Raw genomic sequence first — 220,872 nt, 5'->3', positions numbered from 1 at the left:
GTGAGCATGGCCGCCATCGGCTACCACTTCGGATCGCGTGAGGCCCTGCTCAACCAGGCGCTGTCCGCGGCCATGGACGAATGGGCGGCGTCGGCGGGCCGGCTCGCCGGACGGGGGGACACCGCCGCGGAGCGCTACGCCGACATGTGGGACCGCAAGATCGCGGACTTCGGCGAGATGCGCTGGCTGTGGACGGCCTCCGTCGAGGCCTTCGTGCACGCGCAGTCCTCGCCCGCGCTGCTCGCGGTCCTCGCCGACGACCAGCGCCGGTCCCGCCGGATGGTCGCCGCCCAGTGGCGGGGCGTGCCGCAGGAGGAGGTCGCGGAGGAAGACGTACGGGGCCTCGGGTCGGTACACCTCGCGCTGCTGACCGGGGTGATGGTCCAGTGCCTCACCGACCCCGAGCAGGCGCCGAACGGCCGCGAGCTCGCCCAAGGCCTGCGCGCCATGGCCGAGTTGCTCGAAAAATGACCCGTACCGACGGGTAGTAAAGGCCGCTGCCGCACGCCATACTCCGGTCCGACCACTGGACCGGAAAAAGGGGCGGGCATGGCACTGGATCGGCGTGGATTCCTCACCGGGGCGCTGGCGGCGGGCGCGGGCGCCGCGATGACACTGGGCGCCGCGGCCCCGGCATCGGCCCGCACGGCCCCCGCAGCGCGCGCCGCGCTCGGCACCCAGGACTGGATGGCCGGCCTCGCCGACTCCACCCCGCTGCAACGGATGACGATCCCCGGCACCCACGACTCGGGCGCCACCAAGGGCGGTCTCTACGTCGCCTGCCAGAACACCTCGATCGCCCAGCAGCTCGACTCCGGCATCCGGTTCCTCGACGTCCGCTGCCGCGTCACGGGCGGCTCCTTCGCCATCCACCACGCGGCGTTCTTCCAGGACCTGATGTTCGGCGACGTCCTCGTGGCCTGCTGGAACTTCCTCGCCGCGCACCCTTCCGAGACCGTCCTGATGCGGGTCAAGCAGGAGTACTCCGGGGAGAGCGACGCGACGTTCCGGGCCGTCTTCGACGACTACCTCGACAACCGCGGCTGGCGGCCGCTGTTCCGGATAGCCGACGCCCTGCCGGGCTCGCTCGGCCAGGCGCGCGGGAAGGTGGTGCTGCTCGCCGACAACGGCGGACTGCCGGGCCTGCGGTACGGCGACGGCAACGTCTTCGACATCCAGGACGACTACAACGCCGAGCCGTTCGCCAAACGCGGCAAGATCGAGGACCAGTTCCGCCGGGCCGCCGGGCAGCCCGGCAAGCTGTTCGTGAACTACACCAGCACCGCCGCGTACATGCCGCCGCGCTGGAACTCCGACCGGCTCAACCCGCAGGTCCAGGGCTTCGTCGACGGCGCGGAGCTGGCCGGCCGGACCGGGCTCGGCATCGTCCCCATGGACTTCCCGAACACCCGCTCCGGCCTGGTCGCCTCACTGATCCGGCACAACTGACGGCGGCGGCGGGGTCTGCGCAGCCGGTCCCGGCGGCGCGGGCGGCGGCGTCGGAGCGCCCGGGATGCGGAGCACCGCCTCCGTGCCCGGGCCGCCGTCCGCCGGGGCCCGCAGTTCGGCGCTGCCGCCCGCCCGGTCCGCCGTACGGGCCACTATCGACAGGCCCAGCCCGCTGCCGGGCAGGGCGCGGGCCGAGGGGGAGCGCCAGAACCGCTCGAAGACGTGCGGGAGGTCGCCGGCGGGGACTCCGGGCCCGTGGTCCCGTACGGTCAGCTCCCCGTCCCGCAGGGCCACTTCCACCGCGCCGCCCGGCGGACTGAACTTCACCGCGTTGTCCAGCAGGTTGACCACCGCCCGCTCCAGCGCGGCCGCCTCGCCCCGTACGTACCAGGGCCGCAGGTCCGAGCCGAAGACCAGCTCGGGACCGCGCAGGCGCGCCCGGGACAGCGCGGTCTCCGCGATGTCGTGCAGGGCCACCACCTCCAGGCGCACGTGCGCCGCGGCATCCGGCCGGGACAGCTCCTGGAGGTCCCCGATCAGCGCCGCCAGTTCCGTCATCTGCGCCTTGACCGAGGCCAGCAGCTCCCTGCGGTCCTGCGGCGGGATGGCCCGGCCGGTCTCCTCGCTGCGCGCCAGCAGTTCGATGTTGGTCCGCAGCGAGGTCAGCGGCGTGCGCAGCTCGTGGCCGGCGTCCGCGATGAGCTGGGCCTGCCGGTCGCGGGAGGAGGCCAGGGCCGCCGTCATCGAGTTGAACGACCGCGACAGGCGGGCGATCTCGTCGTCGCCCTCGTCGGGGATCCGTACGGTGAGGTCCTCGGTGCGCGCGATGTGCTCCACGGCGCCGGTGAGTTCGTCCACGGGCCGCAGCCCCGTCCGCGCCACCCACAGCCCCGCCACACCCGCGCCGACGACACCGACGCCCGAGACGAACAGCAGCACCCAGGCCAAGGTGGACAGCGGCCTGTCGACGTCGGCGAGCGGCTTGGCGACCGAGATGGCGACGGTGCCGCCGACCGGCCCGCTGACGGTCACCGGCTGGGTGTAGACGCGTACTGGCGTGCCCTCGGTGGTACGGCCGTCGTACAGCACGGGCCCGCGCCGGCCCTGGGCGACCTGGAGGTCGTACGAGGTGACCGGGAGGGTGTTCTTGCCGTCCACCCAGCACCGCCCGCCCGCGGGCAGCACGATCTGCACCTGGGCGCTCAGGTTGTTGACGATGGCGCCGGGCACCTTCTCGCGGCAGCCGACCTCCGACAGCGTCTGGTTGGCCTGCGCGCTGGCGTTGGTGGAGCGCAGCGAGCTGTCGAGCTGGTCCCGCAGCTGCGTACGGACCATGAACCAGCTGACGACGGCGACGGCCGCCACGGCCACCGCCACCGCCACGGTCACCAGCAGCGCCAGCCGGGAGCGCAGAGGCAGGGCGCGGAACCGGTTGACCGGGCTCATTCGGGTCCGCTCTCACCGGCGCGCAGGACGTACCCCACCCCGCGCACCGTGTGCACGAGGCGGGGTTCGCCGCCCGCCTCGGTCTTGCGGCGCAGGTACATGACGTACACGTCGAGGGAGTTGGAGCTGGGCTCGAAGTCGAAGCCCCAGACCGTTTTCAGGATCTGCTCGCGGGTCAGGACCTGGCGGGGGTGGGAGAGGAACATCTCCAGCAGCGTGAACTCCGTACGGGTCAGCTCCACGGGCCGCCCGGCACGGGTGACCTCGCGGGTGGTGAGGTCCATGCGCAGGTCGCCGAAGGCGAGGCCGTGCTCGGGCTGTGCGCCGCCGGCCGCGGGTGCGGCGTAGCCGCTGCGGCGCAGCAGGGCGCGGACCCGGGCGAAGAGCTCGTCCAGCTCGAAGGGCTTGACGAGGTAGTCGTCGGCCCCGGCGTCCAGCCCCGTGACGCGGTCGCCGACGGTGTCGCGGGCCGTCAGCATCAGGATCGGGGTGGTGCTGCCCGAGGCGCGCAGCCGGCGGGCGGCGGTCAGACCGTCCATGCGGGGCATCTGGATGTCGAGGACGATCAGGTCGGGGGCGTACGAGGCCGCCTTGTCGAGGGCGTCGAGCCCGTCGACGGCGGTCTGCGCCGCGTACCCCTCGAAGGCGAGGCTGCGGCGCAGGGCCTCACGGACGGCCGGCTCGTCGTCGACGACGAGGACGCGCTGGGGGTCGCCTTCGGCGCTCCCGGCAGTCGTTGCAGCCATGGTCGGGTCCCCCAGGGTGGTGGTCGGTCGGTGATCGGCGGCTCCCCCAGGCTAGGTCAGTAGGAGTTGAGGCCGCTGTCGTCGCTGCCGCCGTTGTCGGTGCCGTTGTCGGAGCCGGTGCCGGTGCCGGTGCCGCCTTGGCGGAGGGAGGACAGGTCGCCCTTGACCGTGTTGACCGGGATGGCGAAGCCGAGGCCGACGCTGCCGGCGCCGGAGCTGTCCGCGGAGGGCGAGTAGATCGCCGAGGGCATTCCGACGATCTCGCCGTTCATGTTGACGAGGGCGCCGCCGGAGTTGCCCGGGTTGAGGGAGGCGTCGGTCTGGATCGCCTTGTACGAGGTGTTGTCCTTGCCGGTGTCGCCGTTGAACTGCCGGCCGTCGAAGGAGAACGGCCAGCCGTCGCCGCCCTGGCGGCGCTGCGGGGCCTGCCCCTCGGACTTCGGGACGCTCACGTCCCGGTTCAGCGCCGAGACGATGCCGCTGGTGACGGTGCCGGTGAGGCGGTCGGGGGAGCCGATGGCGACGACCTGGTCGCCGACGCGGAGGTTGTCGGAGTTGCCGAGGCGGGCCGGCTTGAGGCCGGAGGCACCCTGGAGCTTGATGAGCGCCAGGTCCTTGGCGGGGTCGGTGCCGAGGGTCTTGGCGGCGTACTTCTTGCCGTCGCTCATCGTCACCTGGATCTCGGAGGCGCCGGCCACGACGTGGTTGTTCGTGACGATCTCGCCGTCGGCGGTCAGCACGATGCCGGAGCCGGTGCCCTGGCCGGAGCCGGTGCGGGTGTCGATGCGGACGACGGAGGGGCTGACCTGTTCGGCTACGCCGGCGACGGTGCCGGTGCTGGACTGCGAGACGTTGGTGCCGGTGAAGGCGCCGGGGCCGGTGCCGTGCTGGGCGAGCAGGCCCTCCACGGCGGCGGCGGTCCCGCCGCCGACGAGGGCGGCGGCCAGCGCGACGGCGGCCAGCAGGGCGACGGGGCGGCGGGGGCGGGGTGCGGCGGCCGCCGGCGGGTACGCGGGGGGCGGCGGGTACTCCTGCGGGTAGTCGCCTTCGCGGCGGAAGCTGTCGGTCATGTCTCAGACTGTGTCCCCGGATGATGAGAGCATTCTGAGCCCAGCCTGAGAAGCCCGACAGAACCGCGTATGCCCGATATAAGGTCCCGCCCCGCCCGGGGGCCTGGGGGGCGTTCGTGTGCGGCGCCGTTGCGGGGGCCGGCCCCCGAGCCCCCGCGCCTCGGTCGCCGGCGGGCTGGGTGGGTGCGCCTCGATCGCCGGCGGGGCTGGGTGGATGGGGCAGGGGCCCTGGGAGCGTTCGGGTGCGGCGCCGTTGCGGGGGCCGGCCCCCGAGCCCCCGCGCCTCGGTCGCCGGCGGGGCTGGGTGGGTGCGCCTCGATCGCCGCGGGGCTGGATGGGGCGGGCCGGGGCCCCGGCTGGGAGCCCGGGGGCTCGTGGGGGTCCGGGGCGGAGCTCCGGGGAACGGGGGAAGGGCGGGTAGGGGACAGCCCCGCAGGGCCACCCCGCACCGGCCCGCACCTCAGCGGGCACCGGCCCGGGCAGCGGCGGACGGTATTCCGGCGGCGCGGCGCGGCGCGCCGAGGATCCCCACCGGCCCGCAGGGTGCCAGGGGGCGCCGCCCGGGGATCCGGCGGACGGAGTCCGGCGCAGCGAGCCGAAGCCCGCAAGGCGCGCCAGGGCCGAGGGGCGCGAGGGCCGCGTTGAAAAGGAGCTAGCGGCAGCCGCAGGAGCGGCGGATGACCAGGGCCGAAGGGAACTGCTTCAGCCGCTCGCGCCGGGAGCCCGCCACCCGCAGCGCGTCGTCCAGGACGAGATCCACCGCCGCGCGGGCCATCGCCGGCCGGTCCGAGGCGATCGTCGTCAGCGGCGGGTCCGTCAGCGCCGCTTCCTTGACGTCGTCGAAGCCGGCCACCGCCAGTTCCCCCGGCACGTCGATCCGCAGCTCCCGCGCCGCCCGCAGCACACCGATCGCCTGGTCGTCCGTCGCGCAGAAGATCGCCGGGGGCCGGTCCGGCCCCGACAGGACCTCCAGGGCCACCTTGTACGCGTCGTAGCGGTTGTACGGGGCCTCGAACAGCCGGCCCTCCACCGACCGCCCGGCCTCCAGCATCGCCCGGCGCCAGCCCTCGACGTGGTCCGCGACCGGGTCGCCCACCGACGGGGTGTTCTCGACGCCGCCGATGCAGGCCACGTAGGGGTGCCCGTGTTCCAGCAGGTGCCGCGTCGCGAGCTGCGCGCCGCCGATGTCGTCGGTGATGACCGCGACGTCGTCGATCGCCTCGGGCCGCTCGTGCAGCAGCACGATCCGCGCGTCCCACGCCTCGATCTCCGACGCCGCGCGCTCGCTCATGCCCTGGCTGACCAGGATCAGGCCCGACACCCGCATCCCGAGGAAGGCCCGCAGGTAGTGGACCTCGCGCTCGTCGCGGTAGTCGGAGTTGCCGACCAGCACCATCTTCCCGCGCTCGGCGGCGGCCTGTTCGACCGCGTGGGCCATCTCCGCGAAGAACGGCTGCCGCGCGTCCGGCACGATCATGCCTATGAGGTCGGTGCGCCGCGAGGCCATCGCCTGGGCCACCCGGTCTGGCCGGTAGCCCAGGTCCTTGATGGCGGCGAGTACACGCTCGCGCGTGGCCGGGGCAACCGGCCGGGGTCCGTTATTGATGACGTAGCTCACGACGGCGGTAGAGGTACCCGCAAGTCGCGCCACGTCATCCCGCGTCACCTTGGCCACGCGCGGCAGTCTACGCGGGGTGACCTACCTCTGGGCAGGGCGTCCTGCCGACTGGACCGTTACCGGTGCTTCCTCCATACGGGGGAGGGCCGAGGCCGCCTGGGCCGCCGCCTCCGCGGCCGCCCGTTCCACCTTCTCCGGCGTGACGAAGCGGTAGCCGACGTTGCGCACCGTACCGATCAGCGACTCGTGCTCGGGGCCGAGCTTGGCGCGCAGCCGCCGTACGTGGACGTCCACCGTGCGGGTGCCCCCGAAGTAGTCGTAGCCCCACACCTCCTGGAGGAGCTGGGCGCGCGTGAAGACCCGGCCCGGGTGCTGGGCGAGGTACTTGAGCAGCTCGAACTCCTTGAAGGTGAGGTCCAGGACCCGGCCCTTGAGCTTCGCGGAGTACGTCGCCTCGTCGACCGACAGGTCACCGTTGCGGATCTCCATCGGGGAGTCGTCCGACCCCAGCTGCTGACGGCCGGTGGCCAGCCGCAGCCGCGCCTCGACCTCGGCCGGTCCGGCGGTGTCGAGGAGGACGTCGTCGATGCCCCAGTCGGCGGTCACGGCCGCGAGGCCGCCCTCGGTGACGACGAGGACCAGCGGGCAGCCGGGCCCGGTGGAGCGCAGCAGCTGGCACAGCGAGCGCACCTGCGGGAGGTCGCGGCGGCCGTCGATGAGGATCACGTCGGCGCCGGGCGTGTCCACGAGGGCCGGGCCCTCCGCGGGGGCGACCCGGACGTTGTGCAGCAGCAGGCCGAGGGCGGGCAGCACCTCGGTGGACGGCTGCAGGGCGTTGGTGAGGAGCAGGAGCGAGCTCATGCCCGACCACCTGCCCGGGTCGGGTGGTCGTGCACGTCGTGCTCGTGCACGGTTCGCTGGTCCATCACTCGGTTCCTCCTCGGTCCCGTCGAGGACTTTCGCGGCACTGCTTCGTACGACTTCGTGCGGCGCCTGCCCGGTCCCCGCGCCCTGAGGCCCGGACGGCACCTGTTCTCGGTCCGTTCAACGTGCTGAAAGCACAAAAGGACCCGGGGGCAACATTGCCCGGATCCTCTGCACCGCCAGGATAGCCCACCGGCCCTTTCGGGGCCGAGGTTCCATCTGATCCCTCTTCTGTGGTTCCCGCCACGCCGGGCATCCGGCGGGAGGCGTCATCATGGAGGCCGACGGCAGAGAGCCGACGGTAGAGCCGACGAGGGGAGCAGCAGTGGCAACCGGGACCATCCGCTACTGGGCGGCGGCCAAGGCCGCGGCCGAGACGGCGGAGGAGCCGTACTCGGCGCGCACGCTGGCCGAGGCACTGGACGCCGTGCGGGAACGCCACCCGGGTGAACTGACCCGGGTCCTGCTGCGCTGCTCCTTCCTCGTGAACGACGAGCCTGTGGGCAAGCGCCCGCACGATGCCGTCCTGTTGACGGAAGGGGGCACCGTCGAGGTGCTCCCGCCGTTCGCGGGCGGGTGAGCGGGAGCCGATGAGCAACTCCGACGAACGACAGCCGCAGCCGCAGGAGCCGCACGAGCCGCACCGGCAGCCCCGCGGGCGGCACGGGCGGCCCGCGCAGGACGGGCAGCACGGGCAATACGGGCACGAGCAGGACCCGTACGGCACCCAGACCTGGCAGTCCGACACATGGGAGACCGGCTACCAGCCGGTGCAGCAGGCCCCGCAGCCGCCCGTCCCGCCGCTGGGCGGGGTGCCGGGCCGGCAGCAGCCGCCCGTGGCGCCCGAGGGGTGGTTCCGCGAGGAGGCCCCGGCGGGGCCGGGTCAGGTGCCCGCGTCCGAGTGGGCCGCCGAGACCGCGTACCTGCCGCCGTACCGGGAGCAGGCCCCCGCGCAGCCGCAGCCGCAGCCACACCAGCCCCCGCCGCAGCAGCCCGTGGCGCCCGATGGGTGGTTCCGCGAGGAGGCACCGGCGGGGCCGGGTCGGGCGGCCGCGTCCGAGTGGGCGGCCGAGACGGCGTACCTGCCGCCCGTGCGGGACGACGCCGGCCCGCAGGGCTGGTACCGCGAGGAGGCCCAGGCCGCCGCCCCGGGTGGGAACTGGGCCGGGTCCACGGCCTACCTCCCGCCCCAGGCGGCCGCTCCCCAGGCCCCGGACGCCGCCGCCACCGCGTACTTGCCGCCGGTTCGCAACGACGACGCCGCCGCCACCGCGTACTTGCCGCCGGTTCGCAACGACGACGCCGCCGCCACCGCGTACTTGCCGCCGGTTCGCAACGACGACGCCGCCGCCACCGCGTACCTGCCACCGGTCACCGATGCGACGCGTCCACCGGCCGCGGCCCCGCAGACCGCGCCCGGTGCGCCCGCCGTGCCCGGGGAGGAGCCCGAGTATTCGCCGCCCACCCTGGCGGGGAACACGCTGCGCGCCGTCGACCCCGCCCAGGCCCGCGCCGAGGGCCGGTCGCCGATCATCGACCCCGGCCCGCAGTCGGCCGTGCTGACCGCTGCCCTCGGGCTGCTGCTGGCCGGCGCCGCCGCGCTCGGCGACCTCGCGCTGCTCGTTCCGCTGATCGCCCTCCAGGGGCTCACCGCCGCCGGCTGGTTCCGCCTCAACGGCATGTGGCCCGCCCGCCAGGGCATCGTGCTCGCCTTCGCCGGAGCCGTCGTCGCCGACGCGGCGGTGCTCGCGGTGGACGACGTGTACGGCCCCGGCGCGATCATCGGCACCCTCGGCGCCTGGGTGCTGCTGACGCTGGTCCTCCAGCTGCGCAGCCACGCCGAGCCCGACGAGCGGATGTACGGGCTGATGGCCTCGGTGGCCTCCGCCGCACTCGCCATCGTCTGCGCCGGGTACCTGGCCGCCGGCTCCCAGGCCGTCAGCGTCGGCGCCGCCGCCGTGGCGGTCGCCGTCTTCGCCCGCGCGCTGCCGCTCCCGGCACCCGCCTCCGTCGCCGTCTCGCTGGCCGCGGCGGCCGGCGCGGGCATCGCGGTCGGCACGCTGAACGGCCTCGGGGCGGGCGGGGCGCTGGTCGGACTGGCCGCCGGTGTGTGCGCGCTGGTCGGGCTGCGGGTGGCCGCGTACGACTACCCGTCGAAGTTCGTCCACATGACGGCCGGTGTCGCGCTGCCGCTCGCGGCCGCCGCCCCCGCCGTCTACCTGATGGGCCGGGTGGTCGGCTGACCGCCGTGCTGACGGCGGCCACATGGCCGGACATGGTCAACTAGAGCGCACGTACCGATCAGTAGGGGGAGGGGAACGTGCGTTTTCTACGCGCCGTCGTCATCATCGCAGTGATCCTGGGCGGGCTCTTCGTGGGCGCCGACCGCTGGGCGGTCGGCTACGCCGAGAACCGGCTCGCCGACCGCATACAGGCCCGGCAGGGGCTCGCGGGCAGCGCGGAGGTGGACATCCACGGGTTCCCGTTCCTGACCCAGGCGCTCAGCCACGACCTCGACCAGGTCGACGTCACCCTCAAGGGCGTCGAGGCCACCGCCGACGGCCGCAAGACCCGCCTCACCAGGCTCGACGCGGCCTTCCATGGGGTGAAGCTGAACGGCGACTACAGCGGCGGCACGGCCCGGCGCGCCGAGGGCACCGCCTTCGTCTCGTACGCGGACCTCACCGAGGCCTCGCAGACGGGAGTCACCGTCGCCTACGGCGGGACGCCGGGGAAGGTGAAGGTCACCGCCCGGCTGGAGTTCCTCGGGCAGAGCCTGACGCGCAGCGTCGTGTCGACCATCGCCCTCGCGGACGCCCCGTCCGGGAAGGGCAAGATCGTCCGGGTGCACGCCGACGAGGTGCCGGGCGAGGGGATCCCCGGCATCGAGCGCGTCGTCCGCAAGAAGACCGACTTCGACCGCAGCATCGACGGCGGGCTGCCGTCCGGCCTCCAGCTCTCGACGTTGACCTCGGACGAGCAGGGAGTGCACCTCTCGCTGTCGGGTACGGACGTGGTGCTGGCCGGCCAGTAGGACGGCCCGGACCGCGCGGAGGTGACGCCGGTGGACCGCGGGGCGACCCGCACGGGCGAGGTCTTGGCCGGATCGTGAGACGGATGGTCCGATCCGCAGGAGAGCGGGCCGCCGCGACGAGCCCCGGAGGCCGGAAAGCGGCCTCCGGGGCTCTTCTTATCCCGCCATTCGGACGATCCTGTCTCGGAATATGACACACCGGTGACAGGGCGGCCGATTCGTCCCTACGATCCCTACCTATGAAGCATCAGCAGGCGGACCTCACGAAGCGGCGGGCAGTAGACCTGTGTCGCGTCGCCGCCATGCTCTGTCGCTCCATCTAGCGGTGTGAGCCCTTCCGCTCCACCGGCCGTCGACGGCCTTCCCCGCGTGACCGAATCCGCGACCCGCCCGGCTGCCCCCTGACGCCTCCCCGCGCAGGGCTCGACCGGCCGGTCGCCCGGAGCGCCGCGCACGAGCACCACCCCGCAGCAGCACCCGCACCGTCCCGCCGCACACTGCCCCGGAGGAGATCACCATGAGCCGCAGCGACGTCCTCGTAGACGCCGACTGGGTCGAGGCCCACCTGAACGACGCCAACGTCGTCATCGTCGAGGTGGACGAGGACACGTCCGCCTACGACAAGAACCACATCACCAACGCCGTCCGGATCGACTGGAAGAGCGACCTCCAGGACCCGGTCCGCCGTGACTTCGTGGACCAGGAGGGCTTCGAGAAGCTGCTGTCCGCCAAGGGCATCTCCAACGACGACACCGTCGTCCTCTACGGCGGCAACAACAACTGGTTCGCGTCCTACGCCTACTGGTACTTCAAGCTCTACGGCCACCAGGACGTCCGCCTGCTCGACGGCGGCCGCAAGAAGTGGGAGCTCGACTCCCGCGACCTGGTCGACGGCAAGGACGTCCCGAACCGCCCGGCCACCCAGTACAAGGCCAAGCCGCAGGACGCCACGATCCGCGCCTTCCGCGACGACGTCGTCGCCGCGATCGGCAACCAGAACCTGGTCGACGTCCGCTCGCCCGACGAGTTCTCCGGCAAGCTGCTCGCCCCGGCGCACCTCCCGCAGGAGCAGTCGCAGCGCCCCGGCCACGTGCCGAGCGCCCGCAACATCCCGTGGTCGAAGAACGCCAACGACGACGGCACCTTCAAGTCCGACGAAGAGCTGACCGCCCTGTACGAGGCCGAGCAGGTGGACCTGTCCAAGGACACCATCGCCTACTGCCGCATCGGCGAGCGCTCCGCGCTCACGTGGTTCGTGCTGCACGAGCTCCTGGGCCAGGAGAACGTCAAGAACTACGACGGCTCCTGGACCGAGTACGGCTCCCTGGTCGGCGTGCCGATCGAGCTCGGTCCGAACAAGTAACCAGCAGCACAAGCCCTCTCCAGGACAGGACAGAGAAACATGTGTGGAGCACAGATCGGCGGGCCCGACCTCGCCACGCTCAAGCCCGGTGAGACCGCCATCCAGGGCCAGGTGACCAAGGACGGCGAGCCCGTCAGCGGTTACGTGCGGCTGCTGGATTCGACCGGCGAGTTCACCGCCGAGGTCCCGACCTCGGCCACCGGCCAGTTCCGCTTCTACGCCGCCACCGGCTCCTGGACGCTGCGGGCGCTCGTCCCGGGTGCCCAGGCGGACCGTGCCGTCGTCGTCGCCGAGGCCGGCGGAGTGACGGACGTGGCGATCGCGGTCTGACCGCTGCTCCACGTACGACCGGCCGAAGGGCCGTACCCCAGGGGGTTGGACGCCACTGGAACGGGGTGCGGCCCTTCGTGCCGTTCCGGATCCGCCCTACCCTGGAGGTATGTACGCCAGGAGGCGCCGCGTCTACTTCCTGATGATGGGCGGTTGCCTGTTCCTCTTCGTCTCCGCCTGGGCCTTCGTGCGCCTGTGGTCGGTGGAGGCCGCCGTCGCGCTGTGCGTCGTCGCCATGGTCATCCCCCCGGTCGCCGCGATGATCGCGAACCGGCGCGGTCCGGAGGACCGCTGGTGGGACGACCCGTCGGGCGACCCCAAGTCCGACGAATGGTGGGACGAACTGGACGGAAAGCGGCGCCGGTACGACGGAAACGGCGACCCGAATCCACCGCAATAAAAATGTAATAAGAACGAGTACAACGGCCTCCTCCCACAGCGGGTCTTGGGTGTGCGCGGGCGAACGTACCTGCGCCGCCAGCCCCGTGGAGGGACCTCCTTGCAAGCAGAACAAAGCGTTCCCGAGCCGTCCGAAGACGCGGGGAATGCGACGGAGTCGGACACTCCCGAATTTCCCCCGAAAAGTTCCGGAACACCGGACACCGCCGTCGCGGTCGCGGGCACGCCGCCGCGCCGCCGGGGCAGCACGTCGCTCCTGATCGCCGCCGGCCTCGTCCTCGGCGCCGTCGTCGGCACGGCCACGGGTTACGTGGTCCAGTACGACCGCGAGCCCACCCCGCTCCCGCCCCTCGCACAGCAGTCGATCGACACCCCCGCTCCTCTCGCCCCGAACGCCGCGACCACCCGGCGCTCGATCGACGCGAACCGCTGGACCACGGCGGAGGAGGACATCGACAAGATGCTCGTCGACGCCCCCTCCGGCGCCGACGTCGCCTTCTCGGGGGCGCAGAGCGCGGACGAGTACGCGGCCGGCTACTACGACAAGCCGTCCGAAGGCATCGGCAGTCTCCTGCGGGACCGGGTGCGGCGCAACGCCTCCAGCCAGTGGAAGGACGGCCGGGGAACGTACGTGGAGATCCGGCTGAGCCAGTACCGGGACCGCATGGGCGCGGCGAACTTCCAGCGCTCCATGGACTACATGGCATGGGCCGACCACGCGGGCAACGGTGGCAAGGACCTGCCGGGCGTCCCGAAGGACTTCGGGCACATGTGGATCTACTCCAAGTCGGGGCAGGCCCGTGTCGTCGCCCGGCGCGGGGACATCGTGATGGACATCATCTACACGAACGCCGACGGCAAGGTGGACGAGGGCGCCCTCCTGGACCTGGCCAAGCGGCAGTGGGAGCGACTGTGAACGAGGAACAGGGCGCTGCCCCGGCCGCCCCCGACGCCGACGTGGCGCCCGCGCCGTCCGCCCGGCGCCTGGGCCGCCGCAAGACCGTGTCGCTCGTCGCGGGCGGGCTGGCCGTCGCCGTCCTCGCGGGCGGCGGCTTCTGGGCCTCCGTCCGGATGGACGAGGCCGACCGGACCGCACCGACCCGCTACTGGCTGCCGAACCCGCACCCCTCGCGCTCGGCGCCGCCGGTTCCCGAGGTGCCCCCGAACGAGCTGACGGCCAAGCTGCTGCCGGTCGACTCGTTCCACCTCCGTCTCGGACCGGACGTCGACCCCGCGGAGGGCAACGACTTCTACGTCTCCGGCGACCGCGCGCTCCAGACGTTGAAGGACTCCTGGACGGGCCTGTCCGCCGAGCAGCGCACCGAGCGGGACAAGGCGCTCGCCGACCTGAGGCTCAAGGGCGTGGCGGGCCGCAGCTACCAGCGGATCCAGGAGGAGGACATCTTCGAGGTGCAGCTGACCCAGGCCGACCCCAAGGCCGTGGCCGCCTTCGCCGAGACCTCCAAGAAGTTCCTGAAGGTGATCTCCGACGACCGGGCGGCCCCGAAGGTCGAAGGGTTCCCCGGCGCCGCCTGCGGGCTGCGCCGTGAGGGCTTCACGGAGCACAAGGAGGCCGAGAAGGTCGACACCATCCAGTGCGTCGCCGGCGAAGGGGACGTGTTCGTGACCTTCCGGATGTACGGGGCCGGCCAGCTGCGCGTGGCCGGCGCCGTCGAAGTCTTCCAAAAGCAGCTGAACCACCTGAAGTCCCCCGGGGAGTCCGTGTGAGCGAGCAGAAGACCACCGGGGCCCCGGCTCCCGGGGAGAGCGCGGCTGGGGACCCCGTGGAGGCCCCCGCTCCGGGGGCGGAAACCCCGGCTGAGGACCCCGTCGAGGCCCCCGCCCCTGCGGAAGCCGCACAGCCCCCGCACAGGGAGCGCCGCACGCTGCGCGCCGCCCTGCGCTGGGGCGCCGCAGTCCTCGCCTTCGCCGTCGCCGGCACGGGGACCGCGTACGGGTTGACCAGCCTCGAACGCACCGACGTACCGGGGCTCTCCACCCTCGGTGACGGCCGGTGGGAGTACCCGGTGCTGGCCAAGCCCACCCTCTCGGCCGGAGCCCCCCTGCCGGCGGGACGGGACAACACGGACGGCCGGCACTACGCCCCGCTGCGCAGCCTTCTGCTGCCCGCCCCGGCGGGCTCCCGGCCCGACCCCACGGTGAAGGCGGACAAGGCCGGGGTCGTGTCCGTCGACGCCTTCCTGGAGGAGTACACCCCGCGGGACCGGGAGAAGCTGCGGCCCGTCCTGGAGTACGAGGGCCTGATCCAGATCCTCGTCCGCGCCTGGACGATGCCGGACGGCACGCGCTCACGCGTCTACCTGCTGCGCTTCGCGTCCTCCGCGGCCGTCGGCACCTTCACCGGGTGCACCGTCAACACCTCCCTGAACGCAGCCGAGACCGTCATACCGGACCCGGAGTGGGGCAAGGGCGAAATCGACGACGAGACGGTCATCCCGCACAACGTCAACGTCAGCGCGTACGAGGAGGGCAAGCCGTACGCCGAGGAGCAGACCCGGCTGGGCTGCCTCCAGGCCGGTGACGTCCAGGGCGTGATCGTCCAGTCCCGCAAGGGCGGTGCGGCCGTCGTTCCCTTCCACCAGGCGCTGGTCCTGCAGAGCCAGCTGCTCGGCTGAGGGCGGGTACGGCCTACCTCACAGAGTGCGCCGGTCTCCGGGCCAGTAGGCTGGGGGACCGGCCCGTACACCGCACCGAATCCTCCGAGGAGCACCCCGTGCTTGAGGCAGTCTTCACTTCCCTGCTGATCCTGGTCTGCGTCGGCGTCCTCGCCTTCACCGGCCTGGCCGTGAAGAAGCTGTACCAGGGTCAGCGCTGAGCGTCCGCCGCGCCGACCGCCCCGGAACCCCTCACACAGATCGTCTGAGCAGACCATGATCCAGATCCCGTCCGACCTGAACCCGGGCCTCGTGCCCCTCGCCTTCCTCCTCGGTACCTGGGAGGGCGCGGGCGTCTTCGACTTCCCCGGCGAGGAGAAGTGCAACTTCGGCCAGGAAGTCGTCTTCGGCCACGACGGCCGGGACTTCCTGGAGTACACCTCCCGCAGCTGGGTCCTCGACGCCGACGGCAACAAGGTGCGGCCGCTGGAGTCCGAGTCCGGCTACTGGCGCATCGACAAGGACCGCAAGGTCGAGATCGTCATGGTCCGCGACCAGGGCGTCGTCGAGGTCTGGTACGGCGAGCTCGCCGACCAGAAGCCGCAGATCGACCTGGTGACGGACGCCGTCGCGCGCACGGGTGCCTCCGGCCCCTACAGCGGCGGCAAGCGGCTCTACGGCTACGTCAAGAGCGACCTGATGTGGGTGGGCGAGAAGGCCACCCCGGAGGTCGAGCTGCGCCCGTACATGTCGGCCCAGCTCAAGAAGGTCGTCACGCCCGAGGAGGTCGCCGAGATGGCGCGCAACCTCCCGGACATGCCGGACGACGGCATCGCGTTCTTCCGCTGAGCCGAAGGCCCGGCCCGAGGCCGCAGCACGGGCGAGAAGGGGACCGCGGGACCGCCCGCAGGTCCCCTTCGCGCGCTTACACTGGCCGGGTGGTGAGCACCGAGAGCACCGAAGGCACCGACTGGAAGACCGACCTGCGGCGGCGCGGCTACCGGCTGACACCGCAGCGCCAGCTCGTGCTGGAGGCGGTCGACGTCCTGGAGCACGCCACCCCGGACGAGATCCTCGTCCAGGTGCGCAAGACGGCCTCCGGGGTCAACATCTCCACCGTCTACCGGACGCTGGAGCTGCTCGAAGAGCTGGGTCTGGTCTCGCACGCCCACCTCGGGCACGGAGCCCCCACCTACCACCTCGCGGACCGGCACCACCACATCCACCTGGTCTGCCGCGACTGCGCCGAGGTGATCGAGGCCGATGTGGACGTCGCCTCCGAGTTCACCGAGAAGCTCCGTACCACCTTCGGTTTCGAGACCGACATGAAGCACTTCGCGATCTTCGGGCTGTGCGCCGGCTGCGCCGCCGAGCACCGCTCCGGCTCTGCCTGAGGCTCCGCCCGGGGCCCTGCCCGAGGGGCCGTACGCTTGGAGCCATGACCAGCAGCCCCTTGCTCCATCTCCCCGGCGCCGTACCGGCCGAAGGCCGCGACGAGGGCGTCGCCGCCCACTACGGAGAGCTGTACGGCGAACAGCGCGCCCTCGCGGACGGCCGGGGCTTCGTAGACCTCTCCCACCGCGGAGTCATCACCGTCACCGGACCGGACCGGCTGAGCTGGCTGCACCTGCTGCTCACCCAGCACGTCACCGACCTGCCGCCGGGGCAGGCCACCGAGGCGCTGATCCTCTCCGCGAACGGGCACATCGAGCACGCTCTGTACCTGGTGGACGACGGCGAGACGGTGTGGGCGCACGTCGAGCCCGGCACGCAGGAGGCGCTGATCGCCTACCTGGAGTCGATGAAGTTCTTCTACCGCGTCGAGGTGGCGGACCGCACCGCCGACTTCGCGGTCGTGTACCTGCCCGCCGGCTCCATCGCGGAAGTCGCGAAGGAGCTCGCCGTGCGCGAGACCCCCTACGGCCGCGACGTGTTCGTCCCGCGCGGTGACCTGGAGGCCTTCGCCGCGTCCCACGGCCCCGCCGCGGGCCTGCTGGCGTACGAGGCGCTGCGCGTGGAGGCGCACCGGCCGAGGCTCGGCCAGGAGACCGACCACCGTACGATCCCGCACGAGCTGGGGTGGATCGGCACCGCCGTGCACCTCCAGAAGGGGTGCTACCGGGGTCAGGAGACGGTGGCCCGCGTCCACAACCTGGGCAAGCCCCCGCGCCGTCTGGTCTTCCTGCACTTGGACGGCTCGGAGGTGCTGCTCCCGGCGCACGGGACGCCCGTACGGCTCGCCTCGGACGGGGAGGAGGGCCGGCAGCTCGGCTTCGTGACCACCGCCGTCCGCCACCACGAGCTGGGGCCGATCGCGCTGGCGCTGGTCAAGCGGAACGTGCCGGTGGACGCGCCGCTGCTGGTCGGCACGACGGCCGCCGCGCAGGAGGTCGTCGTCGCGCCCTGACGGCCGGGCTCCGTGCCCGCCGGGGGCGCGGTACCGGCCGGGGCACCCTCCCCGCCGGGACGCCGCCCCCGCCGGGGCTCCGTATACGACCGGACGCCGTATACGACGGGGACGTCCCGGACCGCTCAGACGTCGATGACGATGGTGAACGGGCCGTGGTTGGTGAGCGAGACGCGCATGTCCGCCCCGAACCGGCCCGTCTCCACGGTCGCGCCGAGCGCGCGCAGCTGCGCCACCACCTCGTCGACCAGCGGCTCGGCCACCGGTCCGGGCGCGGCCGCGTTCCAGGTGGGGCGGCGCCCCTTGCGGGCGTCCCCGTAGAGCGTGAACTGCGAGATCACCAGCAGCGGCGCGTTCACGTCGCTGCAGGACTTCTCCGCCTCCAGGATCCGCACCGACCACAGCTTGCGGGCCAGCACCGCCGCTTTCTCCGGCGTGTCGTCGTGGGTGACACCCACCAGGACGCAGAGGCCCTCGCCGACGATCTCCCCGACGGTCTCGCCGGCCACCACGACGCTCGCGCCGTCCACCCTCTGCACCACTGCTCGCATACCACCTGTGTACCAGGCGTGCACCCGTCCGGGGCCGATCGGGTGGCGTGGGACTGCGTCGGCACCGCGGTCAGTGGCACGATGCAATGAGGCGGTGCCCCCAGCACCGGTCGAGGGGACGGACACGAACGATGAACACCTCTGGTACCTCCGTACCTGTACCCGCGTCAGCCACGTCAGCCATGTCGGCCGCGCCGTCGGCGGGCCGCCCGCCCGCCCAGCGCAACGGCGACGGACCGGGACCGACCATCCCGGCCACGTCGCTCGGGCTGCGGGAGCTGCGCGCGATGCGCCGCGACGCCCAGCGCGACGAGGCCGATCTGAGTTACGTACGCAGACTCCTGCACGGCCGCATCGACATCCTGCGCGCCGAACTGGCCCGGCGTACCGATCCCGAGGCGCCGGTGGTGGACCGGCTCTCGGAGATCCTGGCGGACGCCCCGTCCAGCCGCAGCGCCTCCGCCCGGCACGTCACGCTCGGCACCCCGCAGAGCGAGGAGTCCCGGCTGCTGGCGGCCGAGATGCTGTCGGACGTGGAACTCTCCGACCTGGGCGCCCGGACCGACGCCGAGCTGCACGAGGCGATGGCCCGCCTCGTCCGCTACGAGCAGCAGGTCTCGCGGCGCAGGCAGCAGTTGCAGCGCATGGCGGACGACTCCAGCGCGGAGATCACCCGCCGCTACCGGGAGGGCGAGGCGCAGGTGGACGACCTGCTGGCGTAGTACGGGAGCCCGTGCGTCCGCGCGGAAAACCAGGAGACCGCGCCCGGGCGGGCGGTTAGCGTGGGCCGCTATGAGCGCTGACATCCGGCCGATAGCCGAAGCGGAGATCCGCGAGTGGATCCACACCGTGAACACCGGATTCCTGACCGCGGCCGGGGTCAGCGACTCCGATGTGGCCAAGCGGGCCAAGAACGGTGAGCTCGCCCGCACCCAGGGCGCCTTCGACTCCACCACCGGCCGTTGCGTGGCGACCTTCCGCTCGTTCGCCCAGCGGCTGACGGTGCCGGGCGGGGCCGCCGTGCCCTCCAACGCGGTCACGAACGTCACCGTGCTGCCCACGCACCGCCGCCAGGGCCTGCTGACCCGGATGATGGCCGCCGACCTGGCGGCCGCCCGGGAGCGCGGCGACGTCGTGGCGACCCTGGTCGCGGCCGAGTACCCGATCTACGGCCGTTACGGGTTCGGGCCGGCGTCGCACACCTGCGAATGGGAGATCGACGTCCCGCGCACCGGCCTGGACCGGCACCGGCCCGCGCCCGTCGACGGCGGCCGCATCGACCTCGTCGACGGGGCGGAGGTGCGGCGCGTGGGCCCGGCGCTGCACGAGCGGCTGCGCGCGATGACGCCCGGCGCCGTCGACCGCAGCACCTACCGGTGGAACCTGTTCACCGGCCTGGAGGAGCTGTCGTTCCGGCCCCACCGGGAGAAGTTCTACGCCGTGTACCGCGACGCGGACGGCGAGGTGGCCGGGCTGGCCGCCTACGGGGCCGACGACCACTGGACGGACGCGAAGGTCCCGCAGAACACCGTCCAGGTGAAGGACCTGTTCGCGCTGACCCCGGCCGCGGAGCGGGCCCTGTGGCACTTCCTGTGCTCCATCGACTGGGTGCAGAAGGTGCGCACCGGCTACCGCGCCCCCGACGACCTGCTCCCGCGGTACCTGCCGGACCCGCGCGCCGCACGCCTCGTGACCTCGGCCGACTTCCTCTGGGTGCGGCTGCTGGACGTGGAACGGGCTCTGAGTGCGCGGACGTACGCCGTCCCCGGGGTCCTCGTACTGGAGGTGAGCGACCCGGCGGGTACGGCCGGCGGGCGCTACCGGCTGGACGCGGGCACCGGGGAGTGCGCCCGGACGCGGGAGCCGGCCGACCTGCGGCTCGATGCCGGCTCGCTCGGGTCGCTGTACCTGGGTGACGAGTCGGTGGCCCGGCTGGCGGCGCTCGGCCTGGTCGCGGAGGAGCGGCCCGGGGCGGTGGCCCTGGCGGACGCGGTGTTCCGCACGGCGCGCCGGCCGTGGTGCCCGGACGTCTTCTGACGGCCTTCGGAGCGTGTGACGGGGACAGCGTGTGACGGGAAACTGTCCGGGACGGGAACGAGGACTGAGGTACGTGGCGACACTGGTGGAAGCCCTGCGCGCGGCCGGCTGCGTGTTCGCGGAGGAGGAGGCGGAGCTGCTGACGGCGGCCGCCCGGGACGAGGAGCACCTGGCAGAGCTGCTGGCGCGCCGGGTGGCCGGCGAACCACTGGAACTGGTGGTCGGCTGGGCGGAGTTCTGCGGGCTGCGCATGGAGGTGGGCGAGGGGGTCTTCGTACCGCGCAGGCGCAGCGAGTTCCTCGCGCAGCAGGCGGTGGCGCAGGCCGGTCCGGGGGCGGTCGTCGTGGACCTGTGCTGCGGGGTGGGCGCGCTGGGGGCGGCGGTGGCCTCGCGGGTCCCGGGGGTCGAGCTGCACGCGGCGGACATCGACGCGGGGGCGCTGGTGTACGCGCGGCGCAACCTCGCTCCGTACGCGGGCCGGGTGTACGAGGGCGACCTGTACGCGGCGCTGCCCGGGTCGCTGCGGGGGCGGGTGGACGTGCTCGTGGTCAACGCCCCGTACGTGCCGTCCGGGGAGATCGCCTTCCTCCCGGCGGAGGCCCGCGACCACGAGCCGCCCGTGTCGCTGGACGGCGGGCCGGACGGCGTGGCCATCCACCGCCGGGTCGCGGCGGAGGCCGCCCGATGGCTGGCCCCGGGCGGCCACCTGCTGATCGAGACGAGCGCCCGCCAGTCCCCGCTGACGGCGTCGGCCCTGACGTCGGGCGGCCTCGCGGTGCGCGCGGTCACCTCGGACGAGCTCTACGCCACGGTCCTGATCGGCAGCGTCTGAGCGGCCGCGCCCGGGCGGGTTTCGTCGTGGGGCGGGGTATCAGGCGGCGGGCGCCTGGTTGATCCGTACGAGGTTGCCGGAGGGGTCGCGGAACGCGCAGTCGCGGGGGCCCCAGGGCTGGTCGATCGGCTCCTGGAGCACCTCGGCGCCGGATGCCCGTACCTTCTCGAACGTCGCGTCGAGGTCGTCGGTGCGGAAGACGACCATCGGCAGGACGCCCTTGGTGAGCAGCTCCTGGAGGGCGTTGCCGTCGGCCTGGGAGCGGCCCGCGTGCGGCTCGGAGATCACGATCTCCAGGCCGGGCTGCGCCGGGCTGCCGAGGGTGACCCAGCGGTGGTCGCCCGAGGCGACGTCGTTGCGGACTTCGAGGCCGAGGGCATCGCGGTAGAAGCCGAGCGCCTCGTCCACGTCGTTGACGGTGATGTGGCAGTACTGGAGTGAGATGTTCATGGCGCCAACGCTAGGCGGCGGCCGTGGGGTCCGCTTCTCGGATCCTGCTCGGCGTTCAGCGGGTCGGGCGGGTGTACACCTTGGCCACGCAGGCGGGCATCGCCCTCACCGCGGGGTGCTCCCGGCCGCGGTACGCGCTGGGGGTCTCGCCCACGATCTCGGTGAACCGCGAGCTGAACGAGCCGAGGGAGGTACAACCGACGGTCATGCACGCGTCGGTCACGCTCATGCCGGCGCGCAGCAGCGCCATCGCCCGCTCGATCCGGCGGGTCATGAGGTAGCTGTAGGGGGTCTCTCCGTAGACGGCCCGGAACCGCCGCGAGAAGTGCGCCGGGGACATCAGCGCGTGCTGCGCCATGGTGGGCACGTCGAGCGGCCGCGCGTACTCCCGGTCGATCAGGTCCCGCGCCCGGCGCAGATGCGCGAGGTTGGCAAGCTCCTGCGGATCCATGTCCCGACCGTACCACCGGCCCGTCCGCGGCCACCGGGGTCGCGATCCCGGACGGGACCTCCGTGCGGGCGCCCCACGACCGCCGGGGGTGGGAGCTATTGCAAGCGGGTGCTTGCAATAGTTAGCAAGGTGCGGCAGCATGGGGGCATGGCATCGCTCAACGTCGGAAATCTCGGCGAGTACCTCCGCGAGCAACGGCGGCAGGCCCAGCTTTCGCTGCGCCAGCTGGCCGACGCGGCGGGGGTGTCGAATCCGTACCTGAGCCAGATCGAGCGCGGGCTGCGCAAGCCGAGCGCGGACATCCTCCAGCAGCTGGCCAAGGCGCTGCGGATCTCCGCGGAGACGCTGTACGTGCAGGCCGGGATCTTGGACGAGCGGGATTCCGACGAGGTGGAGACGCGGGCCGTCATCCTCGCCGACCCGTCCATAAACGAGCGGCAGAAGCAGGTGCTGCTCCAGATCTACGAGTCGTTCCGCAAGGAGAACGCTCAAGAGGCCGGTCCGGCCGGTGCCGACGACGAGAAGCCCCATACGAACTGACTGTGATCCGGGAGGACCAGCACATGGCCATCGCCGATGACCTGAAGAAGACCCTCACCGACCCGACCCCCCTCTACTTCGCCGCCGGCACCGCCGACCTCGCCGTCCAGCAGGCGAAGAAGGTGCCCGGGCTGATCGAGCAGTTGCGCGCCGAGGCCCCCGCGCGCATCGAGGCCGTGCGCAACACCGACGCGAAGATCGTGCAGGAGAAGGCCAGGGAGGCGCAGGAGGTCGTCGCCGCCAAGGTCGCCGAGGTCTTCGGCGCGATCGACCCGAAGAAGCTGGGCGAGACCGCCCAGGACCTGGCGCTGCGCGGCGTCGGCGTGGCCGCCGAGTACGCCGTACGGGCGAAGGAGACCTACGACAAGGTCGCCGAGCACGGCGAGCAGGCCGTACGGGCCTGGCGCGGCGAGGTCTCCGAGGACATCGTCGACATCGCCGCCGTCGTGGAGCCGGACGTCCCGGCCCAGTCCGCGCCCGCGACGTCGTCCGCGCCCGGGACCTCGTCCTTCTCCGCCGACGAGGAGAAGTCCGGCGCGAAGAAGCCCGCGGCCCGCAAGACGCCGGCGAAGAAGCCCGCCGTCACGCCCGGCGACGAGAGCTGATCCCAAGGCCGAGTGAGGTGATGACGGACCGGGCACCTGGAAGGTGTCCGGTCCGTTGTCGTGGGTGGAGGCGGCTCTGCCAGTAGCGTGGGGGCCGGCGGTATCAGCGGTATCAGGCGGCGCAAGCGGGAAGAGGCGGTCGGGCGATGTTGATGAACGGTTTCGACAACGGGGTGCTCCCCCTGCTCGGCTACGCCATGCTGGCGCTCGCCGTCGTCGCCTTCGTCCTCGCGCTGATCGCGCGCGAGGACGCGTACCGGGCCGCGGACAAGCAGACCAAGACCTTCTGGCTGGTCATCCTCGGCATCACGGTCCTCGTGGACTTCTTCCTCGGGATGCTGTTCCTCCAGATCGCCGGCCTGGTCGCCACCATCGTCTTCTTCGTCGACGTCCGGCCGGCCCTCAAGCAGGTCTCGGGCGGCGGCCGGAGCCGTGGTGGCAGCAGCAGCGACGGGCCGTACGGCCCGTACAACGGCGGGCGGTAGCCGAGGGAGCAGGCGGTAGTGGCGGGGGCAGCCTTCGGGCCGTAGCGGAGGGGGCAGCCTTCGGGCGGTAGCGGAGGGGTCAGCCTTCGGCGCGGGAGAGCAGGACGACGGCGACGTCGTCGGTGAGCTCGCCGCCGTTGAGCCGGCGGGCCTCGGTGACGGAGGCCTCCAGCAGGCTCTCACCGCTCAGGCCGGCGTCGAGGTGGCGGTTGATCATCTCGACCATGCCGTCCTGGCCCAGGCGTTCCCGGCCCTCGCCGATGCGCCCCTCGATCAGGCCGTCGGTGTAGAGCATCAGGCTCCACGCGCCGCCCAGCTCGACCTGGCGGCGGGGCCAGCGGGCCTTGGGCAGCAGGCCCAGTGCCGGGCCGCTGCTCTCGTACGGCAGCAGCCGCGCCGAGCCGCCTGCCCGGACGATCAGCGGGGCAGGGTGCCCGGCCAGGCACAGGCCGGCGTGGCGGCCGTCGGGGGAGATGTCCACCGTGCACAGCGTCGCGAAGATCTCGTCGCAGGGCCGCTCCACTTCCAGCACCTGCTGGAGGGTGGCCAGCAGGTCGTCCCCGCACAGGCCGGCGAGGGTCAGGGCGCGCCAGGCGATGCGCAGCTCGACGCCGAGGGCGGCCTCGTCGGGGCCGTGGCCGCAGACGTCGCCGATCATGGCGTGGACGGTTCCGTCGGGGGTGCGGACGGTGTCGTAGAAGTCCCCGCCGAGCAGGGCCCGGCTGCGGCCGGGGCGGTAGCGGGCCGCGAAGCGGAGGTCGGAGCCCTCCAGGAGCGGGTTGGGCAGCAGGCCGCGTTCGAGGCGGGCGTTCTCCTGGGCGCGCAGTTTCGATTCTGCGAGCTTGTACTGGGCGACGTCGGCCCGCTTGCGTTCCACGGCGTAGCGGATGGCGCGGCTCAGGAGCCGGCCGTCGAGTTCGTCGCGGAAGAGGAAGTCCTGGGCTCCTACGCGGACGGCCTCGGCGGCGCGCTCCGCGTCGGCCTCGGCTGTGAGGACGAGTACGGCGTGGCGCGGGGCGATGCGCAGGACCTCGCGGAGGGTGGCGAGCGGGTCGTCCGTGGCGCCGCCGGGGTGGGGCAGGGAGAGGTCGAGCAGGACGCACTGCACGTCGGGGGTCAGGAGCCGGGCCGCCTCGGTGAGGTTGCGGGCGGTGCGGAGCCGGATGCGGTGGCCGTCGGCGTGGAGTAGCTCCGGGACGGTGAGGTCGCCGGCGGGGTCGTCCTCGATGACCAGGAGGGTCAGGGAGGGGGCGGCCGGCGGGGCCGCCTGGCCGACCTGGGTGGTGACAAGGGTGTCCCGCTGCCGCGGTACGGGTGCGGGCATCGTCTCCGGTTCCTTCGCTCCCCCCGAGGGTGCGCTCATGCGCCCGACCCTAGCGGGCCGGTGCGGGCGGGGGAACGGCGGCGCGGGCCACGGCCCGCGTCATATGCCGTTATCGCTGGGAAAGCCCGGGCGCGGGATGACGAACGTCACCACCGCCGCCCCGGCCCCGTCCCGCCCATCGAGACACGGCCCCGCCGGGGCCGGGCGGACGGGCGCAGGCGGGGCCGGGCCCGGCCCGCGGCGCCACCGCCGGCCCGGGTCACGCGTCCGGGCGGACCACCGCCTTGATCGGCATGGAGCCCGCGCCCGCGAGGGTGACGTTGCGGCCGGGGCGAGGGGCGTGGATGATCGCGCCGTCGCCGACGTACATGGCGACGTGGCTCGCGTCATCGAAGTAGATGATCAGATCGCCCGGGCGCATGTCCTTGACCGCCACCTTCGGCAACAGCCGCAGCTGCTCCTGGGAGGTCCGCGGGATGGGTCGTCCCGCCGCCAGCCAGGCCTGCGAGGTCAGGCCGGAGCAGTCGTAAGAGTCCGGGCCCACCGCGCCCCAGACGTACGGCTTGCCCACCTGGGCGGTGGCGAACCGGATCGCTTTCTTCCCCGCCTCCGACGCCGTGCCGTTGATCTCCTTCAACACGCCCGACGACAGCCAGGCCGTCTGCGCCTGGCGCTGCGCGTCCTGTTCCAGCTGGAGCAGCCGGGCCTTCTCCTCGGCCTGGAGCTTGCTCTCCAGCTCCTGCGCCGCCTTGATCTTCTCCTCGATCTGCTTCTTCGAGGCCTCCTGCTTGACCCGGTTCGCCTCCAGCTTCTGCCACAGCTCGCTCGCGTCCTTCGCGTACCGCTGGAGGTCGTTCTGGGTGCGGTTCAGTTCGGCCAGCAGGTCGGCGGTGGCCTTCTCGCCCTGCCGCAGCCGGTCCGCGCCGTCCAGGTACTGGCCCGGGCTGCCGCTCAGCGCGAGCCGTGCGCCCGGCGGCAGGCCGCCCGAGCGGTACTGGGCCCGGGCGGCGGCGCCCGCGCGGTCCTTCAAGGAGCTGATCCGGTCCCGTCCGGCCGCTATCAGCTTGGCGAGCTCCACGACCCGTTCGGACTGCGCCTTCGTCTCGCTCTCCGCCTGGTTGTACGCGTCCGTGGCCGTCCCGGCCTGGCGGTACAGGTCCTCGATCTCCTTGCGGACCTGCTCCAGGGACTTGGTCCCCGGCTCCGGCGCCACCGGCGCACCCGGGGCGCCCGGCGTGACCGGAGCCGCGTACGCGGTCGTCGGAAGACCGAGGACCGGCGCGGACGCCAGTACCGCCATCGCGCACAGCAGAGTGAGAGCGCACGCGCCGCGCCGCCGCGCTCGCTTCACGGTCCCCATGGTTCCCCCCATGCGCCTGCAGTCAGAGCGGACATCACCCGACATCACATCTGACTATTCATCAGTAACTTGTTGCTGCTTTCGGGATGGTGCCACGAGTCGGTGAATTCCGACACCCTCTGTGGATAACCCCCCTACCGCCCGATGGGCGACGGTCGCCGGCGCGGAAGTCACCCCGCCGGACGCAACGCCTCCCAGCGCACCGTCAGTTCCCCCTGCCGCCACCGCACCGGCCCGTCCGCGAGCGGCCAGTCGACGGCCAGCGCCCGCGCCGTCCGGATCCAGCGCTGCCGCGCCCCGTACGAGGCGTACGGGGCGGCCGCCGCCCACGCCCGGTCGAAGTCGCGCAGGAACGCGTGCACCGGCTCACCCGGCACGTTCCGGTGGATCAGCGCCTTCGGCAGCCGTTCCGCCAGGTCCGAGGGGCGCTCCAGGGAGCCCAGCCGGGTCGCGAAAGTCACCGTGCGCGCCCCCTCCGGGCCGAGCGCGACCCACACGTGCCGACGCCCGATCTCGTCGCACGTCCCCTCGACGAGCAGCCCGTCCGGGGCCAGCCGTGCGCACAGCCGCCGCCACACCGCCTCGACCTGCTCCTCGTCGTACTGGCGCAGTACGTTCGCCGCGCGGATCAGCATCGGCGCCGCCCCGCCGTCCAGCGGGACCTCGAAGCCGCCGTGCCGGAAGCTGAGCCCGTCCCGCTCGTACGGCTTCGCCCCCGCCACCCGGGCCGGCTCGATCTCGATGCCGACCACCCGCACCCGCGGAGCCGCCTCCCGCAGCCGGGCCAGCAGCTCGACCGCCGTCCAGGGCGCGGCGCCGTAGCCGAGGTCCACCGCGACCGGGGCCTCGGCCCGCCGCAGGGCGGCCCCGTGCGTGGCCGCGATCCAGCGGTCCATCCGGCGCAGGCGGTTCGGGTTCGTGGTCCCGCGCGTGACCGTGCCCACGGGGCGTCTGGGGGGCGGTGGGGCGCTGCGGGAAGCCATGCGCCGAGCGTATGCGGGCAGGCGGGGGAGCGGAAAACCAGCCGAGCGCCCCCGCGGGGCGTTCTCCGAAAGATAAGGAGAGGGAAATCCGTCCACCCCGGAATGCGGGAAGCGCCCCTCCGGGTTGCACTCCTTGCAGGGCGCACACAGCGCTCCGCGAGCCATGCCCTGCGCCAGCCCCAGCGCGCCGTCCGAGCGAGAGGAACTGCTCCCTTGAGCCAGTACGTGTCCCGCCTCGGCGGCAGTATCAGCGGTCGCATCGCCGCCGCCCGCTCGACCCGGCACGAGCCGCCCCGGCTGCGCCTCCCGGCGGTGGGCCACTCCCGCAAGCCCCGCCGCGTCGCCATGCTCAGCGTGCACACCTCACCCCTGCACCAGCCCGGCACGGGCGACGCCGGCGGCATGAACGTGTACATCGTCGAGCTCGCCAAGCGCCTGGCCGCGATCAACATCGAGGTCGAGATCTTCACCCGCGCCACCACCGGCGGGCTCCCGCCCCGGGTCGAGCTGGCCCCGGGGGTCCTCGTACGGCACGTCGACGCGGGCCCGTACGAGGGCCTCGCCAAGGAGGAGCTGCCGGCCCAGCTGTGCGCCTTCACCCATGGCGTGATGCAGGCGTGGGCCGGCCACCGCCCCGGCTACTACGACCTCGTCCACTCCCACTACTGGCTCTCCGGCCACGTCGGCTGGCTCGCCGCCGAACGCTGGGGCGTGCCGCTCGTCCACGCCATGCACACCATGGCCAAGGTCAAGAACGCCGCGCTCGCCGAGGGCGACACCCCCGAGCCCGCCGCCCGCGTCATCGGCGAGACCCAGATCGTCAAGGCCGCCGACCGGCTCATCGCCAACACCGCCGAGGAGGCCGACGAACTCGTACGGCACTACGAGGCCGACCCCGGCAAGGTCGCCGTCGTCCACCCCGGCGTGAACCTCGACCGCTTCACCGTCGGCGACGGCCGGGCCGCCGCCCGTGCCCGCCTCGGGCTGCCGCAGGACGCGGTGATCCCCCTCTTCGCGGGCCGCATCCAGCCGCTCAAGGCCCCCGACATCCTGCTGCGGGCGGTCGCAGAGCTGGTCGACCGCGACCCGTCGCTGCGCGCGCGCCTGTTCGTACCCGTCGTCGGCGGCCCCAGCGGCAGCGGCCTCGCCAAGCCCGAGGGGTTGCAGAAGCTCGCCGCGAAACTCGGCATCGCGGATGTCGTCCACTTCCACCCGCCGGTCGCGCAGGACCTCCTCGCCGACTGGTTCCGCGCGGCGTCGGTGCTGGTCATGCCCTCGTACAACGAATCCTTCGGGCTGGTGGCGATCGAGGCGCAGGCGACCGGCACCCCGGTGCTCGCGGCGGAGGTCGGTGGGCTGCCGGTCGCCGTCAACGACGGCGTGACGGGGATCCTCGTACCCGGACACGACCCGGTGGACTACGCGAGGGAGCTGCGCCGCTTCCTGGACGAACCCGCGCTCACCGACCGGATGGGCGCCGAGGCAGCGCGGCACGCGCAGTTCTTCGGCTGGGACACGGCGGCGAGCGGCACGGCAGACGTGTACACCGCGGCGATGCATGATCATCGCCGTCGCGTACGCTCCCACCATGGCTGACGCTGACACCGCCGCGATCGTCGAGAGCACCCTGTCCGAGGCCGGGCTGGACTGGGAGAGCCCGTCACCGGGCTCGTACGTCGTCCAGCTGCCCGGCACGCGCAAGCTGAGCACCACCTGCTCGCTGCGGGTCGGCAAGCACTCCCTGTCGGTGAACGCCTTCGTCATCCGCCACCCCGACGAGAACGAGGCGGGCGTCCACCGCTGGCTGCTGGAGCGCAACCTCAAGCTGTACGGGATGGCGTACGCGGTCGACGGCCTCGGCGACGTCTACCTGACGGCGCGGCTCCCGCTGAGCGTGGTCACCCCCGCCGACCTGGACCGGCTGCTCGGCACGGTCCTGGAGGCGGCGGACGGGGCGTTCAACACGCTGCTGGAGCTGGGCTTCGCGAGCGCGATCCGGCGCGAGTACGAGTGGCGCGTCTCGCGCGGCGAATCCACCCGCAACCTGGACGCCTTCCGGCACCTGACGCGTCCGGCCTGAGCCGCCGCGGCAGACCGCGCCCGGCCCGAGCTGCGCGGGCCCGGGGGACGCGTCCGGCCTGAGCCGCCGCGGCAGACCGCGCCCGGCCCGAGCTGCGCGGGCCCGGGCCCGGGCCGCCCGTTCAGGCGGCGGCCGCGTCCGGGACCTGCGCGGCGGCGGGAGCGGCGCCGGCCGCCGGCGCGGCGAGCACCTCCGACCCCTGCGCCGGCAGCCGCCGCATCAGCAGCCAGTACCCGAGCCCCGCCACCGTCCCCAGCACCCCGGTCGCCCCCCACAACCAGCCGGGCCCGAGGCGGTCGATCACGTAGCCGGCCATCAGCGGCGCGAGCAGCGAGGCCACCGCCCAGGACAGGGTGTACATCCCCTGGTAGCGCCCCCGCCCGTGCACCGGCGACAGGCGTGCCACGAGCCCCATCTGCGTCGGCGAGTTCACGATCTCCGCCAGCGTCCACACGCACACCGTCAGCGCGTACGTCCACAGCGACCCGGCGAAGGCCGTCATCGCGAACCCGTACCCGGCCAGCAGCGCCGAGACCACCAGCAGCCGCTGCGGGTCCCGGTGCTCGATGAACCGCGTGACCGGGATCTGGAGCAGTACGATCAGCAGCCCGTTCGACGCGATGACCAGCCCGTAGTCCCCGGCCGAGAACCCGGCCGCGCCCATCGCCACCGGCAGGCCCACCGACCCCTGGGTGAAGATCAGCGAGATCAGGAACGACAGCCCGACGACCCCCATGAACCGCCCGTCGCGCAGCACCGTCCCCAGTCCGACCGCCGGCTCGGCCTCCGCGCCCGCGGCCGTGTCCCGCACCGGCCGGGACTCCGGGAGCTTCACGAACACCAGCACCGCGCACAGCAGGGTCAGCGTCGCCTCGCCGAGGAACCCGGCCAGGTAGCTGTACTCCGCCACCAGCCCGGCCGCGGTCGCGCTGACACCGAAGCCGAGGTTGATGGCCCAGTAGTTCAGCGCGAACGCCCGCACCCGGTCCTCGGGCCGGACGATGTCCGCCATCATCGCCGTGACCGCCGGGCGCGAGGCGTTCGAGGTCATGCCGACGAGCAGCGCGACCGCCGCGATCGCCGCCGGATGCTCCATGAACCCGAGCAGCGCCACCGAGAACGCGGTCGAGAGCTGGGCGGCGAGCAGCGTCGGCCGCCGCCCCAGCCGGTCGGTCATCACCCCCGCGACCAGTGAGGACAGCACGCCGCCCAGCCCGTGGAGGGCGAGGACGAGACCGGCGAAGGAGGCCGAGTAGCCCCGGTCGATGGTCAGGTACAGGGTCATGAAGGTGGCGACGAAGGCCCCGAGCCGGTTGACCAGCGTGCTCGTCCACAGCCACCAGAAGGCGCGCGGCAGCCCTGACACGCTCGCGCGCGCCCCCCGTGTCAAACGGCCCACCGGCATACGGATCCCCCCAGGAAGTAAGTGTCTCTTCGGCGATCCGCACGCTACGAGCGCTGACGGTCGAGCCGCCACCCAATTGACGTCGAGTGTCAATCCGGCGGGGCTCAGGTCAGGTGCGCAAGCGCGGGCGGCCGCCGTGGACACCGCGCGCAGGCGCCCGGGGCCGTCCATTAGGCTCGTACGCATGGCCGACGCACCGTACAAGCTGATCCTCCTCCGCCACGGCGAGAGCGAGTGGAACGCGAAGAACCTGTTCACCGGCTGGGTGGACGTCAATCTCAACGAGAAGGGCGAGAAGGAGGCGGTCCGCGGCGGTGAGCTGCTCAAGGACGCCGGCCTGCTCCCCGATGTCGTGCACACCTCGCTCCAGAAGCGCGCGATCCGCACCGCGCAGCTGGCGCTGGAGGCCGCCGACCGCCACTGGATCCCGGTCCACCGCTCGTGGCGCCTGAACGAGCGCCACTACGGTGCGCTCCAGGGCAAGGACAAGGCGCAGACGCTCGCCGAGTTCGGCGAGGAGCAGTTCATGCTGTGGCGCCGTTCGTACGACACCCCGCCGCCGGCCCTTGAGGACGGCACGGAGTTCTCGCAGTCCGACGACCCGCGCTACGCGACGATCCCGCCGGAGCTGCGCCCGCGCACGGAGTGCCTCAAGGACGTCGTCGTGCGCATGCTCCCGTACTGGTACGACGCCATCGTCCCGGACCTGCTGACCGGCCGCACCGTCCTGGTCGCCGCCCACGGCAACTCCCTGCGCGCCCTGGTCAAGCACCTGGACGGCATCTCGGACGCCGACATCGCGGACCTCAACATCCCGACCGGCATCCCGCTCTCCTACGAGCTGGACGCCGACTTCAAGCCCCTCACCCCGGGCGGCACCTACCTCGACCCGACCGCCGCCGCGGCCGCCATCGAGGCCGTCAAGAACCAGGGCAAGAAGTAACCCCACGCACGGAAAGGCCCCCCGGCCGCGGAGGAATCCGCGGGCGGGGGGCCTTCGTGCGGGCCGGGGCCGGTCAGCCGCCGCATTGGCAGGGGGCGCCGGACTGGCAGCCGCAGCCGCAGCCCGAGCCGCAGCCGCAGGCCGCCAGCAGCGGCAGGCGCAGCGGCTCCCGGGACGGCGGTGGCTGCGGCTGCTCGTGCTGCGGGGTGACGGGGACGGGGGAATCGGGCATGGATCCTCCTCGCAGGCGGTGCGCGGGCGGTGTGCCTTCGCCCCCATTCACGCCCACCGCCTACGGCGCGTCAACGGCGCATTGGAGCTCGGCGCGCGCGAGGTGATCGACGCGGCGCGACGCCCGGCGCGGTCGATGTGCCCGGCCTGCCCGGCGGGCCCGGCGCGGTCGATGTGCCCGGCCCGGTCGGCGTGCCCGGCGTCCGCGAGGGGCCGGGTGCGCTCAGACGCCCTCGACCTGGGTCGGCGGCTGGAGCTCGTCCGCGTGCTCGCCCGTCACCAGGTAGACGACCCGCTTCGCGACCGACACCGCGTGGTCCGCGAAGCGCTCGTAGTAGCGGCCCAGCAGCGTCACGTCGACCGCCGTCTCGATGCCGTGCTTCCAGCGGTCGTCCATCAGGTGCTGGAACAGCGTGCGGTGCAGCTGGTCCATCTCGTCGTCGTCCTGCTCCAGCTGGAGCGCCAGGTCCACGTCCTTCGTGATGATGACCTCGGCCGCCTTCGCCATGAGCCGCTGCGCCAGCTGCCCCATCTCCAGGATGGTGGCGTGCAGGTCCCGCGGCACCGCCGTGTCCGGGAAGCGCAGCCGCGCCAGCTTCGCCACGTGCTGCGCCAGGTCGCCGGAGCGCTCCAGGTCGGCGCTCATGCGCAGCGAGGTCACGACGATGCGCAGATCGGTGGCGACCGGCTGCTGCCGCGCGAGCAGCGCGATGGCGCGGGCCTCCAGGTCGTGCTGGAGGTCGTCGACCTTCTGGTCGGCGGCGATGACGCTCTCCGCCAGCTTGAGGTCGGCGTCGAGCATGGACGTCGTGGCCCGCCCGATCGCGGAACCGACGAGCCGGGCCATCTCGACCAGGCTCTCTCCGATCGAGTCCAGTTCCTCGTGGTACGCGTCGCGCATGGTGTCCCTCTCTTGCCTGCTCGCTTGCTGCTACTGCTTACCGCTCGTCACCGCTCGCTCATCAGGAGCTGTTCAGGAGCTGTGAGGCGCCCGGCGGCCGCGCGGGCCGTCCGGCCCCACGTTGACACGGTCGGCCGCGAACGCGTCCGACTCCGGCACCCCAAGTGAATCAGCACGGTCGTCAGGGTGAACTCTGGGCGACGAGTGTTCGAGCTGCCACCCGAACGGCTGTGGAAGTGTCATCACGCCTGCTTAACCTGGATGCATGGACGTGAACGCGGCGGTCGCCGCAGCTGCAGCGATCGCCGGTCTCTGCACCGGTGTGATCGCGATGCTGGCGTTCCGCTGGAGCGAGCGCGACCAAGCCCGCCCCACGAGGAGCTCCATGCGCCCCGACATCAACGCGGTGCTCCCGCCCGGAGTGGACACCGTCCTCTCCGTGCTCCGCTCGTCCGCCGTCGTGCTCGACGAGGGGGACGCGGTCGTCAAGGCCAGTTCGGCGGCGTACGCCCTCGGCCTGGTCCGCGGCGGCAAGCTCGCGGTGGAGCCGATGCTCCACATGGCCCGCGACACCCGCCGGGACGGGGAGATACGCCAGATCGAGCTCGACCTGCCCCGGCGCGGCACCGGCCGCGGCGAGGCGCTCGCCGTCTCCGCCCGCGTCGCGCCGCTCGGCTCCCGCCTGGTGCTGCTGCTGGTCGAGGACCTGACGGAGGCCCGCCGGATCGAGGCGGTCCGCCGCGACTTCGTCGCGAACGTCTCGCACGAGCTGAAAACCCCCGTCGGGGCGATCTCCCTGCTCTCCGAGGCCGTCATGGACGCCAGCGACGACCCCGAGGCGGTCAGCCGCTTCGCCGGCCGCATGCAGATCGAGGCCACGCGCCTGATCAACCTCGTACAGGAGCTCATCGACCTCTCCCGGGTGCAGAACGACGACCCGCTGGAGGACGCCGAGCCCGTCCGCGTGGACACCCTGGTGGCGGAGGCCATCGACCGCTGCCGGCACACCGCGACCTCCAAGCAGATCCACATGGCCGCCGGAGGCACCGCCGACCTGCGCGTCTGGGGCAACCGCGGCCAACTCGCGGCGGCCCTCGGCAACCTCGTGGAGAACGCCGTCAACTACAGCCCGGCCCGCACCCGCGTCGGCATCGCCGCGCGCCGGGTGGCCGCGCCGGGAGGAGACTTGATCGAGATAGCCGTGACCGACCAGGGCATCGGCATCCCGGAGAAGGACCGCGAGCGCATCTTCGAGCGCTTCTACCGCGTGGATCCCGCCCGCTCCCGCGCCACGGGAGGAACCGGGCTGGGCCTCGCCATCGTGAAGCACGTAGCGGCTTCCCACGGGGGGGAGGTGTCGGTGTGGAGCTCCGAGGGACAGGGGTCCACCTTCACCCTGCGCCTTCCCGAAGCGGCCGCGCCCGCCACCCAGGCCACCACTCCCTCCGCCACCCCCGCCCGACCCCTGCTCGACTCTGAAACAGCCACCCCTGCCCCGGAGGTCCTTCCGTGACCCGAGTGCTCGTCGTCGAGGATGAGGAATCCTTCAGCGACGCCCTGTCCTACATGCTCCGCAAGGAGGGCTTCGAGGTCGCGATCGCCGCGACCGGCCCCGACGGGCTCGACGAGTTCGAGCGCAACGGCGCCGACCTCGTCCTCCTCGACCTGATGCTCCCCGGCCTTCCCGGCACGGAGGTCTGCCGCCAGCTGCGCGGCCGCTCCAACGTCCCGGTGATCATGGTGACCGCCAAGGACAGCGAGATCGACAAGGTCGTCGGCCTGGAGATAGGAGCCGACGACTACGTCACCAAGCCCTTCTCCTCGCGGGAGCTGGTCGCCCGCATCCGCGCGGTCCTGCGCCGCCGCGGCGAGCCGGAGGAGGTCACCCCGGCCGCCCTGGAGGCCGGGCCCGTACGGATGGACGTCGACCGGCACGTGGTCACCGTCGGCGGCGGGAAGGTGGATCTCCCGCTCAAGGAGTTCGACCTGCTGGAGATGCTGCTGCGCAACGCGGGCCGGGTCCTGACCCGCATGCAGCTGATCGACCGGGTCTGGGGCGCCGACTACGTCGGTGACACCAAGACCCTCGACGTCCACGTCAAGCGCCTGCGCGCCAAGATCGAGCCGGACCCGGGCGCGCCGCGCTACCTGGTCACGGTCCGCGGCCTCGGCTACAAGTTCGAGCCGTAGGCCGTGGGTCGCAGGCGTAGGCCATAGCGGTAGGCCGTGGCCGCGAGCCGCGGCCGCAGCACCGGCAGGACAGCACCGGCAGGCAGAAACGGGAAGGGCCCCCATCCGCAGTGGATGGGGGCCCTTCCCGTACGTCGTGCCTACGCGGCTCAGTGACCGGCGGCGTGCGAAGCCGAACCCGAGGGGGTGCCGGACGGCGCGCCCGAAGCGGCGCCGGCTGCCGGGCTGCCCGACGGCGTGCCCGAGGGGGTGCCGGACGGGCTGCCCGCGGGGCTCGCGCCGGCCGCGCCGGGAGCGGGGGCCGGGGCCTCGGTCGGGCCGAAGGCGGCGTACATGCCGGCGCCGGGGACGACGTAGGCGTCGAGCTTCACGTCGCCCGTGCTGCTCAGCTGGAAGACGACCTCCTGCACGTTGCCGTCCTGGACCGCCTCGCGGCCGCCCTCGACCACGGCGGAGGCGTTGCCCTTGCCACCCAGCACCACGGAGCCGCCGGCGGGAACGGTGATCTTGCCGGAGCCCTCGGCCGGCTTGAGCGTCACCTTGGTCTTGCCACCCGCGAGGGTGATGCCGTCAAGGGTCTGCGGGGTGTCGCCGGAGTTGAAGACGGTCGCGGAGACGGCGGCCGGGCCCTTCTTCTCCTTCGTGCTCTGGGTGATCACCAGGGCGTTCTGGATCTTGATGTTGCCCTTGGTGACGGCGGCGTTGTCCGGCTTGATCTCCAGAGTCTGCGCGTCGTTGCCCGCAGCGCATGCGGAGAGCGAAGCGATCGAGAACACGATGGCGGTAGCGGCGAGAGCGCCGCGTCGAAGGCTGCGGCTCACGGCGGCGGCAACTCCTTGGACGTACGGACGGAAGGTGGACGACCCCAGCTCGCGCTGGGGGAGGTGCCCCGTCGGACGGCTGAGGTAAAGCCGCCCTAAGGGTGTGTCAGCGCGCTTAGGTTACCGAGCCGCCGCCCCGCCCCCGCACCCGACCCTCCGCAGTGCCCGACCTGCCCCGTACGGGTCCGCGCGATCACGAATTCCCCATATCGCGCGGAGATCGCCGACACGCGGTTCGGGGACCCTCCGCCCGCCGTTCCGTTGATCAATTTCCGGATTCCCCGAGAGCCGCCCCGGTGATCGAATCGCGGATTGGGCCGGAACCGCTCCGTACGGGTGCCCGCCAGTCGAACGGAGTAGTTCGGTTTCCAGCCTTCGAACCCGGCAAAACGGGACGTACATCACACCGAACGGCGCGTCCCCCAGGTGTAACGTGGTCGTTTCGTCCGGTCCGCACAGCGCCTCCGACCTGCGAATACCCCCTTCCGGAAGCCCTCCGCAGCACGTACGTGTTGCTGTTGTCAAGCCCCGAGATGTGCCCTGACCTGCGAAAACGCCATTCATAACGGTCAGTTCTCGTGTTACCCTGGATAGCCACGGAAGGGGTACCTGTCACATGACGTTCAAGGTTGGCGACACCGTGGTCTATCCCCATCACGGGGCCGCGCTGATCGAGGCCATTGAGACTCGTCAGATCAAAGGCGTGGACAAGACCTACTTGGTGCTCAAGGTCGCCCAGGGCGACCTGACGGTTCGTGTGCCTGCGGACAATGCGGAGTTCGTCGGCGTTCGCGACGTAGTCGGCCAGGACGGGCTGGACCGGGTCTTCGAGGTGCTCCGCGCACCGTATGCAGAAGAACCGACGAACTGGTCCCGGCGCTACAAGGCAAATCTGGAGAAGCTCGCTTCTGGCGACGTCATCAAGGTCGCCGAAGTGGTGCGCGACCTGTGGCGCCGTGAGCGTGAGCGCGGGCTTTCCGCGGGCGAGAAGCGCATGCTCGCGAAGGCGCGCCAGATCCTGGTGAGCGAGCTCGCGCTCGCCGAGAACACCAACGAGGACAAGGCCGAGGCCCTCCTCGACGAGGTCCTCGCGTCCTGACGCGAGGAACCCGTACGCGACGAGCCGGACGGATCCAGCTCCACAGATCCCGTCGTACAGGCCCTTCGCAGACAGTTGTGCCGCGGTGCCCGATGACAAGGAGACTTGTTGCCGGGCGCTGCGGCATGTCTGTACCCCGTACCCCCCATCTGCTCAGCCGACTCGCCCGGTCGTCACGGAAGGGGCGATGGCGTCGTACCCGGAGTCACCCAACGCCATACCCACGTCGGCCGAAGTCACAAACCTGGCTCGGAGCTACTGATGTCTGACGAATCGCGCCCCCACCGCACCGCCGCCGTCATCCCGGCCGCCGGGCGCGGGGTACGCCTCGGCCCCGGCGCCCCCAAGGCCCTGCGGGCCATCGGCGGGACACCGATGCTGATCCACGCCGTCCGCGCCATGGCCCGCTCCCGCGCGGTGTCCCTCGTCGTGGTCGTCGCCCCGTCCGACGGCGCGCCCGAGGTGCGCCGGCTGCTGGACGAGCATCCGCTGTCGGAGCGGACCGAGGTTCTGGTCGTGCCCGGCCGCGAGACCCGCCAGGGGTCCGTACGCGCGGGCCTGGAGGCGCTCCCGGCCGACGTCACCTCCGTACTCGTCCACGACGCGGCCCGCCCGCTGGTCCCCGTGGAGACCGTCGACGCCGTGGTGGAGGCCGTCCGCGACGGCGCCCCCGCCGTGGTGCCCGCCCTGGCACTGGCCGACACCGTCAAGGAGGTCGAGCCCGGCAAGCCCGGCGAGCCCGAGCCCGTCGTCGCCACCCCCGAGCGGGCCCGGCTGCGCGCCGTCCAGACCCCGCAGGGCTTCGACCTCGCCACGCTGCGCCGCGCCCACGAGAAGTTCGCCGTCACCGCCGGCGGCTCCGCCCCCGACCCCGGCGCCGAGGGCGAGGGCGCCACCGACGATGCCGGAATGGTGGAGCGCCTCGGCGTCACCGTCGTCGCGGTCCCCGGCCACGAAGAGGCCTTCAAGGTGACCCGCCCGCTCGACCTGGTCCTCGCCGAGGCCGTACTCGCCCGCAGGAGGGCCACCGATGCCTACTAGTCCCGACGCCGGCGCCCCCGCCGCCCCGCTGATCCCGCTCGTCGGCATCGGCACCGACGTGCACGCCTTCGAGACCGGCCGCGAACTGTGGTGCGCCGGCCTGCTGTGGGAGGGCGAGGACGGCCTCGCCGGACACTCCGACGGCGACGTCGCCGCGCACGCCGCCTGCGACGCCCTCTTCTCGGCCGCCGGGGCCGGCGACCTCGGCGCGCACTTCGGTACCTCCCGGCCCGAGTGGTCCGGCGCCGCCGGCGTCACGCTCCTCGCGGAGGCCGCCCGTATCGTCCGGGCCGAGGGCTTCGAGATCGGCAACATCGCGATCCAGGTGATCGGCGTGCGCCCGAAGATCGGCAAGCGGCGCGAAGAGGCGCAGAAGGCGCTGGCGGCCGCCGCGGGCGCCCCCGTCTCCGTCTCGGGCACCACCACCGACGGTCTCGGTCTCACCGGCCGCGCCGAAGGCCTCGCCGCCATCGCGACGGCCCTCGTCTACCGGACCGACCCGTCCTAGGGCCTGTCGTCGAAGTCCCTCCTGGCCCTACTTTGACGACAGGCCCCAGGGTCGCGTACGCACCCCGTGGCGTCCCGCTCCGCGACACCACTTCGGCGACAAACCGGGCCGCTCCGGCAAGATTCGAGGCCCCGCGTCCCCGAAGGGTCGCGGGGCACTGCTACGGGCGCACTACCCTGGATGCCGTGACTATTCGCCTGTACGACACCAGCGCCCGGCAGATCCGCGACTTCAACCCCGTCACACCGGGCTGCGTCTCGATCTACCTCTGCGGCGCCACGGTGCAGGCCGCCCCGCACATCGGGCACGTCCGGTCGTACCTGAACTTCGACATCATGCGCCGCTGGTTCACCTACCGCGGCTACGACGTCACCTTCATCCGCAACGTCACGGACATCGACGACAAGATCATCAAGAAGGCCTCCGAGCAGGGCCGCCCCTGGTGGTCCATCGGCTACGAGAACGAGCGCGCCTTCAACGACGGCTACGACGCCCTCGGCTGCCTCCCGCCGACCTACGAGCCCCGCGCCACCGGCCACGTGCCGGAGATGATCGAGATGATGCGCGGTCTGATCGAGCGCGGTCACGCCTACGAGGCCGACGGCAGCGTCTACTTCGACGTGCGCTCCTTCCCGGGCTACCTCGAGCTGTCCAACCAGGACATCGACGACCTGCGCCAGCCCACCGAGGAAGGCATCACGGGCAAGCGCGACCAGCGCGACTTCGCCATGTGGAAGGCCTCCAAGCCCGGCGAGCCCGACTGGGAGACCCCCTGGGGCCGCGGCCGTCCCGGCTGGCACCTGGAGTGCTCCGCGATGGCGCACAAGTACCTGGGCAGCGCCTTCGACATCCACGGCGGCGGCCTGGACCTGATCTTCCCGCACCACGAGAACGAGATCGCCCAGGCCAAGGCCTTCGGCGACGAGTTCGCGCGGTACTGGGTCCACAACGCCTGGGTCACCATGACCGGCGAGAAGATGTCCAAGTCCCTCGGCAACTCGGTGCTCGTCTCCGAGATGCTCAAGAAGTGGCGCCCCATCGTGCTCCGCTACTACCTGGGGACCCCCCACTACCGCTCGATGATCGAGTACAGCGAGGAGTCGCTGCGCGAGGCGGAGTCGGCCTTCGCGCGCATCGAGGGCTTCTGCCAGCGCGTCGTGGAGAAGGCCGGCGGCCCCGTCGAACCGGCCGCCGAGGTGCCGCCCGCCTTCGCCGAGGTCATGGACGACGACCTCGGCGTGCCGCAGGCGCTCGCCATCGTCCACACCGCGGTCCGCCAGGGCAACAGCGCCCTCGCCGCCGACGACAAGGACGCCGCCATCGCGCGCCTGTCCGAGGTACGGGCCATGCTGGGCGTACTCGGCCTGGACCCGCTCGACCCGTCCTGGGCGGGCGAGGCCGACCGCGGCGAGGACCTGCACGGCGCGGTCGACACCCTGGTGCGCCTGGTCCTGGAGCAGCGCGAGTCCGCCCGGGCCCGCAAGGACTGGGCCACCGCCGACGCCATCCGCGACCAGCTCCAGCAGTCCGGCCTGGTCATCGAGGACAGCCCCACGGGACCCCGCTGGACGCTCGGCCCCCGCTGAGCCCGCCGGAGCAGTCCCGCTGTGCCGCCCGGCGTCCCGGGCGGCACACTCTTCATACGTACACACCGCAGCACCAACGAAAACAGGTAGAGGTCATGGCCGGGAACAGCCAGCGCAGGAACCGCCGCACGTCCAACAAGAAGGGCGCTACGGTCGGCAGCGGTGGCCAGCGGCGCAAGGGCCTGGAGGGAAAGGGCCCCACGCCCAAGGCCGAGGACCGCAAGAAGCACAAGGCGAACCGCATCAGCAACGCCATGGCCCGCCAGGCCGCCAAGCGCCGCCCCGCGCCCCGCCGCGGCGGCCCCAAGGGCACCAGCGAGATGGTCGTCGGCCGCAACCCGGTCTTCGAGGCGCTGCGCGACGGCGTCCCGGCCACCACCCTCTACGTCCAGCAGTTCATCGACAACGACGAGCGCGTCCGCGAGGCCCTCCAGCTCGCCGCCCAGCGCGGCAACATCAACCTGATGGAAGCCCCGCGCCCCGAGCTCGACCGGATGACCAACGGGCTCAACCACCAGGGCCTGGTCCTCCAGGTCCCGCCGTACGAGTACGCGCACCCCGAGGACCTCACCACCGCCGCCTACGACAACGGCGAGGACCCGCTGATCGTCGCCCTCGACGGCGTCACCGACCCGCGCAACCTCGGCGCCATCGTCCGCTCCGTCTCCGCCTTCGGCGGCCACGGCGTGGTCATCCCCGAGCGCCGCGCCGCCGGTATGACCGCGGGCGCCTGGAAGACCTCGGCCGGCACCGCCGCCCGCACCCCGGTCTCCCGCGTCACGAACCTGACCCGCGCCCTCCAGGAGTACAAGAAGGCCGGCATCGCCGTCGTGGGCCTGGCCGCCGAAGGCGAGCACACGGTGAGCGACCTCGCGGCGCTCGCCGGCCCGGTCGTCATCGTCGTCGGCTCCGAGGGCAAGGGCCTCGGCCGGCTCGTCGGCGAGAACTGCGACTACCTCGTGCGCATCCCGATGCCGGGTGGCGCGGAGTCGCTCAACGCCGGTGTCGCCGCGGGCGTCGTGCTCTACGAGGCCGCGCGCCGCCGCGCCGAGGCGCCGCGCACCTGATCACCGCAGGCCGCCCGCTCGCCGTCCTTGATCCGTTCGGCTCAGCGCGGGTGACCCGTGAGCGTGTCACCCCGCCCCTTCCGGGCGGGGTGACTTGATCTTGACGGGTCTCGGACACATCCCTGCTGTCAAGGCAGTGTCCTTATCACTCGTCACTCGGTTAGATGAGTGTGGACACCAGAACGTCAGGGTTCGACGACCAGCCCGCGCTGAGCATGGTCAAGGTGCCGTGCGATCCCGCACAGGTCATCGTCAACCACGCAAGCTTCCGCGTGCGGCTCGCACCGAGCCCGAGCGCGCGTTCCAAGCCCTCGCTGCCCGCGGGCGCACCCGGTCGGGCGCCCGTCCTCGGCGGTGCCGTGGCCGCTGCCGCCGGGGCGACCCGACGCCGGGCCCCCGTCGTCTGGAGCGGCAAGTCCGACCCCGGCGACACCGCCGCGATGGGCGGACTGCTCCAGGCGGTACGGGAGGCCGGCCGCGGCCAGGACGGCTTCGACGGGGGCGCCACCCAGACCATCCCGCGCGTCGACCTCGCGCACGACCTCGCCGACGACACCCTCGCCACGCCGACCGTCATCGGCCAGCGCACCTACGGCGACCCCGACGAGACCCGCCGCCTCGGCGCGGTCCGGCAGCAGCCCGCGGGGCCGTCCTACGACTACGGGGCGCCCGACGGGTACGGCAGCGGGTACGACGGTGGCGGCGAAAGCGGGGACGAGTCCCGGCGGGCCGCCCCCGACACCCGCGCCCAAGCCTCGTACTACCCCGGCCGCCGGATGAACCTCGGCGTCGTGCTGCTCCCGCTGCGCGTCTTCCTCGGCTTCATCTCCATCTACGCCGGCATGGGCAAGCTGTGCGACCCCGTCTACTTCGACGGCGGAGAACGCGGCTCCATGGTCACCTGGCTGCACACCCTGCACCCCTGGCCACTGGCCGAGCCGCTGCGCGACTTCGCGCTCGCGCACCCCGTCGGCGCGGGGCTCACCGTGGCGTTCCTCCAGGTCATCGTGGGCGTGCTCACGGTATTCGGGCTCTGGCAGCGGTTCGCCGCCTGCTTCGGCGCGCTGCTGTCCGCGGCGCTGCTGATGACCGTCAGCTGGAAGACCGTCCCGGCGTACGACGCGCCCGACATCATCTACCTCGCCGCCTGGAGCCCGCTGATCATCGCGGGCGCCCCCGTCTACTCGCTCGACGGACGCCTCGCGAGCGAAGCGTGGCGCACGCTCGGCCCGCGCTCCGAGGTCTGGCAGCTGCGCCGGCGCGTGCTGCGGCGCGGAGCCCTCATGGGCGGCGTGATCTGCGGGCTCGCCCTGCTCGTCGGCTCCCTCCTCGGCGGGGCGGTCCGGTCCACCGCCGTGGTCACCGTGCCGGGGCCCGGGCGGGCGCCGAGCAACTACCTGCCCGGCACCCCGCTGCCGGTGCAGGCGCCGCCCAAGCGGCAGCAACTGCCCTCGCAGCAGCCGTCCAAGCCCGCCTCGCCCTCGGCGAGCGCCTCCGCGCCCGTCACCAAGTCCGGCCGGTCCGGGGCGGGTTCGGCCCCCTCGCAGAGCGCCGGGACCGGGGCGCAGTCACCGTCCGCGAGCCGCAGCGGCGCCGGGAGCGGCCAGAGCACCCCGCGCAGCAGCACGCCGCGCCAGTCCGGCCCGCAGCAGCCGCCGACGTCCTCCTCGGGCAGCGGCGGCAGCAGCGGGGGCGGCAGTGGCGGCGGCACCGCCAAGAAGCCCGGCCTGGTCGGCGGACTGCTCGGCTGAGGACCGCAGCCGTAGCCGCCTCTACGGGGCCCGGGGCCCGGTGCGCGAGGAGCGCGCCGGGCCCTTCGGCATGCGCGGGAGGGCGGGCGCGGCGGCGGGGCGTGCGGGGCGCGGTGTGCGGCAGGGCGCGGGGTGCGGCAGGGCGCGGGGCGGGCGCCGGGGGCTTCGTGCGGATGCCCGACGGGTCCCGTGCGCCCGGGGCTTCGCAGGGCCGCTCAGGAGGTCCCGTACGCCGCCAGCTCCCGGGCCGCCTCGGTCAGGTCCTTCGCCGTGTCGATCGCCCGCCAGTAGGCCCCCTGGGGCAGCGGGAAGCCCGCGAGGCGGCGCTCCCGGGCCAGCCGGGGGAAGGTGGTCCGCTCGTGGTCGCCCAGGTCCGGCAGCAGCGCCGCGAAGGCCGGGCTGAAGACGTACACGCCGGCGTTCACGGGGTACGGCGACTGCGGGGCCTCGATGAAGTCCAGCACCTGCCCGAACTCGTTGGTCTCCACGACCCCCCACGGGATCCGCGGCCGGGCCAGCGCCAGCGTGGCCACCGCGTCGCGCTCCCGGTGGAAGGCGGCCATCTCGCGCAGCGAGAACCGGGTCCAGACGTCGCCGTTGGTCGCGTACCAGGGCTGGTCCCCGTACGGGAGGTGGCGCGCGGCGTACTTGAGGCCGCCGCCCCGGCCCAGCGGCTCGTCCTCCACCACGGTCGTCACCCGCAGCGGCAGCCGGGTGCGGCCCAGCCAGTCCTGGAGCACCCCGGCGAGGTGCCCGCAGGAGACGACGGCGTCGGTCACCCCCTCCGCCGCCAGCCAGGCGAGCTGGTGCCCGATGATCGGCACGCCCGTCCCCGGGATCTCGACCATCGGCTTCGGCCGGTCGTCCGTGTACGGCCGCAGCCGCGTCCCCTGGCCGCCCGCCAGGACCACGGCCTGGGTGGGGGCAGCCGGGAACGCGGCCGCGTCGTGCGTGGGTTGGGGCGGTACGGGGGGAACGTCGGTCATGCCCGCCAGAGTAGGCAGGAGCCCCCCGCGGCGACGACCGACTCGGCGGCCGTCAACCCGATGGCCGGGCCGTCAGCCCATGGAGGCGACGCCGGCCGCGTACGAGGTGTCGCAGACGGGGCGGGCGAAGGACTGCGCCTTCGTCGGCCCGTAGGCCTCGACGGCGGCCCGGCCCAGCGCCCGGGCGATGCCCACGCAGTGCTCGGCGAGCGAGGGCCGCCGGTCGACCTCCTGCTGGAGGTGCGTCAGGACGTCGCCGGGCTCCTCGCCCTGCCGCAGCTCGGTGAGCAGCTTGTCGCGCAGCAGGTCCTGTGCGGCACGCGGCTTGGCGGGGACGGACACGCCTTCGGCTGAGGCGGTCAGGACCTGGGAGGAGGAGTTGTCCGCCCAGGGGACCATGGTGACCGCCAGCGTCCCGGACAGGACCAGGACGACGGGCAGGACCAGGGCGAGGGAACGGCCGATACGGCGGGCAGTGTGGGTCACGAGGGCGAGAGTAGCGCTCGGTGAAGACATGGCGACATTCAGTCACCCGGTCGGGGGATGGTTCGACGCGGCTTTTCGATTCCCGGGTTGACGAGTAGGGCCGAATGGCCCGATCTGCCCGGGAATCCGGTCACGGGCGCGGCAACTGGCCGGGAAGGGGCACCCCTTGGCGGGGGCGCCCCTTCGCCGTGGCCGTCCGGGGCGTCAGTCGGAGAGGCGGGCGCCCGAGGACGTGGAGAACACGTGGATCTCGTCGGGGCGCGGCACCACGTGCAGGGTCGAGCCCTTCTCGGGCACCTGGCGGCCGTTGACGCGGACCACGAGGTCCTGCTTGCCGGCGGTGGCGTCGGCGACGGAACCGTAGACGTAGCCGTCGGCGCCGAGTTCCTCGACCACGTTCACCGTGATCGTCAGGCCGCCCGCGTCGCCGATGTCGAAGTGCTCGGGACGCACGCCGACCGTCACGGTGCGGTCGCCCGCGTCGGCTGCCGCGGCCAGCGCCTCGCGGGAGACGGGGACGACGCTCTCGCCGAACTTCACGCCGCCGTCGGTGATCGGCACCTCGACCAGGTTCATGGCGGGCGAGCCGATGAACCCGGCGACGAACAGGTTCGCGGGCCGGTCGTACATGTTGCGCGGGGTGTCGACCTGCTGGAGCAGACCGTCCTTGAGGACCGCGACCCGGTCGCCCATGGTCATGGCCTCGACCTGGTCGTGGGTGACGTACACGGTGGTGATGCCGAGGTCCCGCTGGAGCGCGGCGATCTGCGTACGGGTCGAGACGCGGAGCTTGGCGTCGAGGTTCGACAGCGGCTCGTCCATGAGGAACACCTGCGGCTTGCGCACGATCGCGCGGCCCATCGCGACGCGCTGGCGCTGGCCGCCGGAGAGCGCCTTCGGCTTGCGGTCGAGGTACTGGGTGAGGTCGAGCATCTTCGCCGCCTCCTCCACCTTGCGACGGATGGTCGCCTTGTCCTCGCCGGCGATCTTGAGGGCGAAGCCCATGTTGTCGGCGACGGACATGTGCGGGTAGAGCGCGTAGTTCTGGAACACCATCGCGATGTCCCGGTCCTTGGGCGGCAGGTGCGTCACGTCGCGCTCGCCGATGCGGATGGCGCCGCCGTTGACGTCCTCCAGACCGGCGAGCATGCGCAGCGAGGTGGACTTGCCACAGCCCGAGGGGCCGACGAGGACGAGGAACTCCCCGTCCTGGATCTCCAGCTCGAGCTGGTCGACGGCGGGCTTGTCGCCGCCGGGGTACAGCCGGGTCGCCTTGTCGAAGGTGACGGAAGCCATGGTGGTGAATCCCTTCTACCGGCAGGAACGTGCCGGACGATCCGAGTGGAAGGTCTAGTCCAGAATCCGGACTCCGCCCGACGCTACCCGCCGTGCCCCCCACTGTCAGCACCGCACCGCCACGACTTCGAACTTTGTGCGATCTGTCGGACCCACCTGCTTCCATGACGTGCATGACCGCGACCTCCCGCCCCTGCACCGTCCACGAACTGATCGCCGTCCTCCCGGACGTCCCCGTCCTGCACGACCGTTGCAGGGCCCTTGCGGCCCTGGATGCCCTGATGGGCGGCCGGAGCGGGAGCTGCTTCGACTACGACCCCGCGTGGGGCCCCGGGACCGTGGCCGGGCTGATGAACAACGGCTCGGGTGACGAGTACGCGATCCTCTTCACCCCCGACGGGGTCTTCGGCCGCGGCTTCGACCACGAGTCCTCCATGAGCCCGTACACCAACGAGGACATGGCCCTGTGGCCCGGGCTGGTGGACTCCCTGCCCGAGGTGTTCCGGCCGCTGCTCGACGAGCCGGCGTTCTGCGACGACGAGGTGCAGGTGGCGACGGTCGTCTTCTGGCGGGAGACGCACGACACCGCCTGGCGGGCCGGGCCGGTGGAGTACGCCGAGTACGACGACGACGGCACGGGCCACCTCTTCCACGTCCTCGCGGCCGGCACGCCGGAGGCGTACCACGCCTTCGCGGAGGACTACTACGGACGGCGGCCCGACCTGGACGCGATCCGCCACGTCTACACCCTGCGGCCCGTCACGGCCGAGGTGATCAAAACCCTGAACCCGGAAGCGGACCCGGTCGCCGTGGCAGCGGCGCTGGCGCGCACGGGGTACCCCGTGGAGGGCCGGCGAATGTGATGGCCGGGGGATTCTCGCGCTGTGTAGAGTGATGGCGGTTTCGCTCGCGGTGCACGGCGGGCGTGCAGTGCCTCCTTAGCTCAGTCCGGCCAGAGCAACGCACTTGTAATGCGTAGGTCGTCGGTTCGAATCCGACAGGGGGCTCCAGAAGTGGAAGGCCCCGGACCCTGTGGTCCGGGGCCTTCCGGCGTTCTGGCCGGTTCTCAGTGGCGGCCCGAGATGCGGTCGGCGAGGCGGGCCAGGGGGGTCGTCGTCGGGGTGTGGGTGGCGCTCTCGCGGCGGTCGGCCTCGCGGTAGGCGGCGTAGAGGGCCTGGACGCCGAGCCAGCGGAAGGGCTCCGGCTCCCAGCGGCGGACGCGGTGGTTGACCCAGGGCAGGGCGGTGAGGTCCGTGGACTCGCCCAGGACCAGGTCGCGCAGGGTGCGCCCGGCGAGGTTGGCGGTGGCGACGCCCGAGCCGACGTAGCCGCCGGCCCAGCCGAGGCCGGTGGTGCGGTCGAGGGTGACGGTGGCGCACCAGTCGCGCGGGACGCCGAGGACGCCCGACCAGGCGTGGGTGACCTCCACCCCGGTGAGCAGCGGGAAGAAGGAGGTGAGCAGCGCCGTGAGGGAGGCGACGGTGCGTTCCTGGGTGGTGCCGTCGTTGTCGGTGCGGGAACCGTAGCGGTACGGGACGCCGCGGCCGCCGATCGCGATGCGGTCGTCGGCGGTGCGCTGGGCGTACATGTAGGCGTGGGCCATGTCGCCGAGGAGCGTCGCGTCGGACCAGTTGAGGGACTGCCAGGTGGACGGGGGCAGGGGGGCCGTGACGATCATCGAGGAGTTCATCGGGAGCCACGAGCGCTTGTGGCCCTTGAGGGCGGCGGTGAAGCCCTCGGTGCAGCGCAGGACGTACGGAGCGCGGACGGTGCCGTACGGGGTGCGGGCGCGGCCGGGGGTGATCTCGGTGACGGGGGTCGACTCGTGGATGACCACGCCGAGCCGTTCGCAGGCCGCGGCCAGGCCCGTGACGAGTTTCAGCGGGTGGATGCGGGCGCCGTGGGGGGTCCAGCTGGAGCCGACGGCGTCCGCGATGTCGATGCGGGCCCGGGTGTCGGTGGCGTCCTGCAGGACGCGGTCCGTTTCGCCGAAGGCGAGCTCGCCCTCGTGGAAGGCGCGCAGCCGGGACAGCTGGGCCGGGGTGCGGGCGACTTCGAGGACGCCGCCGCGATGGATGTCGGCCGGGATGTCCTCCTTGGCGGCGATGTCGATGACCTCGGTGACGGTCTCGTTCATGGCCTGCTGGAGGCGGAGCGCGGCCTGGTGGCCGTGGAGCGCGGCGTAGCGGTCGCGTCCGGCGATGCCGTTGTAGAGCCAGCCGCCGTTGCGGCCGGAGGCGCCGTAGCCGCAGAACTTCTGCTCCAGGACGGTGATGCGGAGGTCGGGTGCGGAGGTCTTGAGGTAGTAGGCGGTCCACAGGCCGGTGTAGCCGCCGCCGACGATGACGACGTCTGCCGTGGCGTCGGAGGTGAGGGGGGCGCGGTGCGGTGCGGTGGCGGTGTGATCCGTCGCGTACCAGAAGGAAATGCCGCCGTTGATCGTCATGGGGAGTTGCTACACCCGGTTTCCGAGGGGTGTCCAGGGACGGGATGTCGCGTTTCGGGGCCGGATCGGGGGCTGGTTGGCTGATGCGGCCCGGCGGGCCGGCCGTAGGGTGCGGGCATGATTCGCAACGCTGTGGAGGCGGACGTTCCCGCCATCTGGTCCATGATCCGTGAGCTGGCGGAGTACGAGAAGGTGCCGCACGAGGCGCGGGCCACCGAAGGGCAGTTGCGCGAGGCGCTGTTCGGGGAGCGGCCGGCGGCGTTCGCGCACGTCGCGGAGACGGACGAGGGCGAGGCCGTCGGGTTCGCGCTGTGGTTCCTCAGCTTCTCGACGTGGCGCGGGGTGCACGGGATCTACCTGGAGGACCTGTACGTGCGTCCCGGCGCGCGCGGTGGTGGTCACGGGAAGGCGCTGCTCGCGGAGCTCGCGCGGATCTGCGCGGAGCGGGGGTACGAGCGGCTGGAGTGGTCGGTGCTCAAGTGGAACGAGCCGACGATCGCGTTCTACGAGGCGTTGGGCGCGCGGCCGCAGGACGAGTGGACGGTGTACCGGCTGACGGACGAGGCGCTGGCGGGGCTGGCGGGTCCGGGGGCGGCGGGTTCGGGGGCGGCGGGTTCGGGCCGGGCGGGTTAGCCGGGGGCGTTGTCAGTGGGGTGCGTCACGATGGGGGCATGGTGCGAAAGGGGCAGGGCCGGGGGCAGGGCGGGTCGGTGAGGGCGGCGAAGCGCGCGGAGGTGCGGCTGCCGGAGTTGGCGGTGTGGGAGGGGGGTGGGCTGGAGCCGGACGGGGACTACGACGGGGTGGAGTTCGTGGACCTGGACTTCGGCGGACAGGAGGGGATCGGGGCCCGGTTCATGGACTGCGCGCTGAGGCGGTGCGCGCTGGACGAGGCCGGGCTGGCGAAGGCGCGGATCCTGGACTCGGTGCTGGAGGGGGTGCGGGGGGTGGGGACGGACCTGTCGGGGGCGTCGCTGCGGGACGTGGAGCTGGTGGAGGCGCGGCTCGGCGGCGTGCAGCTGCACGGGGCGGTGCTGGAGCGGGTGGTCGTGCGGGGCGGCAAGATCGACTACCTGAACCTGCGGAGGGCGCGGCTCAAGGACGTGGTGTTCGAGGGGTGCGTGCTGGTCGAGCCGGACTTCGCGGGGGCGGTGCTGGAGCGGGTGGAGTTCCGGGACTGCACGCTGCGGGGGGCGGACTTCCAGGGGGCGCGGATGACGGACGTGGACCTGCGGGAGGCGGCGGAACTGGGGATCGCGCGGGGAGTGGACGCCTTGGCGGGGGCGGTGATCAGTCCGGCGCAGTTGTACGACCTGGCCCCGGCGCTGGCGGCGCAGCTGGGGGTGCGGGTGGTGCCGTAACCGTGTTGCCGGGGTGGGGCGTGCTTCGCGATGCTGGGGCGGTGCCGGGGCAGCGGAAGAGGAAGCGGCGGCAGCAGGCCGAGCGGGAGCGGGCCGCCGCGCGGTTCGCGCCGGGGGCGGGGCACTGGGAAGTGCTCTTCACGACCCAGGACGAGTCGCGGTGGCGGGCGTACGTCGAGCGGCTGCGGGCGTCGGCGTCGGCGTCGACGTCGGCCTCGGCCCCGGTGTCCGCGGCGTCGTCGGAGACGGGGGTCGACTGGCCGGCGATGAGGGTGGACGTGCTGTGCGGGCGGCTGGTGCAGCCGACCACGTACCGGCTGAGCCGCTTCGTGCCGGGCCCGGAGGGGGACTAGGGCGTCTCTTCCGGATCTTGCCTGACCTGCGCCGCCCGGCACCGTACCTAGTCGCGTCGGCGAGGCACCGAACACGTCCGGTACGCAGGCGCCCCACCGCCGCACCGCCGCACGGTCTTCGGGAAGGGCCCGCGGCGTCGGATGCGGTGCATCCCTGGGCGGAGGATCGCCCTCGTGCCGGGCGTACTCGGGCGACCCGGCAACGGGGGCAGGTGCGGAAGCCGACGTCTCAGGCCCCCCGGTAGATCGTTCGGGCAGGGCCCGGCTAGGCGGGGACGCGGGGGAAGCGGGCCTGGAGGGTCCAGATGGCCGGATTGTCGGCGAGGCCGTCGTGCATGTCGACGAGGTCGGCGATGAGGTCGTGCAGGAAGTCCCGGGCCTCGCGGCGGAGCAGGCGGTGGGTGAAGGTGAGGGGGGCTTCCTCGGGTGGCATCCAGTCGGCCTCGATGTCGACCCAGCCGAAGCGGCGCTCGAACAGCATGCGGTCGGAGGACTCGGTGAAGTCGAGTTCGGCGTACTGGCGGTTCGCGGAGCGGCTGCCGCGGGGGTCTTGGTCGAGCTGCTCGACGATGTCGCAGAGCGCCCAGGCGAAGTCGAGGACGGGAACCCATCCCCAGGCTGTGGACAGCTCGCGGTCGGCGTGGGTGTCGGCGAGGTAGACGTCTCCGCAGAAGAGGTCGTGGCGCAGGGCGTGGATGTCCGCCGAGCGGTAGTCGGTCTGCGGGGGGTCGGGGAAGCGGCGGGAGAGGGAGTAGCCGATGTCGAGCACGTAGTGATGGTGTCACGGGGTGGGGTGGCTCTGCCGGGTGGGTTCGACCGGTGGCTCCGCGGGTGGCTCCGCGGGTGGCTCCGCGGGTGGCTCCGCCGGGCCGCGTGGGGTGGGTGCGGCGCCGTTGCCGAGGGGCCGGCCCCCGGGGCCCCCGCGCCTCAAACGCCGGCGGGGCTGGGTTTGGCCGGCTCTGGGTGGGCCGGTGCGGCGCCGTTGCCGGGGGCCGGGCCCCAGGCGCCCGTGCCTCAAACGCCGGCGGGGCTGGAGGGGCTGGGGCTGGGTCCGGGCGGCCGCGGCTCGGCGGGGCTGGAAGGGCGGGGTCGGACCCGCGCCTCCAGCGGCGGCGGGGCTGGAAGGGCGGCGGCGGGGCGGGGGCTAGGACGGGAGGAGGCGTTGTTCCTTGGCTACCGAGACGGCTCCCGCGCGGGTGTCGACGCCGAGTTTGTCGTAGATGCGGCCCAGGTGCGTCTTGACCGTGGCTTCGCTGATGAAGAGGGCTCGGGCGATGTCGCGGTTGCCGAGGCCGCGGGCCAGCTGGCCGAGGATGTCCAGTTCACGGTCCGTCAGCGTCGGGCGCGACCCCCGCATGCGGGCCATCACGCGGCTGGCCACCGGCGCGGAGAGGGTGGTGCGGCCCGCCGCCGCCGAGTGGATCGCGGCGAAGAGTTCCTCGGGGCGTTCCGCCTTGAGGAGGTACCCCGTCGCGCCCGCCCCGATGGCCCGGGTGATGTCCGCGTCGGTGTCGTACGTCGTCAGGACCAGGACGTGCGGCGGCTTCGGGACGGAGGTGATGCGGCGGGTGGCCTCGACCCCGTCGATGCCGGCGCCCAGCTGGAGGTCCATCAGCACCACCTCGGGCCGGAGTTTCGCGGCCAGTGCGACCGCCTCCTCGCCGCTGCCCGCTTCGCCGAGCACCTCGATGTCGGGTTCGCTGCCCAGCAGGGCCAGCAGGCCGGCGCGGACCACCACGTGGTCGTCGCAGAGCAGGATCGTGGTCATCGGACCGGCTCCAGGGGGATCGCGGCGGACAGGACGGTTCCTTCGCCGGGGGCGGATTCCAGGGTCACGGTTCCGCCGAGCTGCCGCACGCGGGCGCGTATCGCGGGGAGGCCGTGCCCCCGGCCGGGGGCGTCGGCGCGGGGTTCGCGGGGTTCGGTGAAGCCGTGGCCGTCGTCCGCGACGTCCAGGACGACCTGGTCGCCCAGGAAGCTCAGGGTCAGGGCGGCGGTGCGGGCCCCCGAGTGCTCCCGGACGTTGGCCAGGGCGCCCTGCGCGATCCGCAGCAGGGCGGATTCGGCCCGGTCGGGCAGCGCCGCGGGCGTGCCCTCCAGGTGGAAGCGGACCTCGATGTCCGGACCGGCGTCCAGCGCGCGCAGGGCGTCTGCGAGGCGCCCGCCGCCCGCCAGCTCGGGCGGGGCGAGGTCGTGGACCAGCCGCCGGGCCTCGGCGAGGCCGCGCGCGGCGGTGTCGGTGGCGGTACGGACGTGGGCGCGGGCGGTGGCCGGGTCGCTGTCCCAGGTGCGGTCGGCGGCCTGGAGCAGCATCTGCTGGCTGGACAGGTGCTGCGCGAGGGTGTCGTGGATCTCCATGGAGAGCCGCTGGCGTTCGGCGAGGGTGCCTTCGCGGCGCTCGGTGGCGGCGAGTTCCCGGCGGGTGCGGATGAGGTCGTCGATCAGGGTGCGCTGGGCCCGGGTCTGGCGCTCCATGTGGACGAAGACGGCCGTGGCGAGGGCGGCGACGGCGGGCGGGGCGAGGAGGAGGTTCGGGTCGAAGGAGGGCGACAGCCTGAGCTGGGCGGCGACGACGAGTGCGGTGAGCAGGGCGACGAGGACGACCGCCGCGCGCGGGGGGAGGGTGCGCAGGGCGGTGTAGAAGAGGGGGACGGCGCACCAGGCGAAGCTGGGTGCGAGGAGGACGAGGACCACCCAGGTGGCGACGACCACGCCGAGCCAGAGCAGGCGCCGCAGCGTGGGTGCGGCGCCGACGGCGGGCCCGAGCACGTACAGCAGGGCGAGGGTGGCGCCGAGGGCGATGACCCAGGGCGTACGGGGCTCGCCGGGGTGGTGCAGCAGGAACCGGGCCACGGAGGCCCCGAGGAGCAGGAAGAACGCGGCGTGCGTGACGGCGGCCAGCGTCCGCGTACCGGTGGCGGTGGTGTGCGCGCCGACGGCATCGGCGGCTTCGGCACCTTCCGCGGCTCCGAGGGCGGCGGTGGCTTCGTCCCGGCCCGCGCCCGCGCCCGCGTCCCGGCCCGCGCCCGCGCCCGCGTCCCCGCCCGCGTCCCGGCCTGCGCCCGCGTCCCGGCCTGCGCCCGCGTCCCGGCCCGGGCCGGTCGGCTCCTCGGCGGGGGTGGGGTTCGGGTTTGGGTCCGGGGTCACGGGGGCTCCTGGGTCGGGTGGGGCTCGGGTACATCCTGAGCCAAACCGGCAGGTGGGTGGGCGCGCATCGGCCGATCGGATGACCCCGGGGTCGGCCGGTGCGGGGACGGGCGGGGGCGGGATCCCGGGTGAGGCTTGGTGCAGCGGACCACCTACCTCAGGAGCAGCAGCATGAACACCCGTACCCGCGTTCTCACCGGTACCGCCCTCGCCGTCGCGCTCGGCGCCGGGACCTTCGGCGCCGTCACCGCGAGCGCCGCCCAGTCCGACGGCCCGAAGGGCGACGACAAGAACTTCACCACCTCGACCCACGTCACCGTCGGCGCCGCCACCCGTGCGGCCCAGGCCGCGCTGGAGGCCGCCGAGAAGGAGGGGCAGAAGATCACGGTCGCGGTGGTGGACCGCGACGGCAACACCGTCGTCACCCTGCGCGGCGACGGCGCCGGCCCGCAGCCCTACGAGTCGGCGCAGCGCAAGGCCTACACCGCCGTGTCCTGGAACGCGCCGACCTCGGTGCTCGTCGGCCGGCTCGCCCAGACTCCGAACCTCAAGGACATCCCCGGCACCCTGTTCCTGGCCGGCGGCGCGCCCGTGCAGGCGAACGGCGCACCGGTCGCGGGCATCGGCGTGGCCGGCGCACCGAGCGGTGACCTGGACGAGAAGTTCGCCAAGGCCGGCGTCGACGCCCTCGGCAAGTAGGACGGGCTTTCCCGCTCCCGCATAGGATCGAACGCGTGGATCACCGCGCGCCCGACCGCCTCACCCCCTTCACCCGCCTCACCGTCCCCGCCGTCGCCGCCCTCCTCGCCCTCACCACGGGCTGTACGGGCACGACCGTGCAGGGCCGGCCGGGCGCGTCGGGGCTGCGGGACCCCTACTTCCCCAAGGCGGGCAACGGCGGTTACCAGGTCGACCACTACGCCCTGGACCTCGGCTACCGGCCCTCCGACCACCAGCTGACCGGTACAGCCGTCATCACCGCCCGCGCCGAGCAGACGCTGAGCTCCTTCAACCTCGACCTCAGCGGGCTGCGCGTCGACGCGGTCACCGTCGAGGGGGAGCCGGCCCGGTACAACCGCACGGGCCGGGAGCTGACGGTGCGCCCGCGCAAGGACCTCGGCAAGGGCGAGGTCTTCCGTACGGAGGTCCGCTACAGCGGGACGCCGAAGCCCCTCACCGACGCGGACGGTTCACAGGAGGGCTGGATCGCGACCGCCGACGGCGCCGTGGCCGTCGGCGAACCCGTCGGGTCGATGACCTGGTTCCCCGGCAACCACCACCCCAGCGACAAGGCGTCCTACGACATCACGCTCACCGTTCCGCAGGGCTACGAGGCCGTCTCCAACGGTGAGTTGGCCTCCCGCCGGAACACCGGTGACGGGCGGACCGCCTTCGCGTGGCACAGCGCCGAGCCGATGGCCAGCTACCTGGCCACCGCCGCCATCGGGAAGTTCAGGGTGGCCACCGCCCGCACCTCCTCGGGGATCGGCGTCTACAACGCGGTCGCGCCCGGCGAGGAGGCCGGGAGCGCGGCGGTGCTGGGGCGGCTGCCGGAGGTGGTGGAGTGGGAAGCCGGGCGGTTCGGGCCGTACCCCTTCGCCACCGTGGGCACGATCGTGGTGCCGGACGGGACGCTGTCGTACGCGTTGGAGACGCAGACCAAACCGGTCTATCCGGGCGCCCCTTCGCTGGACCTGACCGTCCACGAGCTCGCGCACCAGTGGTTCGGGGACTCGGTGTCGCCGAAGTCCTGGAAGGACATGTGGCTCAACGAGGGCTTCGCGACGTACGCGGAGTGGCTGTGGTCGGAGGACCACGGCGGTCCCGGCGCGCAGAAACGGTTCGACGCGCTCCTCGCCGGTGACACGTCCTTCGAGGGGACGGACGCCGCCCGCTGGGACGCGTTCCCGCCCGCGGCGCCGCCCGGGCCCGGGGACATCTCGGAGGCGCCGGTGTACTACCGGGGAGCGATGGTGCTGCACCGGATCCGGCAGGAGGTCGGCGACGAGCGGTTCTTCGACCTGTTGCGCGGCTGGGCCGCGGACCACCGCCACGGCAACGCGGGTACGGCCGACTTCACCGCCTACGCGCAGCAGCGGACGGGCCACGACCTGCGGAAGGTCTGGGACGTGTGGCTGTACGGCGAGGACAGCCCGAAGCCGTAGCCGCCGCGCACCGCCGAGGCCCCGCCCCGATCGCGGGAAGGGGCCCCGGCAGACCTCCGCAGCGGCCTCGGCAGCGGCCTCAGCAGGTCTTCGGCGATGGCCTCGGCAGTGGCGTGCCGCGGGAGATCAGACGTTGACGCCGAAGTCCTGGGCGATGCCGGTCAGGCCCGAGGCGTAGCCCTGGCCGACGGCGCGGAACTTCCACTCCGCGCCGTTGCGGTAGAGCTCGCCGAAGACCATGGCGGTCTCGGTCGCCGCGTCCTCGGAGAGGTCGTAGCGGGCGATCTCGGCGCCGCCGGCCTGGTTCACGACGCGGATGTACGCGTTGCGGACCTGGCCGAAGTTCTGGCTGCGGGACTCGGCGTCGTAGATGGAGACCGGGAAGACGATCTTGTCGACATCGGCCGGGAGGCCGGCGAGGTTGACCTTGATGGACTCGTCGTCGCCGGAGCCCTCGCCGGTGCGGTTGTCACCGGTGTGGACGATGGTCTGGTCCGGAGTGGACTTGTTGTTGAAGAAGACGAAGTGACCGTCGGAGACGACCTTGCCCGTCGCGTTGACCGCGATGGCGGAGGCGTCGAGGTCGAAGTCGACACCGGTGGTGGTGCGGACGTCCCAGCCGAGGCCGACCGTGACGGCGCTGAGGCCGGGGGCCTCCTTGCTAAGCGAGACGTTGCCGCCCTTGGACAGGCTTACTGCCATTTTGACTGGTGTCCCTTCCTCAATCACATGACCGCTGGACGTGGCCAAGTTACCGCTGCCCTGCATAACGCGGGGAGGGGGCCGGTAGGTTCCACGGGCTCGCCCGCCGGTCCGGCCGGGCGCAGCGGAAATGGGGTGACGGGGCGCGGTGAGGGGCGGGATCATAGGGGCATGCCTGGTCCCTATGTCATCCGTGGTTCCGTCGTGCTGCCCGAGGGGGAGCTCGGCTGGCGGTTCTCGCGTTCCTCCGGGCCGGGCGGCCAGCACGTGAACACCTCCGACTCGCGGGTGGAGCTGCTGTTCGACCTCGGGGCGACGAAGGCGCTGCCGGAGGTGTGGAAGGAGCGGGCGCTGGAGCGGCTGGCGTCCCGGCTGGTGGGCGGCGTGCTGACGGTCCGGGCGTCCGAGCACCGCTCGCAGCTGCGCAACCGGGAGATGGCGCTGGTGCGGCTGGCGTCGCTGCTGGCGGAGGCGACGGCGCCGCCGCCGAAGCAGCGGCGGGCGACGAAGATCCCGCGCGGGATCAACGAGCGGCGGCTGCGGGAGAAGAAGGCGCGGGCCGAGACGAAGCGGGGCCGTACGGGCCGCGACTGGTAGCCCACCCGCCCGTCAGCCGGTGGTTCGCTGCCACCGGTGGCCCTCTGCGGCCGGTGGTCCGCCGTCACCGGTGACTCTCTGCGGCCGGTGACCCTCTGCGGCCGGTGGCCCGCCGCCCTGGCCGCCCCGCCCGAGCCGCAGGCCGTACCCGGGCCGCCCCTACCGGGCCAGGTGCCGGTAGCGCCCGCGGAAGTACGTCAGCGGCGGCGCGTCGGGATTGGGCAGGGCCGCCGACAGGACGCGGCCGACGACGAGGGTGTGGTCGCCCGCCGGGACGCGGGACTCCGTACGGCACTCCAGCGTGGCCAGCGCCTGCGTCAGCAGCGGGGCCCCCGAGACGGCGCCCCGCTCGTACGGCACGCCCGCGAACAGCAGCCGGTCGCTGATCCGGCCCTTCATCGCGAACCGGCCCGCGACCTGGAGCTGGCTGTCCGCGAGCACCGAGACGGCCCACAGCGGCTGCTCCGCCAGCAGGTCGTCCATCCGGGAGCCCTCGCGCAGGCTCACCAGGACCAGCGGCGGGTCCAGGGACACCGACATGAAGGCGGTCGCCGTCATGCCGACGTCCTCGCCCTGCGGGCCGCCGGCCGTCAGGGCGGGCTCGTGGGCGGTGATCAGCGTTACGCCGGCCGCCAGTCGGGACATCGCGGCGCGGAATTCTTCCTCGGTCACCCCCTCAGGATGCGGGGTGGGGGCTGCGGGGGCGGGTTCCAGGGTCGTCTTCGGCACGCCTGGAACGCTAGTCTCGCTCCCTCACGGCGCACATCGGGCCTTGGTCCGAGGCGCGTACGGACCCGGGGACCTAGGTCCGCGCGTATCGTTTGCCCGCGGAAAGGAGAGGGAGCGCTCCCAGTCGTGGCGAGGGCTTTCGCGCCTCTTCGGAGCACGTTCTTCATCTCATGTGACTTGAGTCACAGACGGCAAGATTTGTTGACCCTGTGTACCTGCCGCACAGCTCACTGTGATTCAGTGGACGGGACACCGCAACGAACCGCCGATGACACACCTGGAGTTGCTGTCGAGGTCTCGGGGAGAGCGAGCAATGGAGACCGAGTCGGAGCCGTACGTCCGTCTTGCGACCCTGCGGCAGCTGCACCGGGTGGTGGCCGACCTCAATACGGCCCGGAGCCTGGCGGACACTCTGCAGACCGTCGTGGACGGCATCGTCGCGGGCCTCGGCTACCAGCTCGCCTGTGTCAACCTCGTACGCCCCGACGGGGATCTGGTCGTCGCCGCCTTCGCAGGTGACCCCGCCGCCGAGGCCCTGATCACCGGTCGCGTCGGCTCCCGCCTCTCCTGGGAACGCCGCCTGACGATGGGTGAGGACTGGGACGGGCTGCGCTTCATCCCGCACACCGAGGGCTGGGTCCTGCTGGAGGACGACGTGCCCCAGTGGCACACCGACGGCCCCGATCCCCGCTTCGCGGACGAGTGGCATCCCGAAGACCGGCTCTATGCACCCATGTACGCGTCCGGCGGGGAACTTCTGGGTGTCATTTCGGTGGACAGACCGCGCAACGGCCGCCGCCCGGGCGCGTGGGGCCGCGAGGCGCTCCAGATGTACGCCTTCCAGGCGGCGATTGCGATCAGCAACGCGCGGCTGCGAGCGAACATGCAACGGGCCCTGGTCCGGCTGGAGCGCGAACAGCAGGCGCTGCGCGCCAGCGAGGAGTCGTTCCGCCAGGCCTTCGAGTACGCGCCCAGCGGCATGGCCATCGCCGAGATGGGCGGCGACCAGCACGGCCGGCTGCTGCGGACCAACGACGCGCTGTGCCGGCTGCTGGGGCGGCCGGCCTCCGTTCTGCGCCGGTACTCCTTCTCCGACCTCGTCCACCCCGAGGACATCGGCACGCTGCTGCGGACCTCGGCCGAGGGCGGCCGTGCCGAGCTGCGCCTGGGCCGGCGCGACGGTACGTACGTGTGGGTCTCGCTGCGCAACTCCGTGGTCGCCGACGCCGCCGACGGGCCCCGGTTCCTGCTCACCCACGTCGAGGACATCGAGGAGCGCAAGCGGCACGAGCTCCAGCTCGCGCACCGCGCCAGCCACGACGCGCTGACCGGCCTGCCCAACAGCGCCGAACTGCGCTCGCGGCTCGGGGCGCGGCTGTGCCGCCGGCCGCAGTCCGTGCGGGCCACCGCCGTGGAGGCGCTGGACGCGGCCTTCGAGGGGCGCCCGGAGGCTGGGGGTGGTGCCGCCGAGCACGGCTTTCGCCCCGACGGGTACGCAGACCCCTTCGAGGGTCCCGCGGCGGCCCAGGGCGAGGCGGGCCCGTACGACCACCACGTACACACCGTCGCACCCGCCACTGACATCGACGACGGCACGAAGGGCCTCGCGGTGCTCTTCTGCGATCTCGACGGCTTCAAGTCGATCAACGACCGGTTCGGTCACCACACGGGCGACGCGGTACTGATCGAGGTCGCCCGGCGGCTGACGACGGGCGTCCGCGACGGGGACACGGTCGCCCGGCTCGGCGGTGACGAGTTCGTCGTCCTCGCCGACGGGCTGGGCGCGGCCGACGCCGCCGACCTGGCCGTCCGGCTGCGGAACGCGATCATCCCGCCGATCCGGGTGGACGGCCGAGCGGTCCGCGTCGGGGCGAGTTTCGGCATCGGCTGGGCCAGCTGCGGCATGTCGGCGGACGAGGTGCTGCGCTCCGCCGACCAGCGGATGTACATCGAGAAGAGGTCCCGTTCCAAGGCGCACCGCCGGGCCGGCTGAGTCGATCGGCCGCCCGTGGGCGCACGTGTTCGGGGTAGGCTCCCGTGGGTCGAAAGGAGTGACCTGCGATGACGACGCCCGCGAACAGCGGTCCGCACGGCGGGGCGAACAAGCCCGAGGACGAAGATCCGTTCGGCTACCTCTACGCGGACGGGCAGGCTGCCGGTGCCACCCCGCCCGGTTCCGGCGGTGGGTACGGATATCCCGGCCCCGCGGCCGGTGGGCAGGCCGGCGCACAGCCGGGCGTGCCCCGTACCTCGTACAACCAGGTGCGCACGGTCGGCGACCGGCGCGGCCAGCGCGGTGCCGTCCCGTACCAGCCGGGACCGGCGCAGCAGGGCCAGCCGGGCTACCAGGCCCAGTACCAGGCCCCCGAGGCGCTCCAGGCCGGCGGCTACGGCGTTCCGCAGCAGCAGACGCAGTCCCAGCCGCTGCCCGACAACGGCGGGCACGGCGGGCGCGGTGGCGGCGGATCGAGCCGTCGCGGTCTGCTCATCGCGGCGATCGCGGTGGTGGCCGCCGTGGCGATCGGCATCGGCGCGGCCCTGGCCTTCGGTGACAAGGGCGACAAGGACCAGGCGAACGGCTCCGGCAAGCAGTCGGCGGCGCCCAAGGACAACTCCCCGGGCCCGCAGCCGAGCGGCTCCGCGCAGCCCTCTGACGGCCCGCTGCCCAAGGCGGACGCCTCGGGCGCGGGCATGACCCTGACGGGCGGCGCGGCGCTGACGAGCACGGTGCCCGGTGCGAAGAGCGCGGGCGGCCAGTACGTCGGCAACTTCAACCAGCCGGGTGCGGCGCTGACCTGGAGCCTGGACGTGGCCAAGGCGGGCCTGTACGCCGTCTACATCAGCTACAACGTTCCCGGCAAGGACGCCAAAACCACGCTCACCGTCAATGACGAGAAGCAGGAACGTCCGATAAACATGGCCAACTTCGCCAAGGCCAAGCCCGGCGAGTGGGACAAGTGGACGTACACGTACTCGCTGGTGGACCTCAAGAAGGGTCCCAACACCGTCAAGATGTCGTGCGAGACGGGCAACCAGTGCGAGATCATCATCGACCAGCTCTGGCTCCAGAAGCCGCCGTCGTAGCGGGAGGTCAGCCGGCCTGACCGGCCGTCACCTTCACCGACCCCCGTACCTCTTCGTAGGTGCGGGGGTCGAACTCTCCCGCCGCCGGGGCGTGGACGGTGGCCGCCGAGAGGGCGACGGCGCGGGTGAGGCGGGCGGGCCAGTCCAGGCCCTCGGTCAGGGCCGAGAGCAGGCCCGCGACGGCGGAGTCACCGGCTCCGGTGGGGTTGCCGCTCAGCGGGCGGGGCGGTGCCGCCTGCCAGGTGCCCTCGGCGGTGGAGGCGAGCAGGCCGGCCGGGCCGAGGGAGGTGACCACCGCGTGGGCACCTCGGCGGCGGGCGTCGCGGGTGGCGGGCAGCGGGTCGCGGGAGCCGGTCAGTTCGGCCAGCTCGGCGGCGTTCGGCTTGATCATCTCGGGGCGGGCGGCGACGCCCCGGCGCAGCGCTTCGCCGCTGGTGTCCAGCAGTACGGGGACCCCGGCGGCGCGGGCGGTGCGGACGAGTACGGCGTACGCGCCCACGGGCACGCCCGGCGGCAGGCTTCCGCACAGCGCGACCGCGCGGGCCCCGGCCAGGAGTTCCTCGTAGCGGGTCAGGAACCGGGCCCATTCCGCGGGAGTGATCTGCGGGCCCGGCTCGTTGAACTGGGTGGTGTCGCCGGAGGCTTCGTCGACGACGGCCAGGGTGCGCCGGGTGGTGCCCGCGCAGGGGACCAGGGCGTCCGTCACGCCGGGTCCGGCGGCCAGCAGTTCCCGTACGACGGCGCCCACCGCCCCGCCCGCGAAGCCGGTCGCCGTGACCTGGTGGCCCAGTGCGGCGAGTACGCGGGCGACGTTGACGCCCTTGCCGCCGGGGCGTTCGGTCGCGCCGGTGACCCGGTGCGAGGTGTGCGGGAGCAGCCGCGGCACCCGGTAGGTGACGTCGAGCGCGGCATTGAGGGTCACGGTGAGGATCATGGTCAGCCCCGGTCTTGGTGTGTGCCGGGATCATGCCAAACCGCGGGCCGTCCGCCCAGTCCGCGGGGCGACGGCCCGTCACCGTCCAGCCGATCGGCGCCTCACACGCCGGGGTTGACGATCCATTCGCCGCGCCGCATGACGCCCTTGAGGTCGAAGGCGGCGTCCAGGACGACGAGGTCGGCGTACTTGCCGGGCTCCAGCGAGCCGACCTGGTCGTACAGGCCGATCAGCTTGGCCGGGTTGGCGGAGATCGCCTGGACCACCGATTCGACGGGCAGCGCGTCGACGGTCACCGCGCGCTTGAAGGCGGTGTCCAGGGTCAGAGTGGAGCCGGCGATCGAGCCGCCCTCCACGAGGCGGGCGACGCCGTCCTTGACCTCGACCTCCAGCGGCCCGAGGTGGTAGGTGCCGTCGCCGAAGCCGGCCGCGTCCATCGCGTCGGTGATCAGCGCGACCCGGTGGGCGCCCGCGTGGTGGAAGGCCAGTTCCAGCATCGCCGGGTGCAGGTGCGTGCCGTCGTTGATCAGCTCGACGGTGACCCGCTCGTCCTCCAGCAGCGCGGCGATGGGGCCCGGCGCGCGGTGTTCGAGGCCCGGCATCGCGTTGTAGAGGTGGGTGGCGACGGTGGCGCCCGCGTCGATGGCGCGGCGGGTCTGGTCGTAGGTGGCGTCGGTGTGGCCGATCGCGGCGATGACCCCGTGCTCGGCCAGCAGCCGTACGGAGTCCAGGCCGCCGGGCAGTTCGGTGGCGAGCGTGACCATCCGGGCGGCGCCGTGCGCGGCGTCGACCAGTTTGCGGACCTCGGCCGGGTCCGGGTCGCGCAGCAGCTCCGCCTTGTGGGCGCCCTTGCGGCAGGCGTTGATGAAGGGCCCCTCGAAGTGGATGCCCGCGATCTCGCCCTGCTGCGTCAGTTCGGCGAGGAGTCCGGCGCGGCGGGCGAGTTCGTCCAGCTCGCCGGTGACGGTGGAGGCGACGAGGGTGGTCGTGCCGTGCTCGCGGTGGGTCCGTACGCCCTTGAGGACCTCCTCGGCGGTGCCGGAGGTGAAGGAGGCGCCACCGCCGCCGTGGTTGTGCATGTCCACGAAGCCGGGGACGATCCAGTGCCCGGTGAGGTCGGCCACGGGTGTGGCCGGGGACGCGCTGCCCGCGATGCGCTCGCCGTCGACGATGACGCGGCCGCCCGCCACGGTCCCGGTGGGCAGCACCACCTTGGCACCGGACAGAACAGTGCTCTGTGTGCTTGCGGCCATCAGGCAGGTACCTCCGTGGCGAGTAGGTCCCAGGCGAGCAGGCCTGCGCCCAGGCATCCGGCGGTGTCCCCGAGGGCCGCCGGAACGATCTCGGGCAGCCGCTGGAACGTCACGCGCTCCTCGACGGCCGTCCGAAGTGGTGTGAACAACGTTTCCCCCGCCTCCGCGAGCCCGCCACCGATGATCACCGTGCGCGGGTCCAGCAGGGTGATCGCGGTGACCAGCCCGTCGGCGAGGGCGCCGATGGCGGCCAGCCACACCTGGCGGGCGCGGGCGTCGCCGGACTCGACGGCCTTGGCGCAGTGCGCGGCGTCGGCGTCGGGGTCGCCGCTGGCGGCGGCCCAGGCGCGGCTGACGGCGGAGGCGGAGGCGAGGGTCTCCAGGCAGCCGTGCTGGCCGCAGCCGCAGGCCGGGCCGCCGGGGCGGACCACGATGTGGCCGATCTCGCCCGCGTAGCCGTGGGCGCCCGCCTCGATGCGGCCGCCCAGGCCGATGGCGCCGGCGATGCCGGTGCCGAGCGGGACGAACAGGAACCGGTCGGCGTCCCGGCCGGCGCCGATGCGGCCTTCGGCGAGGCCGCCCGTGCGCACGTCGTGCCCGAGGGCCACCGGGATGCCGCCGAGGCGGGCGCTGAGCAGCTCGCGCATGGGTACGTCGCGCCAGCCGAGGTTCGCGGCGTAGACGGCGGTCCCGTTCTCGGCGTCGACGATGCCGGGTACGGCGACGCCGGCGGCCGAGGCGGCCCGGCCGAAGCGTTCGCGGCCCAGGGCGAGGAGTTCGGCGGCGAAGCCGAGGATCGTCTCGACGACGGCTTCGGGGCCCCGCTCGCGGCCGGTGGCGCGGCGCGCCTCGTGCAGCAGGGAGCCGTCCCCGGCGATGAGGGCGGCCTTCATCCCGGTGCCGCCCACATCGAGGGCGATGACGTGTTTCACGGGTTTCACAGAAGACAGTCTCGCGTGCTCGGGAGGCAAAGGTCTAGTCCATTGGAAGGAATGTTGAGTGGCCATGCAAATCCGGGAGCCCGCTCCGGCAACGGTCCGGACACGGTCCGCACGAGCGGTGCGCTCCGGATGTGAAGTAGCCGGAAAGTGGTGTAGACCTTACGACGAATAGTAGGTACGACAAGGGGTGGATCAGAACTGTGAAGGGCCGTTACCTGAGCCTGGCCGCGACCGGGGCCGCGCTCTGCCTGGCCGCCGTGACCCTGACGGGCTGCGGAACCGTGCAGGGCCTCACCGGGAACAACGAGGTGACCCTGCGGGTCGTGGCGGCCGACTACGGCGACAATCCGCAGAACTCCTCCGCCGCCTACTGGAAGGACCTCGCGAGCTCCTTCGAGAAGACCCACCCCGGGGTCAACGTCGAGGTCAGCGTCTACTCCTGGACCGAGGTCGACGCCAAGGTCGCCGAGATGGTCAAGGCGCACAAGGCCCCCGACATCGCTCAGATCGGCGCCTACGCCGACTACGCGGAAGCCGGCAAGCTCTACTCCGCCGAGGAACTGCTCTCCGTGCAGACCGAGGCCGACTTCCTGGCCCCGCTCGCCGACGCGGGCAAGGTCGGGCAGACCCAGTACGGCATGCCCTTCGTGGCCAGCACCCGGCTGCTCTTCTACAACGAGAAGCTGCTCGGTGACGCCGGTGTCATACCCAAGGACGCCAAGGGCGGCTGGCAGCCCAAGAGCTGGGCGGACCTGGAAGCGGCCGCCAAGAAGCTCAAGGCCGCCGGTGTCCAGACCCCCTTCGCGCTGCCGCTCGGCCGGGAAGAGGCGCAGGCCGAGACGATGATGTGGATGCTGGCGGGCGGTGGCGGCTACACCGACAACGAGGACAGCTACGACATCGACTCCGCGGACAACATCAAGACCTTCGAGTTCCTGCGCGACAAGATGGTCGGCCAGGGGCTGACCGGCCCCGTCGAGCCGGGCAAGCTCGACCGGCAGGCCGCCTTCGACGCCTTCGCGCGCGGCGAGGTCGGCATGCTCAACGGGCACCCGACCCTGCTCAAGCAGGCCGGCGGCAAGGGGATCAAGTTCGGGATGGTGCCGATGCCGACGGCCGACGGCACCGACCACCCGACGATGGGCGTCGCCGACTGGGTCATGGCCTTCAAGAACGGCCACAAGGCGGAGACGGGCAAGTTCCTCGACTACCTGTACGAGGCGAAGAACGTGACGGCCTTCACGAGCAAGTACGACCTGCTGCCCGTGACCACCACCGGCTACCGGGCCATGGAGGCCGCCACCGGGGGCTCCGCGCCGCAGCTCAAGACCTTCCTGACGGCGCTGCCGACGGCGCGGCTGTACCCCGTGGGCAAGAAGTCGTGGGCCGGGGTGAGCGAGGGCGTCAAGCAGAACATCGGCAAGGTGGTGCAGCCGGGCGGCCGGCCGGACAAGGTGCTCGGCGACATCGCGGAGTCGGCGCGCAAGGCGGACGGCGACCGCTGAGGCGGGGCCTGCGGGGGCCGGTCGGGGGGCCGGTGGGGGCCTGGTGGGGTGCTCGGCCCGGCCGGGGGCGTGTCGGTGGGCGGCGTTAATCTGGCCGTATGACGGACGACGGGCGATTGACGGCCGCCGAGGCCGCCGTGCTCGCGTACGAGGGACGAACCTGGTCCGGGCCCGGAGCCAAGGAACGGGCCATCCGGGAAGGGCTGGGGATGACCCCGGTCCGGTACTACCAGCTGCTCAACGCCCTGATGGACGATCCGCGGGCCCTGGAGCACGCCCCGGGCACCGTCAACCGTCTCCGGCGGATCCGCGCGGCGCAGCGGGCCCGGCGATAGCAGTCGTACGACTGGACCGTTAGGGTCGTCCCTATGGGGAGCCATGCGCACGATACGCCGATGCCCGTGCCCGCCACCGCCGCCGGACGCGAGGGGCTCGAAGCCCTCCTCCGGACGCCGCGCCGATCCGTCGTAGCCCTCGACTTCGACGGCACCCTCGCCGAGATCGTTCCCGACCCCGACCAGGCGCGCGCCCACGCGGACGCCGTACCGGCGCTGTCCGCGCTCGCGCCGGAGGTGCTGGCCGTGGCCGTCGTCACCGGCCGGCCGGCCGGGGTCGCCGTGCGGCACGGCGGGTTCGCGGGGGTGCCCGGGCTGGAACACCTCGTCGTCCTCGGGCACTACGGGGCCGAGCGGTGGGACGCCGTGAGCGGGCTCGTCCACGCGCCCGCCGAGCACCCGGGGGTGGCGGCCGTACGGGCCGAGCTGCCGGGGTTCCTGGAGTCGATCGGGGCGTGGCGGGGGACCTGGATCGAGGAGAAGGGCCGGGCGCTGGCCGTCCACACCCGGCGGGCGGAGGATCCGGAGGCGGCGTTCGAGGCGCTGCGGGGGCCGCTGGCGGAGCTGGCGGCGCGGCACGGGCTGATGGTGGAGCCGGGGCGGGCGGTGCTGGAGTTGCGGCCGCCGGGGATGGACAAGGGCGTCGCGCTGACGGAGTACCTGGAGGAGGTCGGCGCGGAGGCGGTGCTGTACGCGGGGGACGACCTGGGGGACCTCGCCGCGTACGCCGCCGTCGAGAAGCGGCGGGCGGAGGGGGTGCCGGGGCTGCTGGTCTGCAGCTCCTCTGAGGTCCCGGAGCTGGCCTCCCGGGCCGACCTGGTCCTCCCGGGGCCGGCCGAGGTCGCCGGCTTCCTCGCCGCCCTCGCCGCGCGGCTCCGCCCCTGACCTCTCGGCCCCGCCGTTTCCGCCCCGCCGGTCGTGGCGCGGTTGCGGCCGGCCCCCGCCAGTCCAGCCTCGCCGGCGTTTGAGGCGCGGGGTGCGGGGCGGAGCCCCGCGGGCCCGGGCGCAGCCCGGGTTGCCGCTGCGCGGAGCCGTCCCCTACCCGCCCTTCCACCGTTCCCCGGGCTCCACCCGGACCCGCGCCTCAAACGCCGGCGGGGCTGGTAGACCGGCTCTGGCCGGGTGACGCCTCACGCGCCGGCGGGGCTGGGGGTGGAGGGGTCAGGGGGACTGGAGGGCGGAGAGTTGGGCCGTGAACCAGGCCGTCGGGGGGAGGGCGGTGGCGGCGGCCGCGAGGCGCTTCGTGCGCTCCGCCCGCTCCGCGTCCGGCATCGCCAGCGCCGCGTGCAACGCCGCCGCCGTCTCCGACACGTCGTACGGGTTCACCGTCAGCGCGTCCGAGCGGAGCTCCTCGTACGCCCCCGCCCCCGTCGACAGCACCAGCGCGCAGCCCGCCTCCGACACCACCGGGATCTCCTTCGCCACCAGGTTCATCCCGTCCCGGACCGGGTTCACCAGCGCCACGTCCGCCATCCGGTACGCCGCCAGCGAGCGCGCGAAGTCGTCCTCCACCGAGACGAGCACCGGCTGCCAGTCCGCCGTGCCCAGCTCCGCGTTGATCTCCGCCGCCAGGTCCCGGACCGCCGCCGTGTACTCCCGGTAGACCGCCAGGTCCTGCCGTGAGGGGTACGCCGACGCCATGTGCACCACCCGCTTCCGCCACTCCGGGTGCGTCGTCAGCAGCTCCCGGTACGCCAGCAGGCCCCGCAGGATGTTCTTGGACAGCTCCGTCCGGTCCACCCGGACGATCGTCTTGCGGTCGCCGGCCTCCGCCCGCAGCCCCGCCAGCTTGTCGTCGACCTCCGGCCGGTGCGCCAGCGCCCGCAGGTCGTCGGCGTCCACGCCCAGCGGGAAGGACCGTACCTCGGTCGTGCGCCTCGGCCACACCGACTCCCGCCGGTGTTCCACGATCCCCTCGCGGACCTCCTCCGCGCTGCCCTCCGCGCCGTCGAACGGCATCGCCGACAAGAACGCCCGCGCCCATTCCCCGGTGTGGAAGCCCAGCAGGTCCGCCCCGAGCATCCCCCAGGTCAGCTCCTCCACCACGTAGCGCGGCAGCATCCGCAGGACGTCGTACGAGGCCCACGGCGTGTGCGTGAAGTGCGCGATCCGCAGGTCGGGGCGCAGCCCGCGCAGCATCCCCGGCACCAGCGCCAGCTGGTAGTCCTGCACCAGCACCGCCGCGCCCTCGCCCGCCTCCGCCGCCAGCGCGTCCGCGAAGGCCCGGTTGTACAGGACGTACGCGTCCCAGCGGCGCCGGAACTCCGCGTCGAAGACGGGCTCGCGCGGGATGTCGTACAGGTGGTGGTGGGTGAACCAGAGCACCGAGTTCGCGATGCCGTTGTAGGCGGCGTCGTACACGGCGGGATCGATGTCCAGCATCCGGACGCCGGGCTCGGAGACGCCCCGCCGCACCGCTTCCCGGTCGCCCTCCGACAGCGCCGCGCAGATCCAGACCGCGTCGGGCTGCTCCGCGAGCGCCGCGGAGAGTCCGGAGACCAGACCGCCCCCGCCGCGCCGGGCGCTGAGGGTGCCGTCGGGGGCGTGGGCGTACGAGAGGGGGCCGCGGTTCGCGGCGACGAGTACCTGGGAAGCCATGCCGCGAACCTAACCCCGTCGCACGCGCCTCAAACCCGCCGCCGCGCCACGCCACACGTCACGTCATGTCACTCGTCTCGTCACATCACGCCACGCGGCGCACCGCGTACTCCTCGATCTCCAGCATCGGCGGCCGCTCCTCGGTGTCCACGGCGTACGTCCGCGCCACGAAGCCCTGCGGGCCCCGTTCGAACTGGGTCAGCGCCGGGCGTATGAGGTGGCCGCGCGAGAGCCGCAGCTGCGCGGTGCGGTAGATCGCCGCGGCCATCCGGCCGAGCGCCTGCCCGTCCTGGTGGCGGTGCAGCCGTACGCCGACGTCCACCTGGGCCAGCGCGTCCAGCCCGACCGTGTGCAGCGCGTCCACCAGCAGGCCCAGCTCCACGCCGTAGCCGACGGGGAAGGGGAGACGTTCCAGCAGCGAGCGCCGTACGGCGTACTCGCCGCCCAGCGGCTGGACGAACCCGGCCAGCTGCGGCCAGTGCAGGTTCAGCAGGGGCCGGGCCACCAGTTCCGTGACGCGGCCGCCCTGCCCCGGCGCGTCGCCCAGCGGCCGGTCGTACATGGCCTTGACGAACTGCACGTCGGGTTCGGTCAGCAGCGGGCCGACCATGCCGGAGACGAACGCGGAGGAGAAGTCCCGCAGGTCGGCGTCCACGAAGCAGACGATGTCGCCGGTGGTGGCGAGCAGCGAGCGCCACAGCACCTCGCCCTTGCCGGGCACCGCCGGGAGCCGCGGCAGGATCGCATCGCGGTGCACCACGCGCGCGCCGGCCTTCGCGGCGACCTCCGCCGTACGGTCGCTCGACCCGGAGTCGACCACGACCAGCTCGTCCACCAGGGGGAACGGCAGCCCCTCGATCAGGTCGCGGCGGATCACCTCGACGATCGCGCCGACCGTGGCCTCCTCGTCGAGCGCGGGCAGCACCACGCTGATGGTGGCTCCCGACGCGCGCTTGCGCTCCAGCAGCCGGCCGAGCGGACGGTCGTCGGCTGACCAGGAGCGGTCGGCCAGCCAGCGCTCCACCTCTTCCAGCACTTCGGGCACTCCCGGGATCGATGGGTTCGGGGCGAACGGGGCGGCGGGCGGTTTCGGGCGAAATACGATCCATCTCGCCGTTCGGACGGCTGTCTCAACCACCCGGGCCTTCGGTTACAGTCTTGAACAACGCGAAGGGCCACGGCATGCCGGGGTCCTCGCGTACAAACGCCCGGACGCGCCGCAGAGCGCGCTCCGGTGCCATACCGCTCATCCAGAGGGGCAGAGGGACACGGCCCGTTGAAGCCCCGGCAACCCTCCAGTCGGTTCTCGCGATCGCGCATACAGCGACGTCAGCGAGGTCCCCGGCTAGGGAAGGTGCCAATTCCGTCTCATGGCGAAGTGCGCCATGGGGAAGATGAGGAGAAAGGGCCTCGCCATCATGGCTGCACCATCTGTCGCCACCTCTGCCGCTTCCACCGGCACCTCCGTCGATCTCGGACCCGCCACCGGACTGTCCTGCCGCGAATGCGGAACCCGCTTCGAGCTCGGCCCGATCTTCGCCTGCGCCGAGTGTTTCGGACCGCTCGAAGTCGCATACGACCTGCCGACCGGTGACCCGGAGGCGCTGCGCGCCGCGATCGAGGCGGGCCCCGACAACATCTGGCGCTACGCGCCGCTGCTGCCCGTCCCGGCGGACGTGGCCTCCAAGCCCAGCCTGAACCCGGGCTTCACCAAGCTCGTGGACGCGGCCAACCTGGCCAAGGAGCTCGGCGTCACCGGCAAGCTCTACGTCAAGGACGACTCCGGCAACCCGACGCACTCCTTCAAGGACCGCGTCGTCGCCATCGCCGTGGAGGCCGCCCGCGCGTTCGGCTACACCACGCTCTCCTGCTCCTCCACCGGCAACCTGGCCGGCGCCGTCGGCGCCGCGGCCGCCCGGGCCGGCTTCCGTTCCTGCGTGTTCATCCCGCACGACCTGGAGCAGGGCAAGGTCGTCATGGCCGGTGTCTACGGCGGCGACCTCGTCGGTATCGAGGGCAACTACGACGACGTCAACCGCTTCTGCTCCGAGCTCATCGGCGACCCGCTGGGCGAGGGCTGGGGCTTCGTCAACGTCAACCTGCGCCCGTACTACGGCGAGGGTTCCAAGACGCTGGCCTACGAGATCTGCGAGCAGCTCGGCTGGCAGCTGCCCGACCAGATCGTGATCCCGATCGCGTCGGGCTCGCAGCTGACGAAGATCGACAAGGGCCTCCAGGAGCTGATCAGGCTCGGACTGGTCGAGGACAAGCCGTACAAGATCTTCGGCGCGCAGGCCGAGGGCTGCTCGCCCGTGTCGACGGCCTTCAAGGCCGGTCACGAGGTGGTGCGCCCGCAGAAGCCGAACACCATCGCCAAGTCCCTGGCGATCGGCAACCCGGCCGACGGCCCGTACGTCCTGGACATCGCCCGCCGCACCGGCGGTTACGTCGAGGACGTCAACGACGAGCAGGTCGTCGAGGCCATCAAGATCCTCGCGCGGGCCGAGGGCATCTTCGCCGAGACCGCGGGCGGTGTGACCGTGGGCGTGACGAAGAAGCTCATCGAGAACGGGCAGCTCGACCCCTCCCTGACCACGGTCGTCCTCAACACCGGTGACGGCCTCAAGACCCTGGAGGCGGTGGCCTCGGACAGCGGCCAGACCGCCACCATCCGCCCCAGCCTGGACGCGTTCCGCGCCGCCGGCCTGGCCTGAGGCACGACCCACCCCCACCGCTTCCGGAAAGGCAGCAGCGCCATGAGCGTCAACGTCCGCATCCCCACCATCCTGCGCACCTACACCGGCGGACAGGCCGAGGTGCCCGCCGAGGGCGCGACCCTCTCCGAGGTCATCGAGTCCCTGGAGAAGGACCACCCGGGCATCGCGGCCCGTGTCCTGGACGACCAGGGCAAGCTGCGCCGCTTCGTGAACGTCTACGTCAACGACGACGACGTGCGCTTCGAGGGCGGCCTGCAGACGCCGACGCCGGCCGGCGCCGGAGTCTCGATCATCCCCGCCGTGGCCGGCGGCTGCTGACGCCCGGTTCCCCGGTCGCAGTCACGTGTAGTCACACCTGAATTACCCCCTCCGCTAAAAGTGGAGGGGGTAATTCTGCTTGGTTGGGCGCGGTAGAGTTGGGGAAGTCCCCTCCGCTGTTCTTGCCCGCCGCATATGAGCGGGCCGCCGGAGGGTTGACATTGAGTCAACATGCGCGTCTGGTATGGGCCTTTGGTGACGGATGTCGGGCCCGAGTTGCCCGGGAATATGCCTACTTTTCACGTGATTTCCGTATTCCTTCTTGTCCAGAATTCTCGTCGGAATGACCTGTTGCAGACAGCACCGGTGCGGATACATTCAGCCGCGGTCGAGGCGTTCCGGCGCAAGTTCTGACCCGGGTCCGCGAAGTGCGGTCCTGCGCAAGGGCCAGTAATAGGGGAGTTAGGCATGGCTCAGGGCACCGTCAAGTGGTTCAACGCGGAGAAGGGCTACGGCTTCATCGCGGTCGACGGTGGTGCGGATGTGTTCGTCCACTACAGCGCCATCCAGATGGACGGGTACCGCACCCTTGAAGAGGGTCAGCGGGTCGAGTTCGAGATCTCGCAGGGCCAGAAGGGTCCTCAGGCGGACATGGTCAAGCTCGCACTCGGCTGACCCGGCGCGATCGACCACCGACGCAACAGGTCTTCAGACGCCCTGCGTCCTTGAGGCGTCAGGCGCACGAGGGGCCCACATCCCGGACAGGGGATGTGGGCCCCTCGTGCGTCCCCGGCCGGGTCTTGGCCCGGCGTTGCCGAAGCCGCTTGCACTCGACGGGGTCGAGTGCTAATCATTGGCGTTAGCACTCTCCAGGTGAGAGTGCTACTGAAACGAGGACCGGGTCGGTGAGGCCCGAGGGTCCGGCGGGAAGGAACCGCCGGGCTCGCAGGCCGTCCGTCGCGGGCGCGGACGCGGTCCAGGAGCAATCCACCCCAGTCCTGGAGGACCACTTCAGATGGCCAAGATCATTTCGTTCAACGAGGAGGCCCGGCGCGGTCTCGAGCGTGGCATGAACCAGCTCGCCGACGCCGTCAAGGTCACCCTTGGCCCCAAGGGTCGCAACGTCGTCCTTGAGAAGAAGTGGGGCGCCCCCACGATCACCAACGATGGTGTGTCCATCGCCAAGGAGATCGAGCTCGAGGACCCGTACGAGAAGATCGGCGCCGAGCTGGTCAAGGAAGTCGCCAAGAAGACGGACGACGTCGCGGGCGACGGTACGACCACCGCCACCGTGCTGGCCCAGGCGCTCGTCCGCGAGGGCCTGCGCAACGTGGCCGCCGGCGCCAACCCGATGGCCCTCAAGCGTGGTATCGAGAAGGCCGTCGAGGCCGTCTCCGCCGCCCTGCTCGCGCAGGCCAAGGATGTCGAGACCAAGGAGCAGATCGCTTCGACGGCCTCCATCTCCGCCGCCGACACCCAGATCGGCGAGCTCATCGCCGAGGCCATGGACAAGGTCGGCAAGGAAGGCGTCATCACCGTCGAGGAGTCCCAGACCTTCGGTCTGGAGCTCGAGCTCACCGAGGGCATGCGCTTCGACAAGGGCTACATCTCGGCGTACTTCGCCACCGACATGGAGCGTATGGAGGCGTCGCTCGACGACCCGTACATCCTGATCGTCAACTCCAAGATCGGCTCGGTCAAGGACCTGCTGCCGCTCCTGGAGAAGGTCATGCAGTCCGGCAAGCCGCTGCTGATCATCGCCGAGGACGTCGAGGGCGAGGCCCTGTCGACCCTGGTCGTCAACAAGATCCGCGGCACCTTCAAGTCCGTCGCCGTCAAGGCCCCGGGCTTCGGCGACCGCCGCAAGGCCATGCTCGGTGACATCGCCATCCTCACGGGCGGCACCGTCATCTCCGAGGAGGTCGGCCTCAAGCTGGAGAACGCCGGTCTCGACCTGCTCGGCCGCGCCCGCAAGGTCGTCATCACCAAGGACGAGACGACCATCGTCGACGGCGCCGGTGACAGCGACCAGGTCCAGGGCCGCGTCAACCAGATCCGCGCCGAGATCGAGAACTCCGACTCGGACTACGACCGCGAGAAGCTCCAGGAGCGCCTCGCGAAGCTGGCCGGCGGCGTGGCCGTCATCAAGGCCGGTGCCGCGACCGAGGTCGAGCTCAAGGAGCGCAAGCACCGCATCGAGGACGCCGTCCGCAACGCGAAGGCGGCCGTCGAAGAGGGCATCGTCGCCGGTGGTGGCGTGGCCCTGCTCCAGGCCTCCTCGGTCTTCGAGAAGCTGGAGCTCACCGGTGACGAGGCGACCGGCGCCAACGCCGTGAAGCTCGCGCTGGAGGCCCCGCTCAAGCAGATCGCCGTCAACGGTGGTCTCGAAGGCGGCGTCGTCGTCGAGAAGGTGCGCAACCTCCCGATCGGCCACGGTCTGAACGCCGCGACCGGCGAGTACGTCGACATGATCGCCGAGGGCATCATCGACCCGGCGAAGGTCACGCGCTCCGCGCTGCAGAACGCCGCGTCCATCGCCGCGCTGTTCCTGACCACCGAGGCCGTCATCGCCGACAAGCCCGAGAAGGCCGGCGCCGGCGCGCCGGGCGGCATGCCGGGCGGCGACATGGACTTCTGATCGGCCCCGGCTGATCGGCAGTCCGCACCACGCTCCACGTTCCGAGGGCGGCACCCCCCACCGGGGGTGCCGCCCTCGGGCGTTCCCGGCCGCGCCCGCGCCCGCGCCCTCGTCCGCCCGCGCCCTCGTCGTCCGCGCCCCCGCCGCGTACGTCCTTGCCCGGCACTCGGGACGCGACCGCATCCTGCGGGCCGGTCTGGTTGACTCGGGGTATGAGCGAGAGCAGCGGAGCCGGCGGGCCCTTCGTGAAGATCTGCGGGCTGCGGACCGGGCGGGACGTCGAGGCGGCCGTGGAGGCCGGGGCGGATGCCGTGGGGTTCGTCTTCGCCGCGGGAAGTCCCCGGACCGTCGACGCCGCCACCGTGCGGGGCCTCGTCGGGCGAGTGCCGGCGGGGGTGCTCACCGTCGGGGTGTTCCGCGGGCAGTCCGTGGAGGAGGTGCGGCGGCTGACGCAGGAGAGCGGGGTGCGCTCCGTACAGCTCCACGGCGACGAGGGCCCCGAGTACTACGAGGAACTGCGCGCGCAGGGGCGGACGCTGATCCGCGCCACCGCCACCGCCGTCGCCGCCGCCGGGGAGTACGGCGAGGACCTGCTGCTGCTCGACGCCCCCGACCCCGGCTCCGGCAAGCCGTGGAACTGGGGCTCCGAGGAGTTCACCGCGCCCCGCGGCCGCTGGCTGCTGGCCGGGGGCCTCGACCCCGCCAACGTCCGGGCGGCGCTGGAGGCCACCGGCGCCTGGGGCGTGGACGTCTCCAGCGGCGTCGAGCGGGAGCGCGGGGTGAAGTCACCGGAGCTCATCCGCGCGTTCCTGGCGGCAGCGCGCGACCGCAGTCGCTGAACGCAACCGCCCGGCTACGCTGGGCGATGAATCCGGCATGGCTCGCTCCGCCTGCGGGCAGACACTCTGCATGACCACGGATCTGCTCGGCTGGCTGGGACGCCTGACCTCCCGCCTCGCCCCGGGAGGCGGTGGCGGAGCGGCGGTTCCCGGGCCCCGCCGCGCCCCCGTCTTCACCGCCGACTTCGCCTCCCCCACCCAATGGGTGGCCGGCCGTTCCTGGGCGTATCCCGACGGCGGCCCCGTCAACCCCGGCGACAACAAACTCGACTACCTGGTGGAAGACCCCGCGTACAGCCGCAGCGGTGTCTTCCGCGCCACCCGCCGCCCCGACGGCAACTGGGATACCGGCCTGCTCACCACCGAGGGCAGCGACGAGGGCTTCATGGTGCGTACCGGCGACGTGCTGGAGGCCCGGGTGCGGCTCCCCGCGGAGCTGGGGGCCTGGCCCGCGATCTGGACCTGGCGGGACGGCGGTCAGGAGATCGACGTCTTCGAGTACCACCCCGACAACCCCGACCTGCTCGAACTCTCCAACCACGTCCGCGAGGCACACCGCTACCACCGCGACCCCTCGGTCCGGCCGGGCGCCTGGGTCGACCTGCGCGTGGAGTTCGGGCGGAAATCGGTCGTCTGGTGGGTCAACGGCGCCCGCGTCTTCTCCGACCGCAGGGGCGTCGGCCGCGGCTGGCGCGCGTACCTCATCGTCAACCTGTCGGTGTGCGCGGGCAATTACCACCCGGCGCCGGAGCCGGAGGTCGCCGAGATGTCCTACGAGGTCTCCGAGCTGCGCGTGTACCGGGACGGTACGTAGTACCGCACCGCCTCAGCGGCCGGGCGGGGGGTCGTCCTCGGGCCGGAGGGCGGTGCGGACGCCGGTGACGACCACGGTCACCAGGCAGAGGGCGATGACGGTCTCGGCCCACAGGAATGCGAACCAGTCCAGCACGCAGCCGATCGGCGGCGTTCCGGGGGCGGTGTTGCGGAACGCCGAGAGGGCGAACAGGGTGGCGGCCATCCAGGCGAGGGCGGGCCAGACCAGGCCCTTGCCGCGGGTCGCCAGGTACCAGGCGCCGAGGAGCACGGACGCCGCGAGCGCCCACATCACCACCATCATGAAGACCGCGAACAGGAGCACGCTGCCCGACCGGGACAGCCTCAGCGCCAGGGCGGCCTCCTGCCGGGAGGGCGCCCGCCGGGCGGAGGCGGAGAAGAGCGTGTCGTTGTTGGAGAACAGCAGGCGCACGGGCACCTGCTTGCCGCCCAGCTGCGCCCGGAACCCGATCGCCGTGTCGTAGGTGTCGAACGGGTAGTCGCTGATCGACCCGCCCGTGAGCGCGACCTGCGTGTCCGTGGTCGCGAGCCGCTCGTGCGCCTTGAACTCCAGGTCTTCGCGGGTGGCCCCGGAGGTCTGGAGGCTGAGATCGGCCACCGGCGCCGCCCCCTCCGCCTCGCCGAGGGCCCCGCGCGGGGTGACCCACAGGCGCAGCACCAGCTCCCGGGCCTTGGCGTCGACGCTTTGGACGACGGCCTCCACGTCCACCCGGTCGGCGGCCGAGGATCCGACGGTGTGGACCGCGTCGACGGCCTGCCGCTCGGTGAACTGCAGCCAGGAGCCCACGCCCACCGCCACCACGATCAGGACCGCGACGGGCAGCAGCACCGGCAGGATCGACGCCCCGGAGCGGCGGCCGGCAGGCGGGTCCCGGGGCGGGTCCCGGGGCGGGTCCGAGGGCGGGTCGGGAGGCGGGTCCGAGGCGGGGGGCATGGTGGCTCCGACGAGGTGGGGAGGGGCGTCCCATCGTGTCGGCGGGCCCTGGGCCGAGGCCGTGACCACTCCGCGTGCACCCGAACGCTTCACCCGGTAGCGTCGAAAGCGCGCGCATTTCCGGCCATGACGTTCCCAACGAACCACCGCGGCCCGGTCCCGTCAGCGGCCGCCGATGTCGGCGAAGGAACGAGACCACATGCCACAGCACACCCTGCACGCGGTGACCGCCGCGGCCGCTCTGGCCTGCCTGGCAGCGCTCGGCCCCGTACCGACCGGCCCCGCGGGAGCATCCGCCCGCGCCACCGGAACGCCCGGCACGGCCGCCCCGACGCCCGGCACCGTGGCCCCCCGGTTCGTGCCCGGCGCCTGTCCGAAGCCGCCCGAGCCCATCGAGGCGCTGCGCACGGCGCGGTGCGGTTTCCTGGAGGTCCCCGAGAACCGCTCCCGCCCCGGCGGCCGGACCATCGAGCTGGCCGTGGCGCGCATCGCGGCGGCCGAACCGGCGAAGCCCGCACAGGACCCCGTGGTGTTCATGGCGGGCGGCCCCGGCGCCGACACCTTCGACGACATCCCCTTCCTCATCGACTCCGGCCTGAACAAGGGCCGCGAGCTGATCGTCATGGCCCAGCGCGGCAACCTCTACGACCGGCCGAACCTCGCCTGCCCGGAGGTCGACCGGTTCAACGCGCGGGCCGTGGGCCTGGGCTACGACTCACAGCAGGCAGAGCAGGTCATGCTGAAAGCGGTGAAGGACTGCCGCGCCCGCCTGACGGCCGGCGGCGTCGACCTGAGCGCCTACAACAGCACCGAGAACGCCGCGGACTTCGCCGACCTGCGCACGGCGCTGGGCATCCCCCGGTGGAACGTCTACGGGTACTCCTACGGCAGCAACCTGGCCCTCACCTACCTGCGCCTGCACCCCGAGGGGATCCGCGCGGTGGCGATCGACTCGGTCGCACCTCCCCGGTTCGTGACCCTGCCGTGGGCGTGGGGCAGCACCGCCGAGGGCATCCGCACCATCTTCGAGGCGTGCGCGGCACAGCCCGCCTGCAAGGACCGCTACCCGGACCTCCCCCGCACGCTGACGGAGCAGGTGCGCAAGCTGGAGACCCACCCCCTGACGCTGGACGTCACGCCGCCGAACGGCGGCAAGCCGGTCAAGACCGTCCTCGACGGGGGCGCGCTGCTGAACCTGATCGTCGCCTTCACCCCCCGCCCCAAGGACATCCCGGCGGCGCTGGACGAGCTCAGCCGCGGAAACCCGGAGCGCTTCGCCAAGGCCCGCGCGGCCGGCTCGGTCCAACACGCCGGCGTGTTCGCGCACGGCCTGACGAACTCGATCGCGTGCAGTGAATGGGCGCCGGGCCACTCGGAGCGCGACGTCCTCGACGCGGGCCGCAAGGCCTTCCCCGGATGGCCCGACTCCGTCCTGGCCCAGGCGCCGCAGCTGCCCTTCCAGTACCCGGTGTGCGGGATCTGGGACGTTCCCGACCGCGCGAAGATCCAGCGGGTGCCCACGGTCAGCCCGGTCCCGGCGCTCGTCATCTCCGGCACCTTCGACGTGAAGACCGGGGCGAGCTGGGCGAAGGGCGTGGCCCGCGACCTGTCCCGCTCGACCGCCGTACAGGTCCCCGGGATCGGCCACTGGGTGGTCCCGCAGTCGCCCTGCGCGCAGCGCGTGCTGGCGTCGTTCTTCGCCCGCCCGACCGCTCCCGACACCTCGTGCGTGGACGGTCTCGAACCCGAACCGTTCACGATCATCCCGAAGTAACCGGGAGGGCAGATGACACGCCATCACGCGCCTCGGCGGAGCACCGTGCGCATAGCGGCCGGTCTCCTCGTCGGCGGCCTGCTCGCAGCGCCCGCCCATGCCCAGTCCCGCACCGGCGCCGGCCCGAGCCCCAGCCCCGGGGCGCCGATCGGCACGGCCGCCCGCACGGTGGGCGACGCCCGCTACGCACCGGGCCCCTGCCCCAGGACACCGGAACCGATCGAGGCGCTCAAGGGAGCCCGCTGCGGAACCCTCACCGTCCCGGAGAACCGCGCCGAGCCGAAGGGCAAGACGATCAGGCTCGGTGTCGCGATCGTCCCCGCCAAGTCGGCCACACCGAAACCCGACCCCATCGTGTGGCTGGCGGGCGGCCCCGGCGACGACGCGGTCGGCGAAGCGAAGATGGCGATCGACGGCGGCCTGAACCGCGACCGCGACGTGATCTTCATGTCGCAGCGCGGTACGTACTCGGCCGAGCCGAACGTCCTGTGCCCCAACATCGACGAGTTCAACGCGAAAGCCGTCGGCCTCGTCTACGACGCGCCGTCCACCGAGCGCCTGCACGTCGCGGCCACGAAGGCCTGCCGCGACCGGCTGGCGGCCCGCGGCATCGACCTCGGCGCCTACAACGACACCGAGAGCGCCGCCGACTACGAGGACCTGCGCAACGCGCTCGGCGTCCCGCAGTGGAACCTGTACGGCATCTCCTACGGCACCCACCTGGCACTGGTCTCCATGCGCCTGCACCCGGCCGGCCTCCGCTCGGTGGGCATCGATGGCATCCTGCCGCCGTCCAAGGGCGGCTCGGCCCTGACCTGGAGCAGCGCCCGGCAGGGCATCGACGGCCTGTTCAAGGCGTGTGCCGACCAGCCCGCCTGCAACAAGCGCTACCCGAACCTGCCGGCCACCTTCGAGAGGCTCGTCCGCGACCTCGAAGCCAAGCCGGTCACGACCACCGTCACGCTCCCCGGGACCGACAAGCCGGTGAAGGTCGTACTGGACGGCGGGGCGCTGGTGACCTGGATGACCTCCGCCACCCACGTGGCGCCCCAGGTCCCGATCGCCCTGGACGAGCTGGCGCACGGCAAGCCGCAGCGGATCGCCCGGCAGTGGGCAGGCGGCAAGCTCAGCCCGGCGGCCATGGGCAGGGTCGCGCACGGTCTCGTCTACGGCGTCTTCTGCAGCGAGTGGACACCGTACGAGAGCCAGGAACAGGCGCTGCGGGGCGGGCAGGCGGCGTTCCCGTCCTTCCCCCGGTCGGTGCAGGCCCAGGCCCCGCAGCTCACGTTCCTGCGTCCCGACTGCGACGTCTGGAACGTCCCCGCGGCGGCGCCCTCGATCCGGGACGTCACACGCGGCGACATCCCCACCCTGGCCCTGTCGGGCAGCTTCGACTCCCAGACCGGCGCGGACAACGGGCCGTACGTCGCCCGTACGCTGCCCAAGGCGAAGGTCGTCACCGTCCCCTACGAGCCGCACGTGGTGTTCGCGACCTCGAAGTGCGCCCAGGAGATCGCCGTCTCCTTCTTCGACGACCCGGCGGCGCCGGACACGGGATGCCTCAAGGGCCTCAAGCCGCCCGCGTTCGAGATCGGTTCCTGAGCGGGCGGTGACGCGTGCGTCAGCGCGGCAGGGAGTTCAGCAGGGCGGCGCCCCGCTCGGCGTCGTCCACGCTGACCGCGAAGTCCCTGCCCCGGGAGCGGACCACGAGGCAGGGGCCCCGCCGCACCATCACCGTGGTACCGAGCCCGCTGATGCGGTAGCCCCAGCCGCCGACCTGCACGGGCCTGCGCTCCTCCACGCGCGCCGGTGCCTCGAAGTCGGCGGGGGCCCAGCGCCGCACGGGCCGCCCGAGCGGCCCGTAGGCCACCTCCAGCGTCCGCCCCGTGATCCGTACGGTCACGGAGGCGAACACCAAAAGCAGCAGTGCCGACAGGAGCAGCACCACAGCCGGCGCCCACACCACGACCACCGGCCCGACGAGTCCGGCGACCGCGAGCCCGACCGCGATGAGGGCGAGGAAGACGGCCGTGGCCTGCATCCACCGGTTCGCCGCGTGTGACTGCCACAGAACCTGTTCGGCCCGGGCCATGACGCCTCCAGAAATCCGTCGCGGAGAGCCGTCCTCGGAGTCTCCCCCCTCCTCCGATTCTCCACCCGCAGGCCCTCGCGCACCCCGGGGTCTACGGTGAGAAGTGATCAGGTCGGCATGTGGTCCCCGCAGCTCTGGGAGGCCGGAGATGAGCGACGAACGTGAAGCGTTCCTCGAATGGGCGCGGACCCGGCTGCGGGACGCGGAGACGGCCGTGCACAACGGGGACGCCGGGCCGCGCTTCGCGATCTGGTCCCGGCGCGAGCCGGTCGCGGTGATGGGCGCCTGGAAGTCGGCCGTCGGCTCCGAGCAGGTCGGCGCGCTCTTCCACGAGCTGGCCGAGGCGTTCTCGGACTGCACCTCCTACGAGCACGAGATCGTGGCGGCGGACGTGGTCGGCGACATGGCCTACACCACCGGCTACGAACGCACCCAGGTCCGCGTCAACGGCGAGCCGCGCCGGTACGTCCTGCGCGCGACCCAGGTCTACCGCCGCGAGGACGGCGAATGGAGGGTCTGCCACCGTCACGCGGACACGCTGGAGACCGACCGGACCTGATCGGTCCGTTCCGGTGGTCCGTTCCGGCGGTCCGTTCAGCCGGTCCGTTCAGGCGGTCCGTTCAGGCGGGGGCGCCGAACGAGGAGCCGACGCCGTCCTCCTCGATGGACTCCACGAGCGGGTTCGCCCGCAGGCCGGCGACCTGGTCCGGGGACAGCGGCGCGGCGAAGCCGTTCATCGCGCTGCGGAAGACGTGCACCGGCCTGATGCCGTGGTGGGCCGCCACCATGGCCGGGTCCATGCCCCGGTGGACGGTCACCACGTACGTCGGCCACTCGGCCGGAGCGGAGTGCGGCGCGGGGTCGTGAGTGGCGGCGATGACGGCGGTGACCGGCAGGGCGGCCACGGCGGCGAGGGCGGTGACGGCGACGGCCGCCCGGCGGGTCCAACTCGGTCGAGAGCGCATGGGCGCGAGGCCATCACGCACGCGGGTCCCGGTCAACGACGCCCGGCGGCGTGCCCCGGCCCGGCGGTGGTGAACACCGAATGCGCCCCCTCCCTGTCGGCCAACCGGGCGAGGCTCCTCAAGGCGCACCGGTAGGTGCCCGATGCAGGGAAGGGGCGCGCCCCTCCCGGTGCACTCGTCCGTGGGCGGCGGGCCCCGCATCCCCCGCCGCCTCCCCGGGAGCTCCTCCATGCGCCTGCTCGCCCGTGTGACGACCGCCGCCCTGCTCGCCATGACCCCCGCCCTCACCGGCAGCGCGTCCGCCGCGGCCCCCGAGCCGACCCCGGCACCGCTGATCGCCTCGACGGACGCGGTACCCGGCCAGTACATCGTCACGCTGGACAAGGGCGTCGACGCGGCCGCGCTGACGAGGAAGCTGGGCCTCAAGCCCAGGTTCATGTACCGCCACGCCATCAACGGCTTCGCCGTGCCGATGACCCGGCTCCAGCTGGAGGCCGCACGCAAGACCGTCGGGGTGAAGACGGTCGAGGAGGACACGAGGATCTCGGCCGTGTCGGACGGCCCGGACGACGACGGGCGGGCGATGGGCTCCCCGACGTCGCTCTGGGGCCTGGACCGGATCGACCAGAAGACGCTGCCGCTCGACGACGACTTCACCACCAAGGGCAACGGCGCCGGGGTGACGGCGTACATCCTGGACACCGGCATCGACTACGACCACGACGAGTTCGACGGCCGCGCGACCTTCGGCTTCGACGCCGTCGGCGACGGCAGGCAGGGCATGGACTGCCAGGGCCACGGCACGCACGTCGCGGGAACGGTCGGCGGCAAGACGTACGGGGTCGCGCGCAAGACCGACCTGGTCGCCGTCCGCGTCCTGGGCTGCGACGGCACGGGCTCCTACTCGGGCATCATCGCCGGCATGGACTGGGTCGCGAACAACGCCAAGCAGCCCGCGGTCCTGAACGCCTCCCTCGGCGGCCCCTGGTCCGAGGCGGTCAACAACGCCGCGAACGCCCTCTCCGACCGGGGGGTCCTGCCCGTCGTCGCGGCGGGCAACAGCTCCGAGGACGCGTGCAACGTCTCGCCCGCGTCCGCCGACCGCGTGGTGACGGTGGCGGCGAGCAACAGGTGGGACGAGGAGACGAGCTTCTCCAACTACGGCCGCTGCGTCAGCCTCTACGCACCCGGCCAGGACATCACCTCCGCGAAGCTCGGCGGCGGCAGCGTGGCCCTGAACGGTACGTCCATGGCCTCGCCGCACGTCACCGGTGTCGCGGTGCTCTACAAGCAGGCGCACCCGGCCGCGACCCCGGCGGAGGTCGCGGGCTTCCTGGGCGACGCGTCCACCAAGGACGTCCTGACCAGCGTCAGTGCGGGCAGCCCCAACCGGCTGCTCTTCACCAACGGTCTCTGAGCGACCCGACGAAGTCGGCCCAGGCCTGCGCGTGGAACACCACGTGCGGGCCTTCGGGCCGCTTGGAGTCCCGGACGGGGACGATGCCGGGGTGGCCGTCGGAGACTTCGAGGCAGTCGCCGCCGTCGCCCCCGCTGTACGTCGACTTCCGCCAGGTGGCCATCTCCAGGCAGTCGCCGCCGCTGCCGCCGCTGTAGCTGGACTTGTGCCAGCTGGCTGCCGACAGGTCGTACTCATGCAAGCTGATCATGTTCGTAATCCTCCGCCACCGACTCGATCAGAGCTAGCGACTCCCGCGGGGAAAGCGCGTTGGCCGTGAGGAGATCGTAGGTCAGGGTGCGTTGGGCCACCGTGGCCGGATCGTCGAACAGCTGCCCAGTCCCCATTCCCTGGACGTAGGCGAGCGGGGGAGCGTCGTCGAAGGACATGAGCTTGAGGGAGCCCAGCAGTCCCGCGTGGAAACCCGCGCTGAACGGCAGTACCTGCACGATGATCCGGTGCGACCGGATCAGGCTCGCGATGTGACGCAGGGCCTCGGCGAGGATCGACGGGTCGTTCCCGCTCCGGCGCAGGATCGCCTCGTCAAGCACGCACCAGAACAGGGGCGTTGTTGGATCGCCGAGCAGCGCCGCCCGGTCCAGGCGGTTCCTGACCAGCTCGTCGATCACGTCCTCCGTCGCCGTCGGCTGGTAGGCGCGGAACACGGCCCGCGCGTACGCCTCCGTCTGCAACAGACCTGGGACGATCAGCGGCGCGTACTCCCGGATGGTCTTCGCCAGCGCCTCCGCTTCGGCCGCAGCCGCGAAGTGGTCCGGGTACTTGGACTTGGCCGCTGCCTCGCAGTTGCGGGTGAAGAACCCGTCCGTGCGGAGGATGTCGTCTATCTGGCGGGCGACATCGAGGTGCATCCGGCGCGTTCCGGCTTCGAGTTGACCGATGAACGAGCCGCTGACGAAGAGTCGTTCGGCCAGTTCGGCCTGAGTGAGGCCCGCGCGTTCGCGGGCGACTCGCAGTTCCGCGCCCAGGAGGGCGCGGGGCGAGGAGGAGGGGTCGAGGTTCTTTGGTCCCGGCATAACAACTCCTGGTCCAACACGTGCGTTTGTGCAGGGTCCGACGTTGAAAGGCTAGCTACCGAGTGGCCACTCTGTGTGTAGAATGCGATTACCCAGAGCGAAAGGGAAACGTCATGGTGCTCACGCCGAAGGAACGGATGCTGGCGGCCGAGGAGGCCGTGGGGCAGTTGAAGGAAGCCCTCGGTGATGTGGGAGTGGTCTTCCCGTCGCTGGGCGTGGACGGGGTGTCCGCCGCCGGGACGTACGGGCTGCCGCTGGTCGACCTCGGGCGCTGCAACCTCGACACCGCGCTGCGGCTGGCCGCCGTGCTGCACGAGCGGGCGCATCCGTGACGGGAGACGAACGGGCGCGGTGCGAGGCGGTCTTGAAGGGGCTGGCCGAGGCTGCGCGCGGGTGGGAGTTCGAGCTGGCGTGGAAGTTGTGCTGGCTGGAGAAGGGGATGGTGAGAGCCGGGTGGAAGCGTGCGGGCATGGGCCTTTCGGTGCGGGTGGCGCAGGACGGGCGCAGCGGACTGTGGACCGCTGTCGGGGATGACGGGAGGCGGAGGGTGAGCGAGACGGCCGACACGGCGGACGAGGCGACGGCGTTGGTGCAGGAGGCGTTCGGTCTCACGGCGTGGCGGCCCCAGCCGCCCCCGCCACCGGGCTGGCAGCGGTTCTCGCTGGTGCACAGCCCGGCCGGCGAGTTCCCGAGTTTCGAAGACAGACGCTACGACGCGATCAAGGCGTCCCCGCCGACCGGGTGCGTGGTCCAGGACTTCGGCGGGTGCTTCGGGCTCCGCTGCGAGCGGCCGGGGGCGCGGCTGCTCGACGCGGTGGCGCCGCTGTGCGGGGAGATCCGGGCCCGGTACGGGCTGCTGATGACGGGTCTCGGGATCGAGAAGCTGTGGGAGTGGTCGCAGGACGGCCCGGACGGCTGGGGCGCGGAGATCGTGGGCCAGCTGCTGCTGATGGCCGCCGAACGCGGCCCGAAGCTGGGCTACGACGTGGAGGACCTGGTGACCTACCTCCGCACCGCCGCCGGGCAGCGCGGGGCGTGATCAGGGGGTGCGGACGTACTCGACCTGGGCGAGGGGGGTGCCGTCGCCGAAGTCGTGGGTGCGCACGGCGCCGGATTCGGTGAAGCCGGACTTCACGTAGAAGCGACGTGAGCGGGGGGTGTCGCGCAAAGTCCAGAGGTGGGCGCCGCGGTATCCGTCCTCGTGCAGGCGGTCCAGTGTCGCGCCCATCAGGGCTGCGGAGACGCCGGTTCCCCATGCGTCGGGGTGGGCGAAGAACGTGCGTATCTCCGCCAGGCGCGGCCGGTCCGGGGACGGGCCGGTGAAGGACAGGGCCAGCGGACGGCCGTCGAGTTCGGCGAGCAGGATCGTGCCGCTGTCGTCGGTGACGCGGGCGTGCCAGCGGGTGCGCCGTGCGCGTACCTCGCGGGAGGCGAACTCCGCCTCGAAGAAGGGGGCGTAGGCCGCTTCCCACGAGGCGGCGTGGATCTCCCCGAGCACGTCCCCGTCGGACGGCGTGGCGCGGCGAATCTCGATCATCCGATCACCTTACGCACGCCGTCCTGGCGCGGGCTGGAGGACCGGTCAGGCCGGGGCCGGTTCGGGGGAGGGGGGTGCGGTGGCCGGGGACGGGTCGGGGTCGGTGTCGAGGTCCCTCAGCATCTGGGGGGTGAAGCCGAAGAACCAGGTCGCGGCGAAGCCGGCCGCGTAGCCGACCGACAGGCCGCCCGCGTAGACGGCGATGGCCGTGCCGAGGCCCGTCGGGCCGTCCAGGAGCGGGAACAGGGCCCAGCCGGAGGGGCCGATGGCCGTCGAGCCGAAGCCGGCGCCCAGCTGGTTGAAGAGGCCGACGAACGCCCCGCCCGCCGCCCCGCCGACGCAGGCGGTGACGAAGGGGCGGCCCAGCGGCAGGGAGACTCCGTAGATCAGCGGTTCCCCGACGCCCAGGAAACCGGCCGGGAGCGCCGACTTGATGGTGGTCCGCAGCGACCGGTTGCGCGGGAGGCGGTAGTAGACGGCGATGGCCGCGCCGACCTGGCCCGCGCCCGCCATCGCGAGGATCGGCAGCAGCACGGTGTAGCCGGAGTGCTCGATGAGGGTGGTGTGGATCGGGATCAGGGCCTGGTGCAGGCCCAGCATGACCAGGGGCAGGAAGAGGCCGCCCAGCACCAGCCCGGCGAACGCCCCGCCGGTGGCGAGGAGCCGGTCGGCGAACCAGCCGATGCCCTCGGCGACTTCACCGGCGAGGTACATCAGGCCGAAGAGGGTGACCAGGCCGGTGAGCAGCACGGTGAGGGTGGGCGTGACCAGGTTGTCCACGGCCTGCGGGACCCAGGTCCGGCACCACTTCTCCACGTACACGGCGAGCAGCGCGGCGCCCAGGGCGCCGAGCACACCGCCCTGCCCCGGCGCGAGGTGCTGGCCGAACGCCTCGATCTTCGCGACGCCGGGGAAGACGATGATCGCGGCGACCGCGCCGCCGAGCACGGGCGTGCCGCCGAACTCTTTGGCGGTGTTGTAGCCGACGAACACGGCGATCAGGGACATGAAGCCGGACGCGATCGCGGCGAGGGCGGGGAGGACGGCCGGCAGCAGGCCGGAGTTGGTGAGCAGGCCGTTCAGGCCGGCGATGATGCCGCAGCCGATGAGGGCCGGGATGAGCGGGACGAAGATGTTCGCGATGCGGCGCAGGAGCAGTTTGACGGGGGTGGAGTTGCGCGCCGCGCGGGCTTCTTTCAGCGCTGTCCCGCGTGCTCGGAGGGCCTCGGCGGTGGCGGGGGGTGCCGGGTGTGCGGGGGACGCGGGGGGCGCGGGGGGTGCCTCCCGCACCAGCGCCTCGAACTCGGGTGTCACGCGGGCGACCGCGCCCGGGCCCAGCACGATCTGGTAGGTGTCGTCGTCCACGACGCCGAGGACGGCCGGGACGGCCTTGAGCGCCTCCTCCTGGACGAGGGCGCGGTCGCGCAGGCCGATGCGCAGCCGGGTCATGCAGTGCGCGATGGAGGTGACGTTGTCCGGGCCGCCGACCAGGGGGAGGATCGCGGCGGCCGTGGCGCGGTGCGTGTCGGATGACATGGGTCGGGTTCGCCTCGCTGCTGGTCGGTGGGCGGCTGCTGGTCGGTGGGGGTCAGCGGGTCCGGGCGAGGGCCGCGCGCAGGTGGCCGTCCGTGTCCGCGAGGAGGGCGGCGGCGGTGGGGCCGTCGACCCCGCCGAGGATGACGAGGACGGCGTTCTTGACCTCGCCGCCGGTGGCGGCGAGCGCGGCCTCGATCTCGTCGTCCGGGGCGCCGGTGGCGAGGGCGACGATGCGGCGGGAACGGGCGCGTAGCTTGTCGTTGGTGGCGCGGACGTCGACCATCAGGTTCCCGTACGTCTTGCCGAGACGGATCATGGTGACGGTCGAGATGAGGTTCAGGACGAGCTTCTGCGCGGTCCCGGCCTTCAACCGGGTGGACCCGGTGAGGAATTCGGGGCCGACGACGACCTCGATGCCGTGTTCGGCGGCCGCGGCGAGTGCGGAGCCGGCGTTGCAGGACAGCCCGACGGTGAGCGCGCCGCGCGTACGGGCGAACTCGACGGCGCCGATCGCGTACGGGGTCCGGCCGGAGGCCGAGACGCCGACGACGGTGTCGGTGGCGGTGAGGTCGAGTGCCGTGAGGTCCTCGGCGGCGAGGGCCGCGGAGTCCTCGGCGCCCTCGACGGCCCTGACCATGGCGGTGGGGCCGCCCGCGATCAGGCCGATGACCTGGCGGGGGTCGGTGTTGAAGGTCGGAGGGCATTCGCTGGCGTCCAGCACGCCCATGCGTCCGGCGGTCCCGGCGCCCGCGTAGAGGAGCCGGCCGCCGCGGGCCATGCGGGCGGCGATCGCGTCGACGGCCGCGGCGATCTGCGGGAGCCGGTCGGCGACGGCGGCCGGGACGGTGGCGTCCTCGGCGTTCATGAGGCGGACGATGTCGAGGGTGGGCAGCCGGTCGATCTCGGCGAGGTCGGGCCGGAAGGCCTCGGTGGTGAGGGCGTCGAGCTGGGCACGCAGTTCCGCGTGGGCGGTCATGGGCGGGTCCTCGCGCTGGGGGCGTCTCGCTTCGGGGGCTGAGGTCGGCACCGTATTTTCGTCCGGGGTGGGGGTCAAGGCGCCATGCCCGGGGCGGGACCCGCGGGCGAAGACGGATCGGCTTCACCCGTACTCGCCCGTACGGGTTCACAATGGGCCCATGGACCACGCGACCCCCCTTGAGCAGGCGCTGCATGCCGCCCGTGCCCTTGTACTCGCCGATCTCGTCGCGGGCGAGGTCGCCGAGGCCGATGTCGTGTCCCTCGTGGAGGACTCGGTCACGCACCGCCGCTGGTGGGTGGAGCAGTGGCCGGAGGGGGTCGACTACCTCGCCGGACTCGTCGCGCAGGACGTCCAGGACGCCCTGCTGGAGAAGTACGGGCGGTGGCCGCTGTGCCCGGTGTGCGCGCACGGTGATCCGCACGCCCTGGACGTCGAGCCGGAACTCGGGCCGGACCCGCACTGGGTGTGCTCGGAGGCCGGCGTGCGGGTGGCGGCGGTGGGCGGACTCGGCCCCGTCTTCGGCCGGCGGTGAGCGGCGGGTGACGGTGTACATAGACCCGCCGACCTGGCCTGGTCACGGCCGGATGTGGTCGCACCTGGTCAGCGACGTCTCGTACGAGGAGCTGCACGCCTTCGCGGCGTCGATCGGCTGCCCGCCGCGGGCGTTCGAGCGGGACCACTACGACGTGCCGTCGTACCGCTACGCGGACGCGGTGGCGGCGGGGGCGGTGGAGGTGGGCAGCAAGGAGCTGGTCCGCCGCATCACGGAGGCGGGCCTGCGCCGCCCGAAGGGGCGCACGGCCTGATCGGGCCCGCCCGGTCCGCTCAGGGCCCGCTCAGCGCCCGGTGAGGGCGTCGGCGTGGGCCGGGGCGGGCGTGGAGGAAGCCAGGATCCGGGAGCGGGTGGGACGGTCCAGGCGCAGGGCGAGGGCGGTCAGGGCGAGGGCGGTGACCGTCATCGCGGCGCCCGCCCAGGCGGTGGCGGCGAAGCCGAGACCGGCGTCGATGACGGTGCCGCCGAGCCAGGGGCCGCCGGTGTTGCCCAGGTTGAACGCGGCCGTGGTCGTGGCGCCCGCCAGGGTGGGGGCGGCCCCGGCGACGTTGAACAGCCGGGCGTTCAGCGCCGGGGCGGTGAAGAAGGCCGAGAAGCCGATCAGGAACGACAGCGCGACCGCCGCCACCGCGAAGGACGCGAGCAGGGCCAGCGCGACCAGGAACACCGTCGAGGCGGCGATGCCCCACAGCAGCACCCCGAACAGGTGGGCGTCCGCGACCCGCCCGCCGATGGTCGTACCGACGAGTGCGCCCACCCCGAACAGGCCGAGGGTCCACGGCACCCAAACGGAGTCCAGCCCGGCCACGTCGGTGAGCAGCGGGGACAGGTAGCTGAACGCGCAGAAGACGCCGCCCGCGGCGAGCGAGGTGACTCCGACCGACAGCCACACCTGGCGGTCCCGGTATATCCGCAGCTCACTGCGGAGCCTCGGCTTCTCGGCGGGCAGCGGGATGCGCGGGATCAGCGCCAGGATCCCGGCGAGGGCGACGGCGGAGGCCGCGCCGACCGCCCAGAACGCCGACCGCCAGCCGAGCTGCTCGCCGAGGAAGGCCCCGGCGGGGACGCCGAGGACGTTGGCGATCGACAGCCCGCCGATCATGACGGACATCGCCCGGGCACGCTGGTCCTTGTCGACCATGGCGATGGCGACGGCGGCGCCGACCGCCCAGAACCCGGCACAGGCGAGCGCGGAGACCACGCGGGAGGCGAAGAGCAGCTCGTACGAGGGGGCCAGCGCGCCCGCGACCTGCCCGAGGCCGAAGAGGGAGATCAGGCTCACGAGGGTGGTGCGGCGCGGCAGGCGCAAGGTGGCGACGGCCAGCAGCGGCGCCCCGACGACCATGCCGATGGCGAAGGCGGATATCAGCAGGCCGGCCTGCGGGATGGTGACGCCCATGTCCTCTGCGATGGGCGGCAGGAGCCCGGACAGCATGAATTCGCTGGTGCCGAGGGCGAAGACGGACAGGCCGAGGACGTAGACGGCGACGGGCATGCGGGAGCGTTCGGGGGCTGCGGGCATGTAGTGCACGAACCAGCCGGAACGGTGGCGCATTCCCGGCCCCCGTCGCATCCGTCAGGTCGCGTCCGTGAGGGCGGCCAGCTCGGCGGCCAGGTTGCGGCGGGCCGTGGCCTCCCAGTGCGCGGTGCCGTAGGGGGTGCGGAAGAGCCGGGGCAGGCCGATCAGCTGGCGCAGCACGGCGGCGCGGCCGTCGCGGAAGGCGTCGTCGGGGACGAAGCCGTACTCGGCGCGGACGGCGGCGACGTAGGCGGCGTAGGCGTCCGGGGACCCGGCGAGGACGGCCAGGTCGGCGTCGCAGAGCACCTCGCCGTTGGTGTCGCCGGGCGCCGGGTCGTGGGTGACGGTGAGGCGGACCAGCCGGGCCACCTCGGCGGTGCGGGCGGCGTCGATGCCCAGTTCGGGCAGGGCGCGCTCGGCGAGGGCGGCGCTGCGCTCCTCGTTCTCGGACCGGTCGGGCCGGTAGACGGCGTCGTGGAACCAGGCCGCGAGCTCGACGGCGGCGGGGTCCTGCGCGTGCGGCGCGAGCACGTCGATGCGGGCGAGTACGTCGGCCAGGTGCGCGGTGGTGTGGTACCGGCGCTGCGGCTCCGCCCAGGCGGCGAGGAGGCGGTCGGCGTAGGGCGTGGTGTCGAGGCCGGGGGCGGCGCCGGCGGCGGCGGTGGTGGCCTGCCAGCGGTCGCGGAGGTCTGAGGTCATGGGCACATTGTGGGGGTGGCGCGCCGGTGCTGGTGGTGGGTGGGCGCGGGCCCGTATTCTGCGATTGGACTAGACCTATTTTCCGAGGATGGGATCGATCGAATGAGCAACCGTGCGCTCCTGGAGGTGATCGCCCTCGACGTGGAGGACGCGGTCGCGGCCCAGGCCGGTGGGGCGGACCGACTCGAACTGGTCACCGACATGGCCGCCGACGGGCTCACCCCGCCGCGCGAGACCTTCGCGGCGATCCGGGCGGCGGTCGACATCCCGCTGCGCGTGATGCTCCGCCGGACGGACGGGTTCGCCGCCGGCCGGGTCGACCTCCTCGTCGCGCAGGCGCGGGAGCTGCGGGCGGAGGGCGCGCGGGAGTTCGTACTCGGCTTCCTGAACCCGGACGGCGGGCCGGACCTCGCCGCCGTCGAGGCGGTGGTGGCGGAGCTGGGCGGCTGCCGCTGGACCTTCCACCGGGCCATCGACCGGGCGGCCGACCGGGACCAGGCCCGCAAGGCCCTCGCGGACCTTCCGGGTCTGGACACGTTCCTGACGGCCGGGTCGGCGGCGGGGGTGGACGCGGGGCTGCCGGTGCTGGTGGCGGAGGCGGCGCGGCGGGGCGAGCCCGGGTACGGGGCGCGGATCCTCGTCGGCGGCGGCCTGGTGCTGGACCACCTCCCGGCGCTGCGGGAGGCGGGCATCGACGCCTTCCACATCGGCGGCGCGGCCCGCCCCTCGGGCTGGACGGGGCCGGTCTCGGCCGCCGCGGTGGCCGAGTGGCGCACGGCCCTCGGCTGAGCGACGCTCCGACGCGGAGCCGGCGCGCGGTCCTCGTCCGAGCGGCCGCGCGCCGAGGGGGCGGGGCGCCGGGTACCGCAGGGCCGTCGCGCAACGGGGTTGACGTGCCGTCAACCCCGTCGCGCGGGCGGCGCGATGCCCGGCGGCCCCGGCGGAGTCAGCAGAACTTGCTGTCCAGCGCGGCCTTCGCGCCGGCGTTGTAGCCCTTCTCGTAGTTCGGGTCGAGCTGGGTGAGGTTGTTCTGCTGGGTCATCTTGCAGTGGGCCTTCGTGTCGTCGAAGCCCTTCTGGTAGCCCTTGGAGTACTGGGTCTGCGCGTCCTGCTGCTCGGCTTCCTTGACCGTGCCGCACGTGGCCTTGTCGTCGCCCGAAGAGGCGGTCACCTTGCCGGCCGGGATGAAGCCGCTGGAGTTGAACTCCCCGTCGTCGTTGGCGGAGCCGCTGGCGATGAACCTGTTGGTGGCGGTGCCGCCCTGGACGGACACGTCCACTCCGGGTTGGGCGCTCTTGACATTGACGTCGTAGCGGCCCGGACTTCTCTCGGAGACAAGACGGCCGAGCGGGGACCACGCGACGGCTGAGGGGGCACCACGCGGCGACCATCGCACGGCGCGTGCCCGGCCCGGCGGGAACGGGGGCCCGCGGGCCTCCCGGAGCGGTGGCCCTTCACGGGCCCCGTGCCTCGTGGGCCCCGGCCCGCCGGGGCGGGCCGGGGCATCTGCACGAGGTGATTCCCTCGTCCGGCCCTCCGGGCTTCGTGTCCACCGGAGTTACGGGTGGGCCGGCATCCGGTCCGGCAGCCGCTCCCGTGCGGGGGCCGTCGGGAGCGGGGCCGCCTGGCGCGTCAGGCCAGGGCTTCGGGGAGCGGGGCCGCGTGGAGGAGGTGGAGGCCGGAGACGGCTCGGGTGAGGCAGACGTAGAGCCGGCGCAGGCCGGTGCGTTCGTCCGGTTCGCCCGAGACGACCGCCGCCGGCTCGTCCAGCACGACGTAGTCGTACTCCAGGCCCTTCGCCAGCGACGCCGGCACCAGCGTCAGCCGGGCCCGCTCCGTCGTCTCCTCGCCCGGCGCCAGGTACGGCAGCCCCGCCGCCTGAAGGGCCCGCGCCAGCTCCGGGATCCGGGCGTCCGCCGCGATCAGGCCGATCGAGCCCTCGTACCGCAGGGAGTCCTCGCACGCCGCGACCACCGCGGCGGTCAGCTCCGCGCCCGTGTCCGTCGCCGCGACCTCCGAGACGACCAGCGAGCCCGGCGTCTCACGGACCGACGACACCGCCGCCAGCCCCGGCGAGATCACCGGCAGCAGCCGTGACGCGTACGCGATCACCTCGCGCGGTACGCGGAACCCGGCCGTCAGCTCCTCCAGCACCGCCTCCGGCTTGCCCAGGTGCGCCAGCGCCTCGTCCCAACTGCGCGTCGCCCACGGGGTGGTGCCCTGCGCGAGGTCGCCCAGTACGGTCGCCGAGCCCGTCGTGCAGCGCCGCCCCACCGCCCGGTACTGCATCGGCGAGAGATCCTGCGCCTCGTCGAGCACGACGTGGCCCAGCGAGTGCGTGCGCTCCACCAGGTCCGCCGCCTCGTCGATCAGGACCAGGTCCGCGGCCGTCCACTTCGCCGACTTCACACTGCGGAACGGCTTCGGCCACAGCAGCAGCTTCTGCTCGTCGTCCGACAGGACCCCGTCCGCGTGGGCGGCGAGGAACTCCGCGTCCGACAGCAGCCGCAGCACCAGCTTCGCCGGCTCCACCGCCGGCCAGACCTCCCGTACGGCGGCCTTGACCGCCGGGTTGCGGGCCACCGCGTCCTGCACCCGGTCGTCGGGGGCCTCGCCCGCCTGCTCCATGCGGACGAGGACGGTGTGCGCGATCCGCTGCGGCAGCGCGTCGCGGGCCGCGCCGTAGCGGATGTCGCGGTCGAGGAGCTCGGAGACGATCTCCTCCAGCTCGTACGCGGGCACCCGCCAGCGGCGCGACCCGCGCACCACCACCAGCGGCTCGACGGGCGTGCCGACGTGCGAGCGGACGGCTCGGCGCAGCACCTCCGCCATCCGGGCGTCGCCCTTGACCACGGCGGTTTCGGCGGCGTCCGCGGCGCGTACCTCCAGGCCTTCGCGGGCGACGAGGTCGTCGACGGTGGCCTGCTTGACCTCCAGCTCGCCCAGGGCCGGCAGGACCTGCTCGATGTAGTGGAGGAAGGAGCGGTTCGGTCCGATGACGAGCGTTCCGGTGCGGGCGAGGCGCTCGCGGTGCGCGTACAGCAGGTACGCGACCCGGTGCAGGCCGACGGCCGTCTTCCCGGTGCCGGGGCCGCCCTGGACGCAGACGGAGCCGGACAGGCCCGAGCGGACGATCTCGTCCTGTTCGGGCTGGATCGTCGCGACGATGTCACGCATGGGGCCGACGCGCGGACGCTCGATCTCCTGCTGGAGGAGCTTGCTGACGGCGGCACTCTCGGCGGGATCGCTGAGGTGCTCGTCCTCGTACGCGGTGAGTTCGCCGCCGGTGTAGCCGAAGCGGCGGCGCAGGGCGATGTCCTGGGGGTCGGCCTTGGACGCGCGGTAGAAGGGCTGGGAGACGGGGGCGCGCCAGTCGATGACCATGGGGTCGCCGTCGGCGTCGTGGACGTGGCGGCGGCCGATGTAGAACTGCTCGCCTCCGGCGCCCTCGGCGAGGTCGGCGCCGGGTGCGTGGAGGTAGTCGAGGCGGCCGAAGAAGAGCGGGGTGTGGGCGAGGTCGGCGAGGGCCTTGATGCGGTCGTCGATCTGGCCTTGGAGGACGACCGCGTTGACCCAGTTCGCGGTGACGTCGCGGATGTCGAGGGACTCGACGTCCTCCCGCATGGCGCGGAGCGCGGCGCGGGAGGCGGTGAGGTGCGCCTGCTCGCGTGCGAGGGGGTGGGCGGCGTCGGCTTCTGCTTCGGCCCGGGCGGGGGCTGCGGGCTCTGGGGCGTGCGCGGGCACGGACTGCCTCCAACGGCTGGTGTGCGGGAGCCCGCTCCGGGGGAGCGGTGCGGTACGGACACGTGCCCGCCGGTACCGGCCGGCGGGCGCTCTCCCGATGGGGCGGAGGGAGGCGGCAAGAGCGGCGAGTGTAGTCATCGGGCGCCCGGTACGCGAATGGATTACGGGCAGGGCCGGGCCGGGGGACCACGTCCGGTGCAGGGCCGGTGACCGGATACTCCGTGTGGGTGTCATACCGGGGGGTGTCAGACCTTGGGCAGGGCCCTAGGGGCGGCCGTGCGCCCGCAGGAGGAGGCGGGAAGCCTGGCGGTTCGTCCCTCAGGGCGATGCGACATCGGGGGAGGAAACGCACCATGGATACATGAGCACCGCAACCCTCACCCCGATCCAGGGCGGCCGCCCTCGCGGCGCCACCGCCACCTCCGACCACCGTCCCCGCCACCGCGTCGGCAACGTCCTGCGCGCCGCGAAGGTCTTCGCCGCGGCCGCCGTGAGCGTCGTCGTCCTCGGTGAGTACTCCGAGGAGACGGGCCTCATACGCCGCTGATCGGGATGGCCCGCGGCGGTCGGCGCCGGTGCACGGCGGGCGGCGCCCGTTCGGGTCGTGTCGGCGTCCGGTGCACGGCTCGACGTGCCGTGAACCGGCCTGATCCCGGCGGCGTCCGGCCAGTGATCCGCTGTCGGGCCACTGCCGACCACTGCCGGGGCCACTGATCCACTAGGGTCACGCGCGTGACCCCGAGCCCCGAGCCCGCCCGCTCGCCGTCGCCCCTTTACCGCCTGCTGATCACCGGCTCGCTGCTCGCGCTGGGGGTGCTCTGCATCGCCCCGCGCGTCCCGGCGGCCAACGCCCTCGTCCACGGCTTCTCCGCCGCCGAGTGGCGCCCGCCCGCCGCCTATCCGCCGTTCGCCGCGATCCTGTTCACGCCCGCCGCCTGGCTGCCGGCCGGGGTCCTCAAGGCCGTGCTCGTCCTGGGGAGCGCGGGCCTGCTCGCCCTGCTGACCCTGTGGTCCTGCCGCCTCGCGGGACTGCGGGCCCGGCCGGGGCACGTCCTGGCCGCCACCGTCGCGGGGCTGTGGGCGGAGCCGCTGTTCCAGAGCCCGCTGCCCGGCCAGATCAACCTGGCGCTGGCCTGCGTCGCCGTCTGGGACCTCGGCCGGCCGCGCGCGGCGCTGGGCAAGGGCTTCGCGCTGGGCACCGCCGCCGGGATCACCCTGACCCCGGCGGTCCTCATCCCGTACCTGCTGCTGACAGGCCGGATCCGGACCGGCCTGACGGCACTGGCCGCCTTCGCCGGCACCGGCCTGCTGGGCCTGCTCGTCCTGCCGCAGGCCTCCGCCGAGTTCTGGACCCGCCACTTCGCCGCCGGTGGCCGGGCCCTGCTGCCCGAGCTGCCGCACCTGTGGGTCTGGTGCGTCCCGCTGCTGGCGTTCCTGACGCGCGCCGCCGGCCGCCGTCGGGGCCCGGCCGCGCGGGTGCCCCCGCCGAGGTCACCCGTCGCGGAGGCGGCGCCCCGGTGGGCCGAGCGCCGCCCGCCCGACGGCCGCCCGCCCGAAGCCCGCCCGGCCGGGGTCAGTCGCTCGCCAGCAGCTCGTCGGCGTCCATGATCCGGTAGGCGTAGCCCTGCTCCGCCAGGAAGCGCTGGCGGTGCGCGGCGAAGTCCTGGTCGATCGTGTCGCGCGCGACGACCGAGTAGAACCGGGCCTCGTGCCCGTCCGCCTTCGGGCGCAGGACCCGGCCGAGGCGCTGCGCCTCCTCCTGGCGCGAGCCGAAGGTGCCGGACACCTGGATCGCGACGGTCGCCTCCGGCAGGTCGATGGAGAAGTTCGCGACCTTCGAGACGACGAGCACGCTGATCTCGCCCTCGCGGAAGGCGTTGAAGAGCTTCTCGCGCTGCGCGTTGGAGGTCTCGCCCTTGATGACGGGCGCGTCGAGGTGCTCGCCCAGCTCGTCGAGCTGGTCGATGTACTGCCCGATGACCAGGGTCTGCTCGCCCCGGTGCTTGCGCACCAGCGCCTCGGTGACCTTCCGCTTCGTCGCGGTCGTCGCGCAGTAGCGGTACTTCTCCTCCGTCTCGGCGGTCGCGTACGCGAGCCGCTCCGAGTCGGTGAGGTTGACCCGCACCTCCACGCAGTCCGCCGGCGCGATGTAGCCCTGCGCCTCGATCTCCTTCCACGGCGCGTCGAACCGCTTGGGGCCGATCAGGGAGAACACGTCCGACTCGCGGCCGTCCTCCCGGACCAGGGTCGCGGTCAGGCCGAGCCGCCGCCGGGCCTGGAGGTCGGCCGTGAACTTGAAGACCGGCGCGGGCAGCAGGTGCACCTCGTCGTAGAGGATCAGGCCCCAGTCCCGCGAGTCGAACAGCTCCAGGTGCGGGTAGACGCCCTTCCGCTTCGTCGTCAGCACCTGGTAGGTGGCGATGGTGACGGGCCGGATCTCCTTGCGGGTGCCGGAGTACTCGCCGATCTCCTCCTCCGTCAGCGAGGTCCGCTTGACCAGCTCGTGCTTCCACTGCCGGGCCGAGACGGTGTTGGTGACGAGGATCAGCGTGGTCGCCTTCGCCATCGCCATGGCGCCCGCGCCGACCAGCGTCTTGCCGGCGCCGCAGGGCAGCACCACGACACCGGAGCCGCCGTGCCAGAAGCCCTCGACGGCCTGCTGCTGGTACGGCCGCAGCGCCCAGCCGTCCTCCACCAGGTCGATGGCGTGCGCCTCGCCGTCGACGTACCCGGCGAGGTCCTCGGCCGGCCAGCCCAGCTTGAGCAGGGTCTGCTTGATCTGGCCGCGCTCGGAGGGGTGCACGGCCACGGTGTCCGGGTCGAGCCGGGCCCCGACCAGGGGGGTGATCCGCTTGGACCGCAGGATCTCCTCCAGCACCGGCCGGTCGGTGCTGGTCAGCACCAGCCCGTGGACGGGGTGCTTGGACAGGGTCAGCCGCCCGTACCGGGCCATGGTCTCGGCGACGTCGACGAGCAGCGCGTGCGGCACGGGGTAGCGGGAGAACTCGACGAGCGCGTCCACCACCTGCTCGGCGTCGTGCCCGGCGGCCCGGGCGTTCCACAGCCCGAGCGGGGTGATCCGGTAGGTGTGGATGTGCTCGGGCGCCCGCTCCAGCTCGGCGAAGGGCGCGATGGCCCGCCGCGCGGCCCCGGCCAGCTCGTGGTCGACCTCGAGAAGAAGGGTTTTGTCACTCTGGACGATGAGAGGCCCGTTCACACGCGTCCCTTTCCGGCGTGGGGTGGTCCGCCCGGGCGCGGACGGCCAAACCTCCAGTCTGCCGTATCGCCGCGCGGTCGTGGTGGTTCGCGGGCCGCCGGGCGGGACGGTTCGCGGGCCGCCGGGCGAGGAGGACTACGCGCCCAGGTGGGGGAGGGGGCCGGCGGGGTACGCGGGTTCGGCGGGCAGGAGGGCGCGGGCGGCGTCCGGGCGGCCGGAGCGCAGGAGGGCGTGGATCTCGCGCGCGAGCGGGGTGACGTCGCGGATGGAGACCGTCCAGGTGTCGGCGTAGGCGCGGGAGGCCGGGCCCGACAGGCCCAGCTGGAGCGAGCGGTAGGGCAACGGGTTCAGGTACAGGTCCCGTTCGGGGTCCCACTGCACCCGGGCCGCCGAGCGGGACAGCGCCTCCCGCCAGGCGGCGCGGTCGGTGTGGGTGCCGGGCTCGAAGTGGGACAGGCAGGCCCCGGCCAGGGCCCGGTCGAAGCCCTCGCGGGTGATCTCGACGGCCAGCACCGTCTCCTGGTCGGCCTTGGTGGCCCAGCCGCAGCGGTACATCATCCACAGGAACGAGGGCTTGATCCAGGTCATCCGCTCGCGCTTCCAGGCCGCCGGGAAACGCCCGTCACGGGCCGCCGGGAGCCCCAGGGCGGGCGCGTACGCCTGGTAGACGGTGACGGTGGAAGCGGTGTGGGCGGCGCGGATCGCGCGGGTCGGCTGTGCGGACATGCCCCCAGGGTGCGGGGTGCCCGGGCCGCCGGGCCAGCGGTTTTACCCCCGGACAGCCCTCAGACCTGGTCCTCCGCGAGTTCCGCCACGCCCGTGATGCGGTGGAGGGCGAAGGTGCGGACCTCGTCCGCCGTGTGGTCGTAGCCGGTGACGAAGCCGCCCTCCACCCGGACCGGGGCGATGACGCGCTGGCTCGCCGCGCCTTCCGCGTTCACGTACCCGATCCACACCGCCGAGCCGGTCAGCGCGGCCGCCTGCACCGTCGCCAGGGTCTCCGCCGCGCTCGTGCGCGGGAGGTCACCGGGGCCGCTGCCGCCCGAGGGGGTGGCGGCGGGCTCCTTGCGTACCGCCGTCGCCGCCAGGTCGCCCGCGCGGATCGCCCGCACCGCCGCCCCGAGCAGGGTCGCGTCCGGTACCGGCGGGCCGTCCGGCACCGGCGCGGGCGCCGACCGCGCCGGGGAGCGGTGCGCGTCCGCCCGGGCCACCAGCACGTCGCCCGTCCGGGACTCGGCGGCCGGGGCGTAGCCCATCGTGCGCAGCCCGTCGAGCAGGGTTCCCGGTTCGGCCTGCGCGGCCAGCACCGTCGGAGCGAGCCTGCGCAGCCCCAGCCCGGCGGAGCGCTTGTCGGCCAGGATCTCGTTCAGCATGCCGTCGTCGTCGCAGCGCAGGTACGAGGAGGCCGCGCCGACCCGCAGGTGCCCGTGGCGCCGGGCCACGTCGTCGATCAAGTACGACAGCGGCTGCGGGACCGGGGTGCGGCTGTGCTCGGCGAGGAAGGCGTGCAGGTCGACGGCGGTGTGCCCGGCGTCCAGGGCCCGGCGCACCGACCCGGGCGTGAAGCGGTACACCGTCGCCCCGCCCTTGGACTCCACCTCCGCCAGCACCGCCAGGGTGTCCCCGAGCGGCCGCCGCAGCGGGCCGGGTGCCACGGCCGTCAGGTCCGCCTGGAGCAGGACGTGGTCCACCGGTTCCGGCAGCTGCGGGGCGAGCACCGGCGCCGGGTCGCGGCCCTCCAGCAGGGCGCGGCCGAACGCGCTGAGCGCGCCCCGGCCGGTGACGCCGAGGACCTCCGCCTCGGTCAGCGTCCACCGCGCGAGGCGGGCCCGCAGATCGCTGGTGCCGCGCGGCGGCCGCTCCCAGGCGAGCCGGGCCAGCAGCGCGTCCGGCTCGGGCGAGCCGCCCTCCGGCAGCTCGGCGAGGAGCGCGAGGACCCGGTGGCGGACCTCGGCTGCGGCCGAGCGGTCCAGCTCGGGGCCGAGCGCCGACAACGTACGCCCCTTGCTGTCCTGTTCGCCGACCAGCCCGGCCGTGCGGGTCGCCGGCAGCCACGCCCGGACCAGCACCGACCAGCGCTCGGCGGGCGGGAGTTCGAGCCACCCGTCGAAGGCGGGGGTGGGCGCGTACCGCTCGTCCGCCTCGGCGTCACCGGCCACCAGTCCGGCGGCGTAGGCGAGTTCGGCCCAGAACGCCGCCGACTGCTCGGTGGTGTCCAGGGTGGCCGCGGTCCGCTTGAGGTCCCGTACGGACAGGCCGCCGGCCCGCAGCACCGGGGGACCGGCGTGCTCCCAGGACTTGACGAGCTCCTCCACGGTCGACAGCGCCGCCAGCGCCTGGCCCGCCGCGTTCGCGTCCACAAGCTGTGGACGGTGCTCGCGGTGCAGCCGCACGGGGGGCGCGACCGGCTCCGTCACCCGGTGCGCGAGCCCGCCGCGCAGGTGCAGCGCCACCTCCCGGGGCAGTACGACGGTGCGCGCCGAGGCGGGCAGCAGCAGGCCCCGGTCGCGCAGCCAGCGCACCGGCGGGGTCGGATCGGGGGTCACCTCCCCGTACGGCGGCCCCCACACGAGCCGGCCCAGCACCTGGTGGGCCTCCGCCGGGGCCTGGTCCAGCAGCGCCGACATCCGCTCGGGGTCGGTGAACAGGGCGGTCAGTGCGGACACGGCGGAGACGGGGTCGTGGGTGGCGGGCAGCCCGGCGGTCGCCACGATCTCCTGGATCCGGGTCGGGGACATCCCGGAGGTGGCCTCGGCGACGGTGGGGCCGAGCCCGGTGGGGGAGGGGCGGGTCGGGGAGGGGGCGAGCAGCTCGCGGGCGGTGCGGACCAGGCGGAGCCGGTCGTCGTCCCCCCACACCAGGGCCTGGTCGCGCAGGGTGCCCAGCGCCCCGGGGAGGGCGGAGCGGGCACCGTTGTCCTCGCCGGAGCTGCCCGTGTCACCGGCCAGCAGCGACTCCAGCACCGGGTACGGGCAGGGGTCCGGGGCCACCGCGAGGGCCTCGGCCGTCTGGAGGGCGAACCGGTCGAGGCGGTCCAGGGCGCGGACCACGGAGGCGCGGGTCCCGGCCCGGGTGGCGAGCTGGGTGACGTCGCCGGGCACCGGGGTCAGCAGGTCCGGGCGGGCGTGCAGCAGCGCGGCGAGGGCCACGTCGTCGCGGGCGCGCAGCGCCTCGGCGAGGGAGCGCGGGGCGGCGGCCGCCGGGGTGCGGGCTTCCGCAGTGCGGGCCTGGGCGGTGCTTGGCTCCGCGGTGCTTGGGTCGGGCACGGTCGCCTCCTGGTCGCGTCGGCCGGTCCGTCGGCCGGTCCCCATCCGGTCAACGGTATCCGCTGCGGTCTGCGTTGCGCCGCCAGCGGCTCCACGGCGTACGCGCTACCTTCGGGTCAGGCGGGACGGGAGGAGGCGGGGCGTGGGGATCGAGAGCGACCAGCTGGTCTACGAATACCTGAGCAGGGTCGGGGACTTGGCGCAGCGCAGGCAGCTGTCGTCGGGGGACCGGATGCGGCTGGTGGCGGGGCTGCGGGACGAGATCGACCGGCGGCGCGCCAAGTACGAGCCGGAGACGCCGGCGGCGGTTCGGCGGATCCTGGAGCGGATCGGAACGCCGGAGGAGGTGCTGGCGGGGGCGGCGGGGGCGTCGGCCTCGCCGGAGGTGCGCCCCGCGCCGCCCGTGCCCGCCGTGCCGGAGCAGCGGGTCGGCGGCCGCGGGGGCGTGCGGCGCAAGCTGCTCGGCGGGGAGCCGGGCGTGCCCGAGCCGCGGGCGGCGGAGAACGTGCCGCCGCACCTGGCCGGGCTGGACGAGCTCGGCGACGGGGACGACGGCGAGCCGGACTGGTGGCGGCTCGGGCCCGGCGGGTACGGGGCGGGACCGCAGGTGGAGGGGTTCGCCGGGGGGATCGAGATCCCGGACCGGTTCGGGGAGGACGAGGACGCCGAGGACGCCGAGCCGGAGGCGGCCCCTGCCACCGGGGCGGCGCCGGGTACGTCGTCCCGGGTACGGGTGGTCGTACGGGCCCTGCGGGAGCGGCGGAAGGCCGTCTCGGCGGGGTCGGCGCCGGTGCCGGCCGCGGTGCCGGTTCCGGTGGCGGCCTCCCGGCCGAAGCCGAACGCGTTCCTGCTGCTCGCGGCGGTGGTGCTGGTCGCGGGGGCGGTGTCGGGGTACTGGCTGGTCCTGGCGGTCGGCTTCCTGCTGCCGTACGCGTCCCGGGTGCTCGGGCCGACGGAGCGCAAGGCGGTGGTGTTCGGGGTGCCGGGCGTGGTCTTCACGGGCGCCGTGGTGTGGCTGTGGGGACGGCACGCCGGGCGCTGGGGGGAGGCGCTGGGGGACCAGGAACTGGGGGCGGTCTTCCAGGACATGTGGCCCGTGCTGGCGCGGGTGTCCGGCGTGGTGGCGGCGGCGTACGTGGCGTGGCGCGCGCGCCGGGCCTGAGGTGCGCATGCGGCGCCGCGGCGCTGCGGGCCGGTTCGTCTGCGGCGCCGCTGCGCGAAGCGGCTGCCCCGGCTGCGCCGGGCTTTCCGGGGCTCCGCCCCGCGCCCCGCGCCTCAAACGCCGACGGGGCTGGGTTCGCTCGAACGCCGGCGGGGCCGGGTTCGCTCGAACGCCGACGGGGCCGGGTTTGCTCGAACGCCGGCGGGGCCGGGTTGCAGGGGCGGCTGCCCGGTCGGAGGGTCCGGGGTGGCCGGATTCAGGGCGGACCGGGCTGAAAAGGAATCACCGCAGGGGGGTGGATTTCGGACTTAACGGCCGGTAAGCGGTGGTGGGGTTTCCGGTTGGTTCGACACGGCGTCATGGATTACTTGAGGAGGCCTATAGCGGAAGGGGGGTTCTGGGCTGACAAGTCCCTACATTTCATCCCCCGGCCGTCCGGGGCCGAGCCCGCGCCCCCTCCGGCCTGACCGGTCTCGGCACAATGGCTCGCATGAGTTCCGAGACGCCCCCCACCGCACCCCCCGTCCCGCAGTTGACGGTCGGATTCGACCTCGACATGACTCTCATCGACTCCCGCCCCGGCATCAGAGCCAACTACCAGGCGCTTTCCGCGGAGACCGGCACCTTCATCGACGCCGACGAGGCCGTCACCCGGCTCGGGCCGCCGCTGGAGGAGGAGCTCGCCCGGTGGTTCCCCGAGGAGCAGATCCCGGCGATGGTCGACCGGTACCGGGAGATCTACGCCACGCACGCCATCCACTCCACCCCCGCGATGCCCGGAGCCCGTGAGGCGATCAAGGCCGTGCAGGGGCTCGGCGGCCGGGCGATCGTCGTGACCGCCAAGAACGAGCCCAACGCCCGCATGCACCTGGAGCACCTCGGCATCGAGCCCGACGCCGTCATCGGCTGGCTGTGGGCCGAGGCCAAGGCGGAGGCCCTGCGGGAGTACGGGGCGCAGGTCTACGTCGGCGACCACGTCGGCGACGTACGCGGGGCGCGCGCCGCCGGCGCGGTGTCGGTGTCCGTGCCGACCGGCCCCTGCCCTGAGCCCGAACTGCGCGCGGCCGGTGCCGACGTCGTACTCACGGACCTGACCGCGCTGCCCGAGTGGCTGGAGGAGTACGTCCGTACCCGCGAGGTCTGACCCGCGGCCCTCAGCCCGTGGCGGTCCGGGACTCCCGGGCCGCCCTGCGCTGCGCGGCGGCGGAGCGGACCACGCCCGCCGCCGAGACGGCGAACCCGACGCCCATCAGCATGCACACCGCCCACGCGTACGACGGGAACGGGTCGGTGCCGAGGAACAGCGGCGCCATCGTCACCAGCGTGGCGACGGCGCCGACGATGAACACGATGCCGCCGGCCCGGACCAGTCCGTCGCCCGGCCGGGGCGCGTCGTCGTGATCGGGATGAGGAGTAACAGTCACCCCACCAGGGTAGTTCCCTGGCCGAAGCAGCGGTGCGGGAAGGACCGGGTAACGACTTGTCACCCGTTTCCTGAGCATTAGCCTGGAGGTGGCGGGTCAGGGGACCCGCTGCACTGCTGTCCGGAGCCGTCACACGGCCCTTCGGACCCGACACGCACAAGAACAGAGGACGGACGTGCCTACCGGCAAGGTCAAGTGGTTCAACAGTGAGAAGGGCTTCGGCTTTCTCTCCCGCGACGACGGCGGGGACGTCTTCGTCCACTCGTCGGTGCTCCCCGCCGGGGTGGACGCCCTCAAGCCCGGCCAGCGCGTCGAGTTCGGCGTGGTCGCCGGGCAGCGCGGTGACCAGGCGCTTTCGGTGACGGTGCTGGATCCGGCGCCGTCCGTCGCGGCCGCCCAGCGCCGCAAGCCGGACGAGCTCGCCTCCATCGTGCAGGACCTGACGACCCTGCTGGAGAACATCACGCCGATGCTGGAGCGCGGCCGCTACCCCGACAAGACGCACGGCACGAAGATCGCCGGGCTGCTGCGGGCGGTCGCCGACCAGCTCGACGTCTGAGACGGTGTGACGCCGGTGCCCCGCCCCCCTCGAAGGGGGGCGGGGCACCGGCGTTCGCGGCTACGGGAAGCGCAGCGCGTCCGGTGCGATGGCCGGTACCAGACCCTCCGCGGCGGCCCGGGTCAGCAGCCCGCGGACGGCCGCGTACCCGTCGACGCCGAGGTCCGCGGTGAACTCGTTGACGTACAGCCCGATGTGCTGGTCGGCGACGGCCGGGTCCAGCTCCTGCGCGTGCGCGCGCACGTAGGGACGGGACGCCTCGGGGTCGTCCCAGGCCATCCGCACCGAGGTACGGGCCGACTCGGCCAGCGCACGCAGCGCGTCCGCGCCCAGCGAGCGCTTGGCGATGATCGCGCCGAGCGGGATGGGCAGGCCGGTGGTGCCCTCCCAGTGCTCGCCCATGTCGGCCAGACAGTGCAACCCGTAGTCCGGATAGGTGAACCGGGCCTCGTGGATGACCAGCCCGGCGTCCACCCGGCCGTCGCGCACCGCCGGCATGATCTCGTGGAACGGCAGCACCACCACCTTGCCGACCGGCGCGGGCAGCACGTCGGCCGCCCACAGCCGGAACAACAGGTACGCGGTGGAACGCTCGCTCGGCACGGCGACCGTCTTCCCCGCGAGGTCCGTGCCCGGCTCACGGGTGAGCACAAGGGGGCCGCAGCCGCGTCCCAGCGCCCCGCCGCAGGGCAGCAGCGCGTACTCCTCCAGGACCCAGGGCAGCACCGCGTAGGACACCTTGAGCACGTCGAGCTCACCGCGCTCGGCCATGCCGTTGGTGACGTCGATGTCCGCGAAGGTGACGTCGAGGGCGGGGGCGCCCGCGACCCGGCCGTGCGCCCACGCGTCGAAGACGAAGGTGTCGTTGGGGCACGGCGAATAGGCGATGCGGACCGGAGTGCCGCCGATGGCGTCGACGCGGGTGTCAGGGCTGCCGCTCATGGTGTTCTCCCCAGTGGACGAGTACGGGTCCCAGCGCGCGGAAGCCGTCGGCGAGCGCGGCCAGCGCGTCCCCGATCCGCCAGGCGTCCCGGTCGCGGGGCCCGACGGCATTGGACACCGCCCGGACCTCCAGGACGGGCAGCCCGTGTGCGGCGGCCGCCTCCGCCACGCCGAAGCCCTCCATGGCCTCGGCGCCGGCGAGGGGGTGCCGGGCGGCGAGCCCGGCGGCCCGGGCGGCGGTACCGGTGACGGTGGAGACGGTGAGGACGGGCGCGAGCAGCGCGCCGGTGGCCTCGGCGGCCCGGGCGGCGAGCTCGGCGGGCGGCAGGTGCACGCTGTGGCCGAAGCCGAGCGCGTCCACCGGCAGGAACCCGTCGGGCGTCTCGGCCCCGAGGTCGGCAGCGACGATCGCGTCGGCGACGACGAGGGAGCCGGGCGGGGCGGCGGGCGGGAACCCGCCGCCGATGCCGGCGGAGACGACGAGCGCGTAGTCGGCCAGCGCCAGCGCGGTGGCCGTGGCGGCCGCGACGGCGGCCGGCCCGACGCCGCCGACGAGCACGTCGGCGGCGAGACCGGGCAGGTCCCGGCGGTGGATCGGATACCGGCCGGGCAGGGTGCGCGGCTCCGGGGTGACCGGATCCGGATGAGGGGTCAGACCGGCGGTCACGGAGTCTGCCTCCGCGGCCACGGCGGTCACGATGAGCACGCGCACGGTGCGGCTACTTGAGCTTGACCTTGAAGGTCCAGACGGCGAGCGGCTTGCCGTCCGGGCCGACCTGGACGAAGCCCAGCATCTTCGAGGCCGGGGCCTCGCCCTGGCCGCCGGTGGCGAAGACGTCGGCGCCCGCGAAGCTGCGGTAGGTGTTCGCGGAGGGCTCGGTGATCGGCTGTCCGTCGAGGACCGCCTGCCACTTCTTGTCGTCCTCGACGACGGCGGGCTCGACGCCCAGGCGCAGCGTGTCGCCGCGGCCGTACTCGATGGTCTTGGCGTCCTTGACGTTGGCGAGGCAGGCCTGGACCTTCTCGACGGAGAGTTCCTCGCCCTTGGCGGGGCGGCAGGCGGCCTGGGAGGACACCGTGGAGCTGCCGACGGTCACGGTCGCGAGGGGGGTCGGCTTGGCGTTGTCGCAGGCCGAGATGAGGAGGAGGCCGGCGGACACGGCTCCGAGGGCCGCGACGCTGCGGCGGGCCCTACCCGGGATAAGCGGTGCGGTCATGAGCCGAAGGCTATCGGGCCGGTCGGCCGCACCGCCGCACGGGGGTGTTCAGGCGTGGCTGCGGCGCCGCTGCGCGGTGCGGCCGCCGGTGTCGGCGGGGCCGGTTCAGGCCACCCTGGGGCGGGAGGAGCCCGGCTGGTGGTGGGGGGTGGCGAGGCGGCCGCGGAGGGCCAGGGTGGTGCCCGTGGCCACGACGGCCGCCGCCACCGACATGCCCAGTACGCCGTTCAGCGGCAGCACGATGCCGATCCCGCCGCCCAGGACCCAGGCCATCTGGAGCAGCGTCTCCGAGCGGGCGAAGGCCGACGTGCGCACCGACTCCGGGACGTCGCGCTGGATCATCGCGTCCAGGGAGAGCTTCGCGAGGGCCTGGCAGAAGCCCGCCGTGGCGCCCAGCACCGCCACCAGCAGCCCGCTGAAGAACACCGCCGCCAGCACCGCGACCCCGAGGGTCACCGTCAGCACCACCGCGATGATGGTCTCCGGGGCCCGCGCCCGCAGCCACGCGCCCACCGCCGTACCGCCCGCGTTGCCGACGCCCGCCGCCACGCCGACTATGCCCAGCGACACCGCCGCGCTCTGCCCCGCCAGGGGGTGCTCGCGCAGCAGGAACGCCAGGAAGAAGATCAGGAACCCGGACAGCACCCGCATGGCGGCGTTCGCGAGCAGCCCGCACAGCACCGGCCGGCTGATCGTCCGCAGCCCCGGCTTGCGCGAGTGCGCCTCGTGGCTGGACAGCCGGGCGCGCCGTTCCCCCTTCGCCTCGTCCACCTTGTGCGGCAGCGTGAACGCCGCGAAGGTCCCCCAGATGAAGATCGCGCAGGCCCCGTACAGCGGCCACGGCGGTCCGATCGCCTGGAGCCCGGCCCCGACCGGCGCCGCCGCGCCCGTGGCCAGCAGCCCGGCCAGCGTGACCCGCGAGTTCGCCTTGACGAGTGAGAACTTCGGCGGGAGCAGTCTCGGTACCACCGCGCTGCGCACGACTCCGTACGCCTTCGACGCGACCAGGACCCCCAGCGCCGCCGGGTACAGCTCCAGTCCGCCCGTGGCCACCGCGCCCGACATCATCACCGCGAGCAGGGCCCGCGCGAGCATCGCGCTCGCCATCGCGGCCCGCCGCCCGTGCGGCAGCCGGTCCAGCAGCGGACCGATCACCGGGGCCAGCAGGGTGAAGGGGGCCATGGTGATGGCGAGGTACAGGGCCACTCGGCCGCGTGCCTCGTCCGTGGGGACGGAGAAGAACACCGTCGACGCCAGGGCCACCGTGATCATCACATCGCCGGCGCCGTTGATGGCGTGCAGCTCGATGAGTTTGCCGAGCCCCGATTCGCCCGCCCCGTGCGCGTGCGTGGCCCGCCGGATCCCGCGGGCCGTCCCGGTGATCGGGAGGTGCAGGGCACGACCGACGGCCCGGCCGGCCCGCCTGGCCGGTCCCGGGCCGTCGGCGGACGACCGTACGGGTGTCACCTGGCCATAGTGCCCCACTCGGCCCTCACGGACCCCTCCCGGCGCGTTTCGGGCACCTGGCCGGACCGGGTTGTCCGCGAATCGGACCTTGCATGTGGGCCGAAGCCGTCGGAGGAGGTAGCGTGCGTAGCGCGCCACCGGCGGTTGCTCTTGGCCGCGCGCCTCTTCGCGATCCCGCAGAATGGATTGCAGGTAGGTGCGCCCGAGGCCGATCGGGCGCGGACGTCGACGCGGCCCTCTGGTCCGCTCCGCCCGCGCTACGTACGGACAAGACCGACGGGTCGTTGTGGACGACAGTACGGACGGCGCACTCGTGAGACGGCGTAGGAGAGAACGAGACCTGTGAGTGCTGCGACGACGCGAAGCCGTACCCCCGACCGCCTGTGTGCCGAGGCGGTAGACCTCGCCCGTGCGGCGGCTGAGGAGGCCGCCGCCCCCGGAGTGGTGGGCGGGCATGTCTCCGTCGTCTCCGAGGGCGACCGGGTCGTCACCCACTTCTTCGAGTGCAAGGACCCCGCCTACCGGGGCTGGCGGTGGGCCGTCACCGTGACGCGCGCCTCCCGCGCGAAGCTCGTCACCCTCGACGAAACGGTGCTGCTCCCGGGCGACGACGCGCTGCTCGCCCCCGAATGGGTGCCGTGGAGCGAGCGGCTCCGACCGGGTGACCTCGGCCCCGGCGACCTGTTGCCGACCGAGGCCGACGACCTGCGCCTGGAGCCCGGCTGGACGGGCGAGGACGCGCCGCCGCCCAACTCGGTGGTCTCCGAGGAGATGGCCGAGCTGGTCGAGGCGGAGGACGCGGACGTCACGGACCGGGTCGTCGTGCCGGTACGGGGCTCCATCACCTCGGTCGCCGAGGAGCTCGGCATGCGCCGGGCGCGGGTGCTGTCGCGGTACGGGCTGCACACGGCGGCCGACCGCTGGGACGAGGCGTTCGGCGCGAAGACCCCGATGGCGCAGGCGGCGCCGGCGTCGTGCGTGTCGTGCGGGTTCCTCGTCAAGGTCGGCGGCTCGCTGGGGCAGGCCTTCGGGGTGTGCGCGAACGAGTTCAGTCCGGCGGACGGGCGGCTGGTGTCGCTGTCCTACGGGTGCGGCGGGCATTCGGAGGCCGCGGTCATGCCGAAGCCGTTGCGGCCGGCGCCGCCGGTGCTGGACTCGATGGGCTCGGACGAGTTCGTCCTGCGCCCGGCCGAGGACACCGGGTCGGTGCCGGTGGCGGACCTTCCGCCGGCGGACCTGGGCCACTCCTGACGGGTCCGGCAGCGCACGGGCCGTCGCGCCGCCGCCCAGCTGCGCGGCCGCCGGGCTGCGCTGCTGTCGGGCCGCGTGGTCCCGGCCGCGGCCCCGGACTCAGCGGCCCCGGCGGCGGACGAGACGGCGGCCGGCCAGGACCAGAGCCGTGGCCACGAGGAGGGTCAGGGCGCCCTTGGTGAAGGTGCCGGGCTGCGGTTCCTGCTTCGCGGGCGCGGCCGGGGTGCCCGGGGCCGGCCCGGCCGACGGGGGCGGGGTGGTCGCCGCCGGACGCAGCGGTACCGCGATGACCCGGCTGTTCGTCCCCTCCGAGCCGAACATCAGCGCCGAGCCGTCCGCCGAGTACGTCACCGACTCCGCCTGTCCCTGCCACGGCGCGGCCACCGCCTCCCCCGGGCCCTGCGGCCGCCCGTCCTTCCACGGGTACGTCCGCGCGAAGAAGTACCCGCGCAACGTCAGCCGGCCGCCGTCCGGGGAGAACGCCCCGTCCGTCACCCACGGCACGTCGGCGATCCGCCGGAACACGTTGGTGCCGTCCGCCGAGAGCCGCTCGGGCCCCTCGTAGAGCCCGCCCGTCCGCTCGTTCTTGCTCGCGATGTAGACCCTGCCCGTCACCGGATGCACCATCAGCGCCTCCGCGTTGCGCGGGCCGTCCGCGTACCGCACCGTGAACTGCTCCGCCTTGACCGTCGCGTCCCCCAACTCCCTTGGTTCCGGGAAGCGGTAGATCCAGACGTGGTCCCAGGTGCCGTCCCTGTTGTCCCCGATGTCAGCGACGTACAACTGCCCGTCCGGGCCCAGGGAGATCGCCTCGACGTCGCGCGGCCGCCCGATCCCCGTCAGCGTCACCCGCGCCACCGTCCGGCCGGTCGCGGAGTCGACCGCGTACACGTACGGGCCGTCGTCGCTGTCGTTGTGCGTCCAGTAGACGCCCGGGTGGATGCGGCTGGCCGCGAGTCCGCTGGACTCCGTGATGCGCGGGTCCTGGATGGTGAAGTCCGAGGCCCCGGTAGCGGCGGACGCCGCCACCGGGGAGGCGGTGAGGACGAGGGCGGCGGCGAAGGCGGTCGAGATCGGCAGCAGGCGCATTCCCCAAGCCTGCCAGGCCGTCCGGCGTGGCGGGCATCACAGCTGCCGGGGACCGGTGATCCGCGATGATGACCGGATGCGTTTCATGTTCGTCGGCGATTCCATGACCATCGGACGCGCCGGCGACTACACCTGGCGCTACCGGATGTGGCAGCACCTGTGCGCCACCCTGGGCGACTCCTTCCGCATCGTCGGCCCGCGCGGCGCGCTGTACGACGCGGCCGCCGACGCGCCCGTCAGCGACGCGTACGCCGACCCCGCGTTCCCGCAGGACGCCCGCCGCCACCTGGCCGGCTGGGGCGAGGGCTGGCAGCACATGGCCCCGCTGATCGGCCCGGCGGTCGCCGCCGCCGAGCCGGACGTGCTGCTCGTGTCGCTCGGGCTGATAGACCTCGGCTTCTACACCGACGCGCCGCAGACCGCCGTCAACGTCCGCCGGTTCATCGCGCAGGCCCGCGCCGCCCGCCCCGGCATCCGGATGGTCCTGCTCCCCGTCATACCGAACGTCCGGGCCGACTACGACGCGCCCTTCGCCGCCCAGGTGGCCCACTTCAACGAGCTGCTCGCCAAGGCGGTGGCGGACCTCTCCACCCCCGCCTCGCCGATCCTGCTGGCCGCGCGGCCGCAGGGCTACGAGCTGGGCCAGGACACGTACGACGGCACGCACCCCAACGCCTCGGGGGAACACCGCCTGGCGGCCGAGTTCGCGTCGGCCCTCCACCAGGCGTGGTCCATCGGCGGCCCCTACCGGCCGTCCGCCGCCTGACCGGCCGCCGCCTGACCGGCCGCCGCCTGACCGGCCGCCGCCTGGCGGCCGCCCTGCGACGGCCGCCCGTGCGACGCCTGGCGGCCGCCGTCCGGCAGGGGCCGGCCGATCACCAGGCGAAGGCCTCCGGGGAGGGGCCGGGGCCCGGGAAGATCTCGTCCAGGGCCGTCAGCAGTGCGTCGTCCAGCTCCAGTTCCAGCGCGCGCAGGGCGCTGTCGAGCTGCTCGGACGTACGGGGGCCGACGATCGGCCCGGTGACCCCGGGCCGGCTCAGCAGCCAGGCCAGAGCCGTCTCGCCGGGCTCCAGGCCGTGCTTGTCGAGGAGGTCCTCGTACGCCTGCACCTGCGCCCGTACGGTGCTGTTGGCCAGCGCGTCCGCCGAGCGGCCCGAGGCACGGCGCCCGCCCTGCGCCTCCTTCCTGATGACCCCGCCGAGCAGCCCGCCGTGCAGCGGGGACCAGGGGATGACGCCGAGGCCGTACTCCTGGGCGGCGGGGATGACCTCCATCTCGGCGCGCCGTTCGGCGAGGTTGTACAGGCACTGCTCGCTGACCAGGCCGAACGATCCGCGCCGGGCGGCGGTCTCGTTGGCCTGGGCGATCTTGTAGCCGGGGAAGTTGGAGGAGCCCGCGTAGAGGATCTTGCCCTGCTGGACCAGCACGTCGATGGCCTGCCAGATCTCCTCGAAGGGCGTCCGGCGGTCGACGTGGTGGAACTGGTAGACGTCGATGTAGTCGGTCTGGAGCCGCTTGAGGCTCGCGTCGACGGCACGGCGGATGTTGAGCGCCGACAGGCGGTCGTGGTTGGGCCAGGGGCCGCCTTCGGGGGTCATGTCCCCGTAGACCTTGGTGGCCAGGACCGTCTTGTCGCGGCGGCCACCGCCCTGGGCGAACCAGGTGCCGATGATCGCCTCGGTACGGCCCTTGTTCTCGCCCCAGCCGTAGACGTTGGCGGTGTCCACGAAGTTCAGGCCCGCGTCGAGCGCGGCGTCCAGGATGCCGTGGCTGGTCGGTTCGTCTGTCTGCGGACCGAAGTTCATCGTGCCGAGGACGAGTCGGCTGACTTTGAGTCCGGTGCGTCCGAGCTGCGTGTACTTCATGGGACCCAAGCCAACTGCTTCGAGTCGACTCGAAGCAAGAGCCCCGCGGGTCGTGGTCGCTACTGCCCGACGGCGGCCGCCACGGCGACGACGACGAACATCAGCACGAGCACACCGGCCATGACACGGTTTCTGGTCTTGGGATCCACCCGTCGAGCCTAACGCGACACCCGGCGCCCGCCCGTGCGGGGCCGTTGCGACACCGCTCACACGCCACCGTCCGGCGGCTCCCCGCCGGGGCCGGGCGCCGGCGGGGAGCCGCTACGCGGCGGCCAGGGGCCAGGCGCCGACCACCTCGTAGCGGGGCTGCTCGCCGGGGATCCCGTGGGTGGGGAGGTGGCTGCGCACGAGGCTGAGGGTGTCGACCCGCCAGGGCGATCCCTCGAAGGGGGCGAGGGCGTCCAGGTGGGGGCGCAGGGAGGCACCGCGGGAGCCGCGCGCGAGGGTCAGGTGCGGGGTGTAGCGGCGGTGCTGCTCCATCGGGATCCCGGCCCGGCGGGCGGCGGCGTCCGCCCGCTCGGCCAGCAGCCGCATCCGGTCGAGGTCCCCCGCGGCGCCGGCCCACAGGGCGGTGTCGCCGAAGTGGCCGGAGCCGTGGATGCGCAGGGGGAACGCCTCCGTGCGGGCCGCCGCGCGGGCGAGGCGGGCGTGCAGCTCGGGGAGCAGTTCGGCGCGCACCTCGCCCATGAAGGCGAGCGTGAAGTGCCAGGACGCTTCCGCGGTCCACCGCAGCGCGGGGTCGGGGGTGAGGGCCCGGACGGCCTCGCGGAGTTCCGCGACGGCGGCGGCCGGGGGCACAACGGCGGCGAACAGCCTCATGGAGGCGACCTTAGCCCCGCGGGCCGCCCACCCGGGCACTTCCCCCACCCCCCGTAGCGTCACGCCGCCTTGACGAGCGTGCGGTCCGTGGTCGGGACGAAGGTCACGCCGTGGCGGGAGAGGCTGACGCGGAGGTTGCCGACGCGGGAGAGGACCACGGCGATGGCGAGCGCTGCGATCAGGGAGACCGCGCCGCCCGCCGCCATGCCGACGCGGGCGCCGTACGTGTCGGTGATCCAGCCCACCAGCGGGGCCCCGAGCGGGGTGCCGCCCGTGAACACCATCATGAACAGCGCCATCACCCGGCCCCGCATCTCCGGGTCGGTGGCCATTTGCACGCTCGAATTCGCCGTGACGTTGACCGTCAGGCCGAACATCCCGATCGGCACCAGCAGCGCCGCGAACAGCCAGTACGCCGGGGCGAAGGCCGTCACGACCAGCAGCCCGCCGAACAGCACCGCCGCGGCGACCAGCACCCGCAGCCGCGAGTGGCCGCGCCGGGCCGCGAGCAGGGCACCCGCCAGGGAGCCCGCCGCGATGAGGGTGTTGAACAGGCCGTACGTCCCGGCGTCCCCGTGGAACACGGTGCCGACGAACGCCGACAGCCAGATCGGGAAGTTGAACCCGAACGTCCCGATGAACCCGACCAGCACGATCGGCCAGATCAGCTCGGGCCGCCCGGCGACGTAGCGCAGGCCCTCCCTCAGCTGACCCTTGCCGCGCGGCTGCCGCTCGACCGGGTGGAGTTCACGCGTCCGCATCATCAGCAGTGCGGCGATCGGCGCGGCGAAGGACAGTCCGTTCAGCAGGAAGGCCCAGCCGGAGCCGACGGCGGTGATCAGCACACCGGCGATCGCCGGGCCGACCAGCCGCGCGGACTGGAAGTTGGCGGAGTTCAGGCTGACCGCGTTCGCGAGCTGGTCCTTGCCGACCATCTCCGGGACGAACGTCTGGCGCGCCGGGTTGTCCAGGACCGTGACCAGGCCGAGCACGAAGGCGGCGAGGTACACGTGCCAGACCTGGACGTGTCCGGCGAGGGTGAGCGCGGCGAGTGCGACGCCCGTCAGGCCCATGGCGCCCTGGGTGGCCAGCAGCAGCGGCCGCTTCGGCAGCCGGTCGGCGAGTACGCCTCCGTAGAGGCCGAACATCAGCATCGGCAGGAACTGCAGCGCGATGGTGATGCCCACCGCGGAGGCCGAGCCGGTGAGGGACAGGACCAGCCAGTCCTGGGCGATGCGCTGCATCCAGGTGCCGGTGTTGGAGACGACCTGTCCCGTGGCGAAGAGCCGGTAGTTCCGGATCCTCAGCGAGCTGAACATGGAGTTCCGGCTCGCGGGTCGCGTAGTGGTGGATGTGTGGCCGGGTGCGGAGTCTGCTCCGGTTCCCGTACTCAAAAGCGTTCGCCTCCTGGCGTCGGACGGTTACAAGTGCGCGAGCTTCTCCAGGACGGGCGCCGCGGCACGCAGCTTGGCCCATTCGTCCTCGGTGAGCTCGGCCGCGAGCCCGGCCAGGAAGGCGTTGCGCTTGCGACGGCTCTCTTCGAGCATCGCTTCGGCTTCCTCCGTCTGGCTGACCACCTTCTGGCGGCGGTCGTCGGGGTGCGGCTCCAGCCGTACCAGTCCCTTGGCCTCCAGCAGCGCGACGATGCGCGTCATCGACGGCGGCTGCACGTGCTCGCGCCGCGCCAGCTCGCCGGGGGTGGCCTGGCCGCAGCGGGCGAGGGTGCCGAGCACCGACATCTCGGTCGGGCTCAGTGACTCGTCGACGCGCTGGTGCTTGAGCCGGCGGCCCAGCCGCATGACGGCGGAGCGGAGGTCGTTCACGGCGGCGGCGTCGTCGCCATGGGAAAGGTCGTGCATGTTCTTTAGAATAACTCATTACTCTCGCTAAAGAACACCGGTTTCCGGGCGTCGCGCGTCACACCACGGGACGCCACGCGTCACATGGCCGGACCCGCGCGGCCCGCATCGGACACCGCGCGGCCCGCCATCGGACACCGCGTGGCCCACATCGGACACGGCACGGGTTTCGTCACTCGTCCGGGTGAGGTGCTTCCCGAAAGTGACACGCGTCCGGGGCCGGTGCCCCGACTCTTTGCGGCATGGGGACTCATGTGCTGAGCATGCGCATAGACGGGGAGCTGCTCGACCGCCTCCGGGATCACGCCGCCAAACGCGGAATGAGCGTCCAGGACTATGTCGTCCGGACGCTCATTCGCGATGACTTCGACGAGCGCTTCAAGGCGGCCGTCGACGAGACGGAGAAGTTCTACGGGCTCACCTAGCCCCGTAGGCCGCTCCCGCTACGTGAGGCCGAGGGCCGGCATCGCGTAGTAGAAGACGAACACGGCCGCGACCACGTACATCGCCGCCGGGACGTTCCGGGCCCGGCCGGTCGCCAGGCGCAGGGCGCAGAAGCTGACGAAGCCGATGCCGATGCCGTTGGTGATGGAGTACGTGAACGGCATCATCACCATCGCCAGGAACGCCGGGACGGCGATGGTGAAGTCGCTCCAGTCGATGTCCCGGACCGAGCCGGCCAGGATCAGGAAGCCCACCGCCACCAGCGCGGGCGTCGCCGCCTGGGAGGGGACCATCGTCGCCAGCGGCGTGAGGAAGAGCGAGACGGTGAAGAGGGCGCCGGTCACCACGTTGGCCAGGCCCGTGCGCGCTCCCTCGCCGACGCCGGCGGTGGACTCGACGAAGCAGGTGGTGGCCGAGGAGGAGGTCGCGCCGCCCGCGGCGACGGCCAGGCCGTCGACGAGCAGGACGCGGTTGATGCCGGGGAAGGTGCCGTCCGGCTGGGTCAGCTTGGCCTCGTCGCCGACGCCGAGGATGGTGCCCATCGCGTCGAAGAAGCAGGACAGCAGCACGGTGAAGACGAACAGGATGCCGGTGAGGACGCCGACCTTGCCGAAGCCGCCGAACAGGCTGACCTTGCCGACGAGCCCGAAGTCGGGCGCGGCCACCGGGTTGCCCGGCCACTGCGGCACGGTCAGGCCCCAGGCGAGGTCCGGCAGGTCGGTGACCAGCTGGACGACGACCGCGAGGACGGTCATGGCCACGATGGAGATCAGGATGGCGCCGGCCGTCTTGCGGATCAGCAGCGCCAGCGTGAGCAGCACGCCGAGTACGAAGATGAGCACGGGCCAGCCGTGCAGGTGGCCGCCGAAGCCGAGCTGGAGGGGCACCGTCGTGTGGGCGGCGTCCGGGATGCGGGAGACGAAGCCGGAGTCGACCAGGCCGATCAGCAGGATGAACAGGCCGATGCCGATCGAGATGCCCTTGCGCAGGCCGACCGGGACGGCGTTCATGACCCGCTCGCGCAGGCCGGTGGCGACCAGCAGCATGACCACGAGGCCGGCGAGGACGACCATGCCCATGGCGTCGGGCCAGCTCATCCGGGGCGCGAGCTGGAGGGCGACGACGGTGTTGACGCCGAGGCCGGCCGCGAGCGCGATCGGGACGTTGCCGATGACGCCCATGAGGAGGGTGGAGAACGCCGCCGTCAGGACGGTGGCGGTGACCAGCTGGCCGCCGTCGAGCTGGTGGCCGTACATGTCCTTCGCGCTGCCGAGGATGATCGGGTTCAGCACGATGATGTAGGCCATCGCGAAGAAGGTCGCGAAACCGCCGCGGATCTCGCGGGCCACGGTCGAACCGCGCTCGGAGATCTTGAAGAAGCGGTCCATGGCGTTGGTGGGGGCCGCGGCGGGTGCCGAGGTGCTCATGCGGTCCTCAAAGGGTCATTTGGTTATTCATACGAATAAAACCGGTCGCAGGCAAACCGTTTCAGTATGAACAGATGAGGGAACGCGCGTCCATCTCCGCGCGTAGACCACGCCGACGTGGCGCCGGAACCGCGCGCGACGGCCTCTCTTCGGCCACCCCGGCCTGCCCGCCTAGACTGGCCGCATGGCGAAATGGACCGCACAGCACGAGGCCCCCGAGCCCCTGGAGGGCCCCGTCGTCGCGACCGTCGTCGGCGGCACGATCATCTGGTTCGTCCTCTTCCTCGTTCAGCTCCCCTTCTACGGGTGGTTCGCGGACCGGGGCATGCTGTGGTGGGTCTGGACCCCGGCGGCCGGCGCGGCCCTCGGTCTGTTCGGCATCTGGTACGCCCGCGGCCGCGAGGCGGCCATCAAGCGGCACAAGGAGCAGCAGCAGGCGGCGGGGACCGCCGCCGAGCCGCACCCCGAGGTCTGACGAAGACCCGTCGTCCGGCCTGCCCGGGGATGATCCGGGTCATCCCGAAGTCGGATCTTCCGTCCGCTCGGCGGGTGGAGCGTTCGAACGCCCTTTACCGTCGAAAGCATGACGCAGCGGGCGAAGACCGACATGAACGGACCGGAGCCGGGCGGTAGCGGTGGCGGTGCGGGCGGGACAGGCGGTGCGGGCGGGATAGGCGGCGGCGGTGCGCGCGGGGCCCCGGCCGATGGGGGTGGGGCGGCCGCCCTCGGGACCGCCATCGACGCGGGGGCCGAGCTGGACCCCGTCCACCCCGTGCGTCCGCCGGCGCCCCGGTTCAAGCCGGGCGGCCTGAGCACCGCGGAGGTCGCCGAACGCGTGGCCCGCGGCGACGTCAACGACGTGCCCGTGCGCTCCTCGCGCTCCACCTCCGAGATCGTCCGGGCGAACGTCTTCACCCGCTTCAACGCCATCATCGGCGTGCTGTGGCTGATCATGCTGTTCGTCGCGTCGATCCAGGACGGCCTCTTCGGCTTCGTGATCATCGCGAACACCGGCATCGGCATCGTGCAGGAGCTGCGCGCCAAGAAGACCCTCGACGGGCTCGCGGTCATCGGCGAGGCCAGACCCAGCGTCCGCCGCGACGGCCGGACCGGCGAGATCTCCACCTACGAGATCGTCCTCGGCGACGTCATCGAACTCGGACCCGGCGACAAGGTCGTCGTCGACGGGATCCTCGGCGAGGCCGACGGCCTGGAGATCGACGAGTCCCTGCTGACCGGCGAGGCCGACCCGGTGCTCAAGAAGCCCGGCGACCGCGTGATGTCCGGGTCCTTCGTGGTCGCCGGCGGCGGCGCGTTCACCGCCACCAAGGTCGGCCGCGAGGCCTACGCCGCGCAGCTCGCCGAAGAGGCGTCCCGCTTCACCCTCGTCCACTCCGAGCTGCGCACCGGCATCTCCACCATCCTCAAGTACGTCACCTGGATGATGGTCCCGACCTCGATCGGCCTCGTCATCAGCCAGCTCGTCGTCAAGGACTCCAACCTCAAGGACTCCATCGCCCGGACCGTCGGCGGCATCGTGCCGATGATCCCCGAAGGGCTCGTCCTGCTGACCTCCGTCGCCTTCGCCATCGGCGTCATCCGGCTCGGCCGCAAACAGTGCCTCGTCCAGGAACTGCCCGCCATCGAGGGCCTCGCCCGCGTCGACGTCGTCTGCCTCGACAAGACCGGCACCCTCACCGAAGGCGGTATGGACGTCACCGAGCTGCGCCCGCTCGGCGGCGAGGACGGCGCGTACGTCGAGAAGGTGCTCGGCGCGCTCGGGGAGTCCGACCCGCGCCCCAACGCCAGCCTCCAGGCGATCATCGACGCCTACCCCGACAACGCGGAGTGGCGCTGCACCGAATCGCTGCCGTTCTCCTCCGCCCGCAAGTACAGCGGCGCCAGTTTCAGCGAGGGCGACGGCGAGAACACCACCTGGCTGCTCGGCGCCCCCGACGTGCTGCTGCCCGCCGCGGACCCGGCGCTGGAGGAGATCGGCGCACTCAACGAGCAGGGCCTGCGGGTCCTCCTCCTGGCTCGTTCCGCCCGCGAGCTGGACGACCCGGCCGTCGCCGACGGGGTCCGGCCCGCCGCCCTGGTCGTCCTGGAGCAGCGGCTGCGGCCCGACGCCGCCGACACGCTGCGCTACTTCGAGGACCAGGACGTCAAGGCCAAGGTCATCTCCGGTGACAACGCCGTCTCCGTCGGCGCGGTGGCCGGCAAGCTCGGGCTGCCCGGCGCCCAGAACACGGTCGACGCGCGCCGGCTGCCCGAGGTGAGGGCGGAGATGGCCGAGGTCCTGGACGGCAACGCGGTCTTCGGCCGGGTCTCCCCGCAGCAGAAGCGGGACATGGTGGCCGCGCTCCAGTCCAAGGGGCACACCGTCGCGATGACGGGCGACGGGGTCAACGACGTCCTCGCCCTCAAGGACGCCGACATCGGGGTGAGCATGGGCTCCGGTTCGGAGGCCACCCGCGCGGTCGCGCAGATCGTGCTGCTGAACAACAGCTTCGCCACCCTGCCCTCGGTGGTCGCGGAGGGCCGCCGGGTCATCGGCAACATCACCCGGGTGGCGACCCTCTTCCTCGTGAAGACCGTCTACTCCGTGCTGCTGGCCGTCCTCGTGGTCTGCTGGCAGGTGGAGTACCCGTTCCTGCCGCGCCACCTGACGCTGCTGTCGACGCTCACCATCGGCGTCCCCGCCTTCTTCCTCGCGCTCGCCCCCAACAAGGAGCGGGCGAGGCCGCACTTCGTGAGACGGGTGATGCGGTATGCGATCCCGGGCGGGGTGATCGCGGCGGTCGCCACCTTCGTGACGTACCTGCTCGCCCGCCACCACTACACCGGTGCGGACAGCCTCAAGGCCGAGACCAGCGCCGCGACGCTGACCCTGTTCCTGACCTCGATGTGGGTGCTGGCGATCATCGCCCGCCCGTACACGTGGTGGCGGATCGCCCTGGTCGCGGCCATGGGCGGGGCGTTCCTCCTCGTGCTGGTCGTGCCGTGGCTCCAGGACTTCTTCCAGCTGCGCCTGGAGGGCGCGGTCCTGCCGTGGACGGCGGTCGCGGTCGCGGCGGCCGCCGCCGTTCTGATCGAGGTCACGTTCCGCTGGGTCGACCGCCGGTTCGCGGCTTAGGGCCCGTCCTGCCGCCGCGGGCCGCCGGGGCCTTTCAGTCGAACCAGCGGTCGCGGGCCAGTTCCGCCGTGCGCGAGGGGTCCTCCAGCAGGGCCGCGACCTCGAAGCGGCGGGGCCACTGGCCCGCCGACCAGGCGAGACCGGCCGCGACGCCCTCCAGGGTGGCGGCGTGCAGGGTGCCGTCCGGGGTGTGGCGCCAGTCGAGTTCCGTTCCCCCCGCGACGAGTTCCTCGTGCTCGACGTACGTGCGCGGGGTGGCGGGGCCCAGCAGGATCCGTACGGCCTCGGGGACCTCGTGCTCCTCGCCCGGAGTGGTGACCTCCGCCGGGACGGTGTCCGACAGGCGGCGGACCTGGAGCAGCTCCGCGAGGTCGGCGGCCAGCGCGGGCGCGACGGGCAGCAGGGGCAGGCCCGCGGTCAGGGGCAGCAGGTCGGGGGCGTCGGCGATCACCGCGTCGGCCGCGTCCACGACCCGGATCTCGCCGTCCACGACCGCCCGCAGGTCGTCCGGGAGGGTGACCTGCTCGGGGTCCAGCTCGGCCAGCGCCCCGTAGAGGGCGTGCAGCTGCCGGTCGGACACCTCCCGGTCGGGGTCGGCGAGACGGCCGAGGAGTTCGGCCGCGCCGCCGGGTTCGTCGAGCAGGGCGTGCACGGAGGTCCGTACGCCGAGGGCCCGCAGCACCTGCTCGTCCTCGAAGCCCGTGGCGTCGGCGGGGGTGTACAGCCCGGCCAGCAACGGGTCGCCGCCCGCCGCGCGCAGACCGGCCGGGCGGCGGCCGTCGAGCACCGGGTGGTCGCGCAGCCACCAGGCGGTGTACGGGCGTACGGAGCGGGTGGTGCCGTCGGGGAGCAGGACGCGCACGGGCTGGGTCAGCGCGTCGCGCAGCGGGGGCTGGGCGAGCATGGCCAGGGCCTGCGGCCAGCGGTCGTCGTCGACGAGGTCCAGGTCCCGTACGCCGATCAGTTCGGTGGCCACCGGCGGCAGGGGGGTGTCGGGCAGCTGGTCCAGGACGTCCTCGCACCACACGTCGACGGCGTCGAGCAGGCCCGCGTCGTCGGGTTCGGCGTAGTCGCCGTCGCGGGGCTCCAGTTCGTCCGGGTCGAGGACCACGTCGGTGGCGCGGACCAGCTGGAACGTGCCCAGTACCCCGACGGCGGTGAGGGTCCGGGCGTCCCACCGCTCGGCGAGCGCCGCGTCGACGTACGGGATCTCGTCCTCGCGGACCACCGAGGCCAGCGGGGAGCCGGGCAGCAGCAGTTCGCCGGCCGGGGTCGGTTCGCCGTCCTCGTCGGGCAGGGCCAGGGCGGCCAGCCAGGGTTCGTCACCGGGCTCCAGGCCGGCGTCGCGGACCAGGGTGAGGACCACTTCGGCCAGCTCGTCGGCGTCCGGCGCGTCCTCGTCCCAGACCTCGCCCGCGTCCAGGGAGGCGGCCACCGCCGCCCGCACCTGTGGGGTCGTCAGGATCGCGCGGGGCGTCGCCGGGAGCGCGCCGAGCTTCTCCAGCAGCGGGTGCGCGGCGTCGGGGTGGGCGACCTTGAGCCCGAGACGGGCCAGGCCCGCGGGGGTGTCCGCGCCGGGCAGCAGGATGTGGCGCGGCCCGATCGCGGTGCGGCCTCCCCCGGAGCCTCCGGCCTGGGAGGGACCCCCGGCGAGCGGCACGGGCAGGCCCGAGAGCCGGTCCGGGTCGACGCCGGCGAGGCTGTCGTAGAGCCGGTACCACCACTGCGGGGTGCGTTCGATGCCCGCGATCCGCTCGATGGCGTCGCCCAGGGGAAGGCGGCCGACGCCCAGGTGGCGCAGCTCGGGGCGGCGCTCCAGCCCGGCGGGCAGCAGGGTCGGCAGCACCTCCGCGAGGACCCGTACGGTGTCGGCGCCCGCGCCCTCCACCACCTCCGCCTCGAAGGGGCGCAGCGCTTTCAGTTCCTCGGAGGGCGAGGCGGGTGCGAGGAACGCGGTACGGGGCAGCCGCTGGAGCACGGCGGCGCGCAGGGCCCCGTCGAGTTCGCTCTTGCCGAGCGGGCCGGGCACCAGGTCGACGAGGCCGGTGGTCACCGGGTCCCAGTCGCCGAGGAGTTCGGCGTAGGCGTCGGCGGCGCGCTCCACGAGGAAGTCGGTCAGCGGCCCGGGCGCGGGGTGGCGGCGGCTGGTGTCCAGCGGCAGCGAGGCGATGAGCAGGGCGGGGATGCCCAGCGGCTCGTCGGTCGGGGTGGGTGCGTGGACGACGGGCGCGGTGCGCGGGTAGAGGGGTGTGCCCTCGATGTCGCAGGGCACGGCCCAGGTGACGGTCCAGAAGGGGCGCAGCCGCTCCTCGACGGGCCGGTCGGCGAGCAGCGCCGCCTCGATGGGGCCGCTGTGGCGCACGGTGCGCCAGCGGTGCGTGCCGGAGGCGGAGTCCTCGATGACGGTGTACGGGCCTTCGGTGCGCCGGTACAGCACCCGGTGCCCGGCGGCGGGGGTCTCCACGACGACCTCGCGCAGCCCGGGCAGCGTCAGGAGCAGCGCGTCGTCGATGCCGGCCAGCAGCCGCTCGACCAGTTCCTCGGCGGCGGCGTCGCGCAGCGGGAGGACCACGACGGTGTCGTAGCCCTGCGGCGCGGTGCCCTCGGCGGGCAACGGCAGGCGCAGCAGCGGGACGTGGCCGTCGCGGCGGCGCAGTTCGTCGCCGAGGCCGGGGCTGCCGCCCGCGGCGTCCCGGGCCAGTTCGCGGGCTTCGGCGAGGGACCAGCGGACCCCGCCGTGGCGGCCGAGCACGGCAGGCTCGTCGGTGACGGCGAGGACGGCCGCGAAGCCGACGCCGAAGCGGCCCACGGTCTCGGCGGAGCCGGCCGAGGGGGCGGGTTCCCGCTTCGCCGAGGCCCGTAGCGTCGAGAGCGACTCCACGCCCGCCGCGTCCAGCGGGGAGCCGGTGTTGGCCACGGCGAGCACCGCGTGGCCGTGTTCCGCGTCGCCGGGGTGGAGGGTGAGCCGCAGCCGTCCGGCCACGCCGGCGCGGGCGGCCGCGTCGGCGGCGTTCTGGGCCAGTTCCACCACGAGCCGGTCGCGGTAGCCGCCCAGGGCCAGGTCCTCCTCGGCGTTGGCGTCCTCGCGGAACCGGGCCGGTCCCGCGCCCCACGCGTCGAGCACCCCGCGCCGCAACCGGGCCGTACCGAAGGGGTCCACACCGCTCTGGGCCGCCGTCACTCGCACGCTCACGCCGCTGCCTCCAAGTTCACCGCACTCGCACCCAGGGCCCCGGGTCCCCGACCTGACGGTACCGCGTACGGCTGCCCTCCCGGCCGCTGAGGTGCGCGGACACCACCCCGCCGCGCTACGGGGGCGGCCGGCCGCCGACCTCGGGCGTCAGACCGTCGAACCCGGGCGCGGGACGGGCGAAGGCCCGGGCGGTGGCCCGGGCCTTCGGGGGAGCGGTGACTACACGGGGGAGGTCAGAGCTTCTCGATCACGTAGTCGACGCAGGCCGTGAGGGCCTGGACGTCCGCCGGGTCGATCGCCGGGAACATCGCGACGCGCAACTGGTTGCGGCCGAGCTTGCGGTAGGGCTCGGTGTCCACGATGCCGTTGGCGCGCAGCACCTTGGCGACGGCGGCCGCGTCGATGTCGTCGGAGAAGTCGATCGTGCCGATGACGGACGAGCGCTTCGCCGGGTCGGCGACGAACGGGGTGGCGTACTTCGAGGCCTCCGCCCAGCCGTACAGGTGGCGGGCGCTCTGCGCGGTGCGGCCCGTGGTGAACTCCAGGCCGCCCTGGCCGTTCATCCACTCCAGCTGCTGGTCCAGGAGGAAGAGGGTGGCCAGCGCCGGGGTGTTGTACGTCTGGTTCTTGAGCGAGTTGTCGATCGCGGTGGGCAGCGAGAAGAACTCGGGGACGTGCCGGCTGCCGGACGCGTGGACGCGCGCCGCGCGCTCCAGGGCCGCCGGGGAGAACGCCGCGAGCCACAGGCCGCCGTCGGAGGCGAAGGACTTCTGCGGCGCGAAGTAGTAGACGTCGGTCTCGGTGATGTCCACCGGCAGACCGCCGGCGCCCGAGGTCGCGTCCACCAGGACGAGGGACCCGGCGTCGGCGTCCGCGACGCGCTTGACCGGCGCCGCGACACCCGTCGAGGTCTCGTTGTGGGTGTACGCGTACACGTCCACGCCCGCCTCGGCGACCGGCTCGGGGTGGGTGCCCGGCTCGGAGGAGATGACCGAGGGCGCGTCCAGCCACGGCGCGAGCTTCGCGGCGGTGGCGAACTTGGAGGAGAACTCGCCGAAGGTGAGGTGCTGCGACTTCTTCTCGATGAGACCGGCGGTCGCGATGTCCCAGAAGGCGGTGGAGCCGCCGTTGCCCAGGATCACCTCGTAACCCTCGGGCAGGGAGAAGAGGTCCCGGAGTCCCTGGCGCACCGAGCCGACCAGGTTCTTGACCGGGGCCTGGCGGTGCGAGGTTCCGAGCAGGGAGGTACCGGTGGCGGCCAGGGCGTCGAGCGCCTCGGTCCGCACCTTGGAGGGGCCCGCGCCGAAGCGTCCGTCGGCGGGCTTGATGTCAGCGGGAATCTGGATCTCAGCCACGAGCGGAGCGTATCGGGTCCCGGACACCGCCCCGGAAGCGCGTCCACCCGGTGAGACGCGTCGCGGCGGTGGCAGGGTAGACGGTGTGACGGCACCCGGTGAACTCGAACGGACCTTGCGGGCCGAGCTGCGCGGGGACGTGGACTTCGGCGCCGCCGCGCGGGCGCTCGTGACGATGGACGCCTCCAACTACCGGCGCGTCCCCCTCGCGGTCGTCGCCCCGCGCGACGCCGAGGACGTGGCGGCGGCGCTACGGGTGTGCGCCGCGGCCGGGGTCCCGGTCGTGCCGCGCGGCGGCGGCACCTCCATCGCCGGCCAGGCCACCGGCACCGGGGTGGTGCTCGACCTCACCCGCCACATGAACGCCCTGGTCGCGCTGGACCCGGCCGCCCGCACGGCCGTCGTCCAACCGGGCCTGGTCCTGGACCGGCTGCGGGAGGCGGCGCGCCCGCACGGGCTGACCTTCGGGCCCGACCCCTCCACCCGCTCCCGCTGCACCCTGGGCGGGATGATCGGCAACAACGCCTGCGGGGCCCACTCGGTGGCCTGGGGCACCACCGCCGACAACGTGACGGAGCTGGCGGTCACCGCGTACGGGGGCACCTCCCACAGGATCGCCGAGGGCTGGACGGGCGCGCCGCAGGGCCTGCGCGAGCTGGTGTCACAGAACCTGGCGGTGCTGCGCACGGGCATGGCCGGGGGCTTCTCCCGCCGCATCTCCGGCTACGGCGGACTCGACGCGCTGCTCCCCGAACGCGGGGTGCGGCTGGCCCGCGCGTTCTGCGGGAGCGAGGGCACGCTCGGGGTGGTGACGCAGGCGGTGGTGCGCCTGGTGGAAGCGCCGCCCGCGCCGGTGCTCGCGGTGCTCGGGTACGCCGACGAGAGCGCGGCGGCCGACGCCGCGGCCGGGCTGCTCCCGCACCGGCCGCTGACGGTGGAGGGGATGGCCCGGGACCTGGTCGGCGCGGCGGCGCACGACCTGCCGCGGGGCGGGGCGTGGCTGTTCGCCGAGATGCGGGACGAGGGCGCCGCCCGGGCGCTGGTGCGGGCCGCCGACGCCGTAAACGCGGCGCTGGTCACCGACCCGGCGGGGCAGCGCGCGCTGTGGCGGATCCGCGAGGACGCGGCGGGCACGGCGACGCGGCTGCCGACCGGGGAGATGGCCTGGCCCGGCTGGGAGGACTGCGCGGTGCCGCCGGCCCGGCTCGGCGCGTACCTGAGGGAGTTCCGGGCGCTGCTGGCGGAGCACGGGCTGCGCGGGTCCCCGTACGGGCACTTCGGGGAGGGCTGCGTCCACGTACGGATCGACTTCGACCTGGTGACGGCGGCGGGGGTGGCCCGGTTCCGCGCCTTCTCCTCGGCTCTGGCCGACCTCGTCGTCTCCCACGGCGGCTCCCTGTCGGGGGAGCACGGGGACGGGCAGGCCCGGGCCGAACTGCTGCCGAGGATGTACGGGCCGCAGGTGATGGAGCTGTTCGGCGCGTACAAGGCCGTGTGGGATCCGGCGGGCGGCATGAACCCGGGGATGCTGGTCCGCCCGGCGCCTCTGGATGAAGGCCTGCGCTTCGCGGTCCTGCCGGCGACCCCCTTCGCGGGGGAGGTGGCGCGCTGCGTCGGCGTCGCGAAGTGCCGCGGGACCGAGCCGGCCGGCGCGGAGGTGATGTGCCCCTCGTACCGGGTCACGGGGGAGGAGCGGCACTCCACCCGCGGGCGGGCGCGGCTGCTGCACGAGATGCTCGCCGGGGAGATCGTGACGGACGGCTGGCGCTCCGAGGAGGTCGCGCAGGCCCTGGACCTGTGCCTGGCCTGCAAGGGCTGCCGCAGCGACTGCCCGGTCGGCGTGGACATGGCCACGTACAAGTCCCAGTTCCTGGAGCGCCACTGGGCGGGGCGGATCCGGCCGCTGTCCCACTACACGCTGGGCGGGCTGCCGCAGTGGCTGCGGCTGATCGCCGCGCTGCGGGTGGCCGGGCCGGCCGGTGCCGCGGCCCGGCGGCTGCCCGTACCGGGCCTGGACCGGCGCCGTGCGCTGCCGCTCCCGGCCCGGGAGCCGTTCACGCGGTGGTGGCGGGCCCGGACGCCCCCGCGCGGCCCGGCCGCCGTCACGCTGTGGCCCGACACCTTCACGGAGCACCTGTCGCCGGGGACCGGGCGGGCCGCCGTACGGGTCCTGGAGGCGGCGGGGCTGGGGGTGTCGCTGCCGCCCGGGCGGGTCTGCTGCGGCCTGACGTACCTCTCCACCGGCCGCAGGGAGCGCGCCCGCAAGGTCCTCACCCGCACGCTCGACACCCTCGGGGAGGTCGGGGGCCCGGTGGTGGTCCTCGAACCCAGCTGTGCGGCGGCCCTGCGCGCCGACCTGCCGGCCCTGCTGCCCGGCGACCCGCGCGCCCCGCGCCTGGCGGCGGCCGTCCGGACCTTCGCCGAGACCCTGGAGGAGTACGCCCCGCAGTGGCGGCCGCCGCGCCTGGACCGGCCGGTGGCGGGGCAGACCCACTGCCACCAGCACGCCGTGCTGGGTGACGCGGCCGACCGCCGGCTGCGCGAGCGGGCCGGCCTGACCGGCGGGCTCAGCGGCGGGTGCTGCGGCCTGGCGGGCGACTTCGGCTTCGAGCCGGGCCACTACGAGGTGTCGGTGGCCTGCGCGGAGGAACAGCTCCTGCCCGCGCTGCGGGCCGCGCCGGCGCAGGCCCTGTTCCTGGCGGACGGCTTCTCCTGCCGGACCCAGATCGCCGAGCTGGGCGGCGGCCGCCGGGCCCGCCACCTCGCGGAGGTCCTCGCGGAGGGGCTTGAGCGGGGGGCCCTCGCCGAGGGCCTTTAGCGGGGGTTACGGGGGTGTGCGCACGGTAAGGCGGAACGCGGCAAGGCACCCGTTACGTACCCCTTAGCCTGGTGGAATGACCCCGTCCTCTTCCACTGCCCCGCCGGCCACCTCCTCGGACCCGTCCTCCTCCGCCGCCGCCGAGGTGCGGGCGCCGTCCGCCGGCGGTGCCCCCGGCCGTGCCCGCGCGCGCTTCGGGCCGGTCGCGCTGGTGGTCTCGGCGGGGATCTCGGTGCAGTTCGGTGCCGCCCTCGCCGTGATGGTGATGCCGCGGACGGGCGCAGCGGGCGTGGTCACCCTGAGGCTCGCGGCGGCGGCGCTGGTGCTGCTGCTGGTGTGCCGGCCCAAGGTGCGCGGCTACGCGCGGGCGGACTGGATCACCGTGTTCTGGTTCGGCGTCACCATGGCCGGCATGAACGGCCTCTTCTACCAGGCCATCGACCGCATCCCGCTCGGGCCCGCCGTCACCCTGGAGGTGCTCGGCCCGCTCGCCCTGTCGGTGGTGGTGTCCCGGCGGCTCGTGAACGTGCTGTGGGCCGCACTGGCCCTGACCGGAGTGGCCCTGCTCGCCGGTCACGGCGGCGGCTTCGGCGGCCTCGACCCGCTGGGGGCGGCCTTCGCGGTCGGGGCGGGCGGTATGTGGGCGGCGTACATCGTGTTCAGCGCCCGTACGGGCCGCCGCTTCCCGCAGGCGGACGGCCTGGCGCTGGCGATGGCCGTCGCCGCGGTCATCTCGCTGCCGCTCGGGGTGGTCGAAGCCGGCTCCGACCTGCTCGTCCCGAGCACCCTGGCGCTGGGCCTGGGCGTGGCCGTCCTGTCCTCCGTCCTGCCCTACACGCTGGAGCTGCTGGCCCTGCGCCGGCTGCCCGCCCCGACCTTCGCGATCCTGATGAGCCTGGAACCGGCCATCGCGGCGAGCGCCGGCTTCCTGGTGCTGCACCAGGGCATGTCCCTCGGGGACGCCCTCGCGATCGCGCTGGTGATCGCGGCGAGCATGGGCGCGGTGCGGTCGCAGGCCGGCCGCCCGTCCTCCTGAGAAGTCCCTGTTCCCGGGTCCCTGGAGAGGCCCCGGTTCCGGGGAGGTCACCCCAGGGGCAGGTCCAGGTACGAGGGCGTCTCCTCCGGTGAGGTGAAGGAGAGCGTCGCGCGGGGCAGGTTGGGGTCCGAGTAGAACGGGTCGCGGGCGTCGACGACCAGCAGCACGCGGTGCCCGCGCGGGACGTCGTAGGCCGTCGCCTGGAGGTCGATGTCCGCGCTGATCAGGCTGTCCGGAGCAGAGTCGAGGTCGCTGTACGGGGCGTGCGTGATGATGTGGGCCGTCCCGTCGGGGGCGGTGTCCAGGAGGTACGCGACGAAGCCGGAGCCCGGGTTCGCGGCCCGGTACGTCACCCGGAGCCGGGGCGTGCCGCGCAGCCGCAGGACGGTTTCCTCGGGCGCCGCGGCCCAGACGGCGGCCACGGTGCGGTCGATGTCCCCGGTCGGGTAGGCCTTCGGCAGTCCCGCGATCTCCGCGTACCCGGAGCGGACGATCCGGTCGGCGACGGTCGCCGGCGTGTCGATCCCGCACACGACGGTCGCCGTCCAGCCCGCCTCGGGCTTCTCGGCCAGTTCCCCGCCGCCCGCGAGGTGCACCCGGCGGACGCCTGAGGTGAGGGCCGGCCAGGTGGGAGCGGCTTCGAGGGTCTTGCTCCACATCACCTCGGAGACCACCTGCCCCTCGGTGGCGATGCCGTTGTCGATGCCCTTGAGGTGGTGGTCGAACCAGCGGTGGGCGTCGGTCCAGATCCGGTTCGGCAGCCCGAGCATGCCGGGCATCTCGGGGCCCGAGTGGTCGCCGATGGAGAAGTCGAGCCGCTTGGGGCCGGTGAGTTCGTTGAACATCTTGAGGGTCTGGTTGCCCGGGAAGAGCGTCTCGTGCCAGGCCTGCGCGAACAGGACGGGGACCCGGCGCCGGTTGAGTTCCTTGACGTGGGTGAAGGGCGAGCGGGGCTCCGCCCAGCGCAGGGTGCCCTCGACGTCCCGGTTGGTCAGGACGTTCTCGAAGACGCCCTCCGTCTGCGGACTGAGCCGGGCCCGCGCCGCCGCGTTCAGCAGGGCCTGCACGGCGGCGACGTGGCGCGTGGAGTTCTCCAGGAAGGCCTCGCCGAGGTCGCCCCAGGTGCTCAGCGCCACCACCGCGTCGACGCGGGTGTCGTGCGCGGCGACGAGCTGGCTGATGCCGGAGCCGTACGAGTCCCCGAGGAAGCCGATCTTGGTGACGGGCCCGGAGGTGCGCTCGATGAGGTGGTCCAGGGCGCGGCTGCCGTCGGCGATGTCGAGCGGGCCGGCGACCTCGACCTGCCCCTCGGAGGCGCCGAACCCGCGCACCGTGTAGGCCAGGACGTCGTAGCCGCGGGCCGCGAACAGGCTCGCCTGGACGGCGTACGGGAGCCAGCCGGCGTCCGTCCACGGCGAGGGCATCACGATCACGGGGCGGGGCTGTGGTCCGGTGTGCCGCCACAGCGCGGCGTCGAGCAGGGCGCCGCCGGCGCCGGTCACCTTGCCCCGGCTGAACACGGCGAGCGAGCGGACCTCGGCGACGTCGGCGGACCGGCCGGGGGACAGCCCCGTGACGTCGCCGGTTTCCAGGGCGGCGACGAAGGAGGCGAGGGCGGTGGCGTCGAGTTCGGGGTAGAGGGAGAAGTCGGCTGGGTTCGCGTTCGTCACGTCGGTTCGTCCTCTTCGCGTCGAGTGCCTCACGTGCCATGACAGGAACGGGTGTCCGCGCGTGCGCCGGGGAGTGCCGCGCTTCTGGCCTTGAGGGCAGGAGGTCTTGCGGGCTCGGGTTTGCGGGCTCGGGCCTGCGGGCGGCGGCGCGGTGGGCGGCGGTGTTGCGGTGGGCGACGGTGCGGGGGCGACGGTGCGGGGGCGGCGTGGGATTCAGTATCGGCGCGACATCGCAGACGTTCCGAGAGTTTCCGGCGTACGGCCGAAAGCGCCCCCGTGCCGACGGGCGGCCCACGGCCGCCGGCGGCCGACGCCGCCCACGCCGGACCGGGGACCGACTCAATTCCCGCTCGGCCATGCGCGTTTGGCGCGGGTGGCGGGAACGCGACAGCGCCCGTCCGGCGTGCGGCCAAAATTATGCAAGCATGCTTGATTGTTTTGTCGACCCCTGCCAGGCTTCCCCCCACGCCGAGAAGGGGAGCGCACCGTGCCCGATCCGTCCGCTGTCGCCGTCTTCGCCGATCTCCGGGCAGAGGGGGACGAACTCGACCCGCTCGTAGGGGAGTTGCCCGGAGCCGGCTGGGCGGCGCCCACGCCCGCCGCCGGGTGGACCGTCGCCCACCAGATCGCCCACCTGCACTGGACCGACCGGGCCTCGCTGCTCGCACTCACCGACGCCGAGGGCTTCGCGGTCATGGCCGAGGAGGCGGCGAAGGCCGCCGACACCTTCGTGGACGAGGGCGCCGCCGAAGGGGCCCTGCTGGACCCGGCCGAGCTGCTGGCCCGCTGGCGTGAGGGGCGGGCCGCGCTCGACGCGGCGCTCGCCGCGGCCGATCCGGACGCGCGCTTCCCCTGGTACGGGCCGCCGATGAAGGCCGCCTCGATGGCGAGCGCCCGGCTGATGGAGACGTGGGCGCACGGGCAGGACGTCGCCGACGCGCTGGGCGTCCGGCGGGCCCCGACGAACCGGCTGCGGCACGTCGCACGGATCGGGGTGCGGGCCCGGGACTACGCGTACGCGGTACGGGGCCTGGCGGCGCCCGGCGAGCAGTTCCGGGTGGAACTGCTCGCACCGGACGGCGCCGGGGTCTGGGCGTTCGGGCCCGAAGACGCCGGGCAGCGGGTCACGGGGCCGGCGCTGGACTTCTGCCTGCTGGTCACCCGGCGCGCCCACCGTGCCGACCTGGCCCTGACGGCGACCGGCCCCGACGCCGACCGCTGGCTGGACATCGCCCAGGCCTTCGCGGGCCCGGCCGGCCCGGGCCGCGCCCCGGCGGCCGGCGGCGACGCCTCGGCGGGCGGCAACTCGGCGGGCGGCGACTCGGCACCCGCGGGCGGTGGGAGTGCTCCCGCGGCCGCCGACGGACGGGACGGCCGGTGACCGGGCGGCGGCCGCTGCGCATAGGCAACGCCTCCGGCTTCTACGGGGACCGTTTCGACGCGGTGCGCGAGATGCTGACGGGCGGCCCGCTGGACGTCCTGACCGGGGACTACCTGGCCGAGCTGACCATGCTGATCCTCGGCCGCGACCGCTTGAAGGACCGGGACCTCGGCTACGCGAAGACCTTCCTGCGCCAGCTGGAGGAGAACCTGGGCCTCGCGCACGAGCGGGGCGTGCGGATCGTCACCAACGCGGGCGGCCTCAACCCGGCCGGACTCGCGGCCGCGATCCGCGAGCTGACCGCGAGGACGGGCGTCCCGGTGGCGGTGGCGCACGTGGAGGGCGACGACCTGACGCCGTACGCGTCCGCGCGCGGTGACGCGCTGACCGCCAACGCCTACCTCGGCGGGGCGGGGATCGCGGCCTGTCTGCGCGCGGGCGCGGACGTCGTCGTCACCGGCCGGGTCACGGACGCGGCGCTGGTCAGCGGACCGGCCGCCTGGTGGTTCGACTGGGCGCCGGACGACTTCGACCGGCTGGCGGGGGCGGTGGTGGCGGGACACGTGCTGGAGTGCGGGACGCAGGCCACCGGCGGCAACTACGCCTTCTTCACCCGGCACGACGTGCGCCGGCCCGGGTTCCCGCTCGCGGAGGTCTGCGAGGACGGCTCGTCGGTGATCACGAAGCACCCGGGGACCGGCGGGGTGGTGACACCCGGCACGGTCACCGCACAGCTCCTCTACGAGACCCACGGCGCGCGGTATCCCGGCCCTGACGTGACGGCCCGCCTGGACACGGTCCGGCTGGAGCCGGCCGGGCCGGACCGGGTGCGGATCTCGGGAGTCGTCGGGGAACCCCCGCCGGACACCCTCAAGGTGGGGGTGACCCGGGTGGGGGGCTGGCGCAACGAGGTGGTGTTCGTGCTCACCGGCCTGGACATCGAGGAGAAGGCCGCTCTGGTCCGGGCGCAACTCGCGGACGCGCTGCGGGAGGTGGACGCCGTGGACTGGACGCTGTCCCGCACGGACCACGCGGACGCGCCGACGCAGGAGACGGCGAGCGCACTGCTGCGCCTGGTGGTGCGGGACCCGTCCCCGGACCGGGTGGGACGGTCGCTGACCTCGGCCGCGATCGAGCTGGCGCTGGCGAGTTACCCGGGCTTCCACGTGACGGCCCCGCCGGGCCCGGCGCAGCCGTACGGGGTCTTCACCGCGGACTGCGTCCCCGCCGCCGAGGTCCCGCACACGGCGGTCCTCCCGGACGGCACCCGGGTCCGTGTCCCGGCCGCGCCGGTGAGCGCCGTACCGCGGACCCCGCCGCAGACCCCAGCGCCTGACTCACCGGAGCCGCTGCCGGAGCCGCCGTCGGAGTCTCCGTCGGATCCACCCTCGGATCCGTCCGAGCCGGCGCCCGAGGCCTTGGCGGCAAAGGTCACCCGGGCCCCGCTCGGGCGGGTGGCCGGGGCGCGGAGCGGCGACAAGGGCGGGGACGCCAACATCGGCGTCTGGGTCGAGAGCGACGACGCCTGGGAGTGGCTGCGGCGGACCCTGACCACCGGGCTGCTCCGGGAGTTGCTGCCGGAGACCGCGGCCCTGCCCGTCACCCGGCACGTCCTGCCGCACCTGCGCGCCCTCAACTTCACCGTCACCGGCATCCTCGGCGACGGCGTCGCCTCCGCCCACCGCTTCGACCCCCAGGGCAAGGCGCTCGGCGAATGGCTGCGCGCCCGCCACCTCGACATCCCGGACCACCTGTTGTCCGCCCCGGAGGGGACCGGCTCATGACCCGCCTGACCACGACCGTCGACCCGAACGCGCCCGAGCACACCGCGGCCCGCGCCGCCGCCCTGGAGCGCCTCGCCGAACTCGATGCGCAACACGCGGGCGCCCTGCGCGGCGGCGGCGAGAAGTACACCGCCCGCCACCTCGGCCGCGGCAAGCTCCTGGCCCGGCAGCGCGTCGAGCTGCTGCTCGACCCCGACACGCCGTTCCTCGAACTGTCCCCCCTCGCGGCGTGGGGCAGCGACTACCCCGTCGGCGCCTCGATGGTCACCGGCATCGGCACGGTCGAGGGCGTCGAGTGCCTGATCACCGCCAACGACCCCACCGTCCGCGGTGGCGCCAGCAACCCCTGGACCCTCAAGAAGGCCCTGCGGGCCAACGAGATCGCCCGGCAGAACCGGCTGCCGTGCGTCAGCCTCGTGGAGTCCGGGGGTGCCGACCTGCCCTCACAGAAGGAGATCTTCATCCCGGGCGGCGCCGTCTTCCGGGACATCACCCGGCTCTCGGCCGACGGCATCCCCACGGTCGCGGTGGTCTTCGGCAACTCCACAGCCGGAGGCGCGTACATCCCCGGGATGTCCGACCACACCGTCATGATCAAGGACCGTTCGAAGGTGTTCCTCGGCGGTCCGCCCCTGGTCAAGATGGCCACCGGTGAGGAGAGCGACGACGAGTCCCTCGGCGGGGCCGACATGCACGCGCGGACCTCGGGCCTCGCCGACCACTACGCCCTCGACGAGCACGACGCCATCCGCCAGGCCCGCCGGATCGTCGCCCGGCTCAACCACCGCAAGCCGCACCACGATCCGCCGGCCGCCCCGGAGCCGCTGTACGACCCCGAGGAACTCCTCGGCATCGTCCCCGAGGACCTGAAAACGCCCTTCGACCCGCACGAGGTCATCGCCAGGATCGTCGACGCCTCCGACTTCGACGAGTTCAAGCCCCTCTACGGCACCAGCCTGGTCACCGGCTGGGCGAGCCTGCACGGTTACCCCGTCGGCATCCTCGCCAACGCCCAGGGAGTGCTGTTCAGCGCCGAGTCGCAGAAGGCCGCCCAGTTCATCCAGCTCGCCAACCAGCGCGACATCCCGCTGGTGTTCCTCCACAACACCACCGGGTACATGGTCGGCAAGGAGTACGAACAGGGCGGCATCGTCAAACACGGCTCGATGATGATCAACGCCGTCTCCAACTCACGGGTCCCGCACCTGTCCGTCCTCATCGGAGCCAGCTACGGCGCCGGCCACTACGGCATGTGCGGCCGGGCCTACGAGCCCCGGTTCCTCTTCGCCTGGCCCAGCGCCAAGTCCGCCGTCATGGGCCCCGCGCAGCTGGCCGGGGTGCTGTCGATCGTCGCCCGGCAGTCGGCCGCCGCGAAGGGGCAGCCCTACGACGAGGAGGCCGACGCGGGGATGCGCGCCTTCGTGGAGGCGCAGATCGAGTCGGAGTCCCTGCCGATGTTCCTGTCCGGGCGGCTGTACGACGACGGGGTCATCGACCCGCGCGACACCCGTACCGTCCTCGGCCTGTGCCTGTCGGCCGTCCACAACGCCCCCGTCGAGGGCGCCCGTGGCGGCTTCGGCGTCTTCCGGATGTGAGCCCGCAGATGACCATCACCTCGCTGCTCGTCGCCAACCGCGGCGAGATCGCCGTACGGATCTTCCGGACCGCCCGTGAACTGGGTCTGGCAACCGTCGCCGTGCACTCCGATGCCGACGCCGGCGCCCTGCACGTGCGCCGCGCCGACGCGGCCGTACGGCTGCCCGGCACCGCGCCCGCCGACACCTACCTGCGCGTCGACCTGCTCGTCCGGGCCGCCCTGAGGGCGGGCGCCGACGCCGTCCACCCCGGTTACGGGTTCCTCTCCGAGAACGCCGGCTTCGCACGTGCCGTCCGCGAGGCCGGGCTGACCTGGATCGGCCCGCCGCCGGAGGCCATCGAGGCCATGGCCTCCAAGACCCGGGCCAAGGAACTCATGCGCGCCGCCGACGTGCCGCTCCTGGACCCCGTGGACCCGGCCGAGGCCACCGCCGCGGACCTGCCCCTGCTGCTCAAGGCCGCGGCGGGCGGCGGCGGCCGCGGGATGCGCGTCGTACGGGACCTCGACCGCCTCAAGGAGGAGCTGGAGGCCGCCCGCGCGGAGGCCCGCTCCGCCTTCGGTGACGACGAGGTGTTCGCCGAGCCGTACATCGAGCGGGGCCGCCACGTGGAGGTCCAGGTCCTGGCCGACGCCCACGGCACCGTCTGGGCGCTCGGCACCCGCGACTGCTCCCTCCAGCGGCGCCACCAGAAGGTCATCGAGGAGGCCCCCGCGCCGGGCCTGCCCGAACCGCTGCGCGAGCGCCTGCACCAGGCCGCCGTCGCCGCCGCCCGGGCCGTCTCCTACGAGGGCGCGGGCACCGTCGAGTTCCTCGTCACCGCCGACGGCCGCCCGTACTTCCTGGAGATGAACACCCGCCTCCAGGTGGAACACCCCGTCACCGAAGCCGTCTTCGGCCTCGACCTCGTCGCCCTCCAACTGCGGATCGCCGAGGGTGCAGCGCTGCCGCCGCAGCCCCCCGAGCCCGCCGGGCACGCCGTCGAGGCCCGCCTGTACGCGGAGGACCCCGCCCAGGACTGGCGGCCGCAGACCGGGGTCCTGCACACCCTCGCCGTGCCCGGCGCGGTACGCGTGGACACCGGGTTCGCGGACGGGGACGGCATCGGCGTGCACTACGACCCGATGCTGGCCAAGGTCGTCGCCCACGCCCCGACCCGCGCCGAGGCCGTTCGCAATCTCGCCCATGCCCTCGCCGGAGCGCGGATCCACGGCGTGACGACCAACCGGGACCTCCTCGTACGGTCCCTGCGGCACACGGAGTTCGCCGCCGGACGGCTCGACACCGGGTTCTACGGGCGCCACCTCGCGGCGCTCACCGAGCCCGCCCCGGACGCGGAGCGGGCCGTGGCCCTGGCCGCGCTCGCCGCCGCCCTCGCCGACGCCGCGCCGGGACCGGGCGCCCCGCTCGCGGCCCGGCTGGGCGGCTGGCGCAACCTGCGCTCGCAGCCGCAGATACGGCGCTACGCCGTGGCCGGCGCCGAGTACGAGGTCGGCTACCACCCGGCGCGCAGCGGGCCGCCGCAGCCCGTGGACCACCCCGGTGTGCGGGTCCTGACCGTGGAGCCCGGACGCATCACCCTTGAAGTGGACGGCGTCCGGCGCGTGTTCCACGTGAAACATAAATCGAACAAGGGGGGTGTCGGTCCGGCGGAGGTCTACGTGGACAGCCCGCTGGGCGCCCACACCCTGACCCGGCTGCCCCGGTTCGCGGACCCCCGGGACCGCACCGAACCCGGCTCCCTGCTCGCTCCGATGCCCGGCACCGTCGTCCGCGTCGCCGAGGGACTCGCCCCCGGCTGCGCCGTCACCGCCGGACAGCCCCTGCTCTGGCTGGAGGCCATGAAGATGGAACACCGCATCGTCGCTCCCGCCTCCGGCATGCTCACCGCGCTCCACGCCGCAACCGGCCACCAGGTCGAATTCGGCGCCCTGCTCGCCGTAGTCCAGGAGGAAACGCCCGCATGAGCAACTCCGTTGTGGAATCCGAAGAGCACCGTGCCCTGCGCGCCGCCGTCGCCGCCCTCGGGCAGCGCTACGGCCGCGAGTACCTCGCCCGCACGGCCGGCGAAGGCCGTCACCCCGAGGAGCTGTGGGCCGACGCCGCCAAGCTCGGCTACCTCGGCGTCAACCTGCCCGAGGAGTACGGCGGCGGGGGCGGCGGCATCACCGAACTCTCCATCGTCCTGGAGGAGCTGAGCGCCGCCGGGTGTCCGCTGCTGATGATGGTCGTCTCGCCCGCCATCTGCGGCACCGTGATCTCCCGCTTCGGCACCGAGGCGCAGAAGCAGGGATGGCTGCCCGGCCTTGCCGACGGCACGCGCACCATGGCCTTCGGCATCACCGAACCCGACGCGGGATCCAACTCCCACCGCATCACCACCACCGCCCGGCGGGACGGTGACTCATGGGTCCTGACCGGCCGCAAGGTCTTCATCTCGGGCGTGGACATCGCGGACGCCACGCTGATCGTCGGCCGCACGGAGGATGCCACGTCGGGGCGGCTCAAGCCCTGCCTGTTCATCGTGCCGCGTGATACGCCGGGGTTCTCCCGCTCGGTCATCGACATGGAACTCCAGGCGGCGGAGAAGCAGTTCGAGCTGGTTCTGGACGAGGTCCGGCTGCCCGCCGACGCGCTGGTGGGGGAGGAGGACGCCGGGCTGCTCCAGCTGTTCGCGGGACTCAACCCGGAGCGGATCATGACCGCCGCCTTCGCCATAGGCATGGGCCGGTACGCGCTCGCCAAGGCCGTGGACTACGCGAAGGTCCGCCAGGTGTGGAACGAGCCCGTCGGCGCCCACCAGGCCATCGCCCACCCGCTGGCCCAGTCCCACATCGAACTGGAACTGGCCCGCCTGATGATGCGCAAGGCCGCGCTGCTGTATGACGCGGGCGACGACATGGGCGCGGGCGAGGCCGCCAACATGGCCAAGTACGCCGCTGCCGAGGCCTGCGTCCGGTCGGTGGACCAGTCGGTCCACACCCTCGGCGGCAACGGTCTCACCCGCGAGTACGGCCTGGCCTCCCTCATCACCGCCTCCCGCGTGGCCCGCATCGCCCCCGTCAGCCGGGAGATGATCCTCAACTTCGTCTCCCACCAGACCCTGGGCCTACCCAAGTCCTACTAGGCCGTCTCTTCCGGAACTCGCCTGCCCCCGCCTCCCGGCCCCGCCTCCCGCCTCCCGCCTCCCGGCCCCGCCTCCCGCCTCCGTCGGCCGGGGTCCCCTGCCCGCCCCGATACGGCCCCGGCGGACCGTCCTCGGCCGCGGACTTCGCCTTCGGCGCCGGCCGGGCGCGGGAGGCGCGGCGGCCACCGAGCCCCAGGACGGGGTGCCGGTGGGCCGGGCGCGGCTGGGCCCTCGCCGACGGCGGTGGCGGGGCATGGGAGGCGCCCCACGGCGCGGTCGAGGCCTGCCGGGCCGGGGCGTCCGCCGACCCGCCCGACTGTGTCGGCGGGCTACGGGTGGAGACGCCCTCCGCGTGGCTCGCAGGGTGCGTCGGGCGGGCCAAAGCGCGGCGCCCTTCGGCGCGTTGCGCGGTCAGGTTGCGGCGCGCCGGCGGGGCGGAAGGCTTACCGACCCCGGCGGGGTGGCCGCCGCGCGGCCGCGAGTCGCGAGGAGACGCCAAACCCGGCTGCGCCCCGCCCGGGCACGTTCAGCCGTCAAGCCCCCGCCCGGGCACGTTCAGCCGTCAAGCCCCCGCCCGGGCACGTTCAACCGTCAAGCCCCCGCCCGGGCACGTTCAACCGTCAAGCCCCCGCCCGGCACGGCCGACCCGCTCGCAAGGCAGAACCCCCGGCCGAGCGTCCGGGCACATCCGGCCCGTCCGCCGGGCCCCCGCTTCGAAGGGGGCTTTGGGCGGGGGGAACGGGGGCGCATACCCTCCCCAGCGGGGAGGTTCCCCGACCTGCGCAGAGCTCCGGAGGAGACATGGCCCCACTCGTGCACGCCGCCCAGGCGGCCGGTATCACCACGCTCACCCTCGACTCCCCGGCCAACCGCAACGCGCTCTCCGCCGGTCTCGTCGGCGAGCTGCGCGCGGCCCTCGCCGGGGCCGGCGCGGATCCGGCGGCCCGGGCCGTCGTCCTCACCCACACCGGCACCACCTTCTGCTCCGGCGCCGACCTCAAGTCCCCCTGCGACCCGGCCGACTTCCTGGCCCTGCTCCGGGAGATCGCGGAGCTGCCCACGCCCGTCGTGGCCCGGGTCACCGGACACGTACGGGCCGGTGGCCTCGGGCTGCTCGGCGCCTGCGACATCGCCGCCGCCGGGCCGCAGTCCACGTACGCCTTCACCGAGACCCACCTGGGCGTCGTACCGGCCGTCATCTCCGCACCGCTGCTGCCGCGCCTCGACCCCCGCGCCGCGGCCCGGTACTTCCTGACCGCCGAGGCCTTCGACGCCGCGGAGGCGGCCCGGATCGGCCTCCTCACCCTGCACGGCGAGGACGTCGACGACGTGCTCGCCCCCGTCCTCGCGGGCCTGCGCAAAGCCGGCCCCGAGGCCCTCGCCGCGACGAAACGGCTGCTGACCGCACCCGTCCGGGCCGCGCTCGCCGAGGACGGAGCCGCCCTGACCGAGCTGTCGGCCCGCCACTTCGCCTCCGAAGAGGCCCGCGAGGGCATCACCGCCCGCTTCGAACGCCGGGACCCGTCATGGGCGCGATGACCGGCCACGGCACGGCGGCGGCCGGCCCCAAGCAGGCCCGCAGCCGCGTCACCCGCCGCCACCTCCTGGAGGCCGCCGTCTCCTGCCTCGCCGAACACGGCTGGGCGGGCTCCACCGTCGCCGTCGTCGCCGAACGGGCCGGGGTCTCCCGTGGCGCGGCCCAGCACCACTTCCCGACCCGCGAGAAGCTGTTCACGGCCGCCGTCGAGCACGTCGCCGAGGAACGCTCCACCGCCCTGCGCGAGCTGTTCCACGCGGGCCCGGCCCCCCGCGCGGCCGTCGTGGAGGCGCTGGTCGACCTGTACACCGGCACGCTCTTCCGGGCCGCCCTCCAACTCTGGGTGGCCGCCTCCAACGAGGAACAGCTGCGCCCGCACGTCAGCGGACTCGAAGCCCGCGTCGGCCGCGAGACCCACCGCATCGCCGTCGAACTGCTCGGCGCGGACGAGTCGGTGCCGGGCGTACGGGAGACCGTGCAGGGTCTCCTGGACATGGCCCGCGGCCTGGGTCTGGCCAACGTCCTGTCCGACGACACGGCCCGCCGGGCCCGCGTCGTCACCCAGTGGGCCCGCATCCTGGACGCCGCACTCGGAGCCTGAACGCGCGCAGGCGCCGCCCCCGTCCGGGGTGCGGCGCCTGCGGCGCAGTGCGAGTGGTGGGTCAGGCCGTCTCGGCGATGTCCGCGTACCCCTGGATGTCGCGCGGGTCGCGCCGGCCCGGGCCGATGTAGCGGGCCGACGGGCGCACCAGGCGGCCCGTGCGCTTCTGCTCCAGGATGTGCGCCGACCAGCCCGCCGTGCGGGCGCAGCTGAACATCGAGGTGAACATGTGCGCCGGGACCTCCGCGAAGTCCAGCATGATCGCTGCCCAGAACTCCACGTTCGTCGCGAGGACCCGGTCGGGACGGCGCGCGTGCAGCTCCTCGAGCGCCGCCTTCTCCAGCGCGGCGGCGACCTCGTAGCGCGGCGCGTCCAGCTCCTTGGCGGTGCGCCGCAGGACGCGGGCGCGCGGGTCCTCGGCCCGGTAGACCCGGTGTCCGAAGCCCATCAGCCGCTCGCCCTTGTCCAGGGCCTTCTTCACGTACGCCACGGCGTCGCCGGTCCGCTCGATCTCCTCGATCATGCCGAGGACCCGGGACGGCGCCCCGCCGTGCAGCGGCCCGGACATCGCGCCGACGGCGCCCGAGAGCGCCGCCGCCACGTCGGCGCCGGTGGAGGCGATCACCCGGGCGGTGAAGGTGGAGGCGTTCATGCCGTGCTCGGCGGCGGAGGTCCAGTACGCGTCGACGGCCTTGACGTGCCGGGGGTCCGGCTCGCCCCGCCAGCGGATCATGAACCGTTCGACGACGGACTCGGCCTTGTCGATCTCCTTCTGCGGCACCATCGGCAGACCCTGGCCGCGGGCCGACTGGGCGACGTAGGACAGCGCCATCACGGCCGCCCGCGCCAGGTCGTCCCGCGCCGTCCGCTCGTCGATGTCGAGGAGCGGTTTCAGACCCCACACGGGGGCCAGCATCGCCAGCGCGGACTGCACGTCGACCCGGATGTCACCGGAGTGCACCGGGATCGGGAAGGGCTCGGCGGCCGGCAGGCCGGGGTTGAAGGCACCGTCGACCAGCAGGCCCCACACGTTCCCGAAGGAGACGTGGCCGACCAGGTCTTCGATGTCCACCCCCCGGTAGCGGAGGGACCCGCCCTCCTTGTCGGGCTCGGCGATCTCCGTCTCGAACGCGACGACCCCTTCGAGCCCGGGTACGAAGTCGGACATCAGGCGGCTCCTCAGATAGTGCGAACACGCGCGGTTCCCGGCGTGATTCGCGGTCCGGCGCGGTCATCCCCGTTGATGCCCGGCACGGCCGATGGTCATCCGTGCGGGGACCCTCGGACCGGCCCCAAGATTTTGTCCGTTCCGCATCGCCTGCGGAAGCGTGACATACGGCACACCCCTGGCGGTCGTACTGCGGCAGGATGGCCCGCGTGACACACCAGGACCTTGATCCCGCCACCATGCGCAAGCACTACCGCTCCGAGATCGTCGACGAGCAGAGCCTCGCCGAGGACCCGATGCAGCAGTTCGCGCTGTGGTTCCGGCAGACCGCCGCGTCGCACCTCTTCGAACCCAACGCGATGGTCGTCTCGACCGCGACCGCCGACGGGCGGCCAAGCTCCCGCACGGTGCTGCTCAAGCAGTTCGACGAGCGGGGCTTCGTCTTCTTCACGAACTACGCCTCCCGCAAGGGTGTCGAGATCGCCGAGAACCCGTACGTGTCGCTGCTGTTCCCCTGGCACCCCATCGCCCGCCAGGTGATCGTGACGGGTACGGCCGCCCGGATCGGCCGCGACGAGACCGCCGCGTACTTCCGCTCGCGACCCCACGGTTCGCAGCTCGGGGCGTGGGCGAGTGCGCAGTCCCAGGTGATCGGCTCCCGCGCGGAGCTGGACCGGCGGTACGCGGAGCTGGCGGAGCGCTACCCGGAGGGCGAGCAGGTGCCGGTGCCGCCGGAGTGGGGCGGCCTGCGGGTGGTGCCCGCTGCGGTGGAGTTCTGGCAGGGCCACGAGAACCGGCTGCACGACCGGCTGCGCTACGTCCGCGAGGGCGGGCGGTGGCGGGTGGAGCGGCTCTGCCCGTAGCGCTCGTGCGGCAGGGAGGGCCGGGGGATCCGGGAAGGCCGGGAGCGCCGGGGGATCCGGGAGGTCCGGGAAATGCAGACGACCCGCGGGCTCGGGATCCTCTCCTGCAGTGAGAGGAGCCGGCCGGACGTACCGGCGAGCCCGCGGGTCGGGTGACTGCTTGGGATTGGCGCCTGGCGTTCCCGCCGGGCACCGCACTGGGTGCGTGCGACGACGGGCGCTTTAGCCCGCAGCCACCTCACGCGTCCGGTTTCCGTACATTTCGGGAACCACCTCCCTTCTCGTGTACGGCAGAGCCTACGAGCCCGTCCCGAGTCGCTCAAGGCATTTATGGAGACGACTTCACCGGGGCGGCCGGAAGGGAAAAAACGGGACGATTCCGGGAAGGGGGTGTGGGCTGCGTCACGTTCCAGTTCAATGATCTGACGTGCCGCATACGCGAACACCTGCAGGGGGTGCCAGGTGAGTGTTTCCGGACGTAACGAGACCGCCGACGATCTGCTCGCAGCGCTGCTGGACGGGATGGACGCGGCGCTGTGCGCGTTCGACGCCGACGGCGTGATCACCCACTGGAACCGCGAAGCCGAGCGGATCCTCGGCTGGACCGCCGCCGAGGCCGTCGGCCGGCGCGGGTTCGCCGGGTGGGCGGTGCGCGCGGCCGACGCGCACGACGTGGAGGACCGGCTGATGTCCGCCCAGGACTCGCCCGGCCGGCACGTCCACGAGTTCGCGCTGCTGACGAAGGACGGCGGCAGGGTCCTCGTACGGACCCAGTCCGCCGGGGTGCCCGGCGCGGACGGCAAGCCCGCCGGCGTCTACTGCGCGTTCAGCGAGGTGCACGCGCAGATCGACCTGGAGCGGTCCATCGCCCTGAGCGAGGCGCTGCTGGAGGACGCCTCCTGGGGGGTCGTCCTGGTCGATGTCGACTTACGCCCGGCGGTCGTGAACCTCCACGCCGCCCGCGCCTTCGGATCCGGCCGCACCGCCCTGCTGGGGCGGCCGCTCGGGGAACTGCTGGCGCAGGGCGTGGAGGAGCTGGAGGGCGCGCTCCAGCACGTGCTGGCGGAGGGGGTCCCGCCGGCGCCGATGGAGCTGTGGGTGTCGGTCCGTACGCCGGAAGGGGTGCGGAGGCGGTGCTGGCGCTCCGGATTCCTGCGGCTGGCCTCGCCGCTGGCGGAGCTGCCGGTGCCGCTCGGGGTCGGCTGGCTGTTCCAGGACGTCACGGAGGCCAGGCAGGCCGAGCTGGAGACCGGGCAGCTGCGGTTCCGGTCCAACCAGCTCTACCGGGCGGGACGGGCAGCCGCCGAGTGCGAGGACCCGGCGGAGGCCGCCGCCGTACGGCTGGACTTCGCCCTGGCCGGCTTCGCGGAGCACGCGCTGGTGGACGTGCTGGACGTTCCCGACGCCCTCGACGGCCCGGCGGACGCGAGGCCCGACCCCGCCGTGCCGGGACGCCGCAGACGGCTCGTCCGCTCGGCGGTGTCGCCGTCGGGGCAGACCCTGCTGCTGCCGGCGCCGGGCGCGATCCCGGTCCGGTACGCGGGCATGCACCCGGCGTTGCAGGCCCTCGACCGGATCGGCCCGGTGCGGGCCAGCGTCCCGGCGGGGGAGCCGCCCGAGGCGTGGGCGCGGGCCCGGCACTGGCCCGCGGACGCGGCGCACGCGCTGTGCACGGTGCTGCGCAGCCGGGGCCGGACCCTGGGGGCGCTGACGTTCCTGCGGGGCCCGTCGCGCTCGGCGTTCGAGCGCGCGGACGCCCTGTACGCGGAGGAGGTGGCCGCCCGGGTGGCGGCGGACCTGGACCTCGCCCGCCGCACGGCGCCCCACCCGGACCGGGCCTGAGTCGTCCTTCCCCCGGATCTTGACCCGCGCCGCCCGGCACCGCGCCCCGCCGCGTCGGCGGGGCGCCGAGTACGTCCCGTACGCGGCGGCCTCTCCGCCTTGCGATGCGCGGCACCGGCCGAAGCGGGCTCGACCGGCGAAGTCGGGAAGAGACGACCTAGTGGCGGAAGAAGATCCGGTCGCCGTACTCCTGCATGACGCGGCCGTTCCACTCGTGGCCGCCGTCGACGTTGCCCGAGCGCAGCAGCGGCGGCTGCAGCCCGCGCGCGGCCAGTTCGCCGGCCGCCGCCGCCATCACGGCCTGCATGATCGCGCTGGTCACGACGGTGGAGGCGGGTGCGAAGGGTGCGTCGATGCCGTCGAGGCTCAGCTCGGCGTCGCCGACCGCGATCTTGCTGTCGAGGACGATGTCGCAGTGGTCCTTGAGGAAGGTGCCCGACGCGTGCCGGGAGCGGGTCCCGGTCGCGTACGCCACGGAGGTCACGCCGATGACCTTGAGGCCGATCGCGCGGGCGTTCACGGCCATCTCGACCGGCAGGGCGTTGCGCCCGGAGAGGGAGATGATCACGAGGACGTCGCCCTCGGCGGCCGGGCTGCTGTCCAGAACGGCCGCGGCGAGGCCGTCGACGCGCTCCAGGGCGCTTCCGAGCGTGGCCGGCATGACGTCGATGCCCGCGGTGCCGGGTACGGCGAGGAAGTTCATCAGGGCCAGTCCGCCGGCCCGGTAGACCACGTCCTGGGCGGGCAGCGAGGAGTGCCCGGCGCCGAAGGCGAAGAGCCGCTTGCCGTCGGCGACGGCGTCGGCGATCACCGTCCCGGCCGCGCCGATCGGCCCGGCCTCCTCGTCCCGCACCCGCTCCAGCAGACCGATGGCGGCGTCGAAGAACTGCCCGGCCAGCTTGCTCTCGCTCATACGCCGAAGGCCCTTCCAGGGGTGGGGTGCGGGTGGGGTGCGTCGGTGTCCGCCGCTCACCGTGCGGTCTGGACCAAGGGCGTGTCAATACGAACGTCAATCCGGGCGACGCGGCGCCCGCGGGGGTGGGAGGGGCCCCGGCGGACGTCCCGCACCGGCCTTGACGTTCGGCACGGGACGGTTGTCGGCCCGATGCGTCAGAATTGGGGGCAGGGCCAGCGCACGCAATCCGAGGGGCACGAATGTCCGGACTGATCGACACGACGGAGATGTACCTCCGCACCATCCTCGAACTGGAAGAGGAAGGCGTGGTCCCCATGCGAGCCCGGATCGCCGAGCGGCTCGATCAGAGCGGCCCGACGGTGAGCCAGACGGTCGCCCGGATGGAACGCGACGGCCTGGTGGCCGTGGCCAGCGACCGGCATCTGGAGCTGACCGAGGAGGGGCGGCGGCTGGCGACGCGCGTGATGCGCAAGCACCGGCTGGCCGAGTGCCTGCTGGTCGACGTCATCGGCCTGGAGTGGGAGCAGGTGCACGCCGAGGCCTGCCGCTGGGAGCACGTGATGAGCGAGGCGGTGGAGCGGCGGGTACTGGAGCTGCTGCGCCACCCGACGGAGTCGCCGTACGGGAACCCGATCCCGGGGCTGGAAGAGCTGGGTGAGAAGGCCGAGGCGGACCCGTTCCTGGAGGCCGGCATGGTCAGCCTCTCGGAGCTGGACCCGGGCACCGAGGGCAAGACCGTGGTGGTGCGCCGGATCGGCGAGCCGATCCAGACGGACGCCCAGCTGATGTACACGCTGCGGCGGGCCGGGGTGCAGCCCGGGTCGGTGGTGAGCGTGACGGAGTCCCCGGGTGGGGTGCTGGTCGGCAGCGGCGGCGAGGCCGCGGAGCTGGGTGCGGAGATCGCCTCGCACGTGTTCGTCGCGAAGCGCTGACCGTGCGGAGGGCGCTGCCCGTGCGGAGGTGTTGACGGCGCTGAGGGCACGGAGGGCGCTGACGACGCGGAGGGCGGCGCGGAGGGCGCCGGTGGAGTCGGGGCGCCGGCCGGGGCGGGATACCGCCGGGCGGCCGGAGCCGGACAAGCGGTCCCGGCGCCTTGCGGCGCCGGGACCGGTCCTCCCCTGACTGACCTGGAGCCCCGAGCTCTCAAGGTCATCCCCTTCGGACCGTCTTCCCCGAGCGGCCCGCCTCCCTGTGGAAAGGATCTCCATCGGCAGCGGTGGCCAATCCTTGAGCAAGGTCACTCGAAAGAGCGGTGTTGTCGGCGCGAGCGCCATTTTCGAATACGGGTTCGATACCCTGGCGGGGATCGAAGGGGGTGCATCTGCGGTGGTACAGCGCATCGATGTCACAGGGGCCGACGGCGTACGCCTGGCCGCCTGGGAGTTCCTCGCACCGGGCCGCGAGACCCGTGGCGGACCCCGTCTGCCCGAGGAACCCGAGCGGCCCTCGGTCCTGTTACTCCACGGCCTGATGGGCCGCGCCCTGCACTGGGCCGGCACCGCTCGCTGGCTCGCCGAGCACCGCCGGGTCGTGGCCCTGGACCAGCGCGGGCACGGCCAGAGCGGCCGCCCGCCGGCCGGCCCCCAGGCCCCGGCCGCCTTCGGTCGCGAGGCCTTCGTCGCCGATGCCGAGGCCGCCGTCGAGCAGCTCGGTCTGGCCCCCGTCACCCTGATCGGCCACTCCATGGGCGCCCTCACCGCCTGGCAGCTCGCGGCCCGCCGACCGGAGCTGGTGGAGGCCCTGGTCATCTGCGACATGCGGGCCTCCGCGCTCGGTGAGGCCTCGCAGCGGGAATGGGAGGACTGGTTCCGCCGCTGGCCGCTGCCGTTCCCCACCCAGGACGCGGCCCGCCGCTGGTTCGGCGAGGACGACCCCCGGGTGGACCGCCCCGATCCGGGCCGCGGCGCGTTCTTCGCCGAGGTCATGCACCAGGCCGAGGACGGCTGGCGCCCCCTCTTCTCCCGCCGCCAGATGCTGACGGCCCGTGAGACGTGGGTCCACGACGCGCACTGGGAGGAGCTGGCCCAGGTCCGCTGCCCCACGCTGGTCGTGCGCGGGCTCGACGGCGAACTGGGCCGCGCCGAAGCCCAGGAGATGGTCCGCGTCCTCCCCGCCGGGCGGTACGCGGAGATCCCCGATGCCGGCCACTACCTGCACTACGACCAGCCGGCCGCCTGGCGGGCGGTCCTGGAGCCCTTCCTCGACGGAGTCAGGGCCGCTTCCTGACGGACCGGCCGATACCGCCTTTGGACCGCGCGCGCCAGGACCGAGGATGCGTAGACGTGGCTCCCGCGGGCGGGGCGTGGTGGAGAGGGAATGCGAGACGTGGACGAACACGAACTGCTGGCCGGCCGGTTCGAGGAGCACCGCGCGCACCTCAAAGCCGTGGCCTACCGCATGCTGGGCTCCCTCGGCGAAACCGAGGACGCCGTGCAGGAGGCCTGGCTGCGGCTCGGCCGCAGTGACGCCGGCGCGGTGGAGAACCTCGGCGGGTGGCTGACGACCGTGGTGTCGCGGCTGTGCCTGGACACCCTGCGCTCGCGTGCGACCCGGCGCGAGGACCCGCTGGAGACCGGCTTCATGCCCGATCCCGTCGTCAGCCGTGAGGCGGTGACCGATCCCGAGCAGCAGGCGATGCTGGCCGACTCGGTCGGGCTGGCGCTGATGGTGGTGCTGGAGTCGCTGTCGCCGGCCGAGCGGCTCGCGTTCGTGCTGCACGACATGTTCGCCGTGCCCTTCGACGAGATCGCCCCGATGCTGGAGAAGTCTCCGGCCGCCGTACGGCAGTTGGCGAGCCGCGCCCGGCGCCGGGTGCAGGGCCGGGCCCCGGCCCCGGACCCCGACCTCGGCGCGCAGCGGCGGGTGGTCGACGCGTTCTTCGCGGCGGCCCGCGACGGGGACTTCGAGGCGCTGGTCTCGGTGCTGCACCCCGACATCGTCCTGCGCTCCGACGGCGGCGCGGCGCGCCCCGGCCGCATGGTCGTCATCAACGGCGCCCGGACCGTGGCCGGTCAGGCGCTCATGTTCAGCGGTCTGTCGCCCTTCGTCCACCCGGCGCTGATCAACGGCGCCGCGGGCGTGGTCGTCTCCGCGAACGGCCGCCCGATGTCGGTCATGGCCTTCACCGTCACCGACGGCCTGATCGTCAGCATCGACTCCATCGGGGACCCCGACCGCCTCGTCTCCCTCGACCTGGCCGGCATCGAGGCCGATTCCTAGAACCTGTCCGCCCGGAACGTCCCGGTGTCCAGGCACTGGACGCCAGGGCCGGACGCCAGGGCCCGGACGATGGCCAGCCGGCGGGCGGTGCGCGAAGAGACCGCCAGCCGCTTGGCGATCGCCTCGTCCGTCAGGCCTCCGGGCCTTCGCCAGGCCCCGCCTGCGGCCACCGCAGCAGTCGACGCCGCCCCACCGTCTGATCGGGGCACGGAAGAGCCCGGCCCGCGGCGTCCCCACCGGGATGTCGCGTGGCCGGGCTCCGGGCCGTCAGCCCTTGCTGACCGCCGCCAGGATCTCGGGGATGCGGCGGGCCGCCACGGGGGCCGCCAGGCGCAGGCCCGCCCAGGCCGCCAGGGCGGCCCAGACGATGCCCAGCGGGAGGACCGTCCAGGCGAGGGACCGCTGCTCCGGGGTGGTGGCGAAGTAGACCGTCGCCGTGACCACCGGGGCGCAGATCACCGCCGAGGCGAGCATGCCGCCGAAGATGCTCAGCCAGGCGAGCCCGCCCTGGCCCGGCGCCACGTTCTTGAACGCGCCGTCGGTGGGGATCGAGTACGGGAAGCGGACCGAGGCCAGCGCGCCCGTGCACAGCATCGCGCCCAGCAGGGCCAGCGCCAGGCCCAGGGCCGTGGGGAAGTAGGCCCAGTTGCCGACCAGCCCGGCGGTGACCGCCGTGACCAGGACCGTGTACGGGACGGTGACCAGGGCCAGCGCCGCGGCGCGGGCCCGCATCTCCACGAAGACGTCGCGCGGGCTCGACAAGGTCTGCGCGACCATCCAGAACGCGGAGGTGTCCTGCCCGAACTGGTTGTACATCTGGATGCCGAGCATGCCCGAGCCGAAGCAGGCGAGGTAGAGCGAGCCGGTCCCCTGGAGGGCGTTGAACACCGGCACGATCAGGCCCACGGCCAGCGCCGTCACCCAGGCCGACTTCGTCTTCGGGTCGCGCAGCACGTACCGCAGGGTGCGCTGCATCACGGCGCCCGTCCGGCCGGCGGGCAGCAGGGCCCACAAGCCCGTGCCCGAGTCGCGGTCCGCGCGGGGCGCGGCGGCCGCGAGGGTCGAGCCGTCCGGGGTCACCATCAGCTTGGTCAGGCTGCGTTCCCAGAACCACACGAGCCCCGCCAGGGCGGCGAGGGTGATCACCAGCTGGGCCCCGGCGGCCGCGTAGTCGCCCTTGCTCGCGGAGTCCACCATGCCCACCGCCGACGCGGGCGGCAGCCAGCGCACCACCGCCTCCGCCGGCTCCAGGTGGGCCAGTCCGCCCGGCTGGAACAGGCGCTGACTGGCGAAGTTCGCCACCTGGGCGCCGATCGCGATCAGCAGGCCGCTGAGCAGCGCGAGGTCGCGCCCCTTGCGGCTGGACAGCAGCCTTACGTTGGCGGTGGCCACCGCCCGCGCGAGGCTCACGTAGGACAGCAGCAGCAGCGGAACGGCGAGGACGGCGAACACGGCCCCGGCGGCGTCCCGCGCGACCGCCACCACCGAGCCGACGGCCAGGCAGAGCGTGAACAGGGGCCCGATGCCCACCAGCGAGGACGCCAGCAGGGCCCGTACGAGCGGACGCGGGCGCAGCGGCAGCATCACCAGCCGGCTCGGGTCGAGGGTCTCGTCGCCGCTCGGGAAGAACAGCGGCATGAAGCTCCAGGCCAGCGCCAGGATCGCCGCGAGGATCACGACGACCGTCCCCGCGTGCGCGTGGCCGTGCAGCAGGGCCAGCCCCAGCGTGACGAAGAAGCCCACCACCAGCGCCAGCGCGAGGGTGCCGAACCAGGCCGCCTTGCGCTTCGAGGAGCCTTTCAGCCCGTTCTTGAGCAGCGACAGCTTGAGGCGGACGAAGAGCGGCGTCAGCGAGGGGGCCGCGGTGGCGGTGGCGGATGCCGCCGGGGCGGCGGCGGTGACCGGGGCGCTCATCGGCCGCCGCCCAGCCAGTCCAGGGAGTCGCCCGCGGCCCGGTCCTGCGCTCCGACGAGCTCCAAGAACGCGTTCTGCAGGGAGGGCGCGTCACCCCGTACGTCGGCCAGCGGGCCCGCGGCGCGGATGTGGCCTCCGGCCATGACGGCCACCCAGTCGCACAGCGACTCGACGAGCTCCATCACGTGGGAGGAGAACACGACGGTGGCACCGGACGCGGTGTAACGTTCCAGCACTCCGCGGATGGTCTGCGCGGACACCGGGTCGACGCCCTCGAACGGCTCGTCCAGGAACAGGACTTCCGGATTGTGCAGCAGCGCGGCGGCCAGGCCGATCTTCTTGCGCATGCCCGTCGAGTAGTCCACGACCAGCTTGTGCTGCGAGCCCGCGAGGTCCAGTACGTCCAGCAGCTGCGTCGCCCGCTTGTCCGTCTCCTCGCCCGGCAGTCCGCGCAGCCGGCCCATGTAGCCGAGCAGTTCCCGCCCGGAGAGCCGTTCGAAGAGCCGCAGCCCCTCCGGCAGGACGCCGATCCGCGACTTCACCTCGACCGGGTCGGCCCAGACGTCGTGTCCGGCGACGAACACCCGCCCCATGTCGGGGCGCAGCAGCCCGGTCACCATCGACAGCGTGGTGGTCTTGCCCGCGCCGTTCGGTCCGACGAGCCCGATGAACCGGCCCGCCGGGATCTCCAGGTCGATGCCGGCCACGGCCACTTGCTCGCCGAACCGCTTCCACAGCCCCTCTATCCGCACGGCGGAGGGCGGCGCGGATCGCACGCCACCCGCCGAACCGTCCGTCCTGCCCGTCGTCGCATCACCCTGGTCCGGCATGCGCCTGCCTCTCGTTCACATCCCCGTGGTCCTACTTTCCTCACCATAGGAGGAGAGAACGAGTCGGCAGCAGTTACTTATGTCATGAACTCAAGGCGGCGTGAACCGGCACGCCGTGCGTCCGGTCGCCGTGGGGTGGGCCCGACGCCGGTCACCGTCCGCTCAGGCCGTGCGCCCGGTACGCCGTCCGCTCAGGCCGTCTGCCCGGCGCGGGCCGCGGCCGCCTGGCTGCCGCACGCGTAGGCGAGCGCGTCGATCAGCTCCTCCGTGTCCGGCAGCCACCGGTTCGCCGGAGTGGGCTTGCGCGCCCACTGCACCGGCCCCCGGCCGCCGATACGGGTGGGCGGCGCGGCGACGTACTCGCCCTCGCCCCGCGCGATCATGTCGATCGCGGGCGCCGACCAGCCGAGCTTCCGCACGAGGTCCGGCACCTTCGCCCCGGCTCCGGGCAGGACGAAGAACAGCATCCGGTGGTCCGGGGTGAGGGTGACCGGGCCGAGGGTGCGCTGCATCCGCTCCAGCCGCGCCACGGCGTGGATCCCGGCGGCCGACGGCACGTCGATGGCATCGAAGGTCCGGCCCGTCGGCAGCAGGATGGAGGCGCGCGGCTGCTTCGCCCAGATCCGGCGCACCTGCACCGCGCTGCCCGTGGCCAGCGCCGCCCAGTCCTTCACCGCCGGGTGCGCGCCGGGCGCCGTACAGTCCGGGTCCCCGCAGGAGCACACCTCCCGGCCGTCCCCGGCCTCCAGCCAGGTGCCCGCGAAGACATCCCAGTGCCGTTCTTCCGCGTACCGCACGGCATGGTCCAGCAGCTGCTCGCCGCGCTGCTTGGGGATGGGTGCGGTCTCCGTGACTCCGATGGTCTCTTCCACGCCCATCACAACTCCCGCACCCACCGGGGGTTACGGGCGTAAACCGGCCCGTGGGCGGAGCATCGATCCTGCAAATGGGGCGCACGGAAGCATGCGTGGGGGCGCGTAGGAGCCCGGGGCGCGGTCCGTGGGTAGCGACACCACGCAGAGAGGAAGATTCTCCGCACATCAGGCGGGAAGTGATCATTCCATCGCTCTCCCGCGGCTTCAGGGGGTTTTCATGGCAGCCAGGCCTCTCCTCGCCCGCCAGCCGAACGAACGGCTGCAGGCGCTCATCCAGGAAGCCGGGTGCTCCAATGCCGGGCTCGCCCGGCGGGTGAACATGTGCGGGGCCGAGCACGGCCTCGATCTCCGCTACGACAAGACTTCCGTCGCCCGCTGGCTGCGCGGCCAGCAGCCGCGCGGCCGGGCGCCGGGCATCATCGCCGAGGCGATCGGGCGCAAACTCGGCCGGACCGTCACCATCGACGAGATCGGCATGGCCAACGGCAAGAACCTCGCCTCCGGCGTCGGCCTGCAGTTCTCCCCGACCGTCATCGGCGCCATCGAGCAGGTCAGCGAGCTGTGGCGCAGCGACGTCGGCCGCCGCGACTTCCTCTCCGGCTCCAGCGTGGCCGCTTCTGCCCTCGTCGAACCCAGCCGCGACTGGCTGATCACCGGCGCCGACCCGCAGGTGGCCCGCAACAGCGGCTCGCGCGTCGGGATGTCCGACGTCGAAGCGGTACGGGCCACCACCGAGGCCCTCAAGGAACTCGACCACCGCTTCGGCAGCGGACACGTGCGCCCGGTGGTGGTGCACTACCTCAACTCCGTCGTCTCGGGCCTGATCGGCGGCTCCTACCGCGAACCGGTCGGGCGGGCGCTGTTCGCGGCCGTGGCCCGGCTGACGGAACTGGCCGGCTACATGGCGGTGGACACGGGCCAGCCGGGCCTGGCCCAGCGCTACTACATCCAGGCGCTCCGGCTGGCGCAGGCGGCCGGCGACCGCGCGTACGGCGGCTACGTCCTGGCCGCGTCCATGAGTCACCTCGCCGCCGAACTCGGCAACCCCAGGGAGATCGCGCAGCTGGCCCGGGCCGCCCAGGAGGGCACGCGCGGGCAGGTCACCCCGAGAGTGGAGGCCATGTTCTACGCCGCCGAGGCGCGCGGGCACGCGCTGCTGGGCGACGCCCGGGCCACGGCGGTGCTGGCGGGGCGGGCGGTGACCGCGCTGGAGCGGGCGGAGCCGGAGTCGGGCGACGACCCGGTGTGGATCCGCCACTTCGACCGGGCCTACCTCGCGGACGAGCTGGCCCACTGCCACCGGGACCTCGGCCAGGCCGACGCGGCGGCCAGGCGGGCCGAGGAGGCGCTGCGGGGCCTGCCCGAGACCAAGGCGCGGCGCCGGGCGATCGGGCTGCTGCTGCTGGCGGCGGCGCGGGTCCAGCAGCGGGAGGTGGAGCAGGCCTGCCAGACGGCGGTGAAGGCCGCCGATCTGCTGGACTCGCTGCGGACCCGGCGCGGGGCGGAGTACCTGGAGGACTTCCGGACCCGGCTGGAGCCCTACCGGGAGGAGGCGGCGGTGCGGGAGTTCACGGCCCGGCTGGAGGTGGCGGTGGCCTGAGGCCGGGGGGTGCGGCCCCGGGCGGGACTGACGGGGGCGGCCGGTGACCGGGTAGCGTGGGCCGACGGTTCCGTACGTTGCGGGCAAGTCGGTGAAGGAGTTCCCGGTGACGGAGAGCGGACAGGGGAGCGGCCACGAGGCCGCCCCGCAGGCCGGCGCGCCGTGGGGCCGGGACCCGGGGTACGGGGCGCAGGATCCCGGGTCCGGGGCGCAGCCGAGCGGCGCGCCCGGGTACGGGGCGCAGCCGGAGGGCGCGCGACAGCCGGAGCGCCCCGGCGCGCACGGCGGGCAGGAACCCCGCACGCAGGGCGGCCCGGCCTACGGTTACCCGGCGCAGGCCCCGCCCGGGTACGACCCCCAGTCCGGCTACGCCCCCCAGCCGGGGTACGGCTACCCGCCGCCGGGGCACGTGGTCGGCCCGGGCTTCGAGGGCCCGGGGGACCCGCACGGCTACGGGTACCCGCCGCTGCCGGAGGCGGTGACCCAGTACATCCCGCCCATACCGGGCACGCCGGGGCCGGTCGAAGCGGCGACCCAGTACATCCCGCCGGTGCCGGGCCACCACGAAGCGGCGACCCAGTACATCCCGCCGGTCGCGGACGGCCCGGCCCACCACGAGGCGGCCACGCAGTACATCGCACCCGTCCCCGCCGGGCCCGGCCACCACGAGGCGGCCACGCAGTACATCGCCCCCGTCCCGGCCCACCACGAGGCGGCCACGCAGTACATCGCCCCCGTCCCGGCCCACCACGAGGCGGCGACGCAGTACATCGCCCCCGTCGCCGCCGGGCCCGGCCACCACGAGGCGGCGACGCAGTACATGCCGCCCGTGCCGGCCGCGCCTTCCGACTCCGCCGTGCAGGGCTTCGACGGCCTGTTCCGCAGCGACGGCAACGGTGACGGCGGCAACGACGGCGCCGCCGGCCACACCCAGCAGCTCCCGCCGGTCCAGGAGCCCGTGCTGCCCCGGGCCCCGCGCCCGCGGGGCCCCGTAGGACCTCCCGGGCACCCCGTACCGCCCCGGCAGCAGTTCGCACCCGCGCCGCCCCCGCCGCCTCCCGCGCCGCCGCGCAAGGTATCGGCCGGGGTCATCGCCGCCGCGGTCATCGGCCTCGCCGTGGCCGGCCTCGGCGTCGGCTCGCTGCTCGCCGACGGGGGCAAGGCCGCCAACAGCGACCCGGGCGCCGAGGCCCCCGCCCCGACCGGCTCCGCGGCCGCCGCGGCCGGCGACGCCCAGGTCGACCCGGCCCGCCCGCAGGCCGTCCAGCTCGACAAGGTGCTCGCGGACAGCAACGAGAGCCGGGCGGCGGTGATCAAGGCCGTCGACGACATCAAGAGCTGCCGCAACCTCGACCAGGCGGCGCTGGACCTGCGCGACGCCGCCCGTCAGCGCGAGGAAATGGTCACCCGGCTCCAGGAGTTGAAGATGGACGAGCTCCCGGACCACGTGAAGCTCGCCGCCGCCCTGACCAAGGCCTGGAAGTCCTCGGCGGCCGCCGACCGCGGCTACGCGAGCTGGGCGGACGACGTGGCCCACGACAAGGGCGGCTGCAAGGACGGCAAGGCCAAGTCCACCGACCACGCGGCCGACGGCAACAAGTCCAGCGGTGAGGCGACGCGGGCCAAGGAGTCGGCCGCGACGATGTGGAACTCGATCGCGGCCAAGTACGGCCTCACCCGCCGGGACAAGACCGAGCTGTAGACGTCCGGGCGTCCGGGCCTACGCCGCCCGGGGCGCCGCCTCCAGGGTCGGCGTCATGTCCTGGGACTCCTCGCCCGGCTGCGCGACGAGGCGCCCCTGCTGGACGACCTGGAAGGTGACCCGCCCGTTGGAGATGCGGGGGAAACCGGCGACGGCCCGTACGTCCTGGTCGCGCCAGCTGAGCTCGGGGGTGAGGCCGCCGGTCTGGACGCCCGCGGTCTGGTTGAGGGCCTTGGCTATCCTGCGCGCGGTGACGTCCTCGTCGGCCTTGAGGCGGCCGACGATCTCGCTCAGCACGGTGTACGCGATCCAGGTGGTCTGCGTTCCGCTGTCGTCGGGGTCCACGGTGTCGTCGCCGAAGGCCTGTTCGGAGATCACCTTGCGCATCGGCCCCCACAGCGGGTCGCCGGACACCGGGTACCAGCTGGTGAGGTACGCGCCCTCGAAGGGGCTCTCCCTGCCGCCGGTGCGGTCGACCAGGGCCTGGCTGACGCTGCCGAGGACGGAGGCGATCTGCGGTTTCCTGCGCTTCTCGTCGGTCCGGCGGAAGGCGTCGAGGAAGGTCTCCGTGCGCTCGCCGAGCACCGCCGTCACGCAGCCGCGGTCCTTCGCGGCGGGGCCGGTGGCGTCGGTCAGCGCCTCCCGGGCCTCGGCCGTGTAGTCGGCGCCGTCCTCCGCCGCCCGGATGTCGGCGGCGTCCGGCACCTTGTTGGCCCGCAGCCCCGCGTCGAGCAGCACGGGCATCGAGTCGCCCGCGAGGGTGTCGGGACGGACCAGTGCGACCTGGCTGCACGTCTTGGCGAGCTGGTGTCCGGCGCCGGCCAGGAGCACGGGCTGGCCGCCGTTGACGGGGTAGGAGAGGGTGCTCTCGAACTCCTCCGAGGAGACCCCGTATCCGCCGATGAAGGGGATCCCCTCGGCCTCCAGCGGTGCCATGAAGGCGCGGCCGTGCTGGCTGTACGAGCCGACGACCGCGACGGCCTTCTGGGCGATCGCCTCGCGCGCGCAGTCGGCGGCGCCGGTCGGGGTGTTCTTCTCGTTGCAGGTCAGCACGCGCAGCTTGCGGCCGTTGATGCCGCCCTTGGCGTTCACCCAGCGTTCGTACGCCTTGGCCATGCCGGGCATGCCGGGCATGTTGGTCGCCTGCGTTCCGATGGGGGCGAAGGTCATCACGGTGATGGTGCCCCCGGAGCCCCCCGAGCCCCCGGGGACCAGCCCGCATCCGGCGACGAGGCACGCACCCATCGCCGTGGCCAGGAAGGTGCGGGAGAAGGAGGTCGTGCGTCGCCGATCGGTCATGTCCATGCACCATTCCGCCCCACGGGGAACGTGAGCATGAGGTGTACACAACATTCGGTGGCGGACAGGTGAATTGCGGGGGCCGGGTCGCACACAGGTGCTTCAAGATCGCGCCATGGGGGAACGTACGATCGAAAGCGTGACATTCGCCCAAGGTTCGAAGAACTCTTCCCGTCGCGGCGGCCGCTCCTCCACCATGGGCGGCATGCCCCTCAACGACATGCCGTGGTGGCGCTGGCGCAGCAACGTGCGCTCGGCGCTGCACATGCTTTCCGACCCGGTGTTCCAGGAGGAGGTCTGGCAGGCCGGCGTCGAAGGGTACGGGGACGTCACCGACGCCGTGTACCGGCTCGTCGAGGACACCTGGCTCGACAGCTGGTCGGCGGAGAAGTACGTCGGCACGATCTTCCGCGACTCCGGCGAGGCGGCCCTCGTCGACCTCGCGGTCCTGCGCGTGCTGCGCATCCTGCACCAGGTCGGCCCGGACGCGCCCGTGTCCGCATACCTGGAGCACCACGCCTGGCCCGAGGCGGTGCGCGCGGCGCGCGAGGCGCACGTACGGCTCGCGACGGCGGACGGGGAAGATCCGGAAGCCGCGCCCAGCTCGATCGAAGTGCTGAGGATCCTCACCCGCGCGGTGTGAAAGGCTTTGCCGTCATGAACGATGACCCGCAGCGCCAGGCGCAGCCGCAGCAGTACGTCCTGACCCTCTCTTGCCCGGACAAAAAGGGCATTGTGCATGCCGTGTCCAGCTACCTGTTCATGACCGGATGCAACATCGAGGACAGCCGGCAGTTCGGCGACCGCGACACCGGCCTGTTCTTCATGCGGGTGCACTTCGAGGCGGACGCGCCGGTCACCGTGGAGAAGCTGCGGGCCAGCTTCGCCGCGATCGGGGACTCCTTCAAGATGGACTGGCAGATCCACCGCTCCGACGAGCGGATGCGGATCGTGCTCATGGTGTCGAAGTTCGGGCACTGCCTGAACGACCTGCTGTTCCGTTCGCGGATCGGGGCGCTGCCGGTGGAGATCGCGGCAGTGGTCTCCAACCACACCGACTTCGCGGAGCTGGTGGGCTCATACGACATCCCGTTCGTGCACATCCCGGTGACCAAGGACACCAAGGCGGAAGCCGAGGCGGAACTGCTGGAGCTGGTGCGGGCGCAGAACGTCGAGCTGGTGGTGCTGGCGCGGTACATGCAGGTGCTCTCGGACACCCTGTGCAGGGAGCTGAGCGGGCGGATCATCAACATCCACCACTCCTTCCTGCCGAGCTTCAAGGGTGCGAAGCCGTACCACCAGGCGCATGCGCGGGGCGTGAAGCTGATCGGTGCGACCGCGCACTACGTGACGGCCGACCTCGACGAGGGGCCGATCATCGAGCAGGAGGTCGAGCGGGTGGGCCACGAGGTGACCCCGGAACAGCTGGTGGCGATCGGCCGGGACGTGGAGTGCCAGGCCCTGGCCCGCGCCGTGAAGTGGCACAGCGAACACCGCGTGCTGCTGAACGGCACGCGGACCGTCGTCTTCGCCTGAGGCGCACCGGCGCGGCCCCTTTCCGTAGAAGAGCCCGCAGAAGACCCCTCCTGCGGGAGGCTCTTCCCGCCCGTGGAGGACCCCGTTCCCGTGCAGCCCCGTACGGCGACCGCCGAGGACGGGTCCGAACCGGTCCGGCTGCGCGCCGTAGCCCTCGACGGGCCCGGCGTCGACCCCGCCTGGCGGGAGTGACGTATCACCTGCCCGGGCCGGTGTGGGCGGACGGGCGCCGCGGTCACGTCGACGGGTTGGTCACCGACCCCGCCGCCCGGGGGCAGGGCCAACGGCGGGCGGATCGTCGCCGGGCTGGTGGAGTGGCTGAACGGCCTCGGCGTCCGCTACGTCCGACCGCACGCCGGTGCGGGCGGCGAACCCGCGTACCGGGGGGCGGGATCCGTACGCCGCCCGGTACCCGGGAACGGACCTGATCACCGCCCCGGCGCCGGCTACGAACGGCCTCGCCGCGAGCGGCCTCCCCCCAGGCGACCTCGCCGCGAGCGGCCGCGCCACGAGGGGCCGCGCCTCGAACGGCCTTGCCGCAGGCGGCCTCGTTACAGGCGGCCTCGCTACAGGCGGCCTCGCTACAGGCGGCTGAGGGAGGCCGCCGCGAACAGGACGTCACGGATCGCCTCGCGGTCGCCGTGCTGGCCCGCCGCCGCGTCCTCCGGGGAGATGTGCCCGGCGGCCAGCTGGCAGAACTCCAGTCCGTCCAGGGCGATCTCCGCCACCGTGTGGTCCGACGACGGTTTCGCCGCAGGGGAGTCCAGCGCGATGTCCCAACCGCCGCCGCCCGCACCCTCGATCTCCAGGTGCAGGGTCCGCCCCGGGGCGCCCGCCGCGACCAGGCCGCGTGCCGGTCCCGCCAGGCCCGCGCGGCGCCGTTCGGCCAGTGCCGCCGGCAGCAGGCGCGCCGCCAGGTCGATCATGCGGTGCAGGTGCGGTCCGGACGGCGGCTCGTACGGGTAGTCCACCGCCTCCGCGATGTCCCACGCGTGCACCCAGCACTCGAAGGCCCGCTCCAGGAACGCGTCGCCCAGCGGCAGGGCGAAGCTCCCGTAGTCGACCGCCAGCTCGGCCACCCCGTGGCCGGCGAAGGACACCGTACGGACCAGGGTGTGGCCCTGCTCCCGCCACGGCTCGCGGACCTGCCGGGTGGCCGGGTGCCGCTCGGAGTCCCAGAAGTACTCGGTGCGCCGCGTCGTACCGCCGGCCGGTGCCTGTGCGCCCAGCGGGTCGTCCAGCCCGAGCGCGGTCGCGACGATCCCGTCCACCGTCAGGAGGTGGCCGATCACCCCCGCCACCGTGGTGTCCCGCGACCGGCGCCGCTCCTCCTGGAACCACTTGAGCCGTACGGGGGTGTGCCACTCGGCGTCCCCGAAGTCCCGCAGCAGCGCGTCGAGCCGGGCGGTCTCAGTGTCGTACGGGGTCGCCCACGCCGGGACGGGGATGCGGGCCGGGCGCTTGCCCAGGCAGTCCTCCAGCACCCGCGAGCGCAGCAGCGGCTTGAGGTCGAGGCTCTCCTCGGGGTGCAGCAGCCCCACCGCGTCCCGCAGGCGCAGCGCCTCCTCCGCGCAGGGCGCGCACTCGGTGAGGTGGTCCTCCACCGCCTGGGTCTCCTCGGCGGAGCAGGCGGCCAGCGCCCACGCCCCGAGCAGGGATTTCAGCACGGCGTGCGTGGGCGGCGGTTCGGGGGCGTCCTGCGGCGCGGACACGGGCGCGGGCGCGGGCTGCGGCGTCCGCAGGGGGTCCGGCAGCGGGTCGAGGTCGTCGGCGGCCCCGCGCGGGCCCGGTATCCGCGCCGCACCGCCCACGGGCCGCTCGTAACCGTCGTCGGGCACGTCTTCGGCGGGGCCGGTCATCGGGGCGTTCCATATCCGGGCGGGCCGTATCCGGGCGGGGCGGTGTCCTCCCGGGGGAGGGCGTTGGCGGTCGACAGCAGCTGGAGCCCCAGGCGCAGCCGGCGCCGCGCCTCGTCCTCGCTGATCTGGAGGTCGGCGGCGGCCTGCCGGTAGTCGCGCCGCTTGAAGTACGCGAGTTCCAGCGCGGAGCGCAGCGGCGCGGGCATGGAGGTGACGATGTAGTCCGCCCGGGCGGCGGCGTTGGCGCTGCGCACCTTCTGCTCCAGCTCCTCGCGGGAGCCGCGGCCCAGTTCGGCCTGGCGCAGCCGGGCCACCGCCTGGCCCTGGGTGATCCGGGCGACCCAGGAACGCAGGGAGCCCTGCTTGGGGTCGTAGGCGTCCGGGTTCTCCCAGATGTACCCGAACACCTCGCGGGTGATCCGGTCCGCGGCCGTCTCGTCGCCCAGCACCCGGTGCGCCAGGCTGTGCACGAGCGAGGCGAAGCGGTCGTAGAGCTCCCCGAGCGCGGCGGCCTCACCGCGGGCGAGGCGCTGCTGCATGCGGCGGTCCCAGCGCGGTGGTACGTCCTTCGGCATAGTGCCCCCAGCCCCCGGCCGTGTGTCGACCCGTCGAATGTAGTCGGCACATGGCGGGATGCGCCCGTCTTCACCGAAAGCCCACCCCGGAAGTGTGCCGGCCGTGCTAGGGCCTGTCGTCGAAGTAGCGCCGGTGAGGCCCGCGGGCCGGAACATGACGCCCGCATAGGCACATCAGTACGCGCCCTGCCGCGCTTCCCGTGCGCGGGTTCGATGCGGCCATCTCCCCGACGGCTTGGCTTAACGCGCGGGCCACCGAGGCCGTACGCTCCTGCCTTGTCTTGAACTGCACCTCAACTGCACCCACACGCACATGTGAAGGCGGAACGCCGAATATGGACAGCGCAGAGTACGAGCGCAAGATCGCCTCCCGATTCGCCACCTTCGACCAGGACGGGTCCGGCTTCATCGACCGCGAGGATTTCAGCGTGGCCGCGCGGGCCGTGCTGGCCGAATTCGGCGTCCGGGCGCGGTCGGAGAAGGGCCAGGCCGTCTTCGCCGGCGCCGAGGCGTTCTGGCAGGGCATGGCCGGGATCGCGGACGTCGACGGTGACCAGCGGGTGTCGCGCGAGGAGTTCGTGACGGGCGCGGTGAAGCGGCTGCGGGACAACCCGGAGCGCTTCGCGGAGATCGCCCGGCCGTTCCTGCGCGCGGTGATCGCGGTGGCGACAGAGGACGGCGCCGAGCCCGGCGCCACCCCGGCGGCGGCGACCCGCGTGCTGCGCGTCCTCGGCACCCCGCCGGAGGTGGCGGCCCAGATCGCCACGGCCCTCGACGCGGACGGCGACGGCCGCATCTCGGAGGACGAGATCCTCACGGCCTTCGCCGCCTACTGCGGCGTGGCCGCCCCGGACGCCTGACCCCACCGGCTCGGCCCACCACCGGTCGGCCGAGCCGACAACCTCTCCGGACAGGGGCACCGCCCCACACGGCCCCGGCCGACCGGCCGTACGTGGCAGCCGCCGCAACCGCCGCAACCGCCGCAGTCGTCCCGGCGGCCGGCCAAGGGGGGCTCAGATCACGGGCGGTCGGCCCAGCCGGGTCATGCGCCACACCGTGCGCCACCGCATGGGCCGCCGTGGCGGGCAGGGCACCCGCACTCCCTCGAAGAACCCGCCCACCAGTTTCAACCCTGCCGCCGGGGGCCGCTGGGCCAGGGTGTACGCCGCCCACGAGGCGAGGTACACCGGCACCAGGACGGCGGGCAGGTGCCGTTTCGCCAGCCAGACGCGGTTGCGTGCGGTGTTGCGGTAGTAGACGGCGTGGCGGGACGCCGCCGTCCGGGGATGGGTCAGGACCAGTCCATCTGTCCGCCGGCGTCACCGTGGCTGCGATCAACATGACCGCCGACATGCGCAAGCCGGACCGAGAGGTGATCATGCGGACCGCTAGCGGTATGTACCGGTCGGGGACGACACGGTTCGGAGCCGTCATCGGGGACGGCACCCAGACCGGCAACAACATCAGCATCGGACCCGGCGTTGCCATCGGCCGCCGCTGCCAGATCGCCGGCGGCGTGACCGTCGCCATCCGGACCGTGCCGGACGACTGCACGGTAACGGCCCCCCACACCGAGGAGACCAGCGTCCGGCGGCGTCGGTACACCTTTGCGCGCTGATGCGCCTCGATCGCTCACGCACGATGACGTCCCCGAGGGAACCGCTGGGGGGCACACCGTCGGGTAGGACTCCTCGTTGGACGGGCAGCCGGCCCGAGCCTGATCGGGTCGGGGCCGCGATCCGATGACCGCTGGAAGGGAGCCCACCGTGGACAAGAGGACCTGGGACACCACCGCCGAGCTCGCGGCCTTCTTCGACGAGAAGGCCGCGCACGTCCCCGCCGAACAGCGGAAGGTCTTGCAGGTGCTGAAGATCGGCGAGGAGTTCGGCGAGGCGGCGCAGGCCGTCATCGGCGCCACCGGCACCAACCCCCGCAAGGGGCTGTCCCACACGTGGGACGACGTCGTCGCCGAGGTCTGCGACGTGATGGTGACCTCGATGGTTGCTCTCCACCGCATCGGCGTCCCCGATCCGGCTGCTGTGTTCGCCGCGCACCTGCACAAGACCACTGCCCGCACCTTCGCGGCGCGGGAGGCATGAGCCGGCCACCCGGCACGTGGTGGCTGCCCGGCTAGTCCTCCTTCCGCCGCCAGGGCCGGTCCCCGGGACGCAGCAGCGTCTCCGGGGGCTGCCCGTCGGCTCGCCGCTGATCGGCGGTGGACACTCCGACGAACAGGATCGGGCCGGCCCGTACCTGCGTGTCCGGCATCGGCGGGCTCGGGCGAGGGGCTTCGCCTTGGGGGCACCCCGCTTCGCCGCCCGATTCGAGGGTTTGTCGGCGCACCGTCGGGGGTGGTTGTCCGCGGTTTCGTGGTGAGCCGGCCGGCGGCGTACCTTTTTGCCCAAGTGCCAGTAATGGACAGGCATTTACCGCCTGTGTGGATGCGCGCCCGATGAAGATCGAAAATCTGAGGATCTGTTGAGCGGGAACCGTTTGTTCCGCTGATTAGCTGAGATCACAAGCCACCCCCCAACACGAGAGGCTTCCGCTCAGCCATGTCCAAGGTCATAACCCCCCGCCGTACCGCCGCTGTTCTCGCCGTCGTCGCCGCCACCACGCTGATGGGCACCGCGAACGCCAGCGCCTCTCTCATCTCGCAGGACGGCATGCGCATCGCCGCCTACGAGAGCAGCCTCAAGAGCAGCACCGAGGAAGGCGCCGCCGACGCGCTGCGCGACTTCGACGCCCTGACCCACGACAAGCAGGTCAAGTTCCTCAACTACGCCGAGGACCCGGAGAACCTCAAGGCCCTCCTCGAAGAGGTCGCCGACGTTCCCGAGACGGCCAACCCCACCCCCGTGCACCAGTTGGTGAACCTCAAGGGCGGTGACGTGCAGATCGCCTCCGACAGCGAGGCCACCTTCACCCCCGACGAGGCCGACGCCTCCGGGATCTCGGCCGCGGGCAAGCTCCACGCCGGCTGGTGGGACACCACCTACACCGTCCGCCAGAAGATCTTCGGCATCACCATCACCAAGCTCAGCGTGTGGGTGAACTACCACACCAACGGCTCCAAGATCGACCGTGTGGACCACGCCGACTGCGGCAAGCGCAACTTCAACGGCGCCGTCTCCATCGGCCACGGCGTCCCGAAGGCGCAGCTGGCCAGCGGCAACGCCATCGGTCAGGTCGTCTGGGAAGGCTCGATCATCTACAAGGGCTTCGGCGTCGAGATCGACAAGCGCCAGCAGGTCGTCGCGAATGCCTACGGCTTCAAGAGCGGTTACCTCAAGAACATCTAATGGGGACGGTCTCCGCGGGCTGAGAGCGGGTACGGCGTTTTCCTGATCCACCCCCCACAACGGGAAATCGCCATCGCCGGTCTCCGGGATCCCTTTTGGTCTCGGAGACCGGCGGCGTGCATTTACGCATAGCGCTCGCGGAGTTTGTACTTGAGCACTTTACGGAGGGCTTCGTTTCTGGGCAGCGCCTCGACCAGTTCCAGTTGTTCCGGGAGCTTGTGCGGGGAAAGGCCTTGGGAACGCAGGTGGGCGGTGACCGCCGTCAGCGTCAACGGGGGTGCTGACGGCGGTTGCTCGACCACCGCGCAGACGCGTTCGCCGCGTTCGGGGTCCGGGAGGCCGATGACGGCGGCGTCGGTGACGTGCGGGAGCAGGTGGAGGAGGTCCTCGATCTCCTTCGCCGAGATGTTCTCGCCCTTGCGGATGATGACGTCCTTGCTGCGGCCGGTGAGGACCAGGTGCCCGTCCGGGGTGAGGTGTCCGAGGTCACCGGTGATCAGGTAGCCGTCGGTGTCGAAGGCCTCTGCCGTCCGGTCGGGGTCCAGGTAGCCCCGGCAGACCGCCTCGCCCCGCAGGCGTACCTCGCCGTCGACGGCCGACGGGAGCGGGACGCCGTCCGGGGTCGTGATGCGGATCGACATGCCCTGCGGTGGGCGGCCCTCGGTCGTCGCCAGGTTCTCATCCGTGTCGTCCGGATCCCCCATCGTGATCATGGGGACCTCGGTCATGCCGTAGCCGTGGGTGAGCCGGCAGCCCAGTTCGCGGACCACCGCGTGGTAGATCTCCGGCGGCTTCGGTGCCCCGCCGCCCGCCAGCAGGCGCAGGCTCGGGATGAGCTTCGCGGCGGGGTCCTTGCGCTGCTCGGTGAGGAACATGGAGTAGAAGGCGGTGGATCCGCCGGCGATGGTGACGCCGTGGCGGCGGTACCCGTCGAGCGCGTCCGGCATCGCGAACTTCTCGAACAGCACCGCCGGGAACCCGTACAGCAGCAGCATCACCAGGTAGTCGGGGCCGCCTATGTGCGCGTACGGGAAGGCGATCGAGCCCACGTCCCCCGGCCCCGGCCGCAGGGCGTGCGCCAGGCAGGAGCCGCCCGCGATCAGGGACCGGTCGGTGTGCAGCACGCCCTTGGGGTCGGAGGTCGTGCCGGAGGTCCAGTAGATCCAGCGCACGTCCGTCCCCGAGCCGGGCGGCGCGGGCAGGCAGGCCGGATCGCCCTGCGGTAGGTCCTCGTAGGCCCGGAAGACGCCGCGCGCCCCGAGCCGGGCGGCCATCGCCGCGTGGTCGAAGCCGCGCCACTCCCCGGGGACGGCGAAGAACTCCGCCTTGGACTCGCGCAGCGCGAAGCCGGCCTCGCGGTCCCGGTAGAAGGGGATGACGGGCGACTGGACGGCGCCGAGCCGGGCCAGCGCGAGCGAGAGCAGCACCGTCTCGATGCGGGTCGGCAGCTGCCAGGCGACGACCGTGCCCGGACCGACGCCCATGGCGTGCAGGCCCGCCGCGACCCGCTCCGCGCGGTCGTGGAGCTCGCCGAAGGTGAGGGTGCGGTCGTCGGCGGGGTCCGGGGCGGCTTCGACGAGCGCGGGGGCGGTGGGGGTCAGCGTGGCGCGGCCGGCGACGAGGTCCCAGAGGGTGCGGGAGTCCGCGAGGGTGCGGGAGTCCGTGCGGAGCCGGGAGTCCGCGAGGGTGCGGGAGTCCGTGCGGAGCCGGGAGTCCGCGAGGGTGCGGGAGTCCGTGCGGAGCCGGGAGTCCGTAAGGGTGCCGGAGTCCGTAAGGGTCTGAGCCGGCGATGGCGCCGAGCCGGCCGCCGCCCCCGTCCGCGCCGCCGCCCCCGTTCCCGCCTCCGTTCCCGCCTCCGTCCGCGCCGACGCGGCCGCCCCCGCCCCCGCGTCGTGGTCCGTCCCCGTCATCGCGGCCGCCTCCCCTTGGCTGACGATGTGTCAGATCTGGCGAGAGCGTAGGGCCCCGGCGCTTGCCGGTCCAGAGGTGGCGGGGCTAGCTTGTTTCTGACGGTCCATCAGATACGGCGAGGGGACACCGGACACCATGGACACGGAACTGCCTCGGATCATCAGCGTCGACGACCACGTGATCGAACCCGCGCACCTCTTCGACGTGTGGCTGCCGGCCAAGTACCGCGACCGCGGACCCAAGGCGCTGACCGCCGGAATCGGCGAGCTCGTCTACACCGGCGGCAAGTACGTGATCTCCATGGACCCCGACGGCCCCCCGACCGACTGGTGGATCTACGAGGACCTCAAGTTCCCGTACAAGCGCAACATCGCCGCCGTCGGCTTCGACCGCGACGACATGACCCTGGAGGGGATCACGAGGGAGGAGATGCGGCCGGGCTGCTGGGACCCGAAGGCGCGCCTCGCCGACATGGACCTCAACCACGTAGAGGCCTCCCTGTGCTTCCCCACCTTCCCCCGCTTCTGCGGCCAGACCTTCGCCGAGGCGCACGACAAGGAGGTGGCCCTCGCCTGCGTGCGCGCGTACAACGACTGGATGGTGGAGGAGTGGTGCGGCGACAGCGGCGGCCGGCTCATCCCGCTCTGCATCATCCCCCTCTGGGACATCGACCTCGCGGTGGCGGAGGTCCGGCGCAACGCCGCGCGGGGCGTGCGCGCCGTGACCTTCTCGGAGATCCCGACCTACCTCGGGCTGCCGTCGATCCACTCCGGCCACTGGGACCCCTTCTTCGCCGTCTGCCAGGAGACCGGCACCGTCGTCAACATGCACATCGGGTCCTCCTCCCAGATGCCCGCCGCGTCCCCCGACGCGCCGCCCGCCGTGCAGGCCTCCCTCAGCTTCAACAACGCGATGGCCTCGATGATGGACTTCCTGTTCAGCGGGGTGCTGGTGAAGTTCCCGGCGCTCAAGCTCGCCTACAGCGAGGGCCAGATGGGCTGGATCCCGTACGCCCTCGAACGCGCCGACGACGTGTGGCGCGAGCACCGCGCCTGGGGCGGGGTCCGCGACCTGATCCCCGAGCCGCCGTCCACGTACTACTACCGGCAGATGTTCTGCTGCTTCTTCCGCGACAAGCACGGCATCGCCTCGCTCGACGTCGTCGGCCGCGACAACGCGACCTTCGAGACCGACTACCCGCACGTCGACTCGACCTTCCCGCACACCAAGGACGTCGCCCTCGACCACGTGAAGGGGCTCGACGACGAGACCGTCTACAAGCTGATGCGCGGCAACGCCATCCGCATGCTGGGCCTGGACCTGGACAAGTAGTGGACCTCACCTACACCCAGGAGGAGCAGGAGTTCCGCGCCCGGCTGCGCGAGTGGCTCGCCAAGGAGCTGCCCGCCCTGCCTCCCCGGCCCTCTCCGGACGACTGGCCGGCCCGCCGCGCCTACGACGCGGGCTGGCAGCGCCGGCTGTTCGACGCCGGCTACGCGGGCCTGCACTGGCCCCTGGACGCGGGCGGGCGCGACGCGACCCCGACCCAGCACCTGATCTTCCTGGAGGAGACGGAGCGGGCGGGGGCCCCGTACGTCGGCGCGAACTTCGTCGGGCTCCTGCACGCCGGGCCCACCATCGCCGCCGAGGGCACCGCCGCGCAGCGGGCGCGCTGGCTGCCGCCGGTGCTGCGCGGCGACGAGATGTGGTGCCAGGGGTTCAGCGAGCCGGACGCCGGCTCCGACCTGGCATCGCTGCGGACCCGTGCGGTCCGCGACGGCGAGGACTACGTGGTCACCGGCTCGAAGATCTGGACCTCGCACGCGGAGGTCGCCGACTGGTGCGAGCTGCTGGTGCGGACCGATCCCGGAGCGCCGAAGCACCGTGGCATCACCTGGCTGGCCATGCCGATGGACGCCCCGGGGATCACCGTACGGCCGCTGCGCACGCTCGCCGGGTCGGCCGAGTTCGCGGAGGTGTTCCTGGACGAGGTGCGGGTGCCGGCGGCGAACCGGGTGGGGGCGGAGAACGACGGCTGGCGGGTCACGATGGTGACGCTGTCCTTCGAGCGGGGCACCGCCTTCGTGGGGGAGGTGGTGGCCTGCCGCCGTACGCTCGCCCTGCTGGCCCGGACCGCGAAGGAGAACGGGCGCTGGGACGATCCCGTCCTACGTCGCACCCTCGGACGGCTCCACGGGGAACTCGGCGCCCTCTGGAGGCTGACGCAGTGGAACGTCAGCGAATCGGAGCGCTCGGGCGGCGTCCCCGGCACGGGTGGCAGCATCTTCAAGCTGGCGTACTCCCACGCGCGGCAAGAGCTGTACGACGCGGCGGCGCAGGTGCTCGGCGCGGGCTCGCTCGCGCTGGACGAGGAGTGGGTCCTGGACCGGCTCTCGTCCCTGTCGTACACGATCGCCGCGGGCACCTCCCAGATCCAGCGGAACATCGTCGCCGAGCGCGTCCTCGGCCTGCCGAAGGGGCGGTGAACGGCGTGGACTTCCAGCTGACCGGGGAACAGCGCGACCTGCGGGCGGGCGTGCGGGACCTGCTGGCGGGGCGGTACGGGCGCGAGGCGCTGCGGGCGTCGGTGGAGGCGGGCGCCGCGGTGGACCGGCGGCTGTGGCGGGAGCTCGGCGAGGCCGGGTTCTTCTCGCTGCGGCTGCCGGAGGCGGACGGCGGGGTCGGGCTCGGGCTCCCGGAGGCCGTCCTGGTCTTCGAGGAGGCGGGGCGGGCCCTGCTGCCGGGGCCGCTGGTGGCCACGCACCTGGCGGCCGGGGTGGTCCCGGGCGCCGCGTCCGGGACGACGGTGGTGACGGCGTTCGACTTGGGCGGGCCGCTGGTGGCCCACCTGGGGGAGGCGGACGCGGTCCTCGGGGCGTCCGCGCCGCCCGAGGGCGAGCCGGTGCGCTCGGTGGACCCGCTGACACCGCTGCACCGGGTGACGGGCCGCCACCCCGCTCCTTGCCCCGCCCCCTACCGTGACGAAGGCGCGCTGCTGACGGCCGCGCTCCAGGTCGGCAGCGCCCTGCGCACGGTGGAGCTGGCGGTGGACCACGCCGGCCGGCGCGAGCAGTTCGGGCAGCCGATCGGGGCCTTCCAGGCGGTCAAGCACCTGTGCGCGGGCATGCTGGTGCGGGCGGAGGTGGCGCGTACGGCGGTGTACGCGGCGGCCGTGACGGGCGACGCCGCCGAGATCGCGGCGGCGAAACTGCTGGCCGACGATGCGGCCGTCCAGGGGGCCCGCGACTGCCTCCAGGTGTACGGCGGGATGGGCTTCACCTGGGAGGCGGACGTGCACCTGCACCTCAAGCGGGCCTGGGTCCGCGCGGAGCAGTGGCGCACGGCGGCGCAGGCGGAGGAACTGCTGGCGGCGGACCTGCTGGGCGCCGTCGGCTGAGGCCGGGTTCGGCAACGGGAGGAACGAGGCGGGACTCATGTCCGATTACAGAGAGTTGATATCGGTTTGTGTCCTTGGATTGCCCCCTTACGGACCGGAGTCGGGGGCGCGCTCCGGTACGCTCCCACGAATGCGAGCGGCCCCGCGGCGTGAGCGTCGCACAGTATGCACCAGGCCTACTCCTTCGCGCTGGAATATGCCCGAAGCGCTTGTTGTGGTGACTGTACGTCAACCATGCTGCTCCACAAGGGGGTCACTGGCCGTGACCCCGTTCCGTCGTGAGGCGAAGTGTCCGCCGGTTCGGATGGTGTGAGCGGTGCAGGTACTTCAGGTTCAGCTTGAGGTAGGAGCGGACCCCGCCGAGGTCGGCCGGGCGCGCCGGTGGGCGCGGTCCCGGCTGGCGGGTTCCGGCATAGGGGACGACGAGCCGCTCGCCGAGACGCTGATTCTGCTGATCTCGGAGCTGGTCACCAACGCGGTCGTGCACACCGGCTGTCCCGCCGTGCTGCGGATGCTGTTCGGGGGGCCCGGGGTGCGGGTCGAGGTCGCGGACGCCAGCGACCGGGCGCCCGCCCGGAGGCAGGCCGCCGGGACCGACACCGGCGGGCGCGGCCTCGAACTGGTCGACGGGCTCGCGGACCGCTGGGGCTGGCAGCCCGAGGGCGCCGGGAAGCGGATCTGGTGCGAGGTCGACCGGGCGCGGAAGGCGGGCGCCGAGTGCGCCGAGGGCGCCCCGGAAAGGTCTGCCGAATTCTTTGCCCCGATCCGGGAACCCCGCGTGTACCTCTAACGAGGTGTTGACGGTTCGTCACGTGTTGATCACTCTGGTGGGGAACGATTCGTCGCGAGGGGACGCCAAGGGTCCTGCCTTGACGAGTGCGGGTCGTGGGGTGGCGGCTGCCGTGCCGCGCTCGGGGCGTGCATGCGCGTACGCCGCCACCCAGTAGGTCGCCTCATGCGCCCTCGGGCAGCCGGAGGGCGGCGGCCGGTCAGAGGGCGGCCACCGGTCAGGGGACCGCGACCGGCCAAAGGGCCGGACGGTCGGAGGACCGCGACCGGCCAAACGGCCGGACGGTCGGATGACCGCGACCGGTCAGAGGACGGCGACCGGCGCCACCGGGGTGCCGGTGCCGCCGACGAACGGTTCGGGCATCGCGGAGAGCCAGAACGAGTGGCGGCCTTCTTCTGCACAGGCTGTGGACAACTTTTCGAGATTCCAGTTCTGGCCCTGGAGCATGCCCATCTCGACCAGGTCGAGCGCGTGCACCGGGAGCCACAGGTTCTCGATCTCCGGCGGGAAGATCTCGAAGGTCAGGGTGTCGTTGGCCACCGCCGCCACGTCCCGGGCGTGGAACCACTCGGGGGTGCGGACCGACAGGCCCGGCGAGGGGAACCCGTAGCCGGGCTTGTCGCCCGCCAGGTACACCTGGATCTGGCCCGTCCGGACCAGGACGACGTCACCGGCCCGGACCGTGACCCGGCCGAACTCCTCCGCCTCCGCGAGGTCCTCGGGCGTCACCGCGTGGTCGCCCGGCAGCCGGTCCAGGCCCTTGGCGCGGGCCACGTCGAGCAGGACGCCCCGGGAGACGACGGGACCGGCCTTGTCGATTCCGCTGAACTCGGCGCGGGAGTGGGCGGTGACCGTGGAGGCCGGTCGGCCGTTGTAGATCCGCCCCGAGTGCGAGACGTGCGTGAGGGCGTCCCAGTGCGTCCCGGCCTGGAGGCCCATCGTCACGGCGTCGTCGTTGCAGGCCACCGTGCCGGGGCCGAACAGCTCCTGGTTGATCTGCACCATCGTGTGCAGGGGGTTGATCCGGCCGGGGATCAGGCCGGCCTGGACCCCGTCCTCCTTGAGGGGCAGGGCCAGCGGGATCCGCCGGCCCGTGCGGACCTCGGCGGCCGCGGCGCGCACCACCGCGTCCGTGACCAGGTTCAAGGTGCCCATCTCGTCCTCGGCGCCCCACCGGCCCCAGTTGTTGACGCGCTTGGCGATGTCGTGGAACTCGGCCGGCAAGGTCATGGCCTCATCAACTCCCGGGGCTTGTGCTGCGGCGTCGGACTGCCCATAGAATCTAACGGTCCGTCAGAAACTGCGGAAAGGGGTCGGGCGTGGGGAACTTCCTGGCAGGCAAGGTCATCGCCGTCACCGGCGCGGGCCGGGGCATCGGACGGGCCGTGGCACTCGCCGCGGCCGCCGAAGGGGCCAAGGTCGTCGTCAACGACTACGGCGTGGGCATCGAGGGCGGCGAGCCCACCAGCGAGATCGCCGAATCCGTGGTCAAGGAGATCCTCACCGCGGGCGGCGAGGCCGTCGCCGTCGCCGACGACATCTCCACCATGGAGGGCGGACAGCGCATCGTCGACACCGCCCTCGCCCGCTACGGGCGGGTCGACGGAGTCGTCTGCGTCGCCGGCATCCTGCGCGAGCGGATGCTGTTCAACATGTCCGAGCAGGAGTGGGACCCCGTGGTCGCCACCCACCTCAAGGGCACCTTCACCGTCTTCCGGGCCGCCTCCGCCGTCATGCGCACACAGGGCTCCGGCACGCTCATCGGCTTCACCAGCGGCAACCACCAGGGCTCGGTCGCCCAGGCCAACTACAGCGCCGCCAAGGGCGGGATCATCTCCCTCGTCCGCTCGGCGGCCCTGGGCCTGGCCAAGTACGGGGTCACCGCCAACGCCGTCGCACCCGTCGCGCGGACCAGGATGTCCGCGGGCGTACCCATGGAACTCAAGGAGATCGGCGAACCGGAGGACGTCGCGGCGCTCGTCACCTACCTGCTCAGCGACCGGGCGAAGACCGAGGGGATCACCGGCCAGGTGTACACCATCGCCGGGCCCAAGATCGCCGTGTGGGCGCAGCCGCGCGAACTGCGCGCCGCGTACGCGGAAGGCTCCTGGACGCCCGAGAAGATCGCCGACTTCCTGCCCGGGACGGTGGGCACCGACCCGATGCCGATGCTCGCGCAGCTGGAGGCCATGGCCAAGGCGGCGGCCGCCAAGGACCGCCCCAACGCGTGAGGGGGAGCCCATGGACTTCGGCTTCGGGCCCGAGGACGAGGAACTGCGCGGCCGCACCCGGTCGTGGCTGAGGGAGCACCTCGTGGGCCCGTACGCGCACGCCCGCGGGCTCGGCGGGCCCGGCGGCGAGCACGAGGAGGTGGAGGCCCGGCGCGCCTGGGAGCGGGAACTGGGCCGCGGCGGCTGGATCGGCCAGGGCTGGGAGGTCCCCGACGGCGCCTACGGGCAGCGCCGGCTCTCCCTGACCGGGCAGGTCGTGTGGGCGGAGGAGTACGCGGCGCTGCGCGCCCCCGGGCGGGTCGGCCACATCGGCGAGAACCTCCTCGCGCCCACCCTCATCGCCTACGGGTCCGAGCAGCAGCGGGACCGCTACCTGCCCGGCATCGCCCGCGGCGAGGAGCTGTGGTGCCAGGGGTACAGCGAGCCCGGCGCCGGGTCCGACCTCGCCGGCATCCGTACGGCGGCCGTCCGCGACCCGGCCGACGGGCGCCACCGCGTCACCGGGCAGAAGATCTGGACCTCCCTCGCCCGGGACGCCGACTGGTGCTTCGTCCTGGCCCGCACCGAACCCGGCTCCCGCCGCCACCGGGGCCTGACCTTCCTGCTGGTACCGATGGACCAGCCGGGCCGCGTCGAGGTCCGGCCCATCCGCCAGCTGACCGGCACCAGCGAGTTCAACGAGGTGTTCTTCGACGGGGCGGTGGCCGCCGAGGCCGTCGGCGGCGAGGGCGACGGCTGGACCGTGGCCATGGGCCTGCTCGCCCTGGAGCGCGGCGTCTCCACCCTCGTCCAGCAGATCGGCTTCGCCGCCGAACTGGAACGGGTCCTGGCCGCCCACGCCACCTCGGGCGCCGCCGACCCCGTACTGCGCGAGCGGCTGGTGCGCCAGTGGGCCGAGTTGCGCACCATGCGCTGGAACGCCCTGCGCACCCTGGGCGGCAGCGGCGGCCAGGGCGCGCCGAGCGTCGCGAAGCTGCTGTGGGGCGGCTGGCACCGGCGGCTCGGCGAGCTGGCGGTGGCGGTGCGGGGCGCGGCGGCCACCGCGGGCCCGGGGGACTGGGGCCGGGAGAGCCCGTACGAGAACGGGCTCGACGAGGAGCAGCGCCTGTTCCTGTTCAGCCGGGCCGACACCATCTACGGCGGTTCGGACGAGATCCAGCGGAACATCATCGCCGAGCGCGTGCTCGGCCTGCCCAGAGAGACGCGGTGACGACATGCGAGGCGTCGTGTTCGACGGCAAGCAGGCGCAGGTGGTCGACGATCTGGAGGTCCGGGCCCCGGGACCGGGGGAGGTGCTGGTCGCGATATCGGCGGCCGGACTGTGCCACAGCGACCTCTCGGTGATCGACGGGACCATCCCGTTCCCGCCGCCGGTGGTGCTGGGCCACGAGGGGGCGGGGGTTGTCGAGGCCGTCGGCGCCGGCGTCACGCACGTGGAAGCCGGCGACCACGTCTCGCTGTCCACCCTCGCCAACTGCGGGGCGTGCGCGGACTGCGACCGGGGGCGGCCCACCATGTGCCGCAAGGCCATCGGAAGGCCGGGGCAGCCCTTCTCGCGCGGCGGGACGCCCCTGTTCCAGTTCGCCTCCAACTCGGCGTTCGCGGAACGGACGGTCGTCAAGGCCGTCCAGGCCGTGAAGATCCCCGAGGACATCCCGGCGACCTCGGCCGCGCTGATCGGGTGCGGGGTCCTGACCGGGGTCGGGGCGGTGCTGAACCGGGCGCGGGTGGACCACGGCGAGTCGGTGGTGGTGATCGGCGCCGGCGGGATCGGGCTGAACGTGCTCCAGGGCGCCCGGATCGCGGGGGCCGCCACCATCGTCGCGGTGGACGCCAACCCGGCGAAGGAGGCGGTGGCCCGCCGGTTCGGGGCCACCCACTTCGTCGACGCGTCCGCCGCCGGGGACACCTCGGCGGCGGTCCGGGAAATCCTGCCGACCGGCGCCGACCACGCCTTCGAGTGCGTGGGTCACGTACGGCTGATCCGGCAGGCGATCGACCTCCTCGACCGGCACGGGCAGGCGGTCCTGCTGGGCGTGCCCGGCTTCAAGGAGGAGGCCTCGTTCCAGGTGTCGTCCCTGTACCTGGACAAGACGGTCATGGGGTGCCGGTACGGGTCCTCCCGGCCGCAGCGCGACATCGCCCTGTACGCCGAGCTGTACCGGCAGGGGAAGCTGATGCTGGACGAGCTGGTGACGGAGGTCTACCCGGTGGAGGACTTCGCGAAGGCGGTGGACGACGCGCGGCACGGACGCGTGGCGCGCGGGGTGCTGACCTTCTGAACGCGGCGGTGCCGGGGCCCCTGCGGGGGCCCCGGGGCCGGCGGGCGGTTCGGGGCCTCACGGCGTGAAGCGGCCGAACCTGCCCTGGTGGAAGAGGAGCGGATCGCCTTCTCCGGCCGCGCCCAGGGCCTCGACACGGCCGACCACGATGAGGTGGTCCCCGCCCGTGTGGACGGCGTGGATCCGGCAGTCGATCCAGGCGGGCACGGCGTCCAGCTGCGGTGACCCGGTCGCGGGGGACGGGCGGTGGACGACACCGGCGAACTTGTCGGCGCCGCTGACCGCGAAAGACCGGCACAGCGCCCCTTGTCCGGCGCCCAGGATGTTGACGCAGAACACCCCCGCGCGGGCGATCCGGGGCCAGGTGGTCGACGTACGGGCCACCATGAAGGTGACGAGCGGCGGGTCCAGGGAGAGCGAGGCGAAGGACTGGCAGGCGAAGCCGGCCGGACCGTCCGCGCCGTCGACGGCCGGGGCGGTGATGACGGTGACCCCGCTGGCGAAGTTCCCGAGGACGGCCCGGAACTCGGCGGGGGCGACCGGCGCCCGCTCGTCCTCCCGGACGGCCCGCAGATCGGGGCGCGGCAGGGCGGCGTCGAGCAGCGGATCCGGCTCCGGCGCGGCGGAGGTGGGGGAGCCGACTGACCTGAGGTATCGGACGACGGTGGCCGCCATCCCTGCGTGTCCCATCACACCGACGATTCAAGCTGACGGTTCGTCAGATTGGAAGGGGTCGGACCGCTACCACCACGGGAGGAGAGGTTCCCGCCCTTCCCCCGTACGGGTGAAACCCCCGGCCCGCCGTGCCCGTACGCCGGACAGCCCCGGGCGGGCTCGGCATCGTGGCGGGGACCGGCGTGCCGCCGCACGCCGAACGACCGCAGACACCCGGGAGAGAACCCATGCTCGGCACCGATTTCCGTACCGGCTCGCCCAACTGGCTCGACCTAGGCAGCCCCGACATCGACGCTGCCACCGCCTTCTACAGCGGCGTCTTCGGCTGGAACTTCGTCTCCGCCGGTCCCGACACCGGCGGGTACGGCTTCTTCCAGAAGGGCGGCAAGACCGTCGCCGCGATCGGGCCGCTGACCGAGGAGGGCGCGAAGTCCGCCTGGATGGTGCACTTCATGAGCCCGGACATCCAGGCCACCGCCCGGGCGGTCAGTGACGGCGGCGGCAGCGTCCGGATGGCGCCGATGGACGTGATGGGCGAGGGGTGGCTCGCGCAGTTCACCGACCCGCAGGGCGCCCAGTTCGCCTCGTGGCAGCCCGGGAAGACCAGCGGCCTGGAGGTGGCATCGGACGAGAACTCGCTGGTCTGGGTGGAGCTGCACGCACCGGACCCGGTCGCGGCCATTTCCTTCTACAACGGGGTGTTCGGCTGGCGCAGCGAGGAGATGCAGGCGCCCGGGATGACGTACCGGGTGCTCAGCACCAAGGACGGCGACCAGCGCGAGGCGTCCTTCGGCGGGGTCGCGCCCCAGGGTGACGGGGCCGGGGGCGGCGGTGTCGGGCCGAGCTGGGTGCCGTACTTCCACGTCGCCGACGTGGACGCCACCATGAGCGCCGTGCAGGGCAACGGCGGCTCGGTGCTGATGCCGGCGGCGGACGTGCCGGACGTCGGCCGGATCGGGTGGGCGGCGGACCCGTTCGGGGCGACGTTCGCGCTGCTCAAGCCGAGCCCGCAGATGTAGGGCCGCCGCCGGGCGGCCGGGCCGCCGGCTGCTCGGGGGCCTGGTTACCGCCCGAGGTACTTGGGGGTGCGGCGCTCCAGGAAGCCGGCCACGCCCTCGTTGGCGTCGGCGGTGGTCATGTTGATCTCCTGGGCGGTGGCCTCGGCGGCCAGGGCGGCCGCCCGGTCCCCGTCCAGGGAGGCGTTGACCAGCTGCTTCGTCAGGGCCAGGGCCCGGGTCGGCCCCTGGGCCAGGCGGTCCGCCCAGGCGCGGGCGGTCGCCTCCAGGGCGTCGGCCGGGACGACGGTGTTGACCAGCCCGAGGCGTTCGGCCTCGGCGGCGGGGACGGCGTCACCGAAGAACATCAGCTCCTTGGCCTTCTGTGGGCCGAGGAGGCGGGGCAGGAGGTAGGCGCCGCCGCCGTCGGGGACCAGGCCGCGGCGGACGAACACCTCGATGAAACGGGCCGGTTCGGCGGCGATGACGAGGTCGCAGGCGAGGGCGAGGTGGGAGCCGATGCCGGCGGCGGTGCCGTTGACGGCTGCGATGACGGGCTTCTCGCAGTCGAGGACCGCGGTGATCAGGCGCTGGGCGCCGAGGCGGATCATGCGGGCGACGTCGCCCGCGACGCGGTCGCCTGCGGCGGGGCCGCCGGAAGGGCCTCGGGAAGGGCCGCCGCGGAGGTCGGCGCCGGCGCAGAAGCCCTTGCCGGTGGCGGTCAGGACGACGGCACGGATGCGGGGGTCGGCGGAGGCGTCGTCGAGGAGCCCGATGACGCGTTCGCGGTTGTCCCGGGTGAGGGCGTTCATCGCCGCGGGCCGGTTGAGGGTGATCCAGGAGACGCCGCCGGTCTCGATGCGGTGCAGAACTTCCTCGCCTGGGTCTGCGCTGCTCATGTGAACTCCCGTTCGGGGTGGGGTGGGTCGCTGCGGGGGCCGGGGGCCGGGGCAGTTCGGGTTCGGGTGGCGGTGGCGGTGGCGGTGCCGGTGGCGGGCCGGTGGCGGAGGGTCGGGGGCTGGGGGCCGGGGCCGATGGTGGGGGCTGGGCCGGTGGTGCGGGATCCCGGGTGCGCGGGGGGTGGGTGCCGCTGCGCGGGGCCACTCCCCGCCCCGCCCTTCCACCGTTCCCCGGGGCTCCGCCCCGGACCCCGGGACGTGCGCTCCGCGCCCGTGCGCTCAATCGCGGCGCGGGCTGGATGGTTTCGCACCGCCCAGCCCCGTGCCTCCGCGCCCGTGCGCTCAATCGCGGCGCGGGCTGTTTGGCTTCGCACCGCCCAGCCCCGTGCCTCCGCGCCCGTGCGCTCAATCGCCGCGCGGGCTGGTTGGCTTCGCACCGCCCAGCTCCGGGCAACTCCAGCCTCGCCGGCGTTTGAGGCGCGGGGTTCGGGGCGGAGCCCCGGTGGCGGTCCCGGAGGGGCCGGTCGGGCGGAGGTGCGGGGGGCCGGCCGGCCCGGATGTCGGCCCGGGCGGGGGTCGGGGGAGCCGCGGGAGGCCTGGGCCGGCGCAGCGTCAACGGCAGATGGCCAGGGCGTCCAGCGCCACCGCGCCCTGGCCGCGCGGGAGGACCATCAGGGGGTTGATGTCCAGCTCCGAGAGGGTGTCGCCCAGTTCGAGCGCCATCCGCTGGACCCGCAGGACGACCTCCACCAGCGCGTCCACGTCCGCCGGAGAGGCGCCCCGTACGCCCTCCAGCAGCGCGTACCCGCGCAGTTCCGTCAGCATCGCCCGGGCCTGGTCCTCCCCGAAGGGCGGCACCCGCACCGCCGCGTCGCGCAGGACCTCCACCAGGACACCGCCCAGTCCCACCGTCACCGTCGGGCCGAAGAGGTCGTCCTGGGTGACGCCGACGACCATCTCCACGCCCCGCTCGACCATCTGGCAGACGAGGATGCCGTCCAGCGGGACGTTCTCGTAGCGGGCGATGTCCGTCAGCTCCCGGTACGCGTCGCGGATCTGGCTCGCCGAGGTCAGGCCGATCTTGACCAGGCCCAGTTCCGTCTTGTGCCCCAGCTGCGGCCCCGAGGCCTTCATGACGACCGGGTAGCCGACCAGCCCCGCCGCCCGCACCGCCGCGGCCGCGCTGGTCACCAACTGCTCGCGGGGCACCCGTATCCCGTACGCCCGCAGCAGCTGCTTCGCCGCGTGCTCGCTGAGCTGCTGGCCCGGCCGCATCAGGGCCTGCGCCTTGCGGTAGGACGGGGACGGTGTGCGCGGGGCGTCCTCGAAGGGCGAGTGGTAGGACGCGGTGAACCGGTGGTGGCCCAGGTAGGCCCGTACGGCGGTGATGCAGTTGCCGAAGGTGCGGAAGGTGGCCACGCGGGAGGAGCCGAGCAGCGTGGTGCGGTAGGCCTCCTCCGTGCCGACGGGCGAGCCCCAGATCACGCAGACCAGCTTGTCCGTCCGCTCGGCGGCGTCCACGAGGTCCTGCGCCAGCTTGTCGCTCATGGGCGGGAACGGCCCGGTGATCGGGCAGATGAGGACGCCTACGGACGGGTCCTCCAGGATCGCTTCGATGATCTTGGGCCCGCGCCAGTCGCCGACGGGGTGGCCGCCGTTGTCGACGGGGTTCGCGACGTTCAGGTACTCCGGTATCCACTGGTGCAGCTCGGCCTGCTTGGCCTCGGAGAGGGTGGGCAGCGTCAGGCCCGCCTCCGTCGCCAGGTCGGAGAAGTGGGCGCCGGTGCCGCCGGAGATGGAGTACACGACGACGCCCTCGGCCCGTGGCGTGCGGGCGCGGGCCAGCAGGGCGGCCGTGTCCTGGAGCTCGTCCAGGCCGTCGACCCTGATCACCCCGAACTGCCGCATGGCCGCGTCCACGACGGCGTCGGCGCCCGTCAGCTTCCCCGTGTGGGAGGCCGCCATCCGGGCGCCGGTCTCCGTGCGGCCGACCTTGACGGCGACGACGGGCACCCCCGCCCGCGCGGCCCGGTCGGCGGCGAGCAGGAAGGCCCGGCCGTCCTTGAGCCCCTCGACGTAGCAGGCGATGGCCCCGACCTCGGGCCGCTGGGCGAAGTACGAGATGAAGTCGGCGGTCTCCAGATCGGCCTCGTTGCCCGTGGGGGCCCAGTGGGAGAGCCGGATGCCGAGTTCCTGGAGGGTGTACAGGGGCCGGCCCTGGTGGCCGGACTGGGTGATCAGCGCGATGGCCGGGCCGTCCAGGTCGTCGCGGAACGCCTCGAAGGCGTTGAGGTTGGTGTTGGGGCCGAGCAGGCGCAGGCCCGACCGGCGGACGGCGGCGGAGAGCCGGGCCTGGGCGGCGGCCCCCGCGTCACCGGTCTCCGCGAAGCCGGAGGCGAAGGCGACCGCGAACCTGACCTTGGCCTCGGCCAGTTCCTCGATCACCGGGAGCGGATCGGCCACCAGCAGGACCGCGAGGTCCACCTGTTCCGGCAGTTCGGCCACGGAGGCGTGGCAGGGCAGCCCGAAGACGGTCGCGCGGGTCGGGTGCACGGGGTGGATCCGGGCACCCACGCGCGCCGCCCAGGCGATGAGCTGCCGGGTGATGCCGGTTTTCGGTCTGCCCTCGGTGTCGGAGGCGCCGATGACGGCGACGGCCTCGGGCCGGAAGAACCGGTCCAGGTCGGGCACGTCGGAGCGCAGCGGCCGTCCGCTGACGTCCAGTGCGGCCGCGTCCTCGGCGGTCGGGGCAGCCGTGGAGTGGACGGCCGTCCGGGGGGTTTCGCCGCAGGCCTCGACCCGTGCGCGGAAGTCGGTGGTGAGAGTGCCGTGAGTAGATCCAAGCATCGTTCCGCCCGCTCCTGCTCGATGAACTCCATGAGTCTCGCTAGCTGACGCATAGTCAGATTACTGAACTGACACGCCGTCAGGAACAGGGATGCGCAGGAAAGATGGTGGAGGTGATGTGTGGAACGGTCCCAGACCCCCCGGCCGCGGGTCCAGGACGGTTTCAGCCGACCCTGCGGCGGCCGCGGGCGGCCCCGCCGCGCCGGGCGACGGCCTTGGCGATCTTCTCTGCGTCCAGGGCCAGTTCGCGCAGCATTCCGCTGATGGGGTTCGTGAAGCCGGTGAAGTAGAGACCCGGGGCCTGCGCGGGGGTGCGGGCGCCGTGCGCGAGGGGGCGGCCGCGCCCGTCGAGTACGCCGAGGTGGCCGACCAGGCCTTCCAGCGCGCGCCGGTAGCCGGTCGCGGCGATCACCACCTCCGGGGTGATCCGGCTGCCGTCCGCCAGCACCACCGCGTCCCCGTCGAAGGAGGCCACGGCCGCGACCGGCTCGACCGCGCCGCGGCGGACCGCGTCGATCAGCCCGACGTCCTGGACCGGGATGGCACCCTCCTTGACCCTGCTGTACAGGCCGGTGGCCGGGCGCGGGAGCCCGTACGCGGACAGGTCCGGGACGGAAGCCTTGGCGACGAGTGCGCCGAGCCGGTCCACGAGCCGGACGGGCAGCCGGCGCACCAGGATCCCGGTGCGCTGCGCCGGCCAGCCGGCGGTGGAGCGGCGCACGATGTGCGGGGCGGTGCGGACGGCGAGCCGCACCCGTGCGGCCCCGCCCCCGGCCAGGTCGGCGGCGATCTCCGCGCCGGTGTTGCCGGCGCCGACGACGAGCACGTCCCGCCCGGCGTACGGGGCGGGGTTGCGGTACTCGGCGGCGTGCAGCAGCCGCCCTTCGAATCCGTCCCGGCCGGGCCAGTCGGGCAGCGCGGGGGTGTGGTTGAACCCGGTGGCCACGACGACGGCCCCGGCGGCCAGCACGCGCCCGCCGCTGGCGTGCAGCGTCCAGCCGTCGGCCCGGCCGTCGGCGCCGGCGGCCGGCTCGATCCGGGTCACCTCCACGCCGGTGACCAGCTCCAGCTCGTGGAACTCGGCGTACTTCTCCAGGTACCGCACCACGTCGTCCCGCGCGACCCACCGCCCGAAGCGGCGCGGCACGGCGAGACCCGGCAGGCCGGAGAGGCGCCTGGTGGTGTGCAGGTGGAGCCGGTCGTAGTGGGAGCGCCAGGAGGCGCCGACCGCGTCGGACTTCTCGACCACCACGGCACGGACCCCGCGGGCACGCAGCGCGGCGGCGACGGCGAGGCCGCCGGGGCCGGCGCCGATCACGTACACCGGGCGGGGCTGGGTGGTCAGGTCGGGGGCTGTGGGGGCTGCGGGCATGAGGTGTGAGCGTATCGACACAGAGAGTTGATGGGTCTCGGACAAGGAGGGAATCGATTGCGGATCGGTCACGGGCCGGCTCCGGGGGCCTTGCGGGACCGGCCCCGATCGGGTCAACTGACGTACCGTCAGATAATGGAGGATGGGGGCTGCCGATGCAGACCGTCTGGCTCAGTGGGGCCGAATGGATAGCCGTGCTCCGGATAGGCCTCGGCCTGTGGTGGCTGGAGAGCTGGCGGCACAAGGACAAGAAGGGCTGGTTCGAGCGCGGCACCGGCATCGCGTGGGCCGCCGACGTGGCGGGCAAACACCGCTGGACGTTCGTGAAGGGCGGCTTCGACCGGGTCGTCCGCCCGCGCCCCAGGCTCATGGCGTACGTGGTGGTCTACGCGGAACTCGCCCTCGGCCTCGGCCTGGTCCTCGGGCTGCTGACCCCGGTCGCGCTGGTCGGGGGGCTGCTGCTCAACCTGCTGTACCTGGTGCTGATGATCCACGACTGGGCCGAGCAGGGGCAGAACGCCATGATGACGCTGATCTCGCTGGTCGCGCTGTTCGCCATGGGCTGGCAGGTCTGGTCCCTCGACGCGGCGATGGGACTCTTCCGGTGACCACACGCCACGACGTACCCGAGGCGGACGACTTCACCCGCCCCTACTGGGACGCCGCCGCCGAGGGCCGGCTCCTCCTGCGGCGCTGCGCGGACTGCGGCCGGGCGCACCACTACCCCCGGGAGTTCTGCCCGTTCTGCTGGGCGGGCGAGGACCGGGTGCGGTGGGAGGAGGCCGAGGGGTCGGCCGTCCTCTACACCTGGTCGGTGATCCACCGCAACGACCTGCCGCCCTTCGGGGAGCGGGTCCCGTACGTGGCGGCGGTGGTGGACCTCGCGGAGGGGCCGCGGATGATGACGGAACTCGTGGACTGCGGGGCGGCGGACCTGGGCGTCGGGATGCCGCTGCGGGTCGCGTTCCGCGAGAGCGGCCCGGGCGCGGCCGTGCCGGTCTTCCGCCCGGCACCTCAACCGGGTTTCTGAGGGCGGGAGTTGGCGTAAGGCGCCGTCGTCGGCGCCGAATGTCACAGCCGCGCACCGGTCCGGCGGAACGGCTGCTTCCCCGGCCCGGACCCGGCGATCCTGGGACGGCACCAGAAAGGTCCGGACCACCTCACCCCTCGGAGCAGCCGGTGTCCTCGTCCTCGCAGGAGATCCCCCTCACGATCACCCCCGAGCAGGCCGCGTACGGCGTGATCCTGCCGGTGTCACTGCCCGGCGGGGACGCGCGCCTGCGGATCCCCGCGGGCGTCCGGGACGGTGAACTCGTACGGGCGCGCACGGGCGGGACCGAGGTGCTGCTGCGGATACGGGTCGCGGGCGCGGCGGGCGCGGGTGCGGCGGGGGCCGGGGCGGCTGGTGCGGGTGCGGCGGGTGTGGCGGGAGCCGAGGCGGCGGGTGGTTCGGCGGCGGGTTGGTCGGCCGCCCAGGGGCAGCCGACCGTCGCGAGCGCGGCCGTGCCCGGGCAGCCGGCCAAGTCGTCGTCCGGTGTCGGCGGCTGCCTCGCGGTGGTCGGCGTCATCGCGATCGTGATCACCGTCGTCATCGCGCTGAGCAGCGGCGGCGATGACGAGGGGAAGCACACCGCGTCCTCCTCCTCACCGAGCCCGACGTACAGCTCGACGTCCGACCCGACGTACAGCTCCTACTCGCCCGGGCCGTTGCCGACCGGCACCTCGTACACGTCCGGCTCGGACAGCGGCAGCCCGGTCCCGGCGTACCCGTACCCCACCGCCGCCCCCACGACGGCGGACCCGAGCCCGTTCGACACGGGGACTTGCCTCAACGGGCAGCTGCCGGACTCGACCACCGCGCAGCGCGTCGACGACGTGGAGGAGGTCTCCTGCTCGGCGTCGGACGCGCACTACAAGGTGATCCAGCGCTTCGGGTTCACCTCGGACCTGCACCGCTGCGACGACACCCCGCGCACGGAGTACGCGTTCTCGTACCGCTACACCCTCAACGGAACACCGATCAACGAGTACGTGTACTGCCTGATCGGGCTCGGTTCGTACTCCCGGAGCTGAGGCGCGGGCCGCGGGGGGCCGCCCGCGCGCGGGGCCGCCCGTGCTCGGGGGCACACGTACCCGAGGCCACCCATCCCGAGGCCACCCGCCTCAGGGCCACAGCAGGGTGCGCGTCCAGCCCCCGTCGGGGTCGCGCCGGTAGTGGAGGCGGGTGTGGCGGCGGGCCGGGTCGCCCTGGAAGAACTCGACCTCCGCCGCGTCCAGCACGTACCGCGTCCACGTCGGCGCCGGCGCCTGCGGGTCGGCTCCGGCGCGGGCCCACGCCGCCGCCGAGGCCTCGGCGAGTTCCGCCAGGGATTCGAGCACCTGGCTCTGGTGGCCGGTCAGGGCTGCCGCCAGCGCCCCGCGCGAGCGTGCCGCCAGATCCTCGCGGCTCTCCCGCGGCCCGCATGCCGTGACCCGTCCGCGGATCCGGATCTGCCGTGCGACGGCCGGCCAGTAGAAGCCGAGCGCCGCCTCCGGGTGCGCGGCCAGCTGGCGTCCCTTCGCGCTGGTGGCGTGCGAGGCGAAGTGCCAGCCCCGGGCGTCGGCGTCGTGCAGCATCAGGATGCGTACGTCGGGCCGGCCCTCGGCGTCGACCGTCGCCAGGCTCATCGTGTGCGGCTCGGGCTGCCCGGCGCGGGCGGCGTGGACGAACCACTCGCGGAACAGCGGCAGCGGCTCGGCCGGCGCGGCCCCGGGGTCGAAGGAGGGCAGCGGGGTGTCCCAGACGCGCAGGGAGTGCAGGGTGTCCCGGAAGTCGTCGGCGCTCGTCTCGCTGGTCATACGGGCCATCGAACACCATCGGCGGCGGGGCTCGCGAACCGGTGGAAAGTGCCTCCGGCACTGCCCTGGCGTTCATATGATGTGCCCTCATCAAACGCTGAGGGGCGGGGTACCGATGGACATACCGGTGGACAACTCGGACGGCAGACGCGTGGGGCGTACGGGGCGTACGGTGACGGTTCTCAGGCGGGCGCTGGCAGCGTTGCTGCTGGCGGGGGCGGCCGTCGCGTGCGGGCCCGACACCGGGAGCGGGGCGGCCGCCTCCCTGGCGCCGGTCGCACCGTCGGCGGCCGTCTCGGTGCAGCCCTCGGCCTCGCCGACGCCCTCCGCCTCGTCCTCACCGCTGCCCGGCCCTTCGGCGCCCGCGTCGGAGTCGCCGTCGCCGTCGGCGACCAGGGCCGCGCGGACCCCCTCGGCCGAGCCGACGGAGGCGCCCCCGACGCGGGCCGCGACCGCAGAGCCGGCGCAGGAGCCGACCCAGGCGGAGGAAGCCGCCTGCGAGATCGTCTCGGACGCCGGCAACTGCTACAAGGCGGGCCAGTTCTGCCGCAAGGCCGACATCGGCCGCGAGACGCACGGCGCGAACGGCCGCCTCCTCCACTGCCGCTCGGAGGGCACCCGAGCACGCTGGAACTACTGACCCCAACCCGCGCCTCCCACCGTCCCGCCGGGGGTCGTTAGCGGCCGGTCGTTGGGCCACCGGACCACCGAACCCCCGGGCGGCGCCTGGTCGTCGGGGGCGCTGACCCGGACTGTTGGCCGGCGGGACCCCTGGATCGCCGGCGGCGCAGGCCGCCGGAGTGGGTGGCCTGCGGGGGCCGTTTTATGGCCGGGCCACCGGTGGCCTGCCGCACGAGGTGCCGGCCCGCCGGGCCACTGAGTGGCCGGGTTGCTGGGCCGGCGGACCACCGAACCGCTGGTGGTGCCTGGTCGCGGGAGGCGTTGGCCCGTCGAGCCGCTGAGCGGCCGGACTGCTGGCCGGCGGCCCACCGGATCGCCGGTGGGGCCGGATCGTTGCAGGCGTTGATGCGCCTGGACCGCTGAGCCGCCGGATCGCTGGACGCTGGCCAGTGGGACCGCCGGGCCGACGGAGCGCGGAGCCGTCAGGTGTCGGCCCGCTGGCGCGCTGGGCCGCCGGTGGCGCCGGGCTGCGGGTGGCGTGGCGCAAGGGGCGCCGGCCCGACGGGGGTGCCAGGCCGCGCGGCCGCTGAGTGGCCGGACCGTTGCACTGCCGGCCAGTGCAGCCGCTGGGCCGCCGGTGGTGCCTGGTCGCCGGAGGCGCCGACCCACCGTCCCGCGGTGGTGCCGGCCCGCCGGATACGCCGGCCTGGCGGGGGCGCCGAGTGGTCGGGCCCGCGGTCCAGCTGCGGTGGTGGCTGGTCGTCGGGGGTGCACGTACGGCGGGGCGTGGGGTCGGGGACGGGGTACCGGCCGCCGGGGGCGTTGGGCCCTGGGCGCGGGGTGCCGGGGTGGTGGGTCAGCGGGCGAGGATGACCGTGCCCGAGGAGCAGAACCAGCCGCCTGTGCCCGAGGCCAGGGCGACCTCGGGAAGTCGGCCGTTCCGCTTGGTGACCTGGCGGCCGGGGCCGGCTTCGCCGCGGAGTTGGCGGACCGCCTCCACCAGCAGGAAGAGGCCCCGCATCCCCGGGTGGCAGGCCGAGAGCCCACCGCCGTCGGTGTTGACGGGCAACTCGCCGTCCCGCAGCAGCCGGCCCTTCTCCACGAAGGCCCCGCCTTCTCCCTTGGCGCAGAAGCCGAGGTCCTCCAGGGTCACCAGGGTCATGTACGTGAAGGCGTCGTAGATCTCCGCGAGGTCCACGTCCGCCGGGCCCAGGCCGGCCCGTTCGAAGGCCAGGCGGCCCGAGACCGCCGCGGGGGAGACGGTGAAGTCCTCCCACTCCGACATGGTGGTGTGGGAGACGGAAGTACCCGAACCCAGGATCCACACGGGAGCCTTCGCGGTGTCCGGTACGTAGTCCTCCGCGGCGAGCAGCACCGCGCAGCCGCCGTCCGAGCGGATGCAGCAGTGCAGCTTCGTGAACGGGTCCGCGATCATCTCGGAGGACAGCACGTCCTCCACCGTGATCGGGTCCCGGTACATCGCGTCCGGGTTGGCGGCGGCGTTCGCCCGCGCCTGGACGGCCACGGCGGCGAGCTGCTCGGCCGTGGTGCCGTACTCGTGCATGTGGCGGCGCGCCGCCATCGCGTACTTCGCGACGAGGGTGTGGCCGTACGGGACCTCGAACTGGAGCGGGCCCCGCGCCCCGAAGGAGAGGTTCGAGGTGCGCCGGCGGGCCTTGATGTCGGCGCGCGCGGTGGAGCCGTAGACCAGCAGCACGGCGTTGGCATGGCCCGCGGCGATGGCGTCTGCGGCGTGGGCCGCCATGACTTCCCAGGTGGAGCCGCCGACGGAGGTGGAGTCGACCCAGGTGGGGCGCAGCCCCAGGTACTCGGCCACCTCGACGGGGGCCAGGGTGCCGAGGCCCGCCGAGGCCAGGCCGTCGATGAGGGAGCGGTCCAGGCCCGAGTCGGCGAGCGCCCGGCGGGCGGCTTGGGCGTGGAGGGCGTAGGGGGTGGGTCCGTCGACCCGCCCGCAGTCCGAGAGCGCGACGCCGACGACCGCGACCCTGCGGCGGGGTGCGGAGGCGGCGGAGAGGGGTCCAGGCATGAGCCGACCGTATATCTGACGCACCGTCAGGCGCTAGGCCGCAACCCGCAACCCGCAACCCGCAACCGCACCCGCAACCCGCACCCGCCCCCCGTCCCCCGGCACCCCCGGCGGTCGTCGCGCCCGGCGGTCCGACTTCGGCGGTGACAGCCCCTGGGCATCCACGGCAGGCCGCCCTAGCATGACGGCCCGTCAGATATCCCCCCCCGGCTACCGCTGGGAGGTGCCCGCCCCCAGGAGGAGCCAGACGATGGATGCCGCCTTCACCGCGGAGCAGGACGAGATGCGCCGCACCCTGCGCGAGATCCTGGGCAAACGCTGCGGCCCGGACGAGGTCAAGGCCGCCGTCCGCACCGCCGCCGGATACGACCGCGAACTGTGGCAGCAGCTCTCGCGGCAGCTGGGCCTGCCGGGTACGGCCATCGCCGAGGAGTACGGGGGAGTCGGCTGCACGCCCGCCGACCTGGCGCTGGCCTGCGAGGAGACCGGGCGCGTACTGCTGCCCTCCCCGCTGTTCGCCACCGCCGGGCTGGTCGCGCCGCTGATCGATGCCCTGGGGACGCCCGCCCAGCGCTCGGCGCTGCTGCCGCCGCTCGCCGCCGGCACCCTGACCGCCGCGCTCGCCGTACCCGGACCGGCCCTGGCCACCGCCCTCGCGCTGACCGGGGACAACACCCCCGGTGAGTGGTCCGGGGGCGGCCGCGCCGGCGGTGTGCAGGCCCGGGGCGGCGAGGACGGCGGCTGGCGGCTGTACGGGGAGGCCGCGCAGGTGCTGGACGGACACAGCGCCGGCCTGCTGCTCGTCGCCGCGCACACCGGAGGCTTCGCCCGCAGTCGCACCCTGCTGTTCCTGGTGCGCGACGATGCGCCCGGCCTCGTACGCACCCGGCAGGCCACCCTCGACGAGACCCGCCCGCAGGGCCGCGTCCAGCTGCGTGACGTGGCGGCCGAGCTACTGGGCGACGGCGACGGCGACGGCCACCGCGACGGCCACGGCCACCGCCACGGCGGCGGTGTCGTGAACGAGGCGCTCGCCGCGACCGGCCGGGGCGCCGCCACGCTGCTCGCCGCCGAGGCGGTCGGCGCGGCCGGCCAGGCGCTGGCCCGCACCGTGGAGTACGTCCGCCAGCGCGAGCAGTTCGGCCGGGCCGTCGGTTCCTTCCAGGCGGTCAAGCACCGGCTCGCGGACCTCTACGTGCAGGTGCAGGCGGCCCGCTCCGCCGCGTACTACGCCGCCTGGGACCCCGACCAGGGCGGCCTCGCCCTCGCCCAGGCGCTGGAGGCGCTGCGGCTGACGGCCGCCGAGGCCATCCAGCTGCACGGCGGCATCGGCTTCACCTGGGAACACGACGCGCACCTCTACTTCAAGCGGGCGGCGGCCGACGAACTGCTCTTCGGGCCCGCCCACCGGCTCCGGGCGCACGCCGCGCAGCGCGCCGGCCTCTTCCCGGCGACCCTGGAGACGGCTCGCGAGGCGGCCCGGGAGACGCCCCGGGAGACGGCCCGCGAGACGGCCGCGCCCCCGGCGCAGGGCGCGACCTCGCAGAGGATGGCCGTCTGATGGCCGCCCTCGGAGTCCGCCTGATGCAGAAGGTCTCCTCGACCCTGCTGTTCGCCAAGATCGCACCGCACGTCATCCCCGCCATGGACAAGGCGGTGCACAAGCTCACCCGGGGCAAGGTCATCCTCAGCGCACAGATGCTCCCCGGCGTGATCCTCACCGCCAAGGGAGCCAAGACCGGCGAGCCGCGCACCACGCCGCTCGCCTGCATGCCGCTGGACGACGGCGCGAGCTGGCTGCTGATCGGCTCCAACTTCGGCCGCCCCGGCCACCCGGCCTGGACCGCGAACCTGCTCACACACCCCGACGCGCAAGTGAGTTGGCACGGCCGGGACATTCCCGTACGGGCCCGTCTGCTCCAGGGCGAGGAGCGCGCGGCCGCTTGGCGGCAGGCCCTGGCGTTCTGGCCGCCGTACGCGACGTACCAGGCGCGCATCGAGCGCGAGATCCGGCTGTTCCGCCTGGACCGCCGCTGATCGCGGCACCCCGGACGCGGCGTACGCCGGCGGGCCTGGACCCCTGGCCGGGGTCCGGGCCGCCGCTACTTGGCCGGCTTCTTGCCGGTGATGCCCAGGTGCACGAGGAGCGCGAGGTTCGGCTTGAGTTCGGCCTGCTTCACGCCCCAGGTCTGGAACCCCTTCTGGTGCGAGGCGACCGCGGCCAGCATCGCGACCAGCGAACCGGCCATCGCGGCAGGGCTGAGGTCCTTGTCGACCTTCCCCTTGGCCTGGAGTTCCTTCATCGAATCGGTGAGGGAGTTGGTGACGGAGTTCAGGATCTTCATGCGGATCTTGTAGAACCGCTTGTCGCCCTCCGCCGCGCCCAGGTCGACGACCCGCAGGATCGCGTCGTTGCGGCGCCAGAAGTCCAGGAAGCCCTCGACCAGTTCTTCGGCCGCGGCCCAGCCGGCCTTGCCGACCCAGTTGCGGCCCTCGACGAGCGCCGTCAACTGCGCGCCCTCCGTGGCCATTTCCTCGGCGATCTCCAAGACGGCACCTTCGACGTCCGGGAAGTACTGGTAGAAGGTCGCGGGGGAGGTACCGGCCTTGCGCGCGACATCGATCACCTTGACGTCGCGGTACGGCGAGGAGCTGAGCATCTCGCCGAGGCAGTCGAGCAGCTTCTGCCGCGTCGCCTGGCCGCGCCGGCCGGCGACACGCCCGTCGACGGTGCGTACTTGTCCTGTCATGCCGTCAGCTTACCGAGGGGTGATCGGCGCGCTATTCGGCCGCCTGCAAATGGGGTTACCCGGCTCCGGACCTGGGCTCACGGTACCCGCGCGCCCTGTCGCCGATGATTTTCGGCCACCTTCCGGGCCGGATCGCACCCCGGGCCGCCCCGTCCCCCCGACACCGGTCGCAGCCCGTCACCGGCCCACCCGTATCGTGGCGTAATCCCCCGAATAGTCTCGCCGACAGGCCCTGGACCCCTTCCCGGACCCATCATGGCCGGTAGGAGCGGGGCTGACACGGGGCGGACGACGGAAGGAACCGGGCGATGACGGCATTCGCGGAGGGCTCTCCCTGCTGGGTCGACGCCTCGCTCCCCGACGTCGAGGCGGGAAAGCGCTTCTACGGTGAGCTCTTCGGGTGGACCTTCGGGGACAGCGCGGGCGCCGAGTACGGGCACTACACGCAGGCCTACAGCCGCGGCCGCAACGTCGCCGCCCTCGCCCCCAAACCCGACGGCCGCATGCCCACCGTCTGGGGGATCTACCTCTACACCGTCGACGCCTACGCGTGCGCCGCCCGCATCCGCGCGGCCGGCGGCCAGATGGTCATGGACCCGCAGCCCGTGGGCCCGTACGGCACCGCCGCGATGGCCGCCGACCCCGGCGGCGCCGTCTTCGGCCTGTGGCAGCCCGGCACCCACCACGGGTTCGAAGCCCAGGGCGAGCCGTACACGTACCGCTGGTCGGAGGTCTACACCCGCGCCCGCGACGCCGTCGACGTGTTCTACGCCAAGGTCTTCGGCTACGTCCCCGAGGACCAGGACGACCCCGACTCGGGCATCGAGTACCGCGTCTGGTCCCCGCCCGGCAGCGCCCCCGGTTCCGCGACCGCCGTACTGGGGCGCAGCCTCATCACCGACGCCTTCCCGGAGATCATGCCGGCGCACTTCCTCGCCTACTTCGCCGTCCCCGACTGTGACCAGAGCGTGGCCACCGCGCAGCGTCTCGGCGGCCGGGTCACCGCCGATCCCGTGGACACCCCGTACGGGCGCATCGCAGTCGTCGCCGACAATCAGGGGGCGGTCTTCGGGCTGCTCTCGGAGCCGCGGACCAAAGCCGGGGGCGAAACCCGGCCCTGACCCGGGGCCGGACCCGGCGCGGGCCTGACAGAATCGGGCGTGCGCGCCGGTGGACGCGCGCTGCGGGCGGGCCCGGCGTGGGCCCGGGAGGCCCGTACGGGGAGGTGTGGAGGCCAGTGGTGGAGCAGCTGACGCAGCACGACCCGAGACGGATCGGCCCCTTCGAGGTGCTGGGACGGCTCGGCGCCGGCGGCATGGGGCTGGTCTACCTCGCGCGGTCGGCGTCCGGACGGCGCGTCGCGATCAAGACGGTGCGCACCGAGCTCGCCGAGGACCAGCTGTTCCGCGTGCGTTTCACCCGGGAGGTGGAGGCGGCGCGCGCCGTCTCCGGCTTCTACACCGCGGCCGTGGTCGACGCCGACCCGCGCGCCGCCGTGCCGTGGCTGGCGACCGCGTACGTGCCGGCCCCCTCCCTGGAGGAGATCGTCAACGAGTGCGGGCCCATGCCCGTGCAGGCCGTACGGTGGCTCGCGGCCGGCATCGCCGAAGCCCTCCAGTCCATCCACGGCGCCGGCCTCGTGCACCGCGACCTGAAGCCGTCCAACGTGCTCGTCGTCGAGGACGGCCCGCGCGTCATCGACTTCGGCATCGCGAGCGGGGTCTCCAACACCCGCCTGACCATGACGAACGTCGCCGTCGGCACCCCCGCCTACATGTCGCCCGAGCAGGCGAAGGACTCGCGGAGCGTCAAGGGCGCAAGCGACGTCTTCTCGCTCGGCTCGACGCTCGTCTTCGCCGCCACCGGGCACCCGCCGTACCACGGGGCGAACCCGGTCGAAACGGTGTTCATGCTGCTGCGCGAGGGACCGAACCTGGAGGGGCTCCCCGACGAGCTGCGGCCCCTGATCGACTCCTGCATGCAGATGGACGCCACCCGCCGTCCCACCCCGGCCGACCTCCAGGCGCAGCTGGCCCCGCACCTCTTCGACGGCGGCGACGACAGCGGCACCGCCTCTGCGTGGCTGCCCGCCACGGCCGTCGCCATGATCGAGGCCCGGCGCGCCGGGCTGCGTACGGCGGTGGTCCCCGCGCCCGCCCGCAAGCCGCGCGGCGCGGAGGGACCGCTGTCGGGCCCCGCCACGCACCGGCCGCGGCGTGACTCCGCCCCGTCGTGGGTGGACCCCCGCACCGGGCAGGCCGCTCCGCCGCTTCCGCCGCACCCGCCGGGCTCGCCGGTGTCCTCGGGCGAGCCCGTCCGGCTCGGCGCCTCGCCGGTGCCGATCGGGCCCGGGCCGCGCGCGACGGCGGCCGCGCCCGCCGGGGCCGGGGCCGACGTGGCGACGGGCTGGGTCCGCCCGCCGGGCGGCGCGTCCGCCGCCGAGGCCGTCGGTGCGGTGCCGCACCAGGCGTCGTCGTCTGCGGCGTCCGCGGTGGGCCCCGCCGGTTCCCCCGGTCCCTCGCCCGAGAGCGGCCGCTGGCGTCCCTGGCGCTTCCGCATGTCGAACGAGGTCTGGGGCACCCCGACCGTCGCCGGCGACCTGCTGTACGTCACCTCCTTCGAGGTGCACGCCCTGGACGTCGGCAGCGGCCGGCGGCAGTTCAAGACGCGTGACGTCGCCTGGTCCATGGCCGTGGCCGACGGCCGCATCCACGCCTCCGACGGTCCCTCCCTGTACGCGCTCGACGCCTCCGACGGCTCCGAGCGGTGGCGGCTGGCCACCGAGGCGTGGGTGTACGCGCTGCGCGCCGAGCGGGGCACCGTCGTCACCGCGACGCGCGGCGGCGGCGTACAGGGCTGGGAGGCCTCCAGTGGCCAGAAGCTGTGGGAGCTCAGCGGCGCGCAGAGCGACTTCGAGACCCCGGAGGCGGCGCCCGTCCTGCACGAGGGGACCGTCTACGTGTGGCAGGACGCCCGGCTGCGCGCCCTGGACGCCCGTTCCGGCCTGGAGGCCTGGTCGTACCCGGTCGGCGACGCGGCGTCCTGCGGGAACGTCCCCGTGCGGGTCACCCCGGCGCCCGACGGCAACGTCTACGTCGCGGCGGGCACCCGCGTCCTGTCCGTCGACCGTGCCTCGGGACGGGTGCGCTGGCACTTCGAGGCCCCGGCGGTCTTCCTGGCGCCGCCTGCCTTCGCGCCGGGCGCGGCAGTGACGGGCGGCGGCGTGTACCTCGTCGACTACCTCGGCACCGTGTACGCCCTGGACGCGGTGACGGGCAAGGACCGCTGGCGCATCGCGACGGAGTCGCGGCCCTCACCGGACCCGGTCCTGGTGGCGGCCGGCAACGTCCACCTGGGCGCGGGCAGCGCCCTGTACACGCTCGACGCGGTCACCGGCACCCCGAAGTGGCGGTTCGCGGCGGGCGGCGAGATCACGGGCTCCCCGGCGGTCGCCGACGGCCGGGTGCACTTCGGCTCGGCGGACCACTGCCTGTACACCCTGGACGCGGCGGGCGGGCAGCTGCGCTGGAAGCTGGCGACGGGCGGGGAGATCACCGGCGCTCCGGTGGCCGAGTCGGGCGTGGTGTACGCGTGCAGCAAGGACCGCTGCGTGTACGCGCTGGACGCGGCGAAGGGCACGGGCACCCGGACCGGCGGCTGAGCCGGTCCGGCCCCGGTCCCGGTCCCGGTCCCGGCCCCGCCGGGTCGCGCACGGCACCGGGAGTGACAGGATGGACCCCATGAGCAACGTCTACTTCGACATCAACATCAACGACGAGCCCGCGGGCCGCATCGTCTTCAACCTCTTCGACGACGTCGTCCCCAAGACCACGAAGAACTTCCGCGAGCTGGCCACCGGCGAGCACGGCTTCGGCTACGCCGGTTCGCCCTTCCACCGCGTCATCCCCGAGTTCATGCTCCAGGGCGGTGACTTCACCAACCAGAACGGCACCGGCGGCAAGAGCATCTACGGCGAGAAGTTCGCCGACGAGAACTTCGAGCTGAAGCACGACCGGCCGTTCCTGCTGTCGATGGCGAACGCCGGCCGCAACACCAACGGCTCGCAGTTCTTCATCACGACGATCCCCACCCCGTGGCTCGACGGCAAGCACGTCGTCTTCGGCGAGGTCGTCGAGGGCTCGGACCTGGTCAAGAAGATCGAGTCCCTGGGCTCCCAGTCCGGCCGCACCTCGGCCAAGATCGAGATCTCGGCCTCGGGCGTCGTCGACGCCGCCTGACCCTTTCCCGGCCGGCCGGCCCCGCCCCCTCGGGGCCGGGGCCGCCGCCATGCCGGGCCCCGGACCGCCCCGGCGAGCCGCGCCGCCGTCAGGGCGGCCCCGGACATCTTCGAGGCGATGAGGCCGTCCCCGTGTGCTGCTCGGTCGCCCGGAGGCCGACCGGGCCGGCCCCTCGACCCCGTACACCCGCGGCGCACCCGGGCCCGCTTCCCGCGTCCCGGGGTCAGACCCTCGTCGGTGACACCGTCGGCTTCGCGCAGGCGCCGGCTGCGGTCCGCGTGATCGCTGGGCGCGGACGCGTCGCCGGGCGTGCTGTTGCAGCCCCCAGCCGCGGCCCCCTCGACGTGACGGGGGTCCGGCGCGTTGGCGGAGTGGGGTGGGCCCGGTGAGAAGGGCGTGCGAACTGGGCGCGCTGCGGCGGGGGTTGAGGCCGTGGCACGATGCTCGGGTAGGCCGGGAGCCCGCCGGGGTCCCGGCGTTCGTGACCGAGGGGAGCCGACATGGGCGTACCGAAGCCGCTGACGCACGAGGAGATCGCCGAAAGCCTGGCGGAGCTGCCCGGGTGGGAGCAGGACGGTGACGTGATCACACGGACCTACGCGATCTCCTACCACGCGGCGGTAGCGGCGATCGTGACGATCGCCGACCGGGCGCGGCGCGTGCGCCACCACGCCGATCTCGACCTGCGCGCCGATCACCTGCGCGCGTCGATCACCACTCACGACGCCGGCAACCGGCTGACCGCGGCCGACTTCGACCTGGCGCGCCGCATCGACGCGATCGTGGCCGCACACCAGGCACTGCCCCTCGACTGAACCGTGCGCGGGCTCAGCGGGCGGTGAAGGCCGCGGCGTTCTCCCGGACCCACTCGGCGAAGGTCCGGGGCTCCGCCGCGAGGAGGGAGGCCGTCGTGTCGGCGATCGGGACCGGCGTGACGGTGGCGCGGGCCCACAGGTCGAGCAGTGAGCCGGCCATCGCGCAGGGCATGTGGCGGGCCAGCTGCTCCTCGGCCTCCTCGCGGGTGATCTCGGCCACCGCGACGGGCCGCCCGATGGTGTCGGCGATGATCGCGAGCTGCTCCCGGAAGGTCAGCGACTGCGCTCCGGTGAGGGTGAGCGCGCGGCCCCCAGGCGACGGTCGCGGGTCAGGGCGCGGACGGCGATGTCGGCGATGTCGGCCGGGTGGACGGGCGCGATGCACGCGTCCGGGTAGGCGAGCGGGACCGGGACGCCCCGGGCGATGAAGTGGGCCCAGCCGAGGGCGTTGCCCGCGAAGGCGTCGGGACGCAGCAGGGTCACGGTGAAGGGGGCGTCTGCGAGGGCCCGTTCGACGCGGAGGCTGTGCGAGGCCAGCGGGTCGTCCTCCGCGCCGGGCTCCAGGACGGAGGCCGACGACAGCAGTACGACGTGCTCGACGCGGGCGGCCTCGGCGGCTTCCACGAAGGCGATGCCGGCGGGCTCGGGGTAGAGGAACACCTGGCGGGCACCGGCCAGCGCGGCGGGGAAGGTCTCCGGCCGGTCGAGGACCAGCTCGACGCCCTCCACGCCGGGCGGCGGGGTGAGCTCGGCGGGCCGGACGCTCGCGGCGCGGACGGGGTGGCCGACGGCGTGGAGCCGGTCCGTGACGGCGCGGGCGGTGGAGCCGCGGGTGCCGGTGACGAGGACGGTCAAAGGAGATCACGGTCGGGGGAGTGGCCGAACTGCTCGGCGTGGACCCCTCGGTCGCCAGCCGCATGGTCAGCGACAACATCAAGGCGGGCTACCTCGTCCGCGGAGCCTCCCAGCACGACGGCCGCCGTACCGTGCTCCACCTGAGCGAGGCCGGCCGTGAACTGATGGCCCGGTTCCGCCGCCACCAGCGTTCGGCGTACGAGTACATCACCGCCGACTGGTCCGAAGGCGAGCGCCTCGACTTCGCCCGCCTGATGCTCAAATACGCCGGCGCCCCGGCCGGCCTCCGCCACCGCGCCCCCGACAAGCCCCAGGAAGCTACACGCGGCGCGCAAGGACCTGGCCCGGCCAGGCGCCGGAGCGGAATCGGGCGGTGGGGGTGAAACCGTTGCGCTCGTAGTACGCGACCAGTGCGCCCCCGCCGCCCGCCCAGCAGTCGACCCGCAGCAGCTCGACGCCCGCCCGCCGGGTCTCCTCGGCGGCGCGGGCCAGCAGGGCGGCCCCTATGCCGAAGCCGGCGTAGCGCCGGTCGCAGACCAGCAGCCGGACGTACCGCTCGGGTTCGCCCGCGGGCGGGACCGGCAGCTGCGGGCTGGGGCCGGAGTCCAGCACCAGGGCGCCGGCGGGCCTCCCGTCCCACTCCGCGATGAACGGGACGTTCTCGGTCGTGTACCGCTCGACGCGCTCCGCCCCGCCGGGGCGCTGCGAATACAGCGCCGTGCCCCACTGCTCGGTGTTGCCGCGCGCGTTCATCCAGAGCACCGCGGAGTCGAGCATGTCCAGGATCGCCGGGGCGTCGGCCGGGGTGCCCGGCCGTATGCCCAGCCGTACGCCGTGCGTGCCGTGGTGTGTGCTGTCGTTCACAGGGGAAGCCCAGGCAGGGCCCCGGCCCGGAAGGAGCCTAGGGGCGGTCGTTCGGGGGCGGGGGCCAGGGCTCGTCGTCGTGGCGGGTGGGGGAGGTCGGAGCCTGGGTGGTCGGCGGGAGGTCGCGGTCGCGGGCGCGTCGGCGGGGACGGCCGCGCATGACGGCCGCCGCCAGGATGAGCAGCGCGCCGGCGCCGAACGCGCTGGCCACGCCCTCACCGATGCCCTTGCCGTCGGTCCCCACCGAGATGCCCCCCACCGCCTGGCCCTGGCGGACCATCCACAGCACGGCGAAGCCGAGGACCACGACCCCGGCGAGCGCCATGAGGGCGCGCGAACGCAGCACGATCGCGACGAGGGTCAGGAGCGCCGCGAAGCAGAACGGCAACAGCAGCGAGGTGAACAGGGCGGCTTTGGCGTCGGTGATCCCGCCCGTGGAGAAGAGGTCCGCGAGCCGGTAGTCGCGCCCGTGCCGGCCGTCGTACCAGGCGCGGAAGGGACTCCAGACGGCGGCTGCGGCTCCGATCAGGCCGAGGAGCGAGCCGAGCAGGTTGCGGATCATGCCCCGACGCTATGTGCGGCCCCCGGCACCCGCACGCCGGGTGGTACGTCCGGGGGGCCTGGTAGCCTGGCGCGCCGTTGCCCAGGGGGAGGAGTCGGCCATGACGGTCGCACGTCGCATCAGGTTCGGCGCGGTGCTCGTGACGGTGGTGCTGGCGCTCACGGGATTCTCGTCCGGCCACAAGAGCCGCGGCGGGGGCGGCTGCTCCAGCTCCAGGAGCGACAGGAGCAGCAGCAGCTCCAACCGAACCACCACCTACGACCGCAACACCACCAGGGGCAGCGGGTCGACGGCGAGTCCCACCCCCACCGCCACCGCCACCGGCGCCCCCGCCCGCGCCGAGGTCGTCACCTGCGCCGGTCCCGCCACCTCGAAGGCCACGGTCCGGGTCACCTCCCTCGCGAGCACCGAGCGCACGGTCGAGGTCCCGATCACCTTCGACGGCGCGTCCGGCACCGTCGAGCGCACCTCCGGCCGGGTCACGCTCAAGCAGGGCGAGACCCGCACCATCGAGATCCCGCTCAGCGACCCCACGAAGGCCGCGGCGGTCACCGGCTGCCGACTCGGGACCGTCGTCCGGGGCTGACCGGTACGCCCCGCCGCTGTGCGGGCCGCCGAGCCCGGGCGCTCCTGAAGAAACGGCCTAGCGGACCCGGGGTTCCGGTGCCGCGCGGCGGCCGGTGAAGAGGGCGGCCTGGTCCGCGGGGGGCAGGTTGCCCAGCGCGATCAGGGCCGGCGCCTGGTCGAAGGCCTGCCGGAGCGCCGCCTGCTTGGCCGACCACAGGGCCCGCACCGTGCCCTGCACGGCCTCCGTCGGGAAGCCGGCCAGGGTCCGCGCCGATCGCAGGGCCGCTTCCAGGAGTTCCCCGGGCTCGGCCAGCTCGGAGACCAGGCCGATGTCGTACGCGCGCCGCGCGCAGAGCCGTTCCGCCGTCCCCATCAGGGACATCCGGGCCACCTCCCCGAACGGCATCCGCTGGGCCATGTACACCGCCTCGTACGCGCTGACCATCCCGTACGTCGTGTGCGGGTCGAAGAACGTCGCGGACGACGACGCGAGGATGAACTCCGACTCGCCCAGCAGGTAGAACGCCCCGCCGCACGCCATGCCGTTGACGGCCGCGACCACCGGCTTCCACAGGTCGTTGGCCTTCGGACCGATGGTCAGGAGCGGATCGTCCGCCGAGTACGGGGACGCGGGCTGCGGCACCTCCACCCCCCGGTCGATGCCCGTGCAGAACGCGGCCGTGCCCGCCCCCGTGAGGACCACCGCCCGTACGCCCTCGTCGCGGCGGAACTCCCGCCACACCGCGCCCAGTTCTGCCGCCGTCGCGAGGTCGATCGCGTTGTGGCGGCGCTCCCGGTCCAGGGTGACGACCGCGACACCGCTCGCCCCTTCCCGCTCCACCCGTACCGTCACGGCCGCTCCAGGACCCAGCGCGGCACGCTCATCCCGCCCGTCTGCGTGAACACCACCTGCACCCGCGCCCCGATCCGCAGCCGGGCCGGATCCACCGAGTCCAGCGGGGCGTCCGCCGAGGTGACGAGGTTTCCCACCAGCCGGATCAGCGGAGCCTCCGCCAGCTCCACGAGGATGACGTTGTACGGCGCCTGCGCCGCGTAGGCGGGCAGCAGCGGCGGGTGCGGCCGTACGAACGACCAGATCCGGCCCCGGCCGCTCATCAGCCGCCACTCGGAGCCGAACGACCCGCAGTGCGGGCAGCAGGGCCGCGGCGGGAAGCGGAGCCTGCCGCAGTCGGCGCAGGCCTGGACACGGAGCTCACCACGGGCGGCGTACTCCCAGAACGGGGCCCCGTCCTCGTCCGGGACCGGGAGGAGGAGGCTTTCGGCGGGCGCGGTCATGGTCGGTGTCAGCTCCTCAGCAAGATCGCGGACGTCGGGACACCCTCGCCCGCCGTCACCAGGCACGTCGCGACGTCCGGCACCTGTGCGGTGGAGATGCCGCGCAGCTGCTTGACGCCCTCGTTGATCAGGTTGAAGCCGTGGACGTACGCCTCCGACAGGCCGCCCCCGCCGGTGTTGATCGGCAGCCGGCCGCCCATCTCCAGCGCCCCGCCCTCGGTGAACGCGGCCCCCTCGCCGCGCCCGCAGAAGCCGTAACCCTCCAGGGAGAGGGGGATCAGCGGGGTGAACGCGTCGTAGATCTGGGCGACGTCCACGTCATCGGGCCCGAAGTCGGCCTGCTTCCACAGGTGGCGGGCCGCCGTCCACGCCGGGCCGGACAGCGGGTCCTCGTTCCAGTAGTTGACCATCCCGTGGTGCTGCGCGGGCAGGCCCTGGGCGACGGAGTGGACGTAGACCGGCTTCTGGCGGCAGTCCCGCGCCCGCTCGGCGGAGACGATGACGCAGGCCAGAGCGCCGTCGGTCTCCAGGCAGTTGTCGAAGAGGCAGAGCGGCTCGCTGATCCAGCGGGAGGTCATGTACATCTCGCGGGTCAGCGGCCGCTCGTACATCATCGCGGCGGGGTTCTCGTTGGCCCGGTTGCGGCAGGCCATCGCCACGTTGAAGAGGTGGTCGCGGGTGGCCCCGTACTCGTGCATGTAGCGGCGGGCCAGCATGCCTATCTCGTCGGCCGGACGCAGCAGCCCGAACGGGCGGGTCCACTGGCCGGGGGTGGGCAGCTGCACGGTCGTGTTCTTCCAGGGGCGCGGCCCGGAGCCGCGCTTGCGCGAGCGCCAGGCGACGCCGACGGAGGCCTGGCCGGTGGCGATGGCGGCGGCGAGGTGGCCGACCGTCGCGCAGGAGCCGCCGCCGCCGTAGCCGACCTTGGAGAAGAAGGTGACGTCGCCGGCGCCGACGGACTTGGCGACCTCCACCTCGTCGGTCTCCTCCATCGTGTACGAGGCGAAGGCGTCCACCTCGGCCGGTGCGATGCCCGCGTCGGCGAGCGCCGCGAGGATCGCACGGCAGGCCAATTCCTTTTCGCTGCCCGGCAGTCGTTTGGCAAAGGCGGTCTGGCCGATGCCGACGATTGCCGTAGCGTCCTTGAGCGTTGCCGCCATCGCCACCTCCGGGTGCGCGCCAGTGCTGACAGCCGCGAAGGCTACAGCTAATCTGACGGATAGTCAGCTACTGGCACCGGGGAGGGTGGCACGCGATGGGCGACCAGGAGCAGCACGGGACGCACCGACGGGACGGCGTCCGACCGGCCGGTGAAGGCGGCGTGCCCCTCGCCGAACGCCTCGCCGAGCCCCTCGCCGAGGCCGCCGGGGCGTCCCGGACCGGCACCGCGGCCCCTGACGGCAACGCGGCCCCTGACGGCACCGCGGCCCGCGCCGCAGCCGGTCCCGCCGGTCCCCCCGCCGACGCCGCCGACCCGCGCGGCGACCTGCGCTGGGGCACCATCGGCGGCCTCGTGCGCGACGCCGCCGCCCGCTTCCGCGACCGCGAGGCCGTCGCCGACGGCCGCGTCCGCATCAGCTACGCCCAGCTCGGCGAACGCGTCGAACGCGTCGCGGCCGCCTGCCTCGCCGCCGGGATCCAACCCGGCGACCGGGTCGCCGTATGGGCGCCCAACACCCTCGAATGGATCGTCTCCGCCCTGGGCGCCCTCACCGCGGGCGCCGTACTCGTCCCCCTCAACACCCGTTTCAAAGGCGCCGAAGCCGCGTACGTACTCCAGCGCAGCCGGGCCCGTCTCCTCTTCGTCACCGGCACCTTCCTCGGCACCTCCTACGTCGCCTCCCTGCGTCGCGCAGCGGCCGAGGGACAGGGCACCGGCCCGCTGCCCGGCCTCCCGCACCTCGAACAGGTCGTCGTCCTCGCGGAAGACGCCCCCGAGGCGTTCCGCACCTGGAAGGACTTCCTGGCCGGCGGTGACGCCGTACCGGCCGCGACCGTCCGCGAACGCGCCGACTCCCTCCGCTCCGACGCGCCGTCCGACATCATCTTCACGTCCGGTACCACCGGCAGCCCCAAGGGCGCCGTCATCACCCACGCCCAGACCCTGCGCTGCTACGACGTGTGGAGCGAACTCGCCGGACTGCGCGAAGGCGACCGCTACCTGATCGTGAACCCGTTCTTCCACACCTTCGGCTACAAGGCGGGGATCATGGCCTGCCTGATGCGCGGGGCGACGATGGTCCCCCAACCCGTCTTCGACGTCGACACCGTCCTCGCCAACGTCGCCGCCGAACGGATCTCCGTCCTCCCCGGGCCGCCCACCCTGCACCAGTCGCTCCTCGACCATCCCCACCGCGACCACCACGACCTGTCCGCCCTGCGCCTGGTCGTCACCGGCGCGGCCGTCGTCCCGCTCCGGCTCGTCGAGCGGCTGCGGGGCGAACTGCACATCGCCACCGTTTTGACCGCGTACGGGCTCTCCGAGGCCGGCGGCATCGTCACGATGTGCCGCCGCGGCGACCCGCCCGAGGTCATCGCCGCCACCTCCGGGCGCGCCATCCCCGGCACGGAGATACGGATAGCCGGGGAGGGCGGAGACCCGGTACCGGCCGGCACCCCCGGCGAGGTCCTGGTGCGCGGCCACCACGTCATGCGCGGCTACTTCGAGGACCCGGAGGAGACGGGGCGGGCCATCACCCCCGACGGCTGGCTGTGCACCGGCGACGTCGGAGTCCTCGACACCGCCGGGAACCTGCGCATCACCGACCGGATCAAGGACATGTTCATCGTGGGCGGGTTCAACGCCTACCCCGCCGAGATCGAGCAGCTCCTCGGCCTGCACCCGGACATCGCGGACGTCGCCGTCGTCGGCGTCCCCGACCCGCGCCTCGGCGAAGTCGGCAAGGCGTACGCGGTCCGGCGCCCCGGCGCCACCCTCACCGCCGACGACCTGATCGCCTGGTCCCGCCGGGAGATGGCCAACTACAAGGTCCCGCGCACGGTGGAGTTCGTCAGCGAGCTGCCGCGCAACGCCGGGGGCAAGGTCCTCAAGCGGGAGCTGCGCACCCGGCCCTGAGGCGGGGTGCGCGCCCGCCGCGCCCGGCGGTGCCGCTGCCGCCGTGCCCGCCGAGCCCGGCGGTGCCGCCGGGGGAATGAGCGGCACCGCGGACGGAGGCGGTTGCCGTCAGGCCTTGCCCGTGAGGGACGCCACCAGCTGCTTGGTCAGCTTCGTCCCGCCCGGCAGGCCGGTGTCGGTGCTGCTGCTGACGAGCACGGTCACCACGGAGGTGCCGACCCGCGCGGCCACCAGCGTGGTGCCGCCCTGCCAGGCGGGGCTGGTCTGGGTGATGGTCCAGGCGCCGTCACCCACGCCCGCCAGGGGCTTCTCGGTGACCGTCACCTTGGCGTGGGTGTCGCCGTCGCTGTAGCTCGGGCAGGCCTTGGAGATCTTGCCCAGCGCGTCGAGCACGGTCGTGGCGGTGGTGCCCCGGTACACGTCGATCTCCTGGGCGAACTCCTCGGAGGAGTTCTTGTTCACGTACGCGTTCTGCGCGAAGGAGACGCCGGTGATCCCGGTGATCTCCGTCCACGAGGTCCCGCCGAGCTTGGTGCAGTCGGGGGTGGGCACCTCGGCGGTGGCCGGCAGTTGGTAGCGCTCGCCGGTGTCGCGTGCGCCCTCCGGGTCGGCGGTGAAGCCGGCCGGGAAGAAGGAGACGGGCGCGAGCGCCGCCTTGAGCTGCTTGCCGGTCAGCAGGCCCTTGTCGGGATCGGCGGCCGGCGTCGCGGCGGCAGCCGACGAGCCCGCGGCCGGCGCCGCGGCCTTCGGGGCGGCGTTCGGGGTGGAGAAGGAGCAGGCGGTCAGCGCCAGCGGAAGCGCCGCGACGGAGAGAAGCCTGGCGGCGGAGGGTATCTGACGCACGGTGTGACTCGACCTCGATGTTCGCATCCGTGACGTACCGGACATCCGGTGCGTCACGGATTGGTGACTCGGTAAAGGGACTCGCGCATCCCATCCGGTCGCCCCCGACAGGGCAAGGATCCGGCCAACTCTTTGCCGGAGAATGGACAACGTTTACCGGAATGCTCCCGTCCGTGCACGGGCTCTGCTAGGCGCTGTCGGCGCGAAGGACCGGCTGGCGGGGCTTGCGGGCCAGCACCAGGCGCCAGCGCGGAGTGCCGTCGGGCCGGCGGCCGAAGTGCTCCAGCGCGACGGTGTCCACCGCGAAGCCCGCCGCGTGCAGGTCGGCCCGGACCGGTCCCCACGGGAAGGAGCGGTAGTACATGACGAACGGCGGCCGCCACACCGCGTTGCGGACCCGCATCGCCGCGTCGAAGCCGGCCACCGCCCACCACAGCGGGGACGTCGGCCCGACGGGCGCCCCGATCGGGAACGCGAACACCCCGCCGGGGCGCAGCGCCCGGTGGATGCCCGAGAACAGGTCGGGCCGCTGCTCGGGGAGGAAGTGACCGAAGGCGCCGAAGCTCACGGCCAGGTCGTAGGAAGCCGTGAGTGCCTCCGGCAGCGCCAGCGCGTCGGCCCGTACGAGGTCGGCCCCGTCGGGGAGACCCAGCGCGGCCTGCCGCAGCATGCCGGCGCTCAGGTCCACCCCGGTGACCCGGTCCCGGCACAGCCGCCGCAGCAGCGGGAGGGCCGCGCCGGTGCCGCAGCACAGGTCCAGCCCGGAACCGAAGGACCCCTCGTGCTGGGCGAGGGCCTCCTCGACCGCGTCGAGCATCCGGACCGGCGTGCGGAACGGCGTCTCGTCGAACTTCGGCGCCAGCAGGTCGTAGCCGCGCTCGACGGAGGTCAGTGCCTGCACGGCCAGTTCGCGGAGGGTCGGCCCCTGGGAGGTGAACACCCCTCCAGCCTAGACGCGTTCCCCCGCCGCGGCCGGTGCGTCCGGCCTCAGGGCGTGCGCGGCCGGTCCTTGCGCCAGGCGCCGACGCCGAGCCGGCCCGTGGTCCCGAGGTCGAGTTCCGGTACCACGGTCACGGCCGCGGCCCCGGGCTTCGCCGTCACCCTCGCGTACGGCGCGTTCACGGCGTCGCCGAAGCCGGTGGTGTTGCGCCAGGCCAGGGTGGCGCTCGCCGACTCGCCCGGGCCCAGGGTCAGCGGCGCGGGCGGTCCGTCCCCTCCCAGGCCCGTGGAGATGTCGGCGGTGCCGTGGAGGATCTCGACGCCGGCCACCGGCTTGCGGCCCTCGTCGAGCAGCTGGAGGCCGGGGTAGCCGTCGAGCGCGTAGCGGCCGCTGCCGCAGTAGGTCAGCCGGATCCCCACGACGCGCAGGCCCATGGCGGCGTCACCGTCGTCGGCCGTGACCCGGATCCCGGAGGGCGGGCAGGCGCCCGCGGGTTCGGGCGCCTCGGCGGCGGGTACGGCCCGCACCTTGGAGATCCGCACCTGCGCCCCGGTTCCGGACGCGGTGTCCGATCCCTCGACGGTGCGCGTGACGCTCTGTCCCGGGCCCACCGACGCCACGGTCTGCCGGACGGTGTCCGCGGACGGGCCGGAGCCGTGCCGGACGCTGAAGGTGATGGTGTAGGTGAGGGCTTCCGCGCCGGTGTTGCTGACCCGGAAGGCGGCGCCCGTGGCGGGGGAGGGACCGCATTCCCCGCTGATGAGGCTCACCCCGTCGTGCTCGGAGGCGGCCTGCCCCGCGGCGGTGGGGGCGCAGCTCGGCGCAGCGGAGCCGCCGGCCGGGCCGGAGGCGGCGGTGCGTGTTCCGCATCCGGTGAGGAGCAGGGTGGCGGCGAGGACGCAGGCGGCGAGGGCGTTGGGGGCGGGGCGCATCGCCCCAGGAGATCAGGAGCGGATGCCCGTGGCTGTGACGGAAGCCATGCCTCCGGTCACAGGGCCGTCACAACGACGTGCGGCGGCCGCGGTGGTCCCCCCGGGCCACCGCGGCCGCCGTTCCCCCGTACGAGCCCCCAGGTCTCCCCCGTACGTATCCCCCCGTACGCATCCCTGCGGGCTTCCCCCGTACGTCCCCCGTACGTTTCCCCCGTACCTTTTCCCCCGTGGATCCCCCGTGCTGTGCGCCGCACGTCCCCCGTACGTTCCCCCGTACGTCCCCCGTACGTGCTGTGCTCGCCTCGGCTACGGGCGCGGTCCGGACGCGTGGTTGTCCAGCGTCACGATGTCCGCGTCCAGAGCCCTGTCTTCCTGCCCGGGCAGCGGCGTACCGCCCGAGGCATGGTTGTCGAGCGGCTTGATCTCGATGCCCGACGCGTGGTTGTCGAGCGGCTTGATGTCGCCTTCGTTCGGCGGAGCGTTGTCGGGCAGGGTGGTGCTCGGCAGGGTGTTCTCGTTCGTCGTCATCGTCGGATCTCCTGATGGATGAGTCGGGCCCGTTCGGCGATTCCCCCGTGGACCGCCGAACGGGTAGTCCTCCAGTCGACCCGCGAGCCCCCCGACGCGCCGAGCCGATGCATTCATCATGGCGGGCGGCGATAAACGAACGATGAACGGCCCGTTCATCGGGCTACCGCGCAGGTCAGGCGGCCAACTGCGAAGCCAGCAAGGTACGGACTTCGGCCAGCTCCGCCGAACCCAGTTGCGCGAACACGCTTTCCGCGTCCCGCCAGCACACCCGTGCCCGGTCCCGCTGCCCCAGCCGCACCAGGGCCTTCCCCAGCACCGTCAGCACCGTCGCCCGCCGCCACTCGCCGCCGATCCCGCGCAGCGCGATGGCCTGCTCGGCGTGCGAGGCGGCCAGCGTCGGGCGGCCGGCCGCCAGATGCGCCTCGGCGAGGCGGAAGTGCGTCACGCCCTCCCACAGCGGCTGCCGGTTCTCGTGGAACAGCGACAGCGCCTCGCCCAACTGCTCCAGGGCCTCCCCGAGCCGGCCCGCCTGGGTCAGGGCGATGCCCAGCGCGTAGCGGCCGTTGGCCAGGCGCAGCGTCAGGCCCATCCGGTCGTAGATCGCGATGCCCTGCTGCGCGAGGTCTATGGCGCTGGGGAGGCGACCGAGTTCGACGTGGATCCGGGAGAGGTTGCACAGGGCGCTGGCCTCGCCGACGAAGTTGCCGTCGGCCCGGAAGTTGGCGATCGCCTCCAGCAGGAACCGCTCGCCGTCGGCGTGCCGCCCCTGGTAGAGCGCGATGATCCCGCGGTCGTTGGGCGCCCAGCAGCTGGGCAGCGGGTCGTCGGCCTCCCGGGCCAGGGCCATCGCCCGGCGCGCCTCGTCGTCGGCCTCCGCGAAGCGGCCCGCCACCAGGTGGACCATCGTCAGCGTGGTGCGGGCCCGGCCCTCGGCGTACGGGTCCTTCACGGCGCGCGCCGTCTCGCACACGGCGCGGGCGGCGGACTCGTACTGCTTGGAGTTGGCCCCGGACTCGGTGAGGTCCTTCGCCGCCCACAGCAGGTCCACCGCCCGGCGCAGTACGTCGGGCCGCTCGGCGCCGCGTACGGAGGACTGCCGTACGCACGCCAGCAGCGGGTCGGCCTCGGCGAACAGCCAGTCCAGCGCGGCGCGGGCCTCGGTGAAGGCGAGGCCCGGGTGGCGGGTGGCGGACATGTGCGCGGGCAGCCGGTCGCCGGGGCGCTCCAGCGCGTACACCCCGGCGGCGGTCGCCAGGTAGAAGTCGAGGAGCCGGTCGAGGGCGGCGGTGCGCCCGTCCGGGGGCTGCTCGTCGCGTTCGGCGCAGGCACGCGCGTAGAGGCGTACGAGGTCGTGGAAGCGGTAGCGGCCGGGTGCGGCGGATTCGAGCAGGGAGCAGTCGACCAGGGCTTCGAGGAGGTCCTCGGTGTCGTGCTCGGACACGTCCAGCACGGCGGCGGCCGCGGGCAGCGAGATGTCGGGACCGTCGGCGAGCCCGAGGAGGCGGAACGCGCGCTGCTGGGCGGGCTCCAGCTGCCCGTAGCCCAGCTCGAAGGTGGCTTTGACGGCCAGGTCGCCCGCCTGGAGCTCGTCCAGGCGGCGGCGTTCGTCGGCGAGCTTCGCGGCGAGGACGGACACGGTCCAGGTGCGGCGGGCGGCGAGCCGGGAGGCGGCGATGCGGATGGCGAGCGGCAGGAACCCGCAGGCGCCGACCACGTCGAGGGCGGCCTGGCGCTCGGCTCCGACCCGCTCGGCCCCCACGATCCGGGTGAACAGCTGCAGGGCCTCGTCGGGGCTCATCACGTCCAGGTCGACGAGGTGGGCTCCGGCGAGGCCCGACATGCGGACCCGGCTGGTGACGAGGGCGGCGCAGCCCGCGGTGCCCGGCAGCAGCGGGCGCACCTGGGCCGCGTCGCGGGCGTTGTCGAGCAGGACCAGGACGCGGCGGCCGTCGAGCGTGGAGCGGTACAGCGCGGCCCGTTCGGCGGCGGTGTCGGGGATGGCGGTGTCGGGGGTGCCGAGCGCCCGCAGGAAGGAGCCGAGGACGGCGACGGGCTCGGCGGGGCGGGTCTCGGTGCCCTGGAGGTCCACGTAGAGCTGGCCGTCGGGGAAGTGCGGCCGGGCGGCGTGCGCGACGTGCACGGCGAGGGTGGTCTTGCCGACCCCGCCGATGCCGGCGAGCGCGGAGACGGCCATGACCTGGCCCTCCGCGCCCGAGAGGATCTCGCCGAGCTCGCTGACGAAGGGCGCTCGGCCCGTGAAGTCCGGCACCGTGGCAGGCAGTTGCGCGGGGCGGACCGCGACGGGGGCGGCCGTCGGGGGCGCGTCCTCGGCGCGGGCGAGTTCGGCGTCGGCGCGCAGGATGCGCTGCTGGAGCGCGGAGAGTTCGGGGCGGGGGTCGACGCCGAGTTCGTCCGCGAGGAGGCGGCGGGTGTCGGCGTAGACGGCGAGGGCCTCGGCCTGACGGCCGCTGCGGTACAGGGCCAGCATCAGCAGCTCGCGCAGCCGCTCGCGCAGGGGGTGCGCCGCGGTGAGGGCGGTCAGCTCGGAGACGGCCTCGGCGTGGTGGCCGACCTCCAGGTCGAGGTCGAGGCGGGTCTCCAGCAGCTGGAGGCGCCACTCGGCGAGGCGGGTGCGCTCGGTGTCGGCGTGCGGTCCGGGGACACCGGCGAGGGGTTCGCCGTCCCACAGGTCCAGGGCGCGGGCGAGCAGCGCACGGGCCAGGACGCGGTCCCCGGCGGCGCGGGCCTTGTCGGCGTCGGCCGCGAGGGCGCGGGCGACGCCGAGGTCCAGGGCGGCCGCGTGGTGCAGGCGGATGGCGTAGCCGCCCGCGTCGGAGACGAGCAGTCCCGGGTCGAGGACCTTGCGCAGCCGGGAGGCGTACGTGCGGATGGTGGCGAGCGCCTGCTGTGGCGGTTCCTCGCCCCAGATGGCGTCGATCAGCTCGGGCGCGGTGGCGGTGCGGCCGTCGCGCAGCAGCAGCGCGGCGAGCAGGGCGCGCTGCTGGGGGCTGCCGGAGGGCAGCGCCTCGGCGCCGCGCCAGGCGCGGACGGTGCCGAGGACGGCGAAGCGGGTGGCGGGGGCGGTGGGCGCGGCGTCGGCGGGGCAGGGGTCGGCGGGGCCGGCGGTGGACGGGACGGGGGCTTGGGCCGTCGTGGGGATTCTCCGGGCCGCCTCGGGGTGGTTCCGCTGGTGCGGGATGGCCGGTATGCCGTCCATCTGTCGTCCCCCCTGCCTTCCGTCGGTGTAAGGGCCAGTCTGCCCTGTCTTGCACGTACCCGTCAGCCCGCGGCGGAGTGATCCCCTCCTGATCGGCGCACAACCGGCCGACTGCCGGCGTACGGCCGGCGCGCCGCGGGCGGACTGCCGGACCGCTGCGGCTGCTTGCCGCTGCACGAGTAGCTGACGATCCGTCAGATCAGCGCTACCGTAGTACCCATGGAGACCTTCCCGAAGATCATCTCGGTGGACGACCACACGGTGGAGCCCCCGCACGTCTGGCGGGACCGGCTCCCGTCCAAGTACCGCGACACCGGGCCCCGCGTCGTCCGCGCCCCGTTGAAGGAAATGACCTTCCTCGGCGGAAAGTTCGCTCCCGTCATGGGGGCCAAGGGCGACGACGGGCCCATCGGCGACTGGTGGGTGTACGAGGACCTGCACCGCCCGCTCACCCGCCTCGACACGTCCGTGGGATACGACCGCGACGAGATCAAACTGGAAGTCATCACCTACGAGCAGATGCGCCCGGGCTCCTTCTCGGTTCCCGACCGGCTCGCCGACATGGACGTCAACCACGTCCAGTCCGCCCTCTGCTTCCCGACCTTCCCGCGCTTTTGCGGACAGACCTTCACCGAGGCCGCCGACCGCGAACTCGGACTGCTCGGCGTGCGGGCCTACAACGACTGGATGGTCGAGGAGTGGTGCGGACCGCAGGCGCAGGGCCGCCTCATCCCGCTCACCCTCGTCCCCCTCTGGGACGCCCGCCTGGCCGCCGCCGAGGTGCGCCGCAACGCCGCCCGCGGGGTGCGGGCCGTGGCCTTCTCCGAGATACCCCCGCACCTCGGGCTCCCCTCCGTCCACACCGACGACTGGGACCGCTTCTTCCAGGCCTGCGACGAGACCGGCACGGTCATCGCCATGCACATCGGCTCGTCCTCGCGCATGCCGTCCACCTCGGCGGACGCCCCGCCGGCCGTCGGCTCCACCATCACCTTCGCCAACTGCTGCTTCTCGATGGTGGACTGGCTGATGAGCGGCAAGTTCGAGCGCTTCCCGAACCTGCGGATCATGTACGCGGAGGGCCAGATCGGGTGGATCCCGTACATCCTGGAACGCGCGGACGTGGTGTGGGAGGAGAACCGCGGCTGGGGCGGCGTCGCGGACAAGGTCCACCGGCCGCCGTCCGAGCTGTTCGCGGAGCACGTCTTCGGATGCTTCTTCGACGACGCGTTCGGACTGCGGAACCTCGACGCGATCGGTGTGGGCAACGTCCTCTACGAGACGGACTACCCGCACTCCGACTCCACCTGGCCGAAGTCGCGGGAGGTGGGGGAGGCCCAGATGGGGCACCTCGCCCCGGACGTCGTGGAGCGCATCGTGCGGGGCAACGCCATCGACCTGCTGGGGCTGACGGCGGAGGGGCTGTGGGCGGGCTGACGGGGTGAGGGGGCCCCGCGGCGGAGGCGAGGGGGGCGGCGGCGCCCCTTTTCGTCAGTTCGCCACCCGGCCGTCAGTTCGCCTCCCCGACGCGTTCGGCCGTGATCACCGGCCGGACGTGGGTCAGGAGGAGTTCCAGGAAGGCCTCGGGGCGGCGGAACGAGGCGAAGTGGCTCGCGCCCCCGATCAGGGCGAAGTGCTTGACCGGCGCCTCGACCGCGTCGAAGAAGGCCTTGGCCCGCTCCGGCGGGGTGAGCACGTCCAGCTCGCCCTGGAAGACGAAGAACGGCACCTCGAAGCGCGTGCCGTCACCGCGGCCGCCGCCGGGCCCCGTCGCGCCTTCGGCGACCCGCTCCGAGAACTTCTGCCCCTTGAAGTAGTCCCGCAGGTCGCGCAGGGTGTGCAGCGGCGACAGCCACATCGAGCCGAGCACCACCTTCTTGAGGGTGTCCAAGGTCAGCGGGTCGCTCTGGGCGCGGAGCCGGGCGTACGCGGCCCGCTCCCCGACGCCCCACGCGCGCTGGTCGGCGCCGAGGGCCTCGACCCGCGCCAGCTGCCGCGTCTTCCCGGCGGCGCGCAGCCGCTCCAGGAGGGCCTGGTGGTCGCGGGCGTCGCGGTCGGGGTCGGGGACGTTCTGGTCGGTGCCGACATAGGCCGAGAACAGCTCCGGGTGTTCGCGGACCAGGCGCGGGCCGAAGGCGCTGCCGAAGGAGTTGGCGACCAGTACGACCCTGCGCACGCCGAGCCGCCGGCACGCGTGGCGGACGACCTCCAGGGCGTCCTCGTGGAGCCGCGCGAAGGTGGTTTCCCCCTGGCCTCCGGGGCCGCCGCGGCCGAAGGTCCTGCCGGCGCCGCGCATGTCCCATCGGACGATCGTGAAGTGCCGTTCCCAGGCGCGGGTGCGCACGGTGTGGATGGAGTTGGGGGCGCCCGGGCCGCCGTGGACCTCGACGATCACGGGGTTGCCGCGGTCCTCGCCGCGCACTGAGACCCACTGCTCGATGCCGCCGATGCGGACGAAGCCCTGCTCGTCGATCCCGCGGAGGGAGTCGATCCGCAGTGCCCGGGCGCCCTGGAGCCGGCGCAGGGCGCGGTGGCCGAAGAGGGCGGCGGGCGCGGCGGCGAGGGCAGTGGCGGTCACCACGGCTTCGAAAAACATTGTGTCCTCCATAAACTGTTTCCGGTGTATGCAGAGGAGTGTGGGGTGTTCGCCAGGTCGTGTCAACACCCTTGTTCCGGAGGTGCGATGGTGGAGTCCGGGACCTCGGCGGACACCCGCCCTTGCGGCGGCAGGGGCGCCAGGGCATGCTTCGCCAGAGCAAAGTGGGGAGGGTGGCGGTGGTGGACAAGCGGACCGTGGTGACCGCGGTGCTGTGCGGGGTGGCGGCGCTGGGCGCGTCCGCGGCCATGACGACGGTGGTGCCGGCCGCGGGCGGCACGGTGGCGGCGCATCCGAAGTCGGCCCCTCCGGCAGGCGCTTCGCCCAGTCCGACGTCACGTTCGCAATCCCCGAAGCAACCCCAGCTGTCCAAGGCGCCGCGGCCGAGCTCGTCACCGGTGAACCCGCGCCCCGGGGGCCCGTCCGCCTTCACGGGGCCGCTGTTCGAGGGCGGTGTGGACGGCGACCACTTCTGCACCGCGACCGTCGTGCACAGTCCCGGCCGGAACCTGATCGTCACCGCCGGGCACTGCCTGGTGGCGGGCAAGGGCGGGGCGGGCAGTGCCGTCTTCGCACCCGCGTACGCGAACGGGTCGGCCCCGTACGGCGCGTGGAAGCTCGAAGAGGTCTACGAGGACGAACGCTGGACGGACGACGGGAACGACGACTATGACCTCGCCTTCGCCCGCCTCGCCCCCGACGCCTCGGGCCGCAACATCGAGGACGTCACCGGCGCGGCCGTCCTGGACACCTCGGGCCGCACCGGCGAGGAGGTCACGGTGACGGGCTACCCGGCCGACCGCAAGGTGCCCCGTACGTGCACGGCGGTGTCGGTCCGCGAGAAGGCGACGGAGCAGCGCTTCGACTGCGCCGACTTCCCGGGCGGCACGAGCGGCAGCGCGTGGATCGCCCGGGACGGGAAGATCGTCGGCATCCTGACGGGCGGCGACACGGACGACGTCTCCACGAGCACGGTCCTGGGGGAGTACGCGGCGTCCCTGTACGCCCGCGCGACGGCGGCGCGGTGATCACGGGCTGAGTCGCCCGGTCGCCCGGGCACCCGGCCGCTCAGGCCATGGTGCCTCAGGCCAGCGAGCCTCAGGCGATCAGGCGATCAGGCGATCAGGCCGAGGTGGACGGGTCCGGCGGGGACGCGGGCCAGCAGCTCGTCCAGCCGCGGCGGCCACAGCGGCTCCCCGAGCGCGGCCAGCGCGTCCTGCGAGAGCCAGCGCCAGTGGGCCTCGGGATACTCGGGGACGGGGTCGCGGCGGGGGCCGCTGGTGACGTAGATGTGCTCGTACTGGCGGACGGGTGTGCCCTGGTAGGTGAAGTCGTGCTCCCAGGTGCAGAGCAGCCGCTGCGGCTCCAGGTCGGTCCACCCGGTCTCTTCCCGCAACTCGCGCCGCACGCACTCCTCGGGACTCTCCCCGGGGTCGATCCCCCCGCCGGGCGGGAGCCAGTGGATGCCGACTTCGACGTTGTTCTCCCGGAAGAGGAACACGGATCCAGTCGGGGAGAGAACGACAATTCGCGCTGCCTGACGTGGAGTTCTGTTCATCAACCAAGCGTACGGGCGAGGGGGCCGGGTGGTCTCGGGGTCGGAGGGGGCTTCTTGTCGGGGCGGCGGAGGCCACCGGCAGGGGCCGGCGGAGGTGACCGGCGCCGAGGGCGCCGGCACGGGCCGCGCGCCGGGCCGGAGGCCACCGGCCGACGCCCGGACGGGAGCCAAGTGCCCTGGTCAGAGCCGCGGAAACGGAATTGGTCGCATGATCCGCATCGGTGACACTGACCGGATGATACGGACGCAGACAGGCCGCCTCATCGGCGGCATATTCGGATTCTTCTTCATCATGGCGAACGCCGGCGCCATGCCCGGGCCCGTCGCCATCGCCTTGCGCGTGCTCGGCGTCTGCGCGTTCCTCGCCCTGCTGCTCAGCCTGCGTCGTGCCCGCGCGAACCAGCCGGCGGCCGACGGCGCCCGTACGGACTTCGGCCGCAACTACCGGTACGTCGTCGCCGCCGAGGTCGTCGTCGGAGCGGCAGGCCTCGTCGTGATCAATCCCGTACTGCACGCCCCCCAGGCGACGGTGGGCTGGATCGCGCTGGTGGTCGGCCTGCACTTCTTCGGCCTGGCGGCCATCTGGCGACTGCCCTCCATGCGCTGGCTGGCGGCGGGCATGTCGGTCTGCGGCGCGGTGGGTCTGGCGCTGGGCGCTTACGGCTCGTCCGCGGCCCTCATCGCGCTGATCGCGGGAATCGCCCCCGGCGTCATGCTCCTCGGATCGGTCCTGGGGAAGCGCCGCGCCTAAGCCGGGGCCTCACAGCCACCGCTTCGCCGCCTCGACGCTGTCCCCGCCACTGGTGTTGAACGCGATCGCGGCCCGGGGCGCATGGCGACGGATCAGGTTCACGATCTGCTCGAAGAGCGGCAGCAGCTGCTCGGTCTTGCGGATCCCGCCGCCGACGATCACGACGTCCCACGGGTGCTTCGTCAGCGACGCGACGAGAGTGGACTCGGCCGCCTCCCCGAACACGACCAGCGTCATGGCTGCGTCGATGCCGTGTTCGGCGAACCGGGCCAGTTCCGCGTCGAGATCCGCGCGAAGAGCCTCGCCGTCGACGCTGGGTATCGCTCGCGGGTCGTAACCGATGATGAGAGCAGAAGGCATGCGGGCAACCTATCGGGCCGGTCGGTGGGCGGGGCCGCGGCGGTGGGCTGCACACCCTTCTCGCCGCGCGCGGACTGCGGCTGTGCGGACATGGCCGTGCTCGCGGCGCTCGCCGACCACGGGGCGCAGCCGCAACGGGATCTGGCCGAGCGGTCGGGTCTGCACCCGGGCGATGTGGTCAAGGTGCTGGACGGGCCCGCCGGGCCGGGGCGCGTCGATCGCGAGCGGGACACGGCCGACCGGCGGCGGGGCTCCGCCCCAGGCCCCGCGCGTCGAACTCCCCCGGCTACCGCTGGGAGGGGCCCCCACGGGGCGGGGTTTCCGGGCCGGCCGGGGCGGCCGGCGCTTTTTGACCGTCCGGGTCCGCTACGGCGGGGTGGCGCGGGGCGAGGTCAGAGCGCCGTGGCCGCTGCCGGGTCCCTGGCGAGCAGCGCGATGTACGCCACGTCGAAGACGGAGCACATCACGCCCAGCCCGAGGATGAACGGGGAGTCCTCGATCGCACCGAACAGCACGGTCGGCGCCAGGGTCCCCAGCCACTTCGCGACGGCGATGACCATGGACTGGCCGCGCCCGCCCCGGCGTCCGGCGTACAGGGCGAGGAACAGGACGGACATCAGCAGGTTCTGCAGGAACGCCGAATAGCGCACCCCGTCGTGCATCCCGAAGTGGGCCAGGAACAGCCACTGCACGGCGAAGGCCGTGCCGAAGAGCAGTGCGCTCCACGCCGCGAACAGCGGCCGGGTCACGAATGGGGGCAGCCCGGCCCGCCCGAAGCGCAGGTAGGTGGCGATGATGGCGATGTCGGCCGCCGCCCACACCACGTTCACCACGCCCTGCGCCGAGAGTCCGGTGCGCAGTTCCGCGACCGCGTACGTGGCCTCCCACGCGAAGTTCAGCGCGAGTGCGGCCACCGGCATCGCGCAGGTGCGGTCGCGGAGCCCGACCCGGATCGCCTCCGCGTACACACCGGTCCACGCGACCCCGCTGACCAGGGTCAGAAACAGTTCCACGCCATGTCTCCCGTGCTCGCGCCATCCCGCGCGCCGCACCTTAGGGCCGGCCCGCGGGCCCGCGCCAGGGCGCGCCGGAGCGCGCGGGGGCGGGATCCGGCCCCGCCGCAGCTATTGCCTGACGAACCGTCAGCTACGACGATGCCCCGAGCCGGTACGACGAACCGGCGGACGCACGGCCCACACGAAGGCGAGGCGGTCACGGCATGGCGCGCGTGTTTACGGAAGGCCGACTGGCATACGGGATGCAGCTCCCGGTCCAGTCGCAGAGCACCCTGTACGCCGAGCCCTGGGAGGGGGCGGCCGCCGCCGCCGACCTCGCCGAGGTCGCCCGGGCCGCCGACCGGGCCGGCTTCGGCTACCTCGCCACCTGCGACCACGTGGCCATCCCGCGCCGCCTCGCCGGGCCGATGGGCACCGTCTGGTACGACCCGGTCGCCACCCTGGCCTACCTCGCCGGGATCACCGAGCACGTGCGGCTGCTGAGCCACGTCGCGATCGTCGGACTGCGCCACCCCCTGGCCACCGCCAAGCAGTACGCCACCCTCGACCACCTCTCGGGCGGCCGCCTGATCCTCGGGGTCGGGGCCGGGCACGTGACGGAGGAGTTCGAGGCGCTCGGGGTGGACTTCGGGCGGCGCGGGGCCGTGCTCGACGAGACCCTGGACGCCCTGCGGGCGGCTCTCGGCCCCGAGGAGTATCCGGAGTTCGAGGGCGAGCGGTTCTCCTTCAAGGACCTCGGCCAGCTGCCCCGGCCCGCGCAGGCGCGGATCCCCGTGTGGGTCGGCGGTTCCTCGCCCGCCGCCGTGCGCCGGGCAGCCGTGCGCGGCGACGGCTGGCTCCCGCAGGGCGACCCCCGCGACGAGCTGCCCGCGCAGATCGCCCGCATCAGGCAGCTGCGCGAGGCGGCCGGGGTGGACGGCCCGCTGGAGATCGGCGCGATCACCGAGGCGCTCTACGTCGGAGAGCCGGCCTGGGACACCGGCCGCCGCACCCTCACGGGCAAGGCGGAGGCGCTCGCGGAGTCGCTGCGCGCGTACCGGGCCCTCGGCGTGGACCAGATCCAGGTCCGCTTCCGCAGCCGCGACCGCGCCGAACTCACGAACCAGATCACCGCGTTCGGGGCCGAGGTCGCCCCGCACCTCAACGACTGACGACGGACGACGGACCACGGACGACAGGGGCCCAGGCATGGACACGAGCACGGAAACCAGCACGGAAACCGGCACGGCGACCGGCACGGAAACCGGCACGGCGACGACCGCGGCGGCGAGCGGGGGAGCGGGCACCGGCAGGCTGGAGGGCCGGGTCGTCGTCATCACCGGCGCCGCACGCGGCCAGGGCGAGCAGGAGGCCCGCCTCTTCGCCGCCGAGGGGGCGAAGGTGCTGCTCGGGGACGTACTGGACGAGCAGGGCGCCGCGGTCGCCAAGGAGATCGGCGAGGACCGGGCCCGCTACGTGCGGATGGACGTCACCCGGGAGGAGGACTGGGCGGCCGCCGTCACCGCGGCCAAGGAGGCCTTCGGCCGGATCGACGGCCTGGTCAACAACGCGGGCATCCTGCGTTTCAACGAGCTGACCGCGACCCCGCTGGAGGAGTTCGAGCAGGTGGTGCGGGTCAACCAGGTCGGTGCCTTCCTCGGCATCAAGGCGCTGGCCCCGGAGATAGAGGCGGCCGGCGGCGGGACGATCGTCAACACCTCCTCCTACACCGGCCTGACCGGCATGGCGTACGTGGGCGCGTACGCCGCCACCAAGGCGGCCGTCCTGGGACTCACGCGCGTCGCCGCGCTGGAACTGGCCGCGAAGAACATCCGGGTCAACGCGATGTGCCCGGGCGCCGTGGACACCCCGATGGCCAACCCCGGGCTGCTGGATCCGGCGGGGGTGACGGACGAGGCCCGGGAGGCGATGGCCGACCTCTACAAGCGGGTGGTCCCGCTCGGCCGGGTGGGCCGGCCGGAGGAGGTCGCGAGGCTCGCCCTCTTCCTGACCAGCGAGGACTCCTCGTACATCACCGGTCAGCCGTTCGTCATCGACGGCGGCTGGATGGCCGGGGTGAGCATCCTCTAGGCCGCCTCCTGGCCCCGTCCCGGCCGCCTCCTGGCCCCGTCCCGGCCGCGTCCCGGCTCCGTCCCGGCTGCGGGGCGTTGGCGCTTCCCCACGGGGGCTTACCTGATGATGCGTCAGGTATTGACGCTCCCGGCGCGCGGTGGAACAGTCGGCCTCATCGAATCTGACGCTACGTCAGAAAACTAAGGACGGTGAACCCCTTGGAATTCGGGCTCTTCGTGCAGGGATACGTGCCTGAGGCGCGGTCCAAGGTCGACCCCGAGGCGGAGCACAAGTCGCTGATCGAGGAGACCGAGTACGTCATCCAGGCCGACAAGTCCGGCTTCAAGTACGCCTGGGCCTCCGAGCACCACTTCCTGGAGGAGTACTCGCACCTCTCCGCCAACGAGGTGTTCCTCGCCTACCTCGCCCACGCCACGGAACGCATCCACCTCGGCTCCGGCATCTTCAACCCCCTCGCCCCGGTGAACCACCCGGTCAAGGTGGCCGAGAAGGTCGCCATGCTCGACCACCTCTCCAAGGGCCGCTTCGAGTTCGGCACCGGCCGCGGCGCGGGCAGCCACGAGATCCTCGGGTTCCTGCCCGGCATCACCGACATGAACCACACGAAGGAGATCTGGGAGGAGACCATCGCGGAGTTCCCCAAGATGTTCCTCCAGGAGGAATACGAGGGGTTCCAGGGCAAGCACTGGTCGCTGCCCCCGCGCAAGATCTTCCCCAAGCCGTACGGCAAGGCCCACCCCGCCATGTGGTACGCCGCCGGGTCCCCTTCCTCGTACGCGATGGCCGCCAAGAAGGGCCTGGGCGTCCTCGGCTTCAGCGTGCAGAAGGTCTCCGACATGGAGTGGGTGCTGGAGCAGTACAAGACGGCCGTCCAGGAGGCCAAGGCCATCGGCGCGTTCGTCAACGACAACGTGATGGTCACCTCCACCGCGATCTGCGCCGAGACCCACGACAAGGCCGTCGAGATCGCCGTCAACGCGAACATGAACCGCTTCCAGTCGCTGGTCTTCCGCTACCACGACACCTTCCCGCGCCCCGAGGCCATCCCGCAGTGGCCCGAGACGCTGCCCGAGTACAACGCGGAGATCATCGAGCTGCTGATCGCCGAGGAACTACTGATCTGCGGCGACCCGTCCGAGGTGCGCGCCCAGTGCAAGCGCTGGGAGCAGGCGGGCGCCGACCAGTTGTCCTTCGGCCTGCCGACCGGGGTGTCCTACGAGGACACGATGACGACCATCAAGCTCATCGGCGAGCACGTGATCCCGCACATCGACACCGACCCGGTCCACCGCACGACCCGCTTCCGCCAGGCGGTCTGAGCGTCCGACCGCCGGTCTGCCCGACCGTTTCCAGCCTGCCGGCGTCCGGGACGCGGGGTACGGGCGGAGCCCCTGCGCCCGGCCCCCGGGCCGCGCCGGGCTCCGCCCGTACCCGCGCCCCGGACCGGGAAGAAGGAGCGTCATGCTCGACCACCTGATCAAGGGAGCCACCGTCGTCGACGGCACGGGCGCGCCCGCGTACGTCGCCGACATCGGCATCCGGGACGGGCGGATCGTCGTCATCGGCGAACCCGGCACCGTCACCGGGACGGCCCGCACCGACGAGGACGCCACCGGGCTGGTCCTCACCCCCGGGTTCATCGACCCGCACACGCACTACGACGCCCAGCTGTTCTGGGACCCGTACGCCACCCCCTCCATGAACCACGGCGTCACCACCGTCGCCGGCGGCAACTGCGGCTTCACCCTCGCCCCCCTCAACCCGGCCCGCCCCGACGACGCCGACTACACGCGCCGCATGATGAGCAAGGTCGAGGGGATGGCCCTGGCCGCCCTGGAGGAAGGCGTCGACTGGACCTGGTCCACCTTCGGCGAGTACCTCGACGCCCTGGAGGGGCGGATTGCCGTCAACGCCGGTTTCATGGTCGGCCACTGCGCGCTGCGCCGGCACGTCATGGGCGAGGACGCCATCGGCGGGCAGCCCACCGAAGAGCAGATGCGGCAGATGCTCGACCTCTTCCACGAAGCCATGGACGCCGGCGCCTGGGGTCTGTCCACCACCCAGTCCTCCACCCACTCCGACGGCGACGGCGCTCCCGTCGCCTCCCGGCACGCGCTGCCCGCCGAGCTCCTCGCGCTGTCCCGGGCGGTCGCCGAGCACGAGGGCACCCAGCTGGAGGCGATCGTCGCGGGCTGCCTCGACCAGTTCTCCGACGAGGAGATCGACCTCTTCGTGGAGATGAGCGCCGCCGCCGGGCGCCCCCTGAACTGGAACGTCCTGACCATCGACGCGTCCGTCCCCGAACGGGTGCCGCGCCAGCTGGTGCCGAGCGAGCGGGCCCGCAAGGCCGGCGGCCGGATCGTCGCACTGACCATGCCGATCCTCACCCCCATGAACATGTCGCTCCGTACCTTCTGCGCGCTCAACCTCATCCCCGGCTGGGGCGAGGTGCTCGCACTGCCCGTCCCCGAACGGATCGCCAGGCTCCGCGACCCGGACGTGCGCGCCGAGATGCTGCGCCGCGCCGACAGCAAGGAGGCCGGGGTCTTCCGCCGTCTCGCGAACTTCGGCCGCTACGTCATCGGGGACACGTACAGCAAGGAGAACGAGGGCCTCTCCGGCCGGGTCGTGAACGACATCGCGGCCGAGCGCGGCCAGGACGCCTTCCACTGCCTGGTGGAGATCTGCGCCAACGACGACCTGCGCACGATCCTGTGGCCCATGCCCACCGACAACGACCCGGCGAGCTGGGCGCTGCGCGCAGAGACCTGGCAGCACGAGGACGTGATGCTCGGCGGCTCCGATGCGGGCGCCCACCTGGACCGGATGTGCGGGGCCCCGTACACGACCCGGTTCCTCGGCGACTGCCTGCGCGGCCGCAAGCTGGTGCCGCTGGAGCAGGCGGTACGGATGCTCACCGACGACCCGGCCCGGCTGTTCGGGCTGCGCGAGCGCGGTCGGATCGCCGAGGGGTACCACGCGGACCTGGTGCTCTTCGACCCGGAGCGCATCGAGGCGGGCCCCGCGACGCTCGTCCACGACCTGCCCGGCAACAGCCCGCGGCTGGACGCGCGGGCGGTCGGGATCGTCTCCGTACGCGTCAACGGCGTGGAGACCATCCGCGACGACCGGGTGACGGGCGCGGTGCCCGGCACCGTGCTGCGCTCGGGCCGCGACACGAGGACGGTGAGCACCCGATGACGGACGCGCCCCAGACGCCCTCGCCCCGGCCGCCCTCGCCCCAGCGGCTCTACATCGGCGGGGAGTGGGTGGAGCCCGACGGCGGGCACTACGAGGTGGTGAACCCGGCCGACGAGTCGGTGGTCGGCCTGGCCCCGGAGGCCTCGCGCACCCAGGTCGAGGAGGCGGCCCGCGCCGCGGCCGGGGCCTTCGAGGCCTGGTCCCGCACCAGGCCCGAGGAGCGGGCGGCGATCCTGGACCGGGCCGCGGACATCATCCAGCGGGAGTACGAGCCGTGGGCGGCGCTCGCGCAGGCCGAGACGGGCGCGCCCACGGGCATCGCGCGCGGCATGCAGGTGGGCGTCGGGGTGGCACGCTTCCGGCGCTACGCGAAGGGAGCCCTGGAACCGGTCGAGCGGGGGCTCCCGCCGCAGGTCACCGAGGCCGGCCCGATGGGGAAGGCGACCGTGCTCGGCGCGCTGGAGGTGCGCCAGCCGGTCGGCGTGGTCACCTGCATCACCTCGTACAACAACCCCTGGGCCAATCCGGCGGGCAAGGTGGCCCCGGCGCTCGCCATGGGGAACACGGTGGTGGTCAAGCCGGCCCCGCAGGACCCGCTGTCGGTGTTCAAGATGGCGCAGGCGCTCCACGAGGCGGGGGTGCCGGCGGGTGTCGTCAACGTCGTCTCGGGTGCCTCCGTGGAGGTGGGCGAGGCGGCGGTGGACTCCCCGTACGTGGACATGGTGTCGTTCACCGGCTCCACTGCGGTCGGGCAGCGCATCGCCGAGGTGTGCGGCCGCTCGATGAAGCGTCAGTTGATGGAGCTGGGCGGCAAGGGCGCGGCGGTGGTGCTGGAGGACGCGGACCTCGACGCGGCGGTGGCGGGCATCGGGACCACCTTCTCCTTCTACAGCGGCCAGATCTGCACCGCCCCGACCCGGGTGATCGTGCACCGGTCGGTGTACCGGGAGCTGGTGGAGAGGCTCACCGGCTACCTGGCCTTCATGAAGGTGGGCGATCCGGGGGCGCGGGGCACGGTCGTCGGCCCGGTGATCTCGGCGGCCCACCGGGACCGGGTGGAGTCGTACGTCGAACTCGGCCGCAAGGAGGGCGCGCGGGTCGCGTACGGCGGCGAGCGCCCGGTGGTGGGGGACGGCCGCGGCTTCTACGTGGCTCCGACGCTGCTCACGGACTGCACGAACGACATGCGGGTGGTGCGCGAGGAGATCTTCGGCCCGGTGGTGGTGGTCGTACCGTTCGACGGCGTCGGGGACGCGGGCGAGGACGCGGCGGTGGCGCTGGCCAACGACAGCGACTTCGGCCTGCTGAGCTACGTGTGGTCCGCGGACCCGGCGCGCGCGTTCCGGGTCGCGCGGCGGCTGCGGGCGGGCGGGGTGGGCGTGAACACGATCGGGCGGAACATGGAGGCGCCGTTCGGGGGCTTCAAGCGTTCGGGGGTGGGGCGGGACGTCGGTTCGTACGCGCTCCACGCCTACAGCGAGACGCAGTCGATCGTGTGGGCGGGGTGAGGGCCGCCGCGAGGGTGCCGCGGGCGCGGGGCGCGGATGAGGTGCGGGTCACACCGGAAAGTTTCGGGCCGGGCAAAACGGACACATCTGCGGTTTCCGCATGACGGAAGCGTTTGTTCGGGCCCTCGTGAAGTGTGGACGGATGCCTGAGCGAACCTTGTATTGCGGTTGTGTGAACGGCATCTTCTGATCGAATCAAAGGTCATTTGGCCGTCAGTCATCCGGACTTAAACCTTCCAGATGTGGAAACCGCACCATCTAACGTCCTGACCCATGACACAGCTGGACGTTCGGCAGCCGCAGGCAGCCGCAGGGGGAGAGACGGCGGAGGGCGGCGTCGCCGACGGCGACGTCCGCGGCAAAGGGCTCGGCAAGGGCTCCGTCGGCCTCGTCGGGAGCGCCGTCATCGGCATCTCCACCGTCGCCCCCGTCTACTGCCTGACCTCCACCCTCGGCTCCACGGCCGGCGAGGTCGGCGTCCAGATGCCCGCGGTGTTCCTCGCCGGCTTCCTCCCGATGCTGCTGGTCGCCTTCGCGTACCGCGAGCTGAACAAGGCCGTCCCCGACTGCGGCACCTCCTTCACCTGGACCGTGAAGGCCTTCGGCCCGCGCGTCGGCTGGATGTGCGGCTGGGGCCTGGTGATCGCCACGATCATCGTGCTGTCCAACCTGGCCGGCGTCGCCACCTCCTACTTCTGGCTGCTGGCCGGGCAGATCACGGGCAACGACGCGATCGCCGCGCTGGACGACGACAAGCTCGTCCACATCGCGACCTGCCTCACCCTGATCGCCGCCGCCACCGCCATCAGCTACCGCGGCATGACCGCCACCAAGGGCGTCCAGTACACGCTGGTCGGCCTGCAACTGGCCGTCCTCGCGATCTTCGTCGCGATGGCCTTCCAGAAGGCCTCCGCCGGAACCTTCGACACCGGCGCCTTCGACACCGGCGTGCACTTCTCCTGGCAGTGGATGAACCCCTTCGCGGTCGAGTCCATGGGCGCCTTCACCGCCG

General features: G+C 73.3%; 214 protein-coding genes, 1 tRNA gene, 2 pseudogenes and 1 riboswitch (2 of these 218 only partly in view). Of the genes and pseudogenes, 123 read left to right on the top strand and 94 right to left on the bottom strand.

Features of this window, described 5'->3' with window-relative positions; all coding sequences use genetic code 11:
• Together ACIA6C_RS10835 and ACIA6C_RS10830 are read left to right on the top strand one after the other, a co-directional pair.
• A protein-coding gene (locus ACIA6C_RS10835; protein ID WP_399274364.1) for a TetR/AcrR family transcriptional regulator crosses the window boundary here: on the top strand, positions 1-471 show its 3' portion. Its footprint begins 99 nt before the window's first position; 471 of the gene's 570 nt are visible here — the last part of the coding sequence; its start codon lies off the left edge, out of view; the stop codon is at positions 469-471.
• 78 nt (positions 472-549) lie between these two features.
• Complete coding sequence (locus tag ACIA6C_RS10830; RefSeq protein ID WP_366082286.1) at positions 550-1,449, top strand: phosphatidylinositol-specific phospholipase C; 900 nt, start codon at positions 550-552, stop codon at positions 1,447-1,449.
• Here ACIA6C_RS10830 and ACIA6C_RS10825 read toward each other — a convergent pair.
• From ACIA6C_RS10825 to ACIA6C_RS10805, 5 genes are all read right to left on the bottom strand, one after another.
• Positions 1,429-2,895: an ATP-binding protein gene (locus ACIA6C_RS10825; RefSeq protein WP_399274361.1), complete on the bottom strand. Its 1,467-nt coding sequence runs from the start codon at positions 2,893-2,895 to the stop codon at positions 1,429-1,431. The genes ACIA6C_RS10830 and ACIA6C_RS10825 overlap by 21 nt on opposite strands.
• On the bottom strand, positions 2,892-3,641 hold the full coding sequence (locus tag ACIA6C_RS10820) for a response regulator transcription factor (protein ID WP_366082288.1): 750 nt from the start codon (positions 3,639-3,641) through the stop codon (positions 2,892-2,894). The genes ACIA6C_RS10825 and ACIA6C_RS10820 overlap by 4 nt, the downstream gene beginning before the upstream one ends.
• A 56-nt stretch (positions 3,642-3,697) precedes the next feature.
• Entirely contained in the window at positions 3,698-4,711 is a 1,014-nt protein-coding gene (locus ACIA6C_RS10815; RefSeq protein ID WP_399274359.1) for a S1C family serine protease, read from the bottom strand.
• 652 nt (positions 4,712-5,363) lie between these two features.
• On the bottom strand, positions 5,364-6,386 hold the full coding sequence (locus ACIA6C_RS10810; protein ID WP_136213703.1) for a LacI family DNA-binding transcriptional regulator: 1,023 nt from the start codon (positions 6,384-6,386) through the stop codon (positions 5,364-5,366).
• A gap of 24 nt (positions 6,387-6,410) precedes the next feature.
• Positions 6,411-7,190: a response regulator transcription factor gene (locus tag ACIA6C_RS10805; protein WP_361138271.1), complete on the bottom strand. Its 780-nt coding sequence runs from the start codon at positions 7,188-7,190 to the stop codon at positions 6,411-6,413.
• Between the two features lie 388 nt (positions 7,191-7,578).
• Between ACIA6C_RS10805 and ACIA6C_RS10800 the strand changes: the two genes are divergently transcribed.
• The 13 genes from ACIA6C_RS10800 to ACIA6C_RS10740 all read left to right on the top strand — a co-directional run bounded on the left by ACIA6C_RS10800 (position 7,579) and on the right by ACIA6C_RS10740 (position 17,401).
• Positions 7,579-7,833 (top strand): MoaD/ThiS family protein, encoded by a 255-nt coding sequence (locus ACIA6C_RS10800; protein ID WP_190187233.1) that lies wholly within the window; start codon positions 7,579-7,581, stop codon positions 7,831-7,833.
• A 10-nt stretch (positions 7,834-7,843) separates the two neighbouring features.
• Positions 7,844-9,496 (top strand): hypothetical protein, encoded by a 1,653-nt coding sequence (locus ACIA6C_RS10795; RefSeq protein ID WP_399274356.1) that lies wholly within the window; start codon positions 7,844-7,846, stop codon positions 9,494-9,496.
• Positions 9,497-9,573: 77 nt separating this feature from the next.
• Positions 9,574-10,287: a DUF2993 domain-containing protein gene (locus tag ACIA6C_RS10790; RefSeq protein WP_399274354.1), complete on the top strand. Its 714-nt coding sequence runs from the start codon at positions 9,574-9,576 to the stop codon at positions 10,285-10,287.
• Between the two features lie 239 nt (positions 10,288-10,526).
• The gene (locus tag ACIA6C_RS10785; protein WP_359921537.1) at positions 10,527-10,610 is read left to right on the top strand and encodes a putative leader peptide; all 84 of its coding nucleotides are present in this window, start codon (positions 10,527-10,529) and stop codon (positions 10,608-10,610) included.
• Between the two features lie 194 nt (positions 10,611-10,804).
• Entirely contained in the window at positions 10,805-11,650 is an 846-nt protein-coding gene (locus tag ACIA6C_RS10780; RefSeq protein ID WP_399274352.1) for a sulfurtransferase, read from the top strand.
• A gap of 39 nt (positions 11,651-11,689) precedes the next feature.
• Positions 11,690-11,980, top strand: coding sequence for a DUF1416 domain-containing protein (locus ACIA6C_RS10775; protein WP_030030422.1), 291 nt, complete (start codon positions 11,690-11,692; stop codon positions 11,978-11,980).
• A gap of 109 nt (positions 11,981-12,089) precedes the next feature.
• Positions 12,090-12,380 (top strand): DUF3099 domain-containing protein, encoded by a 291-nt coding sequence (locus tag ACIA6C_RS10770; RefSeq protein WP_361138266.1) that lies wholly within the window; start codon positions 12,090-12,092, stop codon positions 12,378-12,380.
• Positions 12,381-12,479: 99 nt separating this feature from the next.
• A complete protein-coding gene (locus ACIA6C_RS10765; RefSeq protein WP_399274349.1) occupies positions 12,480-13,295 on the top strand; it encodes a hypothetical protein in 816 nt (271 codons plus the stop codon).
• The gene (locus tag ACIA6C_RS10760; protein ID WP_399274347.1) at positions 13,292-14,107 is read left to right on the top strand and encodes a hypothetical protein; all 816 of its coding nucleotides are present in this window, start codon (positions 13,292-13,294) and stop codon (positions 14,105-14,107) included. The genes ACIA6C_RS10765 and ACIA6C_RS10760 overlap by 4 nt, the downstream gene beginning before the upstream one ends.
• Positions 14,104-15,015, top strand: coding sequence for a hypothetical protein (locus ACIA6C_RS10755; RefSeq protein ID WP_399274345.1), 912 nt, complete (start codon positions 14,104-14,106; stop codon positions 15,013-15,015). Before ACIA6C_RS10760 ends, ACIA6C_RS10755 begins: the two co-directional genes overlap by 4 nt.
• Before the next feature lie 255 nt (positions 15,016-15,270).
• The gene (locus ACIA6C_RS10750) at positions 15,271-15,843 is read left to right on the top strand and encodes an FABP family protein (RefSeq protein ID WP_366079648.1); all 573 of its coding nucleotides are present in this window, start codon (positions 15,271-15,273) and stop codon (positions 15,841-15,843) included.
• 89 nt (positions 15,844-15,932) lie between these two features.
• Positions 15,933-16,388, top strand: coding sequence for a transcriptional repressor (locus ACIA6C_RS10745; protein WP_361138257.1), 456 nt, complete (start codon positions 15,933-15,935; stop codon positions 16,386-16,388).
• 44 nt (positions 16,389-16,432) lie between these two features.
• Positions 16,433-17,401 (top strand): folate-binding protein, encoded by a 969-nt coding sequence (locus ACIA6C_RS10740; protein WP_366079647.1) that lies wholly within the window; start codon positions 16,433-16,435, stop codon positions 17,399-17,401.
• A 125-nt stretch (positions 17,402-17,526) separates the two neighbouring features.
• Here the strand turns inward: ACIA6C_RS10740 and dtd are convergent, their stop codons facing one another.
• Positions 17,527-17,952 carry a D-aminoacyl-tRNA deacylase gene (dtd, locus tag ACIA6C_RS10735; RefSeq protein WP_361138253.1) on the bottom strand — a complete coding sequence of 142 codons (426 nt, stop codon included), beginning with the start codon at positions 17,950-17,952 and terminating at the stop codon, positions 17,527-17,529.
• Between the two features lie 182 nt (positions 17,953-18,134).
• Here dtd and ACIA6C_RS10730 point away from each other — a divergent pair, with 182 nt between their 5' ends.
• From ACIA6C_RS10730 to ACIA6C_RS10720, 3 genes are all read left to right on the top strand, one after another.
• Positions 18,135-18,674, top strand: a complete 540-nt coding sequence (locus ACIA6C_RS10730) for a hypothetical protein (protein ID WP_366079646.1) — start codon at positions 18,135-18,137, stop codon at positions 18,672-18,674.
• A gap of 70 nt (positions 18,675-18,744) precedes the next feature.
• Positions 18,745-19,989 carry a GNAT family N-acetyltransferase gene (locus ACIA6C_RS10725; RefSeq protein ID WP_399274342.1) on the top strand — a complete coding sequence of 415 codons (1,245 nt, stop codon included), beginning with the start codon at positions 18,745-18,747 and terminating at the stop codon, positions 19,987-19,989.
• A 73-nt stretch (positions 19,990-20,062) separates the two neighbouring features.
• Complete coding sequence (locus ACIA6C_RS10720) at positions 20,063-20,821, top strand: putative protein N(5)-glutamine methyltransferase (RefSeq protein ID WP_399274340.1); 759 nt, start codon at positions 20,063-20,065, stop codon at positions 20,819-20,821.
• A gap of 39 nt (positions 20,822-20,860) precedes the next feature.
• Here the strand turns inward: ACIA6C_RS10720 and ACIA6C_RS10715 are convergent, their stop codons facing one another.
• Together ACIA6C_RS10715 and ACIA6C_RS10710 are read right to left on the bottom strand one after the other, a co-directional pair.
• Positions 20,861-21,271, bottom strand: coding sequence for a VOC family protein (locus tag ACIA6C_RS10715; RefSeq protein WP_399274338.1), 411 nt, complete (start codon positions 21,269-21,271; stop codon positions 20,861-20,863).
• A gap of 55 nt (positions 21,272-21,326) precedes the next feature.
• Positions 21,327-21,722, bottom strand: a complete 396-nt coding sequence (locus tag ACIA6C_RS10710) for a helix-turn-helix transcriptional regulator (RefSeq protein ID WP_366079642.1) — start codon at positions 21,720-21,722, stop codon at positions 21,327-21,329.
• Positions 21,723-21,869: 147 nt separating this feature from the next.
• On the opposite strand from ACIA6C_RS10710, the gene ACIA6C_RS10705 reads away from it, so the two are divergent.
• The 3 genes from ACIA6C_RS10705 (at position 21,870) to ACIA6C_RS10695 (ending at position 23,352) form a co-directional block, all read left to right on the top strand.
• Entirely contained in the window at positions 21,870-22,262 is a 393-nt protein-coding gene (locus ACIA6C_RS10705) for a helix-turn-helix domain-containing protein (RefSeq protein WP_399274336.1), read from the top strand.
• A 23-nt stretch (positions 22,263-22,285) separates the two neighbouring features.
• Positions 22,286-22,867, top strand: a complete 582-nt coding sequence (locus ACIA6C_RS10700; RefSeq protein WP_399274334.1) for a hypothetical protein — start codon at positions 22,286-22,288, stop codon at positions 22,865-22,867.
• Positions 22,868-23,013: 146 nt separating this feature from the next.
• On the top strand, positions 23,014-23,352 hold the full coding sequence (locus ACIA6C_RS10695) for a DUF2516 family protein (protein ID WP_361138240.1): 339 nt from the start codon (positions 23,014-23,016) through the stop codon (positions 23,350-23,352).
• 79 nt (positions 23,353-23,431) lie between these two features.
• Here ACIA6C_RS10695 and ACIA6C_RS10690 read toward each other — a convergent pair whose 3' ends face one another.
• The 3 genes from ACIA6C_RS10690 to ACIA6C_RS10680 form a co-directional block, all read right to left on the bottom strand.
• Complete coding sequence (locus ACIA6C_RS10690) at positions 23,432-24,715, bottom strand: PP2C family protein-serine/threonine phosphatase (RefSeq protein ID WP_399274332.1); 1,284 nt, start codon at positions 24,713-24,715, stop codon at positions 23,432-23,434.
• Between the two features lie 220 nt (positions 24,716-24,935).
• A complete protein-coding gene (locus ACIA6C_RS10685; protein WP_399274330.1) occupies positions 24,936-26,036 on the bottom strand; it encodes an NlpC/P60 family protein in 1,101 nt (366 codons plus the stop codon).
• 170 nt (positions 26,037-26,206) lie between these two features.
• Positions 26,207-27,019, bottom strand: coding sequence for a class I SAM-dependent methyltransferase (locus ACIA6C_RS10680; protein ID WP_399274328.1), 813 nt, complete (start codon positions 27,017-27,019; stop codon positions 26,207-26,209).
• Between the two features lie 213 nt (positions 27,020-27,232).
• On the opposite strand from ACIA6C_RS10680, the gene mshA reads away from it, so the two are divergent.
• Both mshA and ACIA6C_RS10670 read left to right on the top strand, forming a co-directional pair.
• Positions 27,233-28,615: a D-inositol-3-phosphate glycosyltransferase gene (mshA, locus tag ACIA6C_RS10675; protein WP_399274326.1), complete on the top strand. Its 1,383-nt coding sequence runs from the start codon at positions 27,233-27,235 to the stop codon at positions 28,613-28,615.
• Positions 28,608-29,099, top strand: a complete 492-nt coding sequence (locus ACIA6C_RS10670; protein ID WP_329197041.1) for a YbjN domain-containing protein — start codon at positions 28,608-28,610, stop codon at positions 29,097-29,099. The genes mshA and ACIA6C_RS10670 overlap by 8 nt, the downstream gene beginning before the upstream one ends.
• Before the next feature lie 121 nt (positions 29,100-29,220).
• Here ACIA6C_RS10670 and ACIA6C_RS10665 read toward each other — a convergent pair whose 3' ends face one another.
• On the bottom strand, positions 29,221-30,504 hold the full coding sequence (locus tag ACIA6C_RS10665; RefSeq protein WP_399274324.1) for an MDR family MFS transporter: 1,284 nt from the start codon (positions 30,502-30,504) through the stop codon (positions 29,221-29,223).
• Between the two features lie 184 nt (positions 30,505-30,688).
• On the opposite strand from ACIA6C_RS10665, the gene ACIA6C_RS10660 reads away from it, so the two are divergent.
• Positions 30,689-31,447: a phosphoglyceromutase gene (locus ACIA6C_RS10660; protein ID WP_399274322.1), complete on the top strand. Its 759-nt coding sequence runs from the start codon at positions 30,689-30,691 to the stop codon at positions 31,445-31,447.
• Positions 31,448-31,520: 73 nt separating this feature from the next.
• Here ACIA6C_RS10660 and ACIA6C_RS10655 read toward each other — a convergent pair whose 3' ends face one another.
• Positions 31,521-31,679 carry a hypothetical protein gene (locus ACIA6C_RS10655; RefSeq protein ID WP_361138233.1) on the bottom strand — a complete coding sequence of 53 codons (159 nt, stop codon included), beginning with the start codon at positions 31,677-31,679 and terminating at the stop codon, positions 31,521-31,523.
• 222 nt (positions 31,680-31,901) lie between these two features.
• Positions 31,902-32,579, bottom strand: a complete 678-nt coding sequence (gene phoU / locus ACIA6C_RS10650) for a phosphate signaling complex protein PhoU (RefSeq protein ID WP_190187206.1) — start codon at positions 32,577-32,579, stop codon at positions 31,902-31,904.
• Between the two features lie 265 nt (positions 32,580-32,844).
• Between phoU and ACIA6C_RS10645 the strand changes: the two genes are divergently transcribed.
• Both ACIA6C_RS10645 and ACIA6C_RS10640 read left to right on the top strand, forming a co-directional pair.
• On the top strand, positions 32,845-34,092 hold the full coding sequence (locus ACIA6C_RS10645; RefSeq protein ID WP_399274319.1) for a sensor histidine kinase: 1,248 nt from the start codon (positions 32,845-32,847) through the stop codon (positions 34,090-34,092).
• Entirely contained in the window at positions 34,089-34,769 is a 681-nt protein-coding gene (locus ACIA6C_RS10640; RefSeq protein WP_037795450.1) for a response regulator transcription factor, read from the top strand. The genes ACIA6C_RS10645 and ACIA6C_RS10640 overlap by 4 nt, the downstream gene beginning before the upstream one ends.
• A gap of 149 nt (positions 34,770-34,918) precedes the next feature.
• On the opposite strand, the gene ACIA6C_RS10635 is transcribed toward ACIA6C_RS10640, so the two are convergent.
• Positions 34,919-35,590 carry a DUF461 domain-containing protein gene (locus ACIA6C_RS10635; RefSeq protein WP_399274317.1) on the bottom strand — a complete coding sequence of 224 codons (672 nt, stop codon included), beginning with the start codon at positions 35,588-35,590 and terminating at the stop codon, positions 34,919-34,921.
• Positions 35,591-36,206: 616 nt separating this feature from the next.
• Between ACIA6C_RS10635 and ACIA6C_RS10630 the strand changes: the two genes are divergently transcribed.
• The 6 genes from ACIA6C_RS10630 (at position 36,207) to ACIA6C_RS10605 (ending at position 42,642) form a co-directional block, all read left to right on the top strand.
• Entirely contained in the window at positions 36,207-36,689 is a 483-nt protein-coding gene (locus ACIA6C_RS10630; protein ID WP_003953493.1) for a CarD family transcriptional regulator, read from the top strand.
• 261 nt (positions 36,690-36,950) lie between these two features.
• The gene (gene ispD / locus ACIA6C_RS10625) at positions 36,951-37,730 is read left to right on the top strand and encodes a 2-C-methyl-D-erythritol 4-phosphate cytidylyltransferase (RefSeq protein WP_399274315.1); all 780 of its coding nucleotides are present in this window, start codon (positions 36,951-36,953) and stop codon (positions 37,728-37,730) included.
• Complete coding sequence (ispF, locus tag ACIA6C_RS10620) at positions 37,720-38,238, top strand: 2-C-methyl-D-erythritol 2,4-cyclodiphosphate synthase (RefSeq protein ID WP_399274313.1); 519 nt, start codon at positions 37,720-37,722, stop codon at positions 38,236-38,238. The genes ispD and ispF overlap by 11 nt, the downstream gene beginning before the upstream one ends.
• 185 nt (positions 38,239-38,423) lie before the next feature.
• Complete coding sequence (gene cysS / locus ACIA6C_RS10615) at positions 38,424-39,824, top strand: cysteine--tRNA ligase (protein ID WP_366079631.1); 1,401 nt, start codon at positions 38,424-38,426, stop codon at positions 39,822-39,824.
• Positions 39,825-39,919: 95 nt separating this feature from the next.
• Positions 39,920-40,891: a 23S rRNA (guanosine(2251)-2'-O)-methyltransferase RlmB gene (gene rlmB, locus ACIA6C_RS10610; protein WP_361138222.1), complete on the top strand. Its 972-nt coding sequence runs from the start codon at positions 39,920-39,922 to the stop codon at positions 40,889-40,891.
• 164 nt (positions 40,892-41,055) lie between these two features.
• Positions 41,056-42,642, top strand: coding sequence for a DoxX family membrane protein (locus ACIA6C_RS10605; protein WP_399274310.1), 1,587 nt, complete (start codon positions 41,056-41,058; stop codon positions 42,640-42,642).
• A gap of 215 nt (positions 42,643-42,857) precedes the next feature.
• Here ACIA6C_RS10605 and ACIA6C_RS10600 read toward each other — a convergent pair whose 3' ends face one another.
• The 3 genes from ACIA6C_RS10600 to ACIA6C_RS10590 all read right to left on the bottom strand — a co-directional run bounded on the left by ACIA6C_RS10600 (position 42,858) and on the right by ACIA6C_RS10590 (position 45,410).
• Positions 42,858-43,628, bottom strand: coding sequence for an NDP-sugar synthase (locus ACIA6C_RS10600; RefSeq protein WP_399274308.1), 771 nt, complete (start codon positions 43,626-43,628; stop codon positions 42,858-42,860).
• Positions 43,629-43,700: 72 nt separating this feature from the next.
• The gene (locus tag ACIA6C_RS10595; RefSeq protein ID WP_366079627.1) at positions 43,701-44,114 is read right to left on the bottom strand and encodes a hypothetical protein; all 414 of its coding nucleotides are present in this window, start codon (positions 44,112-44,114) and stop codon (positions 43,701-43,703) included.
• 204 nt (positions 44,115-44,318) lie between these two features.
• The gene (locus ACIA6C_RS10590; RefSeq protein WP_399274306.1) at positions 44,319-45,410 is read right to left on the bottom strand and encodes an ABC transporter ATP-binding protein; all 1,092 of its coding nucleotides are present in this window, start codon (positions 45,408-45,410) and stop codon (positions 44,319-44,321) included.
• A gap of 173 nt (positions 45,411-45,583) precedes the next feature.
• Here ACIA6C_RS10590 and ACIA6C_RS10585 point away from each other — a divergent pair, with 173 nt between their 5' ends.
• Both ACIA6C_RS10585 and ACIA6C_RS10580 read left to right on the top strand, forming a co-directional pair.
• Positions 45,584-46,273, top strand: a complete 690-nt coding sequence (locus ACIA6C_RS10585; protein WP_399274304.1) for a hypothetical protein — start codon at positions 45,584-45,586, stop codon at positions 46,271-46,273.
• A gap of 69 nt (positions 46,274-46,342) precedes the next feature.
• Positions 46,343-46,420: transfer RNA gene (locus ACIA6C_RS10580), tRNA-Thr, on the top strand.
• A 56-nt stretch (positions 46,421-46,476) separates the two neighbouring features.
• On the opposite strand, the gene ACIA6C_RS10575 is transcribed toward ACIA6C_RS10580, so the two are convergent.
• Positions 46,477-47,856, bottom strand: a complete 1,380-nt coding sequence (locus tag ACIA6C_RS10575; RefSeq protein WP_399274302.1) for an NAD(P)/FAD-dependent oxidoreductase — start codon at positions 47,854-47,856, stop codon at positions 46,477-46,479.
• Between the two features lie 117 nt (positions 47,857-47,973).
• Here ACIA6C_RS10575 and ACIA6C_RS10570 point away from each other — a divergent pair, with 117 nt between their 5' ends.
• The 3 genes from ACIA6C_RS10570 to ACIA6C_RS10560 are packed head-to-tail and all read left to right on the top strand — an operon-like array spanning position 47,974 to position 49,567.
• Entirely contained in the window at positions 47,974-48,489 is a 516-nt protein-coding gene (locus ACIA6C_RS10570; RefSeq protein WP_399274300.1) for a GNAT family N-acetyltransferase, read from the top strand.
• 38 nt (positions 48,490-48,527) lie between these two features.
• Positions 48,528-49,214: a pentapeptide repeat-containing protein gene (locus ACIA6C_RS10565; protein ID WP_399274298.1), complete on the top strand. Its 687-nt coding sequence runs from the start codon at positions 48,528-48,530 to the stop codon at positions 49,212-49,214.
• Positions 49,215-49,255: 41 nt separating this feature from the next.
• Complete coding sequence (locus ACIA6C_RS10560; protein WP_399274296.1) at positions 49,256-49,567, top strand: hypothetical protein; 312 nt, start codon at positions 49,256-49,258, stop codon at positions 49,565-49,567.
• 265 nt (positions 49,568-49,832) lie between these two features.
• Here ACIA6C_RS10560 and ACIA6C_RS10555 read toward each other — a convergent pair whose 3' ends face one another.
• The 3 genes from ACIA6C_RS10555 to ACIA6C_RS10545 form a co-directional block, all read right to left on the bottom strand.
• Entirely contained in the window at positions 49,833-50,336 is a 504-nt protein-coding gene (locus ACIA6C_RS10555) for a hypothetical protein (RefSeq protein WP_361138205.1), read from the bottom strand.
• Between the two features lie 375 nt (positions 50,337-50,711).
• Complete coding sequence (locus ACIA6C_RS10550) at positions 50,712-51,335, bottom strand: response regulator (protein WP_399274294.1); 624 nt, start codon at positions 51,333-51,335, stop codon at positions 50,712-50,714.
• Positions 51,332-52,714, bottom strand: a complete 1,383-nt coding sequence (locus ACIA6C_RS10545; RefSeq protein WP_399274292.1) for a sensor histidine kinase — start codon at positions 52,712-52,714, stop codon at positions 51,332-51,334. The genes ACIA6C_RS10550 and ACIA6C_RS10545 overlap by 4 nt, the downstream gene beginning before the upstream one ends.
• 171 nt (positions 52,715-52,885) lie before the next feature.
• On the opposite strand from ACIA6C_RS10545, the gene ACIA6C_RS10540 reads away from it, so the two are divergent.
• Complete coding sequence (locus tag ACIA6C_RS10540) at positions 52,886-53,413, top strand: heme-binding protein (RefSeq protein ID WP_399274290.1); 528 nt, start codon at positions 52,886-52,888, stop codon at positions 53,411-53,413.
• 35 nt (positions 53,414-53,448) lie between these two features.
• On the top strand, positions 53,449-54,879 hold the full coding sequence (locus ACIA6C_RS10535; protein WP_399274289.1) for a M1 family metallopeptidase: 1,431 nt from the start codon (positions 53,449-53,451) through the stop codon (positions 54,877-54,879).
• Between the two features lie 126 nt (positions 54,880-55,005).
• Here the strand turns inward: ACIA6C_RS10535 and ACIA6C_RS10530 are convergent, their stop codons facing one another.
• Positions 55,006-55,581: a TerD family protein gene (locus tag ACIA6C_RS10530; RefSeq protein ID WP_136213763.1), complete on the bottom strand. Its 576-nt coding sequence runs from the start codon at positions 55,579-55,581 to the stop codon at positions 55,006-55,008.
• A 171-nt stretch (positions 55,582-55,752) separates the two neighbouring features.
• Here ACIA6C_RS10530 and arfB point away from each other — a divergent pair, with 171 nt between their 5' ends.
• Positions 55,753-56,178, top strand: coding sequence for an alternative ribosome rescue aminoacyl-tRNA hydrolase ArfB (gene arfB / locus ACIA6C_RS10525; RefSeq protein ID WP_361138197.1), 426 nt, complete (start codon positions 55,753-55,755; stop codon positions 56,176-56,178).
• Positions 56,179-56,337: 159 nt separating this feature from the next.
• Here the strand turns inward: arfB and ACIA6C_RS10520 are convergent, their stop codons facing one another.
• Positions 56,338-56,907 (bottom strand): flavin reductase family protein, encoded by a 570-nt coding sequence (locus tag ACIA6C_RS10520; protein WP_361138195.1) that lies wholly within the window; start codon positions 56,905-56,907, stop codon positions 56,338-56,340.
• Between the two features lie 313 nt (positions 56,908-57,220).
• Here ACIA6C_RS10520 and cdgB point away from each other — a divergent pair, with 313 nt between their 5' ends.
• Positions 57,221-58,900 (top strand): diguanylate cyclase CdgB, encoded by a 1,680-nt coding sequence (gene cdgB, locus ACIA6C_RS10515; protein WP_361138193.1) that lies wholly within the window; start codon positions 57,221-57,223, stop codon positions 58,898-58,900.
• Between the two features lie 68 nt (positions 58,901-58,968).
• Positions 58,969-59,991, top strand: a complete 1,023-nt coding sequence (locus tag ACIA6C_RS10510) for a carbohydrate-binding protein (protein WP_399274288.1) — start codon at positions 58,969-58,971, stop codon at positions 59,989-59,991.
• 7 nt (positions 59,992-59,998) lie between these two features.
• Here ACIA6C_RS10510 and ACIA6C_RS10505 read toward each other — a convergent pair whose 3' ends face one another.
• The 3 genes from ACIA6C_RS10505 to ACIA6C_RS10495 form a co-directional block, all read right to left on the bottom strand.
• A complete protein-coding gene (locus tag ACIA6C_RS10505) occupies positions 59,999-60,925 on the bottom strand; it encodes a 1-phosphofructokinase family hexose kinase (RefSeq protein WP_399274287.1) in 927 nt (308 codons plus the stop codon).
• Positions 60,926-61,026: 101 nt separating this feature from the next.
• Entirely contained in the window at positions 61,027-62,178 is a 1,152-nt protein-coding gene (gene nagA / locus ACIA6C_RS10500) for an N-acetylglucosamine-6-phosphate deacetylase (RefSeq protein WP_361138187.1), read from the bottom strand.
• Positions 62,178-63,110: an ROK family protein gene (locus ACIA6C_RS10495; RefSeq protein ID WP_399274567.1), complete on the bottom strand. Its 933-nt coding sequence runs from the start codon at positions 63,108-63,110 to the stop codon at positions 62,178-62,180. The genes nagA and ACIA6C_RS10495 overlap by 1 nt, the downstream gene beginning before the upstream one ends.
• Before the next feature lie 224 nt (positions 63,111-63,334).
• Between ACIA6C_RS10495 and ACIA6C_RS10490 the strand changes: the two genes are divergently transcribed.
• From ACIA6C_RS10490 to otsB, 3 genes are all read left to right on the top strand, one after another.
• Positions 63,335-64,624: an extracellular solute-binding protein gene (locus ACIA6C_RS10490; RefSeq protein WP_399274566.1), complete on the top strand. Its 1,290-nt coding sequence runs from the start codon at positions 63,335-63,337 to the stop codon at positions 64,622-64,624.
• A 98-nt stretch (positions 64,625-64,722) separates the two neighbouring features.
• Positions 64,723-64,959 (top strand): DUF3263 domain-containing protein, encoded by a 237-nt coding sequence (locus tag ACIA6C_RS10485; protein ID WP_136213770.1) that lies wholly within the window; start codon positions 64,723-64,725, stop codon positions 64,957-64,959.
• A 33-nt stretch (positions 64,960-64,992) separates the two neighbouring features.
• Positions 64,993-65,844: a trehalose-phosphatase gene (gene otsB, locus ACIA6C_RS10480; protein WP_399274285.1), complete on the top strand. Its 852-nt coding sequence runs from the start codon at positions 64,993-64,995 to the stop codon at positions 65,842-65,844.
• Between the two features lie 276 nt (positions 65,845-66,120).
• Here otsB and ACIA6C_RS10475 read toward each other — a convergent pair whose 3' ends face one another.
• Together ACIA6C_RS10475 and ACIA6C_RS10470 are read right to left on the bottom strand one after the other, a co-directional pair.
• Entirely contained in the window at positions 66,121-67,557 is a 1,437-nt protein-coding gene (locus ACIA6C_RS10475) for a trehalose-6-phosphate synthase (protein WP_399274283.1), read from the bottom strand.
• 85 nt (positions 67,558-67,642) lie between these two features.
• The gene (locus ACIA6C_RS10470; RefSeq protein WP_366083306.1) at positions 67,643-68,593 is read right to left on the bottom strand and encodes a glucosyl-3-phosphoglycerate synthase; all 951 of its coding nucleotides are present in this window, start codon (positions 68,591-68,593) and stop codon (positions 67,643-67,645) included.
• 207 nt (positions 68,594-68,800) lie between these two features.
• A riboswitch (SAM riboswitch) is annotated at positions 68,801-68,958 on the top strand.
• A 17-nt stretch (positions 68,959-68,975) separates the two neighbouring features.
• Here ACIA6C_RS10470 and thrC point away from each other — a divergent pair.
• The 6 genes from thrC (at position 68,976) to ACIA6C_RS10440 (ending at position 74,823) form a co-directional block, all read left to right on the top strand.
• Positions 68,976-70,271, top strand: coding sequence for a threonine synthase (thrC, locus tag ACIA6C_RS10465; RefSeq protein ID WP_399274281.1), 1,296 nt, complete (start codon positions 68,976-68,978; stop codon positions 70,269-70,271).
• A gap of 42 nt (positions 70,272-70,313) precedes the next feature.
• Positions 70,314-70,592: a MoaD/ThiS family protein gene (locus tag ACIA6C_RS10460; protein ID WP_399274279.1), complete on the top strand. Its 279-nt coding sequence runs from the start codon at positions 70,314-70,316 to the stop codon at positions 70,590-70,592.
• 408 nt (positions 70,593-71,000) lie between these two features.
• Positions 71,001-71,207, top strand: coding sequence for a cold-shock protein (locus ACIA6C_RS10455; protein WP_030009783.1), 207 nt, complete (start codon positions 71,001-71,003; stop codon positions 71,205-71,207).
• 340 nt (positions 71,208-71,547) lie between these two features.
• Positions 71,548-73,170, top strand: a complete 1,623-nt coding sequence (gene groL, locus ACIA6C_RS10450; protein ID WP_190187179.1) for a chaperonin GroEL — start codon at positions 71,548-71,550, stop codon at positions 73,168-73,170.
• A 212-nt stretch (positions 73,171-73,382) separates the two neighbouring features.
• On the top strand, positions 73,383-74,009 hold the full coding sequence (locus ACIA6C_RS10445) for a phosphoribosylanthranilate isomerase (protein ID WP_399274277.1): 627 nt from the start codon (positions 73,383-73,385) through the stop codon (positions 74,007-74,009).
• Positions 74,010-74,079: 70 nt separating this feature from the next.
• A complete protein-coding gene (locus tag ACIA6C_RS10440) occupies positions 74,080-74,823 on the top strand; it encodes a beta-glucanase (protein ID WP_399274275.1) in 744 nt (247 codons plus the stop codon).
• Between the two features lie 12 nt (positions 74,824-74,835).
• Here ACIA6C_RS10440 and ACIA6C_RS10435 read toward each other — a convergent pair whose 3' ends face one another.
• Positions 74,836-75,678 carry a DUF4436 family protein gene (locus ACIA6C_RS10435; RefSeq protein WP_399274563.1) on the bottom strand — a complete coding sequence of 281 codons (843 nt, stop codon included), beginning with the start codon at positions 75,676-75,678 and terminating at the stop codon, positions 74,836-74,838.
• A gap of 298 nt (positions 75,679-75,976) precedes the next feature.
• Here ACIA6C_RS10435 and ACIA6C_RS10430 point away from each other — a divergent pair, with 298 nt between their 5' ends.
• Positions 75,977-77,551, top strand: coding sequence for an alpha/beta fold hydrolase (locus ACIA6C_RS10430; protein ID WP_399274273.1), 1,575 nt, complete (start codon positions 75,977-75,979; stop codon positions 77,549-77,551).
• Positions 77,552-77,563: 12 nt separating this feature from the next.
• The gene (locus ACIA6C_RS10425; protein WP_399274271.1) at positions 77,564-79,153 is read left to right on the top strand and encodes an alpha/beta hydrolase; all 1,590 of its coding nucleotides are present in this window, start codon (positions 77,564-77,566) and stop codon (positions 79,151-79,153) included.
• A 19-nt stretch (positions 79,154-79,172) separates the two neighbouring features.
• On the opposite strand, the gene ACIA6C_RS10420 is transcribed toward ACIA6C_RS10425, so the two are convergent.
• Complete coding sequence (locus ACIA6C_RS10420) at positions 79,173-79,643, bottom strand: hypothetical protein (RefSeq protein ID WP_399274269.1); 471 nt, start codon at positions 79,641-79,643, stop codon at positions 79,173-79,175.
• 148 nt (positions 79,644-79,791) lie between these two features.
• On the opposite strand from ACIA6C_RS10420, the gene ACIA6C_RS10415 reads away from it, so the two are divergent.
• Positions 79,792-80,202, top strand: coding sequence for a nuclear transport factor 2 family protein (locus ACIA6C_RS10415; RefSeq protein WP_399274267.1), 411 nt, complete (start codon positions 79,792-79,794; stop codon positions 80,200-80,202).
• Between the two features lie 61 nt (positions 80,203-80,263).
• On the opposite strand, the gene ACIA6C_RS10410 is transcribed toward ACIA6C_RS10415, so the two are convergent.
• Positions 80,264-80,608, bottom strand: a complete 345-nt coding sequence (locus ACIA6C_RS10410) for a protease inhibitor I9 family protein (protein WP_399274265.1) — start codon at positions 80,606-80,608, stop codon at positions 80,264-80,266.
• A 229-nt stretch (positions 80,609-80,837) separates the two neighbouring features.
• On the opposite strand from ACIA6C_RS10410, the gene ACIA6C_RS10405 reads away from it, so the two are divergent.
• Complete coding sequence (locus tag ACIA6C_RS10405; protein ID WP_399274263.1) at positions 80,838-82,025, top strand: S8 family peptidase; 1,188 nt, start codon at positions 80,838-80,840, stop codon at positions 82,023-82,025.
• Here ACIA6C_RS10405 and ACIA6C_RS10400 read toward each other — a convergent pair.
• Both ACIA6C_RS10400 and ACIA6C_RS10395 read right to left on the bottom strand, forming a co-directional pair.
• On the bottom strand, positions 82,009-82,275 hold the full coding sequence (locus ACIA6C_RS10400) for a DUF397 domain-containing protein (protein WP_399274261.1): 267 nt from the start codon (positions 82,273-82,275) through the stop codon (positions 82,009-82,011). The genes ACIA6C_RS10405 and ACIA6C_RS10400 overlap by 17 nt on opposite strands.
• On the bottom strand, positions 82,259-83,098 hold the full coding sequence (locus tag ACIA6C_RS10395; RefSeq protein WP_399274259.1) for a helix-turn-helix domain-containing protein: 840 nt from the start codon (positions 83,096-83,098) through the stop codon (positions 82,259-82,261). Before ACIA6C_RS10395 ends, ACIA6C_RS10400 begins: the two co-directional genes overlap by 17 nt.
• 113 nt (positions 83,099-83,211) lie before the next feature.
• Here ACIA6C_RS10395 and ACIA6C_RS10390 point away from each other — a divergent pair, with 113 nt between their 5' ends.
• Both ACIA6C_RS10390 and ACIA6C_RS10385 read left to right on the top strand, forming a co-directional pair.
• Entirely contained in the window at positions 83,212-83,430 is a 219-nt protein-coding gene (locus tag ACIA6C_RS10390; protein WP_329197123.1) for a hypothetical protein, read from the top strand.
• A 215-nt stretch (positions 83,431-83,645) separates the two neighbouring features.
• Positions 83,646-84,137 carry an amidase gene (locus tag ACIA6C_RS10385; RefSeq protein ID WP_399274257.1) on the top strand — a complete coding sequence of 164 codons (492 nt, stop codon included), beginning with the start codon at positions 83,646-83,648 and terminating at the stop codon, positions 84,135-84,137.
• Here ACIA6C_RS10385 and ACIA6C_RS10380 read toward each other — a convergent pair whose 3' ends face one another.
• The 3 genes from ACIA6C_RS10380 to murQ are packed head-to-tail and all read right to left on the bottom strand — an operon-like array spanning position 84,138 to position 87,147.
• Positions 84,138-84,635 carry a GNAT family N-acetyltransferase gene (locus ACIA6C_RS10380; protein ID WP_399274255.1) on the bottom strand — a complete coding sequence of 166 codons (498 nt, stop codon included), beginning with the start codon at positions 84,633-84,635 and terminating at the stop codon, positions 84,138-84,140.
• Positions 84,636-84,680: 45 nt separating this feature from the next.
• A complete protein-coding gene (locus tag ACIA6C_RS10375) occupies positions 84,681-86,171 on the bottom strand; it encodes a PTS transporter subunit EIIC (protein ID WP_399274253.1) in 1,491 nt (496 codons plus the stop codon).
• Between the two features lie 52 nt (positions 86,172-86,223).
• Positions 86,224-87,147, bottom strand: coding sequence for an N-acetylmuramic acid 6-phosphate etherase (gene murQ / locus ACIA6C_RS10370; RefSeq protein WP_399274251.1), 924 nt, complete (start codon positions 87,145-87,147; stop codon positions 86,224-86,226).
• 160 nt (positions 87,148-87,307) lie between these two features.
• Here murQ and ACIA6C_RS10365 point away from each other — a divergent pair, with 160 nt between their 5' ends.
• Complete coding sequence (locus ACIA6C_RS10365) at positions 87,308-87,682, top strand: hypothetical protein (RefSeq protein ID WP_399274249.1); 375 nt, start codon at positions 87,308-87,310, stop codon at positions 87,680-87,682.
• A gap of 7 nt (positions 87,683-87,689) precedes the next feature.
• Positions 87,690-87,956 (top strand): DUF4031 domain-containing protein, encoded by a 267-nt coding sequence (locus ACIA6C_RS10360; protein ID WP_361134550.1) that lies wholly within the window; start codon positions 87,690-87,692, stop codon positions 87,954-87,956.
• 30 nt (positions 87,957-87,986) lie between these two features.
• Here ACIA6C_RS10360 and ACIA6C_RS10355 read toward each other — a convergent pair whose 3' ends face one another.
• Together ACIA6C_RS10355 and ACIA6C_RS10350 are read right to left on the bottom strand one after the other, a co-directional pair.
• Complete coding sequence (locus ACIA6C_RS10355) at positions 87,987-89,198, bottom strand: Cmx/CmrA family chloramphenicol efflux MFS transporter (RefSeq protein ID WP_399274561.1); 1,212 nt, start codon at positions 89,196-89,198, stop codon at positions 87,987-87,989.
• A gap of 81 nt (positions 89,199-89,279) precedes the next feature.
• On the bottom strand, positions 89,280-89,921 hold the full coding sequence (locus ACIA6C_RS10350; RefSeq protein ID WP_399274247.1) for a hypothetical protein: 642 nt from the start codon (positions 89,919-89,921) through the stop codon (positions 89,280-89,282).
• Positions 89,922-90,023: 102 nt separating this feature from the next.
• Here ACIA6C_RS10350 and ACIA6C_RS10345 point away from each other — a divergent pair, with 102 nt between their 5' ends.
• A complete protein-coding gene (locus ACIA6C_RS10345; RefSeq protein ID WP_399274245.1) occupies positions 90,024-90,710 on the top strand; it encodes a copper homeostasis protein CutC in 687 nt (228 codons plus the stop codon).
• A gap of 157 nt (positions 90,711-90,867) precedes the next feature.
• Here ACIA6C_RS10345 and ACIA6C_RS10340 read toward each other — a convergent pair whose 3' ends face one another.
• Both ACIA6C_RS10340 and ACIA6C_RS10335 read right to left on the bottom strand, forming a co-directional pair.
• Complete coding sequence (locus ACIA6C_RS10340; RefSeq protein WP_399274243.1) at positions 90,868-91,194, bottom strand: hypothetical protein; 327 nt, start codon at positions 91,192-91,194, stop codon at positions 90,868-90,870.
• A gap of 359 nt (positions 91,195-91,553) precedes the next feature.
• Entirely contained in the window at positions 91,554-93,545 is a 1,992-nt protein-coding gene (locus ACIA6C_RS10335; RefSeq protein WP_399274559.1) for a HelD family protein, read from the bottom strand.
• Positions 93,546-94,026: 481 nt separating this feature from the next.
• On the opposite strand from ACIA6C_RS10335, the gene ACIA6C_RS10330 reads away from it, so the two are divergent.
• Positions 94,027-94,212 (top strand): hypothetical protein, encoded by a 186-nt coding sequence (locus ACIA6C_RS10330; RefSeq protein ID WP_361134538.1) that lies wholly within the window; start codon positions 94,027-94,029, stop codon positions 94,210-94,212.
• Between the two features lie 185 nt (positions 94,213-94,397).
• Positions 94,398-95,273 carry a glycosyltransferase 87 family protein gene (locus ACIA6C_RS10325; RefSeq protein ID WP_399274241.1) on the top strand — a complete coding sequence of 292 codons (876 nt, stop codon included), beginning with the start codon at positions 94,398-94,400 and terminating at the stop codon, positions 95,271-95,273.
• Here the strand turns inward: ACIA6C_RS10325 and ACIA6C_RS10320 are convergent.
• From ACIA6C_RS10320 to ACIA6C_RS10310, 3 genes are all read right to left on the bottom strand, one after another.
• Positions 95,239-96,882 (bottom strand): DNA repair helicase XPB, encoded by a 1,644-nt coding sequence (locus ACIA6C_RS10320; RefSeq protein ID WP_190182814.1) that lies wholly within the window; start codon positions 96,880-96,882, stop codon positions 95,239-95,241. The two genes, ACIA6C_RS10325 and ACIA6C_RS10320, sit on opposite strands and share 35 nt — an antisense overlap.
• Positions 96,883-97,017: 135 nt before the next feature.
• Positions 97,018-97,608 carry a DUF4291 domain-containing protein gene (locus ACIA6C_RS10315; protein ID WP_399274239.1) on the bottom strand — a complete coding sequence of 197 codons (591 nt, stop codon included), beginning with the start codon at positions 97,606-97,608 and terminating at the stop codon, positions 97,018-97,020.
• A gap of 59 nt (positions 97,609-97,667) precedes the next feature.
• A complete protein-coding gene (locus ACIA6C_RS10310) occupies positions 97,668-100,193 on the bottom strand; it encodes a helicase-associated domain-containing protein (RefSeq protein WP_399274237.1) in 2,526 nt (841 codons plus the stop codon).
• A 97-nt stretch (positions 100,194-100,290) separates the two neighbouring features.
• Between ACIA6C_RS10310 and ACIA6C_RS10305 the strand changes: the two genes are divergently transcribed.
• Complete coding sequence (locus ACIA6C_RS10305) at positions 100,291-101,310, top strand: hypothetical protein (RefSeq protein WP_399274235.1); 1,020 nt, start codon at positions 100,291-100,293, stop codon at positions 101,308-101,310.
• A gap of 490 nt (positions 101,311-101,800) precedes the next feature.
• A complete protein-coding gene (locus ACIA6C_RS10300; RefSeq protein ID WP_366079516.1) occupies positions 101,801-102,454 on the top strand; it encodes an HAD family hydrolase in 654 nt (217 codons plus the stop codon).
• Positions 102,455-102,464: 10 nt separating this feature from the next.
• On the opposite strand, the gene ACIA6C_RS10295 is transcribed toward ACIA6C_RS10300, so the two are convergent.
• Positions 102,465-102,734 carry a hypothetical protein gene (locus ACIA6C_RS10295; protein WP_366079515.1) on the bottom strand — a complete coding sequence of 90 codons (270 nt, stop codon included), beginning with the start codon at positions 102,732-102,734 and terminating at the stop codon, positions 102,465-102,467.
• 175 nt (positions 102,735-102,909) lie between these two features.
• Between ACIA6C_RS10295 and ACIA6C_RS10290 the strand changes: the two genes are divergently transcribed.
• Positions 102,910-103,293, top strand: a complete 384-nt coding sequence (locus tag ACIA6C_RS10290) for a cold-shock protein (protein ID WP_030961842.1) — start codon at positions 102,910-102,912, stop codon at positions 103,291-103,293.
• 60 nt (positions 103,294-103,353) lie between these two features.
• On the opposite strand, the gene ACIA6C_RS10285 is transcribed toward ACIA6C_RS10290, so the two are convergent.
• From ACIA6C_RS10285 to ACIA6C_RS10270, 4 genes are all read right to left on the bottom strand, one after another.
• A complete protein-coding gene (locus tag ACIA6C_RS10285) occupies positions 103,354-104,235 on the bottom strand; it encodes a 1,4-dihydroxy-6-naphthoate synthase (protein WP_399274232.1) in 882 nt (293 codons plus the stop codon).
• A complete protein-coding gene (locus tag ACIA6C_RS10280) occupies positions 104,219-104,947 on the bottom strand; it encodes a futalosine hydrolase (protein ID WP_366079513.1) in 729 nt (242 codons plus the stop codon). Before ACIA6C_RS10280 ends, ACIA6C_RS10285 begins: the two co-directional genes overlap by 17 nt.
• Before the next feature lie 7 nt (positions 104,948-104,954).
• On the bottom strand, positions 104,955-105,452 hold the full coding sequence (locus ACIA6C_RS10275) for a DUF2771 domain-containing protein (RefSeq protein WP_366079512.1): 498 nt from the start codon (positions 105,450-105,452) through the stop codon (positions 104,955-104,957).
• Between the two features lie 105 nt (positions 105,453-105,557).
• Positions 105,558-106,919, bottom strand: a complete 1,362-nt coding sequence (locus tag ACIA6C_RS10270) for an MFS transporter (RefSeq protein WP_366079511.1) — start codon at positions 106,917-106,919, stop codon at positions 105,558-105,560.
• Between the two features lie 342 nt (positions 106,920-107,261).
• Here ACIA6C_RS10270 and ACIA6C_RS10265 point away from each other — a divergent pair, with 342 nt between their 5' ends.
• Entirely contained in the window at positions 107,262-108,170 is a 909-nt protein-coding gene (locus ACIA6C_RS10265; protein WP_361134502.1) for a DUF3027 domain-containing protein, read from the top strand.
• Between the two features lie 99 nt (positions 108,171-108,269).
• Here the strand turns inward: ACIA6C_RS10265 and ACIA6C_RS10260 are convergent, their stop codons facing one another.
• Positions 108,270-109,259, bottom strand: coding sequence for a WD40 repeat domain-containing protein (locus ACIA6C_RS10260; protein ID WP_399274229.1), 990 nt, complete (start codon positions 109,257-109,259; stop codon positions 108,270-108,272).
• A gap of 76 nt (positions 109,260-109,335) precedes the next feature.
• Between ACIA6C_RS10260 and ACIA6C_RS10255 the strand changes: the two genes are divergently transcribed.
• Entirely contained in the window at positions 109,336-110,025 is a 690-nt protein-coding gene (locus tag ACIA6C_RS10255; protein WP_361134496.1) for a GDSL-type esterase/lipase family protein, read from the top strand.
• 109 nt (positions 110,026-110,134) lie between these two features.
• Here the strand turns inward: ACIA6C_RS10255 and ACIA6C_RS10250 are convergent, their stop codons facing one another.
• The 4 genes from ACIA6C_RS10250 to ACIA6C_RS10235 form a co-directional block, all read right to left on the bottom strand.
• Positions 110,135-111,124 carry an aldo/keto reductase gene (locus ACIA6C_RS10250; protein ID WP_361134494.1) on the bottom strand — a complete coding sequence of 330 codons (990 nt, stop codon included), beginning with the start codon at positions 111,122-111,124 and terminating at the stop codon, positions 110,135-110,137.
• A gap of 261 nt (positions 111,125-111,385) precedes the next feature.
• On the bottom strand, positions 111,386-111,943 hold the full coding sequence (gene thpR / locus ACIA6C_RS10245; RefSeq protein ID WP_399274226.1) for an RNA 2',3'-cyclic phosphodiesterase: 558 nt from the start codon (positions 111,941-111,943) through the stop codon (positions 111,386-111,388).
• 59 nt (positions 111,944-112,002) lie between these two features.
• Positions 112,003-113,337 (bottom strand): MFS transporter, encoded by a 1,335-nt coding sequence (locus tag ACIA6C_RS10240; protein ID WP_366079506.1) that lies wholly within the window; start codon positions 113,335-113,337, stop codon positions 112,003-112,005.
• Positions 113,338-113,364: 27 nt separating this feature from the next.
• Positions 113,365-113,802 carry a MarR family winged helix-turn-helix transcriptional regulator gene (locus ACIA6C_RS10235; protein ID WP_190182830.1) on the bottom strand — a complete coding sequence of 146 codons (438 nt, stop codon included), beginning with the start codon at positions 113,800-113,802 and terminating at the stop codon, positions 113,365-113,367.
• Between the two features lie 242 nt (positions 113,803-114,044).
• Here ACIA6C_RS10235 and ACIA6C_RS10230 point away from each other — a divergent pair, with 242 nt between their 5' ends.
• A complete protein-coding gene (locus ACIA6C_RS10230) occupies positions 114,045-114,227 on the top strand; it encodes a ribbon-helix-helix protein, CopG family (RefSeq protein WP_328969847.1) in 183 nt (60 codons plus the stop codon).
• An 18-nt stretch (positions 114,228-114,245) separates the two neighbouring features.
• Here ACIA6C_RS10230 and ACIA6C_RS10225 read toward each other — a convergent pair whose 3' ends face one another.
• Positions 114,246-115,673 (bottom strand): NCS2 family permease, encoded by a 1,428-nt coding sequence (locus tag ACIA6C_RS10225; protein ID WP_366079505.1) that lies wholly within the window; start codon positions 115,671-115,673, stop codon positions 114,246-114,248.
• A 184-nt stretch (positions 115,674-115,857) separates the two neighbouring features.
• On the opposite strand from ACIA6C_RS10225, the gene ACIA6C_RS10220 reads away from it, so the two are divergent.
• Positions 115,858-116,148, top strand: coding sequence for a DUF2530 domain-containing protein (locus ACIA6C_RS10220; protein ID WP_399274223.1), 291 nt, complete (start codon positions 115,858-115,860; stop codon positions 116,146-116,148).
• Between the two features lie 108 nt (positions 116,149-116,256).
• Entirely contained in the window at positions 116,257-118,809 is a 2,553-nt protein-coding gene (locus tag ACIA6C_RS10215; RefSeq protein WP_399274221.1) for an HAD-IC family P-type ATPase, read from the top strand.
• Between the two features lie 34 nt (positions 118,810-118,843).
• Here the strand turns inward: ACIA6C_RS10215 and ACIA6C_RS10210 are convergent, their stop codons facing one another.
• Both ACIA6C_RS10210 and serC read right to left on the bottom strand, forming a co-directional pair.
• Positions 118,844-122,002: a sacsin N-terminal ATP-binding-like domain-containing protein gene (locus ACIA6C_RS10210; RefSeq protein WP_399274219.1), complete on the bottom strand. Its 3,159-nt coding sequence runs from the start codon at positions 122,000-122,002 to the stop codon at positions 118,844-118,846.
• Between the two features lie 233 nt (positions 122,003-122,235).
• Positions 122,236-123,357, bottom strand: a complete 1,122-nt coding sequence (gene serC / locus ACIA6C_RS10205; protein ID WP_399274217.1) for a phosphoserine transaminase — start codon at positions 123,355-123,357, stop codon at positions 122,236-122,238.
• Here serC and ACIA6C_RS10200 point away from each other — a divergent pair.
• Together ACIA6C_RS10200 and ACIA6C_RS10195 are read left to right on the top strand one after the other, a co-directional pair.
• Positions 123,329-126,175: an FAD-binding and (Fe-S)-binding domain-containing protein gene (locus tag ACIA6C_RS10200; RefSeq protein ID WP_399274215.1), complete on the top strand. Its 2,847-nt coding sequence runs from the start codon at positions 123,329-123,331 to the stop codon at positions 126,173-126,175. The two genes, serC and ACIA6C_RS10200, sit on opposite strands and share 29 nt — an antisense overlap.
• A 76-nt stretch (positions 126,176-126,251) precedes the next feature.
• On the top strand, positions 126,252-127,211 hold the full coding sequence (locus ACIA6C_RS10195; protein WP_399274213.1) for an EamA family transporter: 960 nt from the start codon (positions 126,252-126,254) through the stop codon (positions 127,209-127,211).
• Between the two features lie 47 nt (positions 127,212-127,258).
• Here ACIA6C_RS10195 and ACIA6C_RS10190 read toward each other — a convergent pair whose 3' ends face one another.
• Positions 127,259-128,881, bottom strand: a complete 1,623-nt coding sequence (locus ACIA6C_RS10190; RefSeq protein WP_399274211.1) for a CocE/NonD family hydrolase — start codon at positions 128,879-128,881, stop codon at positions 127,259-127,261.
• Positions 128,882-129,368: 487 nt separating this feature from the next.
• Here ACIA6C_RS10190 and ACIA6C_RS10185 point away from each other — a divergent pair, with 487 nt between their 5' ends.
• From ACIA6C_RS10185 to ACIA6C_RS10155, 7 genes are all read left to right on the top strand, one after another.
• Positions 129,369-130,262 (top strand): TIGR03084 family metal-binding protein, encoded by an 894-nt coding sequence (locus ACIA6C_RS10185; protein WP_399274209.1) that lies wholly within the window; start codon positions 129,369-129,371, stop codon positions 130,260-130,262.
• Positions 130,263-130,333: 71 nt separating this feature from the next.
• Complete coding sequence (locus ACIA6C_RS10180) at positions 130,334-132,046, top strand: acyclic terpene utilization AtuA family protein (RefSeq protein ID WP_399274558.1); 1,713 nt, start codon at positions 130,334-130,336, stop codon at positions 132,044-132,046.
• Positions 132,043-133,641 carry an acyl-CoA carboxylase subunit beta gene (locus tag ACIA6C_RS10175; protein ID WP_399274207.1) on the top strand — a complete coding sequence of 533 codons (1,599 nt, stop codon included), beginning with the start codon at positions 132,043-132,045 and terminating at the stop codon, positions 133,639-133,641. Before ACIA6C_RS10180 ends, ACIA6C_RS10175 begins: the two co-directional genes overlap by 4 nt.
• An 8-nt stretch (positions 133,642-133,649) precedes the next feature.
• Positions 133,650-135,608 carry a biotin carboxylase N-terminal domain-containing protein gene (locus ACIA6C_RS10170; RefSeq protein ID WP_399274205.1) on the top strand — a complete coding sequence of 653 codons (1,959 nt, stop codon included), beginning with the start codon at positions 133,650-133,652 and terminating at the stop codon, positions 135,606-135,608.
• The gene (locus tag ACIA6C_RS10165) at positions 135,605-136,768 is read left to right on the top strand and encodes an acyl-CoA dehydrogenase family protein (RefSeq protein WP_399274203.1); all 1,164 of its coding nucleotides are present in this window, start codon (positions 135,605-135,607) and stop codon (positions 136,766-136,768) included. The genes ACIA6C_RS10170 and ACIA6C_RS10165 overlap by 4 nt, the downstream gene beginning before the upstream one ends.
• A gap of 801 nt (positions 136,769-137,569) precedes the next feature.
• A complete protein-coding gene (locus tag ACIA6C_RS10160) occupies positions 137,570-138,307 on the top strand; it encodes an enoyl-CoA hydratase family protein (RefSeq protein ID WP_399274201.1) in 738 nt (245 codons plus the stop codon).
• Positions 138,295-138,906, top strand: coding sequence for a TetR/AcrR family transcriptional regulator (locus ACIA6C_RS10155; protein WP_399274199.1), 612 nt, complete (start codon positions 138,295-138,297; stop codon positions 138,904-138,906). The genes ACIA6C_RS10160 and ACIA6C_RS10155 overlap by 13 nt, the downstream gene beginning before the upstream one ends.
• Positions 138,907-138,967: 61 nt before the next feature.
• Here ACIA6C_RS10155 and ACIA6C_RS10150 read toward each other — a convergent pair whose 3' ends face one another.
• Positions 138,968-140,074: a citrate synthase 2 gene (locus tag ACIA6C_RS10150; RefSeq protein ID WP_361134444.1), complete on the bottom strand. Its 1,107-nt coding sequence runs from the start codon at positions 140,072-140,074 to the stop codon at positions 138,968-138,970.
• Between the two features lie 200 nt (positions 140,075-140,274).
• Here ACIA6C_RS10150 and pdxH point away from each other — a divergent pair, with 200 nt between their 5' ends.
• Positions 140,275-140,937 carry a pyridoxamine 5'-phosphate oxidase gene (gene pdxH, locus ACIA6C_RS10145; protein WP_399274197.1) on the top strand — a complete coding sequence of 221 codons (663 nt, stop codon included), beginning with the start codon at positions 140,275-140,277 and terminating at the stop codon, positions 140,935-140,937.
• Positions 140,938-141,399: 462 nt separating this feature from the next.
• Positions 141,400-142,779 (top strand): PAS domain-containing protein, encoded by a 1,380-nt coding sequence (locus ACIA6C_RS10140; RefSeq protein ID WP_399274195.1) that lies wholly within the window; start codon positions 141,400-141,402, stop codon positions 142,777-142,779.
• A gap of 157 nt (positions 142,780-142,936) precedes the next feature.
• Here ACIA6C_RS10140 and ACIA6C_RS10135 read toward each other — a convergent pair whose 3' ends face one another.
• A complete protein-coding gene (locus tag ACIA6C_RS10135; RefSeq protein WP_361134435.1) occupies positions 142,937-143,692 on the bottom strand; it encodes an SIS domain-containing protein in 756 nt (251 codons plus the stop codon).
• A gap of 242 nt (positions 143,693-143,934) precedes the next feature.
• On the opposite strand from ACIA6C_RS10135, the gene ACIA6C_RS10130 reads away from it, so the two are divergent.
• From ACIA6C_RS10130 to sigJ, 3 genes are all read left to right on the top strand, one after another.
• Entirely contained in the window at positions 143,935-144,627 is a 693-nt protein-coding gene (locus ACIA6C_RS10130; protein WP_190182851.1) for a metal-dependent transcriptional regulator, read from the top strand.
• A gap of 394 nt (positions 144,628-145,021) precedes the next feature.
• Positions 145,022-145,921, top strand: coding sequence for an alpha/beta fold hydrolase (locus ACIA6C_RS10125; protein WP_399274192.1), 900 nt, complete (start codon positions 145,022-145,024; stop codon positions 145,919-145,921).
• Between the two features lie 99 nt (positions 145,922-146,020).
• Entirely contained in the window at positions 146,021-146,914 is an 894-nt protein-coding gene (sigJ, locus tag ACIA6C_RS10120; RefSeq protein ID WP_399274190.1) for an RNA polymerase sigma factor SigJ, read from the top strand.
• Here the strand turns inward: sigJ and ACIA6C_RS10115 are convergent.
• The 4 genes from ACIA6C_RS10115 to ACIA6C_RS10100 all read right to left on the bottom strand — a co-directional run bounded on the left by ACIA6C_RS10115 (position 146,911) and on the right by ACIA6C_RS10100 (position 150,536).
• Complete coding sequence (locus tag ACIA6C_RS10115) at positions 146,911-147,084, bottom strand: hypothetical protein (protein ID WP_399274188.1); 174 nt, start codon at positions 147,082-147,084, stop codon at positions 146,911-146,913. The genes sigJ and ACIA6C_RS10115 overlap by 4 nt on opposite strands.
• 97 nt (positions 147,085-147,181) lie before the next feature.
• The gene (locus ACIA6C_RS10110) at positions 147,182-148,828 is read right to left on the bottom strand and encodes a transporter (RefSeq protein ID WP_399274186.1); all 1,647 of its coding nucleotides are present in this window, start codon (positions 148,826-148,828) and stop codon (positions 147,182-147,184) included.
• Positions 148,825-149,658, bottom strand: a complete 834-nt coding sequence (locus ACIA6C_RS10105; protein ID WP_399274184.1) for an ABC transporter ATP-binding protein — start codon at positions 149,656-149,658, stop codon at positions 148,825-148,827. The genes ACIA6C_RS10110 and ACIA6C_RS10105 overlap by 4 nt, the downstream gene beginning before the upstream one ends.
• Before the next feature lie 191 nt (positions 149,659-149,849).
• Positions 149,850-150,536, bottom strand: a complete 687-nt coding sequence (locus ACIA6C_RS10100) for a bifunctional DNA primase/polymerase (protein ID WP_399274182.1) — start codon at positions 150,534-150,536, stop codon at positions 149,850-149,852.
• A 214-nt stretch (positions 150,537-150,750) separates the two neighbouring features.
• Here ACIA6C_RS10100 and ACIA6C_RS10095 point away from each other — a divergent pair, with 214 nt between their 5' ends.
• Both ACIA6C_RS10095 and ACIA6C_RS10090 read left to right on the top strand, forming a co-directional pair.
• The gene (locus ACIA6C_RS10095; protein ID WP_399274180.1) at positions 150,751-152,133 is read left to right on the top strand and encodes a transcriptional regulator; all 1,383 of its coding nucleotides are present in this window, start codon (positions 150,751-150,753) and stop codon (positions 152,131-152,133) included.
• Positions 152,134-152,239: 106 nt separating this feature from the next.
• Positions 152,240-153,835 (top strand): hypothetical protein, encoded by a 1,596-nt coding sequence (locus tag ACIA6C_RS10090; RefSeq protein ID WP_399274178.1) that lies wholly within the window; start codon positions 152,240-152,242, stop codon positions 153,833-153,835.
• A gap of 18 nt (positions 153,836-153,853) precedes the next feature.
• On the opposite strand, the gene ACIA6C_RS10085 is transcribed toward ACIA6C_RS10090, so the two are convergent.
• A complete protein-coding gene (locus tag ACIA6C_RS10085) occupies positions 153,854-155,134 on the bottom strand; it encodes an ABC transporter substrate-binding protein (protein ID WP_399274176.1) in 1,281 nt (426 codons plus the stop codon).
• 196 nt (positions 155,135-155,330) lie between these two features.
• Here ACIA6C_RS10085 and ACIA6C_RS10080 point away from each other — a divergent pair, with 196 nt between their 5' ends.
• Complete coding sequence (locus ACIA6C_RS10080; RefSeq protein WP_399274556.1) at positions 155,331-155,777, top strand: hypothetical protein; 447 nt, start codon at positions 155,331-155,333, stop codon at positions 155,775-155,777.
• A gap of 14 nt (positions 155,778-155,791) precedes the next feature.
• Entirely contained in the window at positions 155,792-156,670 is an 879-nt protein-coding gene (gene purU / locus ACIA6C_RS10075; RefSeq protein ID WP_361134391.1) for a formyltetrahydrofolate deformylase, read from the top strand.
• Between the two features lie 581 nt (positions 156,671-157,251).
• Here purU and ACIA6C_RS10070 read toward each other — a convergent pair.
• A complete protein-coding gene (locus ACIA6C_RS10070) occupies positions 157,252-158,529 on the bottom strand; it encodes a maleylpyruvate isomerase N-terminal domain-containing protein (protein ID WP_399274174.1) in 1,278 nt (425 codons plus the stop codon).
• Positions 158,526-159,104 carry a sigma-70 family RNA polymerase sigma factor gene (locus tag ACIA6C_RS10065; protein ID WP_136217034.1) on the bottom strand — a complete coding sequence of 193 codons (579 nt, stop codon included), beginning with the start codon at positions 159,102-159,104 and terminating at the stop codon, positions 158,526-158,528. The genes ACIA6C_RS10070 and ACIA6C_RS10065 overlap by 4 nt, the downstream gene beginning before the upstream one ends.
• 335 nt (positions 159,105-159,439) lie before the next feature.
• Here ACIA6C_RS10065 and ACIA6C_RS10060 point away from each other — a divergent pair, with 335 nt between their 5' ends.
• Positions 159,440-159,964: an EF-hand domain-containing protein gene (locus tag ACIA6C_RS10060; protein WP_366083392.1), complete on the top strand. Its 525-nt coding sequence runs from the start codon at positions 159,440-159,442 to the stop codon at positions 159,962-159,964.
• A gap of 153 nt (positions 159,965-160,117) precedes the next feature.
• On the opposite strand, the pseudogene ACIA6C_RS10055 reads toward ACIA6C_RS10060, so the two are convergent.
• Positions 160,118-160,405, bottom strand: a pseudogene (locus ACIA6C_RS10055) (glycosyltransferase family 2 protein); the annotation flags it as partial.
• A 38-nt stretch (positions 160,406-160,443) separates the two neighbouring features.
• Between ACIA6C_RS10055 and ACIA6C_RS10050 the strand changes: the two are divergent.
• Together ACIA6C_RS10050 and ACIA6C_RS10045 are read left to right on the top strand one after the other, a co-directional pair.
• Positions 160,444-160,722, top strand: coding sequence for a hypothetical protein (locus tag ACIA6C_RS10050; protein WP_399274172.1), 279 nt, complete (start codon positions 160,444-160,446; stop codon positions 160,720-160,722).
• 148 nt (positions 160,723-160,870) lie between these two features.
• A complete protein-coding gene (locus ACIA6C_RS10045) occupies positions 160,871-161,203 on the top strand; it encodes a MazG-like family protein (RefSeq protein ID WP_399274170.1) in 333 nt (110 codons plus the stop codon).
• A 31-nt stretch (positions 161,204-161,234) separates the two neighbouring features.
• Here the strand turns inward: ACIA6C_RS10045 and ACIA6C_RS10040 are convergent, their stop codons facing one another.
• The gene (locus ACIA6C_RS10040) at positions 161,235-161,372 is read right to left on the bottom strand and encodes a hypothetical protein (RefSeq protein ID WP_399274168.1); all 138 of its coding nucleotides are present in this window, start codon (positions 161,370-161,372) and stop codon (positions 161,235-161,237) included.
• Positions 161,373-161,659: 287 nt separating this feature from the next.
• Between ACIA6C_RS10040 and ACIA6C_RS10035 the strand changes: the two genes are divergently transcribed.
• Complete coding sequence (locus ACIA6C_RS10035) at positions 161,660-162,406, top strand: hypothetical protein (protein WP_399274166.1); 747 nt, start codon at positions 161,660-161,662, stop codon at positions 162,404-162,406.
• A 122-nt stretch (positions 162,407-162,528) separates the two neighbouring features.
• Here ACIA6C_RS10035 and ACIA6C_RS10030 read toward each other — a convergent pair whose 3' ends face one another.
• Positions 162,529-164,316: a class I adenylate-forming enzyme family protein gene (locus ACIA6C_RS10030; protein WP_399274164.1), complete on the bottom strand. Its 1,788-nt coding sequence runs from the start codon at positions 164,314-164,316 to the stop codon at positions 162,529-162,531.
• Between the two features lie 136 nt (positions 164,317-164,452).
• On the opposite strand from ACIA6C_RS10030, the gene ACIA6C_RS10025 reads away from it, so the two are divergent.
• The 4 genes from ACIA6C_RS10025 (at position 164,453) to ACIA6C_RS10010 (ending at position 168,504) form a co-directional block, all read left to right on the top strand.
• The gene (locus ACIA6C_RS10025) at positions 164,453-165,649 is read left to right on the top strand and encodes an amidohydrolase family protein (protein ID WP_399274162.1); all 1,197 of its coding nucleotides are present in this window, start codon (positions 164,453-164,455) and stop codon (positions 165,647-165,649) included.
• Positions 165,649-166,803 carry an acyl-CoA dehydrogenase gene (locus ACIA6C_RS10020; RefSeq protein WP_399274161.1) on the top strand — a complete coding sequence of 385 codons (1,155 nt, stop codon included), beginning with the start codon at positions 165,649-165,651 and terminating at the stop codon, positions 166,801-166,803. Before ACIA6C_RS10025 ends, ACIA6C_RS10020 begins: the two co-directional genes overlap by 1 nt.
• 5 nt (positions 166,804-166,808) lie before the next feature.
• Positions 166,809-167,714 carry an acyl-CoA dehydrogenase family protein gene (locus ACIA6C_RS10015; protein ID WP_399274159.1) on the top strand — a complete coding sequence of 302 codons (906 nt, stop codon included), beginning with the start codon at positions 166,809-166,811 and terminating at the stop codon, positions 167,712-167,714.
• 316 nt (positions 167,715-168,030) lie between these two features.
• Positions 168,031-168,504 carry an ATP-binding protein gene (locus tag ACIA6C_RS10010; RefSeq protein WP_361134361.1) on the top strand — a complete coding sequence of 158 codons (474 nt, stop codon included), beginning with the start codon at positions 168,031-168,033 and terminating at the stop codon, positions 168,502-168,504.
• Positions 168,505-168,807: 303 nt separating this feature from the next.
• On the opposite strand, the gene ACIA6C_RS10005 is transcribed toward ACIA6C_RS10010, so the two are convergent.
• Positions 168,808-169,734, bottom strand: coding sequence for a cyclase family protein (locus ACIA6C_RS10005; RefSeq protein ID WP_399274156.1), 927 nt, complete (start codon positions 169,732-169,734; stop codon positions 168,808-168,810).
• Positions 169,735-169,823: 89 nt separating this feature from the next.
• Between ACIA6C_RS10005 and ACIA6C_RS10000 the strand changes: the two genes are divergently transcribed.
• From ACIA6C_RS10000 to ACIA6C_RS09990, 3 genes are read left to right on the top strand one after another with little or no spacing between them, the layout of a single operon-like run.
• Complete coding sequence (locus ACIA6C_RS10000) at positions 169,824-170,735, top strand: SDR family oxidoreductase (protein ID WP_399274154.1); 912 nt, start codon at positions 169,824-169,826, stop codon at positions 170,733-170,735.
• Between the two features lie 10 nt (positions 170,736-170,745).
• On the top strand, positions 170,746-171,945 hold the full coding sequence (locus tag ACIA6C_RS09995) for an acyl-CoA dehydrogenase family protein (RefSeq protein WP_399274152.1): 1,200 nt from the start codon (positions 170,746-170,748) through the stop codon (positions 171,943-171,945).
• Between the two features lie 4 nt (positions 171,946-171,949).
• Positions 171,950-173,017: a Zn-dependent alcohol dehydrogenase gene (locus tag ACIA6C_RS09990; RefSeq protein ID WP_361134349.1), complete on the top strand. Its 1,068-nt coding sequence runs from the start codon at positions 171,950-171,952 to the stop codon at positions 173,015-173,017.
• A gap of 57 nt (positions 173,018-173,074) precedes the next feature.
• Here the strand turns inward: ACIA6C_RS09990 and ACIA6C_RS09985 are convergent, their stop codons facing one another.
• Positions 173,075-173,692: a flavin reductase family protein gene (locus tag ACIA6C_RS09985; RefSeq protein ID WP_366080628.1), complete on the bottom strand. Its 618-nt coding sequence runs from the start codon at positions 173,690-173,692 to the stop codon at positions 173,075-173,077.
• Positions 173,693-173,919: 227 nt separating this feature from the next.
• Here ACIA6C_RS09985 and ACIA6C_RS09980 point away from each other — a divergent pair, with 227 nt between their 5' ends.
• Positions 173,920-174,711: a VOC family protein gene (locus ACIA6C_RS09980; protein WP_366080612.1), complete on the top strand. Its 792-nt coding sequence runs from the start codon at positions 173,920-173,922 to the stop codon at positions 174,709-174,711.
• Between the two features lie 44 nt (positions 174,712-174,755).
• On the opposite strand, the gene ACIA6C_RS09975 is transcribed toward ACIA6C_RS09980, so the two are convergent.
• From ACIA6C_RS09975 to ACIA6C_RS09965, 3 genes are all read right to left on the bottom strand, one after another.
• Positions 174,756-175,586, bottom strand: a complete 831-nt coding sequence (locus ACIA6C_RS09975; protein WP_399274150.1) for an enoyl-CoA hydratase/isomerase family protein — start codon at positions 175,584-175,586, stop codon at positions 174,756-174,758.
• 612 nt (positions 175,587-176,198) lie between these two features.
• The gene (locus tag ACIA6C_RS09970) at positions 176,199-178,433 is read right to left on the bottom strand and encodes an acetate--CoA ligase family protein (protein WP_399274148.1); all 2,235 of its coding nucleotides are present in this window, start codon (positions 178,431-178,433) and stop codon (positions 176,199-176,201) included.
• 163 nt (positions 178,434-178,596) lie between these two features.
• Complete coding sequence (locus ACIA6C_RS09965) at positions 178,597-179,805, bottom strand: NAD(P)/FAD-dependent oxidoreductase (RefSeq protein ID WP_366080615.1); 1,209 nt, start codon at positions 179,803-179,805, stop codon at positions 178,597-178,599.
• A 155-nt stretch (positions 179,806-179,960) separates the two neighbouring features.
• On the opposite strand from ACIA6C_RS09965, the gene ACIA6C_RS09960 reads away from it, so the two are divergent.
• From ACIA6C_RS09960 to ACIA6C_RS09950, 3 genes are all read left to right on the top strand, one after another.
• On the top strand, positions 179,961-180,413 hold the full coding sequence (locus ACIA6C_RS09960; RefSeq protein WP_399274146.1) for a DoxX family membrane protein: 453 nt from the start codon (positions 179,961-179,963) through the stop codon (positions 180,411-180,413).
• Positions 180,410-180,835 carry a Zn-ribbon domain-containing OB-fold protein gene (locus ACIA6C_RS09955; protein ID WP_399274144.1) on the top strand — a complete coding sequence of 142 codons (426 nt, stop codon included), beginning with the start codon at positions 180,410-180,412 and terminating at the stop codon, positions 180,833-180,835. The genes ACIA6C_RS09960 and ACIA6C_RS09955 overlap by 4 nt, the downstream gene beginning before the upstream one ends.
• Positions 180,836-180,984: 149 nt before the next feature.
• Positions 180,985-181,878, top strand: coding sequence for a hypothetical protein (locus ACIA6C_RS09950; RefSeq protein WP_399274142.1), 894 nt, complete (start codon positions 180,985-180,987; stop codon positions 181,876-181,878).
• 90 nt (positions 181,879-181,968) lie between these two features.
• Here the strand turns inward: ACIA6C_RS09950 and ACIA6C_RS09945 are convergent, their stop codons facing one another.
• Entirely contained in the window at positions 181,969-182,643 is a 675-nt protein-coding gene (locus ACIA6C_RS09945) for a pyridoxal 5'-phosphate synthase (protein ID WP_399274140.1), read from the bottom strand.
• A 115-nt stretch (positions 182,644-182,758) separates the two neighbouring features.
• Between ACIA6C_RS09945 and ACIA6C_RS09940 the strand changes: the two genes are divergently transcribed.
• Positions 182,759-183,283 (top strand): hypothetical protein, encoded by a 525-nt coding sequence (locus ACIA6C_RS09940; RefSeq protein WP_399274137.1) that lies wholly within the window; start codon positions 182,759-182,761, stop codon positions 183,281-183,283.
• 837 nt (positions 183,284-184,120) lie between these two features.
• Here ACIA6C_RS09940 and ACIA6C_RS09935 read toward each other — a convergent pair.
• Positions 184,121-185,311 carry a thiolase C-terminal domain-containing protein gene (locus ACIA6C_RS09935; RefSeq protein ID WP_399274135.1) on the bottom strand — a complete coding sequence of 397 codons (1,191 nt, stop codon included), beginning with the start codon at positions 185,309-185,311 and terminating at the stop codon, positions 184,121-184,123.
• Between the two features lie 250 nt (positions 185,312-185,561).
• Here ACIA6C_RS09935 and ACIA6C_RS09930 point away from each other — a divergent pair, with 250 nt between their 5' ends.
• Both ACIA6C_RS09930 and ACIA6C_RS09925 read left to right on the top strand, forming a co-directional pair.
• Complete coding sequence (locus ACIA6C_RS09930) at positions 185,562-186,872, top strand: acyl-CoA dehydrogenase family protein (RefSeq protein WP_399274133.1); 1,311 nt, start codon at positions 185,562-185,564, stop codon at positions 186,870-186,872.
• Positions 186,872-187,348 carry a nitroreductase family deazaflavin-dependent oxidoreductase gene (locus ACIA6C_RS09925; RefSeq protein ID WP_399274131.1) on the top strand — a complete coding sequence of 159 codons (477 nt, stop codon included), beginning with the start codon at positions 186,872-186,874 and terminating at the stop codon, positions 187,346-187,348. The genes ACIA6C_RS09930 and ACIA6C_RS09925 overlap by 1 nt, the downstream gene beginning before the upstream one ends.
• 65 nt (positions 187,349-187,413) lie before the next feature.
• Here ACIA6C_RS09925 and ACIA6C_RS09920 read toward each other — a convergent pair whose 3' ends face one another.
• Positions 187,414-188,061, bottom strand: coding sequence for a TetR family transcriptional regulator (locus ACIA6C_RS09920; RefSeq protein ID WP_361134310.1), 648 nt, complete (start codon positions 188,059-188,061; stop codon positions 187,414-187,416).
• Between the two features lie 308 nt (positions 188,062-188,369).
• On the opposite strand from ACIA6C_RS09920, the gene ACIA6C_RS09915 reads away from it, so the two are divergent.
• The 4 genes from ACIA6C_RS09915 to ACIA6C_RS09900 all read left to right on the top strand — a co-directional run bounded on the left by ACIA6C_RS09915 (position 188,370) and on the right by ACIA6C_RS09900 (position 193,114).
• Entirely contained in the window at positions 188,370-189,182 is an 813-nt protein-coding gene (locus ACIA6C_RS09915; protein ID WP_329197277.1) for a VOC family protein, read from the top strand.
• 116 nt (positions 189,183-189,298) lie between these two features.
• The gene (locus ACIA6C_RS09910; protein ID WP_399274129.1) at positions 189,299-191,722 is read left to right on the top strand and encodes a serine/threonine-protein kinase; all 2,424 of its coding nucleotides are present in this window, start codon (positions 189,299-189,301) and stop codon (positions 191,720-191,722) included.
• 79 nt (positions 191,723-191,801) lie between these two features.
• Positions 191,802-192,299 carry a peptidylprolyl isomerase gene (locus ACIA6C_RS09905; protein ID WP_366082609.1) on the top strand — a complete coding sequence of 166 codons (498 nt, stop codon included), beginning with the start codon at positions 191,802-191,804 and terminating at the stop codon, positions 192,297-192,299.
• Between the two features lie 500 nt (positions 192,300-192,799).
• A complete protein-coding gene (locus tag ACIA6C_RS09900) occupies positions 192,800-193,114 on the top strand; it encodes a 4a-hydroxytetrahydrobiopterin dehydratase (RefSeq protein ID WP_399274127.1) in 315 nt (104 codons plus the stop codon).
• Positions 193,115-193,127: 13 nt separating this feature from the next.
• Here ACIA6C_RS09900 and ACIA6C_RS09895 read toward each other — a convergent pair whose 3' ends face one another.
• Positions 193,128-193,334: a hypothetical protein gene (locus ACIA6C_RS09895; RefSeq protein ID WP_399274125.1), complete on the bottom strand. Its 207-nt coding sequence runs from the start codon at positions 193,332-193,334 to the stop codon at positions 193,128-193,130.
• 53 nt (positions 193,335-193,387) lie between these two features.
• Positions 193,388-193,969 (bottom strand): SDR family oxidoreductase, encoded by a 582-nt coding sequence (locus ACIA6C_RS09890; RefSeq protein WP_399274123.1) that lies wholly within the window; start codon positions 193,967-193,969, stop codon positions 193,388-193,390.
• A 20-nt stretch (positions 193,970-193,989) separates the two neighbouring features.
• Here ACIA6C_RS09890 and ACIA6C_RS09885 point away from each other — a divergent pair, with 20 nt between their 5' ends.
• The gene (locus ACIA6C_RS09885; protein WP_399274121.1) at positions 193,990-194,352 is read left to right on the top strand and encodes a MarR family winged helix-turn-helix transcriptional regulator; all 363 of its coding nucleotides are present in this window, start codon (positions 193,990-193,992) and stop codon (positions 194,350-194,352) included.
• On the opposite strand, the gene ACIA6C_RS09880 is transcribed toward ACIA6C_RS09885, so the two are convergent.
• Both ACIA6C_RS09880 and ACIA6C_RS09875 read right to left on the bottom strand, forming a co-directional pair.
• A complete protein-coding gene (locus tag ACIA6C_RS09880; protein ID WP_399274554.1) occupies positions 194,288-194,746 on the bottom strand; it encodes a GNAT family N-acetyltransferase in 459 nt (152 codons plus the stop codon). The genes ACIA6C_RS09885 and ACIA6C_RS09880 overlap by 65 nt on opposite strands.
• 124 nt (positions 194,747-194,870) lie before the next feature.
• Positions 194,871-195,395 carry a hypothetical protein gene (locus ACIA6C_RS09875; RefSeq protein ID WP_361134289.1) on the bottom strand — a complete coding sequence of 175 codons (525 nt, stop codon included), beginning with the start codon at positions 195,393-195,395 and terminating at the stop codon, positions 194,871-194,873.
• Between the two features lie 100 nt (positions 195,396-195,495).
• Here ACIA6C_RS09875 and ACIA6C_RS09870 point away from each other — a divergent pair, with 100 nt between their 5' ends.
• Positions 195,496-195,981 carry a hypothetical protein gene (locus ACIA6C_RS09870; protein ID WP_399274119.1) on the top strand — a complete coding sequence of 162 codons (486 nt, stop codon included), beginning with the start codon at positions 195,496-195,498 and terminating at the stop codon, positions 195,979-195,981.
• Positions 195,982-196,038: 57 nt separating this feature from the next.
• On the opposite strand, the gene ACIA6C_RS09865 is transcribed toward ACIA6C_RS09870, so the two are convergent.
• From ACIA6C_RS09865 to ACIA6C_RS09855, 3 genes are read right to left on the bottom strand one after another with little or no spacing between them, the layout of a single operon-like run.
• On the bottom strand, positions 196,039-196,815 hold the full coding sequence (locus ACIA6C_RS09865) for an enoyl-CoA hydratase/isomerase family protein (protein WP_399274117.1): 777 nt from the start codon (positions 196,813-196,815) through the stop codon (positions 196,039-196,041).
• The gene (locus ACIA6C_RS09860) at positions 196,812-197,258 is read right to left on the bottom strand and encodes a Zn-ribbon domain-containing OB-fold protein (protein ID WP_399274115.1); all 447 of its coding nucleotides are present in this window, start codon (positions 197,256-197,258) and stop codon (positions 196,812-196,814) included. The genes ACIA6C_RS09865 and ACIA6C_RS09860 overlap by 4 nt, the downstream gene beginning before the upstream one ends.
• An 8-nt stretch (positions 197,259-197,266) precedes the next feature.
• The gene (locus tag ACIA6C_RS09855; protein ID WP_399274113.1) at positions 197,267-198,418 is read right to left on the bottom strand and encodes a lipid-transfer protein; all 1,152 of its coding nucleotides are present in this window, start codon (positions 198,416-198,418) and stop codon (positions 197,267-197,269) included.
• 95 nt (positions 198,419-198,513) lie between these two features.
• On the opposite strand from ACIA6C_RS09855, the gene ACIA6C_RS09850 reads away from it, so the two are divergent.
• Positions 198,514-200,334 carry a FadD3 family acyl-CoA ligase gene (locus ACIA6C_RS09850; protein WP_399274111.1) on the top strand — a complete coding sequence of 607 codons (1,821 nt, stop codon included), beginning with the start codon at positions 198,514-198,516 and terminating at the stop codon, positions 200,332-200,334.
• A 108-nt stretch (positions 200,335-200,442) separates the two neighbouring features.
• Here ACIA6C_RS09850 and ACIA6C_RS09845 read toward each other — a convergent pair whose 3' ends face one another.
• The 5 genes from ACIA6C_RS09845 to ACIA6C_RS09825 form a co-directional block, all read right to left on the bottom strand.
• Positions 200,443-201,177 (bottom strand): hypothetical protein, encoded by a 735-nt coding sequence (locus ACIA6C_RS09845; protein WP_399274109.1) that lies wholly within the window; start codon positions 201,175-201,177, stop codon positions 200,443-200,445.
• A 187-nt stretch (positions 201,178-201,364) separates the two neighbouring features.
• Positions 201,365-202,117 (bottom strand): class I SAM-dependent methyltransferase, encoded by a 753-nt coding sequence (locus ACIA6C_RS09840; protein WP_399274107.1) that lies wholly within the window; start codon positions 202,115-202,117, stop codon positions 201,365-201,367.
• A 47-nt stretch (positions 202,118-202,164) separates the two neighbouring features.
• Complete coding sequence (locus ACIA6C_RS09835) at positions 202,165-203,049, bottom strand: DUF4232 domain-containing protein (protein ID WP_399274105.1); 885 nt, start codon at positions 203,047-203,049, stop codon at positions 202,165-202,167.
• A gap of 306 nt (positions 203,050-203,355) precedes the next feature.
• Positions 203,356-203,577 carry a hypothetical protein gene (locus ACIA6C_RS09830; protein WP_361134262.1) on the bottom strand — a complete coding sequence of 74 codons (222 nt, stop codon included), beginning with the start codon at positions 203,575-203,577 and terminating at the stop codon, positions 203,356-203,358.
• Positions 203,578-203,752: 175 nt separating this feature from the next.
• Entirely contained in the window at positions 203,753-206,797 is a 3,045-nt protein-coding gene (locus tag ACIA6C_RS09825; RefSeq protein WP_399274103.1) for an AfsR/SARP family transcriptional regulator, read from the bottom strand.
• A 219-nt stretch (positions 206,798-207,016) separates the two neighbouring features.
• Between ACIA6C_RS09825 and ACIA6C_RS09820 the strand changes: the two genes are divergently transcribed.
• Positions 207,017-208,234 (top strand): amidohydrolase family protein, encoded by a 1,218-nt coding sequence (locus ACIA6C_RS09820; protein WP_399274101.1) that lies wholly within the window; start codon positions 207,017-207,019, stop codon positions 208,232-208,234.
• Between the two features lie 73 nt (positions 208,235-208,307).
• Here the strand turns inward: ACIA6C_RS09820 and ACIA6C_RS09815 are convergent, their stop codons facing one another.
• Positions 208,308-209,393 (bottom strand): alpha/beta fold hydrolase, encoded by a 1,086-nt coding sequence (locus ACIA6C_RS09815; RefSeq protein WP_399274099.1) that lies wholly within the window; start codon positions 209,391-209,393, stop codon positions 208,308-208,310.
• A gap of 182 nt (positions 209,394-209,575) precedes the next feature.
• On the opposite strand from ACIA6C_RS09815, the gene ACIA6C_RS09810 reads away from it, so the two are divergent.
• Complete coding sequence (locus ACIA6C_RS09810) at positions 209,576-210,421, top strand: trypsin-like serine peptidase (RefSeq protein WP_399274097.1); 846 nt, start codon at positions 209,576-209,578, stop codon at positions 210,419-210,421.
• Between the two features lie 86 nt (positions 210,422-210,507).
• Here ACIA6C_RS09810 and ACIA6C_RS09805 read toward each other — a convergent pair whose 3' ends face one another.
• On the bottom strand, positions 210,508-210,894 hold the full coding sequence (locus ACIA6C_RS09805) for an NUDIX domain-containing protein (RefSeq protein WP_399274095.1): 387 nt from the start codon (positions 210,892-210,894) through the stop codon (positions 210,508-210,510).
• Positions 210,895-211,186: 292 nt separating this feature from the next.
• Here ACIA6C_RS09805 and ACIA6C_RS09800 point away from each other — a divergent pair, with 292 nt between their 5' ends.
• Entirely contained in the window at positions 211,187-211,702 is a 516-nt protein-coding gene (locus ACIA6C_RS09800; protein WP_399274093.1) for a hypothetical protein, read from the top strand.
• A 9-nt stretch (positions 211,703-211,711) separates the two neighbouring features.
• Here ACIA6C_RS09800 and ACIA6C_RS09795 read toward each other — a convergent pair whose 3' ends face one another.
• Entirely contained in the window at positions 211,712-212,062 is a 351-nt protein-coding gene (locus ACIA6C_RS09795; RefSeq protein WP_399274091.1) for a hypothetical protein, read from the bottom strand.
• 90 nt (positions 212,063-212,152) lie between these two features.
• Here ACIA6C_RS09795 and ACIA6C_RS09790 point away from each other — a divergent pair.
• Positions 212,153-212,248 (top strand): annotated as a pseudogene (locus ACIA6C_RS09790) (MarR family transcriptional regulator); the annotation flags it as partial.
• Between the two features lie 206 nt (positions 212,249-212,454).
• Here the strand turns inward: ACIA6C_RS09790 and ACIA6C_RS09785 are convergent.
• Complete coding sequence (locus tag ACIA6C_RS09785; RefSeq protein WP_399274089.1) at positions 212,455-213,075, bottom strand: hypothetical protein; 621 nt, start codon at positions 213,073-213,075, stop codon at positions 212,455-212,457.
• A gap of 206 nt (positions 213,076-213,281) precedes the next feature.
• Here ACIA6C_RS09785 and ACIA6C_RS09780 point away from each other — a divergent pair, with 206 nt between their 5' ends.
• The 6 genes from ACIA6C_RS09780 to ACIA6C_RS09755 form a co-directional block, all read left to right on the top strand.
• Positions 213,282-214,229 carry an LLM class F420-dependent oxidoreductase gene (locus ACIA6C_RS09780; RefSeq protein ID WP_399274087.1) on the top strand — a complete coding sequence of 316 codons (948 nt, stop codon included), beginning with the start codon at positions 213,282-213,284 and terminating at the stop codon, positions 214,227-214,229.
• A gap of 37 nt (positions 214,230-214,266) precedes the next feature.
• Complete coding sequence (locus ACIA6C_RS09775) at positions 214,267-215,148, top strand: SDR family NAD(P)-dependent oxidoreductase (RefSeq protein WP_399274085.1); 882 nt, start codon at positions 214,267-214,269, stop codon at positions 215,146-215,148.
• Between the two features lie 200 nt (positions 215,149-215,348).
• The gene (locus ACIA6C_RS09770; protein WP_190183583.1) at positions 215,349-216,470 is read left to right on the top strand and encodes an LLM class flavin-dependent oxidoreductase; all 1,122 of its coding nucleotides are present in this window, start codon (positions 215,349-215,351) and stop codon (positions 216,468-216,470) included.
• A gap of 142 nt (positions 216,471-216,612) precedes the next feature.
• The gene (locus ACIA6C_RS09765; RefSeq protein ID WP_399274083.1) at positions 216,613-218,352 is read left to right on the top strand and encodes an amidohydrolase family protein; all 1,740 of its coding nucleotides are present in this window, start codon (positions 216,613-216,615) and stop codon (positions 218,350-218,352) included.
• The gene (locus tag ACIA6C_RS09760) at positions 218,349-219,860 is read left to right on the top strand and encodes an aldehyde dehydrogenase family protein (RefSeq protein ID WP_399274081.1); all 1,512 of its coding nucleotides are present in this window, start codon (positions 218,349-218,351) and stop codon (positions 219,858-219,860) included. The genes ACIA6C_RS09765 and ACIA6C_RS09760 overlap by 4 nt, the downstream gene beginning before the upstream one ends.
• 273 nt (positions 219,861-220,133) lie before the next feature.
• Positions 220,134-220,872, top strand: partial view of an APC family permease gene (locus ACIA6C_RS09755; protein ID WP_399274079.1) — the 5' end (the start) only. It continues 851 nt past the right edge of the window; the window shows 739 of its 1,590 coding nt (coding positions 1-739); its start codon is at positions 220,134-220,136; the stop codon falls past the right edge of the window.

It is taken from the genome of Streptomyces sp. NPDC051578 (assembly GCF_044454045.1).
In the GTDB taxonomy this organism is placed as follows: domain Bacteria; phylum Actinomycetota; class Actinomycetes; order Streptomycetales; family Streptomycetaceae; genus Streptomyces.
The sequence above is the reverse complement of the archived record's forward strand: the minus strand, read 5'-3'. Positions and strand labels throughout refer to the sequence as shown.

What these genes read in the sequence shown, in the direction of transcription:
- ACIA6C_RS10795 (WP_399274356.1), top strand. Translation starts at nt 7,844, where the DNA reads ATGAGCAACTCCGACGAACGACAGCCGCAGCCGCAGGAGCCGCACGAG.
- ACIA6C_RS09870 (WP_399274119.1), top strand. Translation starts at nt 195,496, where the DNA reads ATGACGGTCGCACGTCGCATCAGGTTCGGCGCGGTGCTCGTGACGGTG.
- ACIA6C_RS10530 (WP_136213763.1), bottom strand. Translation starts at nt 55,581, where the DNA reads ATGGCAGTAAGCCTGTCCAAGGGCGGCAACGTCTCGCTTAGCAAGGAG.
- ACIA6C_RS09850 (WP_399274111.1), top strand. Translation starts at nt 198,514, where the DNA reads ATGGGCGACCAGGAGCAGCACGGGACGCACCGACGGGACGGCGTCCGA.
- ACIA6C_RS09970 (WP_399274148.1), bottom strand. Translation starts at nt 178,433, where the DNA reads ATGCTTGGATCTACTCACGGCACTCTCACCACCGACTTCCGCGCACGG.
- ACIA6C_RS10355 (WP_399274561.1), bottom strand. Translation starts at nt 89,198, where the DNA reads ATGCCCGTCGCCGTCTACGTCCTCGGCCTGTCCGTCTTCGCCCTCGGC.
- ACIA6C_RS10250 (WP_361134494.1), bottom strand. Translation starts at nt 111,124, where the DNA reads ATGAAGTACACGCAGCTCGGACGCACCGGACTCAAAGTCAGCCGACTC.
- ACIA6C_RS10165 (WP_399274203.1), top strand. Translation starts at nt 135,605, where the DNA reads ATGAGCAACTCCGTTGTGGAATCCGAAGAGCACCGTGCCCTGCGCGCC.
- nagA (WP_361138187.1), bottom strand. Translation starts at nt 62,178, where the DNA reads ATGGCCGCAAGCACACAGAGCACTGTTCTGTCCGGTGCCAAGGTGGTG.
- ACIA6C_RS10275 (WP_366079512.1), bottom strand. Translation starts at nt 105,452, where the DNA reads ATGACCGCACCGCTTATCCCGGGTAGGGCCCGCCGCAGCGTCGCGGCC.
- ACIA6C_RS10815 (WP_399274359.1), bottom strand. Translation starts at nt 4,711, where the DNA reads ATGACCGACAGCTTCCGCCGCGAAGGCGACTACCCGCAGGAGTACCCG.
- ACIA6C_RS10460 (WP_399274279.1), top strand. Translation starts at nt 70,314, where the DNA reads ATGAGCGTCAACGTCCGCATCCCCACCATCCTGCGCACCTACACCGGC.
- ACIA6C_RS10670 (WP_329197041.1), top strand. Translation starts at nt 28,608, where the DNA reads ATGGCTGACGCTGACACCGCCGCGATCGTCGAGAGCACCCTGTCCGAG.
- ACIA6C_RS10230 (WP_328969847.1), top strand. Translation starts at nt 114,045, where the DNA reads ATGGGGACTCATGTGCTGAGCATGCGCATAGACGGGGAGCTGCTCGAC.
- ACIA6C_RS10030 (WP_399274164.1), bottom strand. Translation starts at nt 164,316, where the DNA reads ATGACGGGGACGGACCACGACGCGGGGGCGGGGGCGGCCGCGTCGGCG.
- ACIA6C_RS10170 (WP_399274205.1), top strand. Translation starts at nt 133,650, where the DNA reads ATGACCATCACCTCGCTGCTCGTCGCCAACCGCGGCGAGATCGCCGTA.
- ACIA6C_RS10220 (WP_399274223.1), top strand. Translation starts at nt 115,858, where the DNA reads ATGGCGAAATGGACCGCACAGCACGAGGCCCCCGAGCCCCTGGAGGGC.
- ACIA6C_RS10585 (WP_399274304.1), top strand. Translation starts at nt 45,584, where the DNA reads ATGACCGCGACCTCCCGCCCCTGCACCGTCCACGAACTGATCGCCGTC.
- ACIA6C_RS10215 (WP_399274221.1), top strand. Translation starts at nt 116,257, where the DNA reads ATGACGCAGCGGGCGAAGACCGACATGAACGGACCGGAGCCGGGCGGT.
- ispF (WP_399274313.1), top strand. Translation starts at nt 37,720, where the DNA reads ATGCCTACTAGTCCCGACGCCGGCGCCCCCGCCGCCCCGCTGATCCCG.
- ACIA6C_RS10285 (WP_399274232.1), bottom strand. Translation starts at nt 104,235, where the DNA reads ATGAGCGGCAGCCCTGACACCCGCGTCGACGCCATCGGCGGCACTCCG.
- ACIA6C_RS10085 (WP_399274176.1), bottom strand. Translation starts at nt 155,134, where the DNA reads ATGACCGATCGGCGACGCACGACCTCCTTCTCCCGCACCTTCCTGGCC.
- thrC (WP_399274281.1), top strand. Translation starts at nt 68,976, where the DNA reads ATGGCTGCACCATCTGTCGCCACCTCTGCCGCTTCCACCGGCACCTCC.
- ACIA6C_RS10160 (WP_399274201.1), top strand. Translation starts at nt 137,570, where the DNA reads ATGGCCCCACTCGTGCACGCCGCCCAGGCGGCCGGTATCACCACGCTC.
- ACIA6C_RS10830 (WP_366082286.1), top strand. Translation starts at nt 550, where the DNA reads ATGGCACTGGATCGGCGTGGATTCCTCACCGGGGCGCTGGCGGCGGGC.
- ACIA6C_RS10715 (WP_399274338.1), bottom strand. Translation starts at nt 21,271, where the DNA reads ATGAACATCTCACTCCAGTACTGCCACATCACCGTCAACGACGTGGAC.
- ACIA6C_RS10040 (WP_399274168.1), bottom strand. Translation starts at nt 161,372, where the DNA reads ATGCCGGACACGCAGGTACGGGCCGGCCCGATCCTGTTCGTCGGAGTG.
- ACIA6C_RS09835 (WP_399274105.1), bottom strand. Translation starts at nt 203,049, where the DNA reads ATGCGCCCCGCCCCCAACGCCCTCGCCGCCTGCGTCCTCGCCGCCACC.
- ACIA6C_RS10690 (WP_399274332.1), bottom strand. Translation starts at nt 24,715, where the DNA reads ATGAGCGCACCCTCGGGGGGAGCGAAGGAACCGGAGACGATGCCCGCA.
- pdxH (WP_399274197.1), top strand. Translation starts at nt 140,275, where the DNA reads ATGGCCCGCGTGACACACCAGGACCTTGATCCCGCCACCATGCGCAAG.
- ACIA6C_RS10095 (WP_399274180.1), top strand. Translation starts at nt 150,751, where the DNA reads ATGGCAGCCAGGCCTCTCCTCGCCCGCCAGCCGAACGAACGGCTGCAG.
- ACIA6C_RS09980 (WP_366080612.1), top strand. Translation starts at nt 173,920, where the DNA reads ATGCTCGGCACCGATTTCCGTACCGGCTCGCCCAACTGGCTCGACCTA.
- ACIA6C_RS10440 (WP_399274275.1), top strand. Translation starts at nt 74,080, where the DNA reads ATGACCACGGATCTGCTCGGCTGGCTGGGACGCCTGACCTCCCGCCTC.
- ACIA6C_RS09995 (WP_399274152.1), top strand. Translation starts at nt 170,746, where the DNA reads ATGGACTTCGGCTTCGGGCCCGAGGACGAGGAACTGCGCGGCCGCACC.
- ACIA6C_RS09975 (WP_399274150.1), bottom strand. Translation starts at nt 175,586, where the DNA reads ATGAGCAGCGCAGACCCAGGCGAGGAAGTTCTGCACCGCATCGAGACC.
- rlmB (WP_361138222.1), top strand. Translation starts at nt 39,920, where the DNA reads ATGGCCGGGAACAGCCAGCGCAGGAACCGCCGCACGTCCAACAAGAAG.
- thpR (WP_399274226.1), bottom strand. Translation starts at nt 111,943, where the DNA reads ATGAGGCTGTTCGCCGCCGTTGTGCCCCCGGCCGCCGCCGTCGCGGAA.
- ACIA6C_RS10730 (WP_366079646.1), top strand. Translation starts at nt 18,135, where the DNA reads ATGTCGGCCGCGCCGTCGGCGGGCCGCCCGCCCGCCCAGCGCAACGGC.
- ACIA6C_RS10410 (WP_399274265.1), bottom strand. Translation starts at nt 80,608, where the DNA reads ATGCGCTCTCGACCGAGTTGGACCCGCCGGGCGGCCGTCGCCGTCACC.
- ACIA6C_RS10310 (WP_399274237.1), bottom strand. Translation starts at nt 100,193, where the DNA reads ATGGGGACCGGCCGACGGACCGGCCGACGCGACCAGGAGGCGACCGTG.
- ACIA6C_RS10130 (WP_190182851.1), top strand. Translation starts at nt 143,935, where the DNA reads ATGTCCGGACTGATCGACACGACGGAGATGTACCTCCGCACCATCCTC.
- ACIA6C_RS10505 (WP_399274287.1), bottom strand. Translation starts at nt 60,925, where the DNA reads ATGATCCTCACCGTGACCCTCAATGCCGCGCTCGACGTCACCTACCGG.
- ACIA6C_RS09855 (WP_399274113.1), bottom strand. Translation starts at nt 198,418, where the DNA reads ATGGCGGCAACGCTCAAGGACGCTACGGCAATCGTCGGCATCGGCCAG.
- ACIA6C_RS10180 (WP_399274558.1), top strand. Translation starts at nt 130,334, where the DNA reads ATGCTGACGGGCGGCCCGCTGGACGTCCTGACCGGGGACTACCTGGCC.
- ACIA6C_RS10345 (WP_399274245.1), top strand. Translation starts at nt 90,024, where the DNA reads ATGAGCAACCGTGCGCTCCTGGAGGTGATCGCCCTCGACGTGGAGGAC.
- ACIA6C_RS10590 (WP_399274306.1), bottom strand. Translation starts at nt 45,410, where the DNA reads ATGGCTTCCGTCACCTTCGACAAGGCGACCCGGCTGTACCCCGGCGGC.
- ACIA6C_RS10415 (WP_399274267.1), top strand. Translation starts at nt 79,792, where the DNA reads ATGAGCGACGAACGTGAAGCGTTCCTCGAATGGGCGCGGACCCGGCTG.
- ACIA6C_RS10725 (WP_399274342.1), top strand. Translation starts at nt 18,745, where the DNA reads ATGAGCGCTGACATCCGGCCGATAGCCGAAGCGGAGATCCGCGAGTGG.
- ACIA6C_RS10405 (WP_399274263.1), top strand. Translation starts at nt 80,838, where the DNA reads ATGCGCCTGCTCGCCCGTGTGACGACCGCCGCCCTGCTCGCCATGACC.
- ACIA6C_RS10050 (WP_399274172.1), top strand. Translation starts at nt 160,444, where the DNA reads ATGACCGCCGACATGCGCAAGCCGGACCGAGAGGTGATCATGCGGACC.
- ACIA6C_RS10645 (WP_399274319.1), top strand. Translation starts at nt 32,845, where the DNA reads ATGGACGTGAACGCGGCGGTCGCCGCAGCTGCAGCGATCGCCGGTCTC.
- ACIA6C_RS10195 (WP_399274213.1), top strand. Translation starts at nt 126,252, where the DNA reads ATGACCCCGTCCTCTTCCACTGCCCCGCCGGCCACCTCCTCGGACCCG.
- purU (WP_361134391.1), top strand. Translation starts at nt 155,792, where the DNA reads ATGAACGATGACCCGCAGCGCCAGGCGCAGCCGCAGCAGTACGTCCTG.
- ACIA6C_RS10255 (WP_361134496.1), top strand. Translation starts at nt 109,336, where the DNA reads ATGCGTTTCATGTTCGTCGGCGATTCCATGACCATCGGACGCGCCGGC.
- ACIA6C_RS10380 (WP_399274255.1), bottom strand. Translation starts at nt 84,635, where the DNA reads ATGATCGAGATTCGCCGCGCCACGCCGTCCGACGGGGACGTGCTCGGG.
- dtd (WP_361138253.1), bottom strand. Translation starts at nt 17,952, where the DNA reads ATGCGAGCAGTGGTGCAGAGGGTGGACGGCGCGAGCGTCGTGGTGGCC.
- ACIA6C_RS09780 (WP_399274087.1), top strand. Translation starts at nt 213,282, where the DNA reads ATGGCGCGCGTGTTTACGGAAGGCCGACTGGCATACGGGATGCAGCTC.
- ACIA6C_RS10025 (WP_399274162.1), top strand. Translation starts at nt 164,453, where the DNA reads ATGGACACGGAACTGCCTCGGATCATCAGCGTCGACGACCACGTGATC.
- ACIA6C_RS10070 (WP_399274174.1), bottom strand. Translation starts at nt 158,529, where the DNA reads ATGACCGGCCCCGCCGAAGACGTGCCCGACGACGGTTACGAGCGGCCC.
- ACIA6C_RS10655 (WP_361138233.1), bottom strand. Translation starts at nt 31,679, where the DNA reads ATGCCCGATTCCCCCGTCCCCGTCACCCCGCAGCACGAGCAGCCGCAG.
- cdgB (WP_361138193.1), top strand. Translation starts at nt 57,221, where the DNA reads ATGGAGACCGAGTCGGAGCCGTACGTCCGTCTTGCGACCCTGCGGCAG.
- ACIA6C_RS10445 (WP_399274277.1), top strand. Translation starts at nt 73,383, where the DNA reads ATGAGCGAGAGCAGCGGAGCCGGCGGGCCCTTCGTGAAGATCTGCGGG.
- ACIA6C_RS10540 (WP_399274290.1), top strand. Translation starts at nt 52,886, where the DNA reads ATGAACACCCGTACCCGCGTTCTCACCGGTACCGCCCTCGCCGTCGCG.
- ACIA6C_RS10710 (WP_366079642.1), bottom strand. Translation starts at nt 21,722, where the DNA reads ATGGATCCGCAGGAGCTTGCCAACCTCGCGCATCTGCGCCGGGCGCGG.
- ACIA6C_RS10680 (WP_399274328.1), bottom strand. Translation starts at nt 27,019, where the DNA reads ATGGCTTCCCGCAGCGCCCCACCGCCCCCCAGACGCCCCGTGGGCACG.
- ACIA6C_RS10455 (WP_030009783.1), top strand. Translation starts at nt 71,001, where the DNA reads ATGGCTCAGGGCACCGTCAAGTGGTTCAACGCGGAGAAGGGCTACGGC.
- ACIA6C_RS10035 (WP_399274166.1), top strand. Translation starts at nt 161,660, where the DNA reads ATGTCCAAGGTCATAACCCCCCGCCGTACCGCCGCTGTTCTCGCCGTC.
- ACIA6C_RS10695 (WP_361138240.1), top strand. Translation starts at nt 23,014, where the DNA reads ATGTTGATGAACGGTTTCGACAACGGGGTGCTCCCCCTGCTCGGCTAC.
- ACIA6C_RS10660 (WP_399274322.1), top strand. Translation starts at nt 30,689, where the DNA reads ATGGCCGACGCACCGTACAAGCTGATCCTCCTCCGCCACGGCGAGAGC.
- ACIA6C_RS09990 (WP_361134349.1), top strand. Translation starts at nt 171,950, where the DNA reads ATGCGAGGCGTCGTGTTCGACGGCAAGCAGGCGCAGGTGGTCGACGAT.
- ACIA6C_RS10300 (WP_366079516.1), top strand. Translation starts at nt 101,801, where the DNA reads ATGAGTTCCGAGACGCCCCCCACCGCACCCCCCGTCCCGCAGTTGACG.
- ACIA6C_RS10630 (WP_003953493.1), top strand. Translation starts at nt 36,207, where the DNA reads ATGACGTTCAAGGTTGGCGACACCGTGGTCTATCCCCATCACGGGGCC.
- ACIA6C_RS09880 (WP_399274554.1), bottom strand. Translation starts at nt 194,746, where the DNA reads ATGCTCGACTCCGCGGTGCTCTGGATGAACGCGCGCGGCAACACCGAG.
- ACIA6C_RS10780 (WP_399274352.1), top strand. Translation starts at nt 10,805, where the DNA reads ATGAGCCGCAGCGACGTCCTCGTAGACGCCGACTGGGTCGAGGCCCAC.
- ACIA6C_RS10005 (WP_399274156.1), bottom strand. Translation starts at nt 169,734, where the DNA reads ATGACCTTGCCGGCCGAGTTCCACGACATCGCCAAGCGCGTCAACAAC.
- ACIA6C_RS09795 (WP_399274091.1), bottom strand. Translation starts at nt 212,062, where the DNA reads ATGCCTTCTGCTCTCATCATCGGTTACGACCCGCGAGCGATACCCAGC.
- ACIA6C_RS09960 (WP_399274146.1), top strand. Translation starts at nt 179,961, where the DNA reads ATGCAGACCGTCTGGCTCAGTGGGGCCGAATGGATAGCCGTGCTCCGG.
- ACIA6C_RS10510 (WP_399274288.1), top strand. Translation starts at nt 58,969, where the DNA reads ATGACGACGCCCGCGAACAGCGGTCCGCACGGCGGGGCGAACAAGCCC.
- ACIA6C_RS09760 (WP_399274081.1), top strand. Translation starts at nt 218,349, where the DNA reads ATGACGGACGCGCCCCAGACGCCCTCGCCCCGGCCGCCCTCGCCCCAG.
- ACIA6C_RS10685 (WP_399274330.1), bottom strand. Translation starts at nt 26,036, where the DNA reads ATGGGGACCGTGAAGCGAGCGCGGCGGCGCGGCGCGTGCGCTCTCACT.
- ACIA6C_RS09935 (WP_399274135.1), bottom strand. Translation starts at nt 185,311, where the DNA reads ATGCCTGGACCCCTCTCCGCCGCCTCCGCACCCCGCCGCAGGGTCGCG.
- ACIA6C_RS10570 (WP_399274300.1), top strand. Translation starts at nt 47,974, where the DNA reads ATGATTCGCAACGCTGTGGAGGCGGACGTTCCCGCCATCTGGTCCATG.
- ACIA6C_RS10365 (WP_399274249.1), top strand. Translation starts at nt 87,308, where the DNA reads ATGGACCACGCGACCCCCCTTGAGCAGGCGCTGCATGCCGCCCGTGCC.
- ACIA6C_RS10820 (WP_366082288.1), bottom strand. Translation starts at nt 3,641, where the DNA reads ATGGCTGCAACGACTGCCGGGAGCGCCGAAGGCGACCCCCAGCGCGTC.
- murQ (WP_399274251.1), bottom strand. Translation starts at nt 87,147, where the DNA reads ATGACCGCCCACGCGGAACTGCGTGCCCAGCTCGACGCCCTCACCACC.
- ACIA6C_RS10375 (WP_399274253.1), bottom strand. Translation starts at nt 86,171, where the DNA reads ATGTCATCCGACACGCACCGCGCCACGGCCGCCGCGATCCTCCCCCTG.
- ACIA6C_RS09900 (WP_399274127.1), top strand. Translation starts at nt 192,800, where the DNA reads ATGGGCGTACCGAAGCCGCTGACGCACGAGGAGATCGCCGAAAGCCTG.
- ACIA6C_RS10105 (WP_399274184.1), bottom strand. Translation starts at nt 149,658, where the DNA reads ATGCCGGACCAGGGTGATGCGACGACGGGCAGGACGGACGGTTCGGCG.
- ACIA6C_RS10705 (WP_399274336.1), top strand. Translation starts at nt 21,870, where the DNA reads ATGGCATCGCTCAACGTCGGAAATCTCGGCGAGTACCTCCGCGAGCAA.
- ACIA6C_RS09815 (WP_399274099.1), bottom strand. Translation starts at nt 209,393, where the DNA reads ATGTTTTTCGAAGCCGTGGTGACCGCCACTGCCCTCGCCGCCGCGCCC.
- ACIA6C_RS09875 (WP_361134289.1), bottom strand. Translation starts at nt 195,395, where the DNA reads ATGATCCGCAACCTGCTCGGCTCGCTCCTCGGCCTGATCGGAGCCGCA.
- ACIA6C_RS10600 (WP_399274308.1), bottom strand. Translation starts at nt 43,628, where the DNA reads ATGACCGACGTTCCCCCCGTACCGCCCCAACCCACGCACGACGCGGCC.
- ACIA6C_RS10605 (WP_399274310.1), top strand. Translation starts at nt 41,056, where the DNA reads ATGAGTGTGGACACCAGAACGTCAGGGTTCGACGACCAGCCCGCGCTG.
- ACIA6C_RS09860 (WP_399274115.1), bottom strand. Translation starts at nt 197,258, where the DNA reads ATGACCGCGCCCGCCGAAAGCCTCCTCCTCCCGGTCCCGGACGAGGAC.
- ACIA6C_RS10485 (WP_136213770.1), top strand. Translation starts at nt 64,723, where the DNA reads ATGACGGACGACGGGCGATTGACGGCCGCCGAGGCCGCCGTGCTCGCG.
- ACIA6C_RS10390 (WP_329197123.1), top strand. Translation starts at nt 83,212, where the DNA reads ATGGTGCTCACGCCGAAGGAACGGATGCTGGCGGCCGAGGAGGCCGTG.
- ACIA6C_RS10315 (WP_399274239.1), bottom strand. Translation starts at nt 97,608, where the DNA reads ATGTCCGCACAGCCGACCCGCGCGATCCGCGCCGCCCACACCGCTTCC.
- ACIA6C_RS10740 (WP_366079647.1), top strand. Translation starts at nt 16,433, where the DNA reads ATGACCAGCAGCCCCTTGCTCCATCTCCCCGGCGCCGTACCGGCCGAA.
- ACIA6C_RS09765 (WP_399274083.1), top strand. Translation starts at nt 216,613, where the DNA reads ATGCTCGACCACCTGATCAAGGGAGCCACCGTCGTCGACGGCACGGGC.
- ACIA6C_RS10775 (WP_030030422.1), top strand. Translation starts at nt 11,690, where the DNA reads ATGTGTGGAGCACAGATCGGCGGGCCCGACCTCGCCACGCTCAAGCCC.
- ACIA6C_RS10825 (WP_399274361.1), bottom strand. Translation starts at nt 2,895, where the DNA reads ATGAGCCCGGTCAACCGGTTCCGCGCCCTGCCTCTGCGCTCCCGGCTG.
- ispD (WP_399274315.1), top strand. Translation starts at nt 36,951, where the DNA reads ATGTCTGACGAATCGCGCCCCCACCGCACCGCCGCCGTCATCCCGGCC.
- ACIA6C_RS10400 (WP_399274261.1), bottom strand. Translation starts at nt 82,275, where the DNA reads ATGATCAGCTTGCATGAGTACGACCTGTCGGCAGCCAGCTGGCACAAG.
- ACIA6C_RS10225 (WP_366079505.1), bottom strand. Translation starts at nt 115,673, where the DNA reads ATGAGCACCTCGGCACCCGCCGCGGCCCCCACCAACGCCATGGACCGC.
- ACIA6C_RS10785 (WP_359921537.1), top strand. Translation starts at nt 10,527, where the DNA reads ATGAAGCATCAGCAGGCGGACCTCACGAAGCGGCGGGCAGTAGACCTG.
- groL (WP_190187179.1), top strand. Translation starts at nt 71,548, where the DNA reads ATGGCCAAGATCATTTCGTTCAACGAGGAGGCCCGGCGCGGTCTCGAG.
- ACIA6C_RS10080 (WP_399274556.1), top strand. Translation starts at nt 155,331, where the DNA reads ATGGGCGGCATGCCCCTCAACGACATGCCGTGGTGGCGCTGGCGCAGC.
- ACIA6C_RS10665 (WP_399274324.1), bottom strand. Translation starts at nt 30,504, where the DNA reads ATGCCGGTGGGCCGTTTGACACGGGGGGCGCGCGCGAGCGTGTCAGGG.
- ACIA6C_RS10425 (WP_399274271.1), top strand. Translation starts at nt 77,564, where the DNA reads ATGACACGCCATCACGCGCCTCGGCGGAGCACCGTGCGCATAGCGGCC.
- ACIA6C_RS09825 (WP_399274103.1), bottom strand. Translation starts at nt 206,797, where the DNA reads ATGGACGGCATACCGGCCATCCCGCACCAGCGGAACCACCCCGAGGCG.
- ACIA6C_RS09930 (WP_399274133.1), top strand. Translation starts at nt 185,562, where the DNA reads ATGGATGCCGCCTTCACCGCGGAGCAGGACGAGATGCGCCGCACCCTG.
- ACIA6C_RS10155 (WP_399274199.1), top strand. Translation starts at nt 138,295, where the DNA reads ATGGGCGCGATGACCGGCCACGGCACGGCGGCGGCCGGCCCCAAGCAG.
- arfB (WP_361138197.1), top strand. Translation starts at nt 55,753, where the DNA reads ATGCCTGGTCCCTATGTCATCCGTGGTTCCGTCGTGCTGCCCGAGGGG.
- ACIA6C_RS10350 (WP_399274247.1), bottom strand. Translation starts at nt 89,921, where the DNA reads ATGACCTCAGACCTCCGCGACCGCTGGCAGGCCACCACCGCCGCCGCC.
- otsB (WP_399274285.1), top strand. Translation starts at nt 64,993, where the DNA reads ATGGGGAGCCATGCGCACGATACGCCGATGCCCGTGCCCGCCACCGCC.
- ACIA6C_RS10135 (WP_361134435.1), bottom strand. Translation starts at nt 143,692, where the DNA reads ATGAGCGAGAGCAAGCTGGCCGGGCAGTTCTTCGACGCCGCCATCGGT.
- ACIA6C_RS09775 (WP_399274085.1), top strand. Translation starts at nt 214,267, where the DNA reads ATGGACACGAGCACGGAAACCAGCACGGAAACCGGCACGGCGACCGGC.
- ACIA6C_RS10750 (WP_366079648.1), top strand. Translation starts at nt 15,271, where the DNA reads ATGATCCAGATCCCGTCCGACCTGAACCCGGGCCTCGTGCCCCTCGCC.
- ACIA6C_RS09830 (WP_361134262.1), bottom strand. Translation starts at nt 203,577, where the DNA reads ATGACGACGAACGAGAACACCCTGCCGAGCACCACCCTGCCCGACAAC.
- ACIA6C_RS10575 (WP_399274302.1), bottom strand. Translation starts at nt 47,856, where the DNA reads ATGACGATCAACGGCGGCATTTCCTTCTGGTACGCGACGGATCACACC.
- ACIA6C_RS10260 (WP_399274229.1), bottom strand. Translation starts at nt 109,259, where the DNA reads ATGCGCCTGCTGCCGATCTCGACCGCCTTCGCCGCCGCCCTCGTCCTC.
- ACIA6C_RS09820 (WP_399274101.1), top strand. Translation starts at nt 207,017, where the DNA reads ATGGAGACCTTCCCGAAGATCATCTCGGTGGACGACCACACGGTGGAG.
- ACIA6C_RS09985 (WP_366080628.1), bottom strand. Translation starts at nt 173,692, where the DNA reads ATGGCGGCCACCGTCGTCCGATACCTCAGGTCAGTCGGCTCCCCCACC.
- ACIA6C_RS10330 (WP_361134538.1), top strand. Translation starts at nt 94,027, where the DNA reads ATGAGCACCGCAACCCTCACCCCGATCCAGGGCGGCCGCCCTCGCGGC.
- ACIA6C_RS10565 (WP_399274298.1), top strand. Translation starts at nt 48,528, where the DNA reads ATGGTGCGAAAGGGGCAGGGCCGGGGGCAGGGCGGGTCGGTGAGGGCG.
- ACIA6C_RS10150 (WP_361134444.1), bottom strand. Translation starts at nt 140,074, where the DNA reads ATGTCCGACTTCGTACCCGGGCTCGAAGGGGTCGTCGCGTTCGAGACG.
- ACIA6C_RS09925 (WP_399274131.1), top strand. Translation starts at nt 186,872, where the DNA reads ATGGCCGCCCTCGGAGTCCGCCTGATGCAGAAGGTCTCCTCGACCCTG.
- ACIA6C_RS09945 (WP_399274140.1), bottom strand. Translation starts at nt 182,643, where the DNA reads ATGACCAGCGAGACGAGCGCCGACGACTTCCGGGACACCCTGCACTCC.
- ACIA6C_RS10175 (WP_399274207.1), top strand. Translation starts at nt 132,043, where the DNA reads ATGACCCGCCTGACCACGACCGTCGACCCGAACGCGCCCGAGCACACC.
- ACIA6C_RS10200 (WP_399274215.1), top strand. Translation starts at nt 123,329, where the DNA reads ATGTCAGCGGGAATCTGGATCTCAGCCACGAGCGGAGCGTATCGGGTC.
- ACIA6C_RS09905 (WP_366082609.1), top strand. Translation starts at nt 191,802, where the DNA reads ATGAGCAACGTCTACTTCGACATCAACATCAACGACGAGCCCGCGGGC.
- ACIA6C_RS09940 (WP_399274137.1), top strand. Translation starts at nt 182,759, where the DNA reads ATGGACATACCGGTGGACAACTCGGACGGCAGACGCGTGGGGCGTACG.
- ACIA6C_RS10550 (WP_399274294.1), bottom strand. Translation starts at nt 51,335, where the DNA reads ATGACCACGATCCTGCTCTGCGACGACCACGTGGTGGTCCGCGCCGGC.
- ACIA6C_RS10805 (WP_361138271.1), bottom strand. Translation starts at nt 7,190, where the DNA reads ATGAGCTCGCTCCTGCTCCTCACCAACGCCCTGCAGCCGTCCACCGAG.
- ACIA6C_RS10235 (WP_190182830.1), bottom strand. Translation starts at nt 113,802, where the DNA reads ATGCACGACCTTTCCCATGGCGACGACGCCGCCGCCGTGAACGACCTC.
- ACIA6C_RS10700 (WP_399274334.1), top strand. Translation starts at nt 22,286, where the DNA reads ATGGCCATCGCCGATGACCTGAAGAAGACCCTCACCGACCCGACCCCC.
- phoU (WP_190187206.1), bottom strand. Translation starts at nt 32,579, where the DNA reads ATGCGCGACGCGTACCACGAGGAACTGGACTCGATCGGAGAGAGCCTG.
- ACIA6C_RS10100 (WP_399274182.1), bottom strand. Translation starts at nt 150,536, where the DNA reads ATGGGCGTGGAAGAGACCATCGGAGTCACGGAGACCGCACCCATCCCC.
- ACIA6C_RS10395 (WP_399274259.1), bottom strand. Translation starts at nt 83,098, where the DNA reads ATGCCGGGACCAAAGAACCTCGACCCCTCCTCCTCGCCCCGCGCCCTC.
- ACIA6C_RS09915 (WP_329197277.1), top strand. Translation starts at nt 188,370, where the DNA reads ATGACGGCATTCGCGGAGGGCTCTCCCTGCTGGGTCGACGCCTCGCTC.
- ACIA6C_RS10430 (WP_399274273.1), top strand. Translation starts at nt 75,977, where the DNA reads ATGCCACAGCACACCCTGCACGCGGTGACCGCCGCGGCCGCTCTGGCC.
- ACIA6C_RS10065 (WP_136217034.1), bottom strand. Translation starts at nt 159,104, where the DNA reads ATGCCGAAGGACGTACCACCGCGCTGGGACCGCCGCATGCAGCAGCGC.
- ACIA6C_RS10770 (WP_361138266.1), top strand. Translation starts at nt 12,090, where the DNA reads ATGTACGCCAGGAGGCGCCGCGTCTACTTCCTGATGATGGGCGGTTGC.
- ACIA6C_RS10420 (WP_399274269.1), bottom strand. Translation starts at nt 79,643, where the DNA reads ATGGCCCGGGCCGAACAGGTTCTGTGGCAGTCACACGCGGCGAACCGG.
- ACIA6C_RS09800 (WP_399274093.1), top strand. Translation starts at nt 211,187, where the DNA reads ATGATACGGACGCAGACAGGCCGCCTCATCGGCGGCATATTCGGATTC.
- ACIA6C_RS10110 (WP_399274186.1), bottom strand. Translation starts at nt 148,828, where the DNA reads ATGAGCGCCCCGGTCACCGCCGCCGCCCCGGCGGCATCCGCCACCGCC.
- ACIA6C_RS09965 (WP_366080615.1), bottom strand. Translation starts at nt 179,805, where the DNA reads ATGCCCGCAGCCCCCACAGCCCCCGACCTGACCACCCAGCCCCGCCCG.
- ACIA6C_RS09920 (WP_361134310.1), bottom strand. Translation starts at nt 188,061, where the DNA reads ATGACAGGACAAGTACGCACCGTCGACGGGCGTGTCGCCGGCCGGCGC.
- ACIA6C_RS10060 (WP_366083392.1), top strand. Translation starts at nt 159,440, where the DNA reads ATGGACAGCGCAGAGTACGAGCGCAAGATCGCCTCCCGATTCGCCACC.
- ACIA6C_RS10475 (WP_399274283.1), bottom strand. Translation starts at nt 67,557, where the DNA reads ATGGCTTCCCAGGTACTCGTCGCCGCGAACCGCGGCCCCCTCTCGTAC.
- ACIA6C_RS10335 (WP_399274559.1), bottom strand. Translation starts at nt 93,545, where the DNA reads ATGCGGGAGGACGTCGAGTCCCTCGACATCCGCGACGTCACCGCGAAC.